Annotated in this window: 197 protein-coding genes, 2 tRNA genes and 6 rRNA genes (2 of these 205 only partly in view); 43 read left to right on the forward strand and 162 right to left on the reverse strand. The window is 60.0% G+C overall.

Features of this window, described 5'->3' with window-relative positions; genetic code table 11:
• Both OIL88_00235 and OIL88_00240 read left to right on the forward strand, forming a co-directional pair.
• Nucleotides 1–488 carry the 3' portion of a hypothetical protein gene (locus OIL88_00235; protein ID HJI70818.1) on the forward strand. It extends 22 nt beyond the left edge of the window, so the window shows 488 of its 510 coding nt (coding positions 23–510); its start codon lies off the left edge, out of view; the stop codon is at nt 486–488.
• A gap of 14 nt (nt 489–502) precedes the next feature.
• A complete protein-coding gene (locus OIL88_00240) occupies nt 503–868 on the forward strand; it encodes a hypothetical protein (protein ID HJI70819.1) in 366 nt (121 codons plus the stop codon).
• Between the two features lie 135 nt (nt 869–1,003).
• On the opposite strand, the gene OIL88_00245 is transcribed toward OIL88_00240, so the two are convergent.
• Genes OIL88_00245 through OIL88_00260 form a run of 4 tightly spaced genes read right to left on the reverse strand, consistent with a single transcriptional unit; the run spans nt 1,004 to nt 3,551 of the window.
• The gene (locus tag OIL88_00245) at nt 1,004–1,477 is read right to left on the reverse strand and encodes a YhcH/YjgK/YiaL family protein (protein HJI70820.1); all 474 of its coding nucleotides are present in this window, start codon (nt 1,475–1,477) and stop codon (nt 1,004–1,006) included.
• 32 nt (nt 1,478–1,509) lie between these two features.
• Nucleotides 1,510–1,647 (reverse strand): hypothetical protein, encoded by a 138-nt coding sequence (locus OIL88_00250; GenBank protein HJI70821.1) that lies wholly within the window; start codon nt 1,645–1,647, stop codon nt 1,510–1,512.
• Nucleotides 1,648–1,674: 27 nt separating this feature from the next.
• Nucleotides 1,675–2,610, reverse strand: a complete 936-nt coding sequence (locus tag OIL88_00255; GenBank protein ID HJI70822.1) for a hexose kinase — start codon at nt 2,608–2,610, stop codon at nt 1,675–1,677.
• 59 nt (nt 2,611–2,669) lie between these two features.
• Nucleotides 2,670–3,551 carry an aldose 1-epimerase family protein gene (locus OIL88_00260; protein ID HJI70823.1) on the reverse strand — a complete coding sequence of 294 codons (882 nt, stop codon included), beginning with the start codon at nt 3,549–3,551 and terminating at the stop codon, nt 2,670–2,672.
• Between the two features lie 155 nt (nt 3,552–3,706).
• On the opposite strand from OIL88_00260, the gene OIL88_00265 reads away from it, so the two are divergent.
• The gene (locus OIL88_00265; protein HJI70824.1) at nt 3,707–4,210 is read left to right on the forward strand and encodes a hypothetical protein; all 504 of its coding nucleotides are present in this window, start codon (nt 3,707–3,709) and stop codon (nt 4,208–4,210) included.
• A gap of 154 nt (nt 4,211–4,364) precedes the next feature.
• Here the strand turns inward: OIL88_00265 and nagA (OIL88_00270) are convergent, their stop codons facing one another.
• The 26 genes from nagA (OIL88_00270) to tmk form a co-directional block, all read right to left on the reverse strand.
• Complete coding sequence (nagA, locus tag OIL88_00270) at nt 4,365–5,534, reverse strand: N-acetylglucosamine-6-phosphate deacetylase (GenBank protein ID HJI70825.1); 1,170 nt, start codon at nt 5,532–5,534, stop codon at nt 4,365–4,367.
• A gap of 116 nt (nt 5,535–5,650) precedes the next feature.
• Nucleotides 5,651–6,817, reverse strand: coding sequence for an SIS domain-containing protein (locus OIL88_00275; protein ID HJI70826.1), 1,167 nt, complete (start codon nt 6,815–6,817; stop codon nt 5,651–5,653).
• A 111-nt stretch (nt 6,818–6,928) separates the two neighbouring features.
• Nucleotides 6,929–7,663 carry a GntR family transcriptional regulator gene (locus tag OIL88_00280; GenBank protein ID HJI70827.1) on the reverse strand — a complete coding sequence of 245 codons (735 nt, stop codon included), beginning with the start codon at nt 7,661–7,663 and terminating at the stop codon, nt 6,929–6,931.
• Between the two features lie 87 nt (nt 7,664–7,750).
• Nucleotides 7,751–8,179, reverse strand: a complete 429-nt coding sequence (locus OIL88_00285) for a PTS sugar transporter subunit IIA (protein HJI70828.1) — start codon at nt 8,177–8,179, stop codon at nt 7,751–7,753.
• 81 nt (nt 8,180–8,260) lie between these two features.
• Nucleotides 8,261–8,884: a hypothetical protein gene (locus OIL88_00290; GenBank protein HJI70829.1), complete on the reverse strand. Its 624-nt coding sequence runs from the start codon at nt 8,882–8,884 to the stop codon at nt 8,261–8,263.
• Nucleotides 8,885–9,072: 188 nt separating this feature from the next.
• Nucleotides 9,073–9,912: a PTS system mannose/fructose/sorbose family transporter subunit IID gene (locus OIL88_00295; protein ID HJI70830.1), complete on the reverse strand. Its 840-nt coding sequence runs from the start codon at nt 9,910–9,912 to the stop codon at nt 9,073–9,075.
• Nucleotides 9,902–10,789 carry a PTS sugar transporter subunit IIC gene (locus tag OIL88_00300; GenBank protein HJI70831.1) on the reverse strand — a complete coding sequence of 296 codons (888 nt, stop codon included), beginning with the start codon at nt 10,787–10,789 and terminating at the stop codon, nt 9,902–9,904. Before OIL88_00300 ends, OIL88_00295 begins: the two co-directional genes overlap by 11 nt.
• Nucleotides 10,790–10,882: 93 nt before the next feature.
• Entirely contained in the window at nt 10,883–11,347 is a 465-nt protein-coding gene (locus tag OIL88_00305) for a PTS sugar transporter subunit IIB (protein HJI70832.1), read from the reverse strand.
• Nucleotides 11,348–11,349: 2 nt separating this feature from the next.
• Nucleotides 11,350–13,146 carry a beta-galactosidase gene (locus tag OIL88_00310; protein ID HJI70833.1) on the reverse strand — a complete coding sequence of 599 codons (1,797 nt, stop codon included), beginning with the start codon at nt 13,144–13,146 and terminating at the stop codon, nt 11,350–11,352.
• A gap of 485 nt (nt 13,147–13,631) precedes the next feature.
• Nucleotides 13,632–14,105: a YhcH/YjgK/YiaL family protein gene (locus tag OIL88_00315; GenBank protein HJI70834.1), complete on the reverse strand. Its 474-nt coding sequence runs from the start codon at nt 14,103–14,105 to the stop codon at nt 13,632–13,634.
• Between the two features lie 32 nt (nt 14,106–14,137).
• A complete protein-coding gene (gene nagA / locus OIL88_00320; protein HJI70835.1) occupies nt 14,138–15,307 on the reverse strand; it encodes an N-acetylglucosamine-6-phosphate deacetylase in 1,170 nt (389 codons plus the stop codon).
• Between the two features lie 143 nt (nt 15,308–15,450).
• Complete coding sequence (locus OIL88_00325; protein HJI70836.1) at nt 15,451–16,182, reverse strand: GntR family transcriptional regulator; 732 nt, start codon at nt 16,180–16,182, stop codon at nt 15,451–15,453.
• 232 nt (nt 16,183–16,414) lie between these two features.
• Nucleotides 16,415–17,905 (reverse strand): PTS transporter subunit EIIC, encoded by a 1,491-nt coding sequence (locus tag OIL88_00330; protein ID HJI70837.1) that lies wholly within the window; start codon nt 17,903–17,905, stop codon nt 16,415–16,417.
• A 534-nt stretch (nt 17,906–18,439) separates the two neighbouring features.
• A complete protein-coding gene (locus OIL88_00335; GenBank protein HJI70838.1) occupies nt 18,440–19,522 on the reverse strand; it encodes a hypothetical protein in 1,083 nt (360 codons plus the stop codon).
• Nucleotides 19,523–19,648: 126 nt separating this feature from the next.
• Nucleotides 19,649–20,734 carry an isocitrate/isopropylmalate family dehydrogenase gene (locus OIL88_00340; GenBank protein ID HJI70839.1) on the reverse strand — a complete coding sequence of 362 codons (1,086 nt, stop codon included), beginning with the start codon at nt 20,732–20,734 and terminating at the stop codon, nt 19,649–19,651.
• Nucleotides 20,735–20,740: 6 nt separating this feature from the next.
• Nucleotides 20,741–21,439 (reverse strand): hypothetical protein, encoded by a 699-nt coding sequence (locus OIL88_00345; protein ID HJI70840.1) that lies wholly within the window; start codon nt 21,437–21,439, stop codon nt 20,741–20,743.
• 12 nt (nt 21,440–21,451) lie between these two features.
• Nucleotides 21,452–21,880, reverse strand: a complete 429-nt coding sequence (locus OIL88_00350; protein ID HJI70841.1) for a hypothetical protein — start codon at nt 21,878–21,880, stop codon at nt 21,452–21,454.
• Nucleotides 21,881–21,885: 5 nt separating this feature from the next.
• The gene (locus OIL88_00355) at nt 21,886–22,965 is read right to left on the reverse strand and encodes an NAD(P)-binding domain-containing protein (protein ID HJI70842.1); all 1,080 of its coding nucleotides are present in this window, start codon (nt 22,963–22,965) and stop codon (nt 21,886–21,888) included.
• A 98-nt stretch (nt 22,966–23,063) separates the two neighbouring features.
• Nucleotides 23,064–24,017, reverse strand: a complete 954-nt coding sequence (locus OIL88_00360; protein ID HJI70843.1) for a DegV family protein — start codon at nt 24,015–24,017, stop codon at nt 23,064–23,066.
• Nucleotides 24,018–24,097: 80 nt separating this feature from the next.
• Complete coding sequence (raiA, locus tag OIL88_00365; GenBank protein HJI70844.1) at nt 24,098–24,682, reverse strand: ribosome-associated translation inhibitor RaiA; 585 nt, start codon at nt 24,680–24,682, stop codon at nt 24,098–24,100.
• Between the two features lie 317 nt (nt 24,683–24,999).
• Nucleotides 25,000–26,025 (reverse strand): transporter substrate-binding domain-containing protein, encoded by a 1,026-nt coding sequence (locus OIL88_00370; GenBank protein HJI70845.1) that lies wholly within the window; start codon nt 26,023–26,025, stop codon nt 25,000–25,002.
• A 732-nt stretch (nt 26,026–26,757) separates the two neighbouring features.
• A complete protein-coding gene (locus OIL88_00375) occupies nt 26,758–27,780 on the reverse strand; it encodes a hypothetical protein (protein ID HJI70846.1) in 1,023 nt (340 codons plus the stop codon).
• 98 nt (nt 27,781–27,878) lie between these two features.
• Nucleotides 27,879–28,685: a phosphoribosyltransferase family protein gene (locus tag OIL88_00380; protein ID HJI70847.1), complete on the reverse strand. Its 807-nt coding sequence runs from the start codon at nt 28,683–28,685 to the stop codon at nt 27,879–27,881.
• A 102-nt stretch (nt 28,686–28,787) separates the two neighbouring features.
• On the reverse strand, nt 28,788–30,488 hold the full coding sequence (gene ricT / locus OIL88_00385; protein ID HJI70848.1) for a regulatory iron-sulfur-containing complex subunit RicT: 1,701 nt from the start codon (nt 30,486–30,488) through the stop codon (nt 28,788–28,790).
• A complete protein-coding gene (locus tag OIL88_00390) occupies nt 30,479–31,606 on the reverse strand; it encodes a DNA polymerase III subunit delta' (protein HJI70849.1) in 1,128 nt (375 codons plus the stop codon). The genes ricT and OIL88_00390 overlap by 10 nt, the downstream gene beginning before the upstream one ends.
• Nucleotide 31,607: 1 nt before the next feature.
• Nucleotides 31,608–32,291: a dTMP kinase gene (gene tmk, locus OIL88_00395; GenBank protein ID HJI70850.1), complete on the reverse strand. Its 684-nt coding sequence runs from the start codon at nt 32,289–32,291 to the stop codon at nt 31,608–31,610.
• Nucleotides 32,292–32,577: 286 nt separating this feature from the next.
• Between tmk and OIL88_00400 the strand changes: the two genes are divergently transcribed.
• Nucleotides 32,578–33,567, forward strand: a complete 990-nt coding sequence (locus tag OIL88_00400) for a zinc ribbon domain-containing protein (GenBank protein ID HJI70851.1) — start codon at nt 32,578–32,580, stop codon at nt 33,565–33,567.
• Between the two features lie 152 nt (nt 33,568–33,719).
• Here OIL88_00400 and OIL88_00405 read toward each other — a convergent pair whose 3' ends face one another.
• The 7 genes from OIL88_00405 to OIL88_00435 all read right to left on the reverse strand — a co-directional run bounded on the left by OIL88_00405 (nt 33,720) and on the right by OIL88_00435 (nt 40,643).
• Entirely contained in the window at nt 33,720–36,296 is a 2,577-nt protein-coding gene (locus OIL88_00405) for a DNA topoisomerase I (protein HJI70852.1), read from the reverse strand.
• 54 nt (nt 36,297–36,350) lie between these two features.
• The gene (gene hypB, locus OIL88_00410) at nt 36,351–37,034 is read right to left on the reverse strand and encodes a hydrogenase nickel incorporation protein HypB (protein ID HJI70853.1); all 684 of its coding nucleotides are present in this window, start codon (nt 37,032–37,034) and stop codon (nt 36,351–36,353) included.
• Nucleotides 37,035–37,089: 55 nt separating this feature from the next.
• Nucleotides 37,090–37,446 (reverse strand): hydrogenase maturation nickel metallochaperone HypA, encoded by a 357-nt coding sequence (gene hypA / locus OIL88_00415; GenBank protein ID HJI70854.1) that lies wholly within the window; start codon nt 37,444–37,446, stop codon nt 37,090–37,092.
• Nucleotides 37,447–37,452: 6 nt separating this feature from the next.
• A complete protein-coding gene (tatC, locus tag OIL88_00420; protein HJI70855.1) occupies nt 37,453–38,247 on the reverse strand; it encodes a twin-arginine translocase subunit TatC in 795 nt (264 codons plus the stop codon).
• On the reverse strand, nt 38,247–38,819 hold the full coding sequence (locus OIL88_00425) for a twin-arginine translocase TatA/TatE family subunit (GenBank protein HJI70856.1): 573 nt from the start codon (nt 38,817–38,819) through the stop codon (nt 38,247–38,249). Before OIL88_00425 ends, tatC begins: the two co-directional genes overlap by 1 nt.
• A gap of 153 nt (nt 38,820–38,972) precedes the next feature.
• Complete coding sequence (locus OIL88_00430) at nt 38,973–39,287, reverse strand: STAS domain-containing protein (GenBank protein HJI70857.1); 315 nt, start codon at nt 39,285–39,287, stop codon at nt 38,973–38,975.
• A 51-nt stretch (nt 39,288–39,338) separates the two neighbouring features.
• Entirely contained in the window at nt 39,339–40,643 is a 1,305-nt protein-coding gene (locus tag OIL88_00435; GenBank protein HJI70858.1) for an aminotransferase class I/II-fold pyridoxal phosphate-dependent enzyme, read from the reverse strand.
• Nucleotides 40,644–40,792: 149 nt separating this feature from the next.
• Between OIL88_00435 and OIL88_00440 the strand changes: the two genes are divergently transcribed.
• The gene (locus OIL88_00440; GenBank protein ID HJI70859.1) at nt 40,793–41,047 is read left to right on the forward strand and encodes a hypothetical protein; all 255 of its coding nucleotides are present in this window, start codon (nt 40,793–40,795) and stop codon (nt 41,045–41,047) included.
• Between the two features lie 373 nt (nt 41,048–41,420).
• On the opposite strand, the gene nhaA is transcribed toward OIL88_00440, so the two are convergent.
• The 3 genes from nhaA to OIL88_00455 all read right to left on the reverse strand — a co-directional run bounded on the left by nhaA (nt 41,421) and on the right by OIL88_00455 (nt 45,090).
• Nucleotides 41,421–42,779, reverse strand: coding sequence for a Na+/H+ antiporter NhaA (gene nhaA / locus OIL88_00445; GenBank protein ID HJI70860.1), 1,359 nt, complete (start codon nt 42,777–42,779; stop codon nt 41,421–41,423).
• A gap of 267 nt (nt 42,780–43,046) precedes the next feature.
• On the reverse strand, nt 43,047–43,970 hold the full coding sequence (locus OIL88_00450) for a manganese-dependent inorganic pyrophosphatase (GenBank protein ID HJI70861.1): 924 nt from the start codon (nt 43,968–43,970) through the stop codon (nt 43,047–43,049).
• A 166-nt stretch (nt 43,971–44,136) separates the two neighbouring features.
• The gene (locus tag OIL88_00455) at nt 44,137–45,090 is read right to left on the reverse strand and encodes an ROK family protein (protein HJI70862.1); all 954 of its coding nucleotides are present in this window, start codon (nt 45,088–45,090) and stop codon (nt 44,137–44,139) included.
• 340 nt (nt 45,091–45,430) lie between these two features.
• Between OIL88_00455 and OIL88_00460 the strand changes: the two genes are divergently transcribed.
• A complete protein-coding gene (locus OIL88_00460) occupies nt 45,431–46,150 on the forward strand; it encodes a GntR family transcriptional regulator (protein ID HJI70863.1) in 720 nt (239 codons plus the stop codon).
• Nucleotides 46,151–46,216: 66 nt separating this feature from the next.
• On the forward strand, nt 46,217–47,155 hold the full coding sequence (locus OIL88_00465) for a class I mannose-6-phosphate isomerase (protein ID HJI70864.1): 939 nt from the start codon (nt 46,217–46,219) through the stop codon (nt 47,153–47,155).
• Nucleotides 47,156–47,393: 238 nt separating this feature from the next.
• Here the strand turns inward: OIL88_00465 and OIL88_00470 are convergent, their stop codons facing one another.
• The 4 genes from OIL88_00470 to OIL88_00485 all read right to left on the reverse strand — a co-directional run bounded on the left by OIL88_00470 (nt 47,394) and on the right by OIL88_00485 (nt 53,752).
• On the reverse strand, nt 47,394–48,161 hold the full coding sequence (locus tag OIL88_00470) for a hypothetical protein (GenBank protein HJI70865.1): 768 nt from the start codon (nt 48,159–48,161) through the stop codon (nt 47,394–47,396).
• Nucleotides 48,149–49,087 (reverse strand): hypothetical protein, encoded by a 939-nt coding sequence (locus OIL88_00475; GenBank protein HJI70866.1) that lies wholly within the window; start codon nt 49,085–49,087, stop codon nt 48,149–48,151. The genes OIL88_00470 and OIL88_00475 overlap by 13 nt, the downstream gene beginning before the upstream one ends.
• A gap of 450 nt (nt 49,088–49,537) precedes the next feature.
• Complete coding sequence (locus OIL88_00480; GenBank protein HJI70867.1) at nt 49,538–52,438, reverse strand: UvrD-helicase domain-containing protein; 2,901 nt, start codon at nt 52,436–52,438, stop codon at nt 49,538–49,540.
• Between the two features lie 333 nt (nt 52,439–52,771).
• A complete protein-coding gene (locus tag OIL88_00485; GenBank protein HJI70868.1) occupies nt 52,772–53,752 on the reverse strand; it encodes an undecaprenyl-diphosphate phosphatase in 981 nt (326 codons plus the stop codon).
• A 248-nt stretch (nt 53,753–54,000) separates the two neighbouring features.
• On the opposite strand from OIL88_00485, the gene OIL88_00490 reads away from it, so the two are divergent.
• Nucleotides 54,001–54,438, forward strand: a complete 438-nt coding sequence (locus OIL88_00490; GenBank protein ID HJI70869.1) for a universal stress protein — start codon at nt 54,001–54,003, stop codon at nt 54,436–54,438.
• Between the two features lie 223 nt (nt 54,439–54,661).
• On the opposite strand, the gene OIL88_00495 is transcribed toward OIL88_00490, so the two are convergent.
• From OIL88_00495 to purH, 4 genes are all read right to left on the reverse strand, one after another.
• The gene (locus tag OIL88_00495; protein ID HJI70870.1) at nt 54,662–55,705 is read right to left on the reverse strand and encodes a sensor histidine kinase; all 1,044 of its coding nucleotides are present in this window, start codon (nt 55,703–55,705) and stop codon (nt 54,662–54,664) included.
• 9 nt (nt 55,706–55,714) lie between these two features.
• On the reverse strand, nt 55,715–56,386 hold the full coding sequence (locus OIL88_00500; GenBank protein HJI70871.1) for a response regulator transcription factor: 672 nt from the start codon (nt 56,384–56,386) through the stop codon (nt 55,715–55,717).
• 178 nt (nt 56,387–56,564) lie between these two features.
• Nucleotides 56,565–57,296, reverse strand: a complete 732-nt coding sequence (locus tag OIL88_00505; protein HJI70872.1) for a hypothetical protein — start codon at nt 57,294–57,296, stop codon at nt 56,565–56,567.
• Between the two features lie 81 nt (nt 57,297–57,377).
• Nucleotides 57,378–58,985, reverse strand: coding sequence for a bifunctional phosphoribosylaminoimidazolecarboxamide formyltransferase/IMP cyclohydrolase (gene purH, locus OIL88_00510; GenBank protein ID HJI70873.1), 1,608 nt, complete (start codon nt 58,983–58,985; stop codon nt 57,378–57,380).
• A 277-nt stretch (nt 58,986–59,262) separates the two neighbouring features.
• Between purH and OIL88_00515 the strand changes: the two genes are divergently transcribed.
• The gene (locus OIL88_00515; protein HJI70874.1) at nt 59,263–59,904 is read left to right on the forward strand and encodes a GNAT family N-acetyltransferase; all 642 of its coding nucleotides are present in this window, start codon (nt 59,263–59,265) and stop codon (nt 59,902–59,904) included.
• Between the two features lie 139 nt (nt 59,905–60,043).
• Here OIL88_00515 and OIL88_00520 read toward each other — a convergent pair whose 3' ends face one another.
• A complete protein-coding gene (locus tag OIL88_00520) occupies nt 60,044–61,987 on the reverse strand; it encodes a DUF2207 domain-containing protein (protein HJI70875.1) in 1,944 nt (647 codons plus the stop codon).
• A gap of 573 nt (nt 61,988–62,560) precedes the next feature.
• On the opposite strand from OIL88_00520, the gene gluQRS reads away from it, so the two are divergent.
• A complete protein-coding gene (gene gluQRS, locus OIL88_00525) occupies nt 62,561–63,505 on the forward strand; it encodes a tRNA glutamyl-Q(34) synthetase GluQRS (GenBank protein HJI70876.1) in 945 nt (314 codons plus the stop codon).
• Between the two features lie 15 nt (nt 63,506–63,520).
• Here gluQRS and OIL88_00530 read toward each other — a convergent pair whose 3' ends face one another.
• Both OIL88_00530 and OIL88_00535 read right to left on the reverse strand, forming a co-directional pair.
• Nucleotides 63,521–64,246: a metallophosphoesterase gene (locus OIL88_00530; protein ID HJI70877.1), complete on the reverse strand. Its 726-nt coding sequence runs from the start codon at nt 64,244–64,246 to the stop codon at nt 63,521–63,523.
• A gap of 48 nt (nt 64,247–64,294) precedes the next feature.
• Nucleotides 64,295–64,570, reverse strand: coding sequence for a hypothetical protein (locus OIL88_00535; GenBank protein ID HJI70878.1), 276 nt, complete (start codon nt 64,568–64,570; stop codon nt 64,295–64,297).
• Between the two features lie 358 nt (nt 64,571–64,928).
• On the opposite strand from OIL88_00535, the gene OIL88_00540 reads away from it, so the two are divergent.
• From OIL88_00540 to OIL88_00550, 3 genes are read left to right on the forward strand one after another with little or no spacing between them, the layout of a single operon-like run.
• Nucleotides 64,929–65,471, forward strand: a complete 543-nt coding sequence (locus tag OIL88_00540) for a DUF4342 domain-containing protein (protein HJI70879.1) — start codon at nt 64,929–64,931, stop codon at nt 65,469–65,471.
• A gap of 18 nt (nt 65,472–65,489) precedes the next feature.
• Entirely contained in the window at nt 65,490–66,269 is a 780-nt protein-coding gene (locus tag OIL88_00545) for a response regulator transcription factor (protein ID HJI70880.1), read from the forward strand.
• Nucleotides 66,253–67,548 carry a HAMP domain-containing histidine kinase gene (locus tag OIL88_00550; GenBank protein ID HJI70881.1) on the forward strand — a complete coding sequence of 432 codons (1,296 nt, stop codon included), beginning with the start codon at nt 66,253–66,255 and terminating at the stop codon, nt 67,546–67,548. Before OIL88_00545 ends, OIL88_00550 begins: the two co-directional genes overlap by 17 nt.
• 157 nt (nt 67,549–67,705) lie before the next feature.
• On the opposite strand, the gene tnpA is transcribed toward OIL88_00550, so the two are convergent.
• The 3 genes from tnpA to OIL88_00565 form a co-directional block, all read right to left on the reverse strand.
• On the reverse strand, nt 67,706–68,164 hold the full coding sequence (gene tnpA / locus OIL88_00555; protein HJI70882.1) for an IS200/IS605 family transposase: 459 nt from the start codon (nt 68,162–68,164) through the stop codon (nt 67,706–67,708).
• A gap of 207 nt (nt 68,165–68,371) precedes the next feature.
• Nucleotides 68,372–68,746, reverse strand: a complete 375-nt coding sequence (locus OIL88_00560; protein ID HJI70883.1) for a VOC family protein — start codon at nt 68,744–68,746, stop codon at nt 68,372–68,374.
• 11 nt (nt 68,747–68,757) lie between these two features.
• A complete protein-coding gene (locus tag OIL88_00565) occupies nt 68,758–69,045 on the reverse strand; it encodes a PTS sugar transporter subunit IIB (GenBank protein ID HJI70884.1) in 288 nt (95 codons plus the stop codon).
• A 163-nt stretch (nt 69,046–69,208) separates the two neighbouring features.
• On the opposite strand from OIL88_00565, the gene OIL88_00570 reads away from it, so the two are divergent.
• A complete protein-coding gene (locus OIL88_00570) occupies nt 69,209–69,832 on the forward strand; it encodes a hypothetical protein (protein ID HJI70885.1) in 624 nt (207 codons plus the stop codon).
• 31 nt (nt 69,833–69,863) lie between these two features.
• A tRNA-Leu gene (locus OIL88_00575) sits at nt 69,864–69,948 on the forward strand.
• Between the two features lie 149 nt (nt 69,949–70,097).
• On the opposite strand, the gene OIL88_00580 is transcribed toward OIL88_00575, so the two are convergent.
• The 6 genes from OIL88_00580 to OIL88_00605 all read right to left on the reverse strand — a co-directional run bounded on the left by OIL88_00580 (nt 70,098) and on the right by OIL88_00605 (nt 75,507).
• Nucleotides 70,098–71,099 (reverse strand): hypothetical protein, encoded by a 1,002-nt coding sequence (locus OIL88_00580; GenBank protein HJI70886.1) that lies wholly within the window; start codon nt 71,097–71,099, stop codon nt 70,098–70,100.
• Nucleotides 71,100–71,119: 20 nt separating this feature from the next.
• Nucleotides 71,120–71,881, reverse strand: coding sequence for a hypothetical protein (locus OIL88_00585; protein HJI70887.1), 762 nt, complete (start codon nt 71,879–71,881; stop codon nt 71,120–71,122).
• Nucleotides 71,882–72,076: 195 nt separating this feature from the next.
• Nucleotides 72,077–73,366 (reverse strand): phosphopyruvate hydratase, encoded by a 1,290-nt coding sequence (gene eno, locus OIL88_00590; GenBank protein ID HJI70888.1) that lies wholly within the window; start codon nt 73,364–73,366, stop codon nt 72,077–72,079.
• 190 nt (nt 73,367–73,556) lie between these two features.
• Nucleotides 73,557–74,417 carry a nucleoside triphosphate pyrophosphohydrolase gene (mazG, locus tag OIL88_00595; protein HJI70889.1) on the reverse strand — a complete coding sequence of 287 codons (861 nt, stop codon included), beginning with the start codon at nt 74,415–74,417 and terminating at the stop codon, nt 73,557–73,559.
• A 2-nt stretch (nt 74,418–74,419) separates the two neighbouring features.
• Nucleotides 74,420–74,968, reverse strand: a complete 549-nt coding sequence (gene yfcE / locus OIL88_00600; GenBank protein ID HJI70890.1) for a phosphodiesterase — start codon at nt 74,966–74,968, stop codon at nt 74,420–74,422.
• A gap of 53 nt (nt 74,969–75,021) precedes the next feature.
• On the reverse strand, nt 75,022–75,507 hold the full coding sequence (locus OIL88_00605; protein HJI70891.1) for a LarC family nickel insertion protein: 486 nt from the start codon (nt 75,505–75,507) through the stop codon (nt 75,022–75,024).
• A gap of 338 nt (nt 75,508–75,845) precedes the next feature.
• Here OIL88_00605 and OIL88_00610 point away from each other — a divergent pair, with 338 nt between their 5' ends.
• Nucleotides 75,846–76,757 carry a PHP domain-containing protein gene (locus OIL88_00610; protein ID HJI70892.1) on the forward strand — a complete coding sequence of 304 codons (912 nt, stop codon included), beginning with the start codon at nt 75,846–75,848 and terminating at the stop codon, nt 76,755–76,757.
• A 120-nt stretch (nt 76,758–76,877) separates the two neighbouring features.
• Here OIL88_00610 and hisE read toward each other — a convergent pair whose 3' ends face one another.
• The 21 genes from hisE to OIL88_00715 form a co-directional block, all read right to left on the reverse strand.
• Nucleotides 76,878–77,195 (reverse strand): phosphoribosyl-ATP diphosphatase, encoded by a 318-nt coding sequence (gene hisE / locus OIL88_00615; protein ID HJI70893.1) that lies wholly within the window; start codon nt 77,193–77,195, stop codon nt 76,878–76,880.
• Nucleotides 77,196–77,240: 45 nt separating this feature from the next.
• Nucleotides 77,241–77,570: a phosphoribosyl-AMP cyclohydrolase gene (hisI, locus tag OIL88_00620; GenBank protein HJI70894.1), complete on the reverse strand. Its 330-nt coding sequence runs from the start codon at nt 77,568–77,570 to the stop codon at nt 77,241–77,243.
• Between the two features lie 147 nt (nt 77,571–77,717).
• Nucleotides 77,718–78,500 (reverse strand): imidazole glycerol phosphate synthase subunit HisF, encoded by a 783-nt coding sequence (hisF, locus tag OIL88_00625; protein HJI70895.1) that lies wholly within the window; start codon nt 78,498–78,500, stop codon nt 77,718–77,720.
• Nucleotides 78,501–78,503: 3 nt separating this feature from the next.
• Nucleotides 78,504–79,247: a HisA/HisF-related TIM barrel protein gene (locus tag OIL88_00630; GenBank protein HJI70896.1), complete on the reverse strand. Its 744-nt coding sequence runs from the start codon at nt 79,245–79,247 to the stop codon at nt 78,504–78,506.
• Nucleotides 79,244–79,945: an imidazole glycerol phosphate synthase subunit HisH gene (locus tag OIL88_00635; protein ID HJI70897.1), complete on the reverse strand. Its 702-nt coding sequence runs from the start codon at nt 79,943–79,945 to the stop codon at nt 79,244–79,246. Before OIL88_00635 ends, OIL88_00630 begins: the two co-directional genes overlap by 4 nt.
• A gap of 79 nt (nt 79,946–80,024) precedes the next feature.
• On the reverse strand, nt 80,025–80,612 hold the full coding sequence (hisB, locus tag OIL88_00640; protein HJI70898.1) for an imidazoleglycerol-phosphate dehydratase HisB: 588 nt from the start codon (nt 80,610–80,612) through the stop codon (nt 80,025–80,027).
• Nucleotides 80,613–81,728 (reverse strand): histidinol-phosphate transaminase, encoded by a 1,116-nt coding sequence (hisC, locus tag OIL88_00645; GenBank protein ID HJI70899.1) that lies wholly within the window; start codon nt 81,726–81,728, stop codon nt 80,613–80,615.
• 1 nt (nt 81,729) lies between these two features.
• Nucleotides 81,730–83,163 carry a histidinol dehydrogenase gene (gene hisD, locus OIL88_00650; GenBank protein HJI70900.1) on the reverse strand — a complete coding sequence of 478 codons (1,434 nt, stop codon included), beginning with the start codon at nt 83,161–83,163 and terminating at the stop codon, nt 81,730–81,732.
• Between the two features lie 104 nt (nt 83,164–83,267).
• The gene (hisG, locus tag OIL88_00655; protein HJI70901.1) at nt 83,268–84,983 is read right to left on the reverse strand and encodes an ATP phosphoribosyltransferase; all 1,716 of its coding nucleotides are present in this window, start codon (nt 84,981–84,983) and stop codon (nt 83,268–83,270) included.
• Nucleotides 84,984–85,245: 262 nt separating this feature from the next.
• A complete protein-coding gene (locus tag OIL88_00660) occupies nt 85,246–86,307 on the reverse strand; it encodes an SIS domain-containing protein (GenBank protein HJI70902.1) in 1,062 nt (353 codons plus the stop codon).
• Nucleotides 86,308–86,574: 267 nt separating this feature from the next.
• Nucleotides 86,575–87,420 (reverse strand): sugar phosphate isomerase/epimerase, encoded by an 846-nt coding sequence (locus OIL88_00665; protein HJI70903.1) that lies wholly within the window; start codon nt 87,418–87,420, stop codon nt 86,575–86,577.
• Nucleotides 87,421–87,531: 111 nt separating this feature from the next.
• A complete protein-coding gene (locus OIL88_00670; GenBank protein HJI70904.1) occupies nt 87,532–88,365 on the reverse strand; it encodes a PTS system mannose/fructose/sorbose family transporter subunit IID in 834 nt (277 codons plus the stop codon).
• Nucleotides 88,346–89,119, reverse strand: a complete 774-nt coding sequence (locus OIL88_00675) for a PTS sugar transporter subunit IIC (GenBank protein HJI70905.1) — start codon at nt 89,117–89,119, stop codon at nt 88,346–88,348. The genes OIL88_00670 and OIL88_00675 overlap by 20 nt, the downstream gene beginning before the upstream one ends.
• 294 nt (nt 89,120–89,413) lie before the next feature.
• Nucleotides 89,414–89,896, reverse strand: a complete 483-nt coding sequence (locus OIL88_00680; GenBank protein HJI70906.1) for a PTS sugar transporter subunit IIB — start codon at nt 89,894–89,896, stop codon at nt 89,414–89,416.
• A gap of 57 nt (nt 89,897–89,953) precedes the next feature.
• Nucleotides 89,954–90,373, reverse strand: coding sequence for a PTS fructose transporter subunit IIA (locus OIL88_00685; GenBank protein ID HJI70907.1), 420 nt, complete (start codon nt 90,371–90,373; stop codon nt 89,954–89,956).
• 21 nt (nt 90,374–90,394) lie between these two features.
• The gene (locus OIL88_00690; GenBank protein ID HJI70908.1) at nt 90,395–91,456 is read right to left on the reverse strand and encodes an SIS domain-containing protein; all 1,062 of its coding nucleotides are present in this window, start codon (nt 91,454–91,456) and stop codon (nt 90,395–90,397) included.
• A 281-nt stretch (nt 91,457–91,737) separates the two neighbouring features.
• Nucleotides 91,738–92,451, reverse strand: coding sequence for a GntR family transcriptional regulator (locus OIL88_00695; protein HJI70909.1), 714 nt, complete (start codon nt 92,449–92,451; stop codon nt 91,738–91,740).
• Nucleotides 92,436–93,203, reverse strand: a complete 768-nt coding sequence (locus tag OIL88_00700) for a GntR family transcriptional regulator (protein ID HJI70910.1) — start codon at nt 93,201–93,203, stop codon at nt 92,436–92,438. The genes OIL88_00695 and OIL88_00700 overlap by 16 nt, the downstream gene beginning before the upstream one ends.
• Nucleotides 93,204–93,238: 35 nt before the next feature.
• Nucleotides 93,239–93,730 carry a hypothetical protein gene (locus tag OIL88_00705; GenBank protein HJI70911.1) on the reverse strand — a complete coding sequence of 164 codons (492 nt, stop codon included), beginning with the start codon at nt 93,728–93,730 and terminating at the stop codon, nt 93,239–93,241.
• Nucleotides 93,731–94,142: 412 nt separating this feature from the next.
• Nucleotides 94,143–96,671, reverse strand: a complete 2,529-nt coding sequence (locus OIL88_00710) for a phosphoketolase family protein (GenBank protein HJI70912.1) — start codon at nt 96,669–96,671, stop codon at nt 94,143–94,145.
• 204 nt (nt 96,672–96,875) lie between these two features.
• Nucleotides 96,876–97,904: a LacI family transcriptional regulator gene (locus tag OIL88_00715; GenBank protein HJI70913.1), complete on the reverse strand. Its 1,029-nt coding sequence runs from the start codon at nt 97,902–97,904 to the stop codon at nt 96,876–96,878.
• Nucleotides 97,905–98,087: 183 nt separating this feature from the next.
• Between OIL88_00715 and murB the strand changes: the two genes are divergently transcribed.
• Complete coding sequence (murB, locus tag OIL88_00720) at nt 98,088–99,050, forward strand: UDP-N-acetylmuramate dehydrogenase (GenBank protein HJI70914.1); 963 nt, start codon at nt 98,088–98,090, stop codon at nt 99,048–99,050.
• Nucleotides 99,051–99,272: 222 nt separating this feature from the next.
• On the opposite strand, the gene OIL88_00725 is transcribed toward murB, so the two are convergent.
• The gene (locus OIL88_00725; GenBank protein HJI70915.1) at nt 99,273–100,478 is read right to left on the reverse strand and encodes a hypothetical protein; all 1,206 of its coding nucleotides are present in this window, start codon (nt 100,476–100,478) and stop codon (nt 99,273–99,275) included.
• A gap of 267 nt (nt 100,479–100,745) precedes the next feature.
• Between OIL88_00725 and galE the strand changes: the two genes are divergently transcribed.
• Nucleotides 100,746–101,807: a UDP-glucose 4-epimerase GalE gene (gene galE, locus OIL88_00730; GenBank protein HJI70916.1), complete on the forward strand. Its 1,062-nt coding sequence runs from the start codon at nt 100,746–100,748 to the stop codon at nt 101,805–101,807.
• Between the two features lie 88 nt (nt 101,808–101,895).
• On the opposite strand, the gene OIL88_00735 is transcribed toward galE, so the two are convergent.
• On the reverse strand, nt 101,896–102,207 hold the full coding sequence (locus tag OIL88_00735; GenBank protein ID HJI70917.1) for a hypothetical protein: 312 nt from the start codon (nt 102,205–102,207) through the stop codon (nt 101,896–101,898).
• Between the two features lie 294 nt (nt 102,208–102,501).
• Here OIL88_00735 and OIL88_00740 point away from each other — a divergent pair, with 294 nt between their 5' ends.
• Entirely contained in the window at nt 102,502–103,800 is a 1,299-nt protein-coding gene (locus tag OIL88_00740) for an ATP-binding protein (GenBank protein ID HJI70918.1), read from the forward strand.
• Between the two features lie 142 nt (nt 103,801–103,942).
• Entirely contained in the window at nt 103,943–104,461 is a 519-nt protein-coding gene (locus tag OIL88_00745; GenBank protein ID HJI70919.1) for a hypothetical protein, read from the forward strand.
• Between the two features lie 897 nt (nt 104,462–105,358).
• On the opposite strand, the gene OIL88_00750 is transcribed toward OIL88_00745, so the two are convergent.
• The 9 genes from OIL88_00750 to OIL88_00790 all read right to left on the reverse strand — a co-directional run bounded on the left by OIL88_00750 (nt 105,359) and on the right by OIL88_00790 (nt 113,982).
• Nucleotides 105,359–106,993: an ABC transporter ATP-binding protein/permease gene (locus OIL88_00750; protein HJI70920.1), complete on the reverse strand. Its 1,635-nt coding sequence runs from the start codon at nt 106,991–106,993 to the stop codon at nt 105,359–105,361.
• Nucleotides 106,977–107,996, reverse strand: a complete 1,020-nt coding sequence (locus OIL88_00755) for an SPASM domain-containing protein (GenBank protein HJI70921.1) — start codon at nt 107,994–107,996, stop codon at nt 106,977–106,979. Before OIL88_00755 ends, OIL88_00750 begins: the two co-directional genes overlap by 17 nt.
• Nucleotides 107,997–108,341: 345 nt before the next feature.
• Nucleotides 108,342–109,130 (reverse strand): hypothetical protein, encoded by a 789-nt coding sequence (locus tag OIL88_00760; protein ID HJI70922.1) that lies wholly within the window; start codon nt 109,128–109,130, stop codon nt 108,342–108,344.
• Entirely contained in the window at nt 109,127–109,945 is an 819-nt protein-coding gene (locus OIL88_00765; protein ID HJI70923.1) for a hypothetical protein, read from the reverse strand. The genes OIL88_00760 and OIL88_00765 overlap by 4 nt, the downstream gene beginning before the upstream one ends.
• Nucleotides 109,945–110,865, reverse strand: a complete 921-nt coding sequence (locus OIL88_00770; protein ID HJI70924.1) for an ABC transporter ATP-binding protein — start codon at nt 110,863–110,865, stop codon at nt 109,945–109,947. Before OIL88_00770 ends, OIL88_00765 begins: the two co-directional genes overlap by 1 nt.
• Before the next feature lie 701 nt (nt 110,866–111,566).
• Nucleotides 111,567–111,896 carry a helix-turn-helix domain-containing protein gene (locus OIL88_00775; GenBank protein HJI70925.1) on the reverse strand — a complete coding sequence of 110 codons (330 nt, stop codon included), beginning with the start codon at nt 111,894–111,896 and terminating at the stop codon, nt 111,567–111,569.
• Between the two features lie 8 nt (nt 111,897–111,904).
• Entirely contained in the window at nt 111,905–112,441 is a 537-nt protein-coding gene (locus OIL88_00780; GenBank protein ID HJI70926.1) for a hypothetical protein, read from the reverse strand.
• A gap of 120 nt (nt 112,442–112,561) precedes the next feature.
• The gene (locus OIL88_00785) at nt 112,562–113,053 is read right to left on the reverse strand and encodes an ATP-binding cassette domain-containing protein (protein HJI70927.1); all 492 of its coding nucleotides are present in this window, start codon (nt 113,051–113,053) and stop codon (nt 112,562–112,564) included.
• 2 nt (nt 113,054–113,055) lie between these two features.
• Nucleotides 113,056–113,982: an ABC transporter transmembrane domain-containing protein gene (locus OIL88_00790; protein ID HJI70928.1), complete on the reverse strand. Its 927-nt coding sequence runs from the start codon at nt 113,980–113,982 to the stop codon at nt 113,056–113,058.
• 706 nt (nt 113,983–114,688) lie between these two features.
• Here OIL88_00790 and OIL88_00795 point away from each other — a divergent pair.
• Complete coding sequence (locus tag OIL88_00795) at nt 114,689–115,459, forward strand: radical SAM protein (protein HJI70929.1); 771 nt, start codon at nt 114,689–114,691, stop codon at nt 115,457–115,459.
• A 12-nt stretch (nt 115,460–115,471) separates the two neighbouring features.
• Nucleotides 115,472–115,654 (forward strand): hypothetical protein, encoded by a 183-nt coding sequence (locus tag OIL88_00800; GenBank protein ID HJI70930.1) that lies wholly within the window; start codon nt 115,472–115,474, stop codon nt 115,652–115,654.
• Between the two features lie 319 nt (nt 115,655–115,973).
• On the opposite strand, the gene OIL88_00805 is transcribed toward OIL88_00800, so the two are convergent.
• Nucleotides 115,974–116,204 (reverse strand): hypothetical protein, encoded by a 231-nt coding sequence (locus tag OIL88_00805; protein ID HJI70931.1) that lies wholly within the window; start codon nt 116,202–116,204, stop codon nt 115,974–115,976.
• Nucleotides 116,205–116,973: 769 nt separating this feature from the next.
• Between OIL88_00805 and malQ the strand changes: the two genes are divergently transcribed.
• Together malQ and glgP are read left to right on the forward strand one after the other, a co-directional pair.
• Nucleotides 116,974–118,551 (forward strand): 4-alpha-glucanotransferase, encoded by a 1,578-nt coding sequence (gene malQ, locus OIL88_00810; protein HJI70932.1) that lies wholly within the window; start codon nt 116,974–116,976, stop codon nt 118,549–118,551.
• A 129-nt stretch (nt 118,552–118,680) separates the two neighbouring features.
• The gene (gene glgP, locus OIL88_00815) at nt 118,681–120,948 is read left to right on the forward strand and encodes a glycogen/starch/alpha-glucan family phosphorylase (GenBank protein HJI70933.1); all 2,268 of its coding nucleotides are present in this window, start codon (nt 118,681–118,683) and stop codon (nt 120,946–120,948) included.
• A 455-nt stretch (nt 120,949–121,403) separates the two neighbouring features.
• On the opposite strand, the gene ugpC is transcribed toward glgP, so the two are convergent.
• From ugpC to OIL88_00840, 5 genes are all read right to left on the reverse strand, one after another.
• Entirely contained in the window at nt 121,404–122,603 is a 1,200-nt protein-coding gene (ugpC, locus tag OIL88_00820) for a sn-glycerol-3-phosphate ABC transporter ATP-binding protein UgpC (GenBank protein ID HJI70934.1), read from the reverse strand.
• 68 nt (nt 122,604–122,671) lie between these two features.
• Nucleotides 122,672–123,511 (reverse strand): carbohydrate ABC transporter permease, encoded by an 840-nt coding sequence (locus OIL88_00825; GenBank protein HJI70935.1) that lies wholly within the window; start codon nt 123,509–123,511, stop codon nt 122,672–122,674.
• Nucleotides 123,511–124,365, reverse strand: a complete 855-nt coding sequence (locus OIL88_00830) for a sugar ABC transporter permease (GenBank protein HJI70936.1) — start codon at nt 124,363–124,365, stop codon at nt 123,511–123,513. Before OIL88_00830 ends, OIL88_00825 begins: the two co-directional genes overlap by 1 nt.
• Nucleotides 124,366–124,452: 87 nt before the next feature.
• Entirely contained in the window at nt 124,453–125,769 is a 1,317-nt protein-coding gene (locus tag OIL88_00835; GenBank protein HJI70937.1) for an ABC transporter substrate-binding protein, read from the reverse strand.
• A 306-nt stretch (nt 125,770–126,075) separates the two neighbouring features.
• Entirely contained in the window at nt 126,076–126,795 is a 720-nt protein-coding gene (locus OIL88_00840; protein HJI70938.1) for a GntR family transcriptional regulator, read from the reverse strand.
• A 224-nt stretch (nt 126,796–127,019) separates the two neighbouring features.
• Here OIL88_00840 and OIL88_00845 point away from each other — a divergent pair, with 224 nt between their 5' ends.
• The 4 genes from OIL88_00845 to OIL88_00860 all read left to right on the forward strand — a co-directional run bounded on the left by OIL88_00845 (nt 127,020) and on the right by OIL88_00860 (nt 131,769).
• Nucleotides 127,020–129,470 (forward strand): PTS transporter subunit EIIC, encoded by a 2,451-nt coding sequence (locus tag OIL88_00845; protein HJI70939.1) that lies wholly within the window; start codon nt 127,020–127,022, stop codon nt 129,468–129,470.
• A 127-nt stretch (nt 129,471–129,597) separates the two neighbouring features.
• Nucleotides 129,598–130,611, forward strand: coding sequence for a polyprenyl synthetase family protein (locus OIL88_00850; protein ID HJI70940.1), 1,014 nt, complete (start codon nt 129,598–129,600; stop codon nt 130,609–130,611).
• A 139-nt stretch (nt 130,612–130,750) separates the two neighbouring features.
• Nucleotides 130,751–131,656 (forward strand): peptidoglycan-binding protein, encoded by a 906-nt coding sequence (locus OIL88_00855; GenBank protein HJI70941.1) that lies wholly within the window; start codon nt 130,751–130,753, stop codon nt 131,654–131,656.
• Between the two features lie 38 nt (nt 131,657–131,694).
• Nucleotides 131,695–131,769, forward strand: a tRNA-Gln gene (locus tag OIL88_00860).
• Nucleotides 131,770–131,941: 172 nt separating this feature from the next.
• Here the strand turns inward: OIL88_00860 and OIL88_00865 are convergent.
• The 18 genes from OIL88_00865 to OIL88_00950 all read right to left on the reverse strand — a co-directional run bounded on the left by OIL88_00865 (nt 131,942) and on the right by OIL88_00950 (nt 160,048).
• Nucleotides 131,942–133,312, reverse strand: coding sequence for an ATP-binding protein (locus tag OIL88_00865; protein HJI70942.1), 1,371 nt, complete (start codon nt 133,310–133,312; stop codon nt 131,942–131,944).
• Between the two features lie 454 nt (nt 133,313–133,766).
• Nucleotides 133,767–135,950, reverse strand: a complete 2,184-nt coding sequence (locus OIL88_00870; protein ID HJI70943.1) for a hypothetical protein — start codon at nt 135,948–135,950, stop codon at nt 133,767–133,769.
• Nucleotides 135,951–136,133: 183 nt separating this feature from the next.
• Nucleotides 136,134–138,023: a carbon starvation protein A gene (locus tag OIL88_00875; GenBank protein ID HJI70944.1), complete on the reverse strand. Its 1,890-nt coding sequence runs from the start codon at nt 138,021–138,023 to the stop codon at nt 136,134–136,136.
• An 810-nt stretch (nt 138,024–138,833) separates the two neighbouring features.
• On the reverse strand, nt 138,834–141,218 hold the full coding sequence (gene tsaD, locus OIL88_00880) for a tRNA (adenosine(37)-N6)-threonylcarbamoyltransferase complex transferase subunit TsaD (GenBank protein HJI70945.1): 2,385 nt from the start codon (nt 141,216–141,218) through the stop codon (nt 138,834–138,836).
• The gene (gene tsaE, locus OIL88_00885; protein ID HJI70946.1) at nt 141,205–141,711 is read right to left on the reverse strand and encodes a tRNA (adenosine(37)-N6)-threonylcarbamoyltransferase complex ATPase subunit type 1 TsaE; all 507 of its coding nucleotides are present in this window, start codon (nt 141,709–141,711) and stop codon (nt 141,205–141,207) included. Before tsaE ends, tsaD begins: the two co-directional genes overlap by 14 nt.
• Before the next feature lie 12 nt (nt 141,712–141,723).
• The gene (locus tag OIL88_00890; GenBank protein ID HJI70947.1) at nt 141,724–142,344 is read right to left on the reverse strand and encodes a uracil-DNA glycosylase; all 621 of its coding nucleotides are present in this window, start codon (nt 142,342–142,344) and stop codon (nt 141,724–141,726) included.
• Between the two features lie 8 nt (nt 142,345–142,352).
• The gene (gene alr, locus OIL88_00895; GenBank protein HJI70948.1) at nt 142,353–143,498 is read right to left on the reverse strand and encodes an alanine racemase; all 1,146 of its coding nucleotides are present in this window, start codon (nt 143,496–143,498) and stop codon (nt 142,353–142,355) included.
• A gap of 2 nt (nt 143,499–143,500) precedes the next feature.
• Complete coding sequence (locus OIL88_00900; GenBank protein HJI70949.1) at nt 143,501–145,117, reverse strand: NAD(P)H-hydrate dehydratase; 1,617 nt, start codon at nt 145,115–145,117, stop codon at nt 143,501–143,503.
• Nucleotides 145,118–145,657, reverse strand: coding sequence for a holo-ACP synthase (acpS, locus tag OIL88_00905; GenBank protein HJI70950.1), 540 nt, complete (start codon nt 145,655–145,657; stop codon nt 145,118–145,120).
• A 176-nt stretch (nt 145,658–145,833) separates the two neighbouring features.
• Nucleotides 145,834–145,949 (reverse strand): 5S ribosomal RNA (rrf, locus tag OIL88_00910).
• Between the two features lie 145 nt (nt 145,950–146,094).
• A 23S ribosomal RNA gene (locus tag OIL88_00915) occupies nt 146,095–149,069 on the reverse strand.
• A gap of 397 nt (nt 149,070–149,466) precedes the next feature.
• Nucleotides 149,467–150,974, reverse strand: a 16S ribosomal RNA gene (locus OIL88_00920).
• Nucleotides 150,975–151,616: 642 nt separating this feature from the next.
• Nucleotides 151,617–151,732, reverse strand: a 5S ribosomal RNA gene (gene rrf / locus OIL88_00925).
• A 145-nt stretch (nt 151,733–151,877) separates the two neighbouring features.
• Nucleotides 151,878–154,851 (reverse strand): 23S ribosomal RNA (locus OIL88_00930).
• 397 nt (nt 154,852–155,248) lie between these two features.
• Nucleotides 155,249–156,756: ribosomal RNA gene (locus OIL88_00935) — 16S ribosomal RNA — on the reverse strand.
• Together the 16S, 23S and 5S rRNA genes form the textbook arrangement of a ribosomal RNA operon.
• 408 nt (nt 156,757–157,164) lie before the next feature.
• Nucleotides 157,165–158,565, reverse strand: a complete 1,401-nt coding sequence (locus OIL88_00940) for a phosphoglucomutase/phosphomannomutase family protein (GenBank protein ID HJI70951.1) — start codon at nt 158,563–158,565, stop codon at nt 157,165–157,167.
• 158 nt (nt 158,566–158,723) lie between these two features.
• On the reverse strand, nt 158,724–159,617 hold the full coding sequence (locus OIL88_00945) for a homocysteine S-methyltransferase family protein (protein HJI70952.1): 894 nt from the start codon (nt 159,615–159,617) through the stop codon (nt 158,724–158,726).
• A gap of 8 nt (nt 159,618–159,625) precedes the next feature.
• Nucleotides 159,626–160,048 (reverse strand): metal-dependent transcriptional regulator, encoded by a 423-nt coding sequence (locus OIL88_00950; GenBank protein ID HJI70953.1) that lies wholly within the window; start codon nt 160,046–160,048, stop codon nt 159,626–159,628.
• A gap of 120 nt (nt 160,049–160,168) precedes the next feature.
• Here OIL88_00950 and pepT point away from each other — a divergent pair, with 120 nt between their 5' ends.
• Nucleotides 160,169–161,416 carry a peptidase T gene (gene pepT, locus OIL88_00955; protein HJI70954.1) on the forward strand — a complete coding sequence of 416 codons (1,248 nt, stop codon included), beginning with the start codon at nt 160,169–160,171 and terminating at the stop codon, nt 161,414–161,416.
• A 253-nt stretch (nt 161,417–161,669) separates the two neighbouring features.
• On the opposite strand, the gene OIL88_00960 is transcribed toward pepT, so the two are convergent.
• The 30 genes from OIL88_00960 to OIL88_01105 all read right to left on the reverse strand — a co-directional run bounded on the left by OIL88_00960 (nt 161,670) and on the right by OIL88_01105 (nt 191,149).
• The gene (locus OIL88_00960; protein ID HJI70955.1) at nt 161,670–162,905 is read right to left on the reverse strand and encodes an LCP family protein; all 1,236 of its coding nucleotides are present in this window, start codon (nt 162,903–162,905) and stop codon (nt 161,670–161,672) included.
• A gap of 12 nt (nt 162,906–162,917) precedes the next feature.
• Entirely contained in the window at nt 162,918–164,201 is a 1,284-nt protein-coding gene (gene murA / locus OIL88_00965) for a UDP-N-acetylglucosamine 1-carboxyvinyltransferase (protein ID HJI70956.1), read from the reverse strand.
• Between the two features lie 88 nt (nt 164,202–164,289).
• Nucleotides 164,290–164,682, reverse strand: coding sequence for an ATP synthase F1 subunit epsilon (gene atpC / locus OIL88_00970; GenBank protein HJI70957.1), 393 nt, complete (start codon nt 164,680–164,682; stop codon nt 164,290–164,292).
• Nucleotides 164,683–164,685: 3 nt separating this feature from the next.
• Nucleotides 164,686–166,140 carry a F0F1 ATP synthase subunit beta gene (atpD, locus tag OIL88_00975; GenBank protein ID HJI70958.1) on the reverse strand — a complete coding sequence of 485 codons (1,455 nt, stop codon included), beginning with the start codon at nt 166,138–166,140 and terminating at the stop codon, nt 164,686–164,688.
• A complete protein-coding gene (atpG, locus tag OIL88_00980) occupies nt 166,140–167,048 on the reverse strand; it encodes an ATP synthase F1 subunit gamma (GenBank protein HJI70959.1) in 909 nt (302 codons plus the stop codon). Before atpG ends, atpD begins: the two co-directional genes overlap by 1 nt.
• Before the next feature lie 5 nt (nt 167,049–167,053).
• The gene (gene atpA / locus OIL88_00985) at nt 167,054–168,652 is read right to left on the reverse strand and encodes a F0F1 ATP synthase subunit alpha (protein HJI70960.1); all 1,599 of its coding nucleotides are present in this window, start codon (nt 168,650–168,652) and stop codon (nt 167,054–167,056) included.
• The gene (locus OIL88_00990; GenBank protein ID HJI70961.1) at nt 168,652–169,128 is read right to left on the reverse strand and encodes a F0F1 ATP synthase subunit delta; all 477 of its coding nucleotides are present in this window, start codon (nt 169,126–169,128) and stop codon (nt 168,652–168,654) included. Before OIL88_00990 ends, atpA begins: the two co-directional genes overlap by 1 nt.
• Nucleotides 169,118–169,720 carry a F0F1 ATP synthase subunit B gene (gene atpF / locus OIL88_00995; protein HJI70962.1) on the reverse strand — a complete coding sequence of 201 codons (603 nt, stop codon included), beginning with the start codon at nt 169,718–169,720 and terminating at the stop codon, nt 169,118–169,120. Before atpF ends, OIL88_00990 begins: the two co-directional genes overlap by 11 nt.
• Before the next feature lie 15 nt (nt 169,721–169,735).
• Entirely contained in the window at nt 169,736–169,930 is a 195-nt protein-coding gene (locus OIL88_01000) for an ATPase (GenBank protein HJI70963.1), read from the reverse strand.
• A gap of 124 nt (nt 169,931–170,054) precedes the next feature.
• Complete coding sequence (gene atpB, locus OIL88_01005; protein HJI70964.1) at nt 170,055–170,858, reverse strand: F0F1 ATP synthase subunit A; 804 nt, start codon at nt 170,856–170,858, stop codon at nt 170,055–170,057.
• 3 nt (nt 170,859–170,861) lie between these two features.
• Nucleotides 170,862–171,173 (reverse strand): hypothetical protein, encoded by a 312-nt coding sequence (locus OIL88_01010; GenBank protein ID HJI70965.1) that lies wholly within the window; start codon nt 171,171–171,173, stop codon nt 170,862–170,864.
• A 280-nt stretch (nt 171,174–171,453) separates the two neighbouring features.
• Entirely contained in the window at nt 171,454–172,101 is a 648-nt protein-coding gene (upp, locus tag OIL88_01015; GenBank protein ID HJI70966.1) for a uracil phosphoribosyltransferase, read from the reverse strand.
• Nucleotides 172,102–172,223: 122 nt separating this feature from the next.
• The gene (gene glpK / locus OIL88_01020; protein HJI70967.1) at nt 172,224–173,765 is read right to left on the reverse strand and encodes a glycerol kinase GlpK; all 1,542 of its coding nucleotides are present in this window, start codon (nt 173,763–173,765) and stop codon (nt 172,224–172,226) included.
• A 13-nt stretch (nt 173,766–173,778) separates the two neighbouring features.
• Complete coding sequence (locus tag OIL88_01025) at nt 173,779–174,522, reverse strand: L-threonylcarbamoyladenylate synthase (protein ID HJI70968.1); 744 nt, start codon at nt 174,520–174,522, stop codon at nt 173,779–173,781.
• Between the two features lie 148 nt (nt 174,523–174,670).
• Nucleotides 174,671–174,973, reverse strand: coding sequence for a helix-turn-helix domain-containing protein (locus OIL88_01030; protein HJI70969.1), 303 nt, complete (start codon nt 174,971–174,973; stop codon nt 174,671–174,673).
• Entirely contained in the window at nt 174,960–175,355 is a 396-nt protein-coding gene (locus OIL88_01035; protein ID HJI70970.1) for a type II toxin-antitoxin system RelE/ParE family toxin, read from the reverse strand. Before OIL88_01035 ends, OIL88_01030 begins: the two co-directional genes overlap by 14 nt.
• Before the next feature lie 75 nt (nt 175,356–175,430).
• The gene (locus OIL88_01040; GenBank protein ID HJI70971.1) at nt 175,431–176,690 is read right to left on the reverse strand and encodes a peptide chain release factor N(5)-glutamine methyltransferase; all 1,260 of its coding nucleotides are present in this window, start codon (nt 176,688–176,690) and stop codon (nt 175,431–175,433) included.
• 649 nt (nt 176,691–177,339) lie between these two features.
• A complete protein-coding gene (gene prfA, locus OIL88_01045; protein HJI70972.1) occupies nt 177,340–178,407 on the reverse strand; it encodes a peptide chain release factor 1 in 1,068 nt (355 codons plus the stop codon).
• 229 nt (nt 178,408–178,636) lie between these two features.
• On the reverse strand, nt 178,637–180,052 hold the full coding sequence (locus tag OIL88_01050) for a M20/M25/M40 family metallo-hydrolase (GenBank protein ID HJI70973.1): 1,416 nt from the start codon (nt 180,050–180,052) through the stop codon (nt 178,637–178,639).
• Between the two features lie 72 nt (nt 180,053–180,124).
• Nucleotides 180,125–180,907 (reverse strand): amino acid ABC transporter ATP-binding protein, encoded by a 783-nt coding sequence (locus OIL88_01055; GenBank protein ID HJI70974.1) that lies wholly within the window; start codon nt 180,905–180,907, stop codon nt 180,125–180,127.
• Between the two features lie 22 nt (nt 180,908–180,929).
• Entirely contained in the window at nt 180,930–182,078 is a 1,149-nt protein-coding gene (locus OIL88_01060; GenBank protein HJI70975.1) for an amino acid ABC transporter permease, read from the reverse strand.
• Between the two features lie 9 nt (nt 182,079–182,087).
• Nucleotides 182,088–183,014 (reverse strand): transporter substrate-binding domain-containing protein, encoded by a 927-nt coding sequence (locus tag OIL88_01065; protein ID HJI70976.1) that lies wholly within the window; start codon nt 183,012–183,014, stop codon nt 182,088–182,090.
• Nucleotides 183,015–183,294: 280 nt separating this feature from the next.
• The gene (locus OIL88_01070; GenBank protein HJI70977.1) at nt 183,295–184,188 is read right to left on the reverse strand and encodes an aldose 1-epimerase family protein; all 894 of its coding nucleotides are present in this window, start codon (nt 184,186–184,188) and stop codon (nt 183,295–183,297) included.
• Between the two features lie 79 nt (nt 184,189–184,267).
• A complete protein-coding gene (locus OIL88_01075; protein HJI70978.1) occupies nt 184,268–185,137 on the reverse strand; it encodes a hypothetical protein in 870 nt (289 codons plus the stop codon).
• Between the two features lie 201 nt (nt 185,138–185,338).
• On the reverse strand, nt 185,339–185,719 hold the full coding sequence (locus tag OIL88_01080; protein ID HJI70979.1) for a hypothetical protein: 381 nt from the start codon (nt 185,717–185,719) through the stop codon (nt 185,339–185,341).
• The gene (locus tag OIL88_01085; GenBank protein ID HJI70980.1) at nt 185,707–186,168 is read right to left on the reverse strand and encodes a MerR family transcriptional regulator; all 462 of its coding nucleotides are present in this window, start codon (nt 186,166–186,168) and stop codon (nt 185,707–185,709) included. Before OIL88_01085 ends, OIL88_01080 begins: the two co-directional genes overlap by 13 nt.
• 77 nt (nt 186,169–186,245) lie before the next feature.
• Entirely contained in the window at nt 186,246–186,824 is a 579-nt protein-coding gene (locus OIL88_01090; protein HJI70981.1) for a UbiX family flavin prenyltransferase, read from the reverse strand.
• 33 nt (nt 186,825–186,857) lie between these two features.
• Nucleotides 186,858–188,345 (reverse strand): UbiD family decarboxylase, encoded by a 1,488-nt coding sequence (locus OIL88_01095; GenBank protein HJI70982.1) that lies wholly within the window; start codon nt 188,343–188,345, stop codon nt 186,858–186,860.
• A gap of 149 nt (nt 188,346–188,494) precedes the next feature.
• Nucleotides 188,495–189,952: an SLC13 family permease gene (locus OIL88_01100; protein ID HJI70983.1), complete on the reverse strand. Its 1,458-nt coding sequence runs from the start codon at nt 189,950–189,952 to the stop codon at nt 188,495–188,497.
• Between the two features lie 249 nt (nt 189,953–190,201).
• Nucleotides 190,202–191,149: an NUDIX domain-containing protein gene (locus tag OIL88_01105; GenBank protein HJI70984.1), complete on the reverse strand. Its 948-nt coding sequence runs from the start codon at nt 191,147–191,149 to the stop codon at nt 190,202–190,204.
• A 152-nt stretch (nt 191,150–191,301) separates the two neighbouring features.
• On the opposite strand from OIL88_01105, the gene OIL88_01110 reads away from it, so the two are divergent.
• Entirely contained in the window at nt 191,302–192,564 is a 1,263-nt protein-coding gene (locus tag OIL88_01110) for an MFS transporter (GenBank protein HJI70985.1), read from the forward strand.
• Nucleotides 192,565–192,791: 227 nt separating this feature from the next.
• Here OIL88_01110 and OIL88_01115 read toward each other — a convergent pair whose 3' ends face one another.
• Together OIL88_01115 and OIL88_01120 are read right to left on the reverse strand one after the other, a co-directional pair.
• Nucleotides 192,792–194,354, reverse strand: coding sequence for a PTS transporter subunit EIIC (locus OIL88_01115; GenBank protein HJI70986.1), 1,563 nt, complete (start codon nt 194,352–194,354; stop codon nt 192,792–192,794).
• An 82-nt stretch (nt 194,355–194,436) separates the two neighbouring features.
• On the reverse strand, nt 194,437–195,762 hold the full coding sequence (locus tag OIL88_01120; GenBank protein HJI70987.1) for a 6-phospho-alpha-glucosidase: 1,326 nt from the start codon (nt 195,760–195,762) through the stop codon (nt 194,437–194,439).
• Nucleotides 195,763–196,060: 298 nt separating this feature from the next.
• Here OIL88_01120 and OIL88_01125 point away from each other — a divergent pair, with 298 nt between their 5' ends.
• Together OIL88_01125 and OIL88_01130 are read left to right on the forward strand one after the other, a co-directional pair.
• Nucleotides 196,061–196,810, forward strand: a complete 750-nt coding sequence (locus OIL88_01125; GenBank protein ID HJI70988.1) for a MurR/RpiR family transcriptional regulator — start codon at nt 196,061–196,063, stop codon at nt 196,808–196,810.
• Between the two features lie 60 nt (nt 196,811–196,870).
• Nucleotides 196,871–197,317: a low molecular weight phosphotyrosine protein phosphatase gene (locus tag OIL88_01130; protein HJI70989.1), complete on the forward strand. Its 447-nt coding sequence runs from the start codon at nt 196,871–196,873 to the stop codon at nt 197,315–197,317.
• 46 nt (nt 197,318–197,363) lie between these two features.
• On the opposite strand, the gene OIL88_01135 is transcribed toward OIL88_01130, so the two are convergent.
• The 3 genes from OIL88_01135 to OIL88_01145 all read right to left on the reverse strand — a co-directional run bounded on the left by OIL88_01135 (nt 197,364) and on the right by OIL88_01145 (nt 200,054).
• Nucleotides 197,364–198,725 carry an ATP-binding protein gene (locus OIL88_01135; GenBank protein HJI70990.1) on the reverse strand — a complete coding sequence of 454 codons (1,362 nt, stop codon included), beginning with the start codon at nt 198,723–198,725 and terminating at the stop codon, nt 197,364–197,366.
• Nucleotides 198,726–198,907: 182 nt separating this feature from the next.
• Nucleotides 198,908–199,237, reverse strand: a complete 330-nt coding sequence (locus OIL88_01140) for a TIGR04076 family protein (GenBank protein ID HJI70991.1) — start codon at nt 199,235–199,237, stop codon at nt 198,908–198,910.
• Complete coding sequence (locus tag OIL88_01145; protein HJI70992.1) at nt 199,230–200,054, reverse strand: PfkB family carbohydrate kinase; 825 nt, start codon at nt 200,052–200,054, stop codon at nt 199,230–199,232. Before OIL88_01145 ends, OIL88_01140 begins: the two co-directional genes overlap by 8 nt.
• A gap of 221 nt (nt 200,055–200,275) precedes the next feature.
• Between OIL88_01145 and OIL88_01150 the strand changes: the two genes are divergently transcribed.
• The 4 genes from OIL88_01150 to OIL88_01165 all read left to right on the forward strand — a co-directional run bounded on the left by OIL88_01150 (nt 200,276) and on the right by OIL88_01165 (nt 205,907).
• On the forward strand, nt 200,276–201,448 hold the full coding sequence (locus OIL88_01150; protein HJI70993.1) for a Fic family protein: 1,173 nt from the start codon (nt 200,276–200,278) through the stop codon (nt 201,446–201,448).
• A 254-nt stretch (nt 201,449–201,702) separates the two neighbouring features.
• Entirely contained in the window at nt 201,703–202,206 is a 504-nt protein-coding gene (locus OIL88_01155) for a MarR family winged helix-turn-helix transcriptional regulator (protein ID HJI70994.1), read from the forward strand.
• Nucleotides 202,199–203,995 carry an ABC transporter ATP-binding protein/permease gene (locus OIL88_01160; GenBank protein ID HJI70995.1) on the forward strand — a complete coding sequence of 599 codons (1,797 nt, stop codon included), beginning with the start codon at nt 202,199–202,201 and terminating at the stop codon, nt 203,993–203,995. Before OIL88_01155 ends, OIL88_01160 begins: the two co-directional genes overlap by 8 nt.
• Nucleotides 203,988–205,907 carry an ABC transporter ATP-binding protein/permease gene (locus OIL88_01165; GenBank protein HJI70996.1) on the forward strand — a complete coding sequence of 640 codons (1,920 nt, stop codon included), beginning with the start codon at nt 203,988–203,990 and terminating at the stop codon, nt 205,905–205,907. Before OIL88_01160 ends, OIL88_01165 begins: the two co-directional genes overlap by 8 nt.
• 181 nt (nt 205,908–206,088) lie before the next feature.
• Here OIL88_01165 and OIL88_01170 read toward each other — a convergent pair whose 3' ends face one another.
• Together OIL88_01170 and OIL88_01175 are read right to left on the reverse strand one after the other, a co-directional pair.
• Complete coding sequence (locus OIL88_01170) at nt 206,089–207,180, reverse strand: GGDEF domain-containing protein (protein HJI70997.1); 1,092 nt, start codon at nt 207,178–207,180, stop codon at nt 206,089–206,091.
• Nucleotides 207,181–207,300: 120 nt separating this feature from the next.
• On the reverse strand, nt 207,301–208,179 hold the full coding sequence (locus OIL88_01175) for a LysR family transcriptional regulator (protein HJI70998.1): 879 nt from the start codon (nt 208,177–208,179) through the stop codon (nt 207,301–207,303).
• A gap of 233 nt (nt 208,180–208,412) precedes the next feature.
• Here OIL88_01175 and OIL88_01180 point away from each other — a divergent pair, with 233 nt between their 5' ends.
• The 5 genes from OIL88_01180 to OIL88_01200 all read left to right on the forward strand — a co-directional run bounded on the left by OIL88_01180 (nt 208,413) and on the right by OIL88_01200 (nt 215,478).
• Nucleotides 208,413–209,294 (forward strand): SDR family oxidoreductase, encoded by an 882-nt coding sequence (locus OIL88_01180; protein ID HJI70999.1) that lies wholly within the window; start codon nt 208,413–208,415, stop codon nt 209,292–209,294.
• Nucleotides 209,295–209,378: 84 nt separating this feature from the next.
• Nucleotides 209,379–210,635, forward strand: a complete 1,257-nt coding sequence (locus OIL88_01185; GenBank protein ID HJI71000.1) for an MFS transporter — start codon at nt 209,379–209,381, stop codon at nt 210,633–210,635.
• 67 nt (nt 210,636–210,702) lie between these two features.
• Nucleotides 210,703–211,743 carry a Gfo/Idh/MocA family oxidoreductase gene (locus OIL88_01190; GenBank protein HJI71001.1) on the forward strand — a complete coding sequence of 347 codons (1,041 nt, stop codon included), beginning with the start codon at nt 210,703–210,705 and terminating at the stop codon, nt 211,741–211,743.
• A gap of 177 nt (nt 211,744–211,920) precedes the next feature.
• Nucleotides 211,921–214,068, forward strand: a complete 2,148-nt coding sequence (locus OIL88_01195) for an RNA-binding transcriptional accessory protein (GenBank protein HJI71002.1) — start codon at nt 211,921–211,923, stop codon at nt 214,066–214,068.
• A gap of 120 nt (nt 214,069–214,188) precedes the next feature.
• Entirely contained in the window at nt 214,189–215,478 is a 1,290-nt protein-coding gene (locus OIL88_01200; protein HJI71003.1) for an ATP-binding protein, read from the forward strand.
• 488 nt (nt 215,479–215,966) lie between these two features.
• Here the strand turns inward: OIL88_01200 and OIL88_01205 are convergent, their stop codons facing one another.
• Together OIL88_01205 and OIL88_01210 are read right to left on the reverse strand one after the other, a co-directional pair.
• A complete protein-coding gene (locus tag OIL88_01205) occupies nt 215,967–216,671 on the reverse strand; it encodes a transaldolase (GenBank protein ID HJI71004.1) in 705 nt (234 codons plus the stop codon).
• 194 nt (nt 216,672–216,865) lie between these two features.
• The gene (locus OIL88_01210) at nt 216,866–217,693 is read right to left on the reverse strand and encodes an HAD-IIB family hydrolase (GenBank protein HJI71005.1); all 828 of its coding nucleotides are present in this window, start codon (nt 217,691–217,693) and stop codon (nt 216,866–216,868) included.
• Between the two features lie 75 nt (nt 217,694–217,768).
• Between OIL88_01210 and rlmKL the strand changes: the two genes are divergently transcribed.
• Nucleotides 217,769–220,327 carry a bifunctional 23S rRNA (guanine(2069)-N(7))-methyltransferase RlmK/23S rRNA (guanine(2445)-N(2))-methyltransferase RlmL gene (gene rlmKL, locus OIL88_01215; GenBank protein HJI71006.1) on the forward strand — a complete coding sequence of 853 codons (2,559 nt, stop codon included), beginning with the start codon at nt 217,769–217,771 and terminating at the stop codon, nt 220,325–220,327.
• Nucleotides 220,328–220,421: 94 nt separating this feature from the next.
• On the opposite strand, the gene OIL88_01220 is transcribed toward rlmKL, so the two are convergent.
• From OIL88_01220 to OIL88_01240, 5 genes are all read right to left on the reverse strand, one after another.
• Entirely contained in the window at nt 220,422–221,135 is a 714-nt protein-coding gene (locus OIL88_01220) for a response regulator transcription factor (GenBank protein ID HJI71007.1), read from the reverse strand.
• A gap of 4 nt (nt 221,136–221,139) precedes the next feature.
• Nucleotides 221,140–222,765 carry an ATP-binding protein gene (locus tag OIL88_01225; GenBank protein ID HJI71008.1) on the reverse strand — a complete coding sequence of 542 codons (1,626 nt, stop codon included), beginning with the start codon at nt 222,763–222,765 and terminating at the stop codon, nt 221,140–221,142.
• 113 nt (nt 222,766–222,878) lie between these two features.
• On the reverse strand, nt 222,879–223,103 hold the full coding sequence (locus tag OIL88_01230; GenBank protein HJI71009.1) for a hypothetical protein: 225 nt from the start codon (nt 223,101–223,103) through the stop codon (nt 222,879–222,881).
• Nucleotides 223,104–223,133: 30 nt separating this feature from the next.
• The gene (locus tag OIL88_01235) at nt 223,134–225,161 is read right to left on the reverse strand and encodes a KUP/HAK/KT family potassium transporter (GenBank protein HJI71010.1); all 2,028 of its coding nucleotides are present in this window, start codon (nt 225,159–225,161) and stop codon (nt 223,134–223,136) included.
• Between the two features lie 158 nt (nt 225,162–225,319).
• A complete protein-coding gene (locus OIL88_01240) occupies nt 225,320–226,195 on the reverse strand; it encodes a nitroreductase family protein (protein HJI71011.1) in 876 nt (291 codons plus the stop codon).
• A 213-nt stretch (nt 226,196–226,408) separates the two neighbouring features.
• On the opposite strand from OIL88_01240, the gene OIL88_01245 reads away from it, so the two are divergent.
• A complete protein-coding gene (locus OIL88_01245) occupies nt 226,409–228,709 on the forward strand; it encodes a sulfatase-like hydrolase/transferase (protein ID HJI71012.1) in 2,301 nt (766 codons plus the stop codon).
• A gap of 313 nt (nt 228,710–229,022) precedes the next feature.
• Here OIL88_01245 and OIL88_01250 read toward each other — a convergent pair whose 3' ends face one another.
• A complete protein-coding gene (locus OIL88_01250) occupies nt 229,023–229,574 on the reverse strand; it encodes a flavodoxin family protein (protein HJI71013.1) in 552 nt (183 codons plus the stop codon).
• 453 nt (nt 229,575–230,027) lie between these two features.
• Nucleotides 230,028–230,686, reverse strand: the 3' portion of a protein-coding gene (locus tag OIL88_01255; protein HJI71014.1) for an ATP-binding protein. Its footprint extends 535 nt past the window's final position; the window shows 659 of its 1,194 coding nt (coding positions 536–1,194); its start codon lies off the right edge, out of view — the gene reads right to left on this strand; it ends in the stop codon at nt 230,028–230,030.

Genomic DNA, 230,686 nt, shown 5'->3' on the forward strand with positions numbered 1-230,686 from the left:
TTTTGTTGGTATTGATGCTGCTCGGACTGTTCTGCCTGAGTGGCCCTTCTTGGGCCGAGGCTGTCTGTCCTGAAGGTGAGCCTCAGCAGTCTTATACGGGCAGCCTGCTGATAACTGCTAAGGAGGGCGATGCCGACTCTCAGTCTGGGGTAAATCCCCTTGCCACTTTTGAGGGGGACGGCGGAACGGTCAAGCTTGACCATATTGGTAGCGGGATTTTGAGGTGGCAAGTTCTTCCGGACAAAATTGCGAACGATCCCTTCTCTTTTGCTGGAACGATATATCTATACAAGGTTGTGAGCGGAAAACAAAAATACGTCAATTGCTATCCGACAAACGGGTCTGGAATTGCATTCACCGGCATTTCGGGGCAGATTGATACACATGTACGAAAGGGAACCTATGTGGTGCGTTGGGTTGGAGCTGCTGCAGGCCCGATATGGATTGCGGTCTTGCGCCCCGATGTCCAAATAGGTTTCTCTCTCTAGACGGGAAGTTGCTCATGGACGCCATATATGACGGGGATGACTGGGTCGATCATTATACTTGGCGCCTGGTCGGCTCGAACGACAATGGGGATGTGGTGTTTGATGGACTATGTCCAAAGCATCTCCATCCTTTTGTCTCGTCGTTAATTGAGAGTTCCGCTCGTGTTGCCCCCTACAGCTCGGCATCGCTTCATGATACGGACGTTTTGAAGACCATAAGGGAATCAATTGACGAGGGCACGATGAGCGGCCCGCTGTTTTCTCGGCTTGTGGGGCTAGATGAGATTGGCTCGAAACGACTGCTTGCGGGCGAAAAAGTGGAACTCACTTATCGGTCGATGATTTCAATCCTGCGGCTAGCCGATGTTCTTCGCAAATAAATGAGGCTTCCCTATTCAAAAACCGAAAACCCCGCCAAACGTGATTCCCCTAGGAAAAGCACGTTTGGCGGGGTCCTAGCGTGATTTCCCTAGGGAAATTACGCCATCAGACGAACAGCTCAGCCGAGCAGCTCGCTACTCCTCCCAGTAGGCGTCGGCAAGCAACTTAAAGCAGATCTTCTTGACCGGCTGTGCGCCATCGCCCGGGAACTCGAGCGTGGGCATGTGAGGCTCACCGGCAACGAACAGCGCGAACTTGTCGTCGGTAAGATCGCCGGCGATCGAAGCGTCGGAATCGACCAAATCGTAGTCGTCCTTCTCGTCAAACTCCTGGACCAGCGTCAGGCTACCCGTAGCGACCTTAAAGGCCTCACGACCCTCGACGTCAATCTGCAGGTCGTGATAGCGCTGATGCGTCTCATAGTGAGCCTCGTCCTCGGGACGCGTCGTGGGAGCCATGACGTTCGCAAAGACCTTGTCGCCCAGAATCGGATGGCTGCCGACCTCGAGCTCCGCCGGGTCGTTCTCCTCGAGCCAGTCAATCAGCACGTCGAGGCCCTTGAGCATTCCGCGGTATTCCTCGATATCGCCCAGTGCACCGTAAATCATCTAAATCCCCTCTCGGATCGTTTCTTTGGCGGCTACTCGGCAAACACGTTACCGATGCTGTTGCCACCCACACACGTCTCGACCAGGGTAAGGTCGGGACTGAACACGACAAAGCCGGCGTCGCGCCCCAGCATAATGCTACCGCACTTGTCGTCGACATGAGCTAGCAAGCAATGCCGGGGCCGACGCCCAGGCTTTTACAGCTCGGTCACAACAACGCCGTTGTAGACCTCGTCCCAACGGTCCATGACCAGATGGCCGGTCATGGGATCCATGGCATTGAGCTTGCCGCAGGTGTTGGCAGTACGCAGCACCGTCTCGTCGTCCGCGCCAGCAGCAATGGCATGCGCGAAGCCAGCGATAGTGGAGTCACCAGAGCCCGTGGCGTTAACGGCAGGGATATCGGGCGTCTTTGCGCGGAACGCACGGCCATTGTGGAAGCCAACGGAGCCGGCAGCGCCCATGGACACGACGACCCAGGGGATATCGGAGAAGCGGGCATCAGAGGCGAGCGCGGCGCGGAGCTCGTCCACATCGTCGGTGGTAAAGCTCGTGCCCAGAAGGCCGTTGATCTCGGTCAGGTTAGGCTTGACCAGCTCGGGCTTAATTTCGGACTTAAGGGCGGCCTCGAGCGAAGCACCCGAGGTATCGAGCAGCACCTTGGCGCCGGCGTTCTCGGCAATGCCCGTAATCTTGGCATAGTAGTCTGCCTCGACACCGCGGGGCAGAGAACCCGAAATGGTGACGACGTCGGCCTTGCCCGCAAGCTCAGTAAACTTGGCGGTAAAGGCATCGAGTTCCTCGGGGGCAATTGTCGGGCCACTCTCGAGCAGCTCGGTCTGGTTGCCGGCGTGGAGGATGTTGAGGCAAATGCGAGTCTCGCCCTTGATGGGCACAAAGTCGTTGTTAATACCGTTGGCGTCCATGAGCTCAGCCATGTAGGCGCCCATGTGGCCGCCGAGCAGACCGGTTGCCACAACGTCGTCGCCCAGCTGACCCAGCACACGGGCCACGTTGAGGCCCTTGCCGCCAGCGGTCTTTTCGGGCGTCACACGGTTAACGTCGTCGATAACGAGCTCATCGAGCTGATAGCGCGTATCGACAGACGGGTTCATCGTAACGGTGAGGATCATTTTTAGCTCCTTATCTCGCAGGCTCCTTGTGCCTCGCGATACGAGTCGACAAAACAGAATTACAGAATCTTAATCGTGAACGAGCGAACGACGGTCTCCTTGGGCTTGGCGACAAGGCAGCCGCGCTTGTGCTCAAGCACGTCGTCCTCATCGGAGCAGGTCGAAAGGCCGCCCCAGGGCTCAACCGCCACAAAATCGCCCTCGGGCTTACTCCACACAATGAGATATGGGAAGCCCTCAAAGCTCAGGCGGACGCCCTTGTCCTCGTCCTTCTTAGAAAGCGTGACCTGACGGCTCTCGAGCACATCAAAGATGGTCTCCGCAAAATCGAAGAGCTCATGCGACAGAGGCAGTGTCTTTCCCACCATGGGGTTCTTGGAGCGATTGGTCACGTCAATCAAGCCAGTCGAGGGGACGGCAGTGCAAAGCTCCGCAGCCTCGTCCTTCTCAAAGCGCAACTCGTAGTCCGTATAGGCCTCGCCCTCATCGAGCGGACACCTAAAGCCGGGATGACCGCCGATAAAGAACGGCATGTCCTCGGTTCCCTCGTTGGTCACCTCATAGGAGACGCGCACGGCAGCGTCCTCGAGCGTATAGCGAGCGACAAGCTTAAACAGATACGGATAATCGCTCAGCAGCGCGGCGTTATCCTCGGAAGCCAGGCACATCACCAGCTCGTTTTCGCCTTGGCTCAGCAGCTTCCACTCCTGTTTGCGCGCAAACCCGTGGCGAGCGAGCTTTACATGATGCCCGGCAAACGTCATGGCGCTGTTGTCGCGCAAGCCTCCGCAAATCGGGAAGCAAATCGGTGCTTGGCCGGACCACACGGCGGGATCGCCCTGCCACAAGTACTCGCGACCTCCAGCCTCAATCGAGGTAAACGAACCACCAGCCGTGGACACCTTAATAGAAATCGAATCGTTGGAGAGAGCGTATTCCATTGCCCATCCTTTCGAACAACTGCTTTTGCTCGCAAGTACCTGTCTCGGCCCTGACCAAAGGACAAACCCGCACGTTCACCGATGCATCCGGTATCCCAGGCATGCAACGGGGCACCATACAGACATTGATGCAATTACAGCTGAAAGGCCTTCTTATGCGAACCATCATCCTCTATGCCTCGCGCCACCACGGCAATACGAAAAAGCTCGTGGACGCCATCGTCGAGGCGCACCCCGAAATCGATACCCTCGACGTCAAGGCGCTTGGCAAAAACGAGTATCCCGACCTGCACGAATACCATCTGATTGGCGTCGCCACGGGCATCTATTACTCCGAGATCGACAAGGACATGGCACGCGTGCTCACGAACGTGCTGCAGCCGCAGAACAAGGTGTTTGGCCTTATGACCTACGGTGGCAAAAACAAGTGGTACGGCAAGGATATCGATGGTATCTGCCGCATGAGGCAGGCCATCTTTATGGAGGTCTACGGCTGCCCCGGTTTGATACGTGGGGGCCGTTCAAACTCACCGGCGGTGTCCAAAAGGGACACCCGACCGCTGAAGAAATTAAGGGCGCCGTCGACTTCTTCGACAAGATCGAAGACGAGTACGGCGACATCATCGTCGAAGAGTATGCCAAGCGCGAGAAGCGTCTAGCCTACGAGAAGGAGCATCCTGCAGGAGGCCTGGTGGCCGGCGTCAAGCGCACGGCAAAGAAGATCGCTAACAAGCTGTAACTGTAAAGGTGCTTTTGAGCGTTTAACCCATACGGCGGGTCCGAGCAGATTCGGGCCCGCCGTTTTTTCTATCGTTACTCGGTAAAGGCGTTGCCGACGCTCTGACCGCCAACATACGTCTCGACGAGGGTGAGCTCATGGTCGAACACGACAAAGTCGGCGTCGCGACCCGGCATGATGCTGCCGCACTTATCCTCGATGTGCGCAGAGCGAGCCGGCACCTCGGTTGCCATGCGAATGGCGATATCGGCGCTGGCGATGCCCCAGTCGACGATGTTCTTGACGCCCTGGGCAAGCGTGAGCACCGAGCCGGCAATGCTCTTGCCGTCGGCGAGCCAGCACAGGTTGTCCTTCATGATGACGTCCATGCCACCACTGGTGTAGCTGCCCTCGGGCATGCCGCCGCAGCCCAGGCAGTCAGTGATGAGCACCGTGTGTTGCCAGCCCTTTGCCTGCAGCAGCGCCTTGATGGCGGCAGGGTTAACGTGCTTGCCGTCACAGATGATCTCGGCGTAGGTCTCGGGCGTGGACATGGTAGCGCCCACGACACCGGGCTCACGGTGATGCAGCCCGCGCTGACCGTTATAGGTATGCGTAAAGCAGCTGGCACCGGCGTTGATGGCGGCGATGCACTCATCGTAGGTGGCGTCGGAGTGACCGATGCTGGTCACCACACCCTTGGCGTTCAGAGCAGCCGCATAAGCAGCGGCACCGTCGCGCTCGGCCGCCATGGCGCTCTTAACGATGCGACCACCCGCAGCCTCCTGCCACTGATCGAAGACCTCCTCGGAGGGATCGATGAGGTAAGCGGGGTTCTGCGCGCCCACGTGCTTCATGGTAAAGAAGGGGCCCTCCAGGTAGATGCCCTGAATGCGGGCACCGCAGAAGTCGGGGCCGCGACCCTCGTCCGCCTGAGCGATGGCGGCGCAGGCGTCCTTGATCTGCTCGACGCCATCGGTGAACGTCGTGGGCAGCCAGCTGGTGGTACCGCGACGGGCGAGCTCGGTCGAGCTGATATCGATGCCCTCGGGATCATTATCGGTAGTTGAGTGGTTGTAGAAGCCATGGATGTGAGTATCGACCATACCCGGTGCGATCCACGACCCCGTGTAGTCCTTAATCTCGCAAGAGGGCTCGTCGGCCTGCCAGGCGCTAAAGACGCCATCCTCGACCATAAGATAGCCGCCCAGTTGCGGGCCTGCCGGCAAGAAGAACTTGTCAGCCTTAATTGCGTACGTGCTCATATGCACTCCTTGCTTCTAAAGCAGTTGACTGTGGTGATGCTATACCCAGCTCAGGTAAAACAAAAAGCGCCCGCCCGCCGTTATGAGCGGACGGGCGCCCTTACAGAGGGACGCGATTAAGCGGTGAAGGGGTGAATCGTCACGCCCTTGACCACGCGGTTGACCGTGCCGGTGGGGCTCGGCGTATCGGGCGTGTTGCCCACGCGCACGGAGTTGAGCAGGCTGATGGCCTGGGCAAACATCACGAACGGCAGAGCGAGGTAGCCCTCGGGAAGCGCTTCGTAGCCCTTAAAGGTGAAGGACTCACCCTCATAGACGGTAGCACCTTCCTGCTGAACGGCGATGGTGTGCTGAGCGATTTCGTCGCCACCGATCTCGTTGAGGATGTCGATGTCGTACTGACGGGTGTAGGCGTCGTTGTTGACGAACACGAAGACGAGCGTCTTATCGTCGACGAAGGACTTGGGTCCGTGACGATAGCCCATGGAGGTGTCGTAGGAAGTAGCGACCAGACCGTGAGCAAGCTCGAGGATCTTGAGCTGGCTCTCCTGGGCAAGGCCACCAAAGGAGCCAGAACCCAAGTAGGTCACGCGGCTGAAGTCGCCAGCCAGGTAATCGGCGATCTCAGACTCACGAGAGATGACCTCCTCGCCCATCTTGGCAATCGTCTCGACCCACTCGGCCTTCTGCTCGTCAGAGGCAGTGTCGAAAATAAGGGTGGAGAGCAGGGTCATGCAGGAATAAGAGCCAGTCATGGCGAAGCCCTTGTCGTTGGCGCGCGGAATGAGCAGCGTCAGCGCATTGGGATCATCGGCAGACTCGACGGCGAGCTTGCCCTCGGGAGCGCAGGTGATGTTGAGGAACTTGACGTTGTGGACGAGCTCCTTGGCAACGGCAACGGCGGCAAGGCTCTCGGGGCTGTTGCCAGAACGGGCAAAGGAAACCACGAGCGTGGGATCCTCGGCGCGCAGGAAGTCGCGCGGGGCGCTCACGATGTCGGTCGTGGCGATGGGCTTAAAGTCGTAGAGATCAGTGTTGCCAGCGTGACGCAGGTACGGGGCGCAGGTATCGCCAACGTAGTCGGACGTACCGGCACCGGTGAAGACAACGGACAGACGACCCTCGCCCATAGCGCGAGCCTCGGCCAGGAAGGCCTCGATGGCCTCCTTGTTCTCGCGATAGATGTTGAGCGTATCACGCCAAAGCTCGGGCTGCTGAGCAATCTCGGCCGTGGTGATCTGGGCGCCGAGCTCGGTGAGCTCCTCGACACTCTTCTCGAACATTTCTAATACCTCTTTCTTTACTAAATTGCCTGATATACAAAGACTCAACCTGAAAAGTCAAATCGAGTAGTAGTCATAGGCTGTTTTTCTTTCGTTAGCACTCGTATCCGATCACACAGTATCTCGATAGTGAGAGATTCTGTACTTGAACTTGTCCGCGCGAGCCACCGAAAGCGTGAACTCGACAACATCATTTTGGGTGTTGTGAGTAGTTCGGACTATGTCCAGAACTGGCGCACCCTCACTAATACCTAGAAGCCGAGCGTCACATGGACGTGCTATACCCGCAGAGAACTCCTCATCCGCTACTCGAATTTTCTGCTGATAATCCTGCTCAATGACATCGTAAAGGGGCTTCTGTTCGAGTAGAGGACGCTTGAGTGAAATAAAGAGCCTTGCTGGAAGATAGCTACGCTCAACCATCATAGGTATACCATCTGCCATCCGTAAACGTTTGAGTTTTAACACCTTTTCACCCAAACGAATCCCCATTTGTATCGAGAGCGTTTTATCTGCTTCCATTTCACAGAACTCTAAGATGGTTGTTTCTGGCAGCCGGCCCATCGCTTTCATCTGTTCAGTAAAACTGTACGATTGGGTAAGATTTGTTGCTTGAGCTAGTCGATCGGCAACAAACGTACCGCGACCTTGTTTTCGCACAATCCGACCAAGATACTCAAGTTCCTGAATTGCAAGTCGGACAGTCGATCGCGAAAGCCCGTAGCGTTCGGCAAGTTCACGTTCGGACGGAATCAAATCACCTGGCTGATATTCATGATCAATTTTCTCGATCAGAATATCTACGAGCTGATCGTATAGCGGTTGCCTGTGCCTCTTGCACGTCATGATATTCTCCACGTAATTAGCAATTGACCAATACTTCAGCCTTCAGGTAATGCATCAACATGTCCCATAAATGGGCTAATAGCGACACTACATCTCATCGTCTTCATCAATGTCAGCACTCTCGAGTTTCTTGAGATCGACTCCCTCACGACCAACGACCCGTGCGCGTTCGGCAAGTTCATCAAGCGTTGGGTCTCCAAACGCACGCGTCATAACGAGCTCTACCAACATAGGTAGATTTGTTCCGGTGACAACGGTCACGTTATCGAGCTCAGTCGTCATTGGGATAGCTTGATTGAACGGAGTACCGCCAAGCAAATCAACAAACACCAATACGCCATCACAAGCTTGACGCATCTTGGCAATGCAGGTTCGCAAATCATCACCAAAAGTAACCGCCTCCGAGCCCGCAAAAGGAACTACCTCAAAATTAGGCTGTTCGCCGGCGACCATATCCACAGCGCTTTTCAAACCAGGTGCAAACTGACCGTGACCAGTTAGTACAAATCCAATCATTCTATCTACCTTTCTACCGTTCGCTTTCTCTAGCCAAAGAACCCCTCAAAAGGGCTCTTACGACCACTGCATCATTAAAGTTTAGTGAGTATTTTGTTTTATCGTGGGAGGTCTGTGAGCGTCTCTAAGCTGCTTTTCAAGGTTGCGATATCTACGTGCTTCGTCCTTGTTCCCGCTGCTCTCATATTGATATGAAAGCAGCAGATAGAGCTTTCCGCGTAACCCAAGGTCGTTCGTATCCAGCATAGCTTCCATCTCATCGATCTTATCATGCCGACGGCAAAAGACTATGTCGTAGGTCAATTGACTGTCCGCCAAAATGCCCTTCGACACGATGGGGCGCATCTCTTCCAACATGGACGCTGCCCGCTTCCGGTCACCCGTCTTGATATAGAAATTAAAGGCGCGAACCGCAAGCTGTCGACGTTGTTTATCGCTGCACGACATCTCCAGCAAGTGGTCAAGCATTCGATCCGCATATGCGTCCATATCAGCAGCTTCATAGATCGTGAAACGCAGGTAATACTGCTTATACGTAGACATTACTATACGCGCAAGTTTGCGATCGAGCAGGTCTATGCAATCTTGGTATAAGCCCAAGTTAAACAATACCTGCAATTTCATATCGAAGTATTTTTTCGCTCCTTCGGTCACAGCGAAATAAGCCACGACAACACAAATGAACAGGACGATCCAAAATGGCATTGCACTATATTCCCTTCAAGGCAGCCTTAAGGAATTAATCGAACACGATGACTGCATAACCGCCTATGAACAGCGGTGTCCGACAAAACAAAAGAGGCGCACACTCCAGGGGATATGGCGATAAAGTCGCCTTGGAGGTGTGCGCCACGTCTCAATTGAGGCTCAAATGCCGTGACAATATGGGGTATTTAGCCCTTGCAAATGATACCGAATGCACCCAAGGCAATGGACAGAACCAAGACGATAAAGATGGCCTTCGTCGAGGTCATGCCCTTCTTACCGAGGAGCCAGTATACGAAGCCGACGAGTGCGGCAGGAACCAGCTTGGGGCAAATCATATTGCAGATGTTCTGCAAATCAACGGTAACGCCGCCGATAACAGGCTTCGCCGCAATAACGATACCGACATTGGTTGCGACCAGAGCACCGACCATAAAGACACCCATTACGGAGGCCGCGTCGGTCAACGCGTTCAGGCGATCGCTCATGGTGGTGACGAGCTTCATACCCTGCTCATAGGCCATGTGGGTCTGCTTGCAGCGGAACCAGTCAACAAGAATGTTAACGGCAACCCAGATGAAGATACCCAAGGGGTTGCCGTTCATGGCCATATTGGCAGCCAGGGCGCCGAAAATGGTCGGGAGCAGCGAACCGAAGATGGAATCGCCGATGGAAGCCAGCGGTCCCATGAGACCAGTCTTGAGACCGGCAACAGCCTCGAGGCCCTCAATGCCCTCCTCTTCCTCGATCGCCAAATCGATACCGGTGATGATCGTGTTGAGGAAGTTTGAGGTGTTGAAGAACGGTGCGCACTGGGCGCGGCAGGCTTCCTTTAGCTCCGGCGTGCCGTCGCCGTACAGCTTACGCAGTGTGGGCAGGATAATCCAGAGATAACCAGAGTGCTGCATGCGCTCGTAGTTCCAACCATCCTGGAAACCAAGCAGGTTACGACGGTTGATCTGCGCAAGGTCGTCCTTGGTAATCTTGTAGCCAGTGGTGCCATTGGCGAGTTTCTCATTAGAGCTCATCGTCGTCGTCTCCCTCCGCAGCGCCAGCAGCAGCGACGGGACGCTGGTTGTTCTTGTAGTACAGCAAAGACAGAGCAAAGCCAATAATAGCGATCGCCAGCATCGACATGTTATTGAACATACCGACCATATCCACGGCGCCCTTACCAAGCGCGGCGTTCACAGCGACGATGTTGGTGTTGAGGTTAATGATGCTCGTGAAGGCCGTACCAAACAGGGCGGCGATTACAAAGCCGAGCAGCAGGTAGGCGACGTGCTTTTTGACTGGCAGGTAACGGAGCAGGATGGCGAAGCCAACGGCGGGCAAGGCACCGCCAGCAACAGACAGACCGTCACCCAGCCACTTCAAGTCGCCGTTAAGGGCGGTGGTGATGCCCTCGACCAAGCCCTGGCCAAATGCGAGAGCCAGGAAGACCGGAATCATGCGGGACAACATCCAGGAAACGGCACCGAGCAAGTAGTGTACGTTGTAGGCGCCCCAGTTCATCTTCTCGATATCGGCATCGCACATGTGACCGAAGAACGTGTTGGCGAAACGACCGGCGATATCGGTGTAAACGAGAATGGCAGCGACAGGTACGCCGATAGCGGCAAGAGCCGTCTCGGGATTCATGCCCGCGCCCACGGCAAAGGCCGTGGCGACCAGAGTGCCGGAGTTGGCATCGATACGAGAGGCGCCGCCAAAGGTACCAACGCCCAGGACGGTGAGCTGCATGCTGCCGCCGATAAACAGGCCAGTCTGTAGGTCACCCATAATCAAACCGGTAATCATACCAGAGAAGACGGCTGAGCCGGCACAGGTGTACCAGTTCAGCTCATCCAGAATCTGATAACCCGCATACAGGGTTAACAGAAGAATCTGCCACCAAGCAATCATGGTTAACTCCTTATTTAAGGTGTAACAGTTTCTACAATACCAATACGCTTATATAAACCGCGCATCCCCCTTCACGGCCTAGCGTTAATTCGACTAGAGCGTGAAAGCCTCTGGGTTATCCTGCGGCGTCAGCTGAATGACAACAGGAAGATTATCGGCCTTGAGTTTGGCAAATGCATCAAGGTCCCCCTGGTCGCAACTAATGTTGCGAGACAGCTTCTTGACCGGCTCCATTGTCGTCATATTACCGACGATGAGCTGCTCAAGCTTAACACCTTGCTCCAAAAGTCGAACGTAGACCTCAGGCTTTTTCGCAACAATAAAGAGACGTTGCGCATCATATTTGCCAGCAGTGATGTTGGCAGCGGCCTTGTCGACAGGAAGCACGGACAACTTCACAGTTGCCGGGCAAGCCATGCGAAGAACCTGCTTTTGGGTAGCATCTTGCGATACCTCGTCGTCAACTACCATGAAGCGGCTTACCTGACGGGCGTTAGACCAGAGGTTTGCCACCTGTCCGTGAATCAAGCGAAAGTCGACTCGTGCGCCTACAATCATTTCTACTCAACTCCTTCTTGTTCAAGTGTACGGATAACGGGCTCAGAGCGAAGGGAGATTTTCGCATCATACACGCCCTCTGTTTCGAACATAACGAGCTCATTGGTACCAGGGTGCAATAAACCGTGCGGAACATAGAGCGTCATGATGGGACCCTTATCCCAAAAACGTCCGACATTCGTTCCGTTTACGAATGCCACACCCTTTCCAAAACCCGTAGTGTCGATAAAGGTATCAGCCGGCTCAGATATATCAAACTTTGCGCGGTAAAAGGAAGGTTGCCCCTCTACCCAGCCGGCGGAATAATCAAGATTATCGATGTTATCGAGTGGCAGACAACGCATCTCCCAACCGGTAACAAAGTGAAGATCAACGCAAACTCCTGTCCTAATGCCCTTATGCTGCGTATCAGCGAGCAATTTGTGACCATAATTGACGCGACCCATATCCTCGGTCAGAACATCCAGGCGGTTTTGTTCACAGGGAAGAACGCAGTGAATATCTTCCCCAATGTGCTCCTGATACTGCGTCGCCACTTTGTCACCGTTCACAAACACCTGTGCACGGTCGCGGGCGTCAATAACCCGAATACGCTCTTCATCTGCACGGTCACGCTCGACAGTCGTGGTATATAACGTATATCCATACGACTGACCCATCTCTTCCATAGGCATAGGATATTGAGCTTCAATCGGCTCCGAAAGAATATCGAGCACATTAAAGAGACTTACGCGCTCACTCACCGAAATATCGGGCATGGAAAACGTCTTTTTTGTTAACGGCTTGCTTTGCGCGATATCGGGATACAGCTCGTGAACTGTCCTTTGAATTGCGAAGTATTTCTCGGTCGGGTTGCCCTGTTCGTCCAATGGAGCATCGTAGTCATATGATGTCACCTGGTGCAGGTCATGCGTATGGCGTGCAGAACATCCGTTCATAAATCCAAAGTTGGTGCCTCCATGAAACATGTAGAGGTTTAAAGATCCTCCAAGCTCGAGCACCTCGCGAACGCAAGAGGCAAGATCTTCGGGATCGCGTCTGATGACGTTCTCCCCATAGCGATTGAACCAGCCGTCCCACAATTCCATGCACATAAGAGGCCATTGTTTTCCATGTTCCTTGTGAAAAGCAGAAAGAGCCTCAAAGTTCTCCTTTGCATGAGAACCAAAGTTGCCGGTGCACAACACATCATCGTCAATGAGCGTACCGGCACGAAGACACCCGCGCCACGGACCATCGGAAGTACAAAGGGGCACGGAAACCCCACGCTCGACCATAAGGCGACGAATCGCACGAAGATAGTCCTTATCCTCGCAATATGATCCATACTCGTTTTCAACCTGCATCATGATGATGTTTCCGCCCTTGTCAATCTGACGCGGGACGAGTATCGGCATGAGATGGTCGTAGTAATGCGCAACGTGAGCAAGAAACTTGGGGTCGCTGCTACGCGGTCTCATATCATGTTGGCGCAGCAGCCATGCTGGCATGCCGCCAAATTCCCATTCTGCGCAAATAAACGGAGAAGGCCGAACAATTGCATACAGACCGAGCGACGCCGCCTCATCAAGAAATGCCGCCAAATCAATTGAACCAGAAAAATCAAAGACGCCAGGCTTTGGCTCATGAAGATTCCACGGTACATACGTTTCGACCGTATTAAACCCAAGAGCCTTAAGGTTATAGAGCGAGTGATGCCAGTCGCTCGGATGAACACGCATATAGTGAATCGCCCCCGACAAGATGGTGAACGGCTCATCATCGAGTAGGAATTGATTGGTGATTTTAAACGAATGCATGCTACTCCCGATCTTCGTGCTCTACGACGCGGATGCCGGTTCCTCGGCCCTCAGCTAAACGCCTTGCCTATTATGGACGCATTGACGCAATTATGTAGTCAGAATCTGAAGTGGTCCGTAAACGGTAGCCAAATGACGATGAACGGCTTTAATGAACAAAATATAAACCCGCTGGTAAATTACTTTTTAACTATAGATTTCTAACGATTCTATATTTGAAAGGTGGTATGTACCAGCTATCCACTATTTCATACTAGTTACATTATGCTTCAATCGCATTTCTTCAAATGCTTATCTACTTTGTTGTTGCCGATTTGAGTGCGCGTGCGCCAACCCAAGCATCGTCACGGCTTCAGTTCCCCTATTCATAAACATAAAACCCCGCCAAACGTGATTCCCCTAGGGAAAACACGCTTGGCGGGGTCGTGGCGTGATTTCCCTAGGGGAATCACGCCATCAGGCGAACAGCTCAGCCGAGCAGCTCGCTACTCCTCCCAGTAGGCGTCGGCAAGCAACTTAAAGCAGATCTTCTTGACCGGCTGCGCGCCATCGCCCGGGAACTCGAGCGTGGGCATGTGAGGCTCACCGGCAACGAACAGCGCGAACTTGTCGTCGGCAAGATCGCCGGCGATCGAAGCGTCGGAATCGACCAAATCGTAGTCGTCCTTCTCGTCAAACTCCTGGACCAGCGTCAGGCTACCCGTAGCGACCTTAAAGGCCTCACGACCCTCGACGTCAATCTGCAGGTCGTGATAGCGCTGATGCGTCTCATAGTGAGCCTCGTCCTCGGGACGCGTCGTGGGAGCCATGACGTTCGCAAAGACCTTGTCGCCCAGAATCGGATGGCTGCCGACCTCGAGCTGCGCCGGGTCGTTCTCCTCGAGCCAGTCAATCAGCACGTCGAGGCCCTTGAGCATTCCGCGGTATTCCTCGATATCGCCCAGTGCACCGTAAATCATCTAAATCCCCTCTCGGATCGTTTCTTTGGCGGCTACTCGGCAAACGCGTTACCGACGCTGTTGCCACCCACATACGTCTCGACCAGGGTAAGGTCGGGATTGAACACGACAAAGTCGGCATCGCGGCCGGGCATAATGCTGCCACATTTATCCTCGACGTGAGCAGAACGCGCGGGCACCTCGGTCGCCATGCGAATTGCGATATCAGCGCTCGCAAGACCCCAGTCGACGATGTTCTTGACGCCCTGTGCGAGCGTGAGCACCGAGCCGGCGATAGCAGAGCCATCGGCGAGCCAGCAAAGGTTGTCCTTCATAATGACGTCCATGCCGCCGCTGGTGTACTTGCCCTCGGGCATGCCGCCGCAACCCAGACAGTCGGTGATCAGCACCGTGTGCTGCCAGCCCTTGGCCTGCAGCAGTGCCTTGATAGCAGCAGGGTTCACGTGCTTACCGTCGCAAATGATCTCGGCATAGGTGTTGGGCGTGGTCATAGCAGCCCCGACAACACCGGGCTCACGGTGATGGAGGCCACGCTGGCCGTTATAGGTATGCGTAAAGCAGCTGGCGCCAGCATTGATGGCGGCTGCGCACTCATCATAGGTGGCATCGGAGTGGCCAATGCAGGTCACAACGCCCTTGGCGCTCAGAGCCGCAGCGTAAGCGGCGGCGCCGTCACGCTCGGCCGCCATGGCGCTCTTGACGATACGACCGCCGGCGGCCTCCTGCCACTCGTCAAAAATTTCCTCGGACGGGTCGATCAGATAAGCGGGGTTCTGGGCGCCCACATGCTTCATGGTAAAGAACGGACCCTCCAGGTAGATACCCTGAATACGAGCACCGCAGAACTCGGGCCCGCGCTCTTCGTCCGCCTGCGCAATAGCGGCACAGGCGTCCTTGATCTGCTCCACGCCGTCGGTAAAGGTCGTAGGCAGCCAGCTGGTGGTACCACGACGAGCAAGCTCGGTCGAGCTGATGTTGATACCCTCAGCATCGTTGTCAGTCGTGGCATGGTTATAGAAACCATGGATATGGGTGTCCACCATACCCGGTGCAATCCATGTACCCGAATAATCTTTGATCTCGCAAGCGGGCTCATCGGCCTGCCAAGCGCCAAAGACGCCGTCTTCGACCATCAGGAAGCCGCCCAGCTGCGGCCCCGCCGGCAAAAAGAACTTGTCGGCCTTGATAGCATACGTGCTCATCTATGCTCCCGTACCCGCAGTGTGTTTTAGGGCGGATCAAAAACCACTGCATTGTTAATTCGAGCGATTGTTCGTTGCCTTCTACCGCTTGGCACATTTTGCACCCGCCGCAAAACACGCCAAGCCGTTTATACCCAATAACTCTAGACTGCGCGGTTGTGGTAGACCTTGTACTTAAACTGGTCGGCACGCGCAACCGAACGCGTATACTCGATAACCTCGTTGTTCATGTCATATGTGGTACGAATCAAATCCAGGACCGGTGCGCCTTCGGCAATCTCGAGCAGACGAGCGTCGGAATGGCGTGCGATACTCGCGTAGAATTCTTCCTCTGCCACGCGAACTTTCTCGTGAAAGTCCTGCTCGATCATGTCGTACAGTGATTTGTTCTCGATCATGGGGCGCTTAAGCGCAAAGAACTTGCGGCTTGGCAGATATGTACACTCAATCATCAGCGGCACACCATCGGCAATACGCAGGCGCTTGATCTTGTACAGACGCTCGCCCAGGCGCGCGTTCATCTCTACGGCAATATTCTTGTCAGCCTCGACCTCGGTAAACTCGAGAATCGTTGTCTTGGGCACACGGCCGATCGCCTTCATCTGCTCGGTAAAGCTATAGGTCTGCGTGAGGTTTGCCGTTTGCAGAGAGCGGTCGCACACCATGGTTCCACGGCCGCGCTGACGAACCACCAGGCCCAGGCGTTCAAGCTCCTGCAGGGCAAGGCGAACCGTCGTACGCGAGAGTCCGTAGCGTTCCGACAAGTCACGCTCGGACGGCAAATAGTCGCCGGGCCGAAGTTCGTGATCGATTTTATCGGTCAGCAAATCGACGAGCTGATCGTACAGAGGTTGTTTGCGCGCTCCCATTGCCATAATGATACCTGCCGGATAAATGACTCGAAATTGGTTGTAACCAGACACCACGTACTATAGCAGTTTTATTGGAATAACAGCAGGTCAACCAGCATATTTCAATATTGTTTGCCGGTTGATAGCCTGCGCACTGTAATACCAATTACAACGCTACATCAGGTATCGAGGTAGCAAAAAGGGCCGCCCCCGCGGAGCGGGACGACCCTTTGCAAGACAGATACGTCTTTAAGGCTTAGAGAAGCTTCTTGAGCTCCTCGGCAACAGCCTGGACCTGCGTGCCGATGATGACCTGGGTAGCACCCTTGTCCATCTTCATGACACCCAGAGCGCCGGCCTTCTTGCAGGCAGCCTCGTCGACCAGAGCGGAATCGCCGAGCTCGAAGCGCAGGCGAGTAGCGCAGCAGTCAACGGTCTTGACGTTCTCCTTGCCACCGACGGCAGCAAGAACAGCGGCGGCCAGAGCGGCGAACTTGTCGTCGCCAGCAGCGGCGGAAGCGGAGGTCTCCTCGACATCCTCATCCTCGCGACCAGGGGTCATGAGGTTGAACTTGGTGATGGCGAAGCGGAACACGAGGTAGAAGACCAGGAAGGCAGCGATGCCCAGCGGGATGATCATCCAGGTGTTGGCAGCAGCCGGGAGGCTAGCGGAGAACAGGAGGTCGGTAGCACCAGCGGAGAAGCAGAAGCCGGCACGGAAACCAACAAAGTAGGTGATGACGGTGAAGACGCCGTACAGGGCAGCGTACACGACGTAGAGCGGGAAGCACAGGAACATGAAGCCGAACTCGAAGGGCTCGGTGACGCCGCAGACGAAGGCGCAGATGGCAGCGGAGACAACCAGGCCGATAGCAGCCTTCTTGTTCTTAGCGGTCTGAACCATAGCCAGGGCAGCGCCCGGGATACCGAACATCATGCAGGGGAAGAAGCCGGACATGTACATACCGAGGCTCCACTTGACGTCAGCGGAGGTCTCGCCAGCCCAGAAGTGGGTCAGGTCGCCCAGGCCGATGGTGTCGAACCAGAACACGTTGTTGAGTGCGTGGTGCAGACCGGTCGGGATGAGCAGGCGGTTGAGGAAGGCGTAGATGCCAGCGCCGATACCACTCATGGCGGCGATACCCTCACCAAGAGCAACAAGAGCACCGAAGATGAGCGGCCAAGCAAAGAGCAGGACGACGGAGACGACGATGCTGATAACGGCGGTCATGATGGCGACGCAACGCTTGCCGGAGAAGAAGGCCAGCCAGTCGGGAAGACGGGTGTCCTTGAACTTGTTGTAGCAAGTACCACCGATGATGGCGGACAGGATGCCGATGAAGGAGTTACCAGCGATCTTGGAGAACGCGATGCCCTCGGTCGTGGCAAGCCAAGCGGTCTGAGCATCGGCGTCCATACCACGAATGGTGCCAACAACAGCGGGGTTCAGGAGCTGCTGGATCATCAGGAAGGCGACGAGGCCAGCGAGGCCAGCGGTGCCATCGTGATCGTCGGCAAGGCCGACAGCGGCGCCGACTGCGAACAGCCAGGCCATGTTATCGATAAGAGCGCCGCCTGCCTTGATGAGCAGGAAACCGGCGGTATAGGCAAAACCGGTAGTGTCACCGGCAGCACCCATGACTGCGGGAGCGAGCAGGTAGCCCACACCCATAAGAATGCCTGCGACGGGAAGCGCCGCGACGGGAAGCATCAGCGCTTTGCCGAGCTTCTGGAGGTACTTCATCATATTGGTATCTCCTCCAACCTTTCTTTCGTTGTTCACCAACGAGTTCCATGTCCGCGCCCTCTGCATACCGGCTTCTCCGCTTGCCGGCATTAAGCGCAAACTTAGACAACCCAGTCCCTTTTCTCGGGTTGCTGGTATGTACGGTAGCACACACTCAATTCAAACGTCCACCACATTTCGTTCAAATTACTATATCGTTGCCAAACGGTTATTTTTGGCCCGTAAACGGTAATTTACGCAGGTAGATGTGCTGCGTTTCTTTCATTACCAAACTAATTCTTAGCAATTTCCATTCGATTTCATCTCAAAAGTGGTTACTACCAGATGAACAGTGGTACCACATTGTTACTACCAGTTTGGCCGAAATCGTTTTCACTTTACATGAATAAAGTCTCCAAGAATTTGTATATAACCTCTCCCCTACCACCCTCTTCCCCGCCCTTTTCTACAACGCAAAAAGCCCCCTAGAACGATGTCCGTTCTAGGGGGCTTAATCAGATATTTCGGCTTCGTACTCGAAGGCTCAGGCAATCTTTACGCAAACAGGCCGTAGATGCTGATGTTGGCCTTGGCGTAGAGGCCGTTGGCGTACTCGGTCCACTTGGAGCTAGCGCTCGAAGCCTGCGAGGAGTACTGCTGGTAGGCGGTGTAATAGGCGGTCATGGCCTGCTTGTAGGTAGCGCTATCGGCCGTAAAGGCATCGTCAGCGAAGGCCTTAGCGTAGGTGCTATCGGCGTCCTTCCAGGTACCCTTTTCGCTATCCCACTCGTCGCCGGCAAGGTTGATGATGTAGTCGGCGTAGTCCTTGCTCGCGGTCTCCTCGTTGCCGTCAGAAGGCTCGGTCGGGGCGGTCGGCATGCTTGCGGAGCTGTCGCCGACCTTCTTCTTGTAGAGCTTCTGCAGCGTCGCGGACTGGCGGACGATCTGCTTGGCCTGGTCCTTGGACACGCCATACTGCGTGGCCATGGTCTTGTAGTCCGAAGTGCCGATGGAATCCTCGGCGTACTTCTTCATCTCCTTGGAAGAGACGGTGATGCCCTCGTCTTCGGCAGCATCGAGCAGAATCTTGTTGCGCACGTAGGACAGGATGACGTCGGCAGAGGGAGCGGTGTAGTTGCCATCGCCATCCTTGACGGTATCGAGGCTGTACTGGCTCTCGATGGCCTCGCGCGCGGTGATGTCACTCTTCTTGCCGTTGTAGCTGTAGCTTGCCACGGTCGAATCGAGCTGGTCCTCGGTGAGGGTCGCCGAGCCGACGCCCTTGCCGCCAAAACCACCGTTGCCGATAAAGAAGCCGACCACAGCAGCGATCACAACTGCAACCACGAAGGCGGCAATCATAGTCTTCTTGTGCTTGGATGCGCGGTCGTCCACGTCGGAGTCGTCCTCGTCCTGCTCCTCGGGCATGAGGTTCTCGTCAGCGGCATCCGCGGCAATCTGAGCCTCCAGGCGGGCGTCCTCCTCCTCGGCCGTCGTACCGGCAGCAATGTGCTCGGCAGACGTACCGGCGACCAAGTCGATCTTCTCGTCCTCGTCACCGTCGGGGCCTTCGCCGCGCTCGATGATCTGGATGCCGTCGATCTCGTCCTTCTCGTCCTTCTTTTGAATCAGACCCATATCAGTTACTCCTTGTTAGGAAACATAGTCCGCAATAGAATACGCCCGACAGAGCGCCGGGCGTATTGATTCTCAGGTTATACGCAAACACTTAAGTACTATTTAGGCGCTTGCAGCGTGCATACCTTAGGCCAGGTGCGCAATAACGGCATCGGCAAAGGCTTGCGTGCCCACAGCACCCTCAACGGAGCCGGTCTGGGCACGACGAACGTCGCCGGTAACCTGCTCACCCTCGTCGAGCGTGGCAGATACGGCGGCTCGAATACGATTGGCAGCGTCGTTCTCACCCAGGTGATCGAGCATCATCGCAGCAGAGAGGATCTCGGCCGTGGGGTTAGCGATATCCTGGCCAGCGATATCGGGCGCGGAGCCGTGCGTTGCCTCGAAGATGGCGCAGTCGGCACCGATGTTGGAGCCGGGGGCCATCCCTAAGCCGCCCACCAGGCCGGCGCACAAGTCGCTCACGATGTCACCGTACAGGTTGGGCAGCACCAGGACATCGAAGTCGTTGGGGTTCTGGACCAAGCCCATGCAGGTGGCGTCGACGATCTTGTCGTTGAACTCGATATCGGGATAGCTGGCGGCCACTTCGCGCGCGACGCGCAGGAACAGGCCATCGGTCGCCTTCATGATGTTGGCCTTATGCACGGCCGTCACCTTTTTGCGGCCGCAACGGCGGGCATACTCAAAGGCGTACTCTACAATACGGCGGCTCTTGGCGATCGAGATCGGCTTGATCGAGATGGCGGAATCGGCAGCGAAGGTCTTCTGGCCCGAGCGCTCAACGAGCTGTGAGAGCTCCTCGACCTCGGCAGCTCCCTCGTCAAACTCGATGCCGGCGTAGAGATCCTCGGTGTTCTCGCGCACGATAACCAGGTCGACGTCGCGGAAGCGAGAGCCGTCGCCCGGCTGCGACAGGCAGGGGCGCACGCAGGCGTACAGGTCGAAGTGCTTGCGCAGGGCAACGTTGACGCTGCGGAAGCCCGTGCCGACCGGCGTAGTGATGGGGCCCTTGATGGCAACCTTGGTCTCGGCGACCGCATCGAGCACGTGCTGGGGCAGCGGCGTGCCAAACTCGTCCATGACGCCGGCACCGGCCTCCTGGACGTTCCAGTTGATCTGGACACCGGTGGCCTCGACCACGCGGCGCATGGCCTGCGTAATCTCGGGACCGATACCGTCACCGGGAATCAGGACTACATCGTGCGCCATAATCTGTTACTCCTCGTCTTCGGCGTCGTCAGATTTTTTAACGCTAGCACGCTTCTTCTTTTTGGAGAGATCCAGGCCAAAACGTTTAACAAGCATTTCGCAAATCTCGCTCGAGCGGGCCTTGAGATAGCTGCCCTTGCCGTTCTCGGCGTCGAACTTCAGGCGCAGCGCGAGCTTCTCGGCAACCTCGGCGTCGATCTCGCCCTGGCCAAACTCGTACAGGCAACCGAGCATATCGCGGTACTCGAGGTCGCCGTGATAGCACTGGATGGCCTCATCCAGGATGGGCCAAGCCTCGCGCGAACGCTCGACACTCGTGGCGCCCCACACGCACAGCAGGCGGAAGGCGGCGTAGCGCAGCGTGGAGGAAAGCTCGTCGAACAGCGCGGTCTCGGCGCCCTCAAAGGCATCGCCCATCTGCTCGGGGCAGGTGGCGGAGAGCGCCGTCAGGGCATCGAGGGCCTCCCAGCGGGTCTGAGCCTCGGGGCGATCGAGCGCCTCGATCAGCGCAGGCACGCAGGGCACGACGCGCTGCGGATCGCGCTCGGCCAGCAGGTGCAGCACGCGGGCGGCAAACTGGCGGATGCGGCGCGTGGGGCAGCCGAGCTCCTGGACCAGACGGTCGACGGCGTTCTCGTTCTCCTCTGCCAGCTGAAGCTGTGCCAGCTCCTCGTCGGTGAGCTGTTCATCTTTGTTTTCTGCCATAGTTACCTCTTCTTATTTCTTGGTGTGCTTGCCAGCACCCTTGCTGTCATCGGTGACCGAGATGAGTTGTCGGTCGGCAGCGCCATCGCGACGTGCGCGGCGGCGCTCCTCGGCGTCGCCCGCGTCGGCGGCGGCGCGATGGGCCTTATTGACGTTAAAGACCTCGTCATGCTTGCGCCACGGACCAACGGACTCGCCAAAGCTCATCTTAAGGCCGGCGATAAAGCCGCCAAGCCAGCCGATCGGCGCAAACTGCACCAGCGGGAACAGCGAGAACACCCAGGCCAGCAAGACAACTGCCGCCGCTCCCGCAAAGTTGGCAATCCAGTAGTCGCGCTTGGTGATGACGCGCTTTTCGCACGCCCACTGGCCGCACAAAAAGCCGATGTAGATCGCAAAGAGAAAGAGCACCAGCGCGAGCACCACGAACGTCCAGCTCATGGGCGCTACTCCTCGTGATGGTGGCCGCAGCAGCACTCGTGGCCGTCATCGTGGCCGTGGCCGCCGCAGCACTCGTGGTCCTCGCCGTGATGGTGGCCACAACCGCACTCGTGGTCGTCGCCGTGCTCGCCGCAACCGCAGCCGTCCTCGTGGGCACCATGCTCCTCGGGACGATACTGCGACCAGTCCAGACCGGCGGCGATGGCGTCGGCCTCCTCCTTGTAGAGTACCGTGATGGCCTGGGTGCCCAGCTTGGCGCCACCGATGGCGTCGAGCATATCGTAGAGCGTAAAGGCCACGTCGGCACCGGGCAGCGCGAGCTCGCGATCGTCGGCGTAAGCGAGCGCCAGGCGCAGGTCCTTAATGAAGTGCTCGACCATAAAACCGGGCTTGTAGTCGCCGTCGAGCGCCTTGGGAGCCAGGCTCTCCATGGCGCCGGACTTGCCGGTACCGCCCAGGATCATCTGGCGGGTCTTCTCCAGGTCAAGACCGCTCAGCTCGGCAAATGCCATGGCGTCTGCCATGCCGACCATGCAGGCGCCCAGCGACACCTGGTTGGCGAGTTTGGCAGCCTGGCCCTTGCCGGCGCCATCGAAGCAGCAAATGTTGGCCGCAAAGGCGGCAAGGATGTCGCGGACCGGCGCGATGTCGTTCTCGGTAGCACCCACGATAGCCGTGAGCGAACCGGCGATAGCGCCCGACTCGCCGCCGGTGACGGGGCAGTCAAACGCCATGCGGCCAGAAACCTGGGCGGCCTCGGCAATGTCACGGGCGAGCTCGGGCGAGCTCGTGGTGAGGTCGATCAAGACCGCGCCGGGCTTAGTGCACGCGAGCAGGCCGTCGCCCGCCAGGTAGAGCTCCTCGACCTCGGAGGGATAGCCCACCATGGTAAAGACGACATCGGCGTTCGCCACGGCCTCGGCCGGCGTATCGGCCCAAACGGCGCCGCGCTCGATAAGCGCGGCGGCCTTGGACTTGGTGCGGTTGTTGACCGTGACGGGATAGCCGGCGTCCAGGATGTGGCCGGCGATGGGGGCACCCATGATTCCGGTGCCGATGAATGCGACGGAGAGCTTGTTTGCCATGAAACCTTTCCTTTTGGGTTGGGTGTTGTTACCAGGTTGAATACTCGGTGCCAGCGTTTCGGCCGTGACTTGAGGGCGCTTGCAGCCGCAGCGCCCACCTACTCGCCGCGCACACGGCGCGCGATGCGGTCGGAAAGCGAGGCTTTCTCGGCGCGGTTCTTACCCCAAAATGCGCAGGCCACCATGCCGGGGCCCACGTGTGAGCCGATGGTGGGGCCCACGGAGCTGCGAATGATCGTGACGTCGGCGCAGCCCTCCTCCTTGCGGATGGCGGCCTCGAGCCAGTCGCCGTCCTTCTCGGCATCGGCCGTCATGATGGCGATGGGCATGGTGCGATCGGGCACGTAGTTCTCGCGGAACGACTTGAGAATGGACTTGAGCGCCTTCTTGCGGCCGCGGTTGACGCCGATCAGCGACAGCGAGCCGGCAAGGTCGTAGGAGAGCTCGGGCTTGACATCGAGCTTTGCCGTGAGCTGTGCCGCCGCGGGCGGAATGCGGCCACCGGCAGCCAGTGCGTCGAAGCTCTCGAGCGTAAAGTAACCGTGGACGTAGGTCTTTGCCTCGTTTGCCCAATCGACCAGCTGCTTGGCGGTCAGTCCCGCCGAACGCTGGCGCACGGCCTCGAGCGCCAAGAGCGCGCCGGTCGCACAGGGCAGAGCGTTGTCGACCACGTACAGCTCAAAATCGGGATACTCGGCGCGCACGGCGTCCGCCGCCTGGCACGCGGAGTTGTAGCTCGACGACAGCGCCGAGGTAAAGCACAGGTAGACCGTGGGCGTGCCCTCCTTGGCACACTCGGTAAAGAACTCGATATAGCGACCGAGCGACACGGCGGAGGTAGACACGCGAGCGCCGGCGCGCATGCGGTCGTAGAACTCCTTAGGACTCATGCTCGACCAGATATCGTCCGTGCGCTCCTCGCCATCGATAATGAAGGGGAAGCCCAAGATATCGACATCGAGGTTCGCGGCGACCTCGGGGCTAAAGTCGCAGCAGGTATCGACGACGATGCGGCAGCGGTCAGAATGGCCGGTAGATGCAGCCTTGTCCATCAAAGCGACTCCTTACGTAAAAAAGGCGGCCATCCGCATGGGATGACCGCCGGCCGTTAACTCATGCAAGTTAACGTATTTTACTCGTCAAGCGTTTCGATGCGGGGCTTGATGATGCCATATCCACCATTCTTACGGTGATACACCACATTGATGAGGCCAGTCGTCGCGTTCTCGAACACGTAGAAGTCGTGGCCGAGCAGATCGGTCTGCACCAGCGCCTGCTCCTCAGTCATCGGGGTGACATCGATGACCTTCTCGCGGACGAGCAGGTCGTCCTCCTCCTCGGGCAGCAGCAGGTCGGCCAGATCCTCGACGCGCTCGACCGGTGCGACATCCGCTGCGCTGGCACCGCCCTGGCGGTTGTCCACGACCTTGGTCTTGAACTTGCGCAGCTGGCGGGTGACCTTATCGGCGGAGAGGTCGATGGCGGCGTACATATCTGCACCGTGCTCGGCAACGCGAATCACAGAGCCGCGGGCACGAACCGTAACCTCGACGATTGCCGGGTTGGGGTTCGAGGGGTTCTTCTCATAACGAAGTACGACGTCGACCGTCATGGGCTCGATATCGAAAACCTTGAGCGCCTCGCCGATCTTCTCATCCACATGCGCACGCAGAGCATCGGTTACCGTCGTCTTGCGTCCAGAAACCTTGATATCCATACGTGGCTCCAATCTGCCTCGGGGACTTACTGTACTGGCTATGTACCCATTGCCGTGCATTTAATCACGCGATTTCCCAAAGACCCGAATAACGATTGCTTTGTACCGCATACCGAAGTCTCGCACTTTTCCGTGGCAAAGTGCGCTATAGGAGGGCGACGGCGACTTAAGTTTTGCACCTAAAAAACGTATTTGACCTGCTGGTTTTATGGAAACGAAAAAGCCGGGCTCCCCTGTTGGGAAAGCCCGGCAATGCGTGTTGAAACCGTGAAGAGGCGTCCTTTCCAGCGTATAGGAGACGCCACCCCTAGCAATAACTAGCTGTTGAGCTTGTTAATGTCGTCGTCGGTGATGGTGCCTTCTTGGCTGGACGATTTGTCCTCGGAGGATGCGCCCTCGCTGCTCGAATCGGAGGAATCGTCGCCGGAGGACATGGTCTCGCTGGATCCAGAGCCAGCCGACTGCACGTTGGCACCCGAAACTGCTTTGCTGGTGAGGTCATACGGCATCGTGCCATACCAGACGGAGTGGACCGCCTCGAGTGTGCCATCGGCAGTAATACCGTCGAGGGCATCGCTCACGGCGCGGCACAGCTCGTCGTTGGCCGCGAGGCCTGCAACGCCGAGCGTCGAGGGCGTCTCGAGAGCGCCGACGTAGGAGATCTGGCTCATCAGGCGTGCAAGGTAGCCGCCGGCCGTGGAGTCGCAGATCACGTAGTCGACCTCACCGGACTCAAGCGCCTCAAAGCACTCGTTGATGTTGGAGAAGGTCTTTTGGTTGGCCGTGATGCTCTGTTTGGCGAGCGCCTCCTGCGACGCCGAGGAAGTCTGGACGCCCAGGGTGGCGGTGTTAAGCGTTTCGGTGGAAACGCTCAGCGCCTCGCCGTCGCTCGTCTTTCCGAACACGGCGGCAGCGTCATACAGGCAGGTACCGAGCGTGCTGATGTCGCCGTCCGTGGAATTGATGTCGCCAATGAAGATATCGGCCTTTTTGTCGCCGAGCGCGGAATCGGCAGAAGACGCATCGACGAAGGCAACCTTAAGGCCCATACGGCTTGCAAGGGCGCGGGCAGCATCGACCGCGTAGCCCGTGAGGTTGCCATCGGCGCCCTGCATGGCCTGCGGAGCATCGGAGGTATCGAGGGCAACCGTCAGGGTACCGGGAGTGACCAGGGCATCGTCCGACACCGTAGGGGTAACGGTCTCGCGCTCGATCTGGTCAATCGTGGGTGTCGTGAACGTGGACAGCGGATTGAACGCGCATCCGCTCAGGCCCAATACGGCAATGACCGCCGCGGTCCCAGCACCTAACCGAGCCGCGTGCATCAAGCTGCCCCTCACCATGTCCACTACCCTGCCTTCTGTGTCGTATACAATCCGTGCGTTGCGCGGAATAACGGGTGTTCCCACCAGCTGACCTGGTATTTGACCCCACACTTGCGCACCGGGGTGTTTGCTCGGGAGGCCGTAGCCACCTTCACGACTGACCCGCTCGCCCGCGAGGCGGTATTGCCCCAAAGAAAGTAGAACGGACGGTGCGGCTTACATCTAGGACGCGCCATGATCGCGCCGCGCTCACGCGGTCGCTTACGTGGATCCCTTTGACCGCGTCTGTCTTGGACTAGGATGGACATTTCGTCCGTCCGCAACCACAGCCTGGCAGGAACGTAGCGCATTATAGCTAAGTTCAAGCTAAAGTTTAAGGTTAGGGGCGTCATTCGCACCGTGAGCACAGATTTTGCAGGTCGGAGCGGACCATTCGTGCCCCCATGAAGCCCGGAGCTCCCCTACGGGGAGCTCCGGGGCACCCGTCCCCGGGTGCCGTGTGCAAAAAACATCAAATATGAGTACTGTTACCAATTTAGTGGCAGCGGTATTTCGCCCTGCAAGCCACTTTCAATCCCTTTACAGCCTGTTTGGAGCCCTGATACACCACATTTGTCTATTATCTTTTCAACGTATGCCAGTCTCGGGCCCAAAAATCTTTGATTTTGCTGCTACCAATCTAGTGCCGGTACTCATATTTGACGTTTTTTGCACACGACATATAAACAGACCCCCTATAAAGCCATGCACCTATGCTGGCTTAAGCCCAAAGCACGCTCGAAGCGTATTCAGCAGCGCGTCCTGCTTCTTCCGACGAGCCTCCACGCGGTTTTGGTACCGCTTGCCCATGCGTTGATGGATGCGCCATGCGAGTGCTTCCATCGCTTCCATGTCGCAGAGCATTTCGTTGTTGACCGTCGCGACCTCAATTCCCATAGTAATCAAGCCCGTGTTGCGTTTTTCATCATGGATACGTCCCCTCCGGGAGGAATGGCCCAGCTCACCGTTGTATTCAAGGTCAAACCGGGCTGCTTCCTGGTACGCATCGCAAATCGCATGGGGCATCCCCGAGATTGCCTGCGCACGGTCATTGAACTCGATTTTGTAGTCGGTCTTAAAGGGGCCGCAGGAAAATCCCCCATAGGAAAACGGAAGCGAAAACATGGCAAGCATGATGCACTCCATGGGTGAGCGCAGGTTTTCTGACAGGTAGGGGCACAGGCGCAGCAGCCGTTTGGCATCGCTTCCCTTGCATACCGCGAGATAGTCCGTCAACCGTTCGGGCGTCAGGACCGGCTCGACCTCAAAGTAGCCCACATCTGACGGTTGGTCCCTATCCTTTGCAAGTTTGTTCGCGACAGGCGATGTGTAGGGCGGCAGAAACTTGCCGCGATCGCTCAGTGAAATCTTGGAACACAGTTCCTGGGCCAGAGCAAACGCCTGGATACAGCCGACCTCGCGGGCGACGGCAACACAAAGGGCCTCGGGAGATAGGCTGTACACCCCCGGTTCCACCTCTAGAATCGAGCCGGCAGGCAACCCGGAACACACGGACCAGCCCACACCAGGCATGCGTCGGCGCTGCGCCGCAGATCCCACCAGCAAGCACAGATCTTCTTGCACCTCGCCGCTTTTGACTCCAATTCGCACCAGGTCGGGAAGATAGATATCCTCGGTCGAAGGCGATGACGTACACAGCACGCGGCGCTCCTCCTCGGGCTCAAGGTCCTTCCAGCCGATGTAGCCCATCTGTCGGCGCTCGGCGCGCATCATGCGTAGCGCCGAGGCGCCTGTTAGGATTGCGGAAGCCGCTAGCTGTTCGCCTGTCGGCTCGTTGCACCGCTCAATCTTTACCGCCACATGAATCACCCCTACCAAACGCGTGCGATAGCGAGGCCATCAACGGCCGCGGCACCGGCGCGCTTGAGTTCCGCCGAAGCCGCTGCCATCGTCGCGCCCGTGGTGATAACGTCGTCGATAAGCAGCAGGCGGCGGCCCCGCACGTCCTCAACAGTCTCGTACATGCCTCGGGCACGTTCACGGCGTTCTTCACGACCGAGTTCACGCTGGTCGCCATGGCCGTACTTAACGAGGGCGTCGAGCAGCGGAACACCCGACAGCTCGCAAAATGGGCGCGCGATGGCTTCCATATGATCGAAGCCGCGTCGCCGAAACGCCGCCGACGTCGCGGGCACAAACACCACTGCATCGGCGCCGGACAACACACCGCCATAGCGATCGGGTGCCGCGACCTGGGCATGTAAGGCGGTGTCGTATAGCAGCTCTGCCAGATACGGCGCCAGGCGTCGCTCGCCCGCGTCTTTGTACGCTTTGATGATCCGCGGCAGCGGATGCGTGTAAACGGCACATGCCAGGCACCGGTCGAGTGCTTCGGCCATCGCCGAGGACGTACCCTCGACCGAGCACTCGGTGCACAACAAGTCTCCGAACGGGGCACCGCATCGAGTGCAGCTATGCCGCGGGTCGATAAGCGCGAGCACGGCCAGGCAGTCTTGGCAAATAAGCGCGCCGGCGCGCTCGCAGCCAGCACATCGCGTGGGCGACAACGCCTCAAGCGCCTCGTGCGCCGCCTGCTCGGCAAACGGTAACAATTCGTCCGCAAACGGTAGGATGCCAGCACCTTGCAGGCATCCCAACACATCCAAATGTCTCTTCACGACACAACCCTCCCTACGCTCGGTCGCAGGGAGGGTTGTTGATTCAGCGTCATGGTACCCTGACGCGTTTGGGGTCAGGCAGGTTAAATCCGTTTGCGGGCACTATTCGCCGGTGGGCGGTTGCGGTGCGGACGAGTTTTGGGTCGAGCCCTCGCCACCATCCTGGCGCGGCTTGCGGGAACGACGACGGCGACGGCGCTTTTGACCCTGGTCGGCTGAACCCTCGCCACCACGATCTTCGCGCGACTCGCGTTCGTCGCGAGCAGCGCCGCGTGCGACCTTGGCTGCCGCCCCTCCGCCATCTCCGGGGCGACGGCGCGTGACCTTGACCTCGCCATCCGAAACCTGATCGGCCACGGAGGGCACCGAGGGCTTTTGCTGCGTGCCCGAGGAATGGCGACGACGCGGACGCGGGGCGCGCTCGTCATCGTTGCGCTGCTTGCCGCCCTTGTCGGCAGGCGTATCGGAACCCGAACCACCCTTGGGGGCGGCACCGGCTTCGCGAGCGGCTGCGGCGCGGAAGGCGTCCTCGCGCTCCTCGCTCGACAAATGGCGGCGGCGACGGCGCGTGGGATTCATGCCACCGCCGCGGTTTTGCTGCTGAGGCTGCTGAGCCTCGCGCTCGCGGGGGGAATTCTTGCCTGCGGGAGCGGCCTCGCCGGCATCGCCCGAACCCGAGCGCTTGCGGCGGCGACGTCCACCGGCAGCCTCCTCAGCCTCGGGTGCCTCGGCCTTGCCGCGACCCTTACCGCGGCCGCGACCCTCGCTCTGGCTCTGACCGGCACGGGTATCGGCGTCCGCATCGCGACGGCGACGCTTGGGCATCGTCGTCCCCGCCAGACGGTCGGCGCTCGACAGGCCATCGCCCACATCGACGCCGTTCTCGCGGTCGAGCTCCATAAGCGCCAGGCGCATCTCGGGCGACTCGATACGCTCGAGCACATCGCGCGTCACGCAATCGGGGCGGCAGTTGCAGCCCTGCTCGGCGGCCTTCTTTTTGCAGCCCTCGGAGCAGGTCATATCTGCCAGGTTGACCTTAAAGACCTTACCGTTCTCCAGGCGCAGCACCAGCTGCTCGCGCGGGGTGTCGTACTCCTGGATACGCGCCTTGCCGAGCGGCGTATCGATAAGCGTCTTCTTTTTGGGCGCGCGGCTCTTAAAGTCCTTGTATGCCTCGAACTCGTAGCGCAGGCAGCACATCAGGCGGCCGCAGACGCCGCTGATCTTGGAGGAATTGAGCGGCAGGTCCTGCTCTTTTGCCATGCGGATCGAAACCGGCTCAAACTGTCCGCCAAAGCGCGCGCAGCAGAGCTCCTGGCCGCACTGGGCATAGCCACCCACCAGGCGGGTCTCGTCGCGCACGCCGATCTGGCGCATGTCGACGCGAATGTGCAGCGTCGAGGACAGGTCCTTGACGAGCTGGCGAAAATCGACGCGCTCCTCGGCCGCAAAGTAGAACACGGCCTTCTCGCCGCCAAACAGGTACTCGACGCCCACCGGCTTCATCTCGAGGTCGAGCTCCTTGACCAGACGGCGAAAATCGACCATAGCCTCGTCGCCCTGGATGGCCAGGTCGTCGGCAAGCTGCAGGTCGATGTCGCTCGCTACGCGCAGCACGGGCTTGAGCGGCTGGCCGATTTCGTCGAGCGGCACCTCGAAGGGATCGGCCGTGACCAGGCCGATCTCGGTTCCGCGCTCGGTAGAACAAATGGCATAATCGGCCTCGAGGATATCCAGATCCTGCGGGTCGAACCACAGGTCGCGCGAGGCGTAGGTAAACTTAACGGGTACGACTAACGGCATTTCAGTGCCTTCCTGATATCGAACAGCATGACCTCGATGGCCAGCTGGGGAGTAACGTTTCTGGCGATGTTGCGCTCAGCGGTGGCAACCGCCTCGAGCGCCTGGGTGGCACCCGCAACATTCGTCGCGGCGGCAAGCCGCCCGATCGTGTCGCGCACGTCCTCGTTCACAACGTCTGCCGCCCCATCCTGAAGCGTCAGCAGCACGTCGCGCATGAGCGTCCGCGCGCTCGCCAGCGCTTCCATGATACCCGAACGCTCGCGCGCGTTGAGTTCGCGCTTGTTGCGGTCCTCAAGCTGCTTCAATGCTCCACGCGACAGGTAGTCGGCATTTTGCTCGAGCACCTTTTCCTGCGTGGACTTGACCTCGGCGAGCGGCGCCTTGACGGCGACGATGAGCGACTTGGCGCGACTGAGCACATCGGCCTCGTCGGCGGCGATGAGCGAGTCGATGGCACGGACCATCTGGCGACGGGCATCCTGACGCTCGGCGCTCTTGAGGAACTCGATACCACGCGTGGGGCTTCCCGCCACAGCGACGGCCATACGGCAGCGCGCGGGATCCTGGCCGGTGGCGCGGCTCACGGCCTGCGCGGCCACAGTGGGCGACACCAGCCGAAACGGTACGCACTGGCAGCGGCTCACGATGGTGGGCAGCATCACGTCGGCCGAGGTGCCCAACAGGATGAACATGACGCCCTCGGGCGGTTCCTCGAGCGTTTTGAGCAGCGCGTTGGCGGTGTTGGCGCGCAGCTGCTCGGCACGGTCGATGATGTAGACCTTTGCCTTGGCGCGGATGGGCGCCAAGGGCACGTCGTCGAGCAGCTCGCGGGTCTGCGCGATGAGGTAGCCCGTAGCGCTTTCAGGGGTGTAATAGTGCACGTCGGGGTGCGTGTGGCGCGCGACGCGCACGCAGCTGTCACACGAACCACAGCCGTCCTGCTCGCACAGGAATGCCTGGGCAAGCGCCCATGCGGCGTCGAGCTTACCGGCGCCGGGCGCGCCCAAAAACAGGTAGGCGTGCGATGCGCGGCCGCTTGCGATGGCGTTGGTCAAAAAGTCGCACACGCGTTCCTGGGTGTCGAGCTTGGCCAGCAGGCTTGTCTGCGCGGGGGCCATGTTACTCAGCCTCCTGGGCAAGCGCGGCGGCGACGGCGCCTTGGGGAATGTCGAGACCGTACGCGCGAACCAGCTCGACCGTCTGCGCGAAGACGTCTGCGATCGACGCGGTGGCGTCGATGAGCTTTACGCGGCCTGGCTCCTCGGCAGCAATGGCACAAAATCCCTGATAGACGCGCTCCTGGAACGCCATGCCCTTGGCCTCCATGCGGTCTGCCGCACCACGGGCGGCCATGCGCAGCGCCGCCTGCTCGGGCGTGATGTGATAGACGAGCGTGAGCGCCGGATGCGCACCGGCGACAGCCAGGTTGTTGGCATCGCGCACCATCTGACGGTCGAGGCCATCGGCAAACGCCTGGTAGCAGGTCGTGGAATCGTAGAAACGGTCGCATAGGACCACCTTGCCGGCAGCGAGGGCGGGAGCTATGACCTCGTGCACCAGCTGGGCACGCGCTGCCTCGTAGAGCAGCAGCTCGCAGGTGTCGCCCATCGCCGTATTGGCGGGGTCGAGCAGCAGGGCGCGGATCTTTTCGCTGATGGCGGTGCCGCCCGGCTCGCGCAGAGTTACGACCTGATAGCCAGCGAGGTCGAGCGCGCGGGCCAGCAGGCGCGCCTGCGTGGACTTGCCGGCGCCATCGACGCCCTCGAGCGTGATAAAGCTATGTTGAGCGGGCTCAAAAGCCATGGGCGCAGTCCCTTCCTACAAGGCGCGAAAATGCAAGTTATAGCAACCAAGCCATGATACCCCAGCGTCCGACGCGCCCCAAACCGGACCTAGTCATTGGGGACGTTCTTGAATGACTAGTCGTTTAAGAACGTCCCCAACGACTACTTAAGTTGCGGTGAAATAGGGACTGGTTATAGCCCTGAGGCCGCCAAACACTCCCTATTTCACCGCAACTTATGATGGGGAGTTTTGGACGCTGGGTATAATCGTCGTATTGCATTGAAATGTAGCGAAAGGAGTGGCAATGTCTCGGTACTGCGCCTCGTGCGGCAAGCTTCTTGCAGACGACGCCAAGTTCTGCACCTCGTGCGGTGCACCCGTTGAGCAATCGGCCGTGAGCAACGATCAGCCCGCGTTTGAGCAGACCGGCTCCCTCGATACTCCTCAAACCAAACCGGACGATCCTCTCGCCTATCGCCCCGACCCCGCCGCCGGCCCCGCGGCGGTCGAAACGACGCAGCGCATGCCCGTCGCGGGCGGCTCGCCCCAACAGCAGCCGGCGTCTGCATACTCACCCGCTTCGCCACAGACCCCAACTCCCAAAAAGAGCGGCACCGGCCCGCTTATCGCCGTTATCGTTGTGCTGGTGGCGATCATCATCGCCCTGGTCATCTTCTTTGTGATTAAACCGTTCGACAACGCCGCCACGCAGACGACTGCCGAGGTAGCCAAGCTGCACCGCGATGACGACGATGACCTAAAGCCCCTCGGCAATCCCAACAGCCTGTACGACGATGATAACGATGACGACGAGGACGACGAGGATGGCGGCGAAACGACGCTCTCCGAGCAGAACCTCTACCGCCGGTTGAGCGAATACTACGATCTGCTCGAAGATCTCGACAGCCAGGTCCGCGCCTGCGCACAGGCCTTCAACGGCAGCTATCTGGAAGAAGATCGCACCACCCGTCAGAATCTCGCAGATGTCGCCGAGCGCACGGAGGACACGATCGAGCAGTATTACGACATCGTCGAGGACCTGGACGTCCCGACGAGCTCCAAGAACTACAGCTCCTGGAAAGACATCATCGCCCTGTACGATGACTTGGATCACCGCATTGACGCGATTTGCGATGCCTGGGAAATCAGCCTGAAGTACTCCAAGCCCGAGGACCACAAGAATGAGATCGTGGCGCCGCTGGCGCGCGACAACGTGGCGGGCACCAATGACAATAAGTACCGCCTGGACTTTGAGGACCGCCATCCCGGCGCCAAACCCGTCGAAGTGAAGTAGTCGCCTGCGACGTTCTTACTAGTCGTTGGGGACGTTCTTAAACGACTAGTCATTAAAGAACGTCCCCAATGACTATCTAATGACTATCTAAAAAACGAGCGAGGATTTTGGGGTCCTCGCTCGTTTTTTTGGGCAATGTTTCGGCTGTGCCGTTACTTGTCGGCAGCGGTCTTCTTGGTAGTCGACTTCTTCGCGGCCGTCTTTTTGGCCGTTGTGGCCTTCTTGGCCGCGGTCGTCTTCGCCGTGCTCGCCTTGGTCGTGGTCTTGCGGCCGCGGGCGGGCTTCTTCTCCTTGGTCGGGCAGTCCATGTTGACGCAAATACGCCACGGGCCGCGCGCCGTGTTGACCACCACGATGGGGGCGCCGCACTCGGGGCAGGTCTCGCCCGTCGCCTCGAGCTTGCCGCGCGCCGGCAGCGGATAGCTCACGCCGCAGTCGTCGTAGTTGGTGCAGCGGATAAAGCGCTTGCCGCTCTTCTCGCTCTTGTGCGCGATCAGGTCGCCATGGCGTCCTGCCTCGGCACACACCTTGCACTCGCCCACCTTAAGGTCGGGCTCGTAGTTGGTGGGACACGTGGGGTTCACGCAAATCTCGAAGGCCTTCTGGCGGAACGGCTGGCATTTGATGCGCGGCGCGCCGCACTCGGGGCACACGGCCGCCTCGCCCTCGAGCGGACTTACCTTGACGCCACTCGGCACCGGATAGGTCACGTCGCAGTCGGGCCAGCCCATGCAGCCGATAAAGCTGCCGCGGGTCTTGGCGCTCGTCTTCATAACCAGGTCCTTGCCGCACTTGGGGCAGGCGCCCACGCGCGCGTCGGCCGTGACGGCGTCGCTGATGGCGTCGCCCAGCTCCTGCGTGTGCTTGAGCAGCTCGTCGAGCACGCCGGCCAGCAGCGCGCGCGAATGCGTCACGACATGCTCTTCGGTATCCTCGCCGCGTTCCACACGGGTCATGTCGCCGTCGAGCTCGCTGGTCATATCGGGGCTCGTGATGCGCGGGGCAAACTGCGTCAGCGCGTCGATGATGGCGATGCCCAGCTGGCTCGGCTCAACGGGATCGTTTTTGAGGTAGCGCACGGCATACAGGCGCTCGATGATGCTCGCGCGCGTGGACTTGGTGCCCAGGCCGCGCTTCTCCATCTCCTGCACGAGCTTGCCCTGGCTGTAGCGTGCGGGCGGCTCGGTCTGCTTGGCCTCGAGCTTAATGTCGAACACGTCGACCGTATCGCCCTGCTCCAGCGGCGGCATCTGCTCATCGCGCTTAAGGCCGTACGGATAGGCCTCGCGGAAGCCCGGGGTCACGAGCACGTCGCCCGAGGCCACAAACGGCTCGCCGTTGACGTCGAGCTCGAGCTTGGTGTTCTCGATAGTCGCGGGGCCCATGAGCGTCGCCAGGAAGCGACGGGCGATGAGGTCGTAGAGCTTGCGCTGGCCGCCGTCGAGTGTAGACGGATCGCCCTCGCCCGTGGGATAGATAGGCGGGTGGTCGGTGGTCTCGACCTTGCCGCGCGTGGGCTTCATGGGACCGGCGAGCACCTTTTTGCACACGGGCGCCAGCGCCGGGTTGATCTTTGCCAGGTCGCTCACCACGGCGCCCAGATCGAGCGTCGCAGGGTACACGGTATTGTCGACACGCGGGTAGCTGATGAGACCGGCCATGTAGAGGGACTCGGCGATGCGCATCGTACGCGCAGGCGAGATGCCCTCGGCCGCGGCGGCAGCCTGCAGCGAGGTGGTCGCAAACGGCGTGGGCGGCTGCTGTTTACGCGAGCGCTTGGTCACCGCGGCGACGGTTGCCGTCGCGACGCCGTCGACGTGACCATACGCCATCTCGGCAGCATCTTTGTCGGTAAAGCGCGCTGTCTTGTGAGCGATCTTAAAGCGGTCGTCCTCGGCGGCGCCCTGCGCGGCACCCATGCCGCGGATCTGCCAATAGTCCTCGGGCACAAACGCCATGCGCTCGCGCTCGCGCTCGACCACCAGGGCAAGCGTCGGCGTCTGCACGCGGCCGGCGGAGCGCACGTTACCAAAGCCGCCAAACTTGGCGAGCGTCAGGTAGCGCGTGAGCACCGCGCCCCAAATGAGGTCGATGTGCTGACGGCTCTCGCCGGCGTCGGCCAGGTTCTGGTCGAGCGTGACGAGATTATCGAAGGCGTGCGTGATCTCGGCCTTGGTAAACGAAGAGTACTGGGCGCGGGCGACCGGCAAGTCGGGCGCAACCTCGCGCACTTTGTTGAGAGCGTCCGAGCCGATCAGCTCGCCCTCGCGGTCGAAGTCCGTGGCGATAATGACACTGTCGGACTTCTTAGCCAGGTTCTTGAGCGAACGAATGAGCTCCTTCTCGGCCGGCAGCTTAATAACGGGAGCCCAGGTGAGGTAGGGCAGGCTCTCGAGCTTCCAGCCCTTGATGGAGATACCGTCGGCAAGGAACGGCTTGCGCTTGGTGTCATAAGGCGGACGGGCCAGGCCATCGGGCATGTCGGCCGGCAACATCTCGCCGTCCTCGGTGACCGAATACCAACCCAGCTTTTTATCGAACAGCACGCTGTCGCAAAAATCGGGCGCCAGGATGTGACCGGCAAGGCCGATGGTCACGCACTCCTCGCCCTTCCACTCAAAACGGTAGATGGCGGTGTTGTACACCTTGTCCTTTTTGGGCTTGCCCGTGGACAGACGCTCGGCGATCTGGCGCGCGGCGTCATTTTTCTCGGCGATGATGAGCTTCAAAAGAGGCTCCTATCTCATGTCTCTGCGGCTACGCCCGCCTTTTTGGCGGCCGACTTACGCCCTTGCTTGCTCGATCTGCCCGATGAGCCAATCGCACCAGGCATCCATGCCCTCGCCCTTGCGCGCGCTGACGGAAAACCGCGGCGCCTGCGGATTGAGGTCATCGAGTGTCTTAGTATACCTATCCATGTCAAAATCGAAAGCCGGGGCCACATCGACCTTGTTGAGCAGCTGCGCGCCGGCGTGCTGGAAGATGCCCGGGTACTTGATGGGCTTGTCGTCGCCCTCGGGCACCGAGAGAATCATGATGGACAGGTTTTCGCCCAGGTCAAAGTCGACTGAGCAGACCAGGTTACCCACGTTTTCGATAAAGATAACATCGATGTTTTGAAGGCCCACTGCCTGGTCGAACGCGTCGACGGCCTCCATGATCATGTTGCCCTCGAGGTGGCACAGGCCGCCCGTGTTGATCTGGATGGCGGGCATGCCGGCTTCCTTCATGGTAATGGCGTCGACGTCCGAGGCGATATCGCCCTCGATGACGGCGCAACGCAGGCCCGCCTTGTCGCGCAGGCGCTCGTTGGTGCCCAAAATCGTGGTGGTCTTGCCCGAACCGGGGCTCGACAGCACATTGATCACATAGGTGCCCGTCTCTTTAAATCGCTGACGTAGCTGATCTGCCAGGCGCTCATTGCGCGACAGAATCGGCGATGCGATATCAATCGTTTTCTCAGCCATACTCGGCACTCCTTACTTTGGCCCCTTTATACCCCGTCCCCAGGTGGCTGGCGGGCTAATCGTCGGGGGTTTCGATTTCGATACTCGCGATATCGAGCTCGCGGCCGTGCAGTAGGCGCACGTTGGCGCCGCCGCACTGGGGGCAACGGCAATGGAAGCGGTCGTGCTCAAAGACCTCACCGCAGTCCAGACACTCGCTTTGTGGATGGACTTCCTCCACGGCAAGCTCGCAGCCCTTCGTGAGCGGGTCCTCGTCGCGAAATGTCTCCCACGCAAAGTCGAGCGCCTCGCGCACAACTTCGGTCATATCCCCGATACGCAGCGTTACCAAAACGGCGCGCGAGGCCCCCGCCCCACGCGCCGCGCGAATCACTGTATCGAGTATGCCGTTGACAATGCCAACCTCGTGCATACCGATTTACTCCTCGCTATCCTCTTCGTCGTCCGAAAACAGGTCCAGACGGCTCACGAACAGGCCCTCCTTGCCCTCGCGCGCGGTAATGACCACGCGCGCGATAGCAAGCGAAATCTCGTAGAGCGAAAGCAGGGCGCCGTACATAAGGCCCAGGGTGACAGGCGAGCCGTCGGGCGTGATCACAGCCGAACCCACGAGCAGGCCTACGTACACGTAGCGCCAGGCACTGCGGAAGGCCGCGTAGGACACGATGTGGAAGACGGACAGGTAGAAGATGATGAGCGGCAGCTCAAACGCCACGCCAAAGCCGATCATAAAGAGCAGCTCCATGTTGACGTAGTTCTCCAGGTCGGGCAGCGCCGTGGCGACGGCCGAGGTCTCGCCGATGAGCCACTCAAAGCCCGCCGGGATGATGATGAAGTAGCAGAAGATGGCACCCAGGAAGAACAGCACCGTCGAGGCGAGCACCGTGGGCACAACCCACTTGCGCTCGTTGGGGCGCAGTGCCGGCAGGAAAAATGCCAGGATCTGCCAGATGATCATGGGCGTGCACATGACCACGGCCATCTTGATGGCCAGCGAGAAGCGCAGGCCAAAACCGCCGAGCGTGGTGGTGATGTAGAACTTACCATCCGGCACAAAGGAGCGGATGGGGTCTTCCAAGATGTCGAGCACCACGGGTGTGGCGAAATACAGCACGATAGCGGCGGCAAACACCGACACGACCACGATGGTCAGGCGGCGACGGAGCTCTCCCAGGTGATCGAAGAGCGGCATTCGCGCAGGTCCAATAGGCATTACTCATCGCCTCCCTTCGGGGCATCGGCAGCGGCATCGTCCTCGGCCTCGAGCTCGCGGGCGAGCTGGTCGACGACGGCCTTGCGCTTGCGGGGACGACGGGCGTAGAGGTCAGCCGTCGTGGGCTCTGCCGGCTCGGGCTCGGGCTCTGCAGCAGACTCGGGCTCGACGGCATCAGCAGCAACGGCAGGCTCTGCACCCTCGGCCTCCTCGGCAATACCTTCGACCTCGGTGGCACCCTCACTTGCGACCTTCTCGGCAGCAAGACGGGCGCGACGCTCGGCAAAGGTCTCCTTCTTGGCGGGCGCTGCCGTCTCGGCAGCATCCTCGTCCGCATCGGAATCATCGTCGACAGCAGCGGCCTTCTTGGGCTTGACCGGGGCCGACGCGGCCTCGCTCACCGGATCGATAATCTCGGACTGAACAACGGCCGTCATCTTTTCCTGCGTCTCGCGGAACTGACGGATGGCACGGCCGATCGTGCGGCCCATCTGCGGGAGCTTATCCGGGCCAAACAGCAAAAAGCCGAAGACCACGATGATCGCGAGCTCACCCTCTCCAATACCAAACACACATACCTCCAAGGCTCGATGTGAGTCGAGCCCGCACCGCGCCATTCGGCCGGAACTCGTCTATTCATTCGGTCAAGTATAGCGCCCGGACGCCAAAACGTCCGAGCGCATCATAAACATATGCCAAACGGCACGCCCTTTTGGGGGCAAAAATTATGCAGCGGTGATCGAAATCTCCTGGTCAACACCCAACAGCTGAACCACGCGCATCACCGGAGGCTGCACATTGGTGCAGCTAAAGCGCTTGCCGTGGTCGACCGCGTGGTGCGCGGCGCCCACGAGCACGCCAATGCCCGTCGAATCGATGTAGCTCACCTGGGCGAAATCGAGCTCAACGGCCTCAGTGGGCTGCTCGAGCGCCAGGTCGATGGCATTGCGCAGGCTATCGGCGTTAGAGATATCGATCTCGCCGGTTACCTTAATGGTGTAGAGCTCTGGCGTGGGGTTGGTGGAAATACCCAAATCCATGTATACGCTCCTTTACGTATCGAAAGTGCGGATAGTACGGGAAGTCGCGCGTTAGGCGCGCTCGGCACGCGCGAGCTCGGCAGCGACGAGCTTGACGGCCAGCACCAGCACGTCGAGCGCGGCCTCCAGGTCCTCGACCGTGGGATAGCTCGGTGCGATGCGGATGTTAGTGTCGCGCGGGTCCTTGCCATAGGGCCAAGTGGCACCGGCCGGCGTGAGCTTGACGCCCAGTTCGGCGCAAAGCGCGGCGACCTTCTGGGCCGAGCCCTCGGGACCATCGAAGCTCACAAAGTAACCGCCGCGGGGATGCGTCCAGGTGGCACAGCCCGTGTCGCCCAGGCCCTCGGTGAGCTTGCGCTCGACGGCCTCAAAGCGCGGGCGCAGGAACTCGGCATGCTTTTTCATGTGCTCCTTAACCGCCTCGATGGTGGGAAGGAAACTTACATGGCGCAGCTGGTTGAGCTTGTCGGCGCTGATCAGGCCGGCCTTCAGACGCTTGGAGAACTCGGCGATGACCGCGGGGCTCGCGCCGATAAAGCCGATGCCGGCGCCCGGGAAGGTGATTTTGGACGTCGAGGCAAAGGCCACCACACGGTCCTCGGTGCCCGCCGTGCGAGCGAGGTCAAAGATGTTTGCGAGCTCGTCGGTCTCGTCGTACAGGTCGTGCACGCAGTAGGCGTTGTCCCAGAAGATGCGAAAATCGGGCGCGGCCGTGGGCATCTCGACTAGGCGGCGCACGGTGTCCTCGCTAAAGGTGATGCCCGTGGGGTTGGAATACTTGGGCACGCACCAGATACCCTTGATGGAGTCGTCGGCAGCAACCAGGCGCTCGACCTCGTCCATGTCGGGGCCGTTGTCGGTCATCGCAACGGGGACATTCTCGATACCCAGATCGGCGGTGATGCCAAAGTGGCGATCGTAGCCGGGAACGGGGCACAGGAACTTGACCTTCTTGCCGTCGTGCGCGGCCTCGTAGGCGTCCCAGGGCTCGCTGCCGCACGAGCCACAGCGCCAGAACATACCGGCGATATCGTGCTCGATCAGCAGGCTCGACGAGCCCAGTACGAGCGTCTGCTCGGCAGGGCAACCCAGGAACTCCCCCGCCAGCTTGCGTGCCGAGGGAATGCCCTCAAAGCAGCCGTAGTTGGAACAGTCAACGTTGCCGTCGTGCAGATCGGCATCGGCATTGAGGATATCGAGCATGGGTCGAGAGATGTCCACCTGGGAGGGCGACGGCTTGCCGCGGGCCATGTCGAGCGCCAGGCCCTTGGCCTTGACCTCGGCGACCTCGGCTTTGAGCGCCTCGATGGCGGCATCGAGTTCGGTGGTTTCCATCTTCTGGTAGATCGTCTGCATGGGTGCGACCTTTCGCGAAGCGGTACGTTGCAGTTCGTCTAAGTATAGACCGCCATCGTCGCAACGTTATGAAGCCGTGATAGATTAAGTTCATCGCAATCAATTACGAATCGCCGCGCATGCCAGCGTGGGGCGCCCAAGGAGGCACTATGGAGTACGGATCGTTTCAGGCCGAGGAATTCGGCGACTTGCAGCGCCTGGTCGACGGACTGTTTTACGACCGCCACGCCATCGACCGCCTGGATCTGATCGTACAGGCCGAAATCTTGGACCTGGCGCCCGACCTCATGGAGATCGTGAACCTTTTGCCGCCCGGCTACTACGACCGCCAGTCGCTTTGCGACCAGCTTAACTCGGCCCTAGCCGCCCACGGCTGGGGCGCCGTCTACGGAACGGTGGAATAAGCCTCGAGGCCGGCGATTTGGCCCGCTTCCCAACCTTGGCGAGGCTTGTTTTAGGGCTTGTGGCCAAAAAAGGGCAAATATGAGTACTGTTACCTTTTTAGTAGCAGCGATTCTTGGTCGAAATCGGCAAAACTCGACTTGAAACTTCCTAATCACCGTCAGCTAGCGCCAAATTGGAAGTCGATGGTCACTCATTAACGTACAGTTCTTATAACCTTGTTCATTATTTTCCGCACCTAAAATGATACGCCGTTTGTGACAGTACTCACAAACGGCGTTTTTTGACCACTGGCGTGTCTGGCAGGCGGCAAGCACCGCCCGAATCCGCATTTTGAACGCGCCCGAATCGGTTCTGGAGCCGGTTTTCGCGCTCTTACTCGTCTTTGGGCGCGGGATGCTTGCAGACCACGCTCATATAGATCATGCCCAGCACGGCCGCGGTGACAGAGCCGGCAAGAATGGCGGCCTTTGCGGCCAGAACCTCAAACTGGGCCGTCGGGAAGGCAAGGCCGCTGATGAGAATCGACATGGTAAAGCCGATACCGCCCAGAATGCCCACGCCGGCAATCATGTGCCAGTTGACATTGTGCGGCAGCTCGCAGGCCTTAAGCTTAACCAAGGCAAACGTCATGCCAAAGATACCGATCGGCTTGCCCAGCAGCATGCCAAAGTACACGCCGAGCGTCACCGGGTCGGTGAGCAGCGTGCTCATGTCCACGCCCACCAGGCGAACCTGTGCGTTCACGAACGCAAAGATCGGCAGAATCACAAAGTTGACCGGCGTGGAGATCAGACGCTCCATGCGGATGAGCGGCGGGGTCACGCGGTGCATGACGCGCTCGACCCTGGTGGTCGAGACGGTAAAGTCATGCTGGCCCAAGATGTGCGCCTCGTCGTCGTAGCGGTCATCGAGCAGCGGTAGGCACTCGCCCAGCCAATCGGTGAGACTATCGAGCTTGACGCCGCACTTGGCCGGAATGGTGAAGGCCAGGATGACGCCAGCAAGCGTGGCATGTACGCCGCTCTTGAACATGCAGAACCACAACAGCAGCCCCAGTACCGAATACGGGGCAAGGCGGTAATGCTGCGTCTTGTTGAGCCACACGAGCGCGCAGGTCACAAGCGCGGCGGCGCCCAACCAAAACGGATTGGGGCTCTGACCGTAGAAGATGGCGATGGCGGCGATGGAGATCAGGTCGTCGGCGATAGCGAGCGTCGAGAAGAACACGCGCACGCCGTTGGGAACGCGGTTGCCCAAAAGCGACAGCACGCCCAGCGCAAAGGCAATATCGGTTGCCATGGGGATGGCCCAACCGTTGCGGGCGCCGGCATGGTTAAAGATCAGGTAGATGCAAGCGGGAACGACAACGCCGCCCACGGCCGCCAGCATGGGAAGCATGGCCTGACGCGGATTCTTGAGCTCACCGACCGTCATCTCGTACTTAAGCTCGATGCCCACCAACAAAAAGAAAATCGCCATGAGGAAGTCGTTGACGAAAAGCTCAACGGTGAGACCGGCCGTAAGGTTGCCCAGACCCACATACAGCGGGGTCTCCAAAAAGTGATGGATGGCCTCGTAGGCATCGGTATTGGCGCAGATGACGGCGGCGATGGCGGCGATCACCATGACGGCGGCAGAAATGGTGCCGTTCTCGGCAATGCGCTCCCAAATGTCGTGACGTTCAAAGCGCTTGCGCTCACGAACGTTGAACAGCTGCTCAGTTGCTGCCATGGGCGGCTCCTTTCACGGGAAAGTTCCCGTCTTAAAAAAGCACGGCCCGCCCAAGTGGCGGCGCCGCGCTCTATCGTATTACGCTTGCATCTAGCCTACCCTGCACGACAAGCACGCAGGCGTGGCCGAAAAGCGGAACCACAGGTTGAACATTATTTGCTCAACGGCACGGGCGCGCCTGTCCGGGAGACGACGCGGCGCCGTGCACAAAAAACGACCGGAGCGCGGGGCGTCCGCGATCCGGTCGTGGCGTTCGGTCAACTAAACCTAGCAGGCAGCCATGATGGGGGCAGCGACCTGCTTCTTACGGGAGAGGACGCCCGGCATCCAGACGCCGTCGTGCTCATCGGCAATGCCCAGGCCCTTCTGAGCGGCCTCGGTCTCGCCCTCGAGCAGGACCTGCGAGCCCTCCTCCATGATGTCGGTGATGCACAGGACAATACCGTCGGCACCCTTCTCGGCGGCGTAGGCGCGCATGGCCTCGCGGATCTCGTCGATCATGCCGAGTGCGCGGGTCTTGTCGACGGTCTCGTACTGGCCGATGAGCAGCTTCTTGCCAGCGGGCTCGAACATCTTGATGTCGTTGCCGACCATCTCGACTGCGGTGAAGGAGCCGGACGGACGGGTGAGGAAGACCTCCATGCCAAACTTGACCGGGTCGACGCCCACCTGCTCGCCGAGCTTGGCGGCGACGGCGCGGTCGACATCGGTGGTGGTGGGGCTCTTGAGCATGAGCGTGTCGGTCATCATGGCCGAGAGCAGCAGCTTGGCCTGGACGTCGGAAAGCTCAACGCCGAGCACGTCGGCGAGCTTGGTGACGATGGTGCAGCTGGAGCCCCAGGGCAGGCAGATGTAGTGCAGCGGGCCGGCGGTCTCGAAGTCGCCGATGCGGTGATGATCGACAACGCCAAAGACCGTGGCGTCCTTAAGGCCGGCGACGGACTGGGCAGACTCGTTGTGGTCGGTGAGGACGACGAGCTGACCGGCCTCGACGGACTCGATCACGCGGGGCTCGGCGATGCCGGCGTCGGCGAGCAGCTTGGCGGACTCGGCCGGAAGCTGACCAAGGGCGCAGGCCTCGTAGGTGTTGCCGGCATACTCAACCTGGTTGAGCAGCTGGGACAGGACGACGGCGCTCATAATGGCGTCGTTATCGGGGTTCTGGTGGCCAAAGACAAGAACGTTTGCCATGGATATCCTCCACTTGATATGTGTACTTGGACGTAGCTATGGTAGCACGCCGATGCCGAGCCTTCGCAGACGGAAGGGCTACGGCATATTTTGGGGCAGGCATGGAGGCCAAGGCTGTCCCTTTTGCACCATGTTGGTGCAAAGTAACCTGGCCCCCTTGCACCAGCTATTTGCCGGCGGCGCGCAGGGCTACGTAAGCGGCACCGATGATGCCGGCGTCGTTGCCGAGCGAAGCGACCTTAATGGGCGTCTCGCGCGAGGCGGAGAGCGCGTACTGCTTAAAGTGCTCGCGGACCTTGTCGAGGTAGACATCGGCCGAAGCGGAAGCACCGCCGCCGATCAGGAACATCTCGGGATCGACCACGTTGGCAATAAGCGCCAGGGCGCGGCCGAGATAGTCGGCCATGGTATCGGCAGCTGCCAGCGCGAGCTTGTCACCCTCGCGGCAGGCCTGGAACACGTCCTTGGAATCAGAAGGCCCGGTGAGCTCGATGGGCTCGACGCCCGCCTTCTTGCACTCGGCAAGGTAGTTACTCACCACGCCGGTGGCGCTGGAATACTGCTCCAGATGGCCATGGCCGCCACAGCCGCAGGTGCGCTCCTCAGCCGGGTTCAGGCACATGTGGCCAATCTCGCCGCCGGCGCCCACAACGCCCGACACCACGTCGCCGTTGACGATAACGCCGCCACCCACGCCGGTACCAATGGTGACCATCACCACGTTCTGTACGCCCTTGGCAGAGCCGAGCCAGGCCTCGCCCATGGCAGCGGCGTTGGCATCGTTCTCGTATTTAACAACCGCGTCGGGGCAGTGCTCCTGAATGGCGACTCTTAGCTCGGGCAGGTTAATGGCAATGTTGGCCTTGACCTTGGCATCGCCCGATGCCGGGATGGGGCACGGAACGGCCAGGCCAATACCCGCCACAAAGGCGCGCGGAATCTGGGCCTTGGCGACCACCTGGTCGATAGCCTCGGTCACCGCGGCAAAGCCCGCGGCGTCAACGATAGGCGGCGTGGGCACGCTGGCCTTGGCCAGCAGGTTACCATCCTCGTCGAACAGGCCCTCCTTAACCGAAGTGCCGCCGACGTCGATGCCGATGTAATACTGCTTAGGTTCCATGGGAGCCCGCCTTTCTCGTTTAAACATTGCCTGTATGGTACCGCTCCCAAGGCAAAAACCTGCCAAAAAGGGACAGGTTTGTTTTGGCAGGTTTTATCTGTGAAAACGCAGGGCATGGTATTTGGTTCGTTGGGCGGTAAAACGGCTCAACCCCATCCTCGAGTCGATCAATTTGCTCAATACCACATTATTCGAATGCATATTCATTTAGAGCGCTCTAGTTTTTAAAGAGAAGCGTTTTTTAATTAAACCTTTCTCGAACTTTTCAAAAACGCAATAGGGATGCTTAGGTGTTGACTATACTTTCTTCTGTACTCAATCAAGCCGGAAAGGAGGTTCCATGATTCCCAAATACGAGGCGATAGCTGCAGATATCCGTCGAAGCATCGAGGACGGCTCCCTTAAGCCGGGCGACAAGCTACCCACCGTCGTTGAGTTCTGCGAGCTCTATAGCGTTTCCAAAATCACCGTCAAACGAGCTATCGAGCAGATCACCGAGGAGGGCCTTGTCACCAGCCGGCGCGGGTCGGGCACCTACGTTAAGGACACGGCGGGTCTCCCCGACCAGGCATTTTTCCAGGGCAAAAATGACCGCGCCCAGGGTTTTTCGCATGAGCACCGCGGGGAGAAGGTGACCTCGGTGGTCTACGATTTCTCGATCGTCAATCCGCCGGCAGAGGTTGCGACCCAGCTGGGAATGGCCGAAGACGACTTTGCCTATCACATCGTGCGCGTACGCGAGGTCGATGGTCAGCCCATCGTTATCGAGTACACCTATATGCCACTCGAGCTGATTCCGGGTCTTAAGAAAAAAGACCTGTACGCGTCGGTCTACAGCTTCATCCGCGAGCAGTGCGGACTCAAGATCTCGAGTTTCCACCGCACCATTCGCGCCGTCGCGGCAACTGAGGAAGAGGCTGAGCGCCTGGATACCAAACCCGGCTCTCCCCTGCTCGAACTCAACCAGATTGGCTTCTTGGATAGCGGCACCGCGTTTGAATATTCTATCTCGCACAACGTAGGCGACCGCTTTGAGCTACACAACGTAACGCTGGCCTAGTTTTGCAATCCGGCGGGTGCTCGTTTTGAGCTGTCTTACGCGGCACCCGCACAACCTTATGGGAGTATGCACATGTCCGATTTGATTAAACTCACGCCGATCTTCCACGAGAAGATCTGGGGCGGCCGCCAGCTCGAAACCGTATTTGGTTACGACATTCCCGAGGGTCCCATCGGTGAGTGTTGGGCTATCTCGGCCCACCCCAACGGCGACTGCCAGATCGCGGAGGGCCCGTACGCCGGTCACACGCTTTCGTGGCTGTGGGCCGAGCACCGCGAGCTCTTTGGTAACTGCGAGGGCAAGGAGTTCCCGCTGCTCATTAAGATTCTAGACGCCAAGGACGACCTTTCGATCCAGATCCATCCCAATGACGAGTACGCCGCCGAGCACGAGAACGGCAGCCTGGGCAAAACCGAGTGCTGGTATGTACTGGACTGCGAGCCCGGCGCCACGATCATCGTCGGCCAGCGTGCCAAGGACCGTGCCGAGGCCGCGCGTATGATCGAGGACGGCCGCTGGGACGACATGCTCAACGTGCTGCCGATTCACAAGGGCGACTTTTTCCAGATCGACTCCGGCACCGTGCACGCCATCAAGACCGGCACACTGATTCTTGAGACGCAGCAGTCGAGCGACGTGACGTATCGCCTGTACGACTACGACCGCCCGGGCACCGACGGCAAACTGCGCCCGCTGCACATTGAGCAGAGCCTGGACTGCATCAACTTTAACGCGCAGGCCCCGACCGACGGCACCGTGACCGCACCCGAGGTCGACGGCGTGACCGAGCTCGAGTCCAACCCCTGCTACACCGTCGACCGCGTGCGCGTCGACGGCAGCAAGACCCTGGAGCAGCGCTGGCCCTTCATGTGCCTGTCGATCATCGACGGCAAAGGCACCGTCTGCGGCGACCCCGTCCACAAGGGAAGCCACCTGCTGGCCCCCAGCACCGTCACCTCCATCGACCTCGAAGGCAAGATGGAACTGATCGTCTCGCACCTGTAAGTCATCGATCCCCGAGCGCTCGCCGGGACGGGCGCGGGGATTGGTCGCCTGCTCGGGCAGTCCTGCTCGCACGGAGAGCACATTAAGTGCTCTCCGGCTCGTGCGGAACTCGCGATCGGCCAAACCCTGCGCCCGTCCCGGCGAGCCTCTGGCTAGTTACGACAATCAAAAAGCAACAAGGGGCTCCCCCGCCCATCAAACGGGAGAGCCCCTTGCCATATATAACGAATCACGACGCCTACAAATAGACCCTCTCCAGAAACGATAACGTGTCCTGAAGTCGTGTCCTTTCCTTACGGTTGGTCTGCCGATCTACATAAGAAGAAAAGTCCGCAAAAAAATCCTCTGCGTCAATCCTCATTTGCTCTGTTAGCTCCAAACGAGCCGAAGGCGGCAACAAACCGGCAAGCCGAGCAACATCCGAACGATGCTTTCGTCGATCAATGCTATTGCAACGACGTCCTTCCTCATAACTTCTGTTGATATCGATGTGCGCACGCATCTTAAGGGGAATGATATGGAGTGCATCGAGCAACGTGACGCCCCCTACGTTCGTTGCGTTATCACGAATAAACTCATAGTAGCCATCATCGAGAATAATGGCAGAGAGACTCGATATCGCTCCGTCAAAGGATAGAGGAGCCACTTCGCTCGTTTCATCTTCAAGCGTAAAGTCTGGATGCCGGGCAAACAACTCGATTTGGCCGGGATAATCTAAGGCCTGCCTTGATCCTTCGGGTAAACGGAATCGATAGTAAGTACACTTTCCATCGCCGCCTTTTCCAATCTCGTATCCAGCGATTTTGATAAATGTCCAAAATGCAGTGGCAAATTCGATGCTATTTCCATCAACAATTACAACAACATCCAAATCTTCGGTAGCCCTAAATGAATCACCTTCGCTGTCAAATAGAACGCTGCAGGCTCCTCCGCCAATAAGGACATAGCCGCCCTCGCAATTGCTCATGGCAGCGGCAAATCGCTCTATTCCCCTTACTTTTGGCATATCGTCCTCCTGAGCTGTTCGACCGCATCGAGCAGGCGGTCGTCTTTGTAGTCTGCTTTCGCGCAGGCAACATATAAGGAAAACGGGTCAACGCATTGCAGGCCCGCGGTGTCAAAGCTAACATCGGACGGCTCGTCCACGGGATACGACCAAACCTCAATCTCGATAGCAGGCGATTCGTACCACTGGGCCTCCAGCCATCTGTCACCCATACGCTCTTTTAAGGCCTCTAGCTGATACTTTTCGAGAGCAATGGTTGGGGCAGAGCCATCATGAGCAAGGTCGGACATATAGCTAAGGGCAGACACGCCGGAAAGCAGCGCATCAACGGCCCGCAAATCTACCCTATCGACTGCCTCCTTAAGCCGGATGCGTTCTATAACTGGCGAGCGAAGGTAGTCCTCAAACCCGTCTAGCAACGTCTCGGTCGACAACCCGGTGTCGTGCAATATACGCTTTTTGCCATCCCGCACAATCAATCCAGGAGCTATAGCGGCAATTTCTGAAAGATAGTTGCTTACGCTCGCCGCGCTTTTACCACACAGGCGCGCCAGGTCGCCGGCAGAACAGTCAACCCATCGCCCTGCAATGTAATTTAATACGACTCGCTGGGATTGGGGTGAAAGCGGGGCTGCAGAGGGAGCGTTCAGTATCTCATCAGAAATGAAGGCACCCATAAACGGCAGAAACGCATTCTGCCCATCTCGAATATATGCAATTCCCTCCGAAGCCAGCGCATGCATAAAGCCCAAATCCATGGCATCCCAGCAAATTGCCACCGGACGAGCATCGACCTTGCGCACGGCATCAACAATGTTTCGTGCCGAAATAACACTGGGCAGCTCTTTTGGCTCGGCAACAATAAAGCCACCTTGCTCAGACGTGCCAAGCTGCGCCAAATGAAGCGAAAACCGCTCGAGATACATACGGGGAATCTGCACCTCTACCGGCCTTGGATCGATAGCGAGCTCTAAGGAGAAGATGCGTTTCGGGGGACAGGATATTAACACTCCCTATCACCATTTTCATTTCACCAACGTTTTAGTTACTATCTAAAATTATACTGAACAGTATAAAACGTTCAATCACCAAAACCACAAGGTAACAACCCAAACGCAACAAGGGGCACTCCCGCTCATCAACGGGGGAGCCCCTTGCCATGTCTAATTATTCAGCCCACCCGGCTCTCCAGACCAAAAAGCGACCGAGCAGAGCGACGCTCGCAAGCAACGTTACCCAAGGCCCCGGACAGGCGCCATGGACAACGTCGATCGCGAGTTCCGCACGAGCCGGAGAGCACTTAATGTGCTCTCCGCGCGAGCAGGACTGTCCGAGCAGGCGACGTTGTCCATGGCGCCTGTCCGGGGCCGCCGAGATTACGACAGCTTGACGATCGGCGCAAAGCCCTTCATGAGCTTTTTGGTCTGGCCGGTCTTTTCGAATTGGACCTCGATCATGTCTCCGGCGATCGAGATCACGGTACCGGTGCCAAAGGTCTTGTGGCTCACGGTATCGCCCGCGGCAAAGTCCTGCGACGCGCTGGCGCGATCGACCTTGCGCTCCACCGTCGGCGACACCTTGGACGACGGCTTTTTAGCTCGCGGCGCGCCCGAACCAAAGGTCGAGGCAACACGGCCGGCGTCGGGCGAAACCCCGCGATGGCGCTCGGTGCCATAGGTGCTGCCACCAAAGAAATCGTCGAAGCTCGATCCGCCGCGCGAACCGAAACCGCCGGTCGAGCGCGTATGCGAACCGAACACCTTGCCGCCATACATATCCGAGCCCATGCCCGAGCCAAAGGTGCCGTGACGGTCGCCGCGCTTCTCCCAGCCCGTGCCCTCGAAACCGGCAGAACCGATACCGCTAAACTCGATATCCTCAAACGGAATCTCGTTGAGGAAGCGAGAGCGCGGGTTGGCAGAGGTCGAGCCGTAGGTGCGACGCGTGGCCGCATAGGTCAGGAACAGGCGCTTACGGGCACGCGTGATGGCAACGTAGGCCAGGCGACGCTCCTCCTCGAGCTTGCCCGGGTCATCGCTGTCGCCAAAGTCGTGCACGTGCGGGAAGATACCCTCCTCCATGCCGGCCACGAACACCGCCGGGAACTCCAGGCCCTTGGCGGAGTGGATGGTCATCATGGTAATGGCATGCGTCTCGCCGGCCAGGGAATCCAAGTCGGAGCGCAGGGCCAGCCACTCCATGAGTGCCGGCAGCGCCTTACAGGTGAGCGGACCGTAGGTGCGCTCGATCTCGTCGGCATGCACGGCACCCGCCGGCATCTCCGTCGGCGCGGCATACGCGTTGCCCGCGATGGCGGCGGCCAAGGCATCCTGCGGCGAGAGCGCCGGGGCGGCTAGGTTATCGAGCGGATTGGAACCTGCGGCATCGCGCGCGCCGACGAGTGCCTCAAACGAGGATGCCGGAGCGGACGGTCCCGGCTCGGGCGCGGGCGCACTCACCACGACGGGCTCGGACTCGGCGCCGGCAGGCACGTCGGCAACACCGGCCGCGCGCAGCTCTTCCAAGCTCTCGAGCGTACCCTCGATATCCTCGTGCGTCTCCTCAAATTCGGCGGCGACGCCCAGGAATTCCTGGATGTTCTCGGCGCGGCTCTCGGACTCCATGGTGCCCTCGGCGCGAAACGCCTGCAGCAGGCCCGTCTTATCGACAATCATCTCGACGACGTCCTTGAGCTCGCCGTCCATGCGGCGGCCCTCGCGCACCAGCGCCACAAAACTCGACAGGCCGTTGCGCACCTTGGCACTAAACATGCCCGTCTCGGCTGTTGCGATCTCGCAGGCCTGGAAGAACGAGCAGCGGTTGCCGCGCGCCAGCTGCTCGATCTTTTGGATCGAGGTGGAGCCGATGCCGCGGCGCGGCGTGTTGATGACGCGCTTGACGCTCATCTCGTCTGCCGGGTTCACGATCATCTTGAGGTAGGCCATGACATCGCGAATCTCGGCGCGGTCGAAGAATCGCGTGCCGCCAACGATCTTGTAGGGCACGCCCGCGCGCAGGAACATATCTTCGAGGATACGCGACTGGGCGTTGGTGCGGTAGAACACGGCGATATCGTCGTAGCTCGTACCCTTGGCATGCAGCTTCTCGATCTCGCCGGCAATCCAGCGGCCCTCGTCGCGCTCATCGCTTGCCTGGAAGGCCTGGATCTTCTCGCCGTCGCCCTCGGCCGTAAACAGGCGCTTTTCTTTGCGCTGCGAGTTATGACGCACCACGGCGTTGGCGGCGCTCAGGATATGGCCCGTGGAGCGGTAGTTCTGCTCCAGCTTGACGGTCTTGCAGTTTTTAAAGTCCTTCTCAAAGTCCAGGATATTGGTGATGTCGGCGCCACGCCAGCTGTAAATGGACTGGTCATCGTCGCCCACGACCATGAGGTTTTGGTACTTGGCGGCCAGCAGGTTGGCGATCTCGTACTGGACGTGGTTGGTGTCCTGATACTCATCGACGCTAATGTAGCGGAAGCGCTCTTGGTACTTGTCGAGTACCTCGGGGCGGGTGCGCAGCAGCTCGAGCGTGCGCACAAGCAGGTCGTCGAAGTCCATCGCGTTAGCGGCGCGCAGGCGGCGCTCCAGCTCCAGGTAGACCTGCGCGGCCTTTTTGTCGTTGGGGCTATCGGCGGACTTGAGCATGTCCTCGGGCCCGATCATGGCGTTTTTAGCCGAGCTAATCTTGCTGCGGATCATGTTGATGGGGAACTGCTTTTGCTCGATACCGAGCGCCTGCATAATGTCGCGCACCATGCGCTTTGAGTCATCGTCGTCGTAGATGGTGAACTGACCGGTGTAGCCCAGCAGGTCGGCGTCCTCGCGCAGCATGCGCACGCACATGGCATGGAATGTGCACACCCACATGCCGCGGGTGCCGCTGGGGATGAGCGCTGCCAGACGCTCGCGCATCTCGGCCGCGGCCTTGTTGGTAAACGTGATGGCCAGGACCTGCCAGGGCTTAACGCCCAGGTCGCCGAGCATATGTGCGATGCGGAAGGTCAAGACGCGGGTCTTGCCCGAGCCGGCGCCGGCAAGCACCAGCAACGGGCCCTCGGTGGTCAGAACTGCCTCGCGCTGGGCGGAATTAAGGCTGTCGATGTCGACGAGCGGCTTGGCGGGTTTGGGTGCCGGCGCGGGAGCGTCGTAGATGTCGAGCGGGACGAGCTCGGGCTCCGGCGCAGCGGGGGCGGTGTATGCATCGAGCGGCACGGGTTCCGGCGCGGGCGGCACGGGTACCGCGGCATTCTTTTCCCAGGGCAAGGGCTGGGTCATGGGCGACTCCTCATCTGACGGACGGCGCGCCTGCGGGCGGCGCCATAGTTTGAGCCGTACCAGTATACCGAGCCGCGCGGACACCGACGCAAATCACACCACGACTCCGTGCGTCACCGTCAGGCCCGCCCCAGCGGATTTGGCGCAATGGGGTCAGGTTACTTTGCACCAATCTATTGACAATCACGAAACCACCGATGTCATGGCAGCAGCAGCGAGCGACGGTCAGGGCGAACAAATTGGCATGAAAAGGGGGCGGCATAGACCTTTTGGTCATGCCACCCCCTTTGAATGACAAGTTGTCGCCCTGACCGCCGCGCAGCGTCGACTAAGTTAGAGGCCGAGCATCGGCTCCAGGACGAAGAAGTACGCAAGCACCACGATGCCCAGAATGATGCGGTAGACGCCGAAGCACTTGAAGTCGTGACGGCGGACGAAGCCAATGAGCCACTTAATGGCGATGAGCGAAACCACAAAGGCCACAACGCAGCCCACGCCCAGGATGGCGATCTCGTTGGCGCCAAAGGTACCGCCCTTGATGAAGTACTTGACCAGCTTGAGCGCACTCGCGCCAAACATGACGGGAATGGCAAGGAAGAACGTAAACTTGGACGCCACCGAACGCGTGCAGCCCAAAAGCAGGCCGCCGATGATGGTGGAACCGGAGCGCGACGTGCCCGGAATCAGCGAGAGCACCTGAAAGCATCCGATGCCCAGTGCGGTCTTCCAACTTAGGTCCTCGAGCGTAGTGATGGAACCAAAGTCCAGATCCTCGTCATCGTCATCGTCCTCGGCAACATCTGCCGCGGGCGCCGCAAAGTGTGCACCGGCGGGACGTCCACCCGACACCACAGCACGCGAACCAAACGAACCGGCAACGGCCATTTCCTCGCGCTTGTTTGCGCGCCAGTTCTCGATCACGATAAACAGCACGCCGTACACAATGAGCGCCAGCGCCACGACGGGAGCATTGTAGAAATGCTCCTCCATCCAGTCGTTGAGCGGCAGGCCGATCGCCGCCGCAGGAATGCAACCGAGCACAATCTTGCCCCACAGCACCCAGGTGTCGCGACGGCCCTCCTTGCCCTTGCTGGGCGAGAACGGATTGAGCTCATGGAAGAACAGCACACAGACGGCCAAAATGGCGCCAAGCTGAATCACGACCAGGAACATGTTCCAGAACGTCTCGCTCACGTTCATCTTGACGAACTCGTCCACCAAGATCATGTGACCGGTCGACGAAACAGGCAGCCATTCGGTGATGCCCTCGACCAGGCCCATGAAGGCAGATTTTAAAAGCTCGATGATATCCAAAGGGACCCCCTCGTTAGACACCCGCCGATATTGTTCTGCGGACGGTGCGGGCGATGTCCCATTATCAACCGTTGGCGGCGCGCCTGCGCCTACCCTTACCAAAAAACTCGCCCGTTCACAGAATTGCGAGCGGTCAAACCCAAATCCTTGGGTATAACTGCAACAAGATAAAGTGTCCGGCGGCCAACGCGCCCGCGCCCGCCCGATGCACGAGCCCCGTGCCCGTGCGATAGACCAAGGAGGAAACCATGAACGAGGGCTACACCAAGGTATTTGTTTCACTCGACGGTACTGAACAGCAGGATTTTGTGCTCGCACGCGCCATCAAGGTCGCCGCGAACAACGGCGCCAAGCTAATCATCGGCCACGTTATCGATTCCACGGCGCTCGAGAGCGCCGGTTCCTATCCGGTCGATCTGGTCAACGGCCTAGAGGAGGCATTTAAGAACTCCATCGCCAAGCAGCTCGAAGAGGCCAAGGCCAATCCCGACATTCCCGAGGTCGAAGTCATGATTCGCGCCGGCCGCATTCGCGAGACGCTCAAGGACGAGATGCTCGACGTGGTTAAGCCCGACCTGGTGCTCTGCGGCGCCCGCGGCCTGTCCTCGATCAAGTATGCGCTCCTGGGTTCGATTTCGACGTTCCTGCTGCGCAACACCGACTGCGACATCTTGGTCGTGAAGTAGCGTTGCTCCCACCGGCCGCGGGGCCTGCGGGGTTTCCACGGGCACGTCCTCGCCGCGTTGCGGCTGCGGGATGTGCCCTTAGGAAACCCCTCCCGGCCCCGCGGCCTTCGCAGCCTTACTTCAGCGAGTTGTCTGATGGAAAAATGGCGTGCCGCCCCGTTTGGGGCGGCACGTTTTGTTTGGGGCAGCACGTTTTTGTTTGGGCGGGCGTCTGCCGCGTGCGTTACTCGAAGTATTGGAACTTGTTGGTTGAGAAGGCGAATGTTACGACGAAGCCTTCGCCGGGCTCCGATGCTGCGGTGACGTCGATGCCCATCTTGGAGCACAGGCGCGCCACCAGGTAGAGGCCAATACCCGTTGCGCGCTTGGTGGTGCGGCCGTTGTCGCCGGTAAAGCCCTTCTCGAACACGCGCGGCAGGTCTGCCGCACACACGCCGCAGCCGTTGTCCGCGACAGTAAGCTCGATGCGCTCGCTCGCCAGGCCCTCGTCCAGCAACGCACCCGAAAACACAATCTTTGCGCCGTCCTCGCGCGCATATTTAATGCTGTTCTGAATGAGCTGGCCCAGAATAAACTCGAGCCACTTCTCGTCGGTAAAGACCTCGAAGTCGAGGTTCTCGCACACCGGGGCCACATGCGCCGCGATGAGCTCGCGGGCGTTGGCTTTAATCGCACCCGTCACCAAGGTCTTAAGGTCCCAGCGACGAATCAGGTAGTCGCGCTCCACGACTTCCGAGCGCGCATAGTACAGCGCCTGGTCGATATAGCGCTCCACGCGGGCAAGCTCGCGACCCAGGTCATCCACACGCGACAAATCGTCTTCGCTGCCGTCCAGGTTTTCCAAAATCAGATGGGCTGCTGCCAGGGGCAGCTTGGCCTCGTGGACCCAGCTCTCGATATAGTCGCGGTAGTCATCGGTCTGGCGCCGGCCTTCCGCCACCTCATCGCATGCCGCCTTGCCCACCCGGCGCAAGACCTCGTACTCGAGCTCGCCCTCAGCATAGGTCGGGCATTGCACCATCTCCTGCACCCATGCGGGACTCTCGAGCTCCTCGGCCGCACGCTCCAGCTGGCGCAGAAAACGACGACGGCGCGCGTACTCGATCACGATGCCGAGCATACCAAAGATAAAGGACACACCGACCGCCACGACCACGATAGAAACGGGTGCGCCGGCGACCGTCAGCACAAAGCAGCTCAGCAGCACGCCGCACGTCCACACGGCGACGGGAAGCAGCGCATCTTTAAAGAACTTGCCAAACGACATAGCCGGCCCCTAGACCGAATAGCCCTGGCCGCGGTGCGTTGTCAAATACCCCTTGATGCCGATTTTTTCGAGCGTGGTGCGCAGGCGGTTGATGTTGACGGTGAGCGTATTGTCGTCCACGAAGGCGTCGGAGTCCCACAGGTCCTGCATGATGGCCGAGCGCGAAACGATCTTGCCCGCGCGGCTCAGAAGCAGCGAGAGGATACGCAGCTCGTTTTTGGTGAGCTCGGTGCTGGTGCCCGTTTGTGTGTTGGTGACCATGGAGCGTGCGAGGTCGAGCTCCAGTCCCTTGTGGACGAGCGTGCTGCGCTCGCCCGCCGTCGCGGTGCGACGCAGTAGTGCGTTGATGCGCGCCACGAGCACACGGGCGCTGTAGGGCTTGGGAACAAAGTCGTCCGCGCCGAGCGTCATGGCCATGACCTCGTCGATCTCGGTCGTACGCGACGTGAGGACGATGATGGGAACCTCGGATTCGCGGCGAACCTCATGGCAGATATGCTGGCCGTCCTTGACGGGAAGCGTCAGGTCGAGCAGCACCAAGTCGGGCGCGGCGGCGAGAATATCGCGCGAAACATGCTCGAACGATTCGCAGGCCTCGACCTCAAAACCGGCACGGGCAAGGATGTCGGCAAGCTCGCGACGAATGGGTTCGTCGTCCTCAACGATATAGATCAGCGCCATGGATTCCGCTCCCCTCTTGGTTGTCTTGCCCCATTATGACCGCGGAGCCGCAGGTACGTGCCACGCACGTCGCCAAGGTGACAGAACTGTTCGCGAGCGGGGGCGTTTTGTCCGCCTCGCACTCGCAGCGATGGCGGGGACCAAAATGATTTTTTAATCCCCGTCTCAGAACAATCATTTAGCGACGGGCGCGGAGCTTTTCGTAGCCTTCGGCGAAGAAGGCGACCGTCGCGGCGTCCGTCGCGGCGGCATCGGTATCGTCGGCAGGGACCACGCCGTGCTCGTCGCTCACCAGGAACAGCGCGCCCTTGAGCTGAGCGGGGATGTCTACGCGCGTGACCGGGATGCCCTTGGTCTGGGCCAGCTGCTCGATGAGCGTCGCCGTGCCGCACAGGCACTCGTCCGCTGGCGCCACAAAGGCAAGCTCGCCGTTATCGACGGCGGCGAGCAGCTCGGGCGCCACGCCGGTTTCGTCGGCCTCGGAGCGGGCCTCGGCGGAGCGGGCACGTAGCGCCTTGGCCGACGTATCGGTTAGCGGCTCGTACTCCCCCACCGTCATGGCGGCGTTGCCGTTGACGTCGATCACCAGCATGAGCACGCCGTCGCGTGCGGTGTAATCGCCCTCGGCAAGCGACCACTCAACGTGCTGCTTGGCCCAGCTGAGCATGTTATGGGTAAGCGGCTCGCCCTGCACCAAGCGCTCGGACAGTGCGCGAATGTGGCGGTTGAGCATGGGTACCTTTTTGTTGGACATGCGCCAACGGCAGACAAGCGCGGGCTTGTCGAGCGTAAACTTCTCGACCGCCTCCTGATTGGCGCAAAAGTCCTCGTACGCACGCTGATCCTCGGCATTGCCAAACAGCTCGGCATCATCAATCTGGGGCATGGTCATACCTTTCGTGTTAGTCATTCCGTCCTCTTATACCAAAAAGACGGCCCTCCAAACGGAGCAGCCGTCTTTTGCGGAGATTATTTTGTCCCAAGGCGGAACTTAGTGGCGGAAGTGGCGAGCGCCCGTAAACACCATAGCAATATTGTGCTCATTGCAGGCCTGGATGCTCTCGTCGTCGCGCTTGGAGCCGCCGGGCTGGATGATGCAGGTCACGCCGTGTGCAGCAAGAACGTCGACGTTGTCGCGGAACGGGAAGAACGCGTCGCTTGCACAGGCAAAGCCGCCCTTCTCCACGCCCTCGCGCTCGCAGAAGTCCTCGGCGCGCTCGCAGGCAAGCAGCGCAGAGTCAACGCGGTTAGGCTGACCCGGGCCCATGCCAATGCCGGCCTTGCCCTTGGAAACCAAGATGGCGTTGGACTTAACGCCCTTGCAGACCTTCCAGGCAAACTCGAGCTCGGCCATCTCGGCGTCGGTGGGCTTGCGGTCGGTGGGGAACGTAAAGGTCGCGGGATCCTCGGTCACGTGGTCGACTTCCTGCACCAGCATGCCGCCGTCGATGGAGCGCAGCTCCACCTGGGCGCCGTGGTCCACGCCGCCGGTGGCCAGCACGCGCAGGTTGGGGCGCTTGGCCATGCGCTCGAGCGCCTCGGCAGTGTAGCTCGGGGCGATGATGACCTCGACGAACTGCTTGTTCTGATCGGCAAAGTGCTCGACCAGCTCATAGGGAACCTCGCGGTTGCAGGCGATGATGCCGCCAAAGGCACTCTTGGGATCGCAGGCGAAGGCGCGGTCGTAGGCAGCCGTGATGTCCTCGGCAACGGCAGAACCGCAGGGGTTCTGGTGCTTGAGGATCACGCAGGCCGGCTCGTCGAACTCGCGGACCAGGTTCCAAGCGGCATCGGCATCCAGATAGTTGTTGTAGCTGAGCGGCTTGCCCTGGATCTGCTCGGAGCCAACGAGCGGGAACTGCGAGCTCGCGGTGTTCTCGCAGCCCTCGACAAAGCGGTAGACCGTAGCCTTCTGCTGCGGGTTCTCGCCATAGCGCAGGTCGTCGACCTTCTCCAGCGAGATCTCGAGCTTGGCAGAGGTGTCCGCCACGTCGCTTGCCTGGGCGGCAAGCCAACGGGAGATAGCCGTGTCGTAGGCGGCGGTGGTCTGGTAGACCTTCACCTGCAGGCGACGACGGGTGGAAAGCGTGGTGCAGCCACCGGTCTCGTGCATCTCGGCCAGGACGGCATCATAGTCGGCCGGGTCGGAAATGACGGTAACGCTCGTGGCGTTCTTGGCGGCAGAGCGCAGCATGGAGGGGCCACCGATGTCGATGTGCTCGATGGCGTCCGCGAAGGTGACCTCGGGGTTGGCGACGGTCTTCTCGAACTCGTACAGGTTGACGACGACCAGGTCGATCAGCTTAATGCCGTGCTGAGCGGCCTCCTGCATGTGCTGCTCGGAATCGCGGCGGGCCAGCAGCGCGCCGTGAACCTTGGGGTGCAGGGTCTTAACGCGGCCGTCCATCATCTCGGGGTAGCCCGTGAACTCCTCGATGGGGGTTACGGGAACGCCCGCGTCCTCGATGGCACGAGCCGTGCCGCCCGTAGAGATGATCTCGACGCCAAAGTCATCGACCAGCGTCCGTGCGAAATCGACGACGCCCGTCTTATCGGTAACCGAGATCAACGCGCGTGCGATCTTCACATCAGATCCCATGCAGTCCTCCTGTCTGGTACGCCGCCGTGCTCTGTGAGTCGGTGATACGTCGATCTGCAGCGCTCGCGCAGCGGCATTGAAAATACTGATTTAATGTAGCGCATCGAGCGCATCGATGCACCCCGCAACGGGCGCATGTGCAGAAAAAGTTTGCGAGCAGAGGGGATGGACACGGCACTGGGCACGGTGAGTTCATGGAACACAGGGGCACCATAATTTGATGCCAATGGCGTGGTAGAACTGTGCTCGATATGCATCCGCAAAAGAAAGAGGCACCATGGTCTCGCGGGTTCTCTACCGACCGTTTGATACCGAAGACTTCGACGCCATCGCGCTGATTCTGCAGCAGCTTTGGCATAACAATTCGGATAACGATGAGTACAACCGCCTTGAGGCCGCGTGCGACCTCGCCTATTGCCTTTCGTCGTCGACGTTTTCGCAGGTTGCCGTAATCGACGGTCAGGCGCGCGGCATTGCGCTCGCACGCGCGGGACAGAACTCCGGCGCCACCGTCAAGGAACATTGGATGGATACCGAACGCACGCTGCTATCGCAGATGCGTGAGCTGGAGCCCGATGCCTGCGCCGAGTATCTCTCGTTTGTGCGCGCAACCATCCGAACCAACAACCGTCTGCTCGAATGCAGCCCGCTGCCGCACGACAACGAGGTCACGCTGCTTGCCGTTGATCGCGACGTCCACGGCCTGGGCGTTGGCTCGGTGTTGCTCGATGCCGCGGTCTCGTATCTGTCCTCGCGCGGGGCGACAAGGGCGCACCTGTACACCGACTCCAACTGCTCGTGGAAGTTCTACGAGCTGCACGGCTTTAAGCGCGCGGCCACGCACCGCGCCAACCGCGAAGAGCGCCGTCACGACATGCCGCGCGAAAGCTTCCTCTACGAACTTGACCTAACGGCCTAGGCCCAGCAGCCATACCAAGTCATTTAGGAACGTCCCCAGTGACTAGTCGTTGGGGACAGTCTTCGTAGGTAGCGCATGAAAAAGGGATGGGCTTCCCCCGACGGCTGTCGAGAAAAGCCCATCCCATAATTTAGGACCGCTAGAACGTTCCGCCGCCGCCTCCGCCGACGCCGCCGCCTCCGCCGCCCGAGAAGCCGCCGCCACCGCCGCCGCTCGAGCTATCGGAACTCGAAGCCAGCTCACGGATGCTCTCGTGATACACGTCATCGAATGAATCGAGCGGGGACTCGGTACCGTAATGATGGTAGTACCACCAGTAGCAGGGGTAATTGTCGTAGAAACCGTCGGCCTCGCGCACCTCGGGAGGAACAGCCTCGGCAAGCTGACGCAGGACTTCCTTCGAAACGCCCAGCGCCGCACCCATCACCAGAAGTTTATTCCACAGGACCAGATCGCCGGGGACGGCTTCCTTTAGACGCGTGAAGTCCTCAAGCCAATGCTTAAGCGCCTTGCAGCGAGCCGCCACCTCGGCACCCTCCGGCGTAAAGCGGCGGAAGGTGAGACTCACGCCAATGCCCACAAGCACGATGGGCACCGAGATAATCGCGGCGATAACGTTTGCCTGCGCGCCATCGGTAAAGAAAATGGATCCAATAGGAATAAAGGCAATTAGAATGCCCAGGACCAGGCCAAACACCATTGCGACAATGCCGTCCGAGGCAACGTACTCGCTATCGGCCAACTTGCCCTTAACGGTGTTCTGATAGTCCTCGAGCTTGTCGCCCACGGGCGTAGCGTGCTGCTTGACGTAGTGCTGCAGCTCGTCGAACGTGCGCGAACGATCACCGTTCTCGTCGGGCTTAGCACCGGCAAAGAAGACCTTGAGCACCATGCGGTCAATGCCCTTGGCCGACTTCCAGCCCGCATCACTCACCGTCACACGATACGTCTGCTCTTCTTTTTCACGCCCCAACAGACCCTTCTTGGCCTTGGTCACGGTCGCCTGCTCCAGCTTGATCACACGGTCGTCGGTGAGCTTCATGAGTGTGGCGATATATGTCTGATCGGGCACCTCGTTCCAGCTCATGAGGGCCGAAAGCACGGCGGGATGGTCGGCCGAGGGCACATCGCGGAAATATTCGTCCTGGAAAAGCGGCTTGGGCTTGCGCTTGCGCAGCTTGAGCATAACGATTGTGCCGGTAAAGGCCACCGCCGCAACAACACTTAGCACGACAAGTGCATTGGCAATCATGCGAGCGTGAGCGCGGCGGGCGTTAGCTTCGTCGGCCCATTCCTTCTCTTCGCTCAGGATCGTTGACATGCGCTCTTCGCCCGAGGCGGCAAGCTGCGGCACCCAGTCGCTGGGGAAGGCGATGCGTGCCTCGGCGAATTCGCCCTGATGCACGCAGGGAATGGTATAGGTGACCATGGGTTCGTCCGCATCGAGCGATACATCGCCCGTCAGCGGGCCGTGACCCCATGCGCGGAAGTTATCGCCCTTGACGGCCGCCGTCCCGGCAGCGGCATTTGCGAAGTACACTTCCATCTCGACATCGTCGGAGTCCGCGGACCAGCCGTCGCCCACAAACTTCCAGTAGAGCTCGGCGGTATCGGCCCAGTTCATAACCGCACCGGTCATGGTATAGCTCACGTAATAGGTCGCGCTGTCGCCGCTCTCGTGAGGACTGAATACCTTAATCCTTACGCCGTCACCGGTCTGCTCGACCGTGTAGACGCCAGAGTCGCCCTTGTTCGCGCTATCGACTTTGTTAAACGCGGTGTCCTCTTCCTCGACACTCAGCACGTCGACGCCCGCCGTGCCGCCCTGCTGGTTGGTGCCCGTATTGATCTCCCAAAACACGCCGTTGATGTCGTCGTCGAAATCAAACTGGCGTCCCTCGACAACGGTTAGCGAGCCGTCGGCCTCGACCGTGGCACCGATATAGGTTTGGGTCATGGAATAACCGTCGGCGTGTGCGGCGGCGGGCAGTAGCAGCAATGCAAGCGCGACGAGTGCGCAGACGGAAGCAAATCGCGCAAACAGGCGGCGCTGCCGACAGGTTTTGGCAACGGGGTCGTTCATAGGCACATCCTTTGTCTGTGATACCAGTAGCGTCATTGTCCCACGTTTGCGGGTACGCATGACAAACATCTAGGCGACCGGAGCGCCAAACGGGATGAAAGTCACACCCGCACCCCGGCAGCTAGTCATTGGGGACGTTCTTAAATGACTAGTCATTAGGGACACCCTTGGCATAGCCCGCCCCGGCAATAGATACCACTTCACAGCTCCGTCACAGGTGTAGCGGCTTTGTGTGGGCGCGGCACGCGCTGATTGAGCCGCCAGCCGAGGGGCATAAAGCAGTTGAGCGAAAACGGTTTGCCCCTTTGCCGTTCGCTCGAGGATCATGTCCCCCTTTTCCGCGGAAACCCCGGCAGTTGCGAAGAGCTGCCGGGGTTTCTGTCGTTTGAGGGGTTGGGCTGGCGGGCGGCGATCGAGCTGTCGAGCCGGTGGTCCGGCACGCGCAACGCGCGGCCTCGGCAACTTGCAGGCCACGGCAGCGTCTCCCCCACCGCGCCCCGCGCTATACTCGTCCGCATGGATATCAACGCACGCAACATAGCAACACACGCCGCGGACGCACCAGCAACGGCAGTGCCCACCCCCGTCGTGGGCCGTTTCGCCCCGTCGCCCTCGGGCCGCATGCACCTGGGCAACGTGTTCAGCTGCCTGTGCTCGTGGCTTTCGGCCCGCAGCCAGGGCGGCAGCATCGTGCTGCGCATCGAGGACCTGGACGATCGCTGCAAGCGCCCGGAACTTGCCGCTCAACTGATTGACGATCTGACCTGGCTGGGGCTCGAGTGGGACGAAGGCCCCTACTACCAGCACGATCGCCTGGATCTGTACGAGGACGCCCTGCGCCAGCTGCAAGACGCCGGCCTCACCTATCCCTGTTTTTGCACGCGTGCCGAACTCCACGCCGCGAGCGCACCGCACGCCAGCGACGGCACGCCCATCTACCGCGGCGCCTGCAGAGGTCTTTCTGCTGATGAAATCACCCGCCGCAGTGCCCTGCGTGCTCCGGCCACGCGCCTGCGCGTGCCCACCGTCGACGACCTCGCCAGCGACGTGATCGAATTCGTGGACCGCACGTACGGAGCCCAATGCGAAGCACTCGCCACCGAGTGCGGTGACTTTTTGGTGCGCCGCAGCGACGGCGTGTTTGCCTATCAGCTGGCCGTGGCGGTCGACGACGCTGCCATGGGCGTCACCGAGATCGTACGCGGATGCGACCTGCTTGGTTCCACGCCGCGCCAGATCTATCTGCAACATCTGCTGGGACTGCCCACGCCGCACTACGCGCACATTCCGCTGCTCATGTCACCGGACGGCCGCCGCCTTTCCAAGCGCGATCGCGATCTGGACCTGGGCGAGCTCCGCACCCGCTTTGGCACACCCGAGGCACTGTTGGGATGGCTCGCCGGGCAAACAGGCATCGCGCCGGACACCACGCCGCGTACCGCCGAGCAGCTGGTCGAGCACTTTAGCTGGGACGTCATCCGCGCGCATCGGGAGAACATCACTGTAACGGTCGAGTAGCCAGCCACCCCGCCTCTACGCAACATCCCAGGGCTGGAGTTCGTCGCCCAAGCGAACGATGCAGTCGTAGAGCACGGTGTGACGCTCGGCCGGGTTGGCGTCACGATGAAAATGCCCGTAGTACCAGCGCTTGTAGTCCAGGTGGTCCTCCAGCTCGTCGAAAAACGTGGTGAGTCGATCGACATCGGGATAATTCCAGCCAGGTGCCGGGTAAAGCGTGGGCGAAAGCATGCGCGTGGAGCAGGTATGGGTGATCGCATAGTCGACCTTCCAACCCACGCTGTCGAGCTTTGCCCGCGCCTCCTCAAAGTTGCGCTCGTCCGGCAGCTCCTGCGGCCACCAGCTGGAATACGGAATGCGGTATTCCTTATCCACGCTCGTGGCGCCGCCCATGGTAGAGATCGTTGGGCCGTCGAGCTCAAAAACCTCACCGCGCGTCAGGCGTCGGATGGGCGAGGTGTCCGACAGGCGCTGCGTCAGGCCGCCGTGCCACAGCTCCATGGGGCGCTCCGACCAGTGATCGAAACGCTCGTGGTTGCCGTCGACAAACAGCACGGTATAGGGGCGCGACTCCAGCCAGGCGATGTCGGCACATTCCTCGGCAGAGAAATCCCACGGAAAGCCAAAGTCGCCCGCGATGATGAGATAGTCGTCACTTGTCAAACCATCCCCAAGATCCCAGTCGCGAAGCTTTTGCATGTCGACGCCGCCGTGAATATCGCCCGTCACATAGACCGTCATCGGATCACCACTTCCCTGTAAGTCGCTAGCCCACATTCTGCACGATCACTAAGTCAACCGTTCCAGCCCTTCCATCCTTTGGGACCTACCCTCGCTCTTCCATCCAAACGGGTCAAACACCCAAAAGATCAAATCGAGCACGCCGCCGGTCATCATGGCGCCGGCAAGAGCCATGCAAGCATGCAGAAAGCTGGCACTTCGGAGCACGTCGAACGGCCCCAGAACAGCCAGCAGCGCGACCGCTGCGCCGGCTACGCACAGCGCGAGGCACGGCCCCGCGTCCTTAACGCACTTCTTTGCGAGATGCTTTGCGTTGTCACTCATCGGTATCGAACTCCTTAGAGGGTCGTTGTTCAGACGCATGCCGCCGCGGCAGAGCGGGGCGGCAGGGTAAGTGTCACATGCTGTGCGGACATCAATGGAGAAACCGCCTGCTCGACCAACCTTTGACGCCGTTTTGCACCGACACCACATCCCCCGCTATCGAGGTCTAATACTTTTCCCACCGCTACCCAAAAACTCATCCAACATTAATCTTGGCTCAAGAATCGCTTAATCTATAACCTGCACTATAGAGTTCGACCAAGGGCGAGGCGGCGCCGCGCAACGCAGGCCGCCGAACGCAACGCTCGCGCCCGGGCAGATCGCCCGGCGTCGCGCCCATCGAACGAAAGGACAGGTCATGGACGACCTCGAAAAAGTTGAAACCATCCGCACCAAGTGCAACGTGAGCTACACCGATGCCAAAGCTGCGCTCGACGCCGCCGACGGCAACGTTCTGGATGCCATCATTTGGCTCGAGTCGCAGGGTAAGACCCAGACCACGTCAGCGCACGCCGCCACCGAGTCTGAGCCGGTCGATGAGCCCTCAGCCGAGATGGTCGCCGCGCAGGCCGCCTACGAGAAGTCGAGCGAAAAGACCGACTTCTCCAAGAAGATGGACAGCGTATGGGAGTACCTCAAAAAGCTCTTCCGCCTGAGCCTGGACACCAAGTTTATCGCCACGCGCCGCGATGCGATCATCCTCAACATCCCCATCCTGATCCCCATCATCGCCCTGTTTGCCGGGGGCGCTACGATTTGGCTGATGCTGATTGGCCTGTTCTTTGGCATGCGCTACCGCATCGACAGCGACGGCGACGTGCCCGGCAGTATCAACAACCTTATGAATCACGCCGCCGATGCCGCGGACGACATCAAGCAAAATCTGAACGACGACAAGTAATCGCAGACGGGGGCACGCATGGCACGGATCCTGATCGTAGAGGACGAGGAGAAAATCGCCCGCTTTGTGACGCTCGAGCTGGAGCACGAGGGCTACCAGGTGGAACACGCCGCCGATGGCCGCACCGCCGTGGACCTGGCGCTGGAGCGCAACTACGATCTTATTCTGCTCGATGTGCTGTTGCCGCAGCTCAACGGCATGGAGGTCCTGCGGCGCGTCCGCAAGCACAAGGATGTGCCGGTGATAATGGTCACCGCGCGCGATGCCGTGATGGACAAGGTGGCCGGGCTCGATGCCGGCGCCGACGATTACCTGACCAAGCCGTTTGCGATTGAGGAGCTGTTCGCACGGATCCGCGTGGCGTTGAAGCGCTCGGAGGCCGTGCGGGCGGCTTCGGGCGTTGGCGGCATCGGGACGGGCGCGGCAGGCGGCACGGGTGTCGGCGCCACTGCGATGCCCCCGGTCAGTGACTCGACCCAGGTTTCCGCCTCGCTCTCCCCCGCCACGCTCGCCGCGGGTTCGGTCGTGCTCGATCCCGATCGCCGCGAAGTCACGGTCGGCGGCTCGCCCATCGCGCTCACGGCCCGCGAGTTCGATGTCCTCGCCCTGCTTATGGCGCACGCCGGCAGCGTGCTCACGCGCGAGCGCATCGCGCACGAGGCGCTGGGCTACGAATACGTAGGCGACACCAACAACGTCGACGTGCACATCGCGCACCTGCGCGCCAAGATCGAAGACGCCGGCAGCGCCCGCATCATCCAGACCGTGCGCGGAGTGGGCTATGTCTGCCGTGCGTAACGCCGAGGCCAAACGCGTCACCTCCATCGCCCGTGCCATCAACTGGAGCTATATGTGGCGCCGCCTGATAAGCTACGTCTGGCTCGATCTGCTGCTGATGGTGATTGCGGCGGCGATCCTCGTCTATGGATACAACCAGACGCTGCCCGATGGCGCGTTTACCGCAGGCTGGATTCCCGGCGCCACCGTTCACGGCATGTCGCTGACGCCCGCGCGCGGCTGGGACCTGACAACGCTCACCTATACCGTCGAGCTTGCGCGCACCACCAAGACTTTCCCCCTCGCGCAGGACCTCGTCGCGCTATGGCCTCTCTACCTTGTCGTTGTGGGTTGGCAGGTCATCAGCGTGCTCAACATGCTCGGCGGTGCCCGCCGTGTGCGCCGTACCATGGCACCGCTCAACGACTTGGCACTGCGCGTGGACGAACTCGGCCGCATGCAACTCGCCGGCGGCAAAATGGAGACACTGGAGCAGGCCATCGAGCGCGCAAGCGTCGACTCGCCGAGCGTCACCACCGGCGACGCCGACCTGGCAAGCATCGAGGTCGCGCTCAACCGCCTGCTGCGCCAGATGCAAGAGGCAAAGATGCAGCAGATGCGCTTTGTCAACGATGCAAGCCACGAGCTACGCACGCCCATCGCGGTGATTCAGGGCTACGTAAACATGCTCGACCGCTGGGGCAAAAACGACCCGGACGTGCTGGCGGAATCCATCGCGTCCCTTAAGGCCGAAAGCGAGCACATGCAAGAGCTCGTGGAGCAGCTGCTGTTTTTGGCGCGCGGCGATGCCGGGCGCACGGTCCTACGGCGCGCGAATACCAACCTGGCCGCACTGGTCGGCGAGGTATGCGAGGAATCGCAGATGATCGATACCGAGCACACGTATCGACTGGCCTTTGACGCTGTGCTTGTCAGCGACCCGCGCTGCGACGCGCCCGTTGACGTGGCGCTCGTGAAGCAGGCTCTGCGCGTGATCGTGCAAAACGCCGCCAAGTACTCGGATGCGGGAACGACCGTCACATTTGGCATAACGCCGGATGCGGGCGCGGGCACGATCGACATAAGTGTTGAGGACGAGGGCATCGGCATGAACCAGGAATCCGCAGCTCACGCGTTCGAGCGGTTCTACCGTGCCGACAACGCGCGCGATGCCGGCGCACAGGGTTCGGGTCTGGGGCTTGCGATCGCCAAGTGGATCGTCGACAGCCACGGCGGCGTCATCGGTGTGACCTCGGTCGAAGGGGTCGGCAGCCGCTTTACGATTCGCCTGCCACGATAGGAAGCCCCTCGGCATAAATCAGAACCACCCTTAAAAAGGGTGGTTTGCTCTTAGGGTATAACCCACGGGCCCCGGGCTCGCGTCTAAAGGCGCGGGCCCGGACTTCGTCCAGGCCTAGTGCATCTTGACCCGTGGCGCGCCGGTCGAACCGGCAGCATCACCCCCTCTTGAAGGGGTCCTCGTACTCCTTCACGCTCAGCTTGTCCAGCGCGATGTCGTGGGACTCCTGCTCCCTGATGTACTTGGCGATCGTCGCCTCGTTCAGGCCGACGGTGGACACGCAGTGGCCCTCCGCCCAGAACTTCCTGTTGCCGAACTTGTACTTGAGGTTGGCGTGCCTGTCGAATATCATCAGCAAGCTCTTCCCCTTCAGGTAGCCCATGACGCTCGCGACGCTGTACTTCGGCGGGATCGCCAGCAGCACGTGCACGTGGTCGGGCATCAGGTGCCCCTCGATTATCTCGATCCCCTTGTACTCGCACAGCTTCCTGAGGATCTCCCCTATGTCGCTCCTGATTTGGTTGTAGATCACTTTGCGCCTATACTTCGGCGTGAACACGATGTGGTACTTGCACATCCACCTCGTGTGGGAAAGGCTGTAGGCCTTCTGGGCCATGGCGACCACCCCTTCGACTCGAATTCTTGACGGCCTGAACAATCGTCAATATCGGTCGGAGGGGTGGCTTTGTAAAGCCGTTTGTCTCCACCCGCGTAGCGGGTGGTTTAAAGCTGGCCGCTGCGCGGCCAGCGGACTAAAGTCTTGAAATAAAGGGATAGGGCCACGCGGCCCTATCCCTTTTTGCTAGCTATGGCAGCTTGTGCGCTATTCGCGGCACAGGTGCACGGCGAAACCGGCGAACTCGCGCTTAAAGTACACGAGCTTGGTACCACCGTCGGGCAGCAGCGCGCGCGACTCCTCGTTGACCTCGAGCCCGCGCTCGGCAAACCACTTCTCAGCTGCATCGATGTCGTTAACGGCAAAGCCGATGTGGCCCTTGGTGCCACGACCGTTCTGCTTCATGATCTCGACCAGCGAATCATTAAAGTACGAAACGGGGGTCTCGATAACGGGCAGGCCCATCATCGTCGAGAACAGCTCCGCGATCTCCAAGGCATCTGCCGGGTCAGTGGCGTTAATGCCCACATGGGCAACGCGCATGCCAAAGAGCTCGACCGGATTGGCGTTCTGCTCATTCATACAGGCAGCGCCTACTGAGCCATAACGTCGAGAACGGCCTTCTCGGCAGCGACGCGGTTCATGCCGGTCATGAAGGGCACGCCGCTCACGTACGGGCAGGTGAGGCCCTCGGGGGCAACGGTGGTGGCGATCAGCAGGTCGGCGCCCTCGTCGCAAGCGTCCTTGGCCTCGGAGATGGCGCACTGCACGATCTCATACTTGCCGGCATAACCGTTGGCGTCGAGCATGGTAGCGACCTTCTGGGCAACGAGCGTGGAAGTAGCAGCGCCAGCACCGCAAGCCAAAACGATCTTCTTCATAGGTAATGTCTCCCTTCATGGTTTACTTTAGGTAAGTGTACCGCAGCGAGCGATGGCACTCGGCCTCGATGAGCTTTTATGCCAGTTTGCTTGCGCGCTGCGTATAATACATCTAGTACGTGTTGTCATACCGCTCGCTTTATGAGCGACTAAGGACCCTAACATGCCCGATTCCCGCACCCTCTGGACCGCCGTCGTTATCATCTGCATCGCCGTGTCGGTGTTCTTTAGCGTCAAAAAACGCACCACGTTCAAGCGTCTGCAGCAGCTTATGGCTGCCAAGCAGTGGGATGAGTTCGATCGTTTGCTCGACGGCAAACTCACCAGCATGCTGTACCCGCGCTACAACCGCGACTACCTGCGTCTGAACTCCTATCTGCTGCGCGAGGACCACAAGCGCGCCGATGAGATGTTCGATTTGCTGCTGGGGCTCAATCTGCCCAAGATGCAGCGCGTCGACCTGGTGATCAAGGCCTTTAACTACTACGTTGGCCAGGAGGACCGCAAAAAGTCCAAGGAACTCCTGCACGAGATCAAGGGCTTTGAGGGCGGTCAGGCCGAGGCAGTCGCGCACGAATGCCAACTGATGTACGACACGATGATCCTCAAGCGCCACAACGACATTCCCGAGCTGGAGCGCATGCTCAAGGATGCCGGTGACGACAAGGTCAAGAGCTGCCGCCTGGAATACCTGCTGGCCCTGCAGTACAAGAACAAAGGCGACGAAGCCAAGTTCCAAGAGTTCCTGGAGAAGTCTGGCCAACACTCGATGGCCGTCAACGCGTAACGGACGGCTTGTGCTAGACTTCTAGTCTCACGGGGGCGTGGCGGAATTGGCATACGCAGGAGACTTAAAATCTCTCGCCGCAAGGATTGTGGGTTCGAGTCCCACCGCCCCTACCACGTATTGTTTACGAGCCCGCGTCCCCCAGGGATGCGGGCTCGCTTCTTTTACACGCCGGCGGGGCTCTAAGTTGCGGTGGAATAGATCCTGTTTATACCGTTTACCAGCTTATTTAGGAACTATCTCACCGCAACTCAGAGGAAGACGGTTAAAGAGCACTCAGGCTCGGGGTCCAGCCGATGGTGGGGGTCGCGCCGTCGAGAGTCTCGTTGATGGTGGCGGCCATGCCGGCGAGTAGGCTGTTCTCGCTTACGGTGAGCGTCTTGTAGCCGCCGGCACGCATGAGTTCGCGGATCACCACGGCGCCAGCCAAGATCACGCCCGCGCGTTTGGGCTGTACACCCGGTAGCGCGGCGATGCCTTCCGCGTCCAACACAGACATGCGCTCGATAGCGGCCGAGACCTGCTCCAGCGACAGCTCGCGTAGGTGAACAAAGCTCGAATCGTACGGTTCCAGCTCGTGGACCAGAGCCACCAGCGTAGTCACCGTGCCACCCACCGCGACCAGACGCTCGGCGCGCTCAAAGTCGCTGGGCAGGCCTTCAAAATAGGCGGCGAACTGCTCGCCTGCCCACGAGGCAGCGGCAGCAAGCTCGCCGCGTGCGGGCGGCAGCGCCGAGAAAAACCGCTCCGTCACGCGACGGCAACCGATGTCCAGTGAGCGCGTTCCCTCCAGCGCAAAGACCCCGCGCTCAGGCGCATAGACGCCCGTCGCGAGCTCCGTGGAGCCGCCACCCGAATCGGCGACGATGATGCGCTCGCCTGCAAAGTCGTGCGCTACGCCAAAAAACGTCAGGCGCGCCTCAACCTCGCCCGGAATCACCTGCGGTTCGAGCCCCAGATCGCGCAGGCCGTCCAGCAGCAGGGCAGCATTGGACGCATCGCGTGCGGCGCTCGTGCACGTGGTGCAGATGCACGCGGCCCCAAAGGCACGGGCTTCGTCCACAAACATGCGGCACGCAGCGAGCACGCGCTCAACGGCCGCCTCGCAAAAGCGCCCCGTCGCGTCCACGCCCTCGCCCAAGTCGGTGATCTCGGTATGCTTGGACGATTCCACGATCGCCCCGGCCTCGACCTGCGCCAGCACCAGTCGCGACGACACCGTTCCCAGGTCGATCGCGGCTACCTTATAGCGTTTGCAATTTGTCATTGCGGGCTCCCCTCCGGGCGCTATTTGCCGTTGGACACGACCGTCTGGCCCTCGACGCCGTTAAACCCAAACAGCATGTCGAGCGCTTGGATGTACCACGGCGCGTCCTTACCGACTTCTTCGATTTCCTTGGCAACTTCGCTGGCCTTCTTGGCGTTCGACGACTTCTGGCTCGACGAGGCATCCGAATCGCCGTCCAGGCCCTGCACTTCAATCCTCTTCTCGCCGGGCATCACCAAGCCCAGGTCCTCGGATGCCGCATCCTTGATACCCTCCTCCGAGAGCAGCTTGTCGACGCTTTTTTGCAGCCCATCATTGTATTGCTGGCGAATCTCGACCTGCTTGGTCAAGATATCGCTCGAACGCTTTGCCACGTACAGGTCGCGCACGGGGAAATACAGGCTCACGAGCACCAGGGCAACGACGATGCCGATGAATAGCCCTCGCTGAGGACCGTGGGTAAAGTCGTAGATCGCCTTGACCACCGCGTTGTCGTTGGCGTAGTGCATAAAGTCCGAGCCCGAAAAACGGTTCGAGGGCCTGCTCGACCTATCGTGCGTTTGAGCCGACGAGCGCTGAGCATGCGACGAACGTGCCGGGCGCACTGGTCCATCTGTCGAAGTATTCACTTGAGCATTGGGGCGCGAGGTACTTGTCGGGCGCTGCATGGAGCGGTCGGCGCCGGCGTAGGCGGACCCACCGAGCTGCACCGTGCGCGCACGGCGAGGCGACGGCTCACGCGAACCGGCGGAATAGTACCTGTTGTCGTAAATCTGATCCATGTGCGCCTTGTGCGGTTGAGGTTTGTTTGCGCTAAGTATTCTAGTTATAGCACGAGCGCCCGCACCGCCTTCGCCAGCCTTTGCTCGACATAAAAAAGGCGCTGAGCCGTATGGCCCAGCGCCCATAGCGCTTTGCGGTATCCTGCCAAGGCGAGGCGGAACCGAGTCAGCCTCCCCCTCGCCAAATTCGCCCGTTTAGCGAATGTTGTAGAACGCGGCCTTGCCGGCGTAGCGCGCGCTGCCCTCGAGCTCGTCCTCGATGCGGATGAGCTGGTTGTACTTGGCGATGCGGTCGCTGCGGCACGGGGCGCCCGACTTGATCTGGCCGGCGTTGACGCCCACGACCAGGTCGGCGATCGTGGAGTCCTCGGTCTCGCCGGAACGGTGGCTCACGATGCAAGCGTAGCCGGCCTCCTTGGCGGTCTCGATGGCCTCGAGCGACTCGGTGAGCGTGCCGATCTGGTTGACCTTGACCAGGATCGCGTTGGCGGCACCCAGCTCGATGCCCTTCTTGAGGCGCTCGGTGTTGGTGACGAACAGGTCGTCGCCTACGAGCTGCACCTTGTTGCCAATGCGGCGGGTAAGCTCGACCCAGCCGTCCCAGTCCTCCTCGGCCATGCCGTCCTCGATGGAGATGATGGGATAGGTGTCGACGAGCTTCTCCCAGTAATCAACCATCTGGGCGCTCGTGTACTCCACGCCCTCGCCCTTGAGCTCGTACATACCGGTCTCGGCGTTGTAGAACTCGGTCGAGGCCGGGTCCATGGCGTACATGAAGTCGGCGCCGGGCTTAAAGCCGGCCTTCTCCACGGCCTTGGTGATGTACTCGAACGGTTCGGCATTGGTCTTGAGGTTGGGTGCGAAGCCGCCCTCGTCGCCCACGCCGCCGCCCAGGCCGGCCTCGTGCAGCACGCCCTTGAGGGTGTGGTAGACCTCGGCGCACCAACGCAGGCCCTCGGCAAAGCTCGGGGCGCCCACCGGCATGATCATGAACTCCTGGAAGTCAACGTTATTGTCGGCATGCACGCCGCCGTTGAGGATATTCATCATAGGTGTGGGCAGCAGATGGGCGTTGACGCCGCCCAGGTACTGGTACAGCGACAGGCCCGCCGACTCGGCAGCGGCGCGGGCAACGGCCAGCGACACGCCCAGGATGGCGTTGGCACCGAGCTTGTTCTTGTTGGGGGTACCGTCCGCGGCAATCAGCGCGGCATCGACGGCGCGCTGGTCGAAGGCATCGAGGCCCACGACGGCGTTAGCGCACTCGTTGTTGACATGCTCGACGGCCTGCGAAACGCCCTTGCCCAGGTAGCGGCCCTTGTCGCCATCGCGCAGCTCGCAGGCCTCAAAGGCGCCGGTCGAAGCACCCGAAGGCACCATCGCGCGGCCGAAGCTGCCGTCCTCGAGCACGACCTCGACCTCGACGGTGGGATTGCCGCGGCTGTCGAGCACCTCGCGACCGTAGACGTCCAAAATATCGCTCATGTTGTCTCCCTCTCACTTGAAAACGGGTTGAATGCTTGGCGACCGGCCGGCCGTGCACCGTCGGTGTGCCTCCGTAAGTTAGCCATGTCGCACTTTTTGCATTATGCCCTAAGTTAGCCGAGGGATACACTTGTTTTTCGAAAAATTTAGCGAGAACGATGAGGCCTGTCAGCCCGTCGTCCCCGCAGTCTTACTCCTCCGCCTTTGCGGCATCCCACAGGTCATTGAGACCGTGGGTCGAAAGCTCAGCCAGATCCACATGGGCGTTGGCCGCCATCTGCTCCATCGCGGCCCAGCGACGGCGGAACTTGGCCGTGCTCGCGCGCAGGGCGCTCTCGGCGTCGATTCCCTCCTTGCGCGCAACGTTGACCAGGGCAAAGAGCAGGTCGCCAAACTCCATCTCGCGCTCGGGAGAGCCGGGAGCCTCGGCCTCAAACTCGGCACGCTCCTCGGCAACCTCGTCCCACACATCCTGGACTGTCTCCCACTCAAAGCCCACGGCAGCCGCCTTGCGCGACACCTTCTGGGCCTGCATCAGCGCCGGCAGATGCGTGGGCACGCCGTCAAGCAGGCCCTCGGGCGCAGCCTCGCCTGCCGCCACGGCCTTGTCCTTGGCAGCCTTCTCGGCAAGCTTGACCTCGTCCCAAATCTTGAGCACCTCGTCGGAGTTATCGGCATCCGCATCGCCAAACACGTGCGGGTGGCGGCGGATGAGCTTGGCGTCGATATCGTGTGCCACATCGGCCAGCGTAAACTCACCGGCGTCAGCCGCAATCTGCGCATGCAGCACTACCTGCATGAGCACGTCGCCGAGCTCCTCGCGCAGATGCGCCGCGTCGTCCGCCTCGATGCAATCGAGCGCCTCGTAGGCTTCCTCGATCATGTTCTTGCCGATGCTCTGATGCGTCTGTTCGCGATCCCACGGGCAGCCATCGGGCTGACGCAGACGCCAGATGGTCTGCACCAGATGCTGTAGCTCGGCCGACGCGTCGACCAGCGTGGACAGATCGCGCGAGCCCTCGGCATTTTGCTGAGCCATATGCTGCGCCATGGTTATTCCTCCCCCAGGATCACATGGCGGAACGCGCCGCCCTCGTAGATGCCGTAGCTGTGCGTACCGTCCTTGGGAATGCTCACGCTGCCGGGGTTGAAGAGCCACAGGCCCGGGTGCGCCTCGCTTGCCTCGTTAACCTTGATATGCGTGTGGCCGTAGACGAGCGCGGAGCCCTCGGGCAGCGCGGGCGCGTGGTCGATGCTGTTGTGCATGCCGGCGCCAAAGACGTGGCCATGCGTCAGGAACAGCTCGCGGCCGGTCTCGTCGAACAGCATGGCGTAGTCCGCCATGACGGGAAAGTCGAGGACCATCTGGTCGACCTCGGCGTCGCAGTTGCCGCGCACCGCGATGATGCGGTCGGCTAGGGCGTTGAGCAGCGGAATCACGCGCTTGGGAGCATAGTCGCGCGGCAGGTCGTTACGCGGGCCATGGTAGAGCAGGTCGCCCAGCAGAACGATGCGGTCGGGCTGCTCGGACTCGATGGCGGCACAGAGGCGCTCAGCCCAGTATGCCGAGCCGTGGATGTCGGAGGCGATGAGGTATTTCATGGTGGTCCTTTCGGTGAGGTTGATGGGGTGGGTGTGGCGCGTCGCCGACCGTGTCACTCAAATTGCAGAGCCGCGGCTTGTGCTGCCTGCATCACGCGCTGGAGCGGCACACCGTGCTCGCGGGCAAGGCGGGCGCAGTCCTCGTACTCGGGCGCTGCACGCTCGCTGCCGTCGGGCAGGGTGGCCACCTTGACGGACACCTCGCCCCATGGCGTCGTCACCTGCTCAAAGCGGCGTGGCAGGCAAACGCGTTCCATGACCTGGCGACGGATGCCATTGGTCGTGGTTTCCAAAAAGATGATCGTCTGCAGGCGCTCGATGTCCTCGTGGGCGCAGATTACCTGCAGCTGCCAGCCGGGACGGCCTTTCTTGCAATAGACGGGCAGCCAGTGCACCTCGCGCGCACCCGCCTCGCGCAGGCGGTCGGCGGCGTAGGCAAGCACCTCGGGCGACGCGTCATCAATATCGCATTCCAGCTTGACGATGGTTTCGGGCGCATCGGTCTCGCGGGACAGCGGGGATGTGCTATCGCATGGCATACGGTCCGGCTCCTTTCCGCGCGGGCTCGTTTTGTTCATCCAAACGCTAGCACATCGCGGGCGGCGCAGGGGCGGCGTCATGGGATAGGTGCGACTTTTGCTGGGCGCAAGTGCTGGCGCGCTCCAATGCCGGCCCGCTCCACTCAAACGTGTACGTCAGCCTCCAAACATGTCATTATTTGTCGGTTTTGGAGGCTGACGTACACGTTTTGAGAGCAAGCGAGGCCGCACCACGCGCCGCGCAACCTTTCCAATCGATTTCGATCCCCGGCGTGCCCGGCGTGTTGAGAGCTGCGCCATTACAATGAAGCGGATTAGCTTGACGCAAAGGAGCCGCTATGCCCATGTGCCCGCTGGTCGATTGCCATACCCACACCTCGTTTTCGGACGGGCATGCCTCGTTTGAGGACAACGTCCGTGCCGCTGCTGCGGCCGGCTGCCGCGTCATGGTCTCGACCGACCATCTCACCCTGCCCGCCAGCATGGATGCTAACTGCGAGGTGCAGGTTACTGAGGGCGACCTCCCGGCGCATCGTCTGGCTTTTGAGGACGCTCGCAATCTTGCCGCTCAGATTGCGCCAGAACTCACCTTTATCTACGGTTTCGAATGCGATTGGTACGAGGGCTGCGAGCCTTTGGTTGAGCGCTGGTCCCAGGGCGCCGTCGTGCGCCTGGGCAGTGTGCACTGGATTGGCAACCCAGGCGATATCATGGCCGGTGCCGCGGGTACGGCGGGAACGGAGGACGTCGCTCGTCCCGATACGCCCGATTCGCGCTGCGGCTGGATCGACGATGACACCAACTTGCACGTTTGGGAAAACCTGGGGGTACGCGGCGTGTGGGAGCGCTATGTCGATGACTGGTGCCGCGCCTGCGAGAGCCCGCTCAACTTTGATGTGATGGCTCACCCCGACCTGGTCATGCGCTTTTCGAAGGAAGGCTTTGCGCCCGATTTTGACCCCGCACCGTTTTGGCAGCAGATGGCAGAGTGCGCGCACGATACGGGCCGCCGCGTTGAGGTCTCGACGGCCGCGCCGCGCAAGGGCTTGGGCGACTACTACCCCGCAACCGGTCTTTTGCGCTGCTTTGCCCATGCCGAAGCGCCGATCACCTTTGGCTCGGACGCGCACCGCGCCTGCGATATCTGCTGGAACATCCGCGAGGCCCAGGCGCACGCCTACGACTGCGGTTATCGAACCTTCGACATCCCCCACGCCACCGGCGAATGGGAATCCACGCCCCTCGCCTAGCCATCCCTTCATAAGTTGCGGTGAAATAGGGATTGTTTTGCTTGATGAAGCGCTTAAACAGTCCCTATTTCACCGCAACTTCCATGACCCCGTCACACCAACAAAGACTGTCCCAAACGACTAGTGGCGGCGGGCGTTGAGTTCGCCGGCAAGCTCGTCGAGGGTGATACCGTAGCGCTCAAGGGTTACGAGCAGGTGGTAGACCAGGTCGCCGGCCTCGTAGCGGATGTGATCGTGATCGTTATCCTTGCAGGCCATGATCACCTCGCTCGACTCCTCGGCAAGCTTCTTGAGCAGCTCATCCTCGACGTCGGTCAGCAGACGCGCGGTATAGCTCTCCTGCGGCGATGCATCACGACGACCGTGAATCACCTCGGCCAGACCTGTCAGCGTCTCACCGATATTTCCATCCTGAATGTTTGCGGTGCGCACACCCATAGTTCAATCCTTTCTGGTGGCCGAGCGTCTAATCGAGCGCCCGCCCTACGCAAGTTTCTTAAAGAAGCAGGTACGGTTGCCGGTGTGGCAAGCCGGGCCCGGAGAGTCAACCTTGACCAGCAGCGTATCGCTATCGCAGTCGGCCCAGAGTTCCTTGACCTCCTGCATATTGCCGCTCGTCGCGCCCTTATTCCAGAGCTCCTGACGGCTGCGGCTCCAAAACCACGTGGTACCGGTCTTGAGCGTCAGTCCCACCGACTCCTCGTTCATCCAAGCAACCATAAGCACCTCGCCGGTGTCATATTGCTGAACCACACAAGGAATCAGTCCACGGGCGTCGTACGTAAGATCAGACGCTTCTATTACCTCAGTCATCATTTCTCCCAAGTCATAAACGAAACCCCACAGGTCGGCGAGGGTTGTCCAGGTGCCGCAGGTTGCCGCGAAAGAGGAGCGACGCGTACTTTGGTACGCGAGCGACGGTTTGAGCGGCAAGATGCGGTGCCTGGGCAAGCCGCAGCATTAGAAGTCCAACCTCACAGGAATACCTTGAGATGCCATGTACTCTTTGACTTCGCGAATGCTGAACGTCCCAAAGTGAAAGACGCTGGCCGCCAGTACGGCGTCGGCTTCGCCCTCGATCACGCCCTCGGCGAAATGCTCGAGCGTGCCCACGCCACCGCTCGCGATGACGGGAATCGGCACCGCACGCGCCACGGCGCGGGTAAGCGCCAGGTCGAAGCCGGCCTTGGTGCCGTCGCGGTCCATACTGGTAAGCAGAATCTCGCCGGCGCCGCGACGAGCCGCTTCCTCGGCCCACGCCACAGCATCGATACCCGTGGCGTTGCGGCCTCCCGCGGTGAAGACCTCCCACTTGTCGGCGCCCGGCTCGCCGGGCAGGCCGACGCGCTTGGCATCAATCGCCACGATCACGGCTTGGCTGCCAAACGCCGCAGCTGCCTGGCTGATGAGCGACGGGTCGCGCACGGCGGCGGAGTTGAGCGACACCTTGTCGGCGCCGGCCGCAACCATGGTACGCATGCCCGCCAGGTCGCGGAAGCCGCCGCCCACGGTATAGGGAATAGCGAGTTCCTCGGCCGCGTGCGCCGCCATCTCGATGGTCGTCGCGCGGTTATCGCTCGTCGCGGTGATGTCCAAAAACACGACCTCGTCCGCACCCTCGCGGTCGTAGGCACGCGCCAGCTCCACCGGGTCGCCAGCATCGCGCAGGCTCACAAAGTTGACGCCCTTGACCACGCGGCCGTCCTTGACGTCCAGGCAGGGAATCACGCGTTTGGTAAGCATGGGCTACTCCTCCCCTCGGGCGGCGGCCAGCGCCTGGGCCAGCGTAAAGTTGCCCTCGTAGAGCGCGCGACCGGTAATGGCGCCCTCGATGGCGTCCTCGCCCACCGCGGCGAGTGCGCGGATATCGTCGAGCGTCGAGATGCCGCCCGACGCCACGACGGGAAAGCCCGCGATCTGCGCCACGTGGCGATACGCAGCCACGTCGATGCCCGTCTGCATGCCGTCGCGCGCGATGTCGGTGTAGACCAGGTGCTTAAAGCCCAGCTCGCTGAGCTGCGCCACGGCATCGTCGAGCGCCACGCCCGCGCCGTCGCGCCAGCCGTTCACCTTGACCTGGCCATCGCGCGCAGCGATGTCTGCCACCAGCAGCTCGCCAAATCCGCGGGCCGCCACCTCGGCAAAGCCCGGCTCGGTCACGAGCACCGTGCCCAGCGCAATGCGACGCGCGCCGTAGCCGGCAAGCTCGTCGATACGCGCGAGCGAGCGAACGCCGCCGCCCACGTCCACGGACAGACCGTCGACGCCGCAGATGGCCTTAATCGCCGCCGAATTGGCAGCGCATGCGTCCTCGTCCTCGCCAAAGGCGGCGGACAGGTCGACAACATGCACCCAGCTCGCGCCCTGCTCGGCAAACGAGCGGGCGACGGCCACAGGGTCGTCGGAATATACCTTGCAGCGGCTGCGGTCGCCGCGCTCCAGGCGCACAACCTTGCCGCCGATCAGATCGATTGCGGGAAACAGGATCATCGGCCGGCCTCCTCGACGATGTTGACGAAATTCTTTAGGATGCGCTGGCCCAGCGCAGAGGATTTCTCGGGGTGGAACTGGCAGCCCCACACGTTGCCGTGGCGCACGATGCACGGGAAGCTCCGCGTGTAGTGCGTGCGCGCCAGGACGTCGGCAGCATCGGCGTCATCAGCCACCGCGTAGCTGTGGGTGAAGTACATGTTGGCACCCTCGGCAAAACCGGCAAGCAGTGGATCGGCCGCACCGGCAGGCGTCATGTGCACCTGATCCCAACCCACATGCGGCACCTTCAGTCGGCTCGACTCCAGGCGCGTGCACGAGCCGCGCATGATGCCCAGGCCATCGACCCAGGGGCCACCGGCCTGCTCGGAGGCATCGTCGTCCGCGTCCGCACCCTCGTCCGCCGGCACGCCCTCGTTGCCGCGCTCAAAAAACAGCTGAAGGCCCAAGCAGATGCCGAGCAGCGGAGTTCCGGCGGCGACGGCATCGAGCACCGCGTCCGCCTCGCCGCCCTCGCGCATAAAGGCAATCGCGTCGTAGAACGCACCCACGCCCGGGATGACCAGGCCGTCGGCGTTACGGATCTGCTCCGGGTCGTCCGACGTGCAGGCGGCGGCACCGGCGCGCGCAAGCCCGCGCACGACGCTCGACAAGTTGCCCTTGTGGTAGTCGACCACCACGATCTTCGGTTCGCCCACGCGACCCCTCCACTTCTCATCATCCAAAACCACCACGAAGGTGCCTGTCCCCTTTGTGGTGGTTTTACCCTTGTGACGGTTACAGCGAGCCCTTGGTGCTGGGGATGCCCTGCACGCGGGGGTCGAGCTCGCAAGCGTGGCGCATCGTGCGGCCCACGGCCTTAAAGGCGGCCTCGATAATGTGATGCGAGTTACCGCCCGCCAGCTCGCGCACGTGCAGCGTGAGCCTGGCATCGCGCGCAAAGGCATAGAAGAACTCGACGGCCAGCTCGGTATCAAAGCTACCCACGCGCTCGGTCGGCACGGGCAGCTCGCAGTAGGCCTGCCCGCGACCCGAGATGTCAACGGCGGCCATCACGAGCGTCTCGTCCATGGCGATCGCCGCATCGGCAAAGCGCGTAATGCCCGCCTTGTCACCCAGTGCCCGGCAGAACGCCTCGCCCAGCACAATGCCCGTGTCCTCGACGGTGTGATGCGCATCGACCTCCACGTCGCCCACCGCGCGCACCGTCAAATCAAACAGGCCATGGCGGCCAAAGGCGTTGAGCATGTGGTCGAAAAACGGTACGCCGGTCGAGATATCGCACGTACCGGTTCCATCCAAATCGAGCTTGACGACAATATCGGTCTCCCCCGTCTTACGGGTTACCTCGGCATAACGGCCCATCTACATCTCCTCCTTCACCAGCGCGGCAAACGCGGCCAGCACCTCGTCGTTTTCCTGCGGGGTGCCCACGGTAATGCGCAGGCAGTCCGCGAGCCCCGGCGCGTAGCTAAAGTCGCGCACCAAAATCGAATACTCATCGCGCAGACGCTCGCGCACGCGCGTGGCATGCGGCGTACGCACGAGCACAAAGTTCGCCGCGCTCGGCCACGCCTCCACGGGCAGACCCTCGGCAGCCATCGAGCGCAGGGCGCACAGCTCGCGCTCGCGCTCGGATGCGACCTGTGCCACCACGGGCGCGTACGCATCGCGGGCACGCACGCAGGCAAGCGCGGCGGCCTGGCTCAGCACGTTGACCGAATAGATCTGGCGAATCGCCGCGAACACGTCGATGACCTCGGGCGCAGCGATCACGTAGCCAAGACGCGTGCCGGCGGCGCCAAACGCCTTGGACAGCGTATGCAGGATCACCAGGTTGGGGTGCTCGGCGATAAGACCTTGCGCCGTGGTGGCCGCGCCAAACGAATCGTCGGCAAACTCAACGTAGGCCTCGTCGACCATGACCATGCCGGGGCACGCATCGCACAGGGCCGCGACAAAGTCGAGCGGCGCCACGTCGCCCGTGGGATTGTTGGGCGAGGTCACAATGGCGAGGTTGCACTCAGACGCGGCCGCGAGCACAGCCGCTTGATCGAGCTCAAAGGTCGCCGGGTCGCGCCACACGTCGCGCACCTCGGTCTGACAGAGCGATGCAAAGAACGCATACTCGCTAAAGCACGGCGGGCAGTTGAGCAGGGTCCGCCCCGCGCCGCCAAACGCCAGCAGATAGTTATAGAGCAGCTCGTCGCCGCCGTTTCCCACGCAGATGTTCTCGCGCGTCACGCCATGCCAGGCAGCAAGCTCGTCGCGCAAGTCGTTCGACATGGGATCGGGATAGCGGTTGAGCGGTGTAGCAGCCAGGGCGGCGTCGACCGCTTCGCGCACGCCAGCCGGCACGGGATAGGTATTCTCGTTGGCCGAAAGGTTGATACGCGTGGGCGTAAAGTTGGGATCGTAGGGCTCAATACCGGCCAGGTAAGGCTGGACGAGCTCCTTCATGCGGGGCGTCAGCTCGGCCATATTAGGCCCCCTCGACGACCGCGCCAGCGGCACCGCCCACAGCCGCCAGGTCCACGCCCTCGGCAACCGTCGCCACGGCGTCACCCGGCCAGGCGACCTTGGTCAGGTCGGCCGCGGCCAGAGACTCGGCACTCACGGCATCCTCGCCCTGTTCCAACACGCGGCGACGGAGAGCGGCGGAAAGCGCGTGCGCCCACAGACCCTCGGCCTCGGCCAGGCGCTGCGTAGCGGGAGCGTCGGAGAGCAGGCCTTCGGGCGTATAGCAAATAACACTCGAGCGTTTGACGAACTCTTCGACCGAAAGCGGGTTGGAGAACATGGCCGTGCCGCCGGTCGGCAGCGTGTGGTTGGGGCCAGCAACATAATCGCCAAGCGGCTCGGAGCTCCAAGCGCCCACAAAGATGGCGCCGGCGTTACGGATACCACCAAGCAGGCCCATTGCGTCCTTGCAGTGCAGCTCAAGGTGCTCGGGCGCCACGGTGTTCACGGCCTCGACGGCAGCGTCCATGTCGGCGGCCACCACGATGGTGCCCTCGTTGTCGAGCGAGGCGCGCGTGATCTCGGCGCGCGGGGACTGCGCGACCAGAATGTCGATGCCCGCCTCGACCTCGCGCGCAAACTGCTCGTCGCAGGTCACCAGATAGCAGGCGGCCAGCGGATCGTGCTCGGCCTGAGCCATCAGGTCGGCTGCGACCACCATGGGCTTGGCCGTAGCGTCGGCCAGCACGCAAACCTCGGACGGGCCGGCGACCATATCGATACCCACGTCACCCGAGACGATCTGCTTGGCCGCGGCGACAAAGGCGTTGCCCGGGCCGGTGATCTTATCGACGCGCGGAATGGTCTCGGTGCCGTACGCCAGCGCGGCCACGGCCTGGGCGCCGCCCACCATATAAATCTCGTCCACGCCGCCGAGCTTGGCGGCCGCGAGCGTATAGGGACTGATCAGACCGTCTTTTTGCGGCGGGGTCACCATGACCACACGCTCAACGCCGGCGACCTTGGCGGGAATGGCATTCATGAGCACGGTGGAGGGATACTGCGCGCGACCGCCCGGCACGTAAATGCCGGCCGCCGCGAGCGGGGTCACCTTAACGCCGAGCATCGTGCCGTCCGGGCGCGTGGTAAACCAGCTTTGCTCGACCTCGCGCTGGTGGAACTCGCGAATCTGGCGCGCGGCCTTCTCGAGCGCGGCGACAAAGGCCGGGTCGAGGCCTTCGAGCGCGGCGTCGACCTGCTCCTGCGGCAGACGGAAGCTCTCCAGCTCCACGCCGTCAAAACGCTTACAGTAATCGCGCACTGCGGAATCGCCGTTGGCGCGCACGTTGGCCACGATATCGCGGGCGGCGTCGACGATGTTTTGCGGCAGCACGCCCTTGCGGTTGAGCTGGTTGGTAACGAGGCGCTCGCCGGGAGCAAGTTTGATGGTCTTCATATCGGTATCCCCTATCGGTTGAGGTTGCGTTTGAAAAACGAGAGGCCGGGCAGCGGCATCAATCGGCCCGCAGCCCGGATATGGGGCGCCCGTGCGCGCTCGCGCTATTGTGCCGAGCCCGCGACGGGCTCAAAATGCTTGTCCTTCACGGCAGCCGCCAGGCGATCGGCCAGGTTGCGAACGCGCGGATCCAAGCGCGCCGCACCCGGGTTGACGAAGAAGCGGGCCGTGCAGTCCATAATGCGACCAGTAATAACGAGGTCGTTATCGCGCAGCGTGGCGCCCGTGGCGGTAATATCCACGATGCGATCGGTCATGCCGACGATGGGACCCAGCTCAATGTTACCGTGCAGCGAGACGATATCGGCGTTCACACCGCGCTCGGAATACCAAGCACTCGCGATGCGCGGGTACTTGGTGGCCACGCGCAGCGACCCGCGGCGGGCATAGTTGCGCTCGGCCTGGCCGGCGCGCCACTCGGGCTCCGCCTCGATAAAGGTGCACAGACCATAGCCCAGATCGACGAGCTGCAGCAGGTTGAGATCTGCCTCGATGAGCGAGTCCCAGCCGCAGATGCCGCAGTCGGCGCCGCCGCAGCCCACAAAGGCCGGCGCGTCGCTGGGGCGCACGATGACAAACTCGATATCGCCGACCGCACCCTCGCCGGCACGCGTGTCGCGACCGCGCACAATCAGGTGACGACCGGGATCGCGCAACTCGGAGACGTCCAGGCCCGCAGCCTCGAGCACGTCGAGCGTGTCGGCCTTGAGCGAACCCTTGGGCACGGCGATGCGCAGCGGGCCCTCGGCGCCACGACCTACGGCGTGGTCGCCATCGGAGGCAGCGTCCTCGGCCGAAGTGCGCGCGGCCTCCAGGCGCTCGAGCGAAAAGGCAAAGCCCGCCGCCGGTACCTCGATGCCGTCGCCAAATGCGCCGGTAAAGATGGAGTCGTAGCGACCGCCCGAGCCGACCGGATCGGGCAGGCCACCCGCGTAGGCCTTAAAGACCAGGCCCGTGTAGTAATCGAAGGAATTCATGATGGAGAAGTCGAAGGACAGCACCTGAGCGTCCTCGGGAGCCAGGCCCTCAACCAGGGCTCGCAGCTCGCGTGTGAGCGGCGCGACGATACCGGCCGCCGCCAGCAACGCATCCACGCGGTCGAGCACCTCGGCGCCGCCATGCAGGCGCGGCAGCTCGCTAATGGCGGCCTTGACGGCATCGGACTCGGCGCTTGCCGCCACGCGGGCATCGAGGCCCACAAAGTCGTTGGCGTGCACGCAGCGCAGGGCCTCGGCGGCCAGCTCGCGATCCTCGCACGCCGCGAGCAGCTCCTTAAACGGACGCACGCTACCTGCGATAATGCGCGCATCGGGCAGTGCGAGCTTACGCACGGCCTCGGCGACCAACGAGACAATCTCGACATCGCCCGCGGTATCGCCCGCGCCGATGAGCTCAAAGCCCAGCTGGGTAAACTGACGCGAGCCGCCGGCATTGCGCTGGCACTCGCGGACCACCGGCGCCTCGTAGCGCAGGCGAAGCGGCAGGTCGGCCGCGCGCATACGGGTCGAGACCAGGCGCACGATGGGCAGCGTGTTGTCGGGGCGAACCACCAGCAGGCGGCCGTCGTCATCAAAGAGCTTGAACGGCGTGTCCGCGATACGGCCGCCCTCCTCGAGCGAACCCTTATCCTCGAGCAGCGGCGTTTCGACCGGAAAATAATGATGCTCCCTAAAGCAGCCCTTCACCGTACATGCGATCTCCTCGCGCGCCTGAGCCTCCTCGGGCAATATGTCCCGGAATCCCCACGGTGTGGCCGTCATCTGGTGAGCCTCCTCATGTTGTACTTCATATAGAACAGAAGACCGGCATAGCTCCGCCGGTCTTCTGGGTACTTTAGCATACTAGAGTGTTTGCGGGGAGAATCGTCCTCCTCGGCTCACACCGTATTCATTTGGAAACATAGGGCAAGCGGTTAGCAGCAGTCTCTTGTCACAACGCAAAAAGGGCGCCCGCGCAATTGCGGACGCCCTTGTGCAGGATCGAGATATCAACCAGCCAAGATATCGGACCCGTGACCAGCTCTTAGTAGTCGAACTGGTGGTAGTAGCGGCGGTACTTGAGGTTGTGCTTGGTGACCAGCTCGTAGTTGCGCGAGAGGCGGTCGGTGGTCAGCACGGACAGGATCCACGGCGACACGATGACGCGGAAGTCGTCGTCCAGGCCCGGGATCGCGTACTCGGCGGTGTCGATGATGACGTAGTCCTCGTCGCCGGTCACGCCGCTGGTGAGGAAGGCGCGGACGCGCTCGTCGAGGGCGCGGCACTCGTCCTCGCCCATGAACAGGAACACCGGGACGCCGGGCTCGAGCAGCTCGAGCGTGCCGTGGAAGAAGTCGTGCGAGGTGATGTGGCGGATGCGCTTCCACTGCATCTCCTCGAGCAGGCACATGGAGTACAGGATGGTCTCGCCCCAGAGGGCCCCCGAGCCGATGAACATGGTGTAGTCGGCCAGCGCGTACTTCCTGGCGATCTCCTCGGCGCGCGGCTCGAAGCGCTTGCGGATGTCGAGCAAGTCCTTCCAGACGTCCTTCGTCTGCTCGATGAACAGGTCGAACTTGGGGAAGCAGCCGCGGCGGTTGAGCAGGCGCAGGCCGAAGCAGTCGGCGAGGTAGTAGCCCTTCTCGCAGCCGCCGGCGCCGTGGTCGGAGGCCATCATGACGCAGTTCTCGGCGCCCACGGCCTGCCCGATCTTGCCCTCGGGGTTGGTCATGGCGTAGACGCGCACGCCCATGGCCTTCATCTTGCCGATGGCCTCGAGGACCTCGGGGGTGGTGCCGGACTCGGAGGCGGTCAGCACGACGGATTTGTCGGTCATGCGCTTGTGGCCCATGACGTTCCACTCGGCGGCGTGGATCAGGTAGACCTCGAGGTCGCGGTCGCCGAACTTGTTCATGAGGTACTCGAGCTGCATGAACTCGTCCCAGGTGCCGCCGACGCCCATCAGGAAGACGGCGTCGTAGCCCTCCTCGTGCACGCGGTCGGCCAGGGCGGTCATCTTCTTGCCGGCCTCGTAGACGTTCCTGCCGTCCTCGAGGTAGCCCTCCTGGTCGAAGTGCATGATCTCGATCTTCTCGGTCTCCTTCATGTGTGTCCTCCCATCACATGTGCGCAATTCTATACATCGCGCTTCTTGCTGATACCAATTATAGCCATACGATTGCTTGTTATTTAATACCAATCCAAACTCACGGAGATTTGCGGCGAACGGTCGGTTTCCTCGCCCGAGTGGTATTACAACGCCAATAGTTGTCTATTTCGAGCGCTACTGCCAACGGGCTCCCCACAACTCGCCAGCTATAAAAGCGTTGCGCCAGACCCGCCCAAGCGTTTCCAGCGCAACCGCGCAGTTTAGTTATTCGGCTTCCATCTCCGCTGTCACACGGCGATACATCTCGATAACCTGAGTCGTCGCCTTGGACGGACCCTGATAGTAGCGGCCATCACACGTCTCGGCCGAGACATAGCCCGTATAGCCGTGGCGCATGAGTGCCTCGAGGTCGGCACGCATATCACGCTCGCCGTCGCCCCAGGCAAGATGCGTCGTGCCGCCGCCCACATCTACAAAGTGGGTGTGAACGATCTTTTCGCCCAAAACCTCAAAGTAGCCGTCGATCGTGTCGCCGGCAACTTCCATGGCGCCAAAGTCGATACAGGCCTTCAGGTTGGGACGATCGACCGCCTCGAGGATGCGCACGACATCCTGTGCGGTGTTGACCAACACGGACTCCGACGGCTGCAGGGCCTCGAGCGCGACGCGAATACCGCGCGTATCGGCGTAGTCGCACACCGAGCGCAGCATGGCAACGCTGCGGGCCCAGGCGTCCTCAGCCGGCTCGTCCAGATAGGCCCAACCACTCGTCACCAGAATCTGCGGCGCGCCCAACTCAACGGCTACGTCGATCACATTCTTAAAGTACGAGAGGATGCGTTTTTGGCCCGCCTCACCGCGCACCGCGACGTTCCACGGCTTGGGGTTGTTCTGCTCGGGGCACACGCACACGATCTTGATACCGTATTGGGCGGCAAGATCGCGAATCTTATCCACCGAATCGTGCTCATGGCAATCCACATACAGGTGCATCGAGCCGGTCCACAGCTCGATATTGCGATAGCCGGCCTCACCTGCAGCCTTAAAAAACGTCTCGATGCTGTAGTAACGATGGTTGATGTTCATGAGCGAAAGCTCGGGTACGACCATAGCCCTCCCCTTTCGTACGGAGTTTTAAAAAACAGGGGGCCGCCGCAGATGCGACAAGCCCCCAAAGATCGACGCAACCGTTAGACGCGATGGAAGCGCGATTCGAACATATTAGGCAAGCACGCCAAAGTAAGCGCCGATGATGCCCACGACCATGGTGCAGAGGATCAGGACCATCGGGTTGATCTTCTTGGAGAGCAGCCAATAGTAGAGCCAGAAGGCGGCCATGCCGAGCATACCGGGCATGATACCGTCCAGGATGTCCTGGAGAGTCTGGGCGGAGTCGCCCTGACCAATAGCGACAGGCACCGAAGCCCAGAACATGTCCTTGCTCATGGCGCCGACGACCATAACGCCGACAATGCCGACGCAGGCCATGATCTTTTGCATCAGGCCGGTCTTCTGTGCCTCGTCGAGGAAGCCAATGCCTAGCTCATAGCCCTTGATAGCGCCAAAGATACGAATCAGGAACGCCGGGATGTTGTAGACGAGCAGGAAGGCGATGGGGCCAAAGACGTTGCCGGCCTGGCACAGGCTGATGCCCACGGCAGCGGCGACGACGCGCAGGGTGGACAGGAAGAAGGAGTCACCCAGGCCGGAAAGCGGACCCATGAGGGCGGCCTTGATGTCGTTGACGCTCTCGGGCTCAACCTCGCCACGAGCGACCTTTTCTTCCATGGCCATCGCGATGCCGCCCACGAAGGGAGCGAGCTGCGGGGTGATGTTGAAGAATGCGCTGTGACGGTGCAAGGCCTCGGCGTAATCATCGGGACGGCCGGCATAGATCTTCTTGAGCATGTTGGCGACCATCAGGCAGAAGGCAATGTTCATCTGCTTGTAGTAGGTCCAGGAGAATTCCATGCCCAGGGCGCCGGTGTTCACGGCGCTCTTAATGAGGTCGGAGCGAGTAATCTGGTTCTCGGAATTAGAAGTCATCGTCCTCATCCCCTTCCACAGAAAGCTGGGGCTGGGCGCCACCAAGGCCCAGCAGGTCGTACTTGTCGATGCCGATGATGATTGCGATCAGAGCGACGCCGAGGACGGGCACGTTGGCATAGGAGCACAGCAGGAAGCCCAGGAAGTAGAACGGCACGAGCTGCTTGGTAAGCACCAGACGGCCGAGCATGGCGAAGCCCATGGCAGGCAGGATGTTGGCTGCGACGCCAAAGCCATCGAGGACGAACGTCGGGATGAAGTCGAGCAGGCCCTGAACGGCGTCGGCACCCAGATAGAAGGAGACCGAGCACAGGATAAAGGCCAGGACGACAATCACGAGACCGATAATCCAGTGCATAGCGTAGATACCCTTGAGGTTACCCTTGCTGGCAAAGACGTCGGCGCGGTCGACCAGAAGGGGCATACCGGCGTTGATGACGTTCTTGATGGCCAGGCACAGGGTGGCGATGGGCATCGCGAGCGCGATAGCGGCCTCAGTGCTCTGGCCCAGCTGAATAGCGAAGGCGCAGGCGAGCACACCGCCAATACACTCATCGGGCGGCACGTAAGCGCCGATGGAGATTGAACCCATGAAGAGCAGCTCGAGGCTCGCGCCGATGGCGAGGCCGGACTGCAGGTCCCCGAGGACTATGCCGACGAGCGGGCACAGAACGATCGGGCGGAACGCATAGAGCGTACCGAGCTGATAATCGAGCTTACCGAAGGCAGCGATAAGTCCGATGAGGATCGCTTGAACAAGCATTGTTCCTCCTTTTGATCCCTCTTGGATCCGGTCGGCGATTCCCGACTTGTCAGCGCGCCCTTTTCCATGCCGACAATCGCCTAGGCAGATCCAGCTTGTACCGGCGTGCTGTTAACACCTAAACCGGTACAAATGATTTGATACCAATTATATAGTCATGAGAAAACTATTTAATACCAATCGCTCAACGGGCGTGTACTCCCGGTGAACGGTAGATGGGGGTAACGGGTAAAGCGTTTATCCGGTACGCCCACGAATAGGGGCGGCGCCGTGCGCGCCGCCCGTGGTTCTCAATTAGAGGGCGCTTAGGGCATCGACCTTGGGGTCGTCGGCCAGAGCGCGAATCTCGACCTCGACACCGCGGCCGACGAGCTCACGAATGTCCTCTTCCTCGGCAGCAGTCACAAAGATCTGGCGGGAGATCTTACGGGCATCGGGACGCCGCTCGTCCTTGGACTTGGTGTTGCCCAGGTTGATGGAGGTGATCTGCGGGCAGCCGTCGACAAGCTGCTTGGCCTCGGCGATGCTGGCGACGCAGATGATCATCTTGTACTTATCGGTAACACCGGAGTTGATGGCCTCGATGGCGTGCTCCATGTCCTTGATGACGAGCTTGACGTTGGCCGGCTTTCCCATCTTGAGCGTAGTCTTCCAGACGGGATCGTTGGCAACCTTGTCGCCAACGCAGAAGATGCAGTCAGAGCCCAAGCCCTGGACCCAAGAGACGGCCACCTGGCCATGAAGCAGACGATGGTCGACGCGAAGCAGTTGAATCATGATTGACCCCCAAAGGTCTCATGCCGGAAACCCGGCCCCATTAATAGCAGGCGGTGACTAGAACTCTTCCTCGTCATCCGCATCGGTCAGCAGGTCGTTGACAAACTTGACGCGCGTGTCGTCAGCCGCGAGGATCTCGCGGATAACCTGATCGGCGGGAGCCTCCTGGTCCGAAAAGAGCAGCTGGATCAGCAGCGGCAGATTCATGTTGGCAACCAGGTAGGTGTTGGGGCGCGTCTGGACGATCTTGGTGAACTCGTTGTTGACGCTGCCGCCAAACAGGTCGGTGCACACGATTACGTCGTCGGCGGGGTCGAAGGTCGCCAGGAGCTTGGCGGCCTCCTCGGCGACGTCGGTGCGGCCGTCGACAAACATCGACAGGTCGTGGACGTTATCGCGCGCGCCCGAGAGCAGCTCGGTGCTCTCCTTGATGCCGGTCGCAAAATGCGCGTGGCTGGCGAAGATGTATTGCCTCATTGCGGTTTCCCCCAAATGAAATTAGTAGTCGAACTGGTGGTAGTAGCGGCGGTACTTGAGGTTGTGCTTGGTGACCAGCTCGTAGTTGCGCGAGAGGCGGTCGGTGGTCAGCACGGACAGGATCCACGGCGACACGATGACGCGGAAGTCGTCGTCCAGGCCCGGGATCGCGTACTCGGCGGTGTCGATGATGACGTAGTCCTCGTCGCCGGTCACGCCGCTGGTGAGGAAGGCGCGGACGCGCTCGTCGAGGGCGCGGCACTCGTCCTCTCCCATGAACAGGAACACCGGGACGCCGGGCTCGAGCAGCTCGAGCGTGCCGTGGAAGAAGTCGTGCGAGGTGATGTGGCGGATGCGCTTCCACTGCATCTCCTCGAGCAGGCACATGGAGTACAGGATGGTCTCGCCCCACAGCGCGCCCGAGCCGATGAACATGGTGTAGTCGGCCAGCGCGTACTTCCTGGCGAGCTCCTCGGCGCGCGGCTCGAAGCGCTTGCGGATGTCGAGCATGTCCTTCCAGACGTCCTTCGTCTGCTCGATGAACAGGTCGAACTTGGGGAAGCAGCCGCGGCGGTTGAGCAGGCGCAGGCCGAAGCAGTCGGCGAGGTAGTAGCCCTTCTCGCAGCCGCCGGCGCCGTGGTCGGAGGCCATCATGACGCAGTTCTCGGCGCCCACGGCCTGCCCGATCTTGCCCTCGGGGTTGGTCATGGCGAAGACGCGCACGCCCATCTCCCTCATCTTGCCGACGGCCTCGAGCACCTCGGGGGTGGTGCCGGACTCGGAGGCGGTCAGCACGACGGACCTGTCGGTCATGCGCTTGTGGCCCATGACGTTCCACTCGGCGGCGTGGATCAGGTAGACCTCGAGGTCGCGGTCGCCGAACTTGTTCATGAGGTACTCGAGCTGCATGAACTCGTCCCAGGTGCCGCCGACGCCCATCAGGAAGACGGCGTCGTAGCCCTCCTCGTGCACGCGGTCGGCCAGGGCGGTCATCTTCTTGCCGGCCTCGTAGACGTTCCTGCCGTCCTCGAGGTAGCCCTCCTGGTCGAAGTGCATGATCTCGATCTTCTCGGTCTCCTTCATTCCCGCTCCTTTCACGAGCAGTTTGAATTGTCGCACGGAATGAACGGGCTTGCCGCCCCGTCGCACCGCTTAACCTTGTGGACATCTTGGCCAAAGCTCAACAATTCAAGGGTTCTTAATACCAGTGAACGACTACAGGTTAATTACTTTTTGATACCGATTTTTGCTATAACGTCCCTTCTTCGGTGGACGGTCGCTTTTTCCCGCCCATCGGTCGTAGGGGCGCACAAACCTGACGTAATTGGGCGCGCCCCAGCCATGCCAAGGACGCGCCCATCCAATTAGTAAATATAGGTGTAACCGCCGGCGTCACCGCGCGTGAAGGATTTGGCGTACTCGATGACCTGTCCGCTCGCATCGTAGGTCAAGCATTCCAGCACAAGCGCCAGATCTCCTGGCTCAAGATTGAGCAGGCTCGCATCGCGTGCGCCCAAAGCTTCGATATCGAGCTTCTCAATCGATCTATCTGGCTTTCGACCCAACATGTCATAGGTTTCATACAGACTGAAAACCGAAATATCGACATCCTCGATACCCGGAAACAGCAGACACGGAATCAGCGTCATCTCGATCGACACGGGCTCGCCATCGATGCAGTTAAGACGGCGCACCGAGTAAAGCAAATCGTCCTCGGCGATACCAAACAGGTCGGCATAGTACAGGCCGGCATAGCGTTTGGAACGCGCGAGGATGCGCACCGACGGCGTCGCGCCCGAGGCCAAAACCGTCTGGCGAAAACCGCCTTTGCGAACGTGCTCATCAAACCACTTATGCCCCACAAAGGCGCCCTTGCCCTGCACGCGACGAATCTGACCGCTCTTGACCAGCTCGTCCATGGCGCTACGAATTGTCAGGCGCGTGGTGCCAAACTCCTCGGCAAGCTCGTTTTCGGACGGTATCATCGAACCCGTCGGATAATCGCCGCGCTCGATCCGCTCCGCAATACAGCGGCGGATTTGTTTGTAGACCGGCAGGTCCCCTACCGCTTCAGCCATTCGACACCCACCTTCGTTGCAACGCCGTCCGCCTCGCCGTTATCGGCAAAGCGATACTTGGTCGGCAGAATCACGGACTTGCAATACTCGACAAAGCCGTCGTTCTCGTCGCGTTCGTGAGACGCCTTGTAAAACACCGGCGTGCCCTCCTGGGCATCCAGCAGCTTGGCCTCGTCGGCGTTCAGGCGGCTGATGGAGATATGCTCCTTGCCGTGCGTCACATGGACATTTCCCTCTTTGAGCAAAACGTCGTAGAGGCTCTCCTGCTCAAAATCGTGATCGGGAAGCGAGGGACATAAAGACAGATTGACGTATGCCGTCTCGATCGATGCGGGGGATCCATTGACCACGCGAACGCGTCGAATGCAGAAGAGCGGCATGCCCAGATCGATCTGCGCCTTTTGAGCCAAATCGATATCGGCATACACGACCTTGGACCATATCAGGCGTGCGGTGGACTTTGAGCCGACCCTCTCGACGGCCTGGGTATAGTTCCACGTTTCCTGGAAAATGTTCAGCGGTTTGGGCGGGCACACATAGGTGCCCGAGCCACGACGGCTCTCCAAGGTTCCACACGATATAAGGCGCGTTATGGCAGCACGAAGCGCCGTGCGCGATACGCCCAGCTCTTCGCAGAGCACGCGCTCGGCAGGCAACCGATCGCCACCCTGTAAGTCATAGTGTTTGATATACCAAAGAATGCCCTCAAAAGCGCGATCTTTGGGCGGAATCGCATATGGTTCGCTCGACATGGGCAAGGCTCCTCAACCGCTTGATGCTGCGGGCATCATTTCTCCGAACACCCCATGGCGTCGAAGGCCTCCTTAATCTGTTCCGCAACGTTCCGATACGACCGATACAGGCCGGAGTCTCGCTTGACTTCGCCCACGGTCACCGGAATCTCAAGCTTCGAAATCTCATCCTCGCCGGTTTGCACGGCAACGATGACACCCATACCAAGGCACATATTACGCTTGGCGGCGTTATTTTTGGTAGCCTGAGCTGGATTAATCAGAATCTGCTGAGCGAGCTCACGATTGCTGAGCTCTGGCACATCCTCGGGATTTCCAGTCTCAACGATCTCGCACTGCAGCACATCCGCATAGTCAAAAATCTTTGGCTGCGCACCGCGCTGATGCACAGCCCACTTACGACGCGTGGAATCCTGGTAGATAGCAGGCAAAAACGTAAACCGCGGCGGGTCCAGAATCGTATCCGTGATGGTAAACACATCGGGATCAAAGGCATCCTGCGGGTTTTTCTTCTTGAACAGCCCCATATCAGCCTCCCGTACTAGCATTAAACAACTCAAGCCGAATATAGCACCAATTTCAAGCTAGCACTTTGCCATATCGGTGCGTGGCGTCTTTAGCTCGCTCAGCGGGGTGATAACGGACGAGGGCCGGGGTGCCTGCTTTGTTTTGAGAAGTGGGCTTCGCGAACTTCTCAAAACAAAGCAGGCACCCCGGCCCCAGCAATGTAAAGCAGGCTGACCAAAGGAGGATGCGCTACCTCCAAGGCCACAACAGCCATGGCCCCATTGCTTTAAAAATATATCAGCCCCGCAGATCGAAACGGTCGAGAGGGCCGCCTCCGGGCGGGTTACCTTGCTCCGGGAAGTTCGCGAAGCCCACTTCCCAGAGCAAGGTAACCCGCCCGGAGGCGGCCCCAGCGCGAGACCGTCCCGGATGCTACTCGTTGTCGCCCGCGGTCATTTGGGTTGCGGAGAGTGCGCCGTCGGCTGCGGTTGCGGCAGCGGCGTCCGGCCAGACCCAGTCGGTGAAGGCCGGGTGATCGTAGCCCTCGTCGCAGGCGAACTCGAAGGCCTCGGTGCGGAAGGCCTCCCACTCGCTGATCTGCCCGGCAAACTTATCGGCATCGACCATGCGCAGCACGTCGGCAGCAAGAGCCCAGCGGTCCATGTTGTTCAGGCGCAGCATGTCGAACGGCGTCGTCGTGGAGCCCTTCTCCTCGTAGCCGTGGACGCGGAAGGCGTCGTGGCCGGGACGGTTCCAGATCAGGCGGCGAATCGTGCCGGCATAGGCGTGGAAGGCAAAGAGCACGGGCTTCTCGCCGCAGCCAAACAGCTCGGCCCAGCGCTCGTCGCTGATGGCCAGGTCGTTCTCGCAGACGTTCTGGATCTTGAGCAGGTCGACCACGTTGACGAACCACACCTTGATGCCCAGCTCGCGCAGCATATCGGTTGCCGCCAGGGCCTCGAGCGTCGGCACGTCACCGCAGGTGGCAACGACGACGTCGGCCTCGGCGAGCGAGTCGGCAGTCGATGCCCACCTCCAGGTCGCAACGCCCTCGGCAAGCTCGGCCTTGGCCTCGTCGACCGTCTGGAAGGTCGGGGCGGGCTGCTTGCCGCAGAAGATGGCGTTGACGCAGTCGGTGGACTGGTAGACGCGCTCGGCCACGGCAAGGGCCATGTTGGCGTCGGCCGGATAGTAGGCGTTCACGATATGCGTATCGTTGGCCTTGTTGAGCAGCAGGTCGATAAAGCCGGGGTCCTGGTGCGAGAAGCCGTTGTGGTCCTGACGCCAGACGTGGCTCGACAGCAAAATGTTGAGGCCGCTGATGGGGGCGCGCCACGGAATCTCGCGCTTGGTGGCCTCGAGCCACTTGCAGTGCTGGTTGACCATGGAATCGACCACGTGGACAAAGCTCTCGTAGGAACTCCACACGCCGGAGCGGCCGGTGAGCACATAGGCCTCGAGGAAGCCCTCGCACTGATGCTCGGACAGCTGCTCGACGACCTTGCCGGAACCAGCCAGCAGCTCGTCGTTGGCCTCGTCCTCGTAGAAGCCGGCGTCCCACTGCTTCTTGGTCACCTTGTAGGCAGCCTGCAGGCGGTTGGACGCGGTCTCGTCGGGACCAAAGATGCGGAAGTCATCCATGTTCTTGGCCAGAACGTCGGCAGTGTACTCACCAAAGACGCGGGCGGCCTCGGTGGAGCCCCAGCCATGACCCTTAGTTGCGACGGGGACCTCGTGGGCATGAACATCGGGCAGCTCGAGCTCGCGACGCACCTTACCGCCGTTCGCGTTGGGGTTGGCGCCGATGCGCAGCTCGCCGGTCGGCATAAAGGCCGTCACCTCGGGGCGCACCTGGCCCTCGGGTGTAAAGAGCTCCTCGGGCTTGTAGGAACGCAGCCACTCGCGCAGCACGCGGAAGTGCTCGTGGGTGTCCTTGGCACTCGCCAGCGGCACCTGATGTGCGCGCCAGGAGTCCTCGGTCTTCTTGCCGTCGATGTGCTTGGGGCAAGTCCAGCCCTTGGGCGTACGGAACACAATCATGGGGTAGGCCGGGCGGACCACGGTCTCGCCTGAGGCGGCCTGGGCCTGCGCGGTGGCCTTGATGTCACAGATCTCGTCAAAGACCTGCTCAAACAGGGCAGCGAAACGCGCATGAATGCTTGCGTGGCTCTCGTCGTCAAAGCCGGCGACAAAGAAGTGCGGCTTATAGCCCATGCCCTCAAAGAACTTGGTGAGCTCTTCGTCGGACACGCGGGCAAGGATGGTGGGGTTGGCGATCTTGTAGCCGTTGAGGTGCAGGATCGGCAGGACGATACCGTCGGTTGCCGGGTTCACGAGCTTGTTGGACTGCCAAGAGGTCGCGAGCGGGCCGGTCTCGGACTCGCCATCGCCCACCACGGCCACGGCCAGCAGGCTCGGGTTATCCATAACGGCGCCGTAGGCGTGGCTGAGCGTGTAGCCGAGCTCGCCGCCCTCGTGGATGGAACCGGGCGTCTCGGGCGCAAAGTGGCTCGGGATGCCGCCGGGATAGGAGAACTGGCGGAAGAACTTCTGCAGGCCGGCCTCGTCATTGGTGATGTCGGGGCGAATCTCGCGGTAGGTGCCGTCGAGCAGCGACTGAGCAGTACCGGCGGGGCCACCGTGACCAGGGCCCATCAAGAAGATAGCATTCTGGCTGTGGTCGGCAACGAGACGATTGACGTGACCAAACAGGAAGTTGATGCCGGGCGTGGTACCCCAGTGGCCAACCAGGCGGTGCTTAACGTCCGGACGACCGAAGTCGCGCGTCTCGCCGGTCTTCTCGTCGACAAAGTCGGGGCGCATTAGCGGGTTAGAGCGAAGGTAGATCTGACCGACGGACAGATAGTTCGATGCGCGCCAATACAGGTCGACGCCCTCGAGCTCGGAAGCCGGCACCTCGTGGCCCAGCTTTTGCCACGGCGTCCCCAGTGTTTTAGCCATTGTTTATGTCCCTTCGCTGTGCGGTCGCCCTCCGATACGGCAACCTTTCGTTGGGACTAGTATATTTGCTAAAACGTTTTATCATGGTGAAAAAACGTTTTAGCACCCTTATCAATTCCATCGATTAGCAAAACGCGACATTCACCTGCGGCATTGCCCGTCACAGGTGCTCCACATTCGGTCTCTGCAAATTGATAAACGTGTTTAGTTGTGTTTAGTAAGCTCGAGCACGCTGTCCTTAACGATAAGCTCCGGCTCCAGAACGACCTCTTCGGCACGCCTGCCGCCCCTACCGGCAAGACGCTTGGACATGCAGCCAAAAGCATGCTCCGCGAGGACACCAGGATCCTGCTCAATGGCGGTCAGCGCCGGCTCAAAGAGAACGTCGGCCGCCGAGTTGTCATAGCTCACCACCGAGATATCGCCCGGGATGCTCTTCCCCATCTCGTGCAAGCGCTTGAGCAAACCGAGGGCAATGTTATCCGAGCTTGCGAACACGGCAGTGGCGTCAGTTGCGAGCACCGCCTCCGAGGCCTCGTATGCGCTCGGGATGTAGTACTCGCTCTCAAACTCCAAACGCGCGTCGATCGGCAGGCCAACCTCACGCAGAGCGCGCTCATAGCCGGCAAGTCGCTTGCGACCCGTATTGGAACGGCGTGCGTTAACCAAGCAGGCGATGCGACGGTGACCTTGCTCGATCAGATAGCGGGTGGCCATGTAGCCACCCATCTCGTGGTCGAACATCACCTTGTCGCACTCGAGCCCCTCAATGGCACGGTCGACCATTACCGCCGGGATGGGCAGATGGCTGACTTCTTCGCGCAGGGCGCGGTCGTCGGAGAACTCGTCACCCACCACCAGAAAGACGCCATCAACGCCGCGCGTCACCAGCTGGCGCAGCAGCTCCAGATCGTCATCGGCGCTGCCGCCCGAGCTGGTAATGAAGAGCGCATAGCCGTCCTCGCGGCAGCGCTTTTCCAGGCTACCGGCGAGCGAGGCAAAAAAGCGGCTCTCGATGTTAGGGACGATAAGGCCCAGCGTGCGCGACTCGCGCATGACCAGGCTGCGCGCAATCTGGTTGGGAACATAGTGGTTGCGCGCCGCGACCTCTTTGATGAGCTTGCGGTTTTCTTCCGAGATGCGACAGGGCCGATTATTAAGAACAAGCGAGACCGACGAGGGGGAAAGCCCCACCTCCTGGGCGATCTGCTTGAGGGTGACTTTGTTGGCCATCTCGCTCCTTCCGGGTTTACGCGCAATCTCTTGAAAGTATAGCGACTACCCCTCTACCTCGGTGATAAACACTTTACCAATCCGGTGGACGGCTGTTTTATCGCCGCCAGCGCACCAAATCCGTCCGGGTGGGGTATATTGCAATCGATTGATGACAACGACCACCAAAAGGCGGATATTCGTATGCACGAGAACGATTTTTTTAACGAGGACCTGCTGTGCGCGCTCGCTGGCGTTGCCGGCGAGGACAACGTGCTGATGAGCGAGCCCATGCGCGAGCACACCACGTTTAAGATCGGCGGCCCGGCCGACGTCTTTGTCACGCCCGATACCGAGCAGGGCCTCGTCGCCACGCTCGATACCTGCTATCGCTGCGACCTGCCACTCACCATCGTGGGCAACGGCTCCGACTTGCTCGTCGGCGACAAGGGCATCCGCGGCGTCGTCGTAGCGCTGGGCGAGGGCCTCTCCGACATTACGGTCAACGGCACGCACGTCACGGCGGCAGCCGGCGCCTTGCTTTCCGATGTCGCCGCGGCGGCAGCCGAGGCCGGTCTCACCGGCATGGAGCCCATCTCGGGCATTCCCGGATCGGTCGGCGGCGCCTGCTACATGAACGCCGGTGCCTACGGTGCCTGCATGGCCGATGTGCTGGAGTCCGCGCGCGTCTACAAGCCCGCCCGCATGCTCGACGACGGCACCCGCGGTAGCGGCAGCATTATCGAGTTCGATGTCGATGAGCTCAACCTGGGCTATCGCAAGAGCCGCATCGCCGACGACGGCTTCATCGTGCTTTCGGCCACTTTCAATCTCGCCCCGGGCAACGCCGTGATGATCAAGGCCGACATGGACGACTACCGCCAACGCCGCGAGGACAAGCAGCCGCTCGACATGCCGAGCGCCGGCTCCACCTTCAAGCGCCCCGAGGGCTACTTTGCCGGCAAGCTCATCATGGACGCCGGCCTGCGAGGACACGCCATCGGCGGCGCGCAGGTGAGCGAAAAGCACTGCGGCTTCATCGTCAACGCCGACCACGCCACCGCCGCCGACGTCGACGAACTCATCCGCCACATCCAAACAACCGTCAAAGACCAATTCGACGTAGACCTAGAACCCGAAGTCCACCGAGTAGGCGAATTCCTCTAAAAAAGAAGGCCCCGAAAGGGGCCTTCACTTTCTTTAATTCAGACAACCAGTCCGGTGTGTCGCGCCCCGAACCCGAGAGGGCCGCGTGCCCGCCCGCAATATATTTGATTGATCGCGAGTTCCGCACGCAAAGAGGGCCACTTAATGTGGCCTTCGTCTTGCGCAGGACTGCCCGAGCAGGCAATCAAATATATTGCGGGCGGGCACGCGGCCCAGTCGGCTTTACGACAGCGCAATACCGCCAAGCCAGCCCCAACGCACGCCAGAGCCAGTACCATAAAAGCTAATGAACGAATCAAGCGACTTAGACGTAATGGCACCCTCGTTGCTCATAACGATGCCGCCGCCAACGTAGATACCCACATGACCGTAGATAAGGCCCGGAGCACCCGTGCCGCTGTGCGAGGAATCGGCCACGATCATGCCCACCTGCAGCGCCGAGCGGTCGGAGCTATAGCACCAGGCGTTGAACATGTCACACGCGTTGCCGCCAAAATAGCCCACGCCGGCATTGCGGAAGACGTTGGTAACCCAGGCAGCACACCAGCCCTGGCCGGGAGAAGGCGTCGAGTAGCACGCATTGACGACGGCCTGCTGCTTGCCCGAACCGCCCGTCTGTTGCGGGGTGCCGCCGGCATACGAGCCGCCACCCGAGCTCGAGCCACCCGAAGAAGAGCCCGTGTTCGCAGAGGCCGCGGCTGCCGCAGCCGCCTTCCTAGCGGCCTCCTCGGCCTGGGCGGCAGCGAGAATCTCGGAATCGCGCTGAGCCATGAGTTCCTTGACGTCGTCGGAAAGACCGTTCAGCACGGTCTGGACTTCTTGCTGCTTGGCCTGCATATCCTGCATCTGAGCCGTCTGCTGGTCCTTGAGTTTCTCCAGGTTGGCCTTTTGTGCTTCGAGCTCGGTCTTCTGCGCGTCGAGCTCAGCCTGAATCGTCTGGATATCCTCGATGGCATCGCGGTCGCTCTTGTTGATCTTCTCAACGTAATGCGCGTTGGCGACGAGTTCCTCAAACGAGCCAGAGGCCAGCAGCAGCGACAGGATATTCGTACCGCCGGACTTGTAGCTGGCGGCCACGCGATCGGAAAGGTCGTTGCGCTTCTTCTTGAGCTCGGCCTTCTTTTCATCGATCTGGGCCTGTGTGTCGTCAATCTTGCCCTGGACATTCTCAATGTCGTTGAGGGTCTGGGCATTCTTGTTGGCCAGCGCCGCATACTCATTTGCGATGCTGTCGAGCTGGGCCTGAACCTCGTCGAGCTGGGCCTGGGCGGCATTCAATTTATCGGTGGTTTCTTTGGAAGCCTCCGCCGCATGGGCGCGAGTGGGCAGGCCGAAAAGAACTGCCGCAGAAGCGGCGCCGAACAGGGCCTTAAGGGCAGTGCGGCGCGAGAGCTCCTGGGAAAGGATGGAATCGCTGTTTGGTGACATATGTACTCCGTTACATGCTTATTTATATGTCGCTCAACTCATACATATTAGCGTACATATGGCGCGTCCCAACGATTTCCACGAACGGCAGGAAACTACAAGGTCGGCGGCTCGTAAGCAAATGCCAAAGATCAGGTTATGCGTACGCAAGCTCTTCTGATGAGTACGTTAGCACAATCCTCTGCTTTTCCTACAGCGCACGATTTGGGCGTCCCTGCCTGCGCTATACTCCCCTGAAGAAGTGTTCCTGATTCGATAGGAGACTACATGTCCAAAGCACTCGACCCCAAAGACACCTGCGTCCTCGTTACCGGTGGCGCCGGTTTTATCGGCTCGCACACCGTCGTTCAGCTGCTCGAGGGTGGCTACCAGGTCGTCATCGTCGATGATCTCTCCAACTCCAGCGCCGTCGCCGTCGACCGCGTCAAGACCATCGTGGGCGAAGAGGCTGCCAAGAACCTCACCTTCTACGAGGCCAACGTGCTCGACCGCGAGGCCATGAACAAGATCTTCGACACCCATCAGATCGACCGCGTCATCCACTTCGCCGGCTTTAAGGCCGTCGGCGAGTCGGTGAGCAAGCCCGTCGAGTACTACCACAACAACATCGAGAACACCCTGGTGCTCATCGACGTCATGCGCAACCATGGCTGCAAGTCCATCATCTTCTCGAGCTCCTCGACCGTCTACGGCGACCCGGACAACCCGCCTGTCACCGAGGAAGACCCCAAGAAGCCCGCAACCAACCCCTATGGCTGGACCAAGTGGATGATCGAGCAGATCCTTATGGACGTTCACACCGCCGACCCCGAGTGGGACGTCGTGCTGCTCCGCTACTTCAACCCCATCGGCGCCCATCCGTCGGGCCTGATCGGCGAGGACCCCAAGGGCATCCCCAACAACCTGGTGCCCTATGTCGCGCAGGTTGCCGTGGGCAAGCTCGAGGCCGTTCAGGTCTTTGGCAATGACTACCCCACTCCCGACGGCACGGGCGTGCGCGACTATATCCACGTTTGCGACCTGGCATCTGGTCACGTGGCCGCCCTCAACTGGATGAACGGCAAGACCGGCGTCGAGATCTTTAACCTGGGCACCGGCACCGGCACCTCGGTACTCGAGGTCGTCGCCGCCTTCTCCAAGGCCTGCGGCAAGGAGCTGCCCTACGTGATCCGCGAGCGCCGTGCCGGCGACATCGCCGCCAACTGGTGCGATGCCTCCAAGGCCGAACGTATGATGGGTTGGAAGGCCCAGTACGATATCGCGGATATGTGCCGTGACAGCTGGAATTGGCAGAGCCACAACCCCAACGGCTTCGCCGACGCCGAGTAGCCACTCCCCCGTGCTAGGTTTTGTGGCATGCCTCAAAACCTAGCACGCGACATGCTCGGCACATGCCGCTTCCCGCATGGGTAGATTTCTAGACATGTCCCAAAAATCTACTGGCCCCGGCCTCCAATGTGAGGTCGGGGCTTTTTAGGAACTCGTTCTCGAGCTCGAGCTCGCGCATGCACTTGCGGGCGGCCCTCACCTCGGCGGTCTCGGTCTTGGCCGCGGCCGCCGCGACCGGGTGGTTGGCCAGTTCCTTCTTTCTGACCGTCACCCATCTTCCCAGGATCTTCTCATTGATGCCGAGGTCGGCGGCCACTTGGGCGATGGGCTTCCCCGACGCGACGGCGAAGTCTGCGTCCTCGGTGCGGTGCCCCGCTGTGCAGGAGAGCCTATCTGCCATGACTGAACACTCCTTTCTTTTTGGCGCTGAAACGATTATCGCCGCTCAACGCCATTCCTCTAAGTCAAGTGTCCTGGGATACAATACAGTTCAAATGGACGAGGAGGATCCGGCGCTCCTCTTGATGAGCCCGGAGAGGCCCCTGGTCGTCACCCTTCCCCGCGCGAACGCAAAGCGGACGGCGGCGAGCCATGTCCTCCCCGCGCGTTCCATTTAGGGAGTCCTCGAGAAGTCGATCTCCCTGTGCGATAATCGAGCTATTGAGTCTCGCGAGTTTAGAGCTGGTGATATGCATTGAAAATCAAGGTGAAAAACATCGGCAGGGTCGCTGAGGCCGATATCGAGATTAATGGCATTGCCGTGATCGCCGGGGAGAACGGGACGGGGAAAAGCACGGTTGGAAAAGCGCTTTATGCGGCCTTCAACAGCATGTCCGATTCGGAGAACAAAATCGACCGCATGAGGCGCAATAGTGTTGAACGCGCCATCAGGAAGGCATATGTGGGAGGCCCTCTCGACTCCACGTCTCGCCACAGGCGAACTGCTGGAAGAATGAATGGTTTCATCGACAGGGTTTTTTCGGGCGAGTGCACGAGGGACGAGCTTATTGATGAGATAAAGGAGTATTACGGGGAGGAGATCTCCCGTGAGATCGAATCCGATTTCACGAATGGCGTAGCAGGAGTTGCCGATCAGATTATCGAGATCATGGATATCTCCGATGATGAGGTATTTCGTGCGATTGCGACAAACAGGTTCCAAAGCGAGTTCAACGGCCAGATCAATTCGGTTTTCGGCGAAGAGCCCGGGAAGGTCGAACTCCAGATAAAGGACGCATCTACGGTTTTCTCGGTTGCAGGTGACGAGGTGGCGGAGGTGCACGATAGGAGGGTTTTGCGATTCAGGGCGCATTATCTGGACGACCCGTTCCTGATCGATTCTCTCGGAGGGCCCTACGGCCCCGCTTTTCGGTTCAGGCCCCTCCTTGGACACCAGGAGGAGCTGCGGCAAGATTTGATTCAGGCGACCGTCCGTAACGATGACAGCGAGTCCTCGCTGTTCGACGAGATCGCGAAGGAGCGGCACCTGAAGGTTCTCATGGACAAGGTCTCCTCCTTATGTCCGGGGTATTTCGAGAGGAGCGAAAGTCGCGGTCACCTTACGTATCTCGAAGAGGGCTTCGCTCGGGGGTTGGAGCCTGGGAACCTTTCTGCTGGCTTGAAGACGTTCGCCATCATGAAGGTGCTCTTGAAGTCCGGCGCGCTAGATGCCGGAGGGACTATTATCCTCGATGAACCCGAGATTCATCTTCATCCTGCATGGCAGCTGGCCTTCGCCGAGATAATCGTGCTGCTCCAGAAAGAGCTCGGGATGCACGTCTTAATGAGCACCCATAGTCCATATTTCTTGAATGCGATCGAAGTGTATTCTAAGAAGCACGCTGTTGATGGATTGTGCTCATATTATCTTGCGGAGACCTGCGCTGATGGACGCTCTCGCTTTGCCGAAATAACCGGCTCGACTGAGGTCGCCTACGAGAAGCTGGCGGCTCCTTTTGATACGCTTGAGAGGGAGGAGTACGGCCTTGAGTAGCGACCTGTGCGCCTCCTGCCCTCATCCGAACTCTCCCGTGGTGCCAGATGGCAGCGATGGTTGCTCCCGTTGCAGGACCTGTATCCTAAGGGACTGCACGTCGACCATCTCCAAAACATCCAGAGACGGGAGCGTCTCTCTTGTGGATGACGATTTGCCTGTTGTCAATTTTGACTCTGTTAAAGAATGCTACTGCAAGAAGGTCAATAGGTGGATGCAACTCCCGCGCTCCGCCGATGCGCTGTATTGCGATCGGGAAACGTTATATCTAGTCGAATTTAAAAACGGCAGTCTGAAGGAGACGCTGGGGAAGAGGCTCAATCCCAAGGATGACGAAGAGCTTGGTATCAATCTTGGCCAAAGGGACGCCCTCATCGAGAAGTGCAAGGACAGCGTTTTGATCTGCTCGGACCTGTGGGGAAAGAGGACGAGATGGTTTCGCGAGCACTGCGTCTTTGTTTTGGTATACAACGAGGACAAGAACAAGACCGCGTTGAAGCGGGTTGCCAGCTCGATTAGGAAAAAAGCGCGTTTTGGGCTTCCTGACAAATTGAAAGGTTTTTGCGTGAAGGATGTCTTGACGCTAACCGAAAAGGAGTTTTCGACATCGCTCCTTTCAACTTGGCGAGACGCAGAAGAAATCGCGGAGGTCGACGCGTAGGAGACCGAAAAGCATCCGGTGGCTATTTGCTCCCGGTATCGATCGTTCGTCTGCAGTCGGTTTTCTTTCCGCTGCGCCCGCCAGTTTGCGATGAGTCGCGCACCGTGTGAAGCTCAACACGGATGAAATACAAATATAATCCCCCCTTGCACTGTGTTGATAAATATTGCTCGTCGAACTCATCTGAACTGGGCTTTCTTGCATAGAACTGCCTGAACCTGAGCGTTTTCGGGTATCGCATTGCCCGATCGAGCACCATCGCGACCTTCTCAAGCTTGTCCTCGGGCGGACTCATAGCCACAGCCCCGCATGTCGTCCCGGTTGGAGCCGGGATGAGCCCTCAGGAAGCACTGCATGAAGTAGCGCATCCGGTTCACGGGCCCCAGCGGGTTCTGACCGTCGGGAACGCCCTTGAGCAGCTTCGCGTTGTAGTGCTGGCTCTTCAGTGACAGATTGTTGACGGGAGCCGTGTGGCGCCCGGCTCCATGTCGTGGATGAGCGTGGAGCCGGGCGCCACACGGCTCCCGAACGTCGCCAAGGTCTTCGCCCTGCTTGTCTTGCCAAGGCCCTCCCGGATGAAGATTGAATTGCCTGGCTCATCGCAGCCGAGCGCGACACGGCCTCTACCCGAGACCATCATCTCTACACATAGCCCATCATTCGACAAGAACGCGCAGTTTGTCCTGCATAGGCGCATGGTGTCCCCCTCCGCCGCAAGAGGTGAGCAAAAGAGAGGCTCCCCTCGCCACTACCGGACAAAGGGACCTCTCTGGGGAAACACGCTATAAAACCTTCTTGCCGGGCGGTCGAGTACAGCACCGACGGCGTACCCGTGGAGACCTACCCAGAGCCCACGCCATTTCAAGTTTCTTGGTCTTCAACGCCACAATCCGATAATCATCCAGCCGTCGAAATGACCTCGTCACAGGCGGCAAGCATCTCCTCGTCATGAGTGACAACGATTACAATATGGTCTCTCTTAATTTCATGAAGCAATTTGATCAGCGCGCCTCGACTCTTCGCATCAAGTGCTGAGGTCGGTTCATCAAAAAGCATAACGTCCGGCGATTTCAACAGCTGTCTCACAATTGCAATCTTTTGCTTCTCGCCGCCGGACACCCCTCCTTTCCCGCCGTCAAGCATCGCCGTTGCCCCGTTCTCCACAGAAGCAACCATTTCGTCTAGCCCCAATATGACAAGCATCCGATTCAGCTTATCCATCTCGTAATCATCAGAAAGCAGCGTAAGATTATCGAGAATCGTCCCCTCAACGATAGGGGGTTCTTGCTCCGTAATGCTGACTCGACACCGCCGCAATGCATATCGATCGATGCAACGCTGTGACACCCCGTTGTAGCGAACGGCCCCTTCTGTGTCATCTGGATATAGCCCCAATATCACTGACAGCAGCGAGCTCTTCCCCGAACCATTCGGCCCCGAGATTCCATATAGCCGACCCCTGGAAAACGCGAGCCCCTCAATGCTTAACGCGACCCTTTCCGCCCCTGGATAACGTAGCTTGATGTTCTCTAGACGGATTTCCTCAATCGGACCAAGCGCCAATTTGCCATTCGCTTCCACCGGGACATCCCAAATTCTTTTCAGCCGCTCATAGCATACGCGATTAGTCTGGTAATCCCTTCCCCAGCCCAACAAATACTGTACCGCTGAGCTTAAGTTCGAATAATATCCAACAGCGGTCACGAGAAAACCAGGCAACAGTCTCCCGCCCATCACTTCAACCGCGCCCACAGCAAGAAGACATCCTTGAGCGGCGGAAGCGACCAACGCGTTGCCAAAGGTAAATCTAGACCCTACTTCCTGATTTGCTCTCATCGTTGGATAGAGCCCATTAAAAGCTTCGACCAGTACAGCGCGGGACCTATCGAACAAAGCATGTTTGCGGATGAAATCAACTTTCTCCAACTGATCTTGTAGACAGGAAAAAAACCTCGCGCTCTGCTCTTGTACGTCAAAACTTCTCTCAAACAGCCTTGCGCGTGAAACCGCATAAAAAGCGGCACTCGCTGCCGCAAGAACAAGGCAGACCACACTCAACTTGATATTCAGGCTACCGAGAACAAACAGGGCGGACAAAAGGGTGATAACGTTGCTTGAAACCCCCACAACCGAGTTGATTACGAAGATGACAAGGTCATTAGCGTCGTGATTGATTTGCTGGTTATAATACGACGCGTTGAAGCCCTCGAAGAATGCCTGGGGAAGGTGCTTCACGTGCTCAAGCGTATCCGCATTTAAGCCGAACCCCGCATGCGACTGAAGGTTGATGTACAGCATCTCTGAGCAATACACTAGTCCCGCTCGAACCGCTTGGACCGCAACCAAAATAAGGCAACAAACGAGAACGGCGGCAAGATCGGCGCTGGCCGGCATCGCCAATCGGTTTACCACTATGCCGGTAAGAAAGGGACCCGCAAGCGCAAGCAGCCCGACCAAAACTGTTACGACAAGATAGGCGTAGAATCGACCGCCCAGTATATATTTTCTACAGAGATTAAGCATCAGCCTCATTTTGCCCCGCACCCCGTTTTGCCGTATTCATCATCTGGGAGAGCAGCATTTTTTGCTCGGCATCATACCGGAAGGAAACGCAACGTTTCCCCTCACCGTTTAAGGCGTGGTTGGGGCACCCTCCCATGCACATGGGAAAAGCAAAGCACTCTTGGCATTCCGGGTCATCCGGCTCATATGCCATCCAGTTAATCATGTTCTTGCTCAACATTGGCGGCTCGAAAATAGTTCCGACCCTCCGCTCCTTCATTCCAATGTCATCCCAGCACTTATACAAATCTCCGACGGGATCAACCACGTACGAGTTGATTCCAACGGCGCAACATATCCCGAAATTCGTCCCACCAAAAGGTTGAACTTTAAAGCCCCGCGCAATTGCCCTTTTATAAAACTCAGTCTCCTCATACGAGAACTCTTTTACAGTAAAGCAGTGGCTGTCGTTCGCACATACCTGATTGATATCGTCAACAGGGGCTAAATAGAAGTGAACCTTATTCATCAGGCCATTTAGCTCGAGATGATCCAATAGCTCTTGAGCGGCCTCGATGTTGGTCTTGTCGACGTTGCTCCTTATCGAAATATCGATGATGTCGGCACACTCTTTGACGTTCTTGAGAATACGTTCGTATGTAGGGCTTCCGTCGTGAAGAATCCTCCTCGAATCGTGATCCGACTTCGATCCATCTATAGTCACTTGCGCGCTCGTCACACCACATGCCGCGAGCCTCCTTGCAACATCAGGCGTCAGCAGATAGCCATTTGTCACTATCGATGCGGAATATTCACACGTTGGCCCCACGACATCTTTCAGATCCGACGTAATCCGTTCGATCATCTTCATTCCGAGCAGAGGCTCGCCGCCGTACCATCCAACTGAGAGACTTGCGATACCAGGATAGTAATCTTTCACGAACTTGGAGAGCTGTGTCAAAACCTCCTCGCCCATCGTCGTGTACGCCTGTCCCTTTTCATAGCAGTAGGGACAGCAAAAGTTGCAAGCCATCGTTGGCGCAATGGTAAGGGACAGAGCAGTATTCGCAAAGCGCGCGGCGCGACTTTGCAACCTGATCTCCCCAAGCTCGTCCCTCTCCTCATTGACTAGGATGCCTCCCCTTATCAGCTCCGCGACAAGATCATCGGCATCCCGAACGTCCCCTTCTTGAATCCTTTAGAATTTCTGCGCGTATTCCGGATTTAACGACAGGATGCCGCCGGTTCGCGCATTCATGATAAGAAGACTTCCGTTATGTTCATGCACCACATTAAATTGCGACAGTTTCACTTCGCACCATCTCCATTTCCAATCAAATCCATATCGACCCTCAGACGCTGCGCATACGCCAGCGCACTACCTTCTTCGATAAAAACTGCACGAAAGCAGCAATAGACATGCGAGCGACACGATGACCGCATGGCCGCATGCAGCCATCAGGACCGTCCCGCCGGCAGCCCCGCACGCCCTCATCCAATAAGCCATGTGAACCGGGGGTAAAACGGTTGGGAAACTCATCGCGATAACAAGGCCCGCGAACGTTGCGACCAGCAAGGCTCCCGACACAAGAGATCTGATCCTGAACACCTCATATGCAACCGCAACCATCAGCGTATAAGCGGCGTCTATAACGATATTCGACAGGAGTGCCGAGGTCACATTACCAACCGTAAGGCTGTCTAGACCGCTTCCGGAGCACACGGCAAAGACCGCAGCGACACCGAGAGTAAACACGATGTAGGGGCACAGCGTATACACTTCGCAAGCCAATGTCTTTGCCGCAAACAGCTGCCAGCTGCGGAAGCCCCGAGCAATCGAAACTCCCCTTGCCGACACGCTCGTCGCATCACCGAATAGCGTCCCCGCCACAACAACAGAGACGATTGGGAAGAACACCGTATGCGCCATGGAGACGACACTTAGCCAGGAAGAGATACCCGTTGGCCCAACCCCTATCGAGAAAAGATAGCCCGGATCGGCGGAAAAGCCAAAGAACTGGCCCTCTCCCCCTGCGGAGACCCATGCGCCGGACCCGGCAAACACATAAATCCCCGCGATGCCCAAATACATCAGCGCTATTATCACGGCGAGTTTCATTCTCCTTGCGCGGAACAGTTCCGCCCTGACCGACATCCCAAGATTCATCGAACCGCCGTCCTTACAAATAGCGAGACGAGCGCAACTCCAACCGACACAAGCACAGTGCCGCCCGCATACAGCAAAACCTGAATTACACCAACATTCTGCATACTCAGGGAACACAGGTTCATCAGGTAATACACGGGCGAGAGCATGAGCAGCAAGCTGGGCTGACCGCTTCCGTATGTACTTGGGAACCACACCATCACAAATATCGAAACCGCTATTGCAACGACGCTGCTCGCCACCACACTCCTCGTGAGCAAATACAGGGCGAAGGTAGCGGCGTACATCGAAATGAGCAGCAGCGCGATCATCAGCGCAATCGATACAAATTGGGCAAACCCTGAGCACGAGGCCCCAACATCCCATTGGGCCATCTTGGTTAAATACAGCGCAGTCGTAGAAAGAAGATACACGGCACCGACCAGAGTGCAGTTCACCAACAGCTTCGTGATCACAATCGCCGCCTGCGACACCCCTCGCGATCTCGATACGGCGTAAGCCACGGATTCAAAGTCTCTCGACGTAGCGTAAACCGCGTAGAGAATCGTCACCGGAATCCAGACCACTGTAGACGCAAAAGACGTCCGGGCAACAGAGCCCAAAACGTCCCCTGCATCCACTAGGTTTCCAATAAAACCTATAGCCCCTCCAAGCGTATACGGGTCATCACCGGCGACCATGATCAGCACCTCAGACGAAGTCGCAGCCGCAACCACATACAGCACAGCCGCAAGCGCAATCATCAGAGCGGTCGCCGGGTGCCTGGCGAGCAACCATACCTCGCTCCGAAAAGCTGAGATGAACTCGCGTTTCATCACAGCTCGCTCTCTCGACCGATGAGCTCCGAATAAAACTCCTCAAGGCTCTTCCTATGAGAATACGCCTCCGCAACCCTCACACCTGCGGTCGAGAGCGCTTCGATTGCAACGCCCCGCCCTTCCTTTTTCTCCTCATAGCGCATAAGGACGCTGCCGTCCGGCAGAAAAGAATGTGAGGTCTCATCTCCGAGAACCGATCTCGTTCGCTCCAGATCGTCCACATGCAACACGAAACCACCGCGGCATGACTTTTCCAGCTGAGGTGCGGTCATCCTTCGAATGAGGCGACCATGACTTATGAAGAGGTAATCAGTTGCCAGCTTGTGCATCTCCTCAAGATTGTGGCTGGATACGAGAATCGTTTTACCTTGATCTTTGTTAAGATGCGTAAGGATTTTTCTTACTTCGACTATCCCCATCGGATCCAGGCCGTTTGTCGGCTCGTCCAGGATCAACAGCTCCGGATCGCCCAGCAACGCTATGGCCAGATCGAGACGCCTCCTCATTCCCATTGAGAAGTTCTTCACTTTCTTCCCGCCGGCCTCCCCCAAACCGACGGTTGATAACACACCGTCGATGGAACGATCGGTGGGAAGCCCCCACTCAATACAGCGAACGACCAAGTTGTCTCGCGCGGTCAGATTAGGATACGAAGCATTGAGGTCGGGCATATAACCCAGCCTTTCCCTGCAGCTCCGTATTTCACGTCTCCCGGTTTGCCCAAACATCGAGATCGTTCCTGACGATGGCTCCGAAAGCCCCGTGATCAATCGAATTAACGTGCTCTTGCCGGCACCATTCTCCCCAATGAGTGCACACAGCTCGCCTTCCATTAAAGAGAACGAGACTGATTTAACCGCTTCAAACCCGCCATATCTCTTGGATATGGCACGCAATTCAACTGGGACTTCCCGCATGGACGACATCCTCCCCGTCAATAAAAAGGGACGACATGGCAATTGTGCGGGGTTATAGGTAACGTCGGTTCGCCCCCCATATTGCAATGCCACATCGCCCCTCAGGCGCTGCTGGCCAAAATATCTTTGAACAGTCTGTGCACGCCGTACGGCGTGCACTATCCGCTAAAAGCGGATAGTGCACGCCTGTGAAGAACACTTGGTGCTGCAGCTGCCGTGCGCGTAAAAGAAGCAATTGTTGCACATGGGCTCAGCCCCGGCTGACGGCTCGGTAATCCATTCCATTTCATTCCCCTCCTTTCGCGGTAGAAAGCCAGTTCATCTCTGCCCCCTAGAAACGGAACGTGCAGGACTGATTGGGGCACCTCTTCGTGCATCCCCCGTGCGCGTAGAAGAAGCAGTTGCCGCACGCGGGTGCAACGCCTTCCTCCGGCTCGTTAATCCAATCCATCTCTCCCTCCTTTCCTTGCATACCGAATTGATAATGTTATTCTAATTCGATATGTGTCATATTTCAATATAAGCTTATTTATATATTACACAAGGTAAGCACCCCCCTGCATCCAGCACAGGAAATGACTCTCTCGTTCCCCAGTGACGCGGCGAGAAATACAGGCCACTGCAGGACGTTGAATGAACAGCCCGTGAAAACCGTTGTTTTCACGGGCTGCACCTGCTCAATACTTTTTTATTCTCCAGCCTCAGTCGTCTCTAAGATCGACCACGTAAACATGATCTGACTCCAGGACCGGGTCATCACCCGTCGCGGTCGCCCTGCTCAGCGCGTTGCGGGCGCGCCGCGTCGCCAGTTCCTCAAGTTCTCTTTCGTTGACGCGCTTAATAAGATCGCCAGGCTGGCAATCAAGCTCTACGCAAATATCCAGCAATGTCTTTAACCTAATTGCCTTCACCTTGCCATTTCGTATTTTTGAGATACTTGCCGGTGTGTGCCCGGTCGCCCGAATGATATCCGTACTCGTCTTTCCGCGTCGAAGCAATAAGCTTTCAAGCTCAATAATCAGATAGTCCATGCCGCCCCTCACACCAAATCCTCGGTCTGGTCTTGAAGCAGAGCTCCGTAGCGCCATATCGCAGAAATCGAGAAGCAGCAAACGGCCCCCAGCACAGCACCAATATCTATGGGCAGGGCCAGGTTTTCAAACATCGAATAGGCGTTCCCCAGCAAGTCGAAGGGGCCAATCACTATCGAAAGAAACCCCGGAGAAAACAAGAGGTCACCTATTGCTGCTGCAACAAACAGCCACCCGATAATCGAGATTCTTCGAGCATGCGAAAGGGTAAAGGGCGATTCGCCATGAGCCATGTCCATGCTGATTCCCCGCAGGGTCCATGTGGCCCCTCCGGAAATCAGAAGATACATCAAAGGAACCACTACGGAAACCGTCTTTGATGGATCATATAGGTTTCCTTGAGCAGCCATAAGCCCAATGGAAATAACCACCACCACCGAACAGCAACACACCGCTATAAACAGCGCCGTAAACAGAATCCCAAGCCTTCTTCCGAGAGTCATCATCTTCTGGATGGACTTATCGATCTTCTGGGCGCTATTCACCACAGCTCCTCCTAAAGCAATCAGAGGTCTTCTTACTTACTGTTTTTCCTACATTGTAACGAACTCGATAAGAAGAGGGTCGCTTCACGCCGCGCAATCCCGAACTCCAAGCGTTTCTCATCAGCATTGCCCATCTTTCGAGTCGAAATTCAAATCCAGTTTCTTATCGCATGCCAAAATCAAATCCTGATCGTGGCTTACAACAAGAATTAGCTGATTAAAGGGGTTTCGAGAGACATACTCCGTGAACTCCCGACGGCTTTCTTCGTCTAAATCATTCGTCGGCTCGTCAAACACAAGCACTTCCGGTTGCCTGCAAAGTGCTGAGATTATCCTTAGCTTCCGATACTCTCCACCAGAAAGGTCCCTACAATTCTTACCTTTTAACGATTCGACGGTTCGGCAGAAACTCGGCACAAGCTCGCAGAGATGCTCGCCCGTTCCCCGAATCGATGCCCTCTCAAGATAGTGTTCCACCGTTTCATTCGGAATAAAGAGCTTTTGCGGGCACACCGCAAACAGGTCATGTCGGATCGTCTCCATATCGAGCTCTTCATATGGCACCGACCCCAAAGTCCGATGCCCCCCAGCAGAATATAGTCCAAGAAGCACCTTCAGAAACGTGCTTTTGCCGCATCCGTTCGGCCCGGTAATGGCATAGGTTTCCCCCTCTCGACCTCCACGGAGAGATCGCGGTACAAGTAGGGCTTTCCCGCATATCGGTACGCGATGTTGGACAACGATATGCTCTCCACGTGCCCAACCGAGATGGTGCCGCGGTCCTCGGCGCCTTCCGACAGAGCCTCCAATCGGTCGAACGAGGCCCTCGCGTCCTGATATGATTTGAAATAATTCAAATAATATTTGAAGCATCCGAACGCCATCGAGTAATACGGGTTCACCATTGTGAACTCGCCAATGCTCATTCTTCCGCTTAATATTTCCATTCCGGAGATCACAAGCAACGCTCCCCGGAACACAGATGAGATCAGGCCGTCGCTCGAGGTGGCCAGATTCGAGATCCTACTTGCTTTCATGTAAATCGGGTAGTACCCCTCGAATATCCCCTTGAGCGTACGGGCACTCTGGTCATATGCCCCATCGCACTTAATGTCAAACAACTGCGACAGCTCGCCGCTCACGGATGCGAACAGCTTGCTCAACCCCTCTTTGTTCGCAAGCGAACTGTTGTACAGCGGCTTTTTCAACACCCTAAATAAAATGAAGTATGCCCCAAGCGAACATGTACTTAACGCCAGAAACACCGGGTTAATTGAAAACAGAATGATGAAAATAAACACAATCAGAACGATGTTAAGCCCGATTGTCAGGAAGTTGTTCACGACAAACGATGACACCGCATTCGAATCCGCATACACCCTCTGCGTTGTATAGGATGAATCCGCCTGCTCCCCCTTTTCCAAGGGCCCTCGTTCAAACGACTCACACGTGGCCCCCATCAGTCTCGTAGTCATCTCCAAAATGACGCGCGATACGTTCACGCCCATCGCATACGACATGAAGGATGCCGATATCCCTATGCTGGCAACAAAGGCTGCAAATCATACGACGCGAGATGGATCCCTATTCGTCACGAGAAAATCTACAAACCCACCGTTTAAGGCGGGCATGACGCACGAGAGAGCATAATTCACCGACATGAGAATCACGAAAAGCCGCGACCCTTTACAGCGAAATAACTCGTTAACCGTCTTCTTAAACATGCCAGCCCCCATCAAGCGACCTTTTATCCAAAACTGAATTAGTTCGCCGCTTAATCGCTCCCATACACTCCTTATTGTTAATCCTCGCAAAACACTATCGCGGGTTGCGATGCCCAGGATTCCGTTTCGCCTTGATATACATACGAATAGACTCCCTATTTACATAGGCAAGTGCGGCGATTATTACGGCAGCCACCATCAGACCGAAAATCGCCCTTTTGTCCGGAAAAAGGGACGAAAAAAGGAGACATATTGCGGAGAAAACTATAACCGCCCCCACCGCTCGGTTTGTGCCTAGAGACTCGGCCGTCCGCTTTTCCTCCTCTAAACGCCCTCCCGATAGCGATGACATTCCAGCAAGCAATCCCGTGAGCTTGCCTCGATACATCATTATTCCGAACACCAGCAGCAGGCATGACCCCACCATTGGAACTATAACGTCCGACATCGCCATCACTCAAGTCCACTCCTTGTCATCGAATCCTTGCGGCGGCTCAGCGCATCTGGCGTCAAATGCAACCTCGTGTCAAACGGTCTGCTCGCAAACTCAAATACTTTGCATGAGCTCGAACGCGCCGGTTTAAACGGCATACAGTTTAGCCTCGATGGCCTACGCGATTCTCACGAACATATGCGAGGACTCTCGGGATTATACGACCGGGTGCTCGACGCCATCGATATCACGCTGAACGAAGCCTCACTGCACCTTTCAATTGCCTTTTGTCCGACATCGTTCAATGTCGACGATTTCAAACCAGTTTGCACGATGCTTCGAGACAAGCTGAAATCGTCGGGTAGAACTGACCGAATTGACCTTAGAGTTCAGCCGCTCATGCTCCTCGGTAGAGCCCGAAGAAACCGCACGATTCGCCCTTCGAATAATCAATACCGTCGGCTAGTCAACACGATCAACGACCTTCGATACGATCCGGACTATCGAGGCTACTTCATGCTTGAGTGGGGCGACCCCATCGACCACTTGGTCAGATTCCCCCAGCTGCAGATGCAATTTGACCAAGTGGCCATCCACGCCAATGGCGATATCGTCGTATCCCCCTATATACCTCTCATCATTGGAAACGTTCGCAAACACAGTCTTCAGGAATACTACGATGCCGGAATGGCAACCGTTTGGGATAAACCCGTTATTACCGCGTTGGCCAATCGCATGCACTCGATTGACGAGATGGAAGAGATCTCATCGTTGATTGCAGACATCAATATGGACGGCGACCTCTATATCGACCTAATCGATGACGATCTAGGCGACCTGAGCGTCCTGTCCCAACTCTAAGGAGATGTTCCCATGTACGAGACCCCAGAAGTAGAGAAGATGGATTCCAAAACCGGCCCCATTCCCGTTGTAGTCAACTTCGCAGCCGTCGTGGATAACGTAGTTGCAGCCGTCTACGATGCCGTCGTTGCGGCCTACGCATTCTGGTACTCGGCAGATAACGACGGCACCGGGGCAAGTACGGCACAAAACTAGTCGCCAACCCATCGAGCAATCACCTCGCCTATCGCTGCATGCGATTGACTGCGCAGCCCTAGCCAACGCCCAGAGCGCCTTGAAGAGCTGCTTGTAAAATTCGCTCATTCAACAACGCGATCTCTTCACCAATCTCGGCCGGCCCGACAGAACTGCACACCAGTCGGACCGGCCAGACCCATAAAACGCTGCGTCCCGTCCACACCACACCTCACGAAACTCGCACTGCCACCACATGGGCGATTCGCGCCTCGATGTTGCGGCGCGATACTATCACGAATAGTCCCCGTCCAACAAGGCTATCCCTTCCACAGGCGTTTCAACTGTCAGTGGTAGCATTAAACTGAACGGTGAAAAATACACTAACACTAACAGCGGAGATGACGACGTCGATGCCCTTCATGCAGCTGAGCACGTCCATCGTCGGCTTCCATCGGGGCTGTTCCGACTGGGACTCCACCTTGGATTCCAGGTCCTTCTTCTCGTCTACCGCCCGCTTGACGCGCTCCTTATAGCAGTCGAGGGTCTGCTGGGCCGTGGGGTCGGCCATCTCCGCGGCTTCGATCCAGGCCCAGTGCGCCCTGGTCCACGTCCCGAGCCTCCTTCTCTGGTCGTCTCCGCCGGGGTGGCACTGCCCATTCCTGGGCAGGTACTTGGAGAGGCGCTGCTTGACGGTAACACGGTAACCTCTCCCGGGCATCGGCGGGGGCCTGGGAGAGGTCCCTGGCGCCCTCGCACTCGCAGTCGGGGACGTGGACCTCGACGATTTCGTGCAGTGCGAGCTGCTTGGCCGAAAACTCGGCGTCGCGCTTGTCGGTCTTGCGTCGCTTGTCGGCCGCGGGCCTCTGCATCTTGGAGACCGCGCCGATGACGCAGTCCACGCCGAGGCAGCGCGGCTCCCTGCAGAAGGGAAAGCCGGTGACGCCGGACTCGTAGACTGCCCCGGGCGACTCGATAGAAAGGATCGAGTCGGCGACGGAGGCGGGGTCGTAGGAGAAGGGGCTTCCCGCCGATCTCGCCCGTGAACGGATTGAAGGCGCATCCTTTGATGCTGCGGGCGTGCACCTCAAGGCCAATAGAGGCAACATGTGGCATTGTGAGCCAGTCTCGCATTGTGGCAACCTGGCTGGCTGCCGGATTTTAATGACGACGACCATTGTCAGCCTTGGCCCACGAATCAAAAGACGATACGAAGCAGGGGCTCACATTGTTCTGCTCATATCGTCTTTATGGCGCACTACCATTCACCGAAATTCGGCAACTTTTTCATTCTCTATATACATGTTTAAACAACATGTTCTACAATAGGGACAATAGAAATGGAAACTCGGGACGAGCCGTCTATCCATCTACGGCGCAGCCCCTTATTCAAAAGGACGGTGAGTGCATCCATGGAGCGTGCAAGCGGTGTTCTGATGCCCGTTTCGTCATTGCCCGGACCATACGGAATCGGCGGCTTTGGCTGGAACGCCTACGACTTCGTCGATTTCCTCGCCTCGTGCAAACAACATTACTGGCAGATTCTGCCCCTTACGACGACCAGCTATGGCGATTCGCCCTATCAGTCGTTCTCGGCCCGCGCAGGCAACCCCAACTTTATCGACTTTGCCGAGCTTATCGAAGCCGGGTATCTGGAGCAGCGCGATATCGACGGCGTGTACCTGGGCTCCGATCCCAGCAATGTCGACTACGGTGCTATCTTTGCTGGCCGCCGCCAAATCCTCGACCGCGCCGCCGAGCGCTTCGCCGCGAATAAACCGGCCGATTTCGACGACTTTATCCAGGCAAACGAGGACTGGCTCATTCCCTACTGCGAGTTTATGACCGTAAAGGAGGAGTGCGGGCTCAAGGCCTTTTGGGAGTGGCCCGAGGAGCTCCGCCGCCGCGGCGAGGCATCCAACAAGATCTGCGCCGCCCATCCCGAGCGCATGCTCTACCACCAGATGACGCAGCACTTCTTCGATCGCCAGTGGAGCCGCCTCAAGGCCTATGCCAACGAGCGCGACATTCTCATCATCGGCGACCTGCCCATCTATGTCTCGCGTGACTCCGTCGAGATGTGGGCGACACCTGAGCTCTTTAAGATCGACGCCGCCGGCAATCCCGTGAGCGTCGGCGGCACGCCGCCCGACCAGTTCTCGGCCACCGGCCAGTATTGGGGCAACCCCATCTACGACTGGGACGCCATGGAAGCAGACGACTTCTCCTGGTGGGAAGGCCGCATCCGAGCCGCCCTCGACATGTACGACATCATCCGTCTGGACCACTTCCGCGGTTTCGAGGCATTTTGGGAGGTGCCTTTCTCCTCTCCCGATTCGTCCTACGGTTCGTGGACGCAGGGACCCGGCCTCAAGCTCTTCAAGGTGCTCGAGGAGAAGCTCGGCACGCTTCCCATCATTGCCGAAGACCTGGGCTTTCTTACCCCTGGTGTCATCGACATGCGCGACACCACGGGCTTCCCTGGCATGAAGATCCTGCAGTTTGCCTTTGAGGGCACCAACTCGTACTACCTGCCGCACAACTACATTGCCAACACCGTCGCCTACGTCGGAACGCATGACAACGAAACGGCACGCGGCTGGTATGAGGGAACGGCCACCCCGCGTCAGCGCGAGCAGGCGGCCCTGTATACCCACCAGCAGGCAGGCGAGTCCATGGCCGACGCGCTCAACCGCACCATCGCCGCCAGCGTGAGCGATACCTGCATCTACACCATGCAGGACCTGCTCAATCTGGGCAACGAGGCGCGCATCAACACCCCCGCCACTCTGGGCGGCAACTGGACCTGGCGCATGCTTGATGGCGCCATCACCCGCGAACTCGAGCATAAACTCACCGACTGGACCGAGACCTACTTCCGCATCCCGTCGGAAGCCGAAATCGAGCTTCCTCAATAGGAGCTACCGCGCCCAACCCCTCCCCACCGTGCGGACGCGCTTGCTTTTCCCGCGCGAGGCCACCCCAATCCCCTCGCGCGGGCTTCTTTTGAATTACTGACATGTAGACAACTCACCACAGGAGGAAACATGCCCCGTATCGATCTTGCGGATCTTACCGAGCAGTCCTTTGGAACTTCGCTCGAGCAACTCGATGACCGCCGCATTTACAAACTGCTGGTCAAGCTCGTACAGGAGCGCTCCGCCGCCTGCCCGCTCAACAATGGCAAGAAAAAGCTCTACTACATCTCTGCTGAGTTTTTGATTGGCAAACTGCTCATCAACAACATGATCGACCTTGGCATCTACGACGAGGTTAAGGACCAGCTCACCGCCGCAGGCCACGACCTCAACAAGATCGAGGAGTTCGAGGTCGAGCCGTCGCTCGGCAACGGCGGCCTGGGCCGTCTGGCCGCGTGCTTCCTGGATTCCATTGCCACGCTGGGCCTTACCGGTGACGGTGTGGGCCTCAATTACCATTACGGCCTGTTCCGTCAGCGCTTTGCCGACAACCAGCAAAAGGCCGTCCCCGACGAGTGGCTTAGCGAGCAGGACATCCTGATCGATGACGACCGCTCCTACACCGTCGAGTTTGGCGATTTTGCCGTCACCTCCAAGCTCGTCAACATCGATGTGCCCGGTTACGGCCAGCCCACCAAGAACCGCCTGCGTCTGTTCGACCTGGCGAGCGTCGACGACGGCCTGGTCCCCGGCAGCTCCATCGACTTCGACAAGACGAAGATCGCCAAGAACCTCACCTTGTTCCTCTATCCGGATGATTCCGATGAGCAGGGCCGCCTGCTTCGCATCTACCAGGAGTACTTCATGGTGAGCAACGCCGCCCAGCTCCTGATCGACGAGGCCGTCGAGCGCGGCAGCAACCTGCACGATCTGGCCGACTACGCCGTGGTCCAGATCAACGACACGCACCCCACCATGGTCATCCCCGAGCTCATTCGCTTGCTCACCACCGAGCATGGCATCGAGTTTGACGAGGCCGTGACCATCGTACGCTCCATGGTCGCCTACACTAACCACACGATTCTTGCCGAGGCGCTCGAGAAGTGGCCGCTCGTCAGCCTGCAGAAGGTCTCCCCTGCCATCGCCGACATTATCGTCAAGCTCGATGAGATCGCGAAGGCCGAGCACGATGACCCGCGCGTCGCCGTCATCGACGAATACGACACCGTCCACATGGCCCACATGGACATCCACTTTGGCTTCTCCATCAATGGCGTAGCCGCCCTCCACACCAAGATCTTGGAGGACACCGAGCTTCATCCGTTCTACGAAATCTATCCCGAGAAGTTCTCCAACAAGACCAACGGCATCACCTTCCGCCGCTGGATCCATGGAGCCAACCCCGCGCTCGCCAGCCTGCTCGACGATGTAATCGGCACCGACTGGCGCAGCACCGGCGATCTGAGCAAACTCGCCAAGTTCGCCGACGACAAGGACGTTCTTGAGCGCCTGGCCGCCACCAAGGTCGAGGCCAAGGCCATCATGCGCCAGTTCATGGCGCTCGAGCAGGGCGTGACCATTCCCTCCAACGCCATCATCGACGTCCAGGTCAAGCGCATCCACGAGTACAAGCGTCAGCAGATGCTCGCGCTCTACATCATCTGGAAGTACCTCGATATCAAGAACGGCAACAGACCTAAGCACCCCGTCACCATCATCTTTGGCGGCAAGGCGGCGCCTGCCTACACTATCGCGCAGGACATCATCCATCTGATCCTGACGCTGTCGCAGTGGATTGCAAACGACCCCGACGTGGCTCCCTACCTGCAGGTTGTCATGATCGAGAACTACAACGTCACCGCCGCCGAGCGCGTGATTCCCGCCGCTGACATCTCCGAGCAGATCAGCTTGGCCTCCAAGGAGGCGAGCGGCACCTCCAACATGAAGTTCATGCTCAACGGCGCCCTAACCCTGTGCACGCTCGACGGTGCCAACGTGGAGATTGCCGAGCTCGTGGGCGACGAGAACATCTATACCTTTGGTGCCTCGTCCAAACAGGTCGAGCAGCTCTACGCCGACGGCACCTACAACGCCGGTGCGCTCTACCGCAAGCCCGGAATTAAACTGCTGGTGGACTTCATCACCAACCCGGCCTTTATGGCAACCGGCAACGCCGAGCGCCTGCAGCGCCTGCACGACGACATTAAGGGCAAGGACTGGTTTATGGCCCTGCTCGACATTGAGGAGTACATCCAGACCAAGGAGCGCGTGCTGGCCGACTACGAGGACCAGGACGCCTGGATGCGCAAGGCGCTCATCAATATCGCCAACGCCGGCACCTTCTCGTCCGACCGTACGATCTCCCAGTACAACGACGAGATCTGGCACCTGAGCTAATTCGGTTTCATCGCCCATCCTCTTGAAAACGGAGCCACGGCAACGCGGCTCCGTTTTTTGTGCCCGCACGTTACCCTGTGATCCGACTCGGCCAAACAATCTCGATCCATAACAACTACTCAACCAAAACGGTCCCAGCTGTTACAGATTGAGACATACCGGCCCCTCCCCTTGGGTTTATCTCAATTTGTAACATCTAGCAGGTGAAATTCGCCTTTGGTGTTACAGATTTAGATGAAATGGTTAGCTCAGCGGAACCGTCTCGATCTGTAACATCTAACGTCCGAAATCGGCCCTATCCGTTACAGATCGAGACAAACGACCGGTCAGACAGTCCCAACACAAAGAAAGGCTCCCCTCTCGCCCAGTGGACGGGAGGGGAGCCTTATATGTGACCGCGGCAAAAGGATGGCAAAGCCGCAGTCGCCCAAAGGGAGGGCCTGGTTGCACCGGGCCTAGATAAGGTTCTTGCCAGATACCTTATCGAAGAGGTGGGTCGCGTTCTTCTCGAACTTGAACCAGATGGGGTCGCCCGCCTTGAGCGCACCCTTGGCCTCAAGGTCGACAACGGGAATGATCAGGACGAACTGGCCATCGGGAGCGGTCACGTGGACATGCTCGGTCGAACCCATGAGCTCGGTCACCTCGACGGTACCCTGGAGCGCACCCTCCTCGCCCTTGTCGGCAAGCAGAATCTGCTCGGGACGCACGCCGGCCGTAATCTCCTTCACGTCGCCGCCGTCCCAGTTGAGGGCAAGCTGAGCGCAGGTCTCGGGGGCGAGCGCCACGTTCATATCCTCGGTCTTGACGGTAAAGCCGTTGCCCGAGCGCACCAGCTGGGCATCGAAGAAGTTCATCTGCGGCACGCCGATGAAGCCGGCGACGAAGATGTTCGCGGGATGGTTGAAGACCTCCTGCGGCGTGGCGATCTGCTGGACGACGCCGTCCTTCATGACCACGATGCGGTCGCCGAGGGTCATAGCCTCGGTCTGGTCGTGAGTAACATAAATGAACGTGCCCTTGATCTCGTGGCGCAGCTTGATGAGCTCGGCACGCATCTGGTTACGCAGCTTGGCGTCCAGGTTGGACAGCGGCTCGTCCATCAGGAAGACCTTAGGATCACGCACGATGGCGCGGCCGATGGCGACGCGCTGACGCTGGCCGCCCGAAAGCGCCTTGGGCTTACGGTCGAGGTACTCGGTGATGCCCAGGATCTCGGCAGCGGAGCGAACCTTGCGGTCGATCCCGTCCTTGGGGACCTTCTTGAGCTCAAGCGTAAACGCCATGTTCTCGTACACCGTCATATTGGGGTACAGAGCGTAGCTCTGGAACACCATGGCGATGTCGCGGTCCTTGGGCGCCACGTCGTTGACGCGCTTGCCGTCGATGAGCACGTCGCCGGAGGTGATGTCCTCTAGGCCGGCGACCATGCGCATCGTCGTGGACTTACCGCAGCCAGAGGGGCCAACGAGGACGATGAACTCCTGGTCGTGAACGGTGAGGTTGAAGTCCTCTACAGCGAGCACACCGTCCTCGGTAACCTTGAGGTTGTGCTTCTTCTCCTCGGTCTTCTTCTTTTTGCCAAAGAAGCCCTTCTTTTTTGACTCGTTGTTGGGATACACCTTCTGAACATGTTTGAGAACGATCTCGGCCATGTCTCTACCTTTCGATACGCGGCGCCGCGCTGAGGGGCGCCGCCAAAACTTGCAAAACAGTTACGGCATCAGCCCTTGACGGCACCTGCCACCACACCGTCGATGATGTACTTCTGGCAGAAGATGTACATGATGACGATGGGGACAACGACCATCATGATGCAGGCCATCATGGGGCCGAGCTCGACGTGGCCATAGCCGCCACGGAAGTACTGGATCAAGATAGGAATGGTCTTGTACTTGGTGGAGTCGAGCGTAAGGTAGGGCAGCAGATAGTCGTTCCAGACCCACATGGTCTCAAGGATGCCGACCGAAAGATAGGTGGGCTTCATAATGGGGAGAACGATCTTAAAGAACACCTGGACCGGGTTGCAGCCGTCAATCATGGCCGCTTCCTCAATCTCGAGCGGGATGTTCTTGACGAAGCCGGCGAACATAAAGACCGCGAGGCCCGCGCCAAAACCGAGGTAGATGAAGCAGATGTTAAACGGCGTGTTAAAGCCGATGCGGTCCGCGAGGTTGGACAGCGTGAACATGAGCATCTGGAACGGTACGACCATCGAGAAGACGAACAGGTAATAGAAGAAGTTCGAGATCTTGCTGTTGACGCGCACCACGTACCAAGCGCACATGGAGCAGCACACCAGAATCAGCACGACCGACGTGACCGTGATGATAAGAGAGTACATAAACGCCGAGGCAAAGCCCTGCTCGTTCAGAGCGTGCACGTAGTTTGCGAGGCCGTTGAACGTCTCGGGCGTGAGCAGATCGAACGCCGTGGTGGTGCTGATTGCGGTCGCTTTCTTAAAGGAATTGAGCGCAATCATGAACACGGGGTAGATCCATGCGAGCGACAGAATCGTAAAGAAGATCGAGAGCGCGCGGTTGATAGCCTTATCGCGTTTCATTACTGCTGCACCTCCTTGGACCTCGTGGCCTTAAGCTGGATCATAGAAATAGCGACAACCAGGATGCAGAAGATAACTGCCTTGGCCTGACCGATGCCCTGCCATGCGATGCCAGCACGCGAATAGAACGTGTTGTAGATGTTCAGGGCGAGCATCTCGGTGGAGTGCGCCGGGGCGCCACCGGTAAGGGCGAGGTTCTGGTCGAACAGCTTAAAGCCGTTGGTGATGGACAGGAACAGGCAGATGGTGATGGTCGGCATCAGGTTGGGGATCTTAACCTTCCAAAACGTCTGCCATGCCGTAGCGCCGTCGACCTTGGCGGCCTCGATGTAATCAGACGGAATGGACTGCAGACCGGCGATGTAGATGATCATCATGTAGCCGACCTGTTGCCACAGGGTCAGGATGATAAGGCCCCAGAAGCCAGCGGCGGAGTTGAGGGCGATAAGCTGGGCACCCACGTTGGAGAGCAGGCAGTTGATCAGAATCTGCCAAATGTAACCCAGTACAATGCCGCCAATCAGGTTAGGCATAAAGAAAATCGTACGGAAGATGTTGGTGCCCTTGAGCGCCTTGCGAGTGAGCGCCTGCGCAATGGCCAGCGCGATCACGTTGATGAGCACCGTCGACAGGAAGGCAAACGCCACGGTAAAGAAGAACGACGTGGAGAACTGCGGATCGGACAGCGCGCGCACGTAGTTCTCGATACCGACAAAGTGCGCGTTATTGATGGTAATAAACTGGCAGAACGAGAGATAGAAACCCTGGATAAAGGGAATCACGAACCCGATCATAAACGCCAGGCACGTGGGCAGCATAAAGAGCGGCCACCAGCGCTTGAGTGCTTTGCCCATAGAAGGGTCCTTTCAATATGCAGGGGGCGGGCAAACCTACGTCTGCCCGCCCCCTGTCGCTAATCAGATAGCTTGGGCAGCAACTGCTTACTCGGAAGCAGCCTTCTCGGTCTTCCAGCCATCGACGAAGGCGTTCTTGACGCCGTCCCACTTGGTGTTGTCGGCAGCATAAGCGATGAGAGCCTGCTTGAGGTTCTTCTTCCACTCCTCGGAGGGGATGTAAACGAAGTCCCAAGCGACGGTCTTCTTGCCGTCCTTGGCCATAGCAACGGCCTGCTGAGAGAAGACGTTGGTGGTCTCCTTAGCGCTCTTGAACGGGGCGGTCAGACCCATCTTGTCAGCGATGATGCTGGTGGCGGTGTCAGAAGTGACGCACCAATACATGAAGTCCTCGGTGGCCTTCTGGGCATCCTCGGAAGCCTGGGAGCTGACGCACCAGTAGTTCTCGCCGCCGGAGCACAGGCCCTGGTTCTCCTCGCCGTCGACGCCGATGTAGATCGGCAGCATGCCGAGCTGGTCGTCGGTCATACCGGCCTTGGTGAGGTCGGCGTAGGCCCAAGAGCCGTTCTGATAGAAGACGGCCTTGCCGGTTGCGAACTCGTTGGTGGCGTCGTCACCGGTCTTGGAGGCGAGCTGCGAAGGATCGCAGGTGGAGTCGGTGATGTACAGGTCGAAGATCTGCTTAAAGTTGTCGAGATACTCGCCCTTGATCTCGTCGTCCTCCTGATTGTGCTCCTTCTCGAACTCGTAGTAGAGCGGGAGGTTGGCGAGGTGCGTGGTGTAGCGCCAGCTGGAGGAGTCATCCATACCGGCGGAAGTGAAGGCACCGTCAACGCCGAGCTCGTCCTTGCGGGCCTGGATGTCATCGGCGCAAGCCTTCAGCTTGTCGAAGGAGTTGATGTCCTCGGCCTTGTAGCCGGCCTTCTCGAGGAGCTCCTTGTTGTAGATGATGCCGTAGCTCTCCTGAACCCAGTCGATACCCAGATCCTTGCCGTCGGACTGCAGCGCCAGGGAGTCGTCGATGAGCTCGCCGCGGAGCTTGGTGTCGGAAAGATCGGCGCAGTAGTCCTTCCAGTTCTTAAGGCCGGTGGGGCCGTTGACCTGGAACAGCGTCGGAGCGGAGCTCTTGGACATCTCGGACTTGAGCTTCTCCTCGTAGGTGTTGGAGGCGGCGGTCACGATCTTGACCTCGACGCCCTTCTCCTTCTTGTACGCCTTGGCGATCTCCTTCCACTCCTTGTCGACCTCGGGCTTGAACTGGAGGAAGTAGACCTCGGCAGCGTCACCAGAAGCAGAGGAGCCAGAGCCGGCAGAACCACCGCAGCCCACGAGGCCCAGACCAAGAACCGCAGCCGCGGAACCAGCAAAGCCCAGGAACTGCCTTCTGCTCATTTCGTTCTTCATTACAATCCACCCTTTCACACCGTGGCGGCACCCTTTGCCGCCGCCTTCGGAGATTGGCTCGGGGACTTTGCCCCTTTTGCTGACTTGTACAATACGCTATTTGGCTAGTTGTTTGAACAAGTATTACTAGAGCGGTAGAAAAACTTCGGTGAACGGTAATTTCGACTTGATACTTGACAAGTTTTGTATAAACAATTATTTGTTATCGAATGCAGAGGAAACGCCCGATCAAGCCGATGCATCGTCGGTTTGACCGGGCGTTTTCGCTTTGAGGGCATGAGTCTCGTCAGGCTGCGAGCTAGCCGGCTATCGCTTGGAATTGACGCGGTAATGGAAGATCTCGGGGTGTGTGCGGGCATGCGTGACCTCGAACAAGATGCCGTCCGAGGTGTACGACTGGCTCTCCATAACGGCGACGCAGTTGTACTTGCCAAGGTCCAGATAGCTGCAGTCTTCATCGTTGGCGAGCTCGACACTCACCGTACGACGGCTCGCCATCACTTTGACGCCGCGCTTGTGCTCCAGATAGCCGTAGATAGAATCCGCCGCGATCTCGGGGGTCAGGCCTTTGGCGATCGACGCCAAAAAGTAGCCATGGTCCACTTGGCGCGCGCTGCCGTTGAGGCTTCGGACACGCACTACGCGAATCAGCTCCTCGCCCACCTTAAAGCCCAGGCGACGAGAGAGTTGCTCAGTGCAAATCAAATGTTCAAAAGACTTGACCTCGGTCGATGCGACGGCATTGTTGCGTTTTGCGAACTCGCCAAACGACTCAACCTCTTCGAGTGCGCCCAGCATGTCGGTTTCGCCCTTAAGCCAAATAACGCGCACGCCCTTACCGTGTATAGGCTGCACAAACATCTGGTCGGCCAGCATGCTCAAGGCGCGTCGAACGGTATTGCGCGTGCAGCCAAACTCCGCGGTCAGCTCGGCTTCGGTTGGCAGCATCTCCTGAAACGCATAGGTCCCGTTGATGATGCGCGAACGGATCTCGCGGTAGATTCCTTCGTAAATCGCTTTTGGCATGATTTCACCTCTAATGAATATGTATGGCTAGGCACGATAGCATTTCTTAAAGTTGTTTAAACCGATTATCGGTAAAGCACGGATTATTTTCCGTCGACGGTTCCCCCGAAACCCAAATCGGACCGAATCAAAACCGTCAATGCGGCAAGCAGCCAGTCCTCTACAATGAGTTCATTGTTTAAACGTTCTTGCTCGCACAGCATGTTACATCCGAAAGGCATATTATGCTGCAGAAAATCCAACGTTTTGGCGGAGCCATGTTCGCGCCCGCCATGCTGTTTTCTATATCAGGCCTCATGGTCGGCATCTCCGCCCTCGCAACGACCGTGGATATCGTCGGCGACCTCGCCGTATACGGAACCCCCTGGTACGTTTTCTGGACTATCATTCAGCGCGGCTCGTGGACGGTCTTTAAGCGCCTTCCACTCCTTTTTGCCGTAGCGCTGCCTATCGGCCTTGCCCAAAAGCAACCGGCACGCTGCTGCCTCGAGGCGCTCGTAGCCTATTTTGCCTACTGTTTCTTTTTGAGCGAGATCATTAAGCTGAGCGGAGACAACCTTGGGCTTAAGTACCCGTCGTTTTTGACCTCCGCTAGCGGCATCACCGTCATCGACGGCATCAAGACGCTCGACACCGGCATTATCGGCCCGCTGGCGGTGTCGGCAACCGTCGTCGCGATCCATGACCGCTTCTACGATGCCAAGGTTCCCGATTGGCTCGGCACCTTCTCGGGTTCCTCGCTGGTCTACCTCATCAGCTTTTTTGCCGTGTTTGCCCTTGCCGCCATCTCGGCCGCCATCGTGCCTTTCGCATACGCTGTGACCGAAACGCTGCGCCACGCACTTGCGGGCGTCGGCCCCTTCGGCGTGGGCATCTTTGTGTTTTTGGAGCGAGCACTCGAGCCCATGGGGCTGCACCACCTGCTCTATATGCCCATCTATTACGACAATCTGGTCATTCACGACGGTATTTACGCCACGTGGACCAACCTGCTCCCCATTCTCTCCCATAGCACGCGCCCTTTAAATGAACTTGCGCCCTGGGCAGGTTTTACCGCCACCGGCTGGGGCAAGCTCTTTGGCCTTCCCGCCATCGCGGCAGCATTCTATTTCACCGCCAAACCCGAACGCCGCGCCGGCCTTAAAGTCATCCTTTTGCCCGCCATCGTCGCCTCGGTGGTCTGCGGCGTCACCGAGCCGCTCGAGTTTCTCTTTATGTTCACCTATCCCGGACTCTTTTTGCTCTACGCCGTCCTATCCTCCTGCCTTGCCATGACCATGAACTTCTTTGGCATCGTCGGCATCTTCTCGGGCGGTCTCATGGAAATGACGGCCTTCAACTTCATCCCACTCATGCGAATGCATGCCGGCTCCTACCTTTTGGCGCTCGGTATCGGTCTTGCCTTTAGCCTCATCTTTTTTGTTAGTTTTCGAGCACTCATCTTGGTCTATGACCTTAAGACGCCGGGCCGCGAGAATCATGCCTCCAATCGCGCGGCAATCGATCGTTTAACGGGAAGCGGCTTTGTCAAAGAACAATCTCCCAATGGCGAGGTCAGTATTCAATCCGATCAAGATCACGTCCTCGCTGAGCGGGTAATTCAGCTTTTAGGTGGCGTTGGCAATATCGTGGGCGCAACCAACTGCGCCACGCGCCTGCGCGTCGAGGTCGCAGACCCTTCCATCGTTGCAGATAATGCGTCGTTTGTCGCGGTGGGCGCCAAGGGCCTCATCATTACGGGCAAGACCGCCCAGGTGATTATCGGCATCTCCGTTCCCCGCGTTAAAGAGCATTTTGACCAGATCATGGGCCTCGAGCCGGGATTTGTGCCCACCACCTCGGCCTCCCCTGCCGCCAGCGCAGCCCATAAGCGCGGCGATATCTGCTTCTTCGATATCGACGGAACACTCGCCTGGCAAGACCCTCGAGTGGCACAAGAGCTTCCCGAGAGCGAGCGAGACCTCTCCCCCTATCCCAATGAAGCGGTCTCGCAAGCCATCCGTGATTTTGTCGCCAAGGGCAATATGGCGTTTATCTGCACAGGGCGCACGCTGAGCTGCATCCATCCAAAGCTGCTCGAGCTGCCCTGGACCGGCATCGTCTGCCTCGCGGGTGGCTATGTCGAACTTGAGGGACACGTGATTCGCGATTTGGCGATGACGCCCGGCATGCTGCAGCGCCTTGCTCCCATTCTTGAGCAATCGGACGAAGTGATTCGTTTTGAGGGACTCAATGGCGTCGTTCGCATGAGTGCCGATGCGCCCGACGCCCCGGGATACGCCCGCACCGTGGGCGATGCAATTACGCAGCTGCAACATTACAGCGCCTACAAGATCTTAATGTCCACGTCGCTTGCCAACCGCATCGCTCAGGATCAAGCGTTTGAGCCGCTGCTCTGCTTTAACGAGCTCGAGCTCGAAGTGACCGAGATTTCGCCTCGCGAATGCACCAAGCGCGAGGGTATCCAGTCCGTACTCGACGCCCTCGATCCCCACCACGGAACCGTATACGGCATCGGCGACGCCAGCAATGACGTCTCGCTGATGAACGCCGTCGATGTCGGTATCGCCATGGGCAATGCGCCGGACTTCCTCAAGGAAAAGGCCGACTATGTCACCGACAGCATCGACCACGACGGCGTCGTCACCGCGCTCGAACACTTTGGGCTTATCTAGCCAAGCCCCTACCGCACTTGCGGCCGCATGGACCAATCGTCTTCAACCGCCGCGCTCGACGCCCTAATGTGGCAATATGTTGTCTGCATAATGCAACGATGCAACCTATCAAAGAATGCGAGAACCCGTGTCCAGTCCGTTTACCAGCTTTTTAGCCCAGCACTTTGACCAGATTAACGACTATCTGGCCACGTTCTTTGACGGACAGGCGACTTCCGCCGATATCGAGCGCTACCTGTATACCCCGCTCTCGGCATTTACGGCAAACGCTGGCAAGCGCCACCGCCCGCTCATCTGCATGCTCGCCGCCACTGCGGTAGGCGGCAGCTTTGAGAGCGCCCGCAGCGCAGCGGCGGCCATCGAGCACTTTCAGTCGGGCGCACTCATCCACGACGACATCGCCGACAACGGGCAGATTCGTCGCGGCAAGCCCTGCATGCACCTTACCGAGGGCACCGGTCTTGCCATCAACTGCGGTGACCTGGCGCTCACCATGGTCACCAAGACGGTTCTCGACGACCCCACACTCAACGCAGACGTGAAGCTTCGCGTGCTCCACGAGCTTACCGAGATGATCGTCCGTACCATCGAGGGCCAGGCGCTCGACCTGGGCTGGGTCCGCGACGGGCGCTTTGACATTTCGGTCGACGATTATCTGGACATGGCGACGCACAAGACCGCGTACTACAGCGGAGCGACGCCGCTTGCCGCCGGAGCCATTATCGGCGGCGGCAGCGAAGAGCAGATTGAGGCACTGCGCGCCTTTGGGCTGCACACGGGCCTTGCCTTCCAGATTCAAGACGACCTGCTCAACTTGATCGGCACCAAGGAGGCCGCCAACAAGGACTTCCGCACCGATATCACCGAGGGCAAGCGCACCCTCGTTGCCGTGCATGCCCTGTCAGACGAGCGCTATCACGACGAGATCGAGGCAATCCTTTCCTCGGGCACCGAGGACCCTGCGCAGCTCGCACGCGCCGTGGAGATCTTCCAGGAGACCGGCTCCATCGATTACGCCCACACCTATGCGCTCGACCTGACCGCTAAGGCCAAGGCCGCTATCGAAGGCGTCGAGCTCGACCCGCATGCGCGCGAGCTCTTCCTCTCAATGGCAGATTTCTTTGTGGAGCGTCTTAACTAGCGGGGGTCATAAAACCTGTGGGCAGCGAGTTTGGGTACAAGTTGCTACACTATTGAGTGCATGTTTATAAATTGTCTCGCGTTGTCTATCCGACACACGCTCAAAATAGTACGAATGGTACGCCGAAAGGGGTTCGTTCATGGAACCTATTACCACGGGCATGCAGGGAGCAGCCGTCGAGGATGTTCAGTCCCGCCTTCTGCAGCTCGGCTATACAATCGATGACGCCGAGGTTGTCGACAAGCGCTTTGGCACCACCACCGAGCAGGCCGTCAGCACCTTCAGGCTCGACAGCGGCCTTGCTGCCGGTCATGCCGTCGATATCCCCTGTTGGAGCGCCCTGGTCGACGCCTCGTATAAGCTGGGCGACCGCACTCTGTATCTGCGCATGCCCAATTTCCATGGCGCCGATGTGCAGGCCCTGCAGCGCGCTCTCAACGTTTTGGGCTTTGCCTGTGGCGAAGACGACGGCTACTTTGGTCCGCATACCGAGGCCGCCCTGCAGCAGTTCCAGGAAAATGTCGGCCTGTTTGCCGACGGCATGGCCTTCCAGGACACCTACGCCTACATCAACCGCCTGCACCATGTGTGGGAGGGCAAGCCCTCGGTCACCGAAGCCGAGTCCCGCATCGGTTTTGCTCGCGCCGCCAACGTGCTCGAGCGCTTCCAGATCGCCGTTATCGGTGAGGACCCCATCGCACGCAGCGTTGCTTCGCGCATGTGGAACATCGCCACGGCAACGACCGACAACAGCGGCATGATGCTCTGCGACTCCGAGGTCCCAACCGACGTTGACCTGGTGCTCGAGATCGCAAGCGACGAGCTGCCCGCCGACGCCGCGCCACGCGCCACGATTGCCCTCGCCGAGTGCCACAACCTGGCCCAGCGCATCCGCACCGCCAATGTCGCCGCGCAGCAGAAGCCGGCTCGCATTCGCATTGAGCTCACGGGCATGACGCGCTACAACGGCACCTTCACGGCCAGCGACGCGCAGACGCTCGCCGTACGCCTACTCGACGGCGTTTGCGATGCCCTCGCAGATTAGGTAAACTAGACGAGTTGCTTTTGGGCAACACCACACATTGGGACGTAGTTCAACGGTAGAACTCCGGTTTTTGGTGCCGGCTGTTGGGGGTTCGAATCCCTCCGTCCCAGCCAAAGAAACCAGCCTCTCGAGCGCATAGCCGATCGGGAGGCTTTTCTTGTGGGCAAGCGGAGGGATTCGAACCCGGCACTTAGGGACGTTCCTAAACTGCCGGCATTAAAGGAACGTCCCTAAGTGCCGGCCATCAGCATCGTGCTGTGCGTCTCCGTCGGGCCGGGCATCACATTACAGACCAAGCGACCATTTCCATGCGGGAATGACCTCGATGACGCCATGCTCCGTTTCAATCTGGGTCGCCTCGCGCAGCGTGATAATATTGGCATCCTTGATACCGGTTTTTGCCATAGCAACCTCAAGGGAACCGACTTCACGCCTGCGCGTCTTCTCTGCCGTCATATCGACTGTCACCTGGTAGAGCGCGTATGGTTCCGATGCCAAAGCGTCGCCGACCAAGAAATCGACTTTTTCTCGCGCTTGCGTTGGAGCCGTAAACGAAGTCACCGTTTCCAACCGGCCGTTTGCCGTGCGGCGCATGAGCTCAGCATAAATCGCTGTCTCCAAACGCTTTCCTAAATCCTGTTGATTGGCGCGCGATGTTGCATATGCCATTCCCTGATCGACGGCATAGACTTTATCCGTCGTCGTTGTCTTAGGAGCCAAAGAAGTTGAATACTCCGGAAGCAATCCAATGAGATGAGCCTGCTGAAACAAGCGAACGAGCTCGTTGATTTTTTCCCATGACGCTCGATATCCGACAGACTTTAAGGCATCCAATAAGCTGTTGACCGAAAGGTCGCAACCCGTGTTTCGAAGGCAGAAGAGCCCTACTTGGTTGGCAAGAGCGATATCCGTGCGCCCGCTCCGCTCGAGAATATCTCGTGCAACAACATCTCGCAAATAGGCTTGAAGCATCTGAATACGCGAGCCGGCATCAAGCTCCTGAACCCCAGGAAAGCCACCCTCTATAAGATAACGGTCGTATGCCGAATCCAGATCAGTTCGCTGCCGCGGAGAAACAGCTGGAACCCCAGCACCGGCAGACATATCCGGTGTTTCAATGCGATGAAACGCACAATACTCGCGAAATGAAAGCGGATGCATGGCGTGCTCTTGCGAGCGACCGCGAAACTGCGTCGCTATTTCATCGGCAGATAGTTTTGAAGACGATCCGGTAATAACAAGCGTTACGCTCTCGTGCTCCGCCAAACGCTGGCAAACGCCCTGCCAGCCATCGGTCTCCTGCACCTCATCCAGAAAGAGATAACAGCCTTTCGTTCGCGCCGAGGGAACCTGCCGCCAATACTCTTCTAAAATGTCGCTCATGAGCGTGTCCGGCGCCGGTCGAAGACGGTCATCAGCAAAATTGAAATAGAAGATACGCTCGGCATCGACACCGCGATCGATAAGGCGACGAATCCATTGAAACGCATAGAACGTTTTGCCGCAGCGCCTGATACCCGTGATGATATGAACAAGATTGAACGGCTTTGGATCGGGAAGATTTCCGATGACATCATCGCGATGAATGACATGAGGAATCTCAAAGGCACGAGCCTCAGCAACAATCTCCGCAATACTCAAAGCAGTAGGGGCCATCATATACTCCTTTCGGTAGCTTGAGTATATAACTTCTCGTCCTGTACGAGAAGTTATAGCCAAAACTTCTCGTACAGGACGAGAAGTTAAGCAGATTTTCAGGCATATCCCAAAAATCTATCTTCAAAAGAGCGGCGCCCCAGGCCCATAACGACCAAGAGCGCCTTACATCAACAAATTCAGCCCCGTTCCGAAAAGCGAGCTGCATGCAACAACCAAGTGCCGCGTGGCCCCGACGGGACGGGCATTAAGTTTGTCGTGAGTTCCGCACGCAAAGAAGGCCACAAACCCCGATGTTTTGGACGTGACAGCGAGAGGGACCCTGGTATGGCAAGGTGACGTGAAACAAGGCGGCGCTGACCTTCTGGTCGCGCCGCCGAAGTTGAACGTCAGATTGCCATACCAGGGTCCCTCGCAGCGTCAAGAAGACCGCCGTTCGGTAGAACGGCGGAATTTAGCTGTTCAGCATGCGGTCGAAGCTTCCCGAGTCGCCATCCCGATAGTCGGCGGTCATCAGAATCTCCTGCGGAATGCGCCCGCCTTCACGTAGCACATTGCGGAACTGCACGCGCGTGACCATGGGCAGATCCTTGATCGTCGCCGCCAAGTTCTGCGGCACGCCCTGGTTGGCAGCCGCGCGCTCGCACTCGCCGCCGGCCTTCACGCGACGCTTATGCTCGGCGAGCATGGCGCGGTACATACCGGCATGCAGGCGAATCTCAACCACATTGGCATTGCGAGCCTGCTCGACGATGCGCGCGCCCTCGCGGTCGATATCGCCCACGTAGTAGACGTAGTTAAAGCGATAGCCGATCTCGGCCAGATAATCGTCCAGGGCATGCGAGACGCTCGCCTTGCATCCGCCGCCAAAAATCACGCCGCCCACCTTGATGCCAAAGAGCCTGGCGTGCTTGCGGCCACGCAGCAGCCTGACGATCTCGTCGTAGGTGTCCAGGTTCTCGACCATAATGAACGGCTTATCGGCGCCCAGCGTAAAGAAACCCGTAAAGTGCACGGGGCGGTTGGGGGCGACCTTGATCGCCTGCATGCTGATGCCCTTTTCGGTCATGCGCCTTATCAGGCGCTCACCGTGCTTGCCGTCAAAAGCCTTCTCGTCGTTAAAAATCTGGTAGGCACGCTGGCGGCGCGAGGCAACCGGCGTATCGGCACCTCGGTTTTGCTCGATCCAAGCCTGGATGATTGTGATTTCCTCGGCAATCTTGCGGTTGGACATCTCGTTGTGCTGAGTGCGCTGCGGCGCCTTTTTGCCGTCCTTGCCCTCGACCTTAACAATTTGAGTCTGCTGCTCCTTGATCTTAGAGAGCGCCGTAGGCGTAGGGACAACTTTGAGCAGCTGCCTGCCCAAAACGCGGGCAAGGGCAAATGCCGAAACCTCGCCGTGAGCAGTCGTCTCGGCCTGCCGAGCAGCAGCATCTGCCGCGGCAAACTCGGGCTTCTTCTGAGACTTGCGCTTGGAGTCGCCTTGAGCACCGCGCTCGCGCTTCGGCGTAGACGCCTGCTTTTGCGAGCGCTCAGGCTTGCCCTCCTTCGCCGACAGACGCCTGGGCTGCTCCACCGGAGTGTCCGCCTTCGCATCTTCGTCGCGCGTCGCTCCCTGTTCGGCAGCGGTCTGGACATTTGAGCCGCGACCGCCACGATGACGACGACGGCGAGGCTTGCTCGAAGTGCCCTCCCCCGTCTGCTCGCTCGCAGGTTGCTGGCCCTGAACCTCAGCATCGGACGCAGCCTGCTGCTCAGCAGGCTTCTGTTCACGAACTTCCGGCTCGGCAGGCCTCTCGGCCTTCTCGGCGCGTGTCTCCGGAACCTGATCGACCTTTTCCTGACGCTTTACGGGATACGCACGACCCACAAAGCCACGACCGGGACGACACGAGCCCGAGGTCTTCTTGGCCGGCTCGTCAGCCGCATCCACGGTCTCGACAGGCTTTTCGACTTCGCGCGCGGCATCCTGCTGCTCGGCCTTAAAGTGCGCACCGCGACGATGCTTGGGCTCCCGAGGCTCAGCGGACTTTTGCTCTTTCACAGACTCCTGCGGCTCGGCGACAGGCTCGTTCTCAACAGCCTCGACATCGGCCCCGTCCTTTTGAGCCACGGCACGACGGAAACGCTCCTGCTGGGCACGGCGCTGCGCATCGCGCTTGCCGCCTCCGCCAAAGCCGCCTCGCCCCGCCTTGGCGGTGAAGGCGCGCACGACATGCTCATCGAGCAGCTCGTCAGTATCGACATGCTCACGCGGAGCAACTTCCTCCACAGCGGGCATCTCAACAGAATCATCGACGGAAGCCTCTTCAGCGACCTCGGCAGGCTGCTCCTGGGCATCGCGGATCTCAGCATTGATGGTATAGAACGCCGGGCGCCCGTTAATGCCGCTACCCTCGATCTTGGTCACGATATTTGCCTCGATAAGCTCATCGCGCATCGCCTTGGTGTCGCATTCCTTATCGACGGAGCGGAAAATCTGCGCCAGCGCACTCGACTTAATCTTGAGCGCCTTGCGACAAAGCAGATCGTAGGCAACCAGCTTGGCACGCTCAGCAGAAAGCGACGTCTGGCTGCTCAGGCGCTCAGCCAGAGCGTCGACATTGTTTTGATTATCGGAATATACCGTCTTGGCCACGGGGCCCCTTTCATATGCACACATATACGTCTATATGGTACAACGCACGAGCCTATCCACGCAAAACATCTGCGAGAACGCCCTTGCACCACCTGTTCTCACAAGAAAAAAGACCGGGTCCGCTTGATTGCGGACCCGGTCTTTCCGAGTCATATAGATGGAGGATTCTATCCGTCCGATCGACTAGGCCTTGGCGGCCTCGGCGTCGGCAGGAGCCTCGGCGGCAGCGGCGCGGCCATACTCGGCCTTGCCCATCTCGGACCACTCGGGCTCCTCGTCGGGCATAGAGCCAGCCTCTTTGCCGAAGAACTCCTTGAGGCAGTTGACGGCAACGATGAGGCCCAGGACCATCAGCAGGACGGCGAAGACGAGCTGCAGGCCCTTGGTGGCGGCGACGGAGACGGCGGCCGTGGTGGCGGTAGCCGGGATGGTGCCAAAGAAACCGTAGGCCTGGACGGCGGTCATGCAGCCCATGGCGCTCTGGACCAGCGAGGTGAAGGTGCAGCAGAGCAGGAAGGCGACGGGCACGTAGAGCATCCAGCCCTTGCGGCCAGTGCACTTGCAGAACACAGCGAGGGTGATCATGGTCATACCGCCGAGCAGCTGGTTGGAAGCACCAAAGAGCGGCCAGATGTTGGCATAGCCGCCAAAGGCGAGGGCGAGACCGGGAAGCAGGGTGACGACCGTGGCGAACCAGGGGTTACCGAGGACCTTCATGTAGCCGGCCTTGGACTCGATGGCCAGTGCGTCGTTGGTCTGGGCAAAGAACTCGGAGAAGGAAGTGCGGGCGATGCGGGCGACGGCATCGAGCGAGGTCAGGGCCAGAGCGGAAACGTTCATGGTCATGAAGACGGTAGCGAGCGTGCCGTCAACGCCGAAGGCCTGCATGCCGCGGGAGATGCCAGCGGCGAAGATCTGGAACGGCGTGGAAGCGACACCGGCGTTGAGGGCACCGGTACCGGCGGTGTTCATGTCGGAGAACATGATGCCGGCGACGATGATGGCGAGGATGCCGACGAAGGACTCGACGATCATGGCGCCGTAGCCAACCTTGACGGCGTCCTGCTCCTTCTCGACCTGCTTAGAGGAGGTACCGGAAGAAACGAGGCTGTGGAAACCGGAGAGAGCGCCGCAAGCAACGGAGACAAACAGGACCGGGAACATCATGCCGGAGGCAGTGGAGAAGCCGGTGAAGACCGGAGCAGTCATCGTAGCCTGGCCGTTAACACCCAGGACGACGATGCCGAGGACAGCGCAGACGATCATGACGATCATCATGATCGAGGTGAGGTAGTCACGCGGGGTCTTGAGCATCTGGATGGGCATAGCGCCAGCGAAGACCAGGTAGACCATAACGACGGCGAACCACTGGAACTTGTCCAGGTAGACCGGGAACTGCATGCCGACGGCGAACATGAGAACCATGAGGACCACGCCGGTGACGAACTCGGCAGCACCGGTGAGGTTGAACTTCTTCTGGGCCCAACCGAAGGCGATAGCGACGAAGGTGAACAGGATGGAGATGGTACCAGCGCAGCCGGCGGCATAGGACTTGGTGAAGTCGACGGCACCGGTAGCAGCGCCAGAAGCGTCAACGGCCGGGGTGAACATGAACGTCTTGCAGACCATGTCGGTGAAGGCAGCGATGACGATGATGCAGAACAGCCAGCAGAACAGCAGGAACAGGCGACGGCCGGTCTTGCCGATGTACTTCTCGATGAGCTGAGCGAGCGACTTGCCGTTGTTCTTCATCGAGGCGTACAGGGCGCCGAAGTCGTGGACGGCGCCGAAGAAGATGCCGCCAACGAGGACCCAGAGCACGACGGGCAGCCAGCCAAAGGCCATGGCGACGATCGTACCCGTGACAGGGCCAGCACCACAGATCGAGCTGAACTGGTGCGAGAACGCGGTGAAGGCGGAGACGGGCGAGAAGCTCTTGCCGTCCTTCATGCGCTTGGCCGGCGTGAGGGCCTCTTTGTCAACGCCCCACTTGTTGGCCAGCCAGCGGCCGTAGCCCAGATAGCCGCAGGCGAGCACCGCCGCGGCCACAACCATGAGCAAAACTCCGTTCATTACATTTCCTCCTCTAAAAAGAACTTCCCAGACATAAAAAATGAGGGCCGTCGGTTGCGCTCGACGGCCCTCATTATCATCAGCCGCCCGTTATCGTACGGGCTAGCTGTATGTGCTAACCCGCATCAGATAATTACTACGCTGATAATGTTTAGCTGATGCGTGAACATGTCTAAGAAATCCTCTTCAATCATGATGCGAACGATCCGTGCGTGTTCACATCCCCCAGTGGATGAAAAGGAGTATGAAACTTTAGTTACCTAAAGTCAACGCAAATTTGTAATGAATTTTCAACTTTTTTTGAAATTCTCGGTATAAAACGCCACTGACCTCGGACTTTATCCTGCGACAGTTTTTGCATGAGAGATGTCCCTGCGCGCTGCGGGGGCCGGGCGGCATATATGAACTTTCCTGCTCTGCAGTCCTGCGCAAGACGGAAAGCACATTAAGTGCTTTCCTTTGCGTGCGGAACTCGCGATAAAGTTCATATATGCCGCCCGGCCCCCGCAGCGCGCAGGGACTCCCATCCCAAATGTGCGGAGCAAAGCTCCGCACGCCATCTTTTCTTCCAGCTAAAGAACGGCGTGAATTCGACGCTGGCAGGTTAACTTTGCTGGACGTTGTCGACACCGCTCCAGCTCAGAAGCTATATCGATACAGAAAGGTCCCCGGTCGGAGGGGCCGGATATAAGGTTTATCGCGAGTTCCGCACGCAAAGAAGGCCACTTAATGTGGCCTTCGTCTTGCGCAGGACTGTAGAGCAGGAAACCTTATATCCGGCCCCTCCGACCGGGGACCGAGCCTTACCAGTTACAGCGTCATATTCGGATCGGCGTCGACGTCGAACGGCGAGATTTCTCCTCGGTCGAATTTGCGACGGGCGACCTCCGCGATCATGGCGGCGTTGTCGGTGCATGCCGAGAGAGGCGGTACCGTCACACGGATGCCCTGGCGTCCGAGCTTTTTGATCATCATCTCGCGCAGATGCGGGTTGGCCGAAACGCCGCCGCCGATGCAGTACTCCTTGCACCCGGTAGCATGCAGCGCGTTCTTGGCCTTCTTGTACTGCACGTCAAAGACCGCCGCCTCAAACGAAGCCGCCAGGTCGGGCAGATGAATCGTACGCCCAGCCTTGGTCTCCTGCTCAATGTAGAGCGTCACGGCCGTCTTTAGACCCGAGAGCGAGAAGCGATAGTCTCCCCTGCTGTTAAGCGCACGGGGGAAGTCAATCGCCTTGGGATTGCCCGTCTCGGCCAGCTTGGAAATGATGGGGCCACCGGGATAGCCCAGGCCCAACGCCTTGGCAACCTTGTCGAAGGCCTCGCCCACGGCGTCGTCGAGCGTCTCGCCGAGCACCTCGTAGTCACCCCACGCCTTTACGTGGACAAGCATGGTGTGGCCACCCGAGACGAGCGTAAAGATAAACGGCGGCTTGAGGTCGGGCTGCGCCAGAAGGTTGGCGAACAGGTGGCCCTCCAGATGGTTGACGCACACGAGCGGCTTGCCGGCAGCATAGGCAAAGCCCTTGGCAAAGGCGACGCCCACCACGAGGGCACCCACCAGGCCCGGACCCTGCGTCACACCCACGGCGGCTAGCTCGCTGGGGGCAATCGCTCCGCCCTCAAGACCAAGCGATGCCGCGGCATCCTCGAGCGCCGCGTCCACGACACTCACGATAACCTCAACGTGCTTGCGTGAGGCAATCTCGGGCACCACGCCACCAAAACGGGCATGGAAATCGATCTGCGTCGATACCTGGTTGGCAAGCATGTTGCCGTCCGCGTCGATAATCGCCACGGCCGTCTCATCGCAGGAGCTCTCGATGGCAAGCACGAGGCGACGGCGCTCAATTTCGGCACGCTCCTCAACGGTGCGCTCGGGTGCGGGCAGCGGCCATACGCGCTGCTCAGCTGCCGTCGGCTCGGGCGAAGCATTGTCGACCGGAAGCACCAGAGGCAGCGGAGCCGTCATGACGATGGCATCTTTGCCGGCACCGTAGTACCCGCGGCGGCGGCCCGCCTCGGTAAAGCCCAGGGCGGCATAGAGTGCGATCGCACCCTCGTTGCCGTCCTCGACCTCGAGCGATGCCGTCGTGCAGCCAAGCATCTGGGCGTCATAGCTCACATGCGACAGCAGCTTACGGGCAATACCCTCACGGCGATGCGTCGGATCGACGGCAACGTCCATAATTTGCACGTCACCATCCACGACCATGCCGCCGGCAAGACCTAACAGCTGACCGTCGTCGTGCGCAACCCACCAGCTGCGCGGCGCCGCGACATCCTCGCCCAGCTCGGACAGGAACATGCCCGGAGTCCACGCCTCGTGTCCAGCACCTTCAAAGCAGGCAGCCTCTAGCGCGCTTGCGCCCTCGGCATCCGCTGCACCCATGGGACGGAGCTGCAGATGGCGACCGGCGAGCTCATCAGCAACGCCCGTAATTTCACTCTGCGCACTCTCGGCAAGACCGAGACGCTTACGCTCGTTTTCCTCGGCATCCGAAAGACGCGTATAGATCGGTAGGACGCGGGCCGGATCGCCGTCACCTGCGGCATGCGCAAGGAGCAGGCCCTCACCCGAAGGCCACCACAAGGCGCGCTCTACGCAGCGGGCGGTCTCGTCCTCGTCCAGCAGCTTGCCATAGCGCACCAAACCGTCGCCAGTCAGCTTAACCTGATCCCAATCGGCGGCCTGGCGCCACTCGTCGAGCGCCACGGCGGCCTTAGCCACGCGCTCGCGCTCAAACAGTCGCTCAGGGCCCTCATCGTTCAACACATACAACGCCGGGTACACCTCGCCGCGCATGGCATCGGCAAGAATACCGAGCTTGCCGCGCACTCCAGCCTTCCACGCCGTCCATGCGCAGGCATCGAGCGTCGATACGCCCAGCAGCGGCACGTTGGCACCGCGCGCCAGGCCTTTTGCGGTAGAGATGCCAATGCGCACGCCCGTAAACGAGCCCGGACCACGACCGACCACATAGCAGCCGACATCGCTGCGATCCAAACCGGCCTGTGCCAGCACGCCATCAACGGTATTCACGAGTTCCACGTTAGCGTGGCGGCGGCACAGATGGTCGCCACTCGCCAGCTTCGCCTCGCCCGTCTGCGCATCGGTCCAACTTGCCGCGCAGGCAAGCATGTCGGTCGAGGTATCGAGCGCCACAACCAGCGCGTTATCGTTAAGCAAGCTCATCTTGTACAGCCTTATCAATCAAATCGGAAAGCTCCGTTGCGCGCTCGCCGTGCGCCTCGAGCGTTATCGTTCGCACATCGCTATCGTCCTCATCACGTTTGAGCGTTACCGAAAGATACTCATCCGTCAGCTCGTCCTGGAATTGTTCGCCCCATTCCAGCAGGCAAGCACCCTCGTAGCCCAGCACATCGAAAATGCCTGTATCCTCGAGCTCGTAGGCATGCTCCAGGCGGTACAGGTCAAAGTGGAACAGCGGAATACGACCTTGGTCGTGAACGGCCATGAGCGCAAACGTAGGGCTTGTAACCATATGCCCGTCGCCCAGACCGCGTGAGACACCCTTGGTAAAGTGTGTTTTGCCCACCCCCAGGCCGCCGGTCAAAATCAAAACATCGCCATCTTCCAGGCACGGTGCGACCAGCTCGCCAAAATGCTCCGTATCGGCGGTGCAAGTCGTTTTGAAAGTACCTACCCCCAGGCGCTCCAGGGACATATGCGCTCCTTATTAGTTCGAGGCGCTCTCTGGCGCGGGATGTCGCTCCAGGTAGTCGCCCAGCATCTTAAAGTCTTCCTCCAGCAGCTCCTGCCATGCCGGGTTGCGCAGCGCCGCCGCCGGATGGAACGTGGGCATCACCACAAAGTGCCCCATCTGATGGAACCTGCCGCGCAGTTTGGTAATGCCGATCTCGGTCTTGAGCACAAAGTGCGTCGCGGGATTGCCGAGCGTCACGATGATATCGGGCCAAATGCTTCGAATCTGCTCACGCAAAAACGGGGAGCAGGCCAGAACTTCCTCGGGACGAGGATTGCGATTTCCCGGCGGGCGACACTTAAGCACGTTGGCGATATAAACGTCTTCGCGCTTAAGGCCCGCCAAAGACAGAATGCCGTTGAGGTCCTCGCCTGCCGCCCCCACAAAAGGTTCGCCCTGCAAATCCTCGTTGCGGCCCGGCGCCTCACCGATAAACATCACACGGGCATGGGGATTTCCCACGCCAAAAACGATGTTATGGCGCGATTGATAAAGCTGGCACAGGCGGCAATCGCCTAAAACCGCCTCGATCTCCTCGAGCGCGACCTCGCGCGGCGCCTGATGGCTATGGCCGGGGATGTGCATGACGCCCATGGCGGCTCCTACACGTAGACCTTGTCGAGACGCATGCCAAAGCCGCAGGCGACCTCGTAGTTAATCGTGCCACGCAGGCGCGCCATCTCGTCCATGGTAATCTCGGCATCGCCGTCGCGGCCGACAATAATCATCTCGTCGCCGTACTCGGCCTCGGGAATCTCGTGCGCCGGGTTGGACTGAATGGCAACCATAAATTGGTCCATACAGATATTGCCCACCTGGCGAACGCGCTCGCCGCGATATAGCACATCCATGCGGTTGGAAAGCGTACGCGAAAGACCGTCTGCGTATCCGATCGGCAACGTGCAAATCTGGACGCGCGTGCGAGGTACGCGATAGGTAAAACCGTAACCCACGCCCTCGCCCATCGCAGGATGCGCCACGCGTGTCACGCGCGCGTGAACGCCCATGACGGGATCGAGCTGCATCACACGACCGCTCAACTCACACGGCTGCAGGCCATATAGACCGATGCCGGCGCGAATCATATCAAAATGCATCGAGGAATCGAGCATTGAGGACGGCGTATTGGCGCAATGCACGATGCCGCACTCAAAGCCAGCGTCCTTTATCGCCTGAACGGCCTCGGTAAAACGCTGACACTGCAGTTTATAGTCCCAACCGGTCGGCTCATCGGCCGTTGCAAAGTGAGTAAAGACGCCATCGCATTGGATGCCGCGATGGAAACTAATACCGCGTACAAAGTCGAGCACCTGCGTATAGTGAACGCCAATGCGATTCATGCCCGTCTCGATAGCCAGATGGTACTTGCCCACCTTGCCGGCCGCAACAGCGCATTCGCCATAGGCCAGCGCAAAATCGGACGTATAGACCGAAGGCATGATGTCGAACTCGAGCAACGTGGGGATTGCCTCGATAGGCGGCTCGCTCAAGATCAGAACGGGCTTGGTAATTCCACCCTGACGCAGCTCAACGCCCTCATTGACCGTCGCCACAGCAAACATGTCTGCTCCGGCAGAGTACATGATTTTGGCGCACTCTACAGCACCATGGCCATAGGCATCGGCCTTGACCACACAGCACAGACGCTGACGCGGGTCGAGCAGGTTCTTGTAAGCCCTCGTGTTACGGCGAAGTGCCCCGCGGTCGATCTCAACCCAGGACCAGCGCGTCAAATCGGCCTTATTCATGATTAGTCATCCGACCCTTCGTCCATGATTCCCAGATCTTCGAGCGCATCCTTTGCCGCCAACTCCATGGCGGGGCCGATCAAGTCAATCAGATCGGTCGCAATAACGCTCTTCTCACCGTACTCCGTCGCTGCGGCAAAACCAGCGTAGCTGTGGAGCGCGACGGCGTACGAATATAGCAGTTCCCAACGATCCATCTCGTCGCGCATGGTGGCCAGCGTGCCAGCCAAAATGCCCGCAAGAACATCGCCCGAACCGGCAGTCGCCAGCGAAGCCGGACCCGAGAGCGGGAGCAGCACACGCTCGACACCGCAGATAGCCGTCGTCGGCCCCTTAGCGATAACCACGAGATTATCGGAGCCGGCAGCCCAGACAACCTTCTGCGCGGCCGCGATTGCAGTCCCCAGATCGTTGACCTCGTCACCGGCCACAAGACGCGAAAGCTCGCGATAGTGCGGCGTCATGACGAGAGGCTGCTCACGACGATACATCTCGGGATTGCTATCGATACCGTCAATGGCAATCTTAGAGAGGCAGTTGAGCGCATCGGCGTCCAAGATGAGCGGTACATCAAGCTCAAGCAGGCCCGAGACTACCTGCATAGCGCCAGCAGACGTCGTCATACCGGGGCCGCACAGCACGCAGCTGTACTTCTTTGCAATCTCGCACACCGTCATGCGCGCAGCAGCACCAAAGGAACCGCGGGAATCGGACGGGATAGCAAAGACGGGAATCGAAGGAAGCGCCATGCGAATAAGGTTAGCACAGGCATCTGGCGTTGCGACCGCCACATAACCGGCACCAGCACGGGCAGCAGACTTGGCTGCCATAATGGCGGCACCAGGGTACTGCGCAGAGCCGGCAACAATGAGCACAGAGCCACGGGAATACTTATCGATATTCGTTGGCAGCGGAGCGAAGTAATCGACCAAGTCGCCAGGCTCAACGATCTCGGCCGCATGGTCCACATCATCGATAACCTCGTCAAGACGATCGTAAAGATTACCGCAGACCAAATCACCAGCGTACTCAGGACCATCGGCACTATACAAACCAATCTTAGGGGCAATCATCGTTACCGTACGCTCGGCACGAATGCAATCGTCATCAACCGCGCCAGTCTCGGCATTCAGGCCCGAGGGGACATCGATAGACACGACGCAATCGGCGCATTCGTTGACCGTAGGGATCCAAATGGAGAAAGGCGCACGCAGATTCCCGTGGAAACCGGTGCCAAAAATAGCGTCGACAACGACATCGGCCTTATCAATCAACACTTCGAGCTCGTCACGCGAAGGGCCAACGCACACGTGCACGTCACGGCCGGCAGTACGACGAGCAACGTGGCGAGCTAGCGCGGCGGGAATCTCATCGGGCTCAACTGGGGAGACGATATCCACGTCCACACCCTTATGGCTCAGGATATCGGCGGCAACCCAACCGTCGCCGCCATTATTACCAAAACCGACCAAAACGAGAACCCGATCGGGATTGAGCTTCAAGACCTCGTTAGCGGCAAACTCACCCGCTAGCTCCATAAGCTCGGCCTTCGAAGTCCCTTCGCGTTCGATAATATCCTCGAGACGAACGACTTCCTCGGTACTTAAAACCGGTTTCATCTATGCTCCTAGCGTATCTTGCGAAGCATCGCCCAGGTGCTCCGACAAAGCTGAATTCTGCAGCTGCTCAAGCTCATCCAAAACAGAACGAGCCTCTTTGAATGTCTGCGCGACGCGCTCCATGGTGCTCACTTTCTCCTCTTTAGGCTTTGGCCGAGCATCTTCGGTAATCGCGATGGCATTTGCAACGGCCAAGTCTCCAGTAAGCGTAATGGAAAGAGCGACCTCAACAACACCCAGCTCTTGAGCAATCTCGAGCGCGCGACCGGAAAGTAAAGCTTTCGGTTTTCCGAGCTTATCGCGCGTAACCGAAACATCCTTGCGGCCAACACCTTGGCTAAATCCCGTTCCGAGAGCCTTTAGCACCGCCTCGCGCGAAGCAAAGCGGCTGGCATAGTGAGCGGCAGGACGCGAAGAGGCATCGCAATACGCGCACTCTTCTTCGGTAAACACACGCCGAGCAAACGACGGCGTCTTTTCAAGAATTGATTTCATGCGGGAAATCTCGACGATGTCAACGCCGATACCAGCTTCAGCCATGTTCACCTCCATATTGCACAGACTCAGTTATTGTAGCCCGTTCACAGAAGATGCGACAAACGAGGGTCATAAAACACAGCGACTATGTGAGATAGAAGCCCATAAACGCAAAAAAGGGGGAGGCCGCGAGGCCTCCCCCTTCTTCAATCCAAGCGTACGGCTCGGTGCCGTCCACCGGTCAGCGGCGCCCTGGCCTCCCACGGGCTGACCCCGCAGTACTCTCGGCGCGATGGGGCTTAGCTTCCGGGTTCGGAACGGGACCGGGCGTGCCCCCCATGCTCTGGCCGCTGACCGGTGGGCGGCGCCCACCGTTACGGTGTCCGGTGTCTACTCACGTGCCCTGGGGGCCGCATGGCGCATAGGAGAGGTGACTCGGGGGCATCCTCGTGCCCGGACCGCGCGCATGAGCGCTCAGTCCCGCGGGCCGCGAGGTGCGGTTCCGGAAGAGCTCGGGCGATTAGTGCGGCTCGGCTGAGGCTGTCGCCAGCCTTGCACCTGCCGTCTATCGACCAGGTAGTCTACCTGGGCCCTTACCGGAAGGAGAACTAATCCCTGGAACGGCTTCCCGCTTAGATGCCTTCAGCGGTTATCCGCGCCGCACGCGGCTACCCGGCCGTGCCGTTGGTCGACAACCGGTTCACCGGAGGTGCGTCCACCCCGGTCCTCTCGTACTGGGGGCAGCCTCCATCGATTCTCCTGCGCCCACGGAGGATAGGGACCGAACTGTCTCACGACGTTCTGAACCCAGCTCGCGTACCGCTTTAAACGGCGAACAGCCGTACCCTTGGGACCTGCTCCAGCCCCAGGATGCGATGAGCCGACATCGAGGTGCCAAACCTTGCCGTCGATGTGGACTCTTGGGCAAGATCAGCCTGTTATCCCCGGAGTACCTTTTATCCGTTGAGCGACGGCCCACCCACTCGGGGCCGCCGGATCACTAGAGCCTGCTTTCGCACCTGCTCGGCTTGTGGGCCTCGCAGTCAAGCCCGCTTGTACTCTTGCATTCAAAAGGACGGTTGCCGACCGTCCCGAGCGGACCTTCGCGCGCCTCCGTTACCCTTTAGGAGGCGACCGCCCCAGTCAAACTGCCCGCCTGGCACGGTCCCCGAGCCGGTTGACGGCCTCGGGTTAGGACGCCGGTCGCGCGAGGGCAGTATTCCAAGGGCGGCTCCCCGGGGGCTGGCGCCTCCGGATCTGTGCCTCCTGCCTATCCTCTACACGCGGGACCAGCGGCCAATGCCAAGCTGCAGTGAAGGTTCACGGGGTCTTTCCGTCCTTCCGCGGGTAAGTCGCATCTTCACGACCAGTGCAATTTCACCGGGTCCATGGTCGAGACAGCGCCCAAGTCGTTGCGCCTTTCGTGCAGGTCGGAACTTACCCGACAAGGAATTTCGCTACCTTAGGACCGTTATAGTTACGGCCGCCGTTTACCGGGGCTTGGCTTCGGGGCTTCGCCTTGCGGCTAACTCCTCCGCGTGACCTTCCGGCACCGGGCAGGCGTCAGACCCTATACGTCGCCTTGCGGCTTCTGCAGAGTCCTGTGTTTTTGGTAAACAGTCGCTTGGGCCTCTCCACTGCGGCCCGCCTCCGCTCCCGGAGCAAGTCCGTTCACGTACGCGCGGGCACCCCTTCTCCCGAAGTTACGGGGCCATTGTGCCGAGTTCCTTGACCATGGTTGACCCGATCGCCTCGGTATGTTCTACCCACCCACCTGTGTCGGTTTGCGGTACGGGCGCGCACGCGCCTGCCTAGGGGTTTTTCTAGGGACCTCGGGCTCACTCGCTTCGCTTGATCGCTTCGTCCGGAGCCTCGCCCTCGTGCGGACCGGATTTCCCTGGTCCGCGGGCCGCGCTCCATCACGGGGACGTCCAGAACCCCGCCGAGCCACCCCCATCCGTCGCCCCGTCGGTCGTAGCGCCGCGTGCGCGGTGCAGGAATGTCTGCCTGCTGCGCGTCGGCTACGCCTCCCGGCCTCGCCTTAGCCCCCGACTGACCCTGGGAGGATTAGCCTTGCCCAGGAAACCTCGGGTTCACGGCGGACGAGTTACTCTCTCGTCTCTCGCTACTCATGCCAGCATTCTCACTCCCATGCGCTCCACCGCCGGTCGCCCGGCGGCTTCGCCGCCCATGGGAAGCTCCCCTACCGATTCTAATGAATTAAAATCCCGCCGCTTCGGTGTCCAGCTTAGCCCCGTGTATTGTCGGCGCATGTCCACTCGACCAGTGAGCTGTTACGCACTCTTTGAATGCATGGCTGCTTCTAAGCCAACATCCTGGTTGTCTGGGCGGACGCACATCCTTTGCCACTCGGCTGGAACTTGGGGACCTTAGCGGGCGGTCCGGGCTGTTTCCCTCTCGAGCACACAGCTTAGCCCACATGCTCTGACTGCCGCGCTCTGGGCCGCCGGCATTCGGAGTTCGGTTGGATTCGGTAGGCGGCGAAGCCCCCTCGTCCATCCGGTGCTCTACCTCCGGCGGTGAACGCGCGACGCTAGCCCTAAAGCTATTTCGGGGAGAACGAGATATCTCCGGGTTTGATTGGCCTTTCACCCCTATCCGCAGGTCATCGCCGCCGTTTTCAACCGACGTGCGTTCGGCCCTCCACGGGGTCTTACCCCCGCTTCAGCCTGCCCACGGATAGCTCACCCGGCTTCGCGTCCGCGGCGCGGGACTCAAGTCGCCCTGTTAAGGCTCGCTTTCGCTCCGGCTCCCTTTCGGTTAACCTCGCCCCGCGCCAGCGACTCGCTGGCTCATTCTACAAAAGGCACGCCGTCACAACTGAAAAGTTGCTCCGACTGCTCGTGGGCGCACGGTTTCAGGTACTGTTTCACTCCCCTCCCGGGGTGCTTTTCACCTTTCCCTCACGGTACTGGTGCGCTATCGGTCACAGGGTAGTACTCAGGCTTGGATGGTGGTCCACCCAGGTTCGGACCGGGTTTCACGTGCCCGGCCCTACTCAGGGACCGCGTCGCGCCGTCCGGTCTGGGTTCGCGTACGGGGCTGTCACCCGCTGCGGCCGGCCCTCCCATGCCGTTCCGCTCCCCAGCCGGACCTGCGCCCGGGGGCGGCAGCCCCCGGATGCGCGGCCCTGCAACCCCGTCGGCGGAACCCCTGCCGGGTATGCCCGCTCGACGGTTTGGCCATCGGTCCCCTTTCGCTCGCCGCTACTCGGGGAGTCTCGAGATTGATTTCCTCTCCTCCGGGTACTTAGATGTTTCAGTTCCCCGGGTTGTCCTCCCGGCCCCTATGTGTTCGGGGTCGGGATATCCGTACTGCTACGGATGGGTTCGCCCATTCGGAGACCCCCGGGTCGAAGGATGTGTGCTCCTCGCCGGGGATTATCGCAGCTTGCCGCGTCCTTCATCGGCTCCCTGTGCCAAGGCATCCGCCGTGCGCCCGTGGTATCTTGCGGGACCGCTCTCGGGCCCGCGGGATATCCACGTGTCGCTAAAATTAATTAATCGATATCATGAATAGCGCTCGTATGTCGCAATTCGGGTATCTCATACCGCGGCACAGTAGTTGACTGTGCTCGCGATCAGATGCTCCTCACTCATTTATAAGTGAATTCTTCTTGTTTGGATCGGATGAATGATTGCTATCATTCTGTCTGATAAATCGCAGAAAAGAATCGAGTCTGGAAGAATGATCTTCCATCTCTCTCCTATCGCTATGCGGCTCTCAAGGTACGCGGGTGCGACCCCGGGGACCGGGTGCTGCGGGGACTTCATCGCGGGCGACATCCACCGGACGGGCTCCTGCCCTCTATTCGAGTTAAAGTTTGTCTCTCTAAGAACGTATCTCCCTAGAAAGGAGGTGATCCAGCCGCACCTTCCGGTACGGCTACCTTGTTACGACTTCACCCCCCTCACCCTCCACACCTTCGGCGCCTCCCCCCTCGAAAGGTTGGGCCGGCGACTTCGGGTGCAGACGACTCGGGTGGTGTGACGGGCGGTGTGTACAAGGCCCGGGAACGCATTCACCGCGGCATGCTGATCCGCGATTACTAGCAACTCCGACTTCATGGGGGCGGGTTGCAGCCCCCAATCCGAACTGGGGCCGGCTTTCCGGGATCCGCTCCCCCTCGCGGGGTGGCATCCCTCTGTACCGGCCATTGTAGCACGTGTGCAGCCCAGGGCATAAGGGGCATGATGACTTGACGTCGTCCCCGCCCTCCTCCGCCTTGACGGCGGCGGTCCCGCGTGGGTTCCCGGCATCACCCGATGGCAACACGCGGCGGGGGTTGCGCTCGTTGCGGGACTTAACCCAACATCTCACGACACGAGCTGACGACAGCCATGCACCACCTGTATGGGCTCCTCTCGGCCACGGGGTCTCCCCCGCTTCACCCATATGTCAAGCCCTGGTAAGGTTCTTCGCGTTGCTTCGAATTAAGCCACATGCTCCGCTGCTTGTGCGGGCCCCCGTCAATTCCTTTGAGTTTTAGCCTTGCGGCCGTACTCCCCAGGCGGGACGCTTAATGCGTTGGCTGCGGCACGGGGGGATCGTCCCCCCACACCTAGCGTCCATCGTTTACGGCTGGGACTACCAGGGTATCTAATCCTGTTCGCTCCCCCAGCTTTCGCGCCTCAGCGTCGGTCTCGGCCCAGAGGGCCGCCTTCGCCACCGGTGTTCCACCCGATATCTGCGCATTCCACCGCTACACCGGGTGTTCCACCCTCCCCTACCGGACCCAAGCCGCGGAGGTTCCGGGGGCTTCGGGGGGTTGAGCCCCCCGCTTCGACCCCCGGCCTGCCGGGCCGCCTACGCGCGCTTTACGCCCAATGAATCCGGATAACGCTCGCCCCCTACGTATTACCGCGGCTGCTGGCACGTAGTTAGCCGGGGCTTCTTCTGCAGGTACAGTCTTGACTCTTCCCTGCTGAAAGCGGTTTACGACCCGAAGGCCTCCGTCCCGCACGCGGCGTCGCTGCGTCAGGGTTCCCCCCATTGCGCAAGATTCCCCACTGCTGCCTCCCGTAGGAGTCTGGGCCGTGTCTCAGTCCCAATCTGGCCGGTCGGTCTCTCAACCCGGCTACCCGTTGTCGGCACGGTGGGCCGTCACCCCGCCGTCTACCTGATGGGCCGCGGAGCCATCCCCTCCCGTCGGGGCTTTAGCCGGGGTGCCATGCGGCACCCCGGGGTATCCGGTATTACCCGTCCTTTCGGGCGGCTATCCCGGGGGAGGGGGCAGGTTCTCCACGTGTTACTCAGCCGTTCGCCACTCGCTTCCACCCGGAGGTGGGTGCCGTTCGACTTGCATGTGTTAGGCGCGCCGCCAGCGTTCATCCTGAGCCAGGATCGAACTCTCCGTCCAAAATATATGGGCTTCGAGCCCGTCCGGTCCTCACAACTATTAGCTGATCGGTTCCGTTCGATTCATATGGTTCTATTTGATAGGAAAAGGAATTTCTCGGGGCCGCCTCTCGGCGGCCTTGCGAAAAACAAATCCAAGTTAGACCATTTCAAATGGTTCGATGTCTGCCCGGATGCGACACATCTGGTGTGTCCATCCTCGCAGTATCCGGTTCTCAAGGTGCACGCCTTCGCGGCTCATCCGGTTCCACCGGGCCGCGCGGCAAGGAGATATATTGCCAGACCGGAGGGGCCTGCGGGGCGGGAATCGCGCACTCCATATTTTGTTCACAAATGAATCATGAGGCCCTGAAAATAGCCAAGGTCTTATAGGTGGCCATAGTTCCCAGACAGACCGTATGACCTCGGTGATCTTGCTGTCTGATGTAGACGTACTGGTCTTATACCCCAATCAACGGGAGGCATATGCTCATGGATGCAAGAAGCGATATTGCTTTGAGCAACCGACTTAAATAGCAATGGGGGCCCTATCAAACAACGATAGGGCCCCATTGCTACATGATTCTCCTGTAATGCAAAAAAGGGGGAGGCCGCGAGGCCTCCCCCTTCTTCAATCCAAGCGTACGGCTCGGTGCCGTCCACCGGTCAGCGGCGCCCTGGCCTCCCACGGGCTGACCCCGCAGTACTCTCGGCGCGATGGGGCTTAGCTTCCGGGTTCGGAACGGGACCGGGCGTGCCCCCCATGCTCTGGCCGCTGACCGGTGGGCGGCGCCCACCGTTACGGTGTCCGGTGTCTACTCACGTGCCCTGGGGGCCGCATGGCGCATAGGAGAGGTGACTCGGGGGCATCCTCGTGCCCGGACCGCGCGCATGAGCGCTCAGTCCCGCGGGCCGCGAGGTGCGGTTCCGGAAGAGCTCGGGCGATTAGTGCGGCTCGGCTGAGGCTGTCGCCAGCCTTGCACCTGCCGTCTATCGACCAGGTAGTCTACCTGGGCCCTTACCGGAAGGAGAACTAATCCCTGGAACGGCTTCCCGCTTAGATGCCTTCAGCGGTTATCCGCGCCGCACGCGGCTACCCGGCCGTGCCGTTGGTCGACAACCGGTTCACCGGAGGTGCGTCCACCCCGGTCCTCTCGTACTGGGGGCAGCCTCCATCGATTCTCCTGCGCCCACGGAGGATAGGGACCGAACTGTCTCACGACGTTCTGAACCCAGCTCGCGTACCGCTTTAAACGGCGAACAGCCGTACCCTTGGGACCTGCTCCAGCCCCAGGATGCGATGAGCCGACATCGAGGTGCCAAACCTTGCCGTCGATGTGGACTCTTGGGCAAGATCAGCCTGTTATCCCCGGAGTACCTTTTATCCGTTGAGCGACGGCCCACCCACTCGGGGCCGCCGGATCACTAGAGCCTGCTTTCGCACCTGCTCGGCTTGTGGGCCTCGCAGTCAAGCCCGCTTGTACTCTTGCATTCAAAAGGACGGTTGCCGACCGTCCCGAGCGGACCTTCGCGCGCCTCCGTTACCCTTTAGGAGGCGACCGCCCCAGTCAAACTGCCCGCCTGGCACGGTCCCCGAGCCGGTTGACGGCCTCGGGTTAGGACGCCGGTCGCGCGAGGGCAGTATTCCAAGGGCGGCTCCCCGGGGGCTGGCGCCTCCGGATCTGTGCCTCCTGCCTATCCTCTACACGCGGGACCAGCGGCCAATGCCAAGCTGCAGTGAAGGTTCACGGGGTCTTTCCGTCCTTCCGCGGGTAAGTCGCATCTTCACGACCAGTGCAATTTCACCGGGTCCATGGTCGAGACAGCGCCCAAGTCGTTGCGCCTTTCGTGCAGGTCGGAACTTACCCGACAAGGAATTTCGCTACCTTAGGACCGTTATAGTTACGGCCGCCGTTTACCGGGGCTTGGCTTCGGGGCTTCGCCTTGCGGCTAACTCCTCCGCGTGACCTTCCGGCACCGGGCAGGCGTCAGACCCTATACGTCGCCTTGCGGCTTCTGCAGAGTCCTGTGTTTTTGGTAAACAGTCGCTTGGGCCTCTCCACTGCGGCCCGCCTCCGCTCCCCGGGCAAGCCGGTTCACGTACGCGCGGGCACCCCTTCTCCCGAAGTTACGGGGCCATTGTGCCGAGTTCCTTGACCATGGTTGACCCGATCGCCTCGGTATGTTCTACCCACCCACCTGTGTCGGTTTGCGGTACGGGCGCGCACGCGCCTGCCTAGGGGTTTTTCTAGGGACCTCGGGCTCACTCGCTTCGCTTGATCGCTTCGTCCGGAGCCTCGCCCTCGTGCGGACCGGATTTCCCTGGTCCGCGGGCCGCGCTCCATCACGGGGACGTCCAGAACCCCGCCGAGCCACCCCCATCCGTCGCCCCGTCGGTCGTAGCGCCGCGTGCGCGGTGCAGGAATGTCTGCCTGCTGCGCGTCGGCTACGCCTCCCGGCCTCGCCTTAGCCCCCGACTGACCCTGGGAGGATTAGCCTTGCCCAGGAAACCTCGGGTTCACGGCGGACGAGTTACTCTCTCGTCTCTCGCTACTCATGCCAGCATTCTCACTCCCATGCGCTCCACCGCCGGTCGCCCGGCGGCTTCGCCGCCCATGGGAAGCTCCCCTACCGATTCTGAAAGTCAAAATCCCGCCGCTTCGGTGTCCAGCTTAGCCCCGTGTATTGTCGGCGCATGTCCACTCGACCAGTGAGCTGTTACGCACTCTTTGAATGCATGGCTGCTTCTAAGCCAACATCCTGGTTGTCTGGGCGGACGCACATCCTTTGCCACTCGGCTGGAACTTGGGGACCTTAGCGGGCGGTCCGGGCTGTTTCCCTCTCGAGCACACAGCTTAGCCCACATGCTCTGACTGCCGCGCTCTGGGCCGCCGGCATTCGGAGTTCGGTTGGATTCGGTAGGCGGCGAAGCCCCCTCGTCCATCCGGTGCTCTACCTCCGGCGGTGAACGCGCGACGCTAGCCCTAAAGCTATTTCGGGGAGAACGAGATATCTCCGGGTTTGATTGGCCTTTCACCCCTATCCGCAGGTCATCGCCGCCGTTTTCAACCGACGTGCGTTCGGCCCTCCACGGGGTCTTACCCCCGCTTCAGCCTGCCCACGGATAGCTCACCCGGCTTCGCGTCCGCGGCGCGGGACTCAAGTCGCCCTGTTAAGGCTCGCTTTCGCTCCGGCTCCCTTTCGGTTAACCTCGCCCCGCGCCAGCGACTCGCTGGCTCATTCTACAAAAGGCACGCCGTCACAACTGAAAAGTTGCTCCGACTGCTCGTGGGCGCACGGTTTCAGGTACTGTTTCACTCCCCTCCCGGGGTGCTTTTCACCTTTCCCTCACGGTACTGGTGCGCTATCGGTCACAGGGTAGTACTCAGGCTTGGATGGTGGTCCACCCAGGTTCGGACCGGGTTTCACGTGCCCGGCCCTACTCAGGGACCGCGTCGCGCCGTCCGGTCTGGGTTCGCGTACGGGGCTGTCACCCGCTGCGGCCGGCCCTCCCATGCCGTTCCGCTCCCCAGCCGGACCTGCGCCCGGGGGCGGCAGCCCCCGGATGCGCGGCCCTGCAACCCCGTCGGCGGAACCCCTGCCGGGTATGCCCGCTCGACGGTTTGGCCATCGGTCCCCTTTCGCTCGCCGCTACTCGGGGAGTCTCGAGATTGATTTCCTCTCCTCCGGGTACTTAGATGTTTCAGTTCCCCGGGTTGTCCTCCCGGCCCCTATGTGTTCGGGGTCGGGATATCCGTACTGCTACGGATGGGTTCGCCCATTCGGAGACCCCCGGGTCGAAGGATGTGTGCTCCTCGCCGGGGATTATCGCAGCTTGCCGCGTCCTTCATCGGCTCCCTGTGCCAAGGCATCCGCCGTGCGCCCGTGGTATCTTGCGGGACCGCTCTCGGGCCCGCGGGATATCCACGTGTCGCTAAAATTAATTAATCGATATCATGAATAGCGCTCGTATGTCGCAATTCGGGTATCTCATACCGCGGCACAGTAGTTGACTGTGCTCGCGATCAGATGCTCCTCACTCATTTATAAGTGAATTCTTCTTGTTTGGATCGGATGAATGATTGCTATCATTCTGTCTGATAAATCGCAGAAAAGAATCGAGTCTGGAAGAATGATCTTCCATCTCTCTCCTATCGCTATGCGGCTCTCAAGGTACGCGGGTGCGACCCCGGGGACCGGGTGCTGCGGGGACTTCATCGCGGGCGACATCCACCGGACGGGCTCCTGCCCTCTATTCGAGTTAAAGTTTGTCTCTCTAAGAACGTATCTCCCTAGAAAGGAGGTGATCCAGCCGCACCTTCCGGTACGGCTACCTTGTTACGACTTCACCCCCCTCACCCTCCACACCTTCGGCGCCTCCCCCCTCGAAAGGTTGGGCCGGCGACTTCGGGTGCAGACGACTCGGGTGGTGTGACGGGCGGTGTGTACAAGGCCCGGGAACGCATTCACCGCGGCATGCTGATCCGCGATTACTAGCAACTCCGACTTCATGGGGGCGGGTTGCAGCCCCCAATCCGAACTGGGGCCGGCTTTCCGGGATCCGCTCCCCCTCGCGGGGTGGCATCCCTCTGTACCGGCCATTGTAGCACGTGTGCAGCCCAGGGCATAAGGGGCATGATGACTTGACGTCGTCCCCGCCCTCCTCCGCCTTGACGGCGGCGGTCCCGCGTGGGTTCCCGGCATCACCCGATGGCAACACGCGGCGGGGGTTGCGCTCGTTGCGGGACTTAACCCAACATCTCACGACACGAGCTGACGACAGCCATGCACCACCTGTATGGGCTCCTCTCGGCCACGGGGTCTCCCCCGCTTCACCCATATGTCAAGCCCTGGTAAGGTTCTTCGCGTTGCTTCGAATTAAGCCACATGCTCCGCTGCTTGTGCGGGCCCCCGTCAATTCCTTTGAGTTTTAGCCTTGCGGCCGTACTCCCCAGGCGGGACGCTTAATGCGTTGGCTGCGGCACGGGGGGATCGTCCCCCCACACCTAGCGTCCATCGTTTACGGCTGGGACTACCAGGGTATCTAATCCTGTTCGCTCCCCCAGCTTTCGCGCCTCAGCGTCGGTCTCGGCCCAGAGGGCCGCCTTCGCCACCGGTGTTCCACCCGATATCTGCGCATTCCACCGCTACACCGGGTGTTCCACCCTCCCCTACCGGACCCAAGCCGCGGAGGTTCCGGGGGCTTCGGGGGGTTGAGCCCCCCGCTTCGACCCCCGGCCTGCCGGGCCGCCTACGCGCGCTTTACGCCCAATGAATCCGGATAACGCTCGCCCCCTACGTATTACCGCGGCTGCTGGCACGTAGTTAGCCGGGGCTTCTTCTGCAGGTACAGTCTTGACTCTTCCCTGCTGAAAGCGGTTTACGACCCGAAGGCCTCCGTCCCGCACGCGGCGTCGCTGCGTCAGGGTTCCCCCCATTGCGCAAGATTCCCCACTGCTGCCTCCCGTAGGAGTCTGGGCCGTGTCTCAGTCCCAATCTGGCCGGTCGGTCTCTCAACCCGGCTACCCGTTGTCGGCACGGTGGGCCGTCACCCCGCCGTCTACCTGATGGGCCGCGGAGCCATCCCCTCCCGTCGGGGCTTTAGCCGGGGTGCCATGCGGCACCCCGGGGTATCCGGTATTACCCGTCCTTTCGGGCGGCTATCCCGGGGGAGGGGGCAGGTTCTCCACGTGTTACTCAGCCGTTCGCCACTCGCTTCCACCCGGAGGTGGGTGCCGTTCGACTTGCATGTGTTAGGCGCGCCGCCAGCGTTCATCCTGAGCCAGGATCGAACTCTCCGTCCAAAATATATGGGCTTCGAGCCCGTCCGGTCCTCACAACTATTAGCTGATCGGTTCCGTTCGATTCATATGGTTCTATTTGATAGGAAAAGGAATTTCTCGGGGCCGCCTCTCGGCGGCCTTGCGAAAAACAAATCCAAGTTAGACCATTTCAAATGGTTCGATGTCTGCCCGGATGCGACACATCTGGTGTGTCCATCCTCGCAGTATCCGGTTCTCAAGGTGCACGCCTTCGCGGCTCATCCGGTTCCACCGGGCCGCGCGGCAAGGAGATATATTGCCAGACCGGAGGGGCGTCCGGGGCGGGAATCTGGGCGCACACATTTCCTACACATTTTGGGATTCAGCTGACGTTTGCCAGCCGTTACCTACCATTCACCGAGCGCGTCTTTATGGAGAGCGGTCTCATGGCTAGAGCGGATAGGCTCCCCTAGCTAAAGCGCAACCGGCATCGAGTAGCTCATCGCGCTCCTCCACCGAAAAGCCCTCGGCGTATACGCGCACAACCGGCTCGGTCCCACTCGGACGAACCAGCAACCACGTGTCATCCTCAAATGCCAAACGCAAACCATCCATATGGCTCACGCTCTGTGGGACCTTGCCGCATATCGACTTGGGATTTATACCCGGAAGCAGCGTTCGCAGCGACTCGGCGTCCTCGGCTTCGAGGCGCAAATCGCGGCGCCCGTAGCTCGTCTTGCCAAAACTGGCCTCGAGCTGATCAACCAGAACGCCCAAAGGCGCGCCCGTTTTTGCCATAAGCTCACACAGAATCAGACAGGCAAGGATTCCATCGCGCTCGGGCATATGGGCGGCGATGCCAATACCACCGGCCTCCTCACCGCCCATGAGGACACCGCCCTTTTTCATTTCTGCCGCTATATATTTAAAACCCACCGGCTTGACGGTCACGCGGCAACCGAGCGCCTCGGCAATACGGCGTACGAGCGTCGAACACGAGAGATTGACGACGATACGGCCCTCAAGATTTCGGAACTGCACGAGATCGCCCAGTACGAGCGCCATGATCTGATGTGGGTGTATATATCTACCGCGCTCATCGACCGCTCCGATGCGATCGGCATCGCCGTCGGTCACCAACCCGGCGCACGCTCCGTCCTCGACAACAGTTCGTTCGCAGGCATCCACCCACGGCTCGACCGGGTCGGGGCAAATATCCTCTTGACCGGATTCCTGTCCGGCATGTATCTCGTGGACCTCGACGCCAAGCTCGCGCAGCAGGTCGGCAAGATAGCCCTGGGCCGCACCGCCCATGGGGTCAACCACCACACGCAGGTGGGCGGCTCGAATGGCGCACGAATCGACAAACGATGCCACCGCCTGCATATAGTCAGGGATAATATCTGCGGTGCGGTAGTGTCCCTCGATCCCCATCGGCTCAGGAGCCATGGTATCTTCGAGCTCTTCGATGACATCCTGGTTGGCCGTCGAGCCGTCTCCCATGCGCAGCTTAAGACACAGATAGCCCTGTGGATGATGGGACCCCGTCACCATGAGTGCGCCGCAGGCATCGCCGTCATATGCCGCCGCCCACGTAAGGGCAGGGGTCGGGACAGGCCGAGATGCGAGCACGGCATCCAATCCGTGAGCCGCAAGCACGCCCGCCGCAAGCTCAGCGAACTCGTGCGCCTGGGGCCGGGTGTCGAATCCTATATATACCGTTTTGCCGGGATTGGTTTTTTGCCACAACTCGCCGACGGCATCGGCAATGCGGGCAACGTTGTCGACGGTAAAGTCCTCGTCGACGCGAGCACGCCAACCGTCAGTTCCAAAATGAATTATCGCGCACACGCGCAGACACCTCACAGTGTTTAGATCATGGTACGCATGAGGTATACCCGCAACGAGTGTTCAGCAACCTGCCGGAACAGGCATTCACCATTTGGGCAAATGCTGCCGAGGGCGTACAGACAATAAAAAAAACCGCCCCGTAAGGAGCGGTTTAACCTTTATATATCGAGCGCCTCGGCCATCGCCGCCGTAGTGATCGCCGTGGTTCCACAGCAACTGCCAACCATTGCGGCACCGGCATGCCTCCATTCGATGCATGCGCACGCGAAGGCTTCGGGGTTCTCGTGCCATACGGGGCCATCCTGAGTCTGGACCGGATCGCCCACGTTGGGACGCACCGTGACGGGCGTAGTCGCCGCTGCAACCATCCTGGGCACTGCGGCGCTCGCGGCCGCAAGCGAACAGCAGTTGACGCCAACCGAGCTTGCGCCGTGTTTCTCGGCGTACAAAACGGCTGCCTCGATGTTGAGGCCATCGCCCAGCAGATCGCCTTTATCGTCAACGACAAAACTCACCAGAACAGGCATGCCGTCGGCGGCATCTCGGGCGCCGGCAAGTATGGGCTGCAAATTGCGGATAGACGTCACCGTCTCGATCAGCAGGCCGTCGACACCGGCATTGAGCAAGGCGTGCGCCTGCTCGCGCGCAATGCCTCGGATCTCACGATACTCGGCAGAGTCCTCGGCAAACCACTCAATACCGATCGGGCCCATCGAGCCCAGCAGCAGTTGAGGGTGCGCCTGGCGGGCATCATCGACGGCCCCGCGATTGACCTCCGCCACGGACGGCGTGATCTGGTCGTGCTTGAGGGCATAGCTTGATGCCTGAAAGGTATTGGTGATGAGCACCTGCGCGCCGGCGGCGACATAAAGGCGATGGATACGAGAAACGGTCTGCGGCTCTGCCAGATTCCAAAACGCCGGTGGAATGTCGGCGGCATCGTACTCGCTCATCAGCACACTGCCCATGGGGCCCTGCGCCAACAGGGTCTCACTCGACAAACGGCGCGCAAGCTCCTCGGCACCAAAGCGGTTGTAGTAACTCGTATCCATATATCCCGCTATTCCTCGACGCTAATTCCCTGCTTTTCGAGATAGGCGAGCCAGCGGTTCATCGTGTCCTCGGAAAGCGCATGCTCCATCATGCACGCCTCGGAATCGGCGCGCTCAAAATCGACGCCGAGCTCTTGGACCAAAAACGTGCGGATGAGGCGATGGCGGTACCAGATAGCCGTACCGACCTCACGACCGCGCTCGGTCAGGATGACCTTGCCGTAGTGCGATTGCTCGACAAGCTCGGACGTTTTAAGCGCCGAGACCGCCTTATTGACCGATGCCTTGGAGACACCGAGGCGCTGCGCGATATCGACCGATCGCACACCGTTGGTCTCCCCCTCTTCGCTCTCGATGCGAACCATGCACTCCAAGTAGTCTTCGTTCGCCACCGTCAGGTGCAGCTCGCGCGAGCTATTTGTCGTTTCCATGACCTTCCGTCCCTTCTGCATTCAATGGGTGATTCTACCCCATCCAAGCGCCGCGGTATGCCGTGGCATACCGTGCTAGAGTTCTTGTTGCACACGACGACCAAGATTGGAGCGGTCTGTATGGAAAACAACACCACGAACCCCGATGTCCTTGAGCGCTTTTTGCGCTACGTCCAGATCAACACGCAATCCGAGGATGCAAACTGCGACCAGGTGCCCTCGAGCACCGTTCAGTTTGACCTCGCCAACGTACTGGCCGAGGAGCTGCGCGAGCTCGGCGCGGCCGATGCCCATGTGACCGAGCATGCCTATGTCTGCGCGCATATTCCCGCGAGCGCTGGCGCCGAGGACAAGCCCGCTCTGGGCCTGATCGCGCACCTCGATACCACCGAGGTCGCCCCGGGCGCCGGCGTGAAGCCGCACATTGTGCACTACGAGGGCGGCGACCTGGTCTGCGGCACCGTTGACGGCAAGCCCGTGGCCATGAGCACCGCCAAGCTCCCCGCCCTGAACGACCTCGTGGGCGAGGACCTGGTCTGCAGCGACGGCACCACGCTGCTGGGCGCCGACGACAAGGCGGGCGTCGCCGAAATCATGGCGCTCGTCGCGCGCATCGCTCAGAATCCCTCGCTGCCCCACCCCGCGCTCGGCATTTGCTTCTGCCCCGACGAGGAGATCGGCCACGGCGCCGAGTTGCTGGATATTGAGGCCTTTGGCTGCAAGTACGCCTACACGGTCGACGGCGGCCCCATCGGCGAACTGGAGTGGGAATGCTTTAACGCCGCCGAGGCGACCGTCTGCTTTGAGGGCCAGTCCATCCACCCGGGCGACGCTAAGGGCCGTATGGTCAACGCAGGCAATCTGTTCTGCGACTTCAACGCGTTGCTCCCCTACGTACAGCGCCCGGAGTATACGGAAGGCTACGAGGGCTTTTATCACCTTGAGGGTGTATCTGCGACCGTCGATCACGCCACAGCGCGCTATATCGTCCGCGACCATGACGCCGCCAAGTTCCAGCAGAAACTCGACCTTATTGATGCCGCTGCCTCGATGCTCAACCAGCGTCTGGGTGAGGAGCGCGTGACGGTCGAGATTAAGCAGCAGTATCGAAATATGGCCGAGATCGTTCGTGACTATCCCGAGCTTATTGATGTTGCCAAGGAAGCCTACCTTGCCTGCGGCGTTGAGCCCCAAGTGCTGCCAATTCGTGGCGGCACCGACGGCGCCCAGCTGTCGTTCCGCGGTCTGCCCTGCCCCAACCTTTCCACCGGCGGCTATTGCTACCACGGCGTCAACGAGTTCGTCCCGGTCAGTTCGCTCGTCAAGATGACCGACGTGCTCCAGGAGCTCGTCGCCCGCTTTGCATAGGGAACTCGAACAATCTAGGTAAGCAAAACCGCCCCGTCCTCAAAACCGAGAACGGGGCGGTTTTTGGTGCAAGGGGAGTAGTCAGCACCGCAGGTTGAGCCAACGTCAGCGAGCGACGTCCAAGGCGAACAAGTTGGCATGAAAAAGGCAGGGCATTGACCTTCTGGTCATGCCCTGCCTTTTGAATGACAAATTGTCGCCTTGGGCGGCGCGCAGCGTCGAGCCGTTACGGCGTTTGGTAAAACGCCGTAACTTAGTAGTTGGCCTCGTAGCCGTTACCGTCGCCGGTGGGCTCTTCGTAGTAGTCCGAATCGCTCGAATCGCCTGAGTCATCGGAATCGTCAGAGCTGACCGATGAAGTTGCGGTACCGTTTGCGTAGTCGTCAGACGTGTTGTTGTTCAGGTCGCCGATCGTAGAACTGGAACCGTCGGAAAGACCCATGGTGTTGGGACCCTTGGGATCCTTGCCGGCATCGACGCGCTCCATCATTTCCTTGAGCTCGTCCTCGTAGACAGAGACGTAGCTCACACCGTCGATCATGGTGCTGTCGTCGGCGTACGAGGGCAGGTTGGCCGAGTAGATACCGTCGACATCCATACCGCGCATGGCGTTGACCGTAGCCACGATATCCTGAACGCTCATATCGGTTACGAGCATATCGGACAGCGAATTAACCAGGCCAAAAATCTTCGTGGCATCGAAGTTATTGAGAATCTGGTTGGCAAGGGCGCCAAGCACCTGACGCTGGTGGCGCATGCGCGTGTAATCGCCGTCGGCATAGGTGTAGCGGCAGCGGGCATAGGTAAGGGCGGTGGCACCGTCCATATGCTGCTGGCCAGCGGTAATCTTAATATCCAGGTGCTCGGGGTCGTCAACATCATCGGTTGCGTTAATGTCGATACCGCCAACCGAATCAATCAGCGCCTGCATACCGTCGAAGCTGACCTCGGCATAGTGGGAAATCTGAACACCGCACAGCTCGTTGACCGCCTCGACCATGGCCTCGGCGCCGCCAACGGTATGGCAGGCGTTGATCTTCATGGTCTCGCCCTTGTACTCGACCTTGGTGTCGCGCGGAACGGAAATGAGCGTCGCCTGCTTTTGCGTGGGGTCGATGCGTGCCAGGATAATCGAGTCGGCACGATACGTATCCTCGCCCGGACGGCCGTCGGTGCCAAGAAGCAGCACGTAGAACGGATCCTTTGCCTCATCGGTGTCAACCAGAACCCGACGCAGATTATCGGTAATGACATTAGAATCGCCGAGCTTGCCCATAATGGTAGCAAACCACAGGCCGGCAGCGGTAGTGGCACTCAGCAGCACACCAAGCACGACAATGAGCGCGACGTGACGAATCGTGTGGCTACGACGACGTTGACGAGCGCGCTCGGAATAGCGAGCCACGTTATCGCGACTGTAGATCTTGGCCTGCGCACCAGTTGAGGGTCTTCGGGCGGTGGTATCCGCGAGGGGCTTTTTATTAAACATAGGCAACCTGCATTAGTAGATGACGGGATCGGGAACAGTGGCGTGCTCGACATGAGCGCCAAGCGCCTGCAGCTTTTCGACAAACTGCTCATAGCCGCGCTTAATGTGATGGATGGCCGAGACCTCGGTCGTGCCGTCGGCAATGAGGCCGGCAACGACGAGTGCCGCGCCACCACGAAGATCCGGTGAGGTTACCTGAGCGCCGGAGAAGCCCTTGACGCCGTGAATCATGGCGTGGTGGCTCTCGATGCGAATATCGGCACCCATGCGCACCAGCTCGGATGCAAACATAAAGCGATTCTCGAAGATGTTCTCGGTGATAACGGAGCTGCCGTCGGCCAGGGCGGAGAGCACCATGATCTGCGCCTGCATATCCGTGGGGAAACCGGGGAACGGGAGCGTCTGGATATCGACCGGCTTGATGCGCTCGGCACGGTTCACATGGACGCCATCCTCGACGCGCTCGCAGTCGATGCCCATGAGCTCCATCTTCTTGAGCACCATGCCCAAGTGAATGGGGCAAAAGCCTGTGACGTCGACACCGCAATCGTCGGCCATCAACGCACCGGCAACGATAAAGGTACCGGCCTCGATACGGTCGCCCACCACGCGATGGGTAACGGGATGCAGCTCCTCCACGCCCTCGATGGTCACGACAGGCGTACCGGCGCCGACAATCTTGGCACCCATTTCGTTGAGCATGTTGGCGAGATCGACGATCTCGGGCTCACGGGCGGCATTATCGATTACCGTGGTACCCTGCGCGCGCACGGAGGCCATGATGAGGTTCTCGGTCGCACCGACACTGGCAAACTCGAGCGTGACGGTGGTACCGTGCAGGCCCTGGGGCGCGTTGGCGTTGATATAGCCGTGGGCGGTATCGAACTCAACGCCCAAGGCCTCAAGACCCAAGATATGCATATCGATCTTGCGAGCACCCAGGTTGCAGCCGCCGGGCATGGCGATCTTGGCGCGATGGAAACGGCCCAGCAGGGGTCCCATCACGGCAGTGGAAGCGCGCATCTTGGCAACGAGCTCGTAGGGCGCCTCCCAAGAATCAACCCGGGAGGTATCGATCTCGAGCGTGTGCTCGTCGAGAACATCGATCGTAGCGCCCATACCCTTGAGCACCTTGCCCATCACGTGGACATCGGAAATATCAGGCACGTTCTGCAGCGTCGTCTTGCCCGGCGCCAGAAGCGTTGCCGCCATAAGTTTGAGCGCGGAGTTCTTGGCACCCGAAACAGGCACGGAACCTCCGATGGCGTGGCCACCCTCAACGCGGATAATATCCAAGGTCTACCCTTTCAAAAAGCATGCCCGGGGTGGCTGGGCCATCCCGGGCATGATGTGTTCGCAAATGGTCGAACGCTAAAACGTCTGACTATTGGGCAAGCTTGAGCTTACACCATGCGATTTCATTATAGAGGTAGGCGCGGCGTGCATCATCCTCCGACAAATTACCCAGCTTCTCTTCAAAACCTTGAATATCGGCTTTAACCTTGTCGGCGTCGACGGTCGCCAAATCGCAAGCGCGCTCGGCGAGAACGGTCACGACATCGTCCGCAACCTGGGCATAGCCGCCGGCCACGGCAAACGTGTGGTCGACAGTGCCCATGGCCTTATCGGAAACGCGAACGTAACCGCGGTCGATCGTGCAGATTTCGCTGGAGTGAGCAGGCAGAACGCCAAACTCGCCATCCGTGGACGGAATCGACACAAACGCAGCGTCGCCCTCATAGGCGCAGCTCACGGGGCACACGATGCGGATACGCATAACCTACTTCTCCCCCATCTTGCGGGCGCGCTCGCGCACGTCCTCAATCGTGGAAGCATAGCGGAACGCCTGCTCGGGCAGGTCATCGGCCTTACCGTCGACAATCTCGGCGAAGGAGCGGACGGTATCCTCGACGCGGACGTAGACACCGGGGTTGCCGGTGAACTTCTCGGCGACGTGGAAGGACTGGGAGAGGAACTGCTGGATCTTACGGGCACGGTTGACCGTAAGGCGCTGCTCCTCGGACAGCTCGTCCATACCCAGAATGGCGATGATGTCCTGAAGGTCGGAGTACTCCTGCAGAAGCTCCTGGACCTTGACGGCGACACGGTAGTGCTCCTCGCCGACGATCGAGGGATCGAGAGCGTCGGAGGAAGACGCGAGCGGGTCGATAGCCGGGAACAGACCGAGCGACGAAATGCTACGCGAAAGAACTGTGGTGGCGTCGAGGTGCGTAAACGTCGTGGCAGGCGCCGGGTCGGTCAGGTCGTCTGCAGGGACGTAGACAGCCTGGACGGAGGTAATGGAACCCGTCTTGGTCGAGGTAATGCGCTCCTGGAGGTCACCCATCTCGGTAGCCAGCGTAGGCTGGTAACCGACGGCGGACGGCATACGACCCAGCAGTGCGGAAACCTCGGAACCGGCCTGGGAGAAGCGGAAGATGTTGTCGATGAACAGCAGAACGTCCTGGCCACGATCGCGGAAGTACTCAGCGGTGGTAAGGCCAGCCAGACCGATGCGCAGACGCGCTCCAGGCGGCTCGTTCATCTGACCATAGACCAAGCAGGTCTTGTCGATAACGCCAGACTCGCTCATCTCGAGGAACAGGTCGGTGCCCTCACGAGTACGCTCGCCGACACCGGTGAACACCGAGGTGCCGCCGTGCTCCTGGGCGAGGTTGTTGATGAGCTCCTGAATCAGAACGGTCTTGCCGACGCCGGCGCCGCCGAACAGGCCCGTTTTGCCGCCACGGATGTAGGGCTCGAGCAGGTCAACGGCCTTGATGCCGGTTTCGAAGATCTCGGTCTTGGTGGTGAGCTCGTCGAAGCGGGGCGCTGCGTGGTGGATGGGATAGAACTCCTCCACCTCGGGCATGGGCTTACCGTCGACGGGCTTGCCCATGACGTTCCAAATGCGGCCGAGCGTCTTGGGGCCAACGGGCATCTTCATGGGCTCACCGGTATCGGTGGCGGTGAGACCACGCTGCAGACCGTCGGTCGAGGACATGGCGACCGTGCGGACGACGCCGCCCGGAAGCTGGCTCTCAACCTCGAGGATCGTGCTCAGGTGACCGATCGGGGTCTCGGCCTCGACCGTGAGCGCGTTGTAGATCGGGGGCACCGCACCGTCAAACTTGACGTCGACGACAGGGCCGATGATACGCACGATGCGACCATCACCGGCAGTCGTCTTCTTGGTGGCTTCCTCGACCGCAAGCTTTACGGTGTTATTAGCCATTACTGTTCCTCCAATGCTGAGGCTCCGCCGACGATCTCGTTGATCTCGGTCGTGATCGAAGCCTGGCGCACGCGACTATACGTGCGGGTAAGGGTCGAGATGATCGCGGTGGCGTTTTCCGTCGCGGAGTGCATGGCCTTGCGGCGCGCACCCTGCTCGGCGGCCGCCGAATCGATCAGGGCCTGGTAGATGACCGTCAAGATATATGACGGTACAAGCTTGCCGAGAACATGCTCGGGAGAGGGCACGAACTCGAACGTGGACGAGATGCGCTTAGGGGCGTCGGTCTCGTTCTTACGCGGACCGTGGGCCATAGCGATCATCTCGGGATCGAGCGGCAGCAAGTGCTCGACGCGAAGCTCCTGATCCACGCGGTTCTTGGCGTGGTGGTAGACAAGCTCGACGCGGTCAAGCTCACCGGCACGATACGCATCGCAGATATGAGAGGAGATCATGCGGGCCTGATTGAAATCGGGCTCAGAGGAGTTGCCCTCAAAGTGCATGGCGACGTTTGCGCGGTCACGGAAATACGTGGCCGGTTTGCGCCCACACGCGATGATCTCGCACTCGATGCCATCGTTCGCCCAAGAAGCGGCGAGCTTTTCGGCCGTGCGCTCCACCGTCGTATTGAAACCGCCGGCAAGGCCGCGGTCCGAGGCAATGACGACAATCAGGCCATGCTTGACGCTCTCATGCTTCTGCAGCATGGGATCGGTGCCCGAGCAGGAGGCGTCGCCGGCGACCGTCAACATGACGTCGGTCAGCGCCTCCTTATAGGGCTCGGCCTGCTTGGAGCGATCGAGGGCACGACGGATCTTGGCCGTAGAGACCATCTCCATCGTGCGCGTGATCTGCTTGGTCGTGGTAACCGAGGAGATTCGCTTCTTAATGTCGCGAAGGTTGGCCATAGGGCTTAGTTCTCCTCTGATCCAGTCGTATCGGCATGGTGCTTGGCCATGAACTGCTGCTTGAAGTCACCGATGACGCGCAAGAGCTCGGCCTTGGTGTCGTCGTCGATCTTCTTGGCGCGAACCTTGTCGAGCAGCGAGCCAAAGCCATTGTCCATGTACTCGATGAGCTCGGCACGGAAAGGCAGCACGTCGGCGATCTCCAGGTCATCCAGGAAGCCCTCGTTGCCAGCGAACAGCGTAACAATCTGCTCGCCAACCTCAAACGGCTGGTAGCGCGGCTGCTTCAGGAGCTCGGTCATGCGGGCACCATGGGTCAGCTGCTTCTGAGTAGCCTCGTCGAGGTCGGAGCCGAACTGGGTAAAGCCAGCGAGCTCCTGGTACGAAGCGAGGTCCAGACGGAGGTTGCCGGCGACCTGCTTCATGGCCTTGGTCTGTGCATCGCCACCGACGCGGGACACGGAGATACCCACGTCGACTGCCGGGCGCTGACCCTGGAAGAAGAGCTCGGACTGCAGGTAGATCTGACCATCGGTAATGGAAATGACGTTGGTCGGAATGTAGGCCGAGACGTCGCCGTCCTGGGTCTCGATGATCGGCAGTGCCGTCATGGAGCCGTAGCCGTTCTTCTTGGACATCTTGACGGCACGCTCGAGCAGACGAGAGTGCAGGTAGAAAATGTCGCCAGGATAGGCCTCGCGTCCGGGCGGACGATGCAGCGTCAGCGACATCTGACGGTAGGCCACGGCCTGCTTGGACAGGTCGTCGTAGATGACGAGCACGTGGCCGCCGGGGTTGGTCTCGCTGGCGGGCTTGCCGTCCTCGCCGTTGTACATGAAGAACTCGCCGATAGCGGCACCGGCCATAGGCGCGATGTACTGCATAGGGGCGGAATCGGCAGCGGTTGCCGAAACGATGATGGTGTAGTCGAGCGCACCGTGCTGAGCGAGGGTCTCGCGGATGTTGGCAACCGTGGAGGCCTTCTGGCCGATGGCGACATAGATGCAGACCATGCCCTTGCCGCGCTGATTGAGGATAGCGTCGATGGCGATGGCGGTCTTACCGGTCTTACGGTCGCCGATGATGAGCTCACGCTGACCACGGCCGATAGGCACCATGGAGTCGATGGCCAACAGGCCGGTCTGAACCGGCTCGCACACCGGGGTACGGTCGATGACGCCGGGGGCCTTGAACTCGATGGGGCGACGATGCGTGGCGACGATGTCACCCAGGCCGTCGATGGGCTGGCCGAGCGGATTGACGACGCGGCCGAGCATGGCGCGGCTCACGGGGATATCCATAATGCGGCCAGTGGTGCGGCACTCGTCGCCTTCCTTGATGGAGTCGACGGCACCGAACAGAACGGCGCCGACCTCGTCACGGTCAAGGTTCTGGGCAAGGCCGAAGACGGTCTCACCGGTATCGGAGCTCTTGAACTCCAGAAGCTCGCCTGCCATGGCGCTCTTGAGGCCGGAGACGCGCGCGATGCCGTCGCCTACCTCGTCGACCGTTGAAACCTCATGCGTATCGACCGTCGCGGAGAGGCTCGTGAGCTGCTCCTGCAGTTTCTTGGCGATATCCTGGGCATTGAGGGTTTCGGACATTAGGCTTCACCTCCGTACGAATTAGCAGAGTTTGCGAGGGTCTCCTGCGCGATGCGCAGCTGCGTCTTGACGGAAATGTCACGACGCTCGCCGCGGGCCTCGAGCACCAGGCCGCCCACAATAGACGGGTCGACCTGCTCGATAAGGAATACCTTGCGGCCGAAGTCCTGCTCGCATTTCTTAGTGATGGTTTGACGCAGCTCGTCGTCGAGCGGGATCGCCGTGGTGACGGTCACGCCCACTACATCCTCGTCTTCCTCGGCAACATACTTAAAGGCAGCTGCCACCTTGGGAAGAAGGTCGAGCTGGTCGCGCTTGGACATGGTGTCGAGCACGGCGATGATCTCGGGGCTGGCGCTAGCCAGACGCTCGATCATCTCGAGGTCCTCGAACACATGGTTCTCGGCCTTGGCGGCTTCCAAAAGGGAGCGCGCGTAGGTCTCGAGCACCTTGTCCTGATAGCGGCTAGTCGGCATTCAGGCTACCTGCTTCCTGGATGTAGCGCTCGATGAGCTTCTTCTGCTCGCCCTCGTCCTCGAGTGCCTCGCCCACGATCTTGGTGGCGACAGCAACGGACAGGTCGGCGATGGAGCTCGCGGCACCGGCGTAGATGGACTTGCGCTCGTCCTCGACGGTCGTGTGGGCCTTGGCGATGATCTCCTCGGCCTCCTTGTGAGCAGCCTCGATGATACGGGCGCGCTCGGACTCGGCGTCCTTACGGGCCTCGAGAACGATGTCGGCAGCCTGACGACGGGCGTCGGTGACGATCGAGTCAGACTCAGCGCGCTTGGCGATAGCCTCCTGCTTGGTCTTCTCGGCCTCGTCGAGGCTCTCCTCGATCTTCTTGCCGCGCTCCTCCATGGTTTTCATGATGCCCGGCAGGGCGACCTTGGCCAGCACGATCCAGATGATCAGGAAGGCGATAAGCGCCGGAATGAACTCCGCCATCTTAGGGATGAGGATGTCCGCACCGGCAGCGCCGTCCTCGGCGAACGCGGAAACCGGCATGAGCAGCGCGGCCGCGGACGCGGAGAGTGCGATCGCGCTCTTCTGGGATGAAAGATTCATACTTGACGCTCCGTGCTATTTAACGATCAGCGCGACAACGAAGCCGATCAGAGCCAGAGCCTCGCCGAAGGCGGAGCCCATGATGAAGACGGTGAACACGCGGCCCTGGACCTCAGGCTGACGGGCCATAGCACCCGTAGCACCCAGAGCAGACAGGCCGATAGCAAGACCAGCGCCGATAACACCGAGACCGTAACCGATAACTCCCACGATTCCTCCTTTGTCGTGCGTGTCTTATTTCACGCAGGATAACCTTTTTATAACTGCCGGGCTCCATGGGTACGGGCACCGGCGGTTTAACGAATTGCCTTACCTTTAAGGCGCGAACGGAAGACTACTCCTCCTCCGCGACCTCCTCTGCCTCGGAGACATACACGGCGGTAAGGACCGTGAAGACGTAAGCCTGGATAGCGCCGACCACAAGCTCGATCGCATAGATCAGGATGAGGATGGCAAGCCAGGCCAGCGAAGGCAGGGCGCCGACGGCGTGGGCCGCGGAAACCTGCTGAAGCAGCGGCTGCATGAACATGCTCGCCATGATGGCGAACGAGCCCATGACCACGTGTCCTGCGAACATGTTGCAGAACAGACGGACGGCGAGCGTGATAAGGCGCAGGAAGGTCGAGAAAAGCTCGACGACCCACACGAGCACGTTCATCGGGAAGCTCACGCCCTGCGGGGCGAGGCTCTTGATGTAGCCGATCACGCCGTGAGCCTTGCATCCGTAGTAGATGAAGTACACGAAGGCGAAGATGGCGAGCGCGGCGGTGGAGCCGATTGCGCCGGTGCCGGGCTTCATTCCCGGGATCAGGCCGATCATGTTATTGATCAGGATGAACAGGAAAAGCGAGCACAGGAACGGGAAGTGCTTCTTCCAGTTCTCACCCACGACGCCCTTGCCGATATCGTTCTCGACGTACTCGATGATGTACTCGAAACCGTTGACGAAGAAGCCCTTGGGAACTAGGGTCTGCTTCTTCTTGAACACGGCCAGGACGATCAGGAGCACGATCGTGGAGACGATCAGCCAAAACGAGTACTGCGTGATGCCGCAGCTCAGATCGCCCACGACAGGGGTGGAGCTGAACTCGCTGACCAGATGATTAATCTCATCAGGCAGCTTTTCAAAAATTTCCACGACTTACCTTTCGACCTCATGAGGATCTCGCAACGCCTTGGCGACGCGAACCGTGCAGGCGGCCATAAAGGCCACGAAGCCGATCGCCTCGCCCAGGAGGAACATGCGAAATGCCTCTCCGAACAACGCAAACACAACCAAGGTAAAGACGAGCAGGGCGACTGCCGAGACCGCCAGGCTCACCATGCCCTTGAGCATGTCCGCATTCTGTTTATCGTCAAGAACCGGCTTGAGCGTAAAAACAAAGGGAAGGAAGGCAATTGCGCCCGCGATGGCGCCTGCAACGATAGCGAGCAGATCGGCTATCTGAAACACTGGCTTCCTCGCTTTCCTTTTTAACGCCTCACAGCACAGTCCCAGCCAAACATTGGTGACTATTGTACGAGCCAATCGCTAAAGTACAACCGTAAAACAAACGGTTAATACGCACCTGTACGTTTTCTTAAGGCCTTCTTTATGCCGCAGGTACGGTAATACGTTTTTTCGAACCCCTCAGGGCAAAACGTCCGTTAACAGAAGTGCGCGTGGACGACTTTTGCTCGCCCGCGCGCACCATTTCTTCGTATTTGTGACCGTAGCCGACAAGGCCCAACGACTAGAGCGTACCGTAGATGCGGTCGCCGGCGTCGCCCAGGCCGGGAACGATGTAGGCGGCCTCGTTGAGATGGTCATCGATGGCGCAGGTATAAATATGTACGTCGGGGTCCTTTTCGGTCAGTGACTTGAGGCCCTCGGGCGCGGCGACGATACACAGCATGCGGATATCCTTAACACCGCGCTCGCGCAGGTAGCTGATGGCCATCTCGGCCGAACCGCCCGTGGCGAGCATGGGGTCAACAACCAGGCAGATGCGCTGGTCGATATCCTTGGGCATCTTGCAGTAATACTCATGCGGCTCGTGGGTAACCTCGTCACGCTCCATACCGATGTGGCCCACGCGAGCGGAGGGTACCAAGTCGAGGATGCCATCGACCATGCCAAGGCCTGCGCGCAGGATGGGAACGATGGCGAGCTTCTTGCCGGCAAGCTGCTTAAACGTGGCGGTGGTGATGGGAGTCTCGACCTCGACGTCTTCCATGGGCAGGTCGCGCATGGCCTCGTAACCGTCAAAGAGCGCAAGCTCGCGCACGAGCTGGCGGAACTGGTTGGTGCCAGTGCTCTTGTCGCGCAAGATCGACAGCTTGTGCTGGACGAGTGGGTGATCGACAAGGGTCACACGGGACGTATCGTAGGTGACGGTCATGGGTTGATGCCCCTTTCATTGCGGCCGGAAGATGGCCTTGCTGACAAGACGCATGGCGACGTTGTTGCCTCGCGCCGTGCATAAGTTTAACGGTTTGTTGTATCGAGCAGCTCGTCGCAACCCTACTGAGCGGTGTTGAGCGAACGCTTGACGGCATCACGCCAACCAGCGAGGTTGCTCTCACGGCGCTCGGCGGACATGTGAGGATGGAAGACTTTGACGATCTGAGCGTTTTGCTCCAGCTCCTCCAAATCCTCCCAATAGCCGACGGCAAGGCCCGCCAAGTACGCGGCGCCGATCGCCGTGGTCTCCACCGTCTCGCACTGCAGCACGGGGATATCCAGCAGATCGGCCTGGAATTGCATGATGAACTCGTTGCGCGAGGCACCGCCATCGACGGACAGGCGCTCAATCGAAAGTCCCACGTCCTGCTCCATGGCGCGTAGCACGTCATAACTCTGGTAGGCCATGGACTCGCAAGCCGCACGCACGATGGTCGCGCGACTCGAGGCACCGGTCAGGCCGCACACGATACCGCGAGCATGCGGGTCCCACCAGGGAGCGCCCAGGCCTGCGAAGGCGGGAACGAAGTAGCAGCCCTCGTTGTCGTTAATCGAAGTGGCGAGTTGCGCGGACTCGCTCACGCTCGAGATGATGCCCATGTTGTTGCGCAGCCAGTTCATGGTTGAGCCGGCGGCAAAGATAGAACCCTCGAGCGCATAGCTGATCTTGCCGTCCGCGGCGATACCGATCGTGGAGACCAAACCGTTCTTGGATTCGACGATCTCGTCGCCTGTGTTCATGAGCATAAAGCAGCCCGTGCCATAGGTGTTTTTGGTCTGGCCGGGATGGAAGCAGCAGTGGCCGAACAGCGACGCCTGCTGGTCGCCCGCCACGCCCATGATGGGTGGCATGTTGGTCATGATGTCGCTCGCAACGCAGCCGTAGTCGCCCGAGCTCCAACGAACCTCGGGCATCATGGAACGCGGGACGTCGAAAAGCGCCAGCAGATCGTCGTCCCAATCGAGCGCATGGATATTAAAGAGCGCGGTGCGGCTGGCATTGGTGTAGTCGGTGGCAAAGACCTGACCGCCGGTGAGGTTGTAGATGAGCCAGGTGTCGATGGTGCCGAACATGAGGTCGCCCGCCGCCGCGCTCTCACGCGCACCGTCGACGTTGTCGAGAATCCACTGCACCTTGGAGGCCGAGAAATACGGGTCGAGCGTAAGCCCCGTGCGGGAGCGCACCAGCTCTTCTGCGCCCTGCTCGACCAGCTCGTCGATCAGAGGTGCGGTGCGACGGCATTGCCACACGATGGCGTTATAGATGGGTTGGCCGCTTATGCGGTCCCACACCACCGTGGTCTCGCGCTGGTTAGAGATACCGATGGCGGCAATGCGGTCAGAATGGATGCCGCTCTTAAACTGGACCTCCATCATCACGCCGATCTGGCTGGCAAGCACCTCCGTGGGATCCTGCTCCACCCAGCCGGGGCGCGGGAAGCTGGTTTTGACGCTACGACGCGCCTGGGCGACGATGCAGCCGTACTCGTCGACGATGGTCGCGAGTACCGAGGTAGTGCCGCAGTCGAGCGCCATGATGTAGGAACCGCCAAAGCTAAACGAGGCGTCTTCCATGCCCAGGCTGCCTAGATTCAACGACATCGCTTACACCTTTCTATTGCATCGGGTCGGACAGGACCCGTTCGATCTCTGATGCGGGAAGCGCGCCTTGGCGCAGGATCTGGAGCTCGCCGTGCTGAAACGACACGATGGTTGAGGCGTCGCGACACGGGGTCTCACCGGCATCGACGGCCACATCGACCCCCTCCAGGATGCGCTCCTCCACCGTGGCAAAACTTGCCGGCGCGGGCGCGCCGTGCGTGTTGGCGCTGGTGCAGGCAAGAGGGCTGCCGCAGGCGCGGATGAGCGCTTGCACCACGGGCGAGGCCGAAGCGCGAAGTGCCACCGTGTTGTCGGCGGCGCGCATAAAGGTCGGCACGCAGGGGGCCGCCTTGACCACGATAGTCAGGGCGCCCGGCCAGCATCGTCGGGCGAGCACGCGGGCCTCGTTAGGGATATCCACGCCATAGCGGTCGAGTGCCTCGGCATCATCGACCAGCCAGGCAACCGTTTGGGTGAGCTCGCGCTGCTTGAGGGTAAAGATGCGACGATAGCCGGTACCGAGTGCAGGGACCGCGGCGCCGTTGACGGCGGCCTGCGGATCGCGCGGCCACGGCAGAGGTTCACTTGTATCTTGTGGAACGGCATCCGAGAAGGCGTTGACCGCCACGGCGACACCGTAGACCGTCTCGGTTGGAATAAGCGCCAGGCCGCCGCGACCGAGTAGCTCGGCCGTGCGCTCGACTGCAAGCCGATGTGGCTCGCGCGCTCCCTCGTATACCCGATAGACCGTCTGCATGTGTATGCCAGCCCCTTACGCTCTGGTGCAAGTTTGTTTACTGTGGGGCATTCTCGCACGAAACGTTCAACCTATTTGCCCAGAGCGCATGTTGGTTTGGTGAGCGGCTCTAGTAGTCGGTGAAAGTGAGGGGGTTAATTGAAGATTTTTAGCGCGCAAGCGTAACGGTACGATCGGGAAACTCGATGCTTGCAACCAGTTTTCCGCCGAGGCTCTCTGCGTACCTGCTCAGCGTGTCGAGCCTCATCGAACCCAACTCCCCACGCTCGAGCTCGGATACACGTTTTTGAGAAACGCCCATCGACTGGGCGACCGACGCCTGTGTTAGATCTTTTAACCTGCGAATCTGAGCAAGCTTATAGGCTTCGATACGATCGCGAGTCCTCTCCTGCTCGGCGGTAATGGAGTCGCGTGTTATCCCGCGAGATTCCATATACTCATGCAGTTCCATCTCGATCGAGCCTCCTTACGTGGCGACGGTATATTTGCTCGGCCCTTGGAATGTTGATCGCATACCAACCGTTCCATTTTGCCCTTGACGATCCCGCTCGCGACTTATCACCCGCCAATAGCAATACCGCCTGGCGCTTGGGGTCAAAGGCGAAGAGGATGCGAATCACCTGCCCACCACACGACGTCACTCTCAGCTCCTTTAAATGATGAAGCTTCGAGCCCTTTACGCGGTCAACCAGCGGACGACCAAGGCTGGGACCTTCCTTCTCGAGCACCAAAAGGTCTGCATAAATCTGCTTCAGCGTAGCTTCATCCTGCTCATCAAGCCAAGGTTCAATGTAATCAAGCACGATACGGTACCGATGCAGCTGATTTGACATACCTTTCTCCTTCTATAGTAGAAGTTTTACGGTATATTGCAAGGACAAACTTGCGCAAATGTCTATTTATTCAGCTTAAATACGCTGTTTGGGCTCGGTGACGATGGCTCGAACGATGCGGGGACGATCGGTGAGGTCGTGGACGATACGCACGTCCGAAAGGCCTGCCTGGCGACAGAGCTCGGCCGCAGCGTCGAGCGCACCCTCGTAGAGCTCGCAGGCAAAGAGGCCGCCGGCGCGCAACATGTAGGGCGCCGCGTTGAGCAGGCGGCGGAAGATATCGAGGCCGTCGGCACCGCCCTCGAGCGCCAGATCGGGCTCAAAGTCCTTGACCTCGTGCGGCAGCGAGCGCATGACATCGCTGGGGATGTAGGGCGGGTTGGAGACGAGTACGTCAAAGGTGCCCCACTCTTCGCGGGGAATGGAGCTCACCAGGTTCGTGAGGCTGAAGGCGACCTCGTCGGACGTGAGGCCAAGCGCATCGCGGTTTTTGGTAGCAAGGTCGATGGCGCGCGGCTCGATATCGGTAGCAGTGCAGGTGACGTGGCCGCGACGCTCCCAGGCAAGCGAGAGCGAGATGCAGCCCGTGCCGCAGCCGACCTCGAGAACGCGGGCGATGCGGGGCTCGGCTGGGGCAGATACGTTGGCCTCGGCGGCATCTTGCGCGGGAGTCGTCTGTTGGTCGTTGCCCTCAATGGCGATGCCGTATTCGTCGAGCTCGGGCTCGGGGGTTTCCACGGTCTCTGCTTCTGCCGCCCGCACGGCGGCTTCCTCGGCCTCGCGATCGGCAAGCTCCTCGGCATAGGCGCGGCTACCGAGCACGTCGCTACCCAGCGCAGCCTCATCGGCGGCCGTCAGGTTGGCAGCACGGCGCTCGGCGGTCGCGCGCTCGTCGGCCAGCGCCGCCTCGGCTTTGCGAGCCTGTTCGACCTCATCGTTCCAAGGCAGCTCCACGCGCTGGCGGGCGGCGGCCTCGGGGCTCAGCACCTCGGCATCCAGGTAGTTCAGGACTTCTTCGACGAGCATCTCGGTCTCGGGGCGCGGGATGAGCACGCCAGGGGCGCACGCGACGTCGATCATGCGAAACTGCGTGCTACCGGTGATGTACTGCAGCGGCTCGCCCTTCGCGCGACGGACGACGGCCGCGTGCATGGTCTCGAGCTGCGCTGCGTCGAGCGTCTCGTCCATGCGCATATATAAGTCGATGCGCGCCAGACCCGTAGCTGCGCACAGCAGCCACTCGGCAGAAAGACGGGGGTGCTCCTCGCCGCGCTCGGCCAGGTACTCCTTGGTCCACTCGAGACAACGCTTGATGGTCCAGATCTCGTTTGCCATGGGGTCCTCCCCTCTTAAGCGCCGGGCGGCGCACGAATGTCGGAGCAGATTGTACGCGAGGGTGGCACGCGGCAAGGGACGATTGGAAGCGATTATCGAGAATCCGCCCAGAATTTTACTTGGAGCCTGCCCAGAGTGTTCATTCGTCGACGTCTAAATCTGCATCCGTCAAGCTTTTGGCAAGGTTGCCCCAAAACTGACCAATATCTAACCAAGAACTTGCCAAATCACTTGACGCACGACGCGTCAAAAAATGGCTTGCGACTTCCTGGACGATTTTTAGAGCATTATTTTGGTAATCGACTGACGCTTTAAGCAGGTAAATGGCCCATAGACTACCAAGTCAACCTAAATAAACCAACATAGCAATTTCCCAAAATGATCCGCAGGGGACGGAGGAAAACGGATCACCGGCACCGCATCGATGCAGAATGATCCGTTTTCCTCCGTCCCCAAGGGATCATTCAAGTGCCAACCAAGATAACGCCGATGTCTTGGCAATGCCAGCGAGCGGGCCGCATTTGAGACAAGGTGACGTGAAACGAAAGGGCGCTGACCTTCTGGTCGCGCCCTTGAAGTTGAACGTCAGATTGTCCAAATGCGGCCCGCGCAGCGTCGGCTGGTCCGCCGTTCGGTAGAACGGCGGAACCTAAACAGCCTGTGCCAGCTTCTCGGCTCGCTCGGCGGCGGCGAGCGCCTCGATGACGGTGCCGAGTTGGTCGCCCAGAAGGACGCCGTTGTAGGTGGAGTTGAAACCGATGCGGTGATCGGTCACGCGGTCCTGGGGCTGGTTGTAGGTGCGGATCTTCTCGGAACGGTTACCATGGCCGATCTGGCTCTGGCGCTCGGCGCCAAGCTCAGCCTGCTGCTTCTCAAGCTCCATCTCGTACAGACGGGCGCGCAGCATCTGCATGCAGACCTCGCGGTTCTGAATCTGGGAGCGCTGCTCCTGCGACTGCACCACGGTGTTGGTGGGCAGGTGGGTGATACGCACGGCGGAGTAGGTGGTGTTAACGCACTGACCGCCAGGGCCCGAAGCGCAGTAGGTGTCGATGCGCAGGTCGGACTGGTTGATCTGGACGTCGATCTCCTCGGCCTCGGGAAGTACGGCGACGGTTGCCGTGGAGGTCTGGATACGGCCCTGGGACTCGGTCTTGGGGACGCGTTGGACGCGGTGCACGCCGGACTCGAACTTCATGACGGAGTAGACGCGGTCGCCCTCGACCTTGAACTCGATGGACTTAAAGCCGCCGGCCTCGCTGGGGCTGGAGTCAAGCACGGTGGTCTTCCAGCCGCGCGACTCGCAGAAGCGCTGATACATCTTGTAGAGGTCGCCGGCAAAGATGGCTGCCTCGTCGCCACCGGCGGCGGAGCGGATCTCGACGATGGTATTCTTGTCGTCGTTGGGGTCGCTCGGGATGAGCATGTATTTGATGTCTTCCTCGAGCTGGGGAAGCTTCTCCTCGTTCTCGGATATGTCCATCTGGAGCATCTCCTTCTCGTCCGCATCGGTGGTGTCGCGGAGCATCTCCTTGGCGGCCTCGATGTCATCGAGCGCGCCGATGTACTCGCGCGAGGCGGCGATGAGGTCGGACTGGTGCGCGTACTCCTTGTTGAGGCGCGTGAACTCCTTGATGTCGGAGGCAACGGCGGGGTCGGAGAGCTTCTTCTCGAGCTCCTCGTAGGCCTTGATGATCTTTTCGAGCTTGTCGCGCATGGCGGGACTCCTTTATATGCGTGAAGGTGAAAATCGGCAGAATTGATGGGGCGCGCGGCGCCGCTGCGGGGGTAAGCCCGGCTAGAACATGTCGATCTTCAGATACATGCGCATCCCTTCGCGTATGGGGTACATAGTTGCGGTCTAACCCATACATGATAGCGTGCGCAGGCAAACCTGCATATAACCCGCACGGAATGTGACAAAGGGATAGTCCCTTTGTCACATTCTAGAACGTTTGGAGCAGGGCGATGAGGAAGCGGATGCCCTGGAGGTAGGCTCGGCGGGTAATGCGCTCGTTGGTGCCGTGGACGCCGCGGTCGCACTCGTCATCGTCCACCACAAAGGCCGAAAAGCGAATGCACTCAGGACAAATGCGCTGGTAGTTGGCGGCGTCGGTCGCACCGATAACAGTAGACGGAACGATCGCCAACGGCTCGGATGATCCGTTTTCCTCCGTCCCCTTTGAATCACGGAAATAGCGGGCGGCAACGGAGCGAACCGCTTCGAGGCCAGGGCCGCCAATGCGCGGGGACGGCGAGGGTTCGGAGCTGCCGGGGCCGAGCTCGACCTCAACGCGGCTGGCAAGCCCCGCCGCGGCAACCGCCTCACGGCAGCGCGCCACGACGTCGGCCACGCTCGTGCCCTCGAGCATACGGAAGTTGATGTTGGCCCACATGTCCTGCGGCATCACGTTGGCGCCGGTGCTGCCGCCCTCAATCTGGGTCGGCGCACAGGTGGTCGTTACGAGCGGATAGAGCTTTTTGCTAGCGAGGCAATCGCGCACGATGGCGTCCTTGTTGGCGGCAATTTCATCGGCCGTGTAGAGCCCCAGCTCGACGAGCTGCGCGGCAAGCAGGTCGGTCACGCGCGTCGGCCATTCGATATCGCAGATTGCGGTGATAGCACGGCTGAGCACCTCGAGCGACGTGCCGCCGTAGGGGTTGGAAGAATGCCCGCCCTCGCTTTTCGTCCTGAGCACGATGTCGGCATAGCCTTTCTCGGCCAGGTCGGCGTGCATGAGCCAGCCTTCGCCCGCGGCGTACTCTGCAGCAGAGACGATGCGGTAGTCGCCCTCGTCGATTAGATATTCGAGCTCAACGCCGCGCTCCTCGAGCGCGCGACCGATGGCGCCCGCGCCGTACTGCGTGGTCTCCTCGTCCTGGCCAAAGGCCAGCAGCAGCGTGCGCTCGTGCTGCCAACCGTGCGCCAGTGCGTACTCAACGGCCTCGAGAATGCCCGCGACCTGGTCTTTCATGTCGATCGCGCCGCGGCCCCAGATGTAGGTGTCGCCCACGTGCCCACTAAAGGGGGCATGTGTCCAGTCGGCCTCGGTGCCCGGCACCACGGGGACCACGTCCATGTGGCCCATGAGCATAACGGGCTTAAGGGCGGGGTTGGAGCCGGCAAGCGTCACGAGCAGCGAATGGTCGATGAGCTCAACCTCGCCCGCCGCGAACACGCGCGGCCACGCCTGTTGCATATAGGCGCGCAGATCATCAAACGGCCGCCAGTCCACCGACTCGGCATCCATGCTCGAAATGGTCGGAAACGACAGGACGCGGCCCAGGCGCCCACACGCGCCGGCCTCATCCAGATCGGCAAAATCATCCTCGTGCGCAAAGAAGCGCCAAACCTCGGCCATGACATCCTTTCGATTGCGACGACAAAGGCCGCCCCACCGGAGCGGCCCTGCCACGTAAGCGTTTACGTTTGGTTATTTGTCCTCAAGATAGCGCGAGAGGAACTCGCGGGTGCGCTGGTGCTTAGGATTGCCAAAGAGCTCGGCCGGCGCGGCGTCCTCGAGCACCACGCCCTGGTCCATAAAGACCACGCGGTCGGACACGGTGCGTGCGAAGGCCATCTCGTGGGTAACGACGACCATGGTCATGCCGTCGGCGGCGAGCTTGCGCATGACGTCGAGCACCTCGCCCACGATCTCGGGATCGAGCGCGGAGGTAGGCTCGTCAAACAGCATGATCTGCGGGTTCATGCACAGGGCGCGGGCGATGGCAACGCGCTGCTTTTGGCCACCGGACAGGCGACCAACCGCGGCATGGGCGAATTTTTCGAGTCCCACGCTCGCCAGGTGCTCCATTGCGACCTGTTCGGCCTGATCTTTGCTCATCTTTTTGAGCGTGACGGGCGCGAGCGTGCAGTTGTCGAGCACATCCATGTTGTTGAACAGGTTGAAGCCCTGGAACACCATGCCGATGTCCTCGCGCAGCTTGTTGATGTTGCAGCGCTCGGCCGTGAGATCCTGACCGTGGAACCAGATGTGGCCCGTGTCCGGAGTCTCGAGCAGGTTGAGGCAACGCAGCAGCGTCGACTTACCCGAGCCCGAGGCGCCGATGATGGTGACGACCTCACCGGGATTGACAGCGAGGTCGATGCCCTTAAGCACCTCAAGCGAGCCAAAGCTCTTGCGCAGGCCCTCAACGCGGATGAGCGGCTCTTTGGTTTGCGCGGCCGCAACGCCGGTAGTGGCGGTATCTGCCATGATGAATCTCCTCGTCTTGCGCCTAGTTGGAGCTGGGCAGCGTGGCCGGAGCCTCGGCGCCGAGCTTTTTGCCAAAGGCCTCGAGCAGGCGGCTCGCCACGAGCGTCAGGATCAGGTAGACCACGAGCGCCACGCAGTAGACCTCCATCTGGCGGTAGTACACGCCGGCGACGGTGGTGGTGGCGTACATGAGGTCGAACACGCCGATGACCGAAAGCACTGACGAGTCCTTGATGTTGATGATGAGCTCGTTGGTGAGCGCGGGGATCGCGTTTTTAATGCCCTGCGGGAACACGACCTTGCGCATGGCCTGCCATTGCGACAGGCCCAGCGAGCGCGCCGCCTCGGCCTGGCCGGGGTCGATGGACTCGATGCCGCCGCGCAGGACCTCCATCATATAGGCGGTGGAGTTGAGCGAAATGGTGACGAGACCCGCGGTAAAGGTGCTCCAGATCTGGTTGGCCTGCGCCGTCTCGAAGCCCATGCCGCGCAGAACGGTAAAGCCCGCGTAGTAGATGAGCAGGCCCTGCACCATCATGGGCGTGCCGCGCACGATGGTGGAGTAGACGGTCGCAAAGCCTCGGCCGATGCTCTTAAAGAAGCGCGTGAGGTCATTGTCCACGCGGTCGAACGTCTGGATACGCAGGAACACCAGCAACAGCGCCAGGAAGAAGGCGATGACGGTGCCAAAGAACGCGAGCGCGATGGTGATCTGAATGCCGCGGATAAAGAAGTCGCCGCTCTTGTAGGTCATGTAGACCAAGCTCGACAGAAAGTCGCTGGGATTGGAGTCCGAGACAATGCTCGCCTGCACCAGGTCGACAAACGACATGACGCAGCGGTCGATAAAGAAGATCGCCGCGATGGCAACCACGACATAGCTGCCCAGGCGCGCGCCGCGACGGCAACGCTCAGATGCAAACGGCGACGTTTCGCGATAGTCGTTCCAGTGCATAACCTTGGTGACGAGCGCTGCCGCCGACACGACGATCCAGGCCCAAAGAATCGCCCAAAGGCAATCCTGGAAGATGCCGGTGGGCGCCAAAAAGCTCAGCGGCGTGGGGTTGCGCTGGCTAAATGCCAAGCCGAGCGCCGCGATAACGCTCGTGCCCAGGTACACATAACGGTGGTCGGCCTTGATAAAGGAGGCCAGACGATTGATGCCTTTCATGCTGCCTCCCTATGCCGGCTGACGGTCGAGGCACGCGTCCCACATCTGGTCGCGCTCCTCCTGGCTGATGCCCTTGAGTGTCTTGTCGATGAGCTTAAGCAGTTTGTCCGATCCCTTGCGGCAACCGACATTCGCCGTGACCTCCTGCTTAAAGCCCTCGCCCTCGGCAAAGTGGATGGGGACGATACCGGGATTTTGGGCCATATAGCCCTTCTCATTCTCGGTGTTGTAGGTCACGGCGTCGCACGTGCCCTGCAGCAGATTCGAGAACACCGTGGGGACCGAATCGACCGGGTTCTTGTGCACAACGCCCGGAATCTCGTCGATGACGGTATCGAGCATGGTGTCCTTTTGGCCGAGCACCGTGGCACCGCTGAAGTCGCTGAGCTTGGTGGCGTTTTGGTAGGGCGAGCCCTCTTTTACGAACAGGCCAAAGTAGCCAATGAAGTACGGGTCGGAAAAGCCGACGGACTCCTCGCGCTCGGGCGTGGCGCTCATGCCGGCGATGATGAGGTCAATCTGGCCGTTGTTGAGCGAGTCGATAAGGCCCGAGAAGCTCTGCTTGACGGCAACGGGCTCGCCGCCGAGAGCCTTGCAGACGATCTTGGCGATCTGCACGTCGTAGCCATCGGCATAGGCGCCCTGCACGTTGTCGATGGGGATCGTGAACTCGCTGGCCTCGGAAACCTGCCAGTTGTACGGGGCGTAGGCCGCCTCCATGCCGATGCGGATCTTATCCTTGCCGATCACAGAATCGGACAGGTCGTCGCGACCGCCGCCCGTCGTGGACTGAACTACTTCCAGCGTGGAGGGACGCTGGCAGCCGGCAAGTGCGCCGGCGACGACAGAAGCGCTCGCAGCGAGAGCGCTACCCAAAAAGATGCGACGGCTGCATACCGGCTGTGGATGCGCGTCGCGTTGATGGGGAGAATGCATAATCTGCCTTCCCTGTTGAATCGTATGCTGACGACTTAACAGGATATACGCCAGCGACCAGCAGCGCAGCACAAGCTCGAAAAATTAATAGACACACGGTAGTCATTGGGAGCGTCGATGTTTTGGCAATGCCAGCGGGCGCCACCCAGAGCGAACAAGTTAGCATGAAAAAGGCAAGGCATAGACCTTCTGGTCATGCCTTGCCTTTTGAATGACAAATTGTCGCTCTGGGTGGCGCGCAGCGTCGACCGGTCCGTCGTTCGTTAGAACGGCGGAACCTCTAGAGCAGGGTAACGCTAAAGCTGCGAACGTCCGTCTCACCCGGTGCCAAGGTAATGGTGTTGACCTTGTGCTCAAAGACGTCGTCCTCGGTGTCCATGGTGGTGTGGCCGGTCCAGGGCTCGAGCGCCACAAACGGGGCGTCGTTGGCGGCAGACCACACGCCGATGTACTTAAAGCCCTCAAAGTCGATCTTGACGCCGTGGCCCGACTTGCGGCCGCGCAGCGTGAGCGTGGAACCCGGGACATCGGTGAACATGATGGCATCGTTATCGAAGCTGCGGTGCGTGATGGGCAGCACGTCCGAGTTATCGGGGGCCTTGTAGCTACCCTCGAACGTCATAAGACCGTCGGGCGTGATGATGGGAGCCTCGTTGGTCCAAGCCTCGGTAAACGCCAGCTCGTAATCCTCGAACGCCTCGTCTTCGGCACCGGGGGCGGGCACGTTGAATGCAGGATGACCGCCCACCGAGAACGGCAGGGCCACGTCGCCGGTGTTGGTGACGGCAAAGGTCTGCGTGAGCGTGGCGTCGCCGGTCAGGGCATAGGTCATGTTGAGCTTAAAGTGGAACGGGAACGCCTTGAGCAACTCGGGCGTGTCAGTGATCTCGTACGTTACCGAGGAGCCATCCTCCGAAACCTCGACCAACTTGTGCTCGACGATGCGAGCGAGTCCATGGCGCGGCATCTCGCAGGTGCCGGCCGCAGATGTCGCCATGTTGTTGCGCAGCGATCCCACGATGGGGAACAGGATAGGCGCATGCTTGCCCCAAAAGGCCGGGTCGCCCTGCCACAGATACTCGTTGCCGTTGAGGGCAAGGCTCGTGAGCTGGGCGCCCATGGAATCGATGGCCGCGGTGAGGCCGCCGCGCTTGATGGTAGTGACGGTGGACATGCTACTTCCTCCAATAGTAAACAACGGTGTCGAGGGCTATTGTCCCACTCTTGGCGGCGGGGTTGAGCGACAGGTGCAGTTATTGAGCAATAGCGTAAAGGTCAAACCCGCCCTGCGGCGTGCTATCGACCGTATCGGGCGCCTGTGAATTAAAACTCACCGGAACCATGCGCTTTGAGGCGCGGTAACGCGTGCCGTCGGTGGCGACGGGCGGCTCATCGACCGTGAGCTCGTAGTCGCCGGGCTTGAGCTCGATACCGTCACCTTCGGAATTGACGTATTGGTACTCGTCGATCGCTTGCCCCTTGAGCGTGCGACCCACGATATGGACGAGCATCTGGCTGTCGCCGCGCGCGGTGTCCCACGTCGCGCCGTCCTTGACCTCGACCGATACATGCACCGAGCGCGTGCGGCTGAGCGATTGTTCGACGGACATCTCGACCTTGGCGGCGTCTTTGCGCTGTTGTTCAACATGGCTCCAGACGTTTCCAATTACCGAGCATGCGATAACGCCGGCCATAAAGGAGATAAGGATGGGGCCAAGCGGAGAGCGACGTCCCGCATCTTCCTCGCGAGCCAGATCGGGGCGATGCGTGGGCGCAGGCGCCTGGGCACCCTGCGAGGGCACGTCGAGAATGCTGAAGGATGCCGTGCTGTCGGGATCGATAGTGTGACGCGGCTGCGGGGTCTTTGCCGGCGAGATGGACATGTCGGCTGGCTCACCGAGTGTGGCCGTGGCATCGGCCTTTGCCTCGTCGGCCTCAGCCTGGGCCCAAGCCTGCTCAAAGGTCAGAGGCTCGGCGGCATCGGAGGCGGCGTCAGGCTCGACAGCAGCATCGCTGCCGGTCTCGTCCTCGTCGCTCGACACGTCACGCGGCGCGGGCTCGTCCCACTCCTCGTCCGGAGCCTCGCCCTCGCTATACCACCATTCAAAGTTATCGATATCCATACGGGGCGCCCCTTAGGCCTCGCAAATAAACACTTGCTAGCCTTATACCCCCAGATGGCACGGGAGCTCGCCGGCACAGACAGGAAAAGCGTCACAACATTCGACGCTTTTCCTCGTTTTCGAGATTTTCATCGAATGTTGTGACGGTTTGGGCAGCAGCCACACCACGAATGTGACGAAGGAGCAGTCCCCTTGTCACATCTAGAGGGCGACGGGGATTTGGATGCAGCAGAAGTCCTCTTGGTGGGACTCGTCGTAGCTCGTGGTATCGAGGTAGCAAAAGTCGAAGGCGTTGCCAACGGGCTGGAGCGCGTGCTCGTCCATGCAGGCCACGATGGCGCGGATGCCTTCGGGCTCGTACGGCATGCCCCAGCGGCTCATGCACAGGTATGTGCCCTCGGGCAGCACTTCGATGCCGATCTCTGCCAGCTCGGAGGGATCGCTCGGCAGCAGCTCCTCGGCACCGCGCGGCAGCACGGCAAAGGAGCCAGCGCCGGCGATGGGATCGTCGGAATGCAGCGCCTCGCGACGCAGCATGGCGCCCCAGCCGCGCATGGGACGCGTGCCCGTCAACGTACGCATGCGCAGGATAGCCCGCATGAGCGTGGGGTGAAGCATCGAGCGGCCGCGCTCGATATCGCCCGGAAACTCCTCAAAGACCACGTAGCGGCGCTCGAACTGCTTGAGCTCCGGCTTGCCTTCACGCTCGCGCGCTCGGATTTGAGCCCGGCAATCTGCTCATCGAGCGCCTGCACCCGCGAGCGCAGGTGATCGGTCATCTCGCCAATGTCGAACGTCGAGGTTAGGCGGTCGATCTCGTCGAGTTCGAGCCCCAGGTCGCGCAGCATGCAAATCAGACGCATGAGCGGGATCTGCGTGGGCGAATAGAAGCGGTAGCCTTTTTCGTTGACCACGGCGGGCTTAAACAGGCCGATCTTGTCGTAGTAGATGAGCGTTTGGCGCGAAACGTTAAACAAGCTCGCCATCTCGCTAATCGCATACATGCCCGTCTGCATAAGTCCTCCTGCCACATCCTTTTAGCGCACAAAGCCCGCCGCCCACAGGGGCAGCGGGCTCAAACACTACTCGTATCCTACCCTAAAGACATCTATGACCAGCGCTTATAGTTTGCACATGACACGCCGACGGCCTCGAGCGCCTTGGCGGCGATGTGATGCACCGCGTCATCGAGCGTGGCGGGGCCGTTGTAAAACGTGAGCATGGGCGGCATGAGCATGACGCCCGGTACGCGCGCCAGGCGCGCCATGTTGTCGACATGAATGGCGCTGAAGGGCGTCTCGCGCACCATGAGCACCAGGCGGCGCTGCTCTTTCATCTGCACGTCGGCCGCACGCAGCAACAGGTTTTCGCTGTAGCCGCTCGCGATGCCGGCGAGCGTCTTCATGGAGCAGGGCGCCACGATCATGCCGTCGACCGGATAGGTGCCGCTTGCGATGGCGGCGCCGATGTTCTTGTTGTCGTAGACCACATCGGCATGGCACGCAAACTCGTCGAGCGTCATGCCGAGCTCCTGCTCGATGGTAATCTCTCCCCCGCGCGTGACGACAAGCGCCGACTCGGCACCGGCCTGACGCAGGCATTTGAGGCACTCAAGGCCCAGCGCGGCACCGCTGGCGCCAGACACGCCAACGACAATGCGACGGGGACGGACAGAAGACTCAGGCATGACAACTCCTTAACTACTTGGTAGGGCTACTTACTAGAAAGCAATCTCCTTGGCCCACTTGTCCTTGTCGATCTCCATGAACTGCGAGCGAATGAAATTCTTCTTGAGGTCGAACGGAACCGTGCAGTCGAAGATGGCCTTGCAGGCGATGCCGTGCTCGCGAATCGTGGGGTCGAACGCAGGGTCGTTGGACGGGTCGAGCACGTGGCAGTGGCAGCCGGGGATGGTGATGAGGTCGACGTCGGCCTGGAAGCGCGTGGTCATGGCCCACATCACGTCGCTCATATCAAAGATGTCGACATCCTCGTCAACCAAGATCACATGCTTGAGCTCGGAGAATGCCGAGAAGGCGAGCATGGCGGCGTTGCGCTGACGGCCCTCGTCATTTTTGCTCGACTTCTTAAACTGCATGATGGCAACGAACTTGCCGCCGCCGCAGGGTGCAGCGTGGACGTTGAGCAGGCGGCCCGGGATAGCGGTCTCGACCATCTTGTAGATGGAAGCCTCGGTGGGGATACCGGCCATGGACACGTGCTCGTGCGAAGGGCCGATGCAGCTCTCCATAATGGGGTTGACACGCGTGGTGACGGCGGTGATCTTGATCACCGGGCAGACCTTGGCGCCACCGGTGTAACCGGGGAACTCGGGCATGGCGTAGCCGTGGCCGTTGACGTCCTCGTTGATGGTCTCGTCGTGCATGAGGTAGCCCTCGAGCACGTACTCGGCGTTGGCGATGCACTTCTGCGGAACGGTGACGCAGTCGGCGAGCTCGACGGCATGGCCGCGCAGGGCGCCGGCGATCTGCAGCTCGTTGAAGCCGAGCGGCGTGGTGGGAGCCTCGAAGCCGCAGCACATGTACACGGCGGGGTCCAGGCCGATGGAGATGGAGATGGGCATATCCTCGCCGCGCTGGCAGTATTCGTCGAAGAACGCGCCCAGGTGACGGCTGCCCGGGGTGATCCACATGGCGAGCTTGTCCTTGTCGACGCAGGAGAAGCGGTGGATGGTCACGTCGGACTGGGAGCCGTCGGGGCTCGTGCCGTAGGCGAGGCCCATGGTGATGTAGGGGCCGCCATCGACGGGTGTGTTGGTGGGGGCGGGAACGATCCTGCGCAGGTCGAAGCCCTCGTCGGTCGCCTTGTACACGACCTCCTGGCAGTCGACGTGCTTGCCCTCGGCGATCTGCTCGGGGGCGATCAGGTTCTCGAAGCGCTTGCCGATCTCGAGGCCCAGGTGCTCCTCGTCCAGGTCGAGCAGGGCGGCAACGCGCTTGCGGCTGGCAAGCATGCCGATGCAGACCTTTGCGTCGTCAAAGCCCTTGACGTTGTTGAAGACCATGGCCGGACCCTCTTTGGTCGGGCGCATGACGGTGCCGCCGGCGCCGACGTGACGGTAGACGCCCGAGACCTCGGCATCGGGATCGACCTGGGTGTCGGTCTCGAGCAGCTGGCCCGGCATCTCGCGCAGGAAGTCGAGCGCGGAACGCAGGTCGTGGATCTGGGAAGCATCGGTAGTGGACATAGCGTGCTCCTTTCGGGAGAGAGCCCGGCGACGGAGTGCCGCCGGGTTGGTTTATGTTTGGGGGCGGAGCGCTCACTGATTGAGCGCCCGGCTCAAATCGAGCATTCAACTAAGCCCGAGTGGTGGTCCAAGCCAAAGCGCTCGGCTGCTTACATCAGGCCAAAGACGTGGAACCAGGCGGCCTCGACCAGCACGACGATAAAGACGACCGCGGTCAGCGGGATGCCCATGCGCATGGCCTCTTTGGAGGTGTAGCCACCGGCGTCCTTGCCCTCGCCAATGAGGATCGGCAGGTTGTGGAACGGCAGGATGTAGTGGATGTTGATGGACGTGAAGACGATGAGCGCCACGGCGAGCGGGCTCACGCTGGAGCCAGCGGCAAAGCTGATGAACGCCGGTACGCACACGCCGAGCACAGCCATAACCGAGCCCATGAACATGTGGATGATCATGGAGAGCGCGGCGACGAGCAGGGCGAACAGGAAGATGTTCTCGGGCACGGAGCTGGGGAGCACGACGTCGGCAATCCAGGCGTTCATGCCGGTGGCACCGCCCACGGAGCCCACGGCCATGGCAGCCGTCAGGAACATGAGGGACTTGATGTCGACGGCGTTCCAGCTGGCGGGGGTGAGGACCTCACCGACGATGGGCATGGCGAGCGCGACGCCGATGGCCAAGGTAACCCAGCCGATGTAGTCGCCCGAGACGGTGAGCCACAGCGCGATGGCGATGACAAGCCACACGATGGTGCGGATCTCCTTGACGGAGAGCTTGCCGAGCGCGGCCTGCTTGGCCACGATCTGCTCGCGATCGTAGACGAGCTCCTTGCTGGGCTTAAAGAGGAAGAGGCCCAGGAACAGGGTGCACAGCAGCGCGACCAGCATAGGCACGCTCATGTACAGGAACCAGTCGACGAAGGACGGGCTCATGCCGCCGGCCTCGGCGCTGTACTGCGCAACGAGCGGGTTGAGCGTGGAGTCGCCCGTCAGGAAGAACATGGAACCCGGGGCGGCAGCGGCAAACACGAGGAAGCCGAGCTTGCCCTTGTCGTCATCACCGTAGCCGGCGGACTCGGCGATGACCGAGACGACGGCCAGGATGAGGAAGGCGCGGGGGAACGGGTGCGGGATCAGCAGCGACAGCACAAAGGTGAGCGCGAAGATCGAGATGATGAGCGACTTGGCGTCGCGCACGAACTTGAGCATGAACGCGTAAGCGATGCGCTCGCCCAGGCCCGACTCCTTAACCGCGCTGGCGATGAGGTAGGCGCCGATGACGAGCCACATGGTGGCCTTGGTCCACGAGCTAAACGTGGAGGCGACCGTCGCCGAGATGCTCGCGGCGCCTGTGTCGTCCACGCACACCTTGAACAGGACGAGCAGTGCGCAGTAGAGCAGGCCCACAAAGCCCGGCTGTGCCACGCCACATGCCCAGAACACCACCGTGGCGAGCGTCAGCGCCAGACAGGTCTGACCGCCGACCGTGAGCTCGACCGTCGAACTCAGCTCCGCCAAAGGAAGAAACTTCACCAGCAAAAAGACAACGATACCCAGCACAAAGCCAATTTCGCGCTTGGTGATCTTAAACGCCTTCTTTTCCGCTTCCATCTCCCCACCTTTCTTGTTGGGGGCGCTCCGGACTCACAGCGGCCTTGCCGCTAAAAAGGGGCGCCCGTTATTGGACACCCCTTACGTTGCGCTGTGTTGTGACAATACAGTCAAGCGAGATTTTTTGGATGGCTTGTGGCTTTCCCCTCTGGGCAGAAAAACCGTCCCAACATTCGACGCTTTTCCTCGATTTCGAGATTTTCATCGAATGTTGTGACGATTTGGATGTGGCAAAGGGACTGTCTTTTTTCACATTGCGAGGGCAGCACGGATGGATGGGTCGTTGAGGGCCTCACGAAGCCAGGGGGCCAGCTGCTCGGGATGACCCTGCAGGTAGCCATCGAGCTCGAACGGGGTCACCGGGCGCACTTCCGAGATCTCCTCTTGGTTGATATGCAGCTCGCCCGGCTCAACATGGGCAAGGTAGACCTCGCACCATTCGCACTCGCAGCGGCCGTCGCCGTGGTCCTCGCGGTACACCACGTGTCCGAGGTGCTTGAGCTGATCGGGCTCGCGCGTAATGCCAAGCTCTTCGTTGATGCGACGCGCCGTCGCGGCGGCAACGTCTTCCCCGGGGAGCGGATGGCCGGCGCAGCTATCGGCCAGCACCCCGCCCCACAGGCGCTTGAGCGGACTACGGCGACAGAGCAGCAGACACGCGTCTTCGCCCCGGCCCTCGACTAAAAGCGTCAGAAATGCCTGATGCAGGATGCCCTCGCCGGTATGGGCCTCGATGCGGTCGACGGGGCCAAGCGCCTCGCCGGTCGCGGCATCGACCGCCACGACCTCGGCGCCTGCGCCGCCCTCATCCCAGCCGGCGCGCAGAATGCGGGCTGCGGCCTCCTCGAGCGCGGCGATGAGTTCCTTGGTGGTATCGAGCACGCGCTGCAGGTCGTCCCCGCTCGCCTGCTCAACATGAAAACCCGTGCTTGCAACGACCGGCACGCCAAAGCGCGTGGCCAGCGCCGCCGCAATATCGTGCGCCGGGATCTCGTCTCGATGACACGGAACGGCCAGGATGCTCACCGTCGCCGTACGGCCGGGCTCGGGGCGCGGAATGGCCTGCGCCGTGGCGCCCAGGTGTGCGAACTCCGGCGAGCAGGCGTACACCGCCATGCCTCGCGGTGTCACCGTCAGCTGGGCCTCGAGCGCAAACTTGCCCTCGCCCACTGCAACCTTTGTCGTGTGCATACCCATGGGATCTCCTGTCGCCCGCGATGTACCTGAGACCATCTTCGCCTGTATTGCGACTATACAGGCAAGCGCAGCCTGCGACAAAGGGGGCAGGCACCTGACACATTCTGTTAGAGTTGCAGGGATTGAATCCCGCTTATTCATGCGACATTGGAGTGACAACCTTGACCGCCGCAACCACGCCTAAAAGTAAGTCAACCGCCGCCGCGCTCTCCCCCGCGCGCACCAAGCTCTGCCTGGCGCTGCTCGTGCTGCTGGGCTTCTCGCTCGGCTGCTCGGAGTTCGTGGTCATCGGCATCGAAAGTGACTTGGCGACGGAACTCGGCATATCGCTTGCCACTGCGGGCCAGCTCATCAGCGTTTTTGCACTGGTCTACGCTATCGCGACGCCGGTGCTTGCGCTCAGCACGGGGCGCTTCCGTCGTTACCAGCTGCTCGTGTGCTACAGCATTATCTTTGTGCTCGGCAATCTGGTCATGGCGTTGGCGCCCAACTTCCAGGTACTGTTTATCTCGCGCATTGTCCTGGGATCCGTCTCGGGCGCACTGCTCGCCGTGGGCGTGACGTACATCCCCGAGCTGCTGTCCCCGCAGCAAACTTCGCTTGCCATCTCGGTCGTGTACGGCGCGTTTTCCGTGGCGATGGTCTTTGTGACCTCGATTGGCAAGTTTGTGGCCGACACGCTCGACTGGCACGTGGCCATGTACGGTACGCTGACCTTTGCCGTTTTGATCTGCGGAGTGCTCGTGGCGTTTATGCCGCGCGCCGGACAGACCGACGAACCCGCTACCTTCCGCGAGCAGGCGGGTCTGCTACGCGAACCGAGCATCATCACCGGCATGCTCATCTTTTTGTTTGGCGTGGGATCGGTCTATGTGTTCTACGGCTACGTGACGCCTTATCTTGAGCAGGTGCTGGGCATGGGCACTGTTCAGGCGAGCACCACGCTTATGGCCTACGGCGTGTTCTGCCTGGTCTCGAACATCTTGGGCGGATGGATCGACGCGCGCTTTGGCATGAAGGCGCTGCTTGTGACGTTTGTGCTGCAGGCTGCGGCGTTACTCGGGCTGTTTGCCGTGGGCGGCACCATGCCGCTCGCGCTGGTCTTTGTCTTTAGCCTGGCGCTGCTCATGTACCTGTTCTCGGTCTCGTGCATCACACACTTTATGGACGTGGCGCGCAGCCGCCATCCCAAGTCGATGGTACTCGCAAGTTCGGTTGAGCCCATGGCGTTTAACGTCGGCATCTCGTTTGGCACCGCAGTGGGCGGCGCCGTGGTAAGCGGCGTTGGCATTGCGTACGTGGGCGCCGTGGGCGCCACGTTCTCGCTTGTGGCCTGGGCGCTCACGCTGGTGACGATTAAGCTGGCACGTTGGGAGCGCCGTCGTCAATCAGCACGGCCCCGGATGCAGGCATAGGGGCGAACATAGCCCAAGGTGGCGAGCAACCGGTGAACCGCCCAATATGAGTATGTTTATCCGCCCGGAAGCTTCAGCAGTGCAATTTCGTGTACTTCAGATACACGCTTTTCTACGATTTCGTGTATCCGAAGTACACGAAATGCGCGTGGGGCAACTCAAAGGCGGCGACAGACGCATTGTCTGCCGCCGCCTTCTACACCGGATTTTATAGATATATGGGGCGTTTACTCCATGCCCAGCAGCTCGCGCATCTGGGTTGCGTAGTTAGAAGCCATGTTGCCGTAGACAATCTGCACGCCGCCGTTAACATGCACGATACCACGCGCTTCGAGCTTTTCGGTAAACTCGGCGTCATCAACCACCTTGTCACAGTCATTGAGCTGGATGCGAAGACGGGTGAAGCAGGCCTCGACAGACTTAATATTGTTGTCGCCGCCCACTGCCTCAACGATGGCGGGGATGAGGTCGCTGATCACGGTCTTGGGAGCCTTTTCGGCCTCATCGTCGGACTCTTCCTCGCGGCCGGGGGTCTTAAGGCCCTTCTTAAGAATGATGAACTTGAAGACGAAGTAGTACACCACGAAGTAGATGGGGCCGAGGAACAGGATAACCTGCCAGTTGGAGCCCTTGGCTGCACCCATAATGCCGTTAAAAATCAACGACAAGAGCGGGCCGCCGAAGGACGCGGAACCGGCCACGTTGAACTGCAGGATATAGGTCAGCGCATAGGCAAGACCAGCCATGAGGGCGTGGAACACGTAGAGGATGGGCGCGATAAACAGGAAGGAGTACTCGAGCGGCTCGGTAATGCCGGAGAGGATGCAAGGCACCACGATGGCGATCATGAGCGCTGCGGTCTTCTTCTTGTTCTTGGGAAGTGCCGTCTTGTAGAAGGCGAGTGCAGCGCCGGGCAGGCCGAACATGGCGAAGATAACCTTGCCGTTCATGACAAAACGGCTGACCTCGATGTTAAACGGCGTGCTGGGAGAGCCCAGGATCGCGTTGTAGATATTGATAGCGCCCTGAACAGTCTGGCCGTCGATGGTCTCGACGCCACCGAGCGACGTGAAGAAAAACGGCAAATAGACAAAGTGATGCAGGCCAAAAGGCAGAAGCATGCGCTCGCCGGCGCCGTAGACAAATGCACCAAAGGCACCCGTAGTCTTGATGAACTCGGACAGCGCACCGAGAGCGTTCTGAATAAACGGGAAAACAAAGGACATGACCAATGCGAGGATGCTGCATGAGAGCAGCGTTACCGCCGGAATAAAGCGCGTGCCGTTGAAGATGGAGAACACGGCAGGCAGCTCAATCTTGTAGTAACGGTTATGCAACCATGCGACGATTGCACCCACCAGAAGACCGCCGATAACGCCAGTGTCGAGCGTGGTGATACCGAGGATCGTGCTCTGGCCCGTCGTAAGATTCGCGGGATCGATAACGCCAGTCGCCGTAAGGAACGTGCCCATCACGGAGTTCATGCACATGTAGCCCAAAAAGCCACAAAGCGCCGCGGTAGCCTTCTCGGACTTGGCGAAGCCATAGGCGAGACAAATCGAGAAGATAACCGGGATGTTGTTCATAACGATGCCGGCTGCGGCCTTGAGAATCGAAAAGAAAATCGCAAAGCCCGGAGCAGCAAGCCAGGGAACAGCTGCCGTAAGGGTGGGGCTGGTAAAGGCATTGCCAAAGCCCTGAAGGATGCCGGCGATTGGCAGGATCAAGACAGGCGTCATGAGGACTTTGCCCAGGCGCTGGAACTTTGCCAGCAGCTCATCTTTGTTCATGGGATACCCCTCTTAAAGAAACGGGGCGTGCAGCTCTACAGCCCACACGCCCCATAACAGTTATCAAGCGCTATGGAACTAGCTACTTAAGCTCCGGCCAGTAATCCTTATTGGCCTCGATGAGCTTGTCGAGCACTTTGCGAGCCTTCTTTGCGTCACCGACCAGACGATTAAGCGTGAGTGCCTGCAGGGCCTTCTCGTAGGAACCCTCCATCCAAGCCTCAACAGTCAGGCGCTCATAGGCGTACTGGTTCTCCATAAGGCCGCGATAGAAGGTGCCGATCTTACCGACAGCGTAGGGATGCGGGCCATTGGAGCCAACGCTCGCCGCGACCTCGACCATGGCGTCATCGGGCATGCCCTCGATAATCCCGTTGTTGGGAACCATGACAATGAAGGTCTTGTTGGTGTTGCGATAAATGGCCGACGTGATTTCCACGATCATATCGCCATGAGCATCGTTCTGCACAACCGAGGAGTTCTTTGCGGTGCCGACTTTGGCAACGCGCTCGCACTCGGCGAACACGCGCTTCTCACGACCGTTGATAACCTCGTCGGAGCGAGTGTAGTCGGGGTCGAGGTGAGCGACCTTGTACTCGGGATACAGATAGTACTGCAGATAAGTGTTAGGCAGATAGTCGGGGAAGTCCTCGAGCATGTCCTTGACCATGGCGTAGGTGTCGAGCCAGGACTGGTCACGCTGCTCGGCATCGGCAGGAAGGAAGCCGTTCTTCTCCGTGTACTCCTTAATCTGCGGGACGAGGTCATGGCCCTCTTCATCGTAGATGTGCTTGAACCAACCGAAGTGATTGAGGCCAAAGTACACGGGCTCCGTCTTGCTCATATCGCGACCGAGCAGGCGACCGTAAGAGCGCATGAGGTTGACGGGCTGATCGCAGATGTTGAGGACGCGATGCTCATCGGGCAGGACGCGCTCGAGACCATATGCCACAATAGCAGCCGGGTTGGTGTAGTTGATAATCCACGCCTCCGGGCTATGAGCGCGAACGTCGTTGACGATCTCAACCATGTCATGCATGGAGCGCATACCGTAAGCCATGCCGCCAGGGCCCACCGTTTCCTGGCCGATGATTCCCATATGCAGCGGAATCTTCTCGTCCTTGCTGCGCATCTCGTAGCCGCCGGTACGAATCTGGCAGAGCACGAAGTCGACGTCGGTGTAAGCCTCGTCCTTATCGGTGGTGTAACCAAACTCCACACCGGGCTCCTCCTCGGCGAAGAGGATCTTGCCAAACTCGCCGATCGGGCGCTGGCGCTCGGCATCGATGTCATAGAGCATCACTCGGTTCAGCGGCAGAATGTCCATGTGCTTGGTCAGGGCTTTAAGAATGCCAGGGCACCACGTGGAGCCGCCGCCAACGATCACAATATTGAGCTTATCCTTCATGTTCCGTCCCTCCAGGGTTGGCTGATCGGTGTTCTCGAAGGCCTTGGGCTCCGCGGTTGTCCTCGGCTTGCTTCGTTTCGATTGATATTTTGCGACATAAGGTCATTTGAGAGTCCCCGTGTGAGCCAATGCGAAACGGGGACACATGATTTCGCTCACGACACAGATATGTGTAGGCAGACACGCGCGTTTGCCCAGCTCATGGGCAATAGGCAATCTTGACCGATTACCGATTTCTCACTTGGCTACACAAAGCGGTACCATATGTACAGCGAGATGCGAGGGGCTGAAACATCTTATGAAAGATCAAGAATCTTTTTATGATCATGTGCGAGCTGGCGAGAGCAAGCTCAATGATCTCGAAAGCGAGATCATGCGCTACATCATCGAGCTGCGTGATGATATTGACGATGTCACGCTTAAGAGCGTTGCCGAACGGTTCTTCGTCGCTCCCAATACAATCGTCAGGCTTGCCCACAAGCTTGGCTTCTCGGGGTTTACGGAGCTCAAACAATCGTATTCCGCCTCGCTCGACCGCAATCGATTCACTATCGAGGCACTTCCTCTTGATACCCAGCTCGTACAGACCAAAGATCTGCTTAACGACCGGGTCATCGATTCGGTTGTGAGTCTTATCCAGGACGCCTCGCATATCGTGTTCTTCTGCTCGGGCTTTTCGAAGTACCCGTGCCTCGAAATGGCTGAAAAGCTCAAAATAATGGGCAAGAATACCGACACGCTCAGTGAACGCCACGTCATGAGGCATTATGCAGAACTCCTCGGCAAAAACGACCTGGTCTTCAGCGTTTCCGTAAGCGGCGAGACGCAGGTGTCTATTGACGCCACATCGATAGCCAAAACGCGCGGATGCAAGGTCGTCACGCTCACCGGGTTTTCTCGAAATTCTCTCTCGAAACTAGCCGACTACCCTATCTACACCGTGCAAAAAGAAATCCGCTTGGGCAGCATGGACCTCGACAGTCGATTGATGTTCTATTACGTTTTCGAATTGATATTTGAGCGCTACTTCAAACTGGCCAAGAAATAAAACTTGGCATGCGCCCGGCTTCGACTCTTTAGCAGCCTTCTATATGAAAGGTATCGTTCTATGCAACGTGTACTGTTTATCTGTCACGGCAATATCTGCCGCTCGACGATGGCCGAGTCGGTGTTTACCGAGCTGGTGCACCGCGCCGGGCGCGCGGGCGAGTTTGTCATTGATTCTGCCGCGACCTCGACCGAGGAGATCGGCAACCCGCCGCATCACGGTACCGTTGCCAAGCTACGCGAAGTCGGGATTCCCGTCGTCGCACATCGTGCACGTCAGGTGCGTCGCGCGGAGTATGGCGACTGGGACCATATTGTCTATATGGATGCTGAGAACGCGCGTGGCCTGCGTCGCATCTTTGGCGACGACCCTGACGGCAAGATCTCGCGCCTGCTCGATTGGACCGATCGCCCCGGCGACGTGGCCGACCCCTGGTACACCGGCAATTTCGACGCCACCTACCGCGATGTGCTCGCCGGCTGCACCGCTATGCTCGAGCAGCTGTAGGCAATCGAGGTCGCGGGCCACGCCTTTGTCACATCCGAGACTGGCCCTAGACCGGCTTGACCTCCAGCTTTATCCCCTCGGCGCAGGAGTCGCCCAAAACATCCGAAAGGGCCCAGGTCGCATATAGCGGCAAATAGAGAACCGCTCCGTTGCGCTCAACGTTGCCTCTCGAGAAAACAATCCCGAGCCTTACGCCATATTCAGCCGTATCAAGCACATGACCGAGCGCAGCGTGCGCGTGGTAATAGGAGCCCGATTTAACCTCGATCGGAACAGCCGTCCCATCCGGTCCATCGACCACAAAGTCCACTTCACCGCGCTTTTTTGTCTGATAGTAGTAAAGCTGGCGATTTTGGGCAGTCAGCTGCTGGGCCACCACGTTTTCGTAAATGCCGCCCAGATTGGGCTCCTTGCTATCAAGATACGCCGCTTGGGCGACTCCAACGGGGTAGCGCGCCATCAACATGCCCGTATCCGATTGATATAGCTTGAACTGCGATGGCCGTGCCGTCTTGAGCAGGGGCGATTTTGGCTCGGTTACGATATCGGCTTTGAGAGCAACGCCGGCATCGACAAGCCATACAAAATCTCGCTGATACTTCTCGTAGTGCGCCTTAGGGTCAATGGAATTGAGCACGAAGCGCTTGTTTTCGCCCTCGAGCATAATAGGGAGCTGATCGTAGATGCTCTGCACCTGAAGGGCTCGCCCGCTTGCATACTTGGAGATATCCCGCCGGTACTGTTCGTTGAGCTCTGACTGCAGCTGACGAACAGAGGCAAGGTCGCCCCGCGTGTCAAGGAAACGCTGCACGACCTCCGGCATTCCGCCGACAACGGTATAGGTCCTGAAGTTTGCCATCATCGCGTCATGAATGTATTCAGGAACGGGCCTCTCGCTGATACACGCGTCACGTATCGTTTGGCGAGCCCCCTCGCTCACCCCGATTGCCCAGCAAAACTCCTCAAAATCGAGCGGGAACATCCTAAGCTCGTGAACATACCCCACGGGATAGGACCTGACGCCCTTGAACTGAGTCCCGAGCATTGACCCCGAAAACGCCCAGCGGCACCTCCCGTCCTCAACAAGGAACTTTGCCATCGTCATGATGTCGGGGGCCTCCTGGACCTCATCGATAAACACGAGCGTTTTGCCTGGTGCAATCGACTTTCCCGAAAGAAGCGTCACCCTGCTGATGAAATCATCGGCATCCCGCGCCTCGAGAAGAGCATCTTTTGCCTGGCGATTTTCCATGAGGTTAAGCTCGATGTAGGTTGCATGGTTGGCTTTGCCAAATGCGCGAATCGAATAGCTTTTGCCAATCTGGCGAGAACCCGTAATGAACAAGGCCTTTTGCTCGGAAGACTTCAGCCAACGCTCCAGCTCTGCCGCTATTTTCCTGCGCAGCATAGGCTCTCCCCTCGGTGTCATCGAATGAAATGCAAAGTTTTATATGCTTGATTATCGATGAAACGTAGAATTTTTATAACCTAAAATCAGATGAAATGCAGAGATTTGAGATTATAAGCAAAAGAAGGGGCACCACCGGCGAATGTGTCAAAGGGGCTGTCCCTTTGACACATTGCGCTCGACTACTCGTCAACGATCTCGGCAAGCCAGACGTTCAGTGTATCGACTTCGGGGCAGCAGAACTTTGCCGTGCCGGGCTCGTTGCCAGGCACGGTTCCGCCATAGCGCAGGATATCGATATAGGGAAAGCCCACATGGCAGGCCATGGCGCACATCTTGCCGCGATCGCGGTCGAAGTCAAAAACGTCGCCCGGCTTGTGACCATGGTGGCAACGGCACGTACCCAACTGGTCCACGCAGCTCACGCGGATACGCGGACGCTTGCCACGCGGCGCGCCGAGCGGCTTGTTCTCGCCCGCAGGCTTGACGCCGCCCTCGCCAGCATTACTCATGGTCAACCACATCCAGGCAGGCCTCGATGGGAAGGCCAGCCGACTTGTCCTCTTGGTCGGCATTGCGCTCGATAAGCTCAGCCACCACACGCATGGCATCGGACGTCGCGCGCTGCAGACTCCAACCGGCCATAACGCGGCCGACGAGCACCGCCGAGAACGTGTCGCCCGTGCCCGGGAAGTAGACCGGAATGAGCTCAAAGGGAATCGTAAAGTACTCCCCCGCCACATGGTCGTAACCGATAACCGCGTTCGTGCCATTGACTACGGCGCTCGTAATGACCACAGATTTGGCACCCAGCTCGCGCACTGCGTCCACAAGGTCACGGGCCTCATCGGGCGTAATTTGCTCGGCGATAGGCGTATCGGTGAGCAAACAGGCCTCGGTGTAGTTGGGAACCGCGTAGTCGGCGCACTCGAGCAGGTGCCTCATGAGACCGATCGTGGACTCGGGCACGCCCGCATAGAGCTTGCCGTTGTCGCCCATGATGGGGTCGACGAACACCTTGGTGCCCTTTTGCGCACGGCGATGGCAAAAGTCCGAGATGATGCGCGTCTCTTCCTCGGTCACGATAAAGCCGGTCGAGATGGCGTCGAACTCAAAGCCGAGCTCCTCCCAGATAGCGAGGCTTTGGCGCACGTACTCGGTGGTGTCGTGGATGTAGAACTTGGGATAGTTGAGCGTATCGGACACAAGTGCCGTCGGCAGATTGTGGATACGGTAACCCATGTGCGACAGCACCGGCAGCATGGCGGAAAGCGCGACCTTGCCGTAGCCGCACATATCGTTAATCAGCAGCAGCTGAGTATTCTTCATGAGAGTCCCCCTTGGGTCGGGCGCGGCGCAACGGCGCCATAGTGCGACTAAGTGTAGCGCAGTGCAATCTAAGTCTTGCCTTCGGATGTAAGACCAAGTTCGGGCGTAATTTTGTTCTTAGAGTTTTTCTGACGCTTCTTATTACAGAAACTTGGCCTTAGAAGGCGCTATAAAATTCTAAGAACAAGTTTTGGCTCAAATTTGTTCTTAGGACACTAACGATGCTCGCACCCATCACACCCGGACGACAGGGAAACGTCAGGCACAACCTTTCAGGAGCCCTCGCCTATGATTCGTTTAGACCCGCCAATATGGATTCATTCTTTCCAATCAATTTATCCGCTGATTCCATGCGGCTTGTCTCCGATTGCCGCGCCATACTCGGCGAGGTTGAGGGCATGTCTCGCTTTGTTCCGAACATCGACATGTACCTTTCTATGTACGTTCGCAAGGAAGCGCTCTTGTCCTCTCAAATCGAGGGTACGCAATGTACGTTCGATGATGTTCTTGACCCGTCAAACGAATCCAATGCGAGCCGGGACCTAACCGACGTCGTCAACTACACTCGAGCGGTGCAGCAGGCGACCAAGCTCATGGAGGAACTGCCACTCTGTATGAGGCTGCTCAAATCCGTCCATGCCACATTGCTTGGAAATGGCAGAGGCTCCGACAAGACGCCGGGCCAGTTCAGGACGACTCAGAACTGGGTCGGACCAAACGGCTGCACGCTCAATGAGGCCCCGTATGTCCCTCCCAACACGGAGGATATGAAGGAGGCACTTGGCGACCTCGAGCTTTTCATCAACGAGCGTGACGACATCGATCCGGTCATCAAGGCCGCTTTGGTGCACTACCAGTTTGAAACCACACACCCGTTCCTCGACGGCAACGGACGCCTCGGTCGTCTGCTCATCCTCCTTTCGCTCATACATGATGGGGCGCTCACCAAGCCGGTCATCTACCCCTCGTATGAGCTCAAACGACACAGGAGCGAATACTACGATTGGCTTATGCGCGTAAGGCAGAGAGGCGATTTTGAGGGATGGGTTTCGTTTTTCAGTACCTGCTTGCTTGCAAGCGCACGCGAGGCACGGGATTCGATGCGGAAGCTTGTCGACCTCCATTCGGAAACCGAAAGGCTGATTCGCGAAAAGGCGGGAAGGGCTACGACGAACGCCCTTATGCTACTCGACCTTCTCGAGGGCAATCCGATCGTCGACACCGCCTTTGTGTCTGAACGAATGCAGATTAGCAGATCGAGCGCAAACAACCTTATATCCCAATTTACCGATTGGGGCATTCTTGTCCAACGCGATACGAGCAGGAAACGATACCGCACGTTTTCATATGAGCCATATCTCGCCATCCTCCGAACCGGCGACGAGCCGCTCTAAGTCCCGGAAAGCCAAGGGGGCGAAACCGGCAACTGTCAGTCTCGCCCCCTTAATGAACCCTATCGGAAACTCCGGGATACGCCGTGGCCCGCTGAATCTACGCTGCAAAGACTGTCCAAGATTCCCCTGGCACCGGCATCCCAGCACTGCCACAAAATCGATTCGGTACCTTGACAATCAGTTAGGTACCTCTAGAATCACTTAGGTACAAAACAATCTCTCTACCTAACTAAAGAAAGGAGCGAAGCTTAGATATGTGTGTTGAAGCACTCGTCCTTCCGCATGAGCCCGGCGGTGACCCGTCGCAACCGGTAGACATACCCGAAGCGGTCAGCGCCGAAGACAAACTCGCCAAGCGCATCCTGAGCGGCCTGGGTTTTTGCGGCCATTACATGCATTTTCATGGTGGCGGCGTATCCGGCAAGGCGCCCATCATCTGCCTGCTGGCCAAGCAGCCCGGCGGCGAGATGTCTCAGCAGGAACTCGGCATGCACTTTGACCTCAAGCCGGGGTCGCTTTCCGAGATCCTGTCCAAGCTCGAGGTCAACGGCCTCATCGAGCGCAGCCGTAACCCCAAGGATCGACGGCAACTCACCATTCGCCTGACCGAAACCGGCCGGGAAAACGCCCGCATCGACCAGGCGGCCCGCATTCGCTTTAGAGAGCAGGCCTTTAGTGCCCTCACTCACGACGAGCGCGAGCAGCTCGCCGAAATGCTCGATAAAATCCGTGTAACCTGGGAGGAACTGGATGATTAAAACCCTCATGGGCAGCATCCGCGACTATATGAAAGTCGCTGTTGCCACGCCATTGCTCGTGCTTGGCGAGGTGCTCTGCGAGATGCTGATTCCATTTATCACCGCCAACCTGATCGATGCCATCAAAGACGGCACCACCGTAGCCGAGATGCTTCCCACCGCAGGCTTTTTGGTGCTCATCGCGCTGACGTCGCTTGCTTTTGGCGCCGCTGCCGGCGTCACCTGCAGCCATGCGAGCTGCGGCTTCGCCAAGAACCTGCGTCACGACCTGTTCTACAAGATCCAGACGTTCAGCTTTGCCAACATCGATGAGTTCTCGAGCTCCTCGCTCGTCACGCGTCTGACCACCGACATCAACAACGTTCAGCAGGCCTTTATGATGATCATCCGTATCGCCGTGCGCGCGCCGCTGGTCTTGATCTTCGCCTTTACCATGGCATTTATCATGGGCGGCAGCGTCGCCATGGTCTACCTGGTCATCATTCCGCTGCTGGGCTTTGGACTGTTCTTTATCATCTTTAAGGTGCGCCCCATCTTCTCGCGCGTGTTCCACAAGTACGACGCCCTTAACGAGTCCGTCGAGGAAAACGTCACCGGCATGCGCGTGGTCAAAAGCTACGTGCGCGAAGACTTTGAGAAGGAGAAGTTCGCGACCGCTGCGCGCGACGTCCAGATGGACTTCACCCGCGCCGAGAAGCTGCTCGCCTTTAACAACCCCATGATGAACATCTGCGTCAACGGCGCATTTGTCGTCATCATCTACCTGGGATCCAAGCTCATCATCACGAGCCAGGGCACGCTGTTCGACGTGGGCCAGCTCTCCTCGATCTTTACCTATGGCTTCCAGATCCTCATGAGCCTGATGCAGCTGTCGATGATCTTTGTCATGGTGACCATGGCCGACGAATCGGCGCACCGCATTACCGAGGTGCTGGCCGCCGAGCCCACGATCGCCGATCCCGCCGAGCCCGTGCTCGAGGTTGTCGACGGTTCCATCGACTTTGACCACGTGAGCTTTAAGTATTCTGCGCATGCGAAGCGCCAGGCGCTCGACGATATCGACCTGCACATTAAGAGCGGCGAGACCATCGGCATCATCGGCGGTACCGGCTCGGCCAAGTCCACGCTCGTAAACCTCATCGCCCGCCTGTACGACGCCACCGAGGGCACCGTGCGCGTGGGTGGCATGGACGTGCGCGACTATGACCTGGACGCGCTGCGCCACCAAGTGGCCATGGTGTTGCAGAAAAACGTGCTGTTTAGCGGAACCATCGCCGAGAACCTGCGCTGGGGCGACCCGAACGCCACCGACGAGGAAGTCCGCGAGGCGGCACATCTGGCCTGCGCCGACGAGTTTGTCGACGGCTTCCCCAAAGGCTATGACACCTGGATCGAGCAGGGCGGCTCCAATGTTTCCGGCGGTCAGAAGCAGCGCCTGTGCATTGCGCGCGCCCTGCTGCGTCGCCCCAAGATCTTGATCCTGGACGACTCCACCAGCGCCGTCGACACCAAGACCGACGCCAAGATCCGCGCAGGGTTGGCAAGCTATCTGCCCAACACGACCAAGCTCATCATCGCCCAGCGCATTAGCTCCGTGCAGGACGCAGACCGCATCATCGTCATGGAGGGTGGCCGCATCGCGCAGATCGGCAACCATGATGAGCTGCTTAAGACGAGCGAAATCTACCGCGAGACCTTTACCTCGCAGAACAAGATGTCTGCCGAGGCCGACACCGAGGTATCCGTACCGCAAGCTCAAACCCAGGAAGGAGGCGAGGCACATGAGTAAGGCAACGACCGCCGAGCGCGCGCTCAACCGCAAGGGTGGCACCATGTCGCGCCTCATCAAGACGCTCTTTGGCTTCTACCCCGTGCTTTTGCCCCTCGTCGTCGTCGGCGTGGTGCTCTGCGCCATCATCAACTCCATCGGCGCGACCTTCCTTCAGAGCGCCCTGCAGATTATTAGCGAATCGTGGCAGTCGGGCGATTGGGAAGCTGCACAGCCCAAGATCGCACAGCTCGTGACCACCCTCGCCTGCATCTACGGCATCGGCATCCTGTCCTCGCTGTTCTGGAACCGCGCCATGGCCATCGTCACGCAGGGCTCGCTCGAGAAGCTGCGCGAGAAGATGTTCAACCGCATGCAGGACCTGCCGATTCGCTACTTCGACACGCACCAGCGCGGCGACATCATGAGCCACTACACCAACGACATCGACACGCTGCGCCAGATGATCAGCCAGTCGCTGCCCAACCTGCTCATGACGACCATCGTCATCGTCACGGTATTCTTTATCATGCTGTACTACAGCGTGTGGATGTGCCTGGTCATTGTGGCCGGCGTCGTCTTTATGACCTTTATGACCAAGCTGCTCGGCTCCAACTCCGCGCGTTTCTTTATTGCGCAGCAGTCCGAGCTCGGCGTGGTCGAGGGCCATATCGAGGAAGTCATGAACGGCCAGAAGGTCGTCAAGGCATTCTGCCACGAGTCTGCCGCCGAGGCCGATTTTGACGAGCGCAACGAAAAGCTCTTCGAGGTCTCGCAGAAGGCCAACATGTACGCCAACATCCTCATGCCCATCCTTATGAACCTGGGCAACCTGCTCTACGTGTTGGTGGCCCTTGCCGGCGGCATTTTCCTGGCGCTGGGCGTGCCCAACCTGAGCATCTCGGGTATGGCGCTGTCCATCGCCGTCGTGGTGCCGTTCCTCAACATGACCAAGCAGTTCTGCGGACAGATCGGCCAGATCTCGCAGCAGATCAACGCCGTGGTCATGGGCCTCGCCGGCGCCGACCGTATCTTTGAGCTCATCGACGAGAAGCCCGAGACCGACGAAGGCTACGTGACGCTCGTCAACGCGCAGGTGAACCCCGATACCTGGCAGCTCGAGGAGGCCGACCACCACACCGGCATGTGGGCGTGGAAACACCCGCACCGCGCAACCGGCGAGATCGAGTACGTACCGCTGCGCGGCGACCTGGTCATGGACAACGTCGACTTTGGCTACACGCCCGACCACGAGGTGCTGCACGGCGTGTCCGTGTTTGCCAAGCCGGGCCAGAAGGTCGCGTTTGTCGGTGCCACCGGTGCCGGCAAGACGACCATCACCAACCTCATCAACCGCTTCTATGACATCGCCGACGGCAAGATTCGCTACGACGGCATCAACGTCAACAAGATCCGCAAGGCCGATCTGCGCCGCTCGCTGGGCGTGGTGCTGCAGGACGTGAACCTGTTCACCGGCACCGTGATGGATAACATCCGCTACGGCAACCTGGACGCCACCGACGAGGAGTGCATCGCGGCAGCCAAGCTCGCGGGCGCCGACGACTTTATCACCCGACTGCCCGACGGCTACGACACTATGCTCACCGGCAACGGCGCACAGCTGTCGCAGGGCCAGCGCCAGCTGATTTCGATCGCACGCGCTGCCGTCGCCGATCCGCCGGCAATGATCCTGGACGAGGCCACGTCGAGCATTGATACCCGCACCGAGGCCATCGTGCAGGCGGGCATGGATAAGCTCATGGAGGGCCGTACGACGTTTGTCATCGCGCACCGCCTGTCCACCGTGCGCAACTCCGACGCGATCATCTGCCTGGACCACGGCCGCATCATTGAGCGCGGCAACCACGATGAGCTGATCGCCAAGCGCGGGTATTACTACCAGCTTTATACCGGAGCGTTTGAGCTGGAGTAGTTCGGCTCGCCGAGATGGCCGATTTGCCGCTCATTCGTCGGGCATGGCCCTAAGGTCAATGCTCTCCTCTTTCGGGGCAAATCGACTCATCTCAACGACCCAAACACAATGCACCGCAACGAATAAAGCCTCCGCAGCACACACGAGCTGCGGAGGCTTTTCTATGCCCTCCGTTACGAGCTTACCGTTCCTCGCGTTGCAGCCCGGCTGCCTCGGCTGTCTTTACGCGGTTCTTGTCGATGTACATGTTTTTGTCGGCTTGGGAAAAGAGTTCACGTATGGTAGGCGGCTCGTCAAAATCACTGGAAAGCGCGTAGCCCACCGCATAGCTGATAGGCATGTCGGGGTGGGCCCCGGAATACTCGTTCACGTTCGCACGAACCCGAGCGAGACAGGACTCCACGGCAGCTCGATCGGTATCCCGCAGCACCGCGATAAACTCATCGCCGCCGTCGCGACCCACAAAGCAGGTCTCGGACGCCACGCGCCCCAGCTGCTGGGCAAAAGAACGGATGTATTCGTCGCCCTTCTCGTGGCCAAAGCTGTTATTGACCGTATGCAGATTGTTAAGGTCGAAGACGCACACCGCAACGGGCGCCTCCGCGGAGACAGGCTGCTCCTGCCCCAAGATCTCCTCGCACTTGTTCTTGTTGGGCAGTCCCGTGGCTTCGTCGAGATAGACTTTGTTCTGCAGCTCGCGATTGAGTGCGGTAGTTCGCACCGCGCGAACAAGTTCGACCGCAAAGGTCGCCACCAAGCCCATGATGTCGATGATCACCAGACCCTCGAGATAGTTGAGCGCCGACGCCTTCTCCTGAGAATAGTCCTCTGCGAGTCGCGTAGCATCGTCGCAAATGCCAAAGAACTCCTCGCTCATGTCGATGATGTCGGTGTTCTCATAGCCGACTTCGCGCACGCGGATGATCTCGGCGCAAAGCTCATCAAAATAGTTTGCAAGCTCGGTCATCTTTGCCTGATACTCGTCGTCGTCGAGACGGACGAGGTTGAGGTCGTCACTTCCGTAACGCAAACCGTTGATGTATGAATCCACGGCTTTGAGCAGGTCATCTTGAGGCTGGCCCGCGTCCTCGAGCTTAACGATTCGCTGCGTGGTACCGCGCACCAGACCGGCATAGTTGACCACGCGCGCCGTGCCCTGAATATCGGAGACGAGCAGCATGACATTGATGAAGAAGAAGATGAGAACTGCCGTGAGCACCATCATGAGCAGGCGCACCGCCTGGCTGGCCTTCTTGGCAACAGAAGTATTCATAAGTTCACTCCCTCAAATGGCAAAAGCGCAGGTGGCGCATAGCGTCTTGTAAATCATGCGGGGTCAACTCTACCAGATGATTTTTCTAGGACGGGAATTAAAGAATCATCGACACGATAGCTATTTGAGGAGTTGGGCCATGGCGTTGACGAATTTTTGGACTTGAAGGGTGGGCTCAAGCGGGTAGTGCAGAAAGACCGGCACCTCGCGGCCGCAGAGGAACGGTACGCCCACAAAGGCCGGGTGCACCCCCGACCACGCGCCGCAGGTGAGCACCGCGTCGCCCTTTTCCTCCGCCTCGTTAAAGAGCGCAAAGTCAAAGCTGTCCACGTCGATCACGTCCACGCCGCCGTCGGCCAACAGGTCGATGCGCAGGCTGTCCATGGCGTCGTTGCCGTGACGGAGCACGCGCAGGCGCATGCCCTCCAGGTCGGCAACCGTGATGCGCGTCTTGCGCGCCAGCGGGCTCGTGCGCGGCACGTCGATATAAAACGGCACGTTGACGATGCGGAGCTTTTGGCAGGTGTCGCCCCAGCGTGGGGTAGAAAAACTCGACTGCACCACATCGACCTCGCGGCCCAAGCTGCGCATGACGGTCTCGCGCTCGTCGTAGAGGTCGCTTACCGGCACGATCTCAAATCGCAGCGACGGCTCCAGATCGTGGATGCCCGTCCACATCGACAGCGTTTGGCGCCCCGGGCACATCATCGACACGCCCAGGCGCACGGCACCGCCGTCACCCGCCGCACGTCGAGCACGGCGCAGGGCGTCCTCGGACTGGCGCATGATCGAGCGTGCGTCGTCCACCAGCAGAGCACCCGCCGGCGTCACCTTGACGCCCGAATGCGAGCGCTCAAACAGCGTAATACCGAACTCCGCCTCGAAGCCCGATACCTGCTTGACGAGCGCCGGAGTCGACACGCGCAATTTTGCCGCCGCACGCGAGAAGCTTCCCAGCTCCGCGGCGGCCGATATGGCCTCAAGTCGTCGATCGTACACGTCAATCTCCCGTTTTCGCACCCGTGACCGCATGGTGCCACAGGGGGTTGTTTTCGCAGGTCACGCGCTCAATTGAGAATAGCCTGCATCGCACAGTATAAACCTACAGTTAACGCCATTCTAACAAATATGCAATTCACCTGCGCAAATGCAAAGCATACGATAACCAGCGGAAACCACGTGGGTCGGTTAATGGGAGCGGCCCACCGGGAGGCACAAGAAGGGAAGTTCCTATGAGCAATTGGCTTAAGCTCGAGGGCGATGTCTGCGCCGTGACTGGCGCGCTCGGCGGTATGGGCGCCGAGATTTGCCGCGAGTTCGCCCGCAATGGCGCCAACGTCGTCATGCTCGACCTGGACGAGGAGAAGGTCAAGGCCGCTGCCGCCGACCTAGCTGCCGAGTTTGGCATCCACGCCGAGGGTTACAAGATGAACGCCACCGACGAGGCCGAGGTTCAGGCCGCCGTCGATGCCACCATCGCCAACTTCGGCCGCGTCGACGTCCTCGTCAACACCGCCGGCATCCTGCGCTTCGCCGCTATGGAGGACCTGCCGCTGAGCGACTGGGAGCAGGTGCTCAACGTCAACCTCACCGGCTACTTCATCACCTCGCAGCGCTTTGGTCGCGAGATGATCAAGGCCGGCCAGGGTCGCCTGGTGCACATCTCCACCGTCGCCAGCCACTCCCCCGAGACGTTCTCGGGCGTGTACAGCTCCACCAAGGCCGGCGTCAACATGATGTCCAAGATGCTCGCTGCCGAGTGGGGCCCGTACGGCGTGCGCTCCAACTGCGTCGAGCCCTGCTTCGTCAAGACCCCCATGTCGGCCAACTTCTACGCCGACCCCGAGGTCGAGAAGAGCCGCAGCCGCCTCATCGCCACGCGCCGCATCGGCGAGGTCAGCGATATCGCCAACGCCGTCATGTTCCTGGCGTCCAAGCGCTCGGACTTTACCACCGGTGACGCCATCAAGGTCGATGGCGGTTTCTCCAACATGATGGGCGACCTCACCGCCAAGCCCGGCGGCCGTCGCGTATACGCCGACAACTACCTCAAGAACAAGGGCGTCGAGCTCTGGTCCGATGAGTCCGGCGTCGCAAAGCCGACTGACCAGTAAACCAGCCCGGTAGAAAGGGGCGCGGGGCAAGCACCTCAGCGGCGTTTGCCCCTCCCCTCCCCCGCATCGATTAGAAAGAGTCCAATGGCTTCCACCAACTCCAACAAGGGTCGCGCCGTCGTGCTTTCCGCCGCGTGCGTCACCATGTTCTTCATCAGCTCCATCGCGCTGTATTCCGTCGTGAGCAAAAACCTGCTCGCCGTTTACCCCGAGTGGTCCAGCGCCCTTACCTGGGCCTTCCCGGTCTTTCAGACCATCATGGCCGTGACGGGCATCTTCGCCGGCCGCATCTCCGATAAGATCGGCCCCCGCAACGTCGTGATCGCCGCTGCCGTGTGCTACGGCGTGGGCTGGTTCATGTCCGGCACCGTCACCGAGCCGTGGCAGTTCTACCTGTGGTTCTCGCTCGTCGCCGCCGTCGGCAACGGTCTGGGCTACAACCCGGCACTCACCACGGGTCAGAAGTGGTTCATCGACAAGAAGGGCCTCGCCTCCGGCATCACCCTGGCTGCTTCGACCGCCGGCCCCGCCGTGCTGTCCCCGGTGCTCGCCTCGCTGCTCATCCCGAGCCTTGGCATCTTCGGCGCCCTTAAGGCGCTCGGCATCATCTTCTTTGTGATGATCGCCGCCTCCGCCCTGTTCCTGAAGGCCCCCGAGGCCGGTTGGCTGCCCGAGGGCTTCGAGGCCCCCAAGGGCGGCGCCCACGCCGGCACCTTCGGCGACCTCACCCCGGGCGAGATGGTCAAGACCCCGCGCTTCTGGGTCCTCATCATCACCTTCGCCTTTGCCGCCACCGCCGGCACCCTGCTCGTGGGCAAGGTTGCCTCCATCGCCGCCGTCCAGCTCTTCGCCGACCCCACGAGCGCCGCTGCCGTCGCTCTCGGCGGTGTGGTCGTCTCCGTCAACACCTGCGCCAACCTGGTCGGCCGTCTGTCCTTTGGTCAGATCATCGACAAGCTCGGTGCCTACAAGTCGCTGCTCATCAGCCTTGTCGTCACCATCGTCGCGCTCGTCATCATGTCGATGAGCTTTACGCAGAGCATGTTCTTCGTGGCGCTCGCCCTGCTCGGCTTTAGCTTTGGCGCCCTGCTCGTCATCTACCCGCCGCTCACCGGTGGTGCCTTCGGTACCAGCAACATCGGCGTCAACTACGGCATCATGTTCCTGGGCTACGCCGCTTCCACCTGGATCAGCCAGCCCATCACCGCCGTGCTGTATCACGCCGAGGCCGGCAGCGCCGCCTACCAGCAGTCCTTCTACGGCGCCATCGTAATCGCCGCCATCGCCGTCGTGCTCACCGTCTACATGATGGTCTCCGACAGCAAGAAGAAATCCGCTTAGTAATTGCCGATGTGACAAAGGGACTGTCCCTTTGTCACATTCCGCCGCCATTAATTAAGGAGTCGAAATGTCTGAGCTCAACCCCGTCCGCATTGCCGTTATCGGCGCCGGCGCCATGGGCCGCAACCACATCCGCTTTGTCACCGAGGAGCCCGAGGCCGAGCTCGTCGCCATCGCTGACGCCTTTGAGGGCGCCCGCGCCACGGCCGAGGCCGCCGGCGTGCCGTTTTATACCGATCCCGCCCAGATGATGGACGAGGTCAAGCCCGAGGCCGTCATTATCGCCACCCCCAACGACCTGCATCTGGGCGTTGCCCGCGAGGCCATCAAGCGCAACATCGTGCCGCTGGTCGAAAAGCCGATCTCCAACGACCTCGAGGATGCTCAGGCCTTCGCCGCCGAGGCCGAGACCGCCGGCGTGCCCGTGCTCGTGGGTCAGCACCGTCGCCACAACCCCTTCGTCAACAAGGCCAAGGAGATCATCGAGTCCGGCGAACTGGGCAAGCTCACCGTGTCGAGCTTCCACTACATGATCTATAAGAATGACGAGTACTTCGACGTCGAGTGGCGCCGCAAGAAGGGTGCCGGCCCGATCCTGGTCAACCTAGTGCACGACGTCGACCTGCTCCGCTACCTGCTGGGCGAGCCCGTTGCCGTCCAGGGCATGCAGTCCAGCGCCGCCCGCGGTTTTGAGACCGAGGACTCCGCCGTGGTCAACGTGCGTTTTGCCGATGGAGCGCTCGCAAGCATGACCATCTCCGACGCCACCGCCAGCCCCTGGAACTGGGAGGCAACCGCCCGCGAGGACCCGCAGTACCGCCCCTTCGACGCCGACGCCTACTTTATCGGCGGAACCTTGGGCGCCCTGTCGCTGCCCCGCCTGCACCAGTTCTCCTACGACGGCGCCTCTAACTGGCACAAGCCGCTGCAGATGGAGATCCCGGCCGTGGACCCGGCGCTGCCGCACAAGATGCAGCTCAAGCACTTTGTGAAGGTCGTCCGCCGCGAGGTCGAGCCCGTCGTGACCCCCGCCGACAACGTTAAGACGCTCACGCTTCTCAACGCCATCAAGGAGGCCGCCGAGACCGGCCAGCTCGTCGAGCTGTAAAGCCCGAGCGGGCTGCGGCAAACCCCTATGCCGAACCCCTTGGCCCGTCACAAATAAGCCCCTCTTCTTCGCCCCGCGAGCAGCCTCCTGCCCGCGGGGCTTTTTGCTGCAGGGTAGTCGCGGATGGTATCCTTGGTAGCCCTGTGCTGCAAACGCACCTTAAACGCAAGGAGTCCCATGGATCTTATCGCCCAGCTCGCTCGCGAGCTCAACCTTAAGGCAGCCAATGTCGAGGCGGCCGTCAAGCTCATCGACGAGGGCAACACCATCCCCTTTATTTCGCGCTACCGCAAGGAAGCCACCGGCGGCATGGACGACGTTGCCCTGCGTGCGCTCGACGAGCGCCTGTCCTACCTGCGCAATCTTGAGCAGCGCAAGGAGGATGTCATCCTGCTCATCGACGCCCAGGGCAAACTCACGCCCGAGCTCGAGCAGCTGATCCGCGAGGCCACGCAGCTCCAGCGTGTCGAGGACCTCTACAAGCCCTACCGCAAAAAGCGCATGACCCGCGCGCAGAAGGCCCGCGAGGCAGGGCTGGAGCCCCTCGCCAACATGATCATTATGCAAGCCTCGGCCAAGGGCAGCGCGCTCGACGCCGCCGCGGCATACGTCAACGAGGAGGCCGGCTTCGACACGCCTGAAAAGGCGCTCGCCGGCGCCGCCGACATCGTGGCCGAGACGGTGGCCGAGGATCCCGAGAACGTCGCCGACCTGCGTGCCTTTACGCAAAACACCGCCGACATCGTCGTCGAGGCGACCGACCCCGCCGAGAAGACCCCCTACGATCCGTACTACAGCTATGACGAGCCGCTGCGCCGTATTCCCAACCACCGCGTGCTGGCTATCGATCGCGGTGAGCGCGAGGGAAAGCTCCGCGTGCGCGTGAATGTCGACGGTGCTGCCGCCACGGCACGCCTCGGCAGCCGTTGGCCCCGCCGCCAGGGCGTGTTTGCTCCCATATTCGACGCCGCTATCGCTGACGGTTACAAGCGCCTCATGGCCCCCTCGCTGGAGCGCGAGGCCCGCGCCAAACTCACCGTTCGCGCCCAGACCGAGGCCATCAACGTCTTTGCCAAGAATCTCGAGGGCCTGCTCTCGGCACGCCCCGTGCGCGGCGCCCGCGTGCTCGCGCTCGACCCGGGCTACCGCACCGGCTGCAAGGTCGCCGTCATGGACGAGACCGGCAAGCTGCTCGACCACGGCGTGGTCTACCCCACCAAGCCGCGCCACGACGTCGCCGGCACCAAGCGCGAGCTCGCCCGCCTCGTCAAGAAGGACAGCGTCAACACCATCGTCATCGGCAACGGCACCGCCAGCCGCGAGACCGAAGAAGTCGTCTCGGAGTTCATTGCCGAGCAGGCGCCCGGGCTGCGATACACCATCGTCAACGAGGCCGGCGCGTCGGTGTACTCCGCCTCCGAGCTCGCCAGCCAGGAGTATCCCGACCTGGACGTCACCGTGCGCGGTGCCATGAGCCTGGGTCGCCGCCTGCAGGACCCACTGGCAGAGCTCGTCAAGATTCCGCCTCAGTCCATCGGCGTGGGCCAATACCAGCACGACCTTGACCAGGCCGAGCTCTCGCGCACCCTGGGCCACGTGGTGGAGGACGTCGTCAACCGTGTGGGCGTCGACGTGAACACCGCGAGCGCAAGCCTGCTGGGATACGTATCGGGCATTACGCCGAGCGTGGCCAAGAACATCGTGGCCTACCGCGAGGAAAACGGCGCCTTTACCGATCGCCGCCAGCTCAAGAAGGTCCCCAAGCTGGGACCCAAGGCATACCTCAACGCCGCGGGCTTCCTGCGCATCAGCGGCGGCAAGAACCCGCTCGACGCGACGAGCGTCCACCCCGAAAGCTACGAGGTGGCAACGTCCGTCCTAGAGCGCGCCGGTGTGGCGGCCAGTGAGCTCAGCCGCGGCGGCGTGCCCGACATCGAGCGCCGCCTGGGCAGCATCTCGGCGCTGGCAAGCGACCTGGACTGTGGCACCCTGACGCTCATCGACATCGTCAACGAGCTCAAGAAGCCCGGCCGCGACCCGCGCGACGATGCGCCCGAGGTGGTCTTTAGCCGCTCGGCTCTTTCCATCGACGACCTGGAGCCCGGCATGGAGCTCAAGGGCACGGTGCGCAACGTCGTCGACTTTGGCGCCTTCGTCGACGTGGGCGTGCACCAGGACGGCCTCGTGCACATCTCCAAGCTCGCCAACCGCTTTGTCAAGCACCCCAGCGACGTCGTGCGCGTCGGTGACACGGTGAAGGTGTGGGTGGAAAAGGTCGATCGCGACCGCAAAAAGATCTCCCTCACCATGGTGCAGGGCAAATAGCAGAAGGGCAATCCGCTGCCCATCGTTGAACTTGCAAGTTTTTCTCACCTGATGGGAAAAACTTGCAAACTTTGCAAGTTTTTGTTACGCTCTGAGAAAAACTTGCAGATTGGACGAACGATGAACGGGCAGCCCGTAGCAAGGGACAACTACCTCAAGAAGCTGATCGCCTTTCGCGATTCAGATGTCATCAAGGTCGTCACTGGCATGCGGCGATGCGGCAAATCAACGCTGCTCGACATGATGCGCTCCTATCTTGCCAAAGACGGCGTACCAACCGAATGCCTCCTCTCTTTTCGAATGGAATCATTCGACCTCGAAGGAATTCGCGATTGGCGCGAGCTTTACCGCTATGTCGTCGAGCGGATGCCGTCGAGCGGGAAATGCTACCTCTTCTTCGACGAGCTGCAAGAAGTTGCCAGCTGGGAGAAAGCCATCAACGCACTTCGCGTCGACAAAGACTGCGACATTTACATTACGGGTTCGAATGCATTTTTGCTCTCCAGCGAGATAGCAACCCTGATCTCGGGAAGATACGTCGAGATCAGAATGCACCCGTTGTCTTTCTCCGAATACCTCGACTTCCTTGGCCCAACCGAAATCACGAGCAGATATGCCGTCTTTGGGAAGGAAGAAATTACCCCGATCGACGAGCTGCTCGACCGATACCTGAAATTTGGAGGCCTCCCCTATCTCGCCATTTCCGGTCTGCCCGAACGAGAGATGAAAGACTATATTTGGAGCACCTACCAGACCATTGTCGGTCGCGACATCTTGGCCCGGGAGGCCCGCCGAGGACGGAGGGCCGTAACGAGCAGAGACCTACTCGACAGAGTTTGCGCCTACCTGGCCGACAACATCTCAAACCCAACATCGATCAACAAGATCATCGGCTCTTTGAATGAAAGCGGAACCAAAACTTCACACGGCGTCATCGACACCTGCGTGTCGGCACTCGAGGAAACCTATATCTTCTCCCATGCCCGCCGATTTGACATCAAAGGGCGCGAGGTGCTCAAAACCGGAGGAAAATACTATATCGAGGACCTTGGACTCCGTGCCTACCTCGACGGTTATCGAGGTAGCGATAGCGGACGCGCCCTCGAAAACGCCGTATATAACCGCCTCGTCATCGATGGGTATCGGGTTTTCACGGGGCACATGCGGAATGCCGAGATTGATTTCGTCGCTATCGGTGACGGAGCGGACCGCAAGTTTATCCAGGTCACGGACGCCATTGATGAGGAAGTCACGCGCAATCGAGAGCTGCGCCCCTTCGAGCTGAAATCGCTCGAGAAGGTTGCCGCCGGTTACGAGAAGATCCTCGTCGTCCGTCATGGCGATCACCCTACGGACATAGACGGCATCAGGATCATTTCGGCCGTTGATTTTCTGCTTGGGCGCTTCTAGTATCGATGTCACCCATCGCGACGATTCGTTCATCGAAGACGGGCAGGTTGATCGATTATTTAAACCCGTCCCATACGACCGTCGCCCCCATGGTGCAGGGGAAGTAAACCGCCAAAGCAAGGGTCCCCCCTCTCGCGACGTGCAAAATCGCGAGTATTCTGCGATTTCCGCCGCCCCGAACGCCCCTCAGAGGTAATAAAGTCAAAAACAGCCCCCGTTTTAGCATCATCAGAGCCAAAACGGGGGCTGTTCCGTGCTTCGGTTAACTGGTAAAAGCCTTTACCTTGCTGAATACTCGCGATTTTGCACGTCGCAGGCGGGGGTACCTTTGCCTACGGCAGGATATGGAAGCCAATCGCCAACCTACCGACGGGTTCGCGTCGGCAGCCCCGGCCTTTCCTTTGCCTAGCGCGACCCTCGCGAAGCGCGTGAGCGATAGGGAAAGGAAAGGCCGGGGCGAACAACCCTCGGCGCAGCCAGTGTTCGCGTTACGGCAGGATATGGAAGCCGAGCGAGGCGATATCCTTGGCAAAGCCGCGCACGGTGTCGAGCGAGACCTCGTACGGATCACGGCCGATGTTCTTGCGCTTGGCCAGGATGCTGTTGGGCACCGTGATGATTTGGCAACCGCAGGCTTCGGCCTGGTAAATGTTGATGAGCTCGCGCGTGGACGCCCACAGGACCTCGCAGTTGGGCTTGACGGCGGCCTTCTTGACCGACTCCGTCATAAACGGAATGGGATCGACGCCGGTATCGGCGATGCGGCCGGCAAAGAGTGAAATGATAGACGGTGTCTCGGCGTCAACGGCCTCGACCATCTCGTCGACCTGCTCGGGCGTAAAGATGGTGGTGACGTTGACCTTGATGCCATCGGCCGAAAGCTTGCGGACCAGCTCGGCGGTGGACTCGCCCTTGGTGGTCACGCACGGAATCTTGACGTAGACGTTCTCGGCCCAGGTGGCGATCTCGCGAGCCTCGACCTCCATGGTCTCGACGTCGTCGGCAAAGACCTCAAACGAGACGGACACATCGGTGATGTGGGCCAGGACCTCCTTGGCAAACGCGCGGTAGTCCGTCACGCCGCCCTTCTTCATAAGGGACGGGTTGGTCGTGAAACCCTGAACGTTGCCGTTCTCGTACATGTCGAGCATGCCCTCGAGGTTTGCACCGTCAGCGAACACCTTGATTGCCATCTGCCTGATTCCTTCCGTTTGCATACGGCCGATAAACTGCTAAACACTTTACCTATGTTTATCAAGGCGTGAACTGCGGGTTTTTATCTTCTCGGCGAACGGTATAAACACCTCAGTGTTTGGATTGATAAATCGATTGAGCATGCAAAAGCAAAAGAGTCGCAGTTTGAGCAAACGTCAGAACGCGGGATTCATTAGATGAGGCCGAAATGCCGCATCGCCGTGACGGTGCCGTCGTGTGCGACATCGTCGGTCACGTAGTCGGCGACCGCCTTGACCTCGGGCATGGCGTTGCCCATGGCGACAGCCGTCTCGACCGCAGCGAGCATGCCCAGGTCGTTGCCCGAATCGCCAAAGCCAAAGGTGCGCGCATTTCCCTCGCGGCCCAGGTACGCCAGCGCTCGCGCCACGCCCACGCCCTTGTCAATGCCCTTGGGGCTCAGCTCGCGATTCTGACCACCGGTATTGCACAGCTCAAACTCGCAATCGATAAAGCCGTCATCGTTGGCTACGCGAGCCAAACTGGGCGCAGTGAGGCCTACCTTGCCCACGCGCAGACGGCCGTCGACGCGCATCTCCTCGGTGCTGTGCGCCACAGAAGTGCCAATCAGAGACGACTGCTCAACACCCGCGGGTTCCAGGGCAAAAGTAGCCACGTTGGTCTCGAAAAAGGCCTCAATCCCTGCCGCGGCCATACGGCGTGCAAGCTCCTCGATAACGTCCTCGCCAAAGCAGTCCTCGTGTACCACGCGTCCCTCGACCTCGAGCGTGGCTCCCGCCATGGCAACGATGCCCGCGGGGTCGAGCGCACGCAGGCTATCGGCGATAAGCCACAGGGGGCGGCCCGTGCAGATAAATGCCTTGTGCCCTGCATCGCGCAGTGCACGGAACGCCTCAACCACCGTCTGCGAGGGACGAACCGCCGAAAAGTCCTTATCGGTCATATCGTCGGGATCGAACGACGTCAGCGTGCCGTCCACGTCAAAAAAGAGCACGGCGGAATCGGGGCACGCATCAATCATATGGGTTCCTTTCGAGGATAAGGGCAAACGAAGCATCCATCATATAATGGAGCGACGCAACCAGAGAGGTCACCCATGGAATTTTACGCAAGCTGCCCCGAGGGCTTTGAGTCCGCACTCGCCGATGAGCTTAAACGCCTCGGGCTTTCGCATGTCCGCCGCCTGAAGGGCCGCGCCACGTTTGAGGGCGAGCTCGAAGAAGGCTACCGCGCCTGTCTATGGTCGCGCCTGGCGAGCCGCGTGTTCGTGGTACTCGGACGCTTTGAGGCACAGGATGCCGACGAACTGTACGATAGCGTTTACGACATCGCCTGGGAGGGCATTGTTCGCCCCGGCGCCACCATCGCCATCACCGCCCGCGGCGTGACCGAGCAGCTGCGCAACACGCGCTTCTCGGCCCTGCGCGCCAAGGACGCATTGTGCGACCGCCTGGCCGAGACCACGGGCCGTCGCGCCGATGTCGATGCCGCCGACCCCGACGTTCACCTGCTGCTTTCGCTGCGCCAGCGTCGCGCGAGCATCAGCCTGGACCTTTCGGGCGACCCGTTATTCAAGCGCCTGCCACCCGCCGCGACCCGCGCCGGCGAGGGCGCGCACGTGCTGCGCCCCGACTACGCCGCCCTGGTGCTGGCGCAGGTCGGCTGGACCGCACTGTGCGAGCGCGAGCTGACGGCCGACGATTACGAGAACGAAGCCCTGCCCACGCTGGTCGACGCCTCGTGCGCCGGCGGCGGCCTGCTGTTGGAGGCCGTGAACATTCTGACCGACCGCGCCCCGGGCGCCGCACGCGAGCGCTGGGGCTTTGAGGGCTGGCAGCTGCACGACGCCGCTCTGTGGGAGCATTTGCTTGCCGAGGCACGCGAGCGCGAGACCGCGGCGCGTGAGCGCCAGGCGTGCATCGTCGCCGTGGACATTGACCCCGCCGCCCGCAAGACCGCCGAGCGCATGGTCAAGTGTGCCGGCTACAAGCGCTTTGTCGATTTTTGCGCCGCCAAGTCCGCAACCGTACTGGACCACGCAGGCACTGTCGCCGGCGCCGCCGTAGTCGCGGATACGACCGAGACACCGCTTTCGCTCATGCACGACGCCATGACGCTGGTCGGCGAGCTGCGCCGCGCGCCCGAGCTCACTTCGGCGCCGGTCGCCGCGCTCACCCGCGACGGATTGCTGGCCCGCGCGCTCCACGCCGAGCCCGAGCGCTCGATTGCCGTCATGCCCAACAACGAGGAGGCGACCGTCGAAGTCTGGCCCTCGCTCGACCACGCCGCCGCAGCGTTTGAGGCTTCGACCAGCGCAGATGCCGAGGAGCAGACCGCAGACGCTCAAGACGAAGCCGCCGGCACCCCCATGCCCGAGCCTGCCGCCACGCTCGACCTGGGCGACGGCAAGCCGCTGCCCGTGCTCATCCCCGAGTCCGAACAGTTCGCCAACCGCCTGCGCAAGAACGCCCGTCTGCGCCGCAAGTGGGCCAAGCGCGAGGGCGTGAGCTGCTACCGCGTCTACGATGCCGACCTGCCCGATTACTCCGCCGCCATCGACCTGTACGAGGGCTGCCCGCAGACGCCGGGCCGCTGGCTCGTCATCGCCGAATACGCCGCGCCCAAGACCATCGACCCCGCACTGGCCCAGGCCCGCATGCTCGACATCTTGGCCATCGCGCCGCGTATCCTGGACGTCCCGGCCGAGCACGTGCACGCCAAGGCCCGCATGCGCTCGCGCGGCGGCTCGCAGTACGGCAAGCAGGGCGCCGGCAAGGGCGCATCGGGCGAGCGCGCCAACATCGCGCGCCGCCGTCTGCCGCTCATCGAAGAGGGCGGCCTTACCTTTGCCGTCAACTTTGACGACTACCTGGATGTGGGCATCTTCTTGGATCACCGCGTCACCCGCAACCTGGTGCGCGAGCACGCCAAGCAGGCGCGCCGCTTCCTCAACCTATTTGCCTACACCGGCACCGCCACCTGCTACGCAGCCGACGGCGGCGTCGAGGAGACCGTGACGGTCGACCTCTCCAACACCTATCTGGACTGGGCCGAGCGCAATATGCGTCAGAACGGCTTTGTGGGGCCGCAGCATCATTTTGTGCGCGATGACGTGCTCGCCTGGATTCGTGACCAGCGCCAGACGCGCAACCGCTGGGACCTGATCTTTGTCGACCCGCCCACGTTCTCGAACTCGTCCAAGATGGGCCGTCGCACCTGGGATGTCCAGCGCGACCATGTTGAGCTTTTGGCCGGCGTGTCGCGCCTGCTCGCACAGGGCGGCCATGCCATCTTTAGCTGCAACCTGCGCGGCTTCCGCCCCGAGACGCGCAAGCTCGCACGAGCGGGCGTCGTGCTGGAGGACATTACGGCACAGACCATCCCCGAGGATTTCGCGCGCAACCAGAAGGTGCACCACTGCTATATCGTGCGCCGCCTGCCCATCGAAGATGCCATGGCCGAGGTCGGCTTTAGCGCCGAGGAGATTGCCGAGCGAACCGAGGAGCTGCGCAACCCCGAGGCCCGCAAGCCTCGCGCGGCAGCGCCCGCGCACGCGCAGGCAGGAGACCGAGGTCCACGCGGCGACGGCAAGCCCTCCCCCGCCGGCAAGCCCAAAAAGAAAAAGTTCTACGCCAGCAAGCCCAAGGGCAAATAACAAAGTTGCGGTGGAATAGTTCCTAAAAATGCCTGGTAAAGGACCAAACAGGAACTATTTCACCGCAACTCATATTGGGATGGTGGTTGGCGATCTAGCCTTGGGTGACCAGGCGATAGCCGATACCCACGTGCGTTTGGATATAGCGCGGGTGCGCGGGGTCGGACTCGATCTTCTTGCGCAGCGTGCCCATAAAGACACGCAGGCTCGCCAGGTCGCTCTTAGTTGCCGTACCCCAAATCTCGTGCAGGATAAACTGGTGCGTCAGCACCTTGTCGGCGTTGTGCGCCAGCAGGCACAAGAGCTTGTACTCGATCGGCGTCAGGTGCAGTTCCTCGCCATCCATCGTGGCGATGCCGGCATCAAAATCGATATGCAGCTCGCCGGTATCGAACGAGCCCTCGGAGGCAACGCCGCCCGTCTGTGCATACGAAAGACGCCTGAGCGTCGTGCGGATGCGCGCGAGCAACTCCTCGACCGAAAACGGCTTGGTCAGGTAGTCGTCGGCGCCGGCATCGAGCGCGCGAATCTTGTCCGCATCCTCGCTGCGCGCCGAGACCACAATAATCGGCATGCCCGACCATGTGCGCACCGACTCCACCACCTTGACGCCATCCATATCGGGTAGGCCCAGATCGAGCAGCACAATGCTCGGCGCCTGCGATGAGGCGGCGGCGATGGCAGCATGGGCGGTCTCCACGGCCATATGACGCAAGCCGTGCGCCTCGAGCGCAGCAACGATAAGGTTGCGGACGGCGGGATCGTCCTCGACAACCAAGATAAGCGGTTTTACGGCAGAGTTCGGCACGGCGCTACTCCTTATCAAACGAAACATCGGCGACGGGAAGCTCAATCGTAAAGACCGAGCCGTGCGGGTCCGCCGCGGCAACCTCTATGCTACCGCCATGCGCCAACGCAATGGAGCGGCAGAGCGAAAGACCCAGGCCCACGCTGCGGTGGCTGTCGGCCAGACCATGGTTGGCGGTATAGAACGACTCAAAGATCCGCTCGCGATCCTCGGGCGCGATGCCCGGGCCATCATCGGCCACCGAGCACGCCACGTGCCCATCGTCGACACCAATTGAAATCACGATATGCGAGCCTGTGGGCGTATAGGTGATGGCATTGTTCACCAGGTTCACCACGAGCTGTACCATCAGACGCGCGTCGACGTTAACGAGCGCCGGTTCATCGCACGCTACCACCTTAAGGTCGTGCTCGCGCACGGCCGGACTTACGTGGCGCAGCGCCTCCTCGACGATATCGTCCATGAGCTCGAGCGTAGTCGACAGGCGCATACCGCCGCCCTCGAGCTTGGTGATGGCAAGCAGGTTCTCGACGGTGGCGTTGAGCCATTGCGCATCCGAGCGAATGGACAGGAGCAGGCCGCGACGCGTCTGGGCGTCGAGCACGGCGGTGCCGGTCGAGCCCTGGTCGAGCAGCACATCGGCATTGCCCGAAATACTGGTGAGCGGCGTGCGCAGGTCGTGCGAAATGGAACGCAGCAGGTTGGCGCGCAGCTGCTCGTTTTTGGCGAGCACCGCCGCCTCCTCGCGGGCCTCCATGGCACGGGCGCGGTCGAGTGCCAGCTCGCCTTCGCTCACGATGGCATCGGCAAGTGTCCGCTCCTCGTGCGTCAGCACGTCGGGCTCGGCAGCAATAGCCAGCACGCCCACCATCGAGGCGGGGTCGCCCGAGCGCACGAAGCCGTCGCCTGTGCGAACCGTCAGGTAGATACCATAAAACGCCGAGCCGCCATAGGTGGCATCGAGCGGCGTACCCACATAGGCGGACGCCGAGAGTCGCGGCGGCATCTGCGGCGCCAGCTCGTGCACCGGCGCGGCATCGCCCACGGCCGTGTATGTCGCACGCGGCAGCAGGTCATCGCCCTCGGCGTCGGCGCCGTACCACACGACCGGACGGCCCGAAAGACGCGCCAGCTGCGTGGCCATGGCGTGGACGATCTGCTGTTCGTCGGCGCAGCGCTGCAACATGCGGTTGGTCTCGAGCACCATATGCGTGCGGCGGTCGCTGGCGGCAGCCTGTGCCAGGGCGCGGCGCAGGGCCAACGCAATCGAGCTCGACACAAGCGAGACCACGAACATGATGAAGAACATGCCGGGATAGCCGCGGTCGATAAGCGACAGCGAGTAGCGCGGGTCGACAAACAAGAAGTTGTAGAGCGCCACGGCGGCAGCCGAGCTCAGCAAGCAATACAGGCGACTCCAGGTAAAGAATGCGCACAACTGAACGGCGAACACATAGACGATCATGATGCTCGGCGCGAGACCCGGATGATCGAGCAGCGCGCCCACAATCGTCGCCGCGACCAGCAGCCCCACCGATACGCAGGCGTCATACAGAGGAGTGCGGCGCATCAGCGTTGTGCGCCGCCACCAAAAGCTATCGGCAATATCGCCGTCCGTACGGACGTCCATCAGCGCCCCGCCCCTCTCTCAAAAACAAAAACCACCACAAAGGGAACAGGCACCTTTGTGGTGGTTTCCCTTGTGGTGGTTCCAAGTGTAAAGCCTTCTACGACCGGCAGTCGCTAGACAAACAGCACGTGCGCGAGCAGTGCCCACACGCACACCGCTCCAAATACCAGTGCCACGATCGAGATCACGCGGTCGGCCATGTCCATGTTGGCACGATTCGTAAAGAACCGATCTTCGGCGGCATCGACGCGCGCCTCACGCACCATTTCGACCACCGCCTCGCGGCCATCGAGCGCCTTTGCATCCATGTTTGCCTCCCCGGCCTCATGCTTATCCATCAAAAACTAACTCCGTGTAGCCACCGGCGTCTACGGCCGCTCGTTGGGAGCCAGGCGCTGCATCTTATTCACGGCCTTGAACTTGGTGAACAGCGGCACGTACTCAAAGCTCACGTTGGAGTTCTCCAGGCCGTACCAACGCGCGGGCGTGCCGGCGGCGCGGCGGATGATGTACTTGAGCGTGATGGCCGTACGCTCGCTGGGCTCTACATCGCTTTCGGGCGCCAGAAGCTTACGGATCAGGACGAACTTGAACGTGCCGATGTTACCCGGATCCTTGTAGACCGAGTAGTCATGCGTCTGCGGCGGCAGCTCGCCGGTGGCAGCCAGGTCCTGAACAACCTGACGCAGGTAGGCATTGACGCGCTGGTTGATCTTGTAGCCCAGGTACAGATGCACGCGGAACACGTAGTCGGTGCCGAACGTCTCGACCGAATAGGCAAAGGTATGCGGTTCGTCCATGGTCTCGACGTTCACAAACCACCAGGCGTGGGCACGCTTGGGATGCTTGTCCAAGATCGAGTAGACAATATCGCGGTCGATGTAGTCGGTATGGGTGTCCTTGGTCAGGTACACGACGTTGTCGCTCATGCGCTCGTAACGGTCGTCGTCGCGCAGGCGCTTGAGCTGCGGCAGGTAGCTGCGCAGCGGCAGCAGCGTAAACTGGCGCTGCTCGACCGCCGTGCCGTTGTACCAGCACACCATAATGCCCATGATGAGTGCAGCCATGAGGATGGTGAAGTAGCCGCCGTGGAAGAACTTGGTGAGCGAGCTCACGAAGAAGAAGCCTTCGAGCAAAAGGAAGAAGGCCGCGAAGATCCACGGAGCAACCTTGAGCTTGCGCTCCTCGTGCAGGTAGAAGAAGAGCAGCAGCGTGGTGCACATCATAGTCAGCGTAATGGCAAGGCCGTAGGCGGCTTCCATATGCGCCGAGTTCTGGAACAGCAGCACCACGATGACGCAGCCGACAAGCATGACGTTGTTGACCATGGGGATGTAGAGCTGGCCCTTGGTCTCGGCAGGGTAGAAGACCTGCATGTGCGGCATAAGGTCCAGGCGGCTGGCCTCGGACACCAGCGAGAATGCGCCGGTGATGAGCGCCTGCGAGGCGATGATGGCCGCGATGGTGGAAAGGCCGACGGCAAACGGGCGCAGGCCCGGGGCGAGCATCTGGTAGAACGGGTTGAGGTCGGCAATGCCCATGAGCTCGGGGTTGGCAGCGTTGTTCATAAGCCAAGCACCCTGGCCCATATAGGAAAGCAGCAGGCAGCACTTAACGAACGGCCAGGTGGCGTAGATGTTGCCGCGGCCGACGTGGCCCATGTCGGAGTAGAGCGCCTCGGCACCGGTGGTGGCGAGGAAGCAGCTGCCCAGAATCATGATGCCCGCGTGGTTGTTGGGGCTTAGCAAAAAGGCGATGCCGCGCACCGGGTTGAGGCACAGCAGCACGGCGGGGTGCTGGAAGACAAAGAACAGACCCGTGCCGCCCAGGAACAGAAACCACAGCGTCATGATGGGGCCAAAGGCGTGACCGATCTTGGCCGTACCGATGCGCTGTACCAAGAAGAGCGCGATGATGATGGCGAGCGTAATGGCGACGACGCGGCCCTGGTCATCGCCCAGCACGGCATGGACCGCCGGGATGGTGCGCAGGCCCTCAATGGCCGTGGTAACGGTAACGGCCGGCGTCAGGATGCCGTCGGCGAGCAGCGCGGCACCACCCAGCATGGCGGGGATGATAAGCCACTTGCCGCAGCGCTTGACCAGGCTGTACAGGGCAAAGATGCCGCCCTCACCATGGTTATCGGCGCGCAGCGAGATGAGCACATACTTGATGGTGGTCAGCAGCGTGACCGTCCACACGACAAGGGAGAGCGCGCCAAGCACGAACTCCTCCGTGACGCTTCCGATGCCGCCGTTGCCGGCAACGAGCGCCTTAGTTACATACATAGGGCTGGTGCCGATATCGCCGTACACCACGCCCAGCGTGACGAGCATCGCCGAGATGCTCACAGGAATCGCAGCGTGCGAGGCTGCCTCCTTGGCCTTTTGTTCCATAAGCCGGTTTCCTCCCAACTTTAATGTTCGAAGGGATTATAGGCAATCGGCCCATGTTTGAATGCACTGTTTTCCCAGCTAGATAAAGATTTATACAGTCTTTAGGCTACCGCGGCGATATGGAATGTGACAAAGGGACTGTCCCTTTGTCGCATTGGCTACTTGCCGAGCCAGTTTTTGAACCACCACTCCATGGAACGGCTCATCTCGGCCATAAAGGGACTCGTGTGCTTGCGGGTGTAGATATCCACGACGCGCTCCCCCACCTCGCGGGCATGCGGACGGAACATCGCGTCCATCTCGGCCACCTGCGCGTCCATAGTCGCAGCATCGGCGCGGCAGTAGCGCTCCTCGTGCACCAGGTTCACCACGGGATGCGCAATGGCCGGACGCTCCTTACGGGGCGTGCCGATGATGAGCATCGACAGCGGCATGGTATAGGGCGGCAGATCGAGCAGCTCGGCAACTTCCTCGGCATTCTCGACGATATCACCGATATAGCAGCTCCCCAGCCCCAGGGCCTCGGCGGCAACCACGGCGTTTTGCGCGGCGATCACGGCGTCCTGGGCCGCGATGGCAAAGTCGCCCAAACCCGGCGCACGGCGGGGCGCCTTGCCCGTGCGCTCGACGAACTCGGGCTCAAAGCAGCCCACGTGCTCAAACAGATCGATCCACTTGGCATAATCGACCACAAATATAAGTGCCCAGGGCGCCTTGGCGATCATGGGCTGGTGGTCGCACAGGTCGGCCAGACGGTCCAGCGTAGCCTGCTCGCGAATACTCACGATGGAATACATCATCATGGCGCCCGCCGACGGTGCGCGACTCGCCGCATGCAGAATCGCCGCACGCTGCTCGTCGGTCACCGCCACGGGGCGGTCGTCGTCATCACGCGCGAAGGCACGCGTGGACGAGCGGTGCTCCAAGATGTCCAGCACCGCGTTACCCGTAGTCTCGACCGGATAACCGTTCGCATCCACGCCCGCAGCTCCGCCGCAGTGCCCGGCACCCGTCATACAAACCTGCTCGCTCATCGCCCTACCCTCGCCATTTCTTTAAGAAGCCTTTACGTTTCCATGTAATTCCCGTCCATTATCGCGCAGGTCGCCACCACATTGCGCCGCACCGCCACACATGCGCGTTAATATGGCTGGTTGTTGTGCGCAGCCCGCAAATGCAGCGCATATTTAGGTAACAATCGGGTAAACCCCCGCTTTCGTAGGTTTTAGTTTGTGAGGAGTCTCAGCATGTTCGCTGCCGCCATCTCGCTCGTCGGTCTTGCGGCGACCGTCTACCTTGTCTTGCGCGAGGCAAAGGCCATTCGCGCACAGTCGGGCACCGTCACCAAGGGCGCCTTCGCCTGGAGCGTCGCCTTCGGTCTGTTCCAGCTCTTTTTGACCATTTGGGGCGCCGTGGGCCTCGTCGCCCAAAACGAGCCGCTCGCCTTTGTGATGCTCATCCTGACCAACGCCATCCTCACCGGCTGCGCCTGGGCCAGCATCGCCCGCGATCGCATCGCCCCGCGCGTCTTTGCGTTCGCCGGGCCCGACGCCCCCGCCCCCACCGGCAAGCTCGCCCGCCTGCGCGGCGCCTTTGTGGGCAAACCGCTCGTCGCCGCCGTCCTGTGCCTGCTGCTCGCCGGCGTCTTTGCGCTGCTGGGCATGGAGGTCTCGTCCAACCACGACTTTACCTGGGTCTACCCCCTGTGCATCCTGCTCGAGTGGGCCATCATCACCACGCTCATGGTCGGCCTGTTCTTCCTGTTCCAGCGCCACGGTGCAGCTCCCGCGGTCCTGGCCTTTGCCCTCTTTGTCCTGGGCATTGCCGAGTTCTTCGTCATCACGTTTAAATCCATGCCCATCCAGCCGGGTGACCTTTCGGCCATCTCCACTGCCGCCGCGGTCGCCGGCACCGGCTACACCTTCTCCATCTCGCTGTTCTGCGTGCTGTCCATGGGCTTTACCGCCATCGCCATGCTGCTGTGCGAGTACGCCGGCCTGGTCGCACCGCATCGCCAGAAGGGCGCCGCCAACGCCAAGCGCATGCTGCTCACCAACCTGCTCGTAGCGGTGCTGTGCCTGGGCGGCGTGACCGCGCACGTCACGCTTATCGACTACTACAACACCCTCGGCATCACCGTCTACACCTGGCGCCCGCTCGAGAGCTACTGGCGCGAGGGCTACCTGCCCGCTTTCATTAGTGCGGCGCAGTCCATCAAGCCGCCCAAACCCGCCGACTACTCCGTCGACGATGCCAAGGCCACGCTCAAAAAGTACGCCAAGGCCTACGACAAGTCCGACGCGGCCAAGAGCGACGAGCGCGCCGCCGCAAAGGAGCAGTTCGACAGCGAGAAGCCCACGGTCATCGCCATCATGAACGAGACCTTCTCGGACCTATCCATCTACCAGAACATGCGCGCCGGCTACGAGGGCCCGCAGTACTTTAAGAACCTGTCCAACTGCCTTAGCCGCGGCAAGCTCTATGTGAGCGCCTACGGCGGCGGTACCGCCAATACCGAGTTTGAGTTTATGACCGGCAACTCCATGGCCAACCTGGGCTCGGGCGTGTACCCCTACACCATCTACAATATGGAGACGACCGGGAACCTGGCAGAGCAGTTCAAGTCGCTCGGATATTCCACCACGGCCATGCACCCCAACCACGCCACCAACTGGAACCGCGAAAACGTCTATAAGGACTTTGGCTTTGACCAGTTCCTGTCCATCAACGATTTCCAGGGCGCCGATACCCTGCGCGGGATGGTGACCGACCAGGCTACCTACGACAAGATTCTTGAGCTGCTCGACCAGAACGCCGATCCTCAGTTTATCTTCGACGTGACCATGCAGAACCACTCGGGCTACGACACGGGCCTGCTGCCGGTCGATAAGCAGATGCATCTGAATATCGACACGACCGACCTGGACGCCAAGACCGTCGAGGACGGCACGCTCTCCGATGTCGACGAGTATGTCTCGTGCATCGAGCAGTCCGACCAGGCGCTGCGCTACTTCCTCAACGCCTTGAGCAAGCTCGACCGTAAGGTGGTCGTGGTGTTCTGGGGCGACCACCAGCCGTTCTTCCCGTCCAAGTTCAACGACAAGTGGTTTACCGGCGAGGACGATGCCACGCACCAGGAACGTCTGTGGCAGACCGACTACATCATTTGGGCCAACTACGACGTTGCCGGTTGCAACCAGACGAGCGAGGTCGACGACCTGTCCACCAACTACCTGTCCACCCAGCTGATGCAGCTGATCGGCGCACCGCTGACCGACTACCAGAAGGCGCACATGACGCTGCGCGAGTCGCTGCCCGCCATCAACTCCGTGGGCTACGAGGACGCCAGCCTGCGCTGGGCGCTCTCCTCCAACGTCACCGGTGACGACGCCGCCGCAGCAGCCGCCACCAAGGCGCGCGAGGATTACGCCAAGATGCAGTACTACGAGATGTTCCGCGACGGCAAGAACGTCTATACGGAGCACTTCCAGACCGAGGCCAACGAGACCGACCCCAACCTGGCACCGGGTACGACCAAGATTAAGTAGCTGCTAGCTGCTGAGCCACAACTGAAACGTCTGTCCAGGCGGAGGCATATAAGGTTCCCTGCTCGGACAGTCCTGCGCAAGACGGAGGCCACATTAAGTGGCCTCCTTTGCGTGCGGAACTCGTGATGAACCTTATATGCCTCCGCCTGGACAGACGCCCTGTTGTTGGAGCGCAGCTTGTCATAGGGGCGATGGAAAATGTCGCCCCAGACGCTTGCCACGGTTGCGTCCACAAGTGTCAAGAAAAAAGCCTCGAGAACTTCGAGGCTTTCACATTTGTATTGTTTTGCACGAAGGACCGCGAACGGCGAAGCTACTCGCCCAAAACGGCCTTTTTGGCGGCTGCAGCCATGTTGTCCAGATCTTCCTTGGTGGGGTGATCCTTTGCGGCAACCCAGTTGTCGAGCAGCATCTTAAAGCGGGCATTGTCGGGATCTTGCTCGAGCATGGCCTCGTAGCGCTGCTTGACCGCGGGACCCATCTTGCCCTGGCACATTGCCCAGCCCGCAAGCTCAGCGTCATCAGCCAAATTGGAGGTCACGCGATCGATAATCTGCTGATAATAGCTCTGATCGGCACCAAAGCCGCAGGTACCAAAGAGGAAAACGCGCTTGCCGTGCAGGGCGGAGAGCAGCGCCGCGACCGAAGGCGTGCACGCGCCCTTGTCGCACCAAAAACCGACGAGCACCGTGTCGGCCGCGCAGGCACCCTGCGCCTCGAGCGCTACCTGCTCGGCATCCGCATCGTCGCTCAACGCCGCGGCATGGACAAACTCAACGCCCGCAGCCTGCAGAGCGCGCTTGATCGCGCCCGAAACCATCCTGGTATTACCGCTCTTGCTGTTAACCACCAAAGAGCACGTCATAGTCACGTTGCCTCGTTTCCCCAAAACCAAAGCCACTAATGCAATTTATTAGAAGCATATCTTAGTACTAAAACCACAGATGTAAACCAACTTCTGCTGATTGACGGCACAGCTGACATCAATAGGCAAATACGCCCGCAGCGCAAGCCCCAAAATTCATGCGGGAACCGCGGTACCGTCAGAAAATGCAGGAGGAAATTTGACGGTCCCGTTAATAGATTTTGTGACAAGGGCATGACAGGGGGACAGGTCATTCGTCAGGTTTCTGACAGACGATATGAGCGGGACATGAAAATTGGAAGCCCCTCCTGCATGCATATCCGCTGGTAAGGCCTGGCCCGGTTTTCACCATCGCACGCGGCGGCCGAGCACCCATCCAACGCCCAAGTCAAAATACTCAGTACACTGAGTAATTTCACTCACTATACTGAGTATTTTCTCAATTTGCTCAGGCTAGTTAAACAGCGGCACCTTATCGAGCAGAAAATCCTCCACGGTGCACGCCCCGGCCGCCGCCCCTCCCACGACGATCCGCTTGGCTCGCGGATATTTTTTTAGGAGCGTCGACATGCCACTCTGGCCGGACTCTCCACCGCTTTTGACCTCGATGGCGCTCAGCGCATCATCCCTTCGCAGCACAAAGTCGACCTCTTTGACGCCTTCACGCCACCACATGACCTCAAAACCCTCTTCCGGCGCGCGCGCAAGCAGTCGTGCACCCACTGCCGATTCCACCAAATGACCCCGCCGCGCCGAATCCTCCAGCCATTCTGCTCGGCCCTTATCGCCGAGCGCCGTCATAAACGCCGTGTTATAAACCATGAGCCGCGGGGTGCTTCGGCGCTTTGCGAGCTCCTTGTCACTGAACTTGGGAATCGCCGTAACCAAACCGGCCTTGCCCAGCAGGTCCAAATACCCGGCGACCGTGACCGTGTTACCGGCATCCTGCAGCTGGCCTACCATTTTTGAATACGAAAGCTCCTGCCCCGAATAGCTTGCCGCGAGCCAAAAGAGCGCGCGCATCAGCGCCGGTTTGCGGATATTCTCCAACGAGAGAACATCGCGCGAGATCGCCGGCTCGACGATCGCATCTCGGATATAGTTTCGCCAAC

This window comes from Coriobacteriaceae bacterium, assembly GCA_025992855.1.
In the GTDB taxonomy this organism is placed as follows: Bacteria; Actinomycetota; Coriobacteriia; order Coriobacteriales; family Coriobacteriaceae; genus Collinsella.

Coding starts and splice junctions, on each gene's coding strand:
- OIL88_00660 (HJI70902.1), bottom strand. CDS start 86,307: ATGAAGGAGACCGAGAAGATCGAGATCATGCACTTCGACCAGGAGGGC.
- OIL88_00480 (HJI70867.1), bottom strand. CDS start 52,438: ATGACCCAGCCCTTGCCCTGGGAAAAGAATGCCGCGGTACCCGTGCCG.
- OIL88_00715 (HJI70913.1), bottom strand. CDS start 97,904: ATGGCCAACAAAGTCACCCTCAAGCAGATCGCCCAGGAGGTGGGGCTT.
- hisI (HJI70894.1), bottom strand. CDS start 77,570: ATGACTGAGGTAATAGAAGCGTCTGATCTTACGTACGACGCCCGTGGA.
- OIL88_00670 (HJI70904.1), bottom strand. CDS start 88,365: ATGAGGACGATGACTTCTAATTCCGAGAACCAGATTACTCGCTCCGAC.
- OIL88_00505 (HJI70872.1), bottom strand. CDS start 57,296: ATGACTAACACGAAAGGTATGACCATGCCCCAGATTGATGATGCCGAG.
- OIL88_01030 (HJI70969.1), bottom strand. CDS start 174,973: ATGGAACTGCATGAGTATATGGAATCTCGCGGGATAACACGCGACTCC.
- OIL88_00900 (HJI70949.1), bottom strand. CDS start 145,117: ATGAAACCGGTTTTAAGTACCGAGGAAGTCGTTCGTCTCGAGGATATT.
- OIL88_01075 (HJI70978.1), bottom strand. CDS start 185,137: ATGGATATCGATAACTTTGAATGGTGGTATAGCGAGGGCGAGGCTCCG.
- rlmKL (HJI71006.1), top strand. CDS start 217,769: ATGGAATTTTACGCAAGCTGCCCCGAGGGCTTTGAGTCCGCACTCGCC.
- malQ (HJI70932.1), top strand. CDS start 116,974: ATGGAAACTCGGGACGAGCCGTCTATCCATCTACGGCGCAGCCCCTTA.
- OIL88_01155 (HJI70994.1), top strand. CDS start 201,703: ATGTGTGTTGAAGCACTCGTCCTTCCGCATGAGCCCGGCGGTGACCCG.
- hisB (HJI70898.1), bottom strand. CDS start 80,612: ATGGGCCGTTATGCCGAGGTAACCCGTAAGACGGGGGAGACCGATATT.
- OIL88_01230 (HJI71009.1), bottom strand. CDS start 223,103: ATGGATAAGCATGAGGCCGGGGAGGCAAACATGGATGCAAAGGCGCTC.
- OIL88_00855 (HJI70941.1), top strand. CDS start 130,751: ATGGAACCTATTACCACGGGCATGCAGGGAGCAGCCGTCGAGGATGTT.
- OIL88_01240 (HJI71011.1), bottom strand. CDS start 226,195: ATGAGCGAGCAGGTTTGTATGACGGGTGCCGGGCACTGCGGCGGAGCT.
- OIL88_00545 (HJI70880.1), top strand. CDS start 65,490: ATGGCACGGATCCTGATCGTAGAGGACGAGGAGAAAATCGCCCGCTTT.
- OIL88_01200 (HJI71003.1), top strand. CDS start 214,189: ATGAACGGGCAGCCCGTAGCAAGGGACAACTACCTCAAGAAGCTGATC.
- OIL88_00240 (HJI70819.1), top strand. CDS start 503: ATGGACGCCATATATGACGGGGATGACTGGGTCGATCATTATACTTGG.
- ugpC (HJI70934.1), bottom strand. CDS start 122,603: ATGGCCGAGATCGTTCTCAAACATGTTCAGAAGGTGTATCCCAACAAC.
- OIL88_00370 (HJI70845.1), bottom strand. CDS start 26,025: ATGGTGAGGGGCAGCTTGATGCACGCGGCTCGGTTAGGTGCTGGGACC.
- OIL88_00565 (HJI70884.1), bottom strand. CDS start 69,045: ATGAAGAAGATCGTTTTGGCTTGCGGTGCTGGCGCTGCTACTTCCACG.
- hisF (HJI70895.1), bottom strand. CDS start 78,500: ATGCTTACCAAACGCGTGATTCCCTGCCTGGACGTCAAGGACGGCCGC.
- OIL88_00800 (HJI70930.1), top strand. CDS start 115,472: ATGTACGAGACCCCAGAAGTAGAGAAGATGGATTCCAAAACCGGCCCC.
- OIL88_00700 (HJI70910.1), bottom strand. CDS start 93,203: ATGTCGAGCGAACCATATGCGATTCCGCCCAAAGATCGCGCTTTTGAG.
- OIL88_00890 (HJI70947.1), bottom strand. CDS start 142,344: ATGGGCGTCATGCACATCCCCGGCCATAGCCATCAGGCGCCGCGCGAG.
- OIL88_00470 (HJI70865.1), bottom strand. CDS start 48,161: ATGCCAAAAGTAAGGGGAATAGAGCGATTTGCCGCTGCCATGAGCAAT.
- tmk (HJI70850.1), bottom strand. CDS start 32,291: ATGGCTTTTGAGCCCGCTCAACATAGCTTTATCACGCTCGAGGGCGTC.
- OIL88_01060 (HJI70975.1), bottom strand. CDS start 182,078: ATGAAAGGCATCAATCGTCTGGCCTCCTTTATCAAGGCCGACCACCGT.
- OIL88_00490 (HJI70869.1), top strand. CDS start 54,001: ATGAACGAGGGCTACACCAAGGTATTTGTTTCACTCGACGGTACTGAA.
- raiA (HJI70844.1), bottom strand. CDS start 24,682: ATGGATATCAAGGTTTCTGGACGCAAGACGACGGTAACCGATGCTCTG.
- OIL88_00400 (HJI70851.1), top strand. CDS start 32,578: ATGTCTCGGTACTGCGCCTCGTGCGGCAAGCTTCTTGCAGACGACGCC.
- OIL88_01125 (HJI70988.1), top strand. CDS start 196,061: ATGAAAGATCAAGAATCTTTTTATGATCATGTGCGAGCTGGCGAGAGC.
- pepT (HJI70954.1), top strand. CDS start 160,169: ATGGAAAACAACACCACGAACCCCGATGTCCTTGAGCGCTTTTTGCGC.
- ricT (HJI70848.1), bottom strand. CDS start 30,488: ATGCCGTTAGTCGTACCCGTTAAGTTTACCTACGCCTCGCGCGACCTG.
- OIL88_00680 (HJI70906.1), bottom strand. CDS start 89,896: ATGATTCAACTGCTTCGCGTCGACCATCGTCTGCTTCATGGCCAGGTG.
- OIL88_00285 (HJI70828.1), bottom strand. CDS start 8,179: ATGATTGGATTTGTACTAACTGGTCACGGTCAGTTTGCACCTGGTTTG.
- OIL88_00535 (HJI70878.1), bottom strand. CDS start 64,570: ATGAGTGACAACGCAAAGCATCTCGCAAAGAAGTGCGTTAAGGACGCG.
- OIL88_00255 (HJI70822.1), bottom strand. CDS start 2,610: ATGATCCTCACCGTTACGATGAACCCGTCTGTCGATACGCGCTATCAG.
- acpS (HJI70950.1), bottom strand. CDS start 145,657: ATGGCTGAAGCTGGTATCGGCGTTGACATCGTCGAGATTTCCCGCATG.
- OIL88_00735 (HJI70917.1), bottom strand. CDS start 102,207: ATGGCAGATAGGCTCTCCTGCACAGCGGGGCACCGCACCGAGGACGCA.
- OIL88_01150 (HJI70993.1), top strand. CDS start 200,276: ATGCTCGCACCCATCACACCCGGACGACAGGGAAACGTCAGGCACAAC.
- OIL88_00630 (HJI70896.1), bottom strand. CDS start 79,247: ATGATCCTGTTTCCCGCAATCGATCTGATCGGCGGCAAGGTTGTGCGC.
- OIL88_00845 (HJI70939.1), top strand. CDS start 127,020: ATGCTGCAGAAAATCCAACGTTTTGGCGGAGCCATGTTCGCGCCCGCC.
- OIL88_00950 (HJI70953.1), bottom strand. CDS start 160,048: ATGGAAACGACAAATAGCTCGCGCGAGCTGCACCTGACGGTGGCGAAC.
- hisD (HJI70900.1), bottom strand. CDS start 83,163: ATGAAGACCATCAAACTTGCTCCCGGCGAGCGCCTCGTTACCAACCAG.
- purH (HJI70873.1), bottom strand. CDS start 58,985: ATGGGATCTGATGTGAAGATCGCACGCGCGTTGATCTCGGTTACCGAT.
- OIL88_00310 (HJI70833.1), bottom strand. CDS start 13,146: ATGCATTCGTTTAAAATCACCAATCAATTCCTACTCGATGATGAGCCG.
- OIL88_01035 (HJI70970.1), bottom strand. CDS start 175,355: ATGTCAAATCAGCTGCATCGGTACCGTATCGTGCTTGATTACATTGAA.
- OIL88_00435 (HJI70858.1), bottom strand. CDS start 40,643: ATGCAGACGATCTACCAGAAGATGGAAACCACCGAACTCGATGCCGCC.
- OIL88_01170 (HJI70997.1), bottom strand. CDS start 207,180: ATGAATACTTCTGTTGCCAAGAAGGCCAGCCAGGCGGTGCGCCTGCTC.
- OIL88_00865 (HJI70942.1), bottom strand. CDS start 133,312: ATGGCCCCTACTGCTTTGAGTATTGCGGAGATTGTTGCTGAGGCTCGT.
- OIL88_01245 (HJI71012.1), top strand. CDS start 226,409: ATGTTCGCTGCCGCCATCTCGCTCGTCGGTCTTGCGGCGACCGTCTAC.
- OIL88_00560 (HJI70883.1), bottom strand. CDS start 68,746: ATGAATGAGCAGAACGCCAATCCGGTCGAGCTCTTTGGCATGCGCGTT.
- OIL88_00530 (HJI70877.1), bottom strand. CDS start 64,246: ATGACGGTCTATGTGACGGGCGATATTCACGGCGGCGTCGACATGCAA.
- OIL88_00945 (HJI70952.1), bottom strand. CDS start 159,617: ATGGATACGAGTTACTACAACCGCTTTGGTGCCGAGGAGCTTGCGCGC.
- OIL88_00585 (HJI70887.1), bottom strand. CDS start 71,881: ATGGATCAGATTTACGACAACAGGTACTATTCCGCCGGTTCGCGTGAG.
- OIL88_00350 (HJI70841.1), bottom strand. CDS start 21,880: ATGAGCTGGACGTTCGTGGTGCTCGCGCTGGTGCTCTTTCTCTTTGCG.
- OIL88_00710 (HJI70912.1), bottom strand. CDS start 96,671: ATGGCTAAAACACTGGGGACGCCGTGGCAAAAGCTGGGCCACGAGGTG.
- yfcE (HJI70890.1), bottom strand. CDS start 74,968: ATGAAATACCTCATCGCCTCCGACATCCACGGCTCGGCATACTGGGCT.
- OIL88_00280 (HJI70827.1), bottom strand. CDS start 7,663: ATGACGTGCAAGAGGCACAGGCAACCGCTATACGATCAGCTCGTAGAT.
- OIL88_00580 (HJI70886.1), bottom strand. CDS start 71,099: ATGACAAATTGCAAACGCTATAAGGTAGCCGCGATCGACCTGGGAACG.
- tatC (HJI70855.1), bottom strand. CDS start 38,247: ATGCCTATTGGACCTGCGCGAATGCCGCTCTTCGATCACCTGGGAGAG.
- OIL88_01100 (HJI70983.1), bottom strand. CDS start 189,952: ATGGAAGCGGAAAAGAAGGCGTTTAAGATCACCAAGCGCGAAATTGGC.
- OIL88_00290 (HJI70829.1), bottom strand. CDS start 8,884: ATGCCATTTTGGATCGTCCTGTTCATTTGTGTTGTCGTGGCTTATTTC.
- mazG (HJI70889.1), bottom strand. CDS start 74,417: ATGGCGCAGCATATGGCTCAGCAAAATGCCGAGGGCTCGCGCGATCTG.
- OIL88_00520 (HJI70875.1), bottom strand. CDS start 61,987: ATGAACGACCCCGTTGCCAAAACCTGTCGGCAGCGCCGCCTGTTTGCG.
- OIL88_00830 (HJI70936.1), bottom strand. CDS start 124,365: ATGGGCAAAGCACTCAAGCGCTGGTGGCCGCTCTTTATGCTGCCCACG.
- hisG (HJI70901.1), bottom strand. CDS start 84,983: ATGACGGCCACACCGTGGGGATTCCGGGACATATTGCCCGAGGAGGCT.
- OIL88_00300 (HJI70831.1), bottom strand. CDS start 10,789: ATGATTGCTTGGTGGCAGATTCTTCTGTTAACCCTGTATGCGGGTTAT.
- glpK (HJI70967.1), bottom strand. CDS start 173,765: ATGTCGTTGAATCTAGGCAGCCTGGGCATGGAAGACGCCTCGTTTAGC.
- hypB (HJI70853.1), bottom strand. CDS start 37,034: ATGGCTGAGAAAACGATTGATATCGCATCGCCGATTCTGTCGCGCAAT.
- OIL88_00725 (HJI70915.1), bottom strand. CDS start 100,478: ATGTCACCAAACAGCGATTCCATCCTTTCCCAGGAGCTCTCGCGCCGC.
- tsaD (HJI70945.1), bottom strand. CDS start 141,218: ATGAGCTTGCTTAACGATAACGCGCTGGTTGTGGCGCTCGATACCTCG.
- OIL88_01095 (HJI70982.1), bottom strand. CDS start 188,345: ATGTCCACTACCGATGCTTCCCAGATCCACGACCTGCGTTCCGCGCTC.
- OIL88_00755 (HJI70921.1), bottom strand. CDS start 107,996: ATGGCTTGCAACTTTTGCTGTCCCTACTGCTATGAAAAGGGACAGGCG.
- OIL88_01050 (HJI70973.1), bottom strand. CDS start 180,052: ATGGCCGAGGTTTGGCGCTTCTTTGCGCACGAGGATGATTTTGCCGAT.
- nagA (HJI70825.1), bottom strand. CDS start 5,534: ATGAGCACGTACGCAATTAAGGCTGACAAGTTCTTCTTGCCGGCAGGC.
- galE (HJI70916.1), top strand. CDS start 100,746: ATGTCCAAAGCACTCGACCCCAAAGACACCTGCGTCCTCGTTACCGGT.
- OIL88_00460 (HJI70863.1), top strand. CDS start 45,431: ATGATTCCCAAATACGAGGCGATAGCTGCAGATATCCGTCGAAGCATC.
- OIL88_01210 (HJI71005.1), bottom strand. CDS start 217,693: ATGATTGATGCGTGCCCCGATTCCGCCGTGCTCTTTTTTGACGTGGAC.
- OIL88_01040 (HJI70971.1), bottom strand. CDS start 176,690: ATGGCAAACGAGATCTGGACCATCAAGCGTTGTCTCGAGTGGACCAAG.
- hisC (HJI70899.1), bottom strand. CDS start 81,728: ATGGCCGAGCTGACGCCCCGCATGAAGGAGCTCGTCCAGCCTTACCTG.
- nhaA (HJI70860.1), bottom strand. CDS start 42,779: ATGGCAGCAACTGAGCAGCTGTTCAACGTTCGTGAGCGCAAGCGCTTT.
- prfA (HJI70972.1), bottom strand. CDS start 178,407: ATGCGCGACAAGCTCGAAAAGATCATCAAGGCCTACGAGGAGCTCGAG.
- OIL88_01235 (HJI71010.1), bottom strand. CDS start 225,161: ATGGAACAAAAGGCCAAGGAGGCAGCCTCGCACGCTGCGATTCCTGTG.
- OIL88_00695 (HJI70909.1), bottom strand. CDS start 92,451: ATGGCTGAAGCGGTAGGGGACCTGCCGGTCTACAAACAAATCCGCCGC.
- atpG (HJI70959.1), bottom strand. CDS start 167,048: ATGGCCAACCTTCGCGACATTAAGAAGCGAATCTCCTCGGTTACCACG.
- OIL88_01120 (HJI70987.1), bottom strand. CDS start 195,762: ATGAAGGATAAGCTCAATATTGTGATCGTTGGCGGCGGCTCCACGTGG.
- OIL88_00455 (HJI70862.1), bottom strand. CDS start 45,090: ATGGAACCTAAGCAGTATTACATCGGCATCGACGTCGGCGGCACTTCG.
- OIL88_01225 (HJI71008.1), bottom strand. CDS start 222,765: ATGGACGTCCGTACGGACGGCGATATTGCCGATAGCTTTTGGTGGCGG.
- OIL88_00275 (HJI70826.1), bottom strand. CDS start 6,817: ATGTTCGAGAAGAGTGTCGAGGAGCTCACCGAGCTCGGCGCCCAGATC.
- OIL88_00685 (HJI70907.1), bottom strand. CDS start 90,373: ATGAGGCAATACATCTTCGCCAGCCACGCGCATTTTGCGACCGGCATC.
- OIL88_00375 (HJI70846.1), bottom strand. CDS start 27,780: ATGATGCGCGCCGAGCGCCGACAGATGGGCTACATCGGCTGGAAGGAC.
- OIL88_00875 (HJI70944.1), bottom strand. CDS start 138,023: ATGAACGGAGTTTTGCTCATGGTTGTGGCCGCGGCGGTGCTCGCCTGC.
- OIL88_00765 (HJI70923.1), bottom strand. CDS start 109,945: ATGAAACGCGAGTTCATCTCAGCTTTTCGGAGCGAGGTATGGTTGCTC.
- OIL88_00610 (HJI70892.1), top strand. CDS start 75,846: ATGCCCATGTGCCCGCTGGTCGATTGCCATACCCACACCTCGTTTTCG.
- OIL88_01130 (HJI70989.1), top strand. CDS start 196,871: ATGCAACGTGTACTGTTTATCTGTCACGGCAATATCTGCCGCTCGACG.
- OIL88_00540 (HJI70879.1), top strand. CDS start 64,929: ATGGACGACCTCGAAAAAGTTGAAACCATCCGCACCAAGTGCAACGTG.
- OIL88_00335 (HJI70838.1), bottom strand. CDS start 19,522: ATGGGTCTGATTCAAAAGAAGGACGAGAAGGACGAGATCGACGGCATC.
- OIL88_01090 (HJI70981.1), bottom strand. CDS start 186,824: ATGCCTGAGTCTTCTGTCCGTCCCCGTCGCATTGTCGTTGGCGTGTCT.
- OIL88_00840 (HJI70938.1), bottom strand. CDS start 126,795: ATGCCAAAAGCGATTTACGAAGGAATCTACCGCGAGATCCGTTCGCGC.
- OIL88_01180 (HJI70999.1), top strand. CDS start 208,413: ATGAGCAATTGGCTTAAGCTCGAGGGCGATGTCTGCGCCGTGACTGGC.
- OIL88_01105 (HJI70984.1), bottom strand. CDS start 191,149: ATGGGTATGCACACGACAAAGGTTGCAGTGGGCGAGGGCAAGTTTGCG.
- OIL88_01140 (HJI70991.1), bottom strand. CDS start 199,237: ATGAGTAATGCTGGCGAGGGCGGCGTCAAGCCTGCGGGCGAGAACAAG.
- OIL88_01025 (HJI70968.1), bottom strand. CDS start 174,522: ATGCAGACGGTCTATCGGGTATACGAGGGAGCGCGCGAGCCACATCGG.
- OIL88_00570 (HJI70885.1), top strand. CDS start 69,209: ATGCCCGATTCCCGCACCCTCTGGACCGCCGTCGTTATCATCTGCATC.
- OIL88_01250 (HJI71013.1), bottom strand. CDS start 229,574: ATGACGTGCTCTTTGGTGGTTAACAGCAAGAGCGGTAATACCAGGATG.
- OIL88_00345 (HJI70840.1), bottom strand. CDS start 21,439: ATGGCAGAAAACAAAGATGAACAGCTCACCGACGAGGAGCTGGCACAG.
- OIL88_01145 (HJI70992.1), bottom strand. CDS start 200,054: ATGAAGAATACTCAGCTGCTGCTGATTAACGATATGTGCGGCTACGGC.
- OIL88_00465 (HJI70864.1), top strand. CDS start 46,217: ATGCACATGTCCGATTTGATTAAACTCACGCCGATCTTCCACGAGAAG.
- OIL88_01065 (HJI70976.1), bottom strand. CDS start 183,014: ATGCATTCTCCCCATCAACGCGACGCGCATCCACAGCCGGTATGCAGC.
- OIL88_00315 (HJI70834.1), bottom strand. CDS start 14,105: ATGATTTACGGTGCACTGGGCGATATCGAGGAATACCGCGGAATGCTC.
- OIL88_00605 (HJI70891.1), bottom strand. CDS start 75,507: ATGCCATGCGATAGCACATCCCCGCTGTCCCGCGAGACCGATGCGCCC.
- OIL88_00495 (HJI70870.1), bottom strand. CDS start 55,705: ATGTCGTTTGGCAAGTTCTTTAAAGATGCGCTGCTTCCCGTCGCCGTG.
- atpF (HJI70962.1), bottom strand. CDS start 169,720: ATGAATCTTTCATCCCAGAAGAGCGCGATCGCACTCTCCGCGTCCGCG.
- OIL88_00440 (HJI70859.1), top strand. CDS start 40,793: ATGGAGTACGGATCGTTTCAGGCCGAGGAATTCGGCGACTTGCAGCGC.
- OIL88_01055 (HJI70974.1), bottom strand. CDS start 180,907: ATGGCAGATACCGCCACTACCGGCGTTGCGGCCGCGCAAACCAAAGAG.
- OIL88_01190 (HJI71001.1), top strand. CDS start 210,703: ATGTCTGAGCTCAACCCCGTCCGCATTGCCGTTATCGGCGCCGGCGCC.
- OIL88_00260 (HJI70823.1), bottom strand. CDS start 3,551: ATGGAATACGCTCTCTCCAACGATTCGATTTCTATTAAGGTGTCCACG.
- OIL88_01135 (HJI70990.1), bottom strand. CDS start 198,725: ATGCTGCGCAGGAAAATAGCGGCAGAGCTGGAGCGTTGGCTGAAGTCT.
- OIL88_00430 (HJI70857.1), bottom strand. CDS start 39,287: ATGGATTTGGGTATTTCCACCAACCCCACGCCAGAGCTCTACACCATT.
- OIL88_00960 (HJI70955.1), bottom strand. CDS start 162,905: ATGTTTAATAAAAAGCCCCTCGCGGATACCACCGCCCGAAGACCCTCA.
- OIL88_00750 (HJI70920.1), bottom strand. CDS start 106,993: ATGAGGCTGATGCTTAATCTCTGTAGAAAATATATACTGGGCGGTCGA.
- hypA (HJI70854.1), bottom strand. CDS start 37,446: ATGCACGAGGTTGGCATTGTCAACGGCATACTCGATACAGTGATTCGC.
- OIL88_00450 (HJI70861.1), bottom strand. CDS start 43,970: ATGGCAAACGTTCTTGTCTTTGGCCACCAGAACCCCGATAACGACGCC.
- OIL88_00390 (HJI70849.1), bottom strand. CDS start 31,606: ATGGCCCCCGCGCAGACAAGCCTGCTGGCCAAGCTCGACACCCAGGAA.
- OIL88_00340 (HJI70839.1), bottom strand. CDS start 20,734: ATGGCGCACGATGTAGTCCTGATTCCCGGTGACGGTATCGGTCCCGAG.
- OIL88_01070 (HJI70977.1), bottom strand. CDS start 184,188: ATGTCCACCGTCACTACCATCAAGCGCGGCGGCCTCACCGCGGCCATC.
- OIL88_00295 (HJI70830.1), bottom strand. CDS start 9,912: ATGAGCTCTAATGAGAAACTCGCCAATGGCACCACTGGCTACAAGATT.
- OIL88_00675 (HJI70905.1), bottom strand. CDS start 89,119: ATGCTTGTTCAAGCGATCCTCATCGGACTTATCGCTGCCTTCGGTAAG.
- hisE (HJI70893.1), bottom strand. CDS start 77,195: ATGGGTGTGCGCACCGCAAACATTCAGGATGGAAATATCGGTGAGACG.
- OIL88_00305 (HJI70832.1), bottom strand. CDS start 11,347: ATGATTGTAGGCGCACGAGTCGACTTTCGCTTGATTCACGGACAGGTG.
- OIL88_00355 (HJI70842.1), bottom strand. CDS start 22,965: ATGGCAAACAAGCTCTCCGTCGCATTCATCGGCACCGGAATCATGGGT.
- OIL88_00705 (HJI70911.1), bottom strand. CDS start 93,730: ATGGGGCTGTTCAAGAAGAAAAACCCGCAGGATGCCTTTGATCCCGAT.
- OIL88_00990 (HJI70961.1), bottom strand. CDS start 169,128: ATGCCGACTAGCCGCTATCAGGACAAGGTGCTCGAGACCTACGCGCGC.
- upp (HJI70966.1), bottom strand. CDS start 172,101: ATGACCGTCACCTACGATACGTCCCGTGTGACCCTTGTCGATCACCCA.
- atpC (HJI70957.1), bottom strand. CDS start 164,682: ATGCGTATCCGCATCGTGTGCCCCGTGAGCTGCGCCTATGAGGGCGAC.
- OIL88_00360 (HJI70843.1), bottom strand. CDS start 24,017: ATGGACAAGGCTGCATCTACCGGCCATTCTGACCGCTGCCGCATCGTC.
- OIL88_00245 (HJI70820.1), bottom strand. CDS start 1,477: ATGATTTACGGTGCACTGGGCGATATCGAGGAATACCGCGGAATGCTC.
- OIL88_00775 (HJI70925.1), bottom strand. CDS start 111,896: ATGGACTATCTGATTATTGAGCTTGAAAGCTTATTGCTTCGACGCGGA.
- OIL88_01160 (HJI70995.1), top strand. CDS start 202,199: ATGATTAAAACCCTCATGGGCAGCATCCGCGACTATATGAAAGTCGCT.
- OIL88_00690 (HJI70908.1), bottom strand. CDS start 91,456: ATGAAGGAGACCGAGAAGATCGAGATCATGCACTTCGACCAGGAGGGC.
- OIL88_00325 (HJI70836.1), bottom strand. CDS start 16,182: ATGGCAATGGGAGCGCGCAAACAACCTCTGTACGATCAGCTCGTCGAT.
- murB (HJI70914.1), top strand. CDS start 98,088: ATGCACGAGAACGATTTTTTTAACGAGGACCTGCTGTGCGCGCTCGCT.
- OIL88_00770 (HJI70924.1), bottom strand. CDS start 110,865: ATGCGGGAAGTCCCAGTTGAATTGCGTGCCATATCCAAGAGATATGGC.
- tnpA (HJI70882.1), bottom strand. CDS start 68,164: ATGGCCCAGAAGGCCTACAGCCTTTCCCACACGAGGTGGATGTGCAAG.
- OIL88_00515 (HJI70874.1), top strand. CDS start 59,263: ATGGTCTCGCGGGTTCTCTACCGACCGTTTGATACCGAAGACTTCGAC.
- OIL88_00265 (HJI70824.1), top strand. CDS start 3,707: ATGCGAACCATCATCCTCTATGCCTCGCGCCACCACGGCAATACGAAA.
- OIL88_00805 (HJI70931.1), bottom strand. CDS start 116,204: ATGGCCGACCCCACGGCCCAGCAGACCCTCGACTGCTATAAGGAGCGC.
- alr (HJI70948.1), bottom strand. CDS start 143,498: ATGAATAAGGCCGATTTGACGCGCTGGTCCTGGGTTGAGATCGACCGC.
- glgP (HJI70933.1), top strand. CDS start 118,681: ATGCCCCGTATCGATCTTGCGGATCTTACCGAGCAGTCCTTTGGAACT.
- atpA (HJI70960.1), bottom strand. CDS start 168,652: ATGTCCGAAACCCTCAATGCCCAGGATATCGCCAAGAAACTGCAGGAG.
- OIL88_00330 (HJI70837.1), bottom strand. CDS start 17,905: ATGATGAAGTACCTCCAGAAGCTCGGCAAAGCGCTGATGCTTCCCGTC.
- OIL88_00550 (HJI70881.1), top strand. CDS start 66,253: ATGTCTGCCGTGCGTAACGCCGAGGCCAAACGCGTCACCTCCATCGCC.
- atpD (HJI70958.1), bottom strand. CDS start 166,140: ATGGCTAATAACACCGTAAAGCTTGCGGTCGAGGAAGCCACCAAGAAG.
- OIL88_00825 (HJI70935.1), bottom strand. CDS start 123,511: ATGAAACGCGATAAGGCTATCAACCGCGCGCTCTCGATCTTCTTTACG.
- OIL88_01205 (HJI71004.1), bottom strand. CDS start 216,671: ATGGCAATCAAGGTGTTCGCTGACGGTGCAAACCTCGAGGGCATGCTC.
- OIL88_01195 (HJI71002.1), top strand. CDS start 211,921: ATGGATCTTATCGCCCAGCTCGCTCGCGAGCTCAACCTTAAGGCAGCC.
- eno (HJI70888.1), bottom strand. CDS start 73,366: ATGAGCGATATTTTGGACGTCTACGGTCGCGAGGTGCTCGACAGCCGC.
- OIL88_00760 (HJI70922.1), bottom strand. CDS start 109,130: ATGAATCTTGGGATGTCGGTCAGGGCGGAACTGTTCCGCGCAAGGAGA.
- OIL88_00665 (HJI70903.1), bottom strand. CDS start 87,420: ATGGTCGTACCCGAGCTTTCGCTCATGAACATCAACCATCGTTACTAC.
- OIL88_00475 (HJI70866.1), bottom strand. CDS start 49,087: ATGTATCTCGAGCGGTTTTCGCTTCATTTGGCGCAGCTTGGCACGTCT.
- OIL88_00500 (HJI70871.1), bottom strand. CDS start 56,386: ATGGCGCTGATCTATATCGTTGAGGACGACGAACCCATTCGTCGCGAG.
- nagA (HJI70835.1), bottom strand. CDS start 15,307: ATGAGCACGTATGCTATCAAGGCCGACAAGTTCTTTTTGCCGGCGGGG.
- OIL88_01185 (HJI71000.1), top strand. CDS start 209,379: ATGGCTTCCACCAACTCCAACAAGGGTCGCGCCGTCGTGCTTTCCGCC.
- OIL88_00835 (HJI70937.1), bottom strand. CDS start 125,769: ATGAAGAACGAAATGAGCAGAAGGCAGTTCCTGGGCTTTGCTGGTTCC.
- tsaE (HJI70946.1), bottom strand. CDS start 141,711: ATGTCCCTGGAGCGCCTGGGGGTAGGTACTTTCAAAACGACTTGCACC.
- OIL88_01115 (HJI70986.1), bottom strand. CDS start 194,354: ATGAACAAAGATGAGCTGCTGGCAAAGTTCCAGCGCCTGGGCAAAGTC.
- OIL88_01080 (HJI70979.1), bottom strand. CDS start 185,719: ATGCGTACGTTGACGGGCACGCGTCCCATGCGCGGCTGGGGCGCCATG.
- OIL88_01165 (HJI70996.1), top strand. CDS start 203,988: ATGAGTAAGGCAACGACCGCCGAGCGCGCGCTCAACCGCAAGGGTGGC.